This is a genomic window from Aurantiacibacter sp. MUD61 (genome assembly GCF_027912455.1).
Lineage (GTDB): Bacteria > Pseudomonadota > Alphaproteobacteria > Sphingomonadales > Sphingomonadaceae > Alteraurantiacibacter.
Window position 1 is genome coordinate 856,589 of record NZ_CP115446.1, and the last position, 224,572, is coordinate 1,081,160.

The following is a 224,572-nucleotide window of genomic DNA, read 5'->3' on the forward strand; positions in this document are numbered from 1 at the left end:
CCTCATCCGGAGAAATCGTGTCGTCGAATTCGATGACATCGAATTGATAGCGGCCGCCCTCGTAGATCGTATCCTGACCGAACCCGCGGCTGAAACGATAGGTGTCGTTGTCCCACCCACCGTTCAGGTAATCGTTGCCCGGGCCGCCTTCAAGGACGTCGTTGCCGTTGTTCCCGCGCAGATCGTCAGCGCCCCAGCCGCCGGTCAGCGTGTTTGAGGCCGAACTGTCGGAAATTACGACTGCGGGTGTCGGATCGAAAGGTGCTCCGCTGAAATTGAAGCCAGTCAGCTCACTCGCCTGAACGCCCGCAAGACGCAGCAGCAGGCGGCCTTCCTCATAGCTCCTGGCTCCATTGTCGATGAACCAGATCAGCGCGTCCGCACCGTCCTGCGTCAGGCGCACAGTGCCCGATGCCGATGCGCCGTACTGGATCGAAAGGCTGTCTCCGCCGTCACCGACGCGGAAATTGGTGATGGTGTCCACACCCACGCCGCGGTGCGCGTCGGCTACGAACAGGTGGTAGACGTTGCTATCGGCGAGACCGACGATTTGGCGCGCGTGGAGGCCGGATCCGATGTCCTCGACTTTACCGACGCTGGCAGGATCATCGACAAGGCCGATCGTGCCGGTCGCGACTTCCTCTTCGCCGCCAATATCGCGATCGAACAGCGGATCGGCGAACGGATCGCCATTATCGACCGGGGGATTGAGCAAGCGCTGTGCATCGACGGGCGCAAGTGCTGCGGCGAGCAGCGTCGCGTCGCTCCACTCTGTTCCGTCGGCAAAAATGACGGTTTCGATCCGCGTGGCGCTCGCCTGGCCGACAAGGCGCATGCGGGCGCCTTCATGGCCGATGATGCGCAGCACGAGGTCCGATCCTTCGCGCACCACGATCAGATCAGAAATCGTCACACCGGCTGCGACGCGAACGGTGTCCTGCGAGGCGGTCCCGGTCGGCTCGACAACCGTGTCCTGGCCCGTTTCGGGGCCGAAGAAGTATCCCGTGTCGCCAGTGCCGCCCGACAGCGCATCATTGCCTTCGCGCCCATCGAGTGCGGCGTTGAGATCGCGCTTGGTCAGGTCGATCGTATCGTCGCCCGGCGTTCCGGCCAGGGCGCGGCTCATGATTTCGCCGTAATCCCAGAAGCTGCCATCGGCGAATTCGAACCGCTCGATCGACCCCGCGCCGCTGATCATGCCTTTCAGGGTGATGCGGTCTTCGGTGCCGACAATCCCGACCACGATGTCATTGGGCGATGCGGAGATGAAGCGGATATCGCCCGAAGCGATGCCCTCTGCAAAAACGATACGGTCGGTTTCGGCCGGATCGACAACTTCGGTAATGACATCCTGCCCATCGCCGCGCGCGAACACATAAGTGTCGCTACCAGCGCCGCCTTCGAGGCTATCATCGCCCGTGCCGCCAGCCAGCGTGTCTGCGCCGGCATTGCCGATCAGGCGATCATTGCCGCCTGCACCGGCAAGCGGACCGCCATTCGTGCCGAAAATGCGCAGGAGATCGTCGCGATCGCCGCCGCTGATCGATGCGGCCAGATCGGCGAAGGGCACACTTGTCCCGTCAACAAAAGTGACCGTGCCGATCGCCGGATTTCCGTTCGCATCAAGGCCAATGGCAATGCGGTCTTCGGTGCCTGCAATCGCGATCACCACATTGCCGTCGCGATCGGTCGAAATCGTCAGGCGGTCGGCGGTAATGCCGGTGCCCAGCGCCAGAACGGCGTTTGGAGCGCCGCCGGTCTGTGCGGCAATCGTGTCGTGGCCATAGCCTATGCCGAAGCGATAGGTGTCCGCTCCTCCGCGACCATCGAGCATGTCATCGCCAAAGCCGCCATCCAGCGTGTCCGCGCCGCTCGTACCCGTCAGGATATCATCGCGCTCGCTGCCGGTGAGCGAAATACGGGCGAGCAGGTCCGTCCGCGAAAGCGTGCTGCCATCGCTGAAGCGCAGGGTTTCAACTCCGCTCCATGCAGCGTCATAACGTAGGGTGATCTCGTCACCGCTGTCGGCAAAGGTGAGAATGATCTCGTTGCGATCGTCCGACAGCCGCGCCACGCGGAGCTCTGATTGCAAATAGCCGCTGATTTCGAGAACATCGGCGCCAGCGCTGTCAACGATGATGTCGCGTCCGTCGCCGCGGGTGAAGCGATAGGTATCATCGCCTGCTCCACCGCGCAGCAGATCGTCTCCCAGCCCGCCTGCAAGCTGATCGGCCTGCAAGCTGCCTTCGATCTTGTCGTCGCCAGAGGTGGCCTGGCCTTCGACCCATGCAGCGAACACATCTTCGACTGCCCAGCGCGCCCCATCCGCAAAGACGATGGACGGAATTGTGGCACCGGCCAGCGCAGAGCGTAGCACGAGCTGGTCGCCCGTCGCCGGGAAAGCGAGGATGAGATCGTTCGAATTGATCGCGGCGCGGCGGACCTCGACCGAATTCACGCTGAAATCGCTGAGCTCGACAGTCGCCTCGGCAACGCCCGATGGCATTTCCACCGAATTGATCCCGTCACCGGACGTCAGGACAATAGTCGAGTCCTGCGCCATGATGATGCGATCATTGCCTTTACCCGCAAAATACACGCGGTCCTGCGGAAGATCGCGCAGGTCGATGGTTTCCTGCGCATCGGCCGGGCGATTTTCAAAAATCATCGCGCGCACATCGGCGATGGACAGCACGGTTCCGTCTGCGAATTCGAAAGTCTCGACCGGATTGGCCTTGTAGCCACCGATGATCGCGAGGCTGTCACCGCTATTGCCAAGCGAAATGACGAGGTCGCCATCGATTTCGCGCCAGGTCAACAGATCCTGCGTGATCAGTTCGCCGAATACGATTTTGTCGATGCCGCCAGTGTCCAGAATGGAATCACGGCCATCGCCGACATTGTAGCGATATTCGTCATTGCCCTTGCCGCCGGCCAGCGCGTCGGCTCCCGCTCCACCGGAGATGACATCATTGCGATTGTCGAAGCCCGTCAGCTGCTCGCTGGCATCGGTGCCGGTCAGCATCCGGTCGATCACCTGCTCGAGAGAGAGGATCGTCCCGTCTGCAAATTCGAAGCTTTCGACCCGGGTCGAAGCAAAGCCGCCCGCAATCGTCAGTACGTCAAGGCCATTGCCAAGGCTGATGACAAGATCGTTGCCCTGGCGCAGGAAAATCACATCGTCTGCAATGACCGATGCCCCGAAAATGACCCGGTCTACTACGCCCACCCGGTCCGCGCGCTCTTCAATCCGGTCGAAGCCGTAGCCCGAGGTGAATGCGTAGGTGTCCGCGAGGTTGCCGCCGCGCAGAACGTCGTCACCCTGGCGCCCGTCGAGCGTGTTGGGGGCATCGAGCGTGCCCTCGATCACATTGTCGCCGCGGTTGCCGCCAGCAATCTGCAGCAGCTCTTCGACATCGGAGATTTTCATCACCGAACCATCGAAGAATTTGAACAGCTCTATCTCGTCTTCCGGCGAACGGAACTGGTTGCGAATGCGCAGCGTGTCGGTGCGGCCGAGGATCGAAATGAGCAGGTCATCGCCATCCTTCGTCCACACGATGTTGTCACGCGTGATGTCCCCGCCGAACTCGACCGTATCGTTGACACGGACGTTGACGCCCGGCCGATCGCTCCAGCGAGCCCGGATGCGTCTGTCGACAATGACATCCTGACCATAGCCGACATCGAATTTGTAGATGTCGCCGCCATCGCCGCCGATCAGCGTGTCGTCACCAGCGCGTCCATCGAGCGTTTCGCCGAAATTGGAGCCTTCGAGCGTCTCGGAAGCCGAGGTGCCGATAACGTCCACATTGTCCGGATTGATTTCGCTGAATTTGACGGTGCGATCGGTGAATTCGAAGAATTCGACCGCCTGGCTCTGCGTGCCTTCGCGAACATACTGGTTCTTGAACGTGATGACTTCGCCGGTAGCGCGGACTGTGAAAGTGAGATCGAGCGGAGTGCGATCAATGTCGACATCGGTGCTGGCGAGGCCTTCGAGCACAATGCGGTCGCTGCCGCCGCTGTCGATGACGGTATCACTGCCTTTGCCAATGCCGAGCAGGTAGCGATCGTTGCCGCCGAATCCCATGAGCGTATCATCGCCCAAACCGCCGTCGATAACGTCCGAGATGCGGTTGAAACCGTAAATCGTATCATCGCCAGAGGTCTTCTGGATGTCGACGTAGTGCTGCAGCAGCTTGAAGGCGGACCACTCGGTCCCATCGCCGAATTCAATGCTCTCCAGCATGTTGGTGAAGCCGATGAACGGCACGTAATTCAGGAAATCGGTCAGCGTGACCTGATCGTCCGTCCCCGAAATACGCATGGTGAGCGTTTCGGAAGCACCCTCGCGAAGGAAGTCGATATCGGTCCAGCGGACGTCGTCGATGAACTGCAGCTTGTCCTGCTCTGGCGGAGCAAACAGAGTGAAGCTGAAATCGGCATCCTCGACGACATCGTGGCCGTAACCGCGCCCGAAGATGTAAGTGTCATCACCTTCGAGACCGGTGAGGTAATCATCGCCAGCCCCGCCATCGAGTGTGTCACTGCTTACGAAACCGTAGATCGCATCGTCGTTTTCGGTTTTGGCATTCTCCAGAACACGGGTAACGATCTGGCCGAAATCAAGGCTGGTGCCATCTTCGAAGATGAACCGCTCGATCATGTTCGGCGCGACGTAATCCAGTCCCTCATCGCTACCGAGAATGTCGGCAAACAGGCCCAGGCCCAGACGCACCCCGCCAAACTGACCGACGATTTCGATCGTGTCGCCAGTCTCGACACCTTGCTTGTCGCGCACGATAATCTTCAAATTGTCGCTCGGCCCGTCCCGGACCAGTTTCAAGTCATCGGCAGTGATGTCTCCTTTGAAACGTAAGAAATCTATGCCGGCTTTGACCGGGCCGAAAGAGAACGTGCCATTATCGTCGATGACATCCTGGCCATCGCCAAGTTCGAAGATGTAGAAATCGCCACCAGCCCCGCCCGAGAGATAATCATTCCCGTGGCCGCCCCACAGAATGTCGCCCGAACCTGAGCCGATGTAGCTGTCATTGAAGTCGCCCTCGGCCCGCTCCTTGTCGACCACTTCCATCGACATGCGGAAACGATCCCACAACACTCCGTCGGCAAAGATGATCGCAGTGACACCGCTCTCCAGCTGCTTGCCGTTGGAGAGATATGGATTTAGCTCGCCAAGAAACTGGTCTTTCAGGCGTACGACATTCGTGCGCCCTTCGATCTGCAGGATCAGGTCCTGCCCGTCGCGAATAGCGGTGACCTGATCGGACATGACGTCGGTGAAACGAAGTTCGTCAGCGCCGCCATCATCCTGATCGAAGATCACATCATTGCCGGCATCCTTGCCGACGAAATAGAAGTCCGCCCCGTTGCCGCCCGAGATTTGTTGATCGCCTGCCGTCAGATAGAAGAAATCGACGCCCGATGTGCCCCCGACTTCGAGGGCATCCGCAGTATGATCGATGATGCGTTCTTCGCTGATGGAGAGCGCGTGTGCGACGCCCCGTATATCGAGATCGACGCCGATATCTTCGAACGCCGGCAGCATCATCTGCATGATAAACGGCTGATTGACTGTCAGTCCGTTACCGCCCTGATAATCCGGATAAATCTGCCAGAGGATCTCGTTCCAGTCCGTCAGGTAATCGAGGACAGCGTCATTATCGTTCGTTGCGGGCGCGTTTGCGAAAATCGCTTCGAACAGCGGCGCCAGCTGCCGTTCACCCGTCGGCACGTAGGCATCTAGCGCGACGTCATATTCGAAGCCCTGCGCGTATTCGGAAAGACCGCCCTGCAGCGCCAGGCGCACCGCAAAACGGCGGCTGGCTGTAATGTACTGGGCCATGACCGGCTCCAGCATGTCGATCATCACCTTGATGCCCGAGACATATTGCGCGGGATCGGTCGACAGATTGGCACTGCCCGTAGGCCCGACCGCATAATCGATAGTACCCGCATCGTAGTCCAGCGTGGCGCTGAGCATTTCGGGCCGGAAGTCTATCCCGCCGAGCCGTGTGGCGAAGTGGAATTGCGCCGGGGTGAGCATCTCGACGCGGAAAGTGGAATCGTCGGTCGAATTGACCTCGTCCAGATTCTCGAAATCGATGGCGTAATTACGCAGGTTGAATTCGCGATAATCGCCGGTCTTCCATTCAAGCTCGATCGCGCGGTCCAGATTGCGCGCCCAGACGTAGAATGTGCCGTCTCGGTCGGTGACCTGCACCGTGTAGTCCACGACCTGTCCGTCTGTGAAGCGTACACCGATCTGTTCCACCGGCAGTGCGGCGAGCGGATTGAAGCCCAGCTCTTCCGTGCGCCACTCGGTCCCGGCGGCATGTGCCAGTTCGAGGATGTCCGCGCGGCTCGCGTACACCGTCGACGGATCGGAAGCGAGCACCCAGCTGCCATCGGCCTGCTCGATACCGTAATCCAGAATGACGGCGCGGCCATCGATGATTTGTGTGAGGTAGGGCGCTCCCTCGCGGTGCTGAAGCGCAGCGGCGCGATCCGACGGGGACCATTGCTGCTCGAGCCGCCATCCGCCGACCTGGCTCAGGACATCCTGCAAGGTCGGACGATCGATGGATGCACCTGTGGCGTCGAGCACCGGATCACCGCTTGCCAGCGTCCAGTATCCGCCAGCCGCGTCCTCGACATAGACACCCCGGTCGACCAACACTGTCGCGCCGGTTTCGTCCGTACCAACCAGCACCGGCGTGAGCTCGCGGGTCAGCTCCTGACCTGCACCCCATTTGCCGAGCACATCGCCCGCCTGAGCGACCAGCGTGCGCAGATTGGCCTCGGTCATCTGCGCGGCGGTGGTCGTGGCGAGTTCTTCCAGCGCGACATCATTCGCCATGGCTACCGAGAGATCGGTGACCCGGCCGAAACCCTTGGCATCGAGCGCCTGGCCTGCCTGCCAGTCCGCCTTGCCGCCCTCGCCAGCGTATTTGGTATCGACTTCATTCGCGCGCAGGATCGCATCGAACATGCGCCGCGTGGTGCCGTTATCGAATGTCACGTCGCCATAGGCGGTAAGGCGCGCGCCCTGCGGCGTTGTGGCATCGAATGCCTGTCCCGTCGCGTCCAGGCTGACGATGCCCAATTCGTCGAGCGTTTTCAGCTCGCCCGCGTCGGTCACGCCATCACGGTTGTAATCCTGCCAGACCTTCAGCTCGCTCCAAGCAACATCCGCCATGGTGATCTTGCCGTCGCCGTCACTATCGAGCGTAGCCAGCTCCCCAAAGCCCGACTGCCCGACACCGCCGAACATCTCCGAAACATCGTCGATCCGGCCGTTGCCGTTGGCATCGAGAACAAGGAAGCCGTCATCCCCCTTGAGCCACCCGGTCCGCTCCGCAAACAGATCGCCGTCGACATCGAAATAGGTCTTGCCGAGCGCCATCTCGGTAAACTCGATCCCGTCCCCGTCGAGATCGATGACGAGGGGGTCGGTGCCCTTCGCCCATTTCATTCCCTTCGCGAAACGCTGGATTGCGGCGGCCGCGCTGAATGCGGCATCTACCATCGGGCCGCCACCCGATGCAGCGAAGGTAATAAGTGTGGGTGGAAGCGCTGCGAGGATATCCCAAATCGGATTAGCCGCGCGGAACACCATGTTGAAATCGGCTTGCCCTGCAAGCCCAAGCTGGTCGCGACCAAAATAGCTGCCGATGACATCGACATTCTCGATCTTCATCCAGCCCTTGAGGATACCCTGCTTTGCCAGGGCTTGCTGTTTTTCGTATTCCTCGCTCGGCTCCGCCCCGAAGACCGCCTGAAACAGCTGATCGAACTGGTTCGTGATGAACATGTCCAGATTGCCGTCCTCGTCCGGCCGGAACATGTAGGTCATCCACGGGAACAGGTGGTCGAAGTAGACCTGCCTACGCCAATCTCCTTCGGAGAATGCGAAGTTCGCACCGCCAGCGACCGCACCGATCGCACCGAACACGGCGGCTCCTGCAAGCCCGCCATTGGCATCGCCGCCGGTCAGTGTGAGGCCGTAGAATTTCAGGACGTCGCTATGCTGCGCGTCCATGACCTTGACGTTGGGCGCGTACCAGATGTTGTCTGAGTTTTCGACGGTATCTTCGACTTTGACAAGCTCTGTCTGCGGGTTACCGTTCTCGTCATACTGGATCTGACCGGTTCCGTCGCGAACGATGCGCTCATAAAATCCGCTGGCAGTGTCGCCGTAAATGACCCCGCCATCGGATGTGTTCCAAATCCAATCGCGACCGAGACCGCCGGCGGTCGTAGCCCCCTCACCGCCGAAGGTGAGCACCCAATCATTGCCGTCTTCGCCATCGAGAAGCAGTTTGTGCTGTTCAGAAACTCTTGGAGTTTCCATAAATGCAGGAGGTTGCGGCGGCTCCGGGAAAAGGTCCGGAAATTTCTCGTACTGCTCGAGCTCGAATTCGTACTGAGCCTGCTGGATCGCGTATTGCGCTAGCAGTTGCTTATAAGCATCATCGCTCTTGCCGTCTTTTTCTGCTTCTCTAGCCGATCGCTCAAGCGCCTCAAAAGGCTGGAGAACCTCGGGAATCCAGCCAATAAGAATGTCGCCGCCTTCGCCGCCGAATACCTCGCCCGCGCCTCGGTGGACCAGCCAATTGTTCTGATCATCTCCCGCAAGTAGGGCGATATCATCGCCAATCAGGATGTCGTTGTCGGGACCTGGAAGCGCACCGTTCTCGCCGCCCACCCACTCGATTGACCGAGCTGTCACGCGCTCCAGAACGAACTCGACGAAGTCGTCGAAATTCTCGATGATTTTCTGAATCGTTTCGGCGTATGCCTCGATCGCATTCATGATGCGCCCCTCAAAGGCAGTCAGCGCATCATCGATATTCTTCAGAAACTTGTATATTTCTCCATTCTCATCAAGACCATAGTCATTCACGAGGTAGCTGACTACTTCGCGAATTCCCGAATAGGTGCCAACTGCAGACGCGACGAAGAGGACGGCCGGGCCGGCAGGAGTGAGGGCGGCGAGACCAATAGCGCCAAGCAGCGGAAGACTGGAAAGAAATTCCGAAGCTTCTTTCTCCACAAAGCTACCGAAGTCGCCGCCTTCGGCTTTATGCTCTTCCCAACGGACCCACATCTCTGCGACTGAGAGTACGCCGCCCGCCAAAGTTCCTCCGACCTTGGTCTTGTCGAAGGTGCCGTCACTCTTGCGATAGCTGTCAATATGCTTTTTGAGAGAGCTGCGAACGAATTCCGGGACTTTGTCAGCACGCTCAATGATGACATCGGCGATCAGGTTAGCGCGGCTGATGGTATAGTCTCGAAACCTAGCCATTTTGTCGGCTGAAGCACGATAGGTACGGAGATAAAGGTTCTCGATTTGCCCGAGCGACTTTTTGGAAAGGTCGATGCCTCGATCAACCAGATCGCTAACCATTCGTACGAGATTGTCTAATACCTCTCGATACGGTTTCTGCCGAGAGTCCTTCAGGTCCGATCCGAAAACGGCAATCAGATCTGCATCTTTACCAAGCAAAGGCCCGACGTTGCTGTAAATTAGCTTGTGGACGTAGCTGGGATAAAGATCGGCTTTAAGGGCCTTCCCCTCGAGTACAACTTGACCAGCGTTGCTCGGAGCATCAAGAGTGATGTTGCCGATGCCCAATCTGCTGAGAGTTTCACTGTTAATATCTAGGGTTGCGCTGATGGAGCGACCATCGTCATCAAAGTTGGCTAAAACGCGCGCGCCATCTTGTTTAAAAACAGCTTCAGCAAAATCGCCATCAAATATTGCTTTTGCAAAAGCCCTTCTAGAATTGTGTCCGTAGCCATCGACGCGTGAGGTCACGTCGCTGTGTTGACGACCGTTAATCGTCGTAATGCGCTTGTTGTTCAGCGCAGCCTCTACTTCGGCTTCGGAAAATACTCGGTCAAAGTCTGATTTTGGCGTGATTGTTATAACCGGGCCACGGGTTTCGCGCACGAACGCCGCCGATACAATCTTGAACAGCGTGTTACTTTGGGCATCAGCAGGGACAAACCCTAGGCCGGGATAGTTACCGAACGCGTCTTTTCGAGTGACCGAGAGAAGGAAGTTCCCCAGCGCAGAATCGTCAATTATGCGCAGTTTTCCGCCGCTGCGGCGAGCCATATCTTGTGCGATTTGGAAAGCCGGTACATCACCGATCGTTCCGGAATACAACGCAGTTGCAGTCGTTCCCTCAACATGTAGATGCGATCCGATCGCAGATTTCTCGGTCACAAACTCCAGCAGTTGCTCGTAAGTTGCAGAATTGCCGTATCTGCTTAAGAATTCATCGAAAAGAGCCAATCCTGCATTCATCAGACCACTCCTCGTTGCTCGCGACCATCCTCAAATTCAAAACGAGGGTGTGGATTTTTGTTTTTGGGGAAGTCGTGCCAAACGCGAACGAACTCGCAGAGTCGATCAATCATTTTCGTTTTGCCCCAGAAATAGGTCGGCGCCTTCTTTTCGCCAGACGGAAACCAAACCTTGCGGACAGTATAACGTACTACTGTTGCGCCGCCCTCCCCGGTTTCATCGATCGCATTGCTTTCAATATTCGCGGCGAAAATTGGAGCATCGTCGGAATCGCGAAGAGTGAAATGCTCGTAAGGGTCCTGCGGGTGCGTCGGCTTGTAGACAAGGTACTCGCCAGTCTCGGTGTCGACCGTGACTTTTCTTTTCATATCAACCTGAATTGGCACCTCGATACTCCCGCATCATCAACAAATTCGATCGAATCGAGACCAAGAGAGGACCGCGGACCGGCACCGCACCCTTTGAGGATATGCGCACAGGCCCATACCCGCCTGTCAGCGAACACAACGCAAGCTAGTGTTGAGAAAGCGACGACCCCACAACGAACCCCTCAATTCGATTCCCTCGCTGCTCACAATGCCACAGCTTCCCCGTCTGGCAAGTCCAAAGAGCAAAAAACTGCGCAAAATGTCGCTTTGATACAATGGAATAGGAAGGATCCTTCTTACACACCCATGTGGCCCGCGCCTTTGACGAAAATGGTTTGGTCACTTTTTGGAGCTATCGGTCATGGGCATGACCTGCAATCGCAATACGGCTGTCCTCGCATCTCTGGGCTTCGGAGCAATCCTCGCCTGGATGGCGCTCGAGGCGCCTGCACCCGAAACGCCGGCTGCCGGTCGCGCAGCACGCGGAGCCGGAGGCATTATAAACGGAACGGTTGAAGCGCTCGGCCCCACCGGCGCGGCGGTGCTCTTCGTGCTTCTAGGCTGCGTCTTGGCGATAGTGTCGGCGATGCTGTGCCCTTCCTCGCGGGAATAGTTGCTAAAAGATAAACTTGCTTCGGCGGCGGAACCACTGTTCGCGTAAGCTTTTTCCAGCATCGCCTATAGCATAAACTGCCGAATCGTCTGGCAAGCGCCTCGCGTTTGAATATCGCGGGGCAGCCATCACCCGATTTGGCTGACCGGCTGGTTCACATTCGCTGAAGGCCCAATTTGCGCAAAAAAGTCGCTGTGATACAATGAGCTGTTGCATAGACCTCACATAAGAGGCGGGGCGCAGGAAATTTGCGGCAGCGGCTATAGCTTGGCTGTGGTGAGTTGCCGCAAGGGCGCTTGACGGTGAGGCGGCGGGCGTTAGACCCGGCTGCGGAGAACCATTCCGGAGGGGAAATTTACGTGGCGAAAACCAAGAAGTCCGCAAAGCCTGAGGGCTCGGCAAAATCGAGTGAAAAGACACAAGCGGCACCGCAGCTCGACGCAGAAGTGGTCGAGAAGATCGCCAGCCTGCGCAGTCATGTGCGCGAAAGCTTCGGCAAGGTCGTCATGGCGATGATGATGTTGCCGCGATATCGCCATCAGACGTTGATGGATCTGCAGCATCTTGTGCTGGAGCCGCTGATGCGTGACCGCATTGCCATCGCCCAGCGCGGCGGGGATGATCCATCCGCATCGGACATCGCCGGCGTCGCCATCTGGGCCAGCCTGTCGGACGAAGCCGAGGGGCGCTTGAGGGATCAGATCAAAGGCGGTGCCTGGCCGCTGCGCCTGAAGCCCGATGACTGGAATTCCGGCCAGAACAACTGGCTGCTCGATGTCATCGCGGTTGATCAGAAGGCGACTGCAGCCGTGATCGCCAACTTTCGCCAGGTTGTAAAAGAAGGCAGCCTGAAGCTGCACCCTGTCATCACCCGGCTTGTCGATAAAGAGACGCTGGAGAAGATGGGCGCAAGCCAGCTGGGCGGCGAAAAGGCTGATACGCCTAGCGAGGTCCCCGAAGGCGAAACCGTCAATTAAGTAGCCCTCGGCTGATCGGGGAGTGGCGCGCTAACGCTCCCTCCCCGCTTCATCCAGAGTCTGGCTGATCGGGCTGAGCAAATATTGGATAATCCTGCGCGTGCCGGTCTTGATTTCAGCCTGCACTGACATGCCCGGCTGCACGCGGTCGCAAAGGCTGTGCCGCACATCGATTTCGGGCCCGCAATCAAGGCTGATCCGCGCTGCATAAACGAGCCCGCCCTGTACCGGACGGCCGTTCTCATCGCGCTCGCTACCGACAGGTGCATCGCTCTGGTCGATCGCATCGCGGCTGATGTCCGTGACGGTTCCTTCGATGAGGCCGTAATCGGTGAAGTTGAACGCCTCCAGTTTCACCGCAACGCGCTGACCGACGCTGACAAAACCAATGTCCTTGTTCTGGACATAAGCCTCCACTGAAATACCCGCATTGCAGGCGGCAGCAACGCTCGCATCGCCCGAGCTACAGGGCACGATCACCATCAATTGCTGGGCAGGCTGCACCACTCCGCCGACGGTGGACACGGCAAGTTGTTGGACAACGCCATCCACCGGCGCGCGCAGATCCTGCAATTCGCGCCGACGCTCCGCTGCGCGCAATTGCTCGCCGGAAAGCGCGGCATTCTCGCTAGCTTCGGCGAGATCGGTGACGGCGGTTCTGCCAAAGGTTGAGCGAAGCCGTCGCATCTCCGCATCAATACGCCCCATGGCGGCCCGCGCCGCACGCGCATTGGCGTTTTGGATATCGATGTTGCGAATGTGCTCGGCGCGCAGCTGTTCATATTCCAGCAGCTCGAGCCGCGAGTAAAAGCCCTGCTCAGCCAGCTCCGAACGTGCGCTCAGCTGCTGTTCGATGAAAGGTAGCGCTTCCTGCAGTTTGGCGACTTCGGCCTCCGCCCCTTCCAGCGCCGCGCTTTGTTCCTCGCTCTGTTGCATCAGGCTGGCGCTTTCCGCTTCGAACTGCGCGATCGCGGAGTCGACCAGGGCCTGTTCGGTAGCGATTACATCGCCGGGGGTGCCAGGAGGAGCGACAAAACGCGCATCGCGGCCCTGCAAATGCGCCAACATGGCATTGTTGCGGGCCTGGAGGATTTGCGCCGAGAGGAGGCCTTGCTCGCTCTGCGCCTCTTCCGCGCTCGCCACCGTCGGGTCGAGCTCGATCAACAGATCGCCTGCGCGCACGAACTGCCCGTTGCGCACGTGGATCGCGCGGACCGATCCGAAATCGAGCGGCTGGACGATCTTGACGCTTCCATCCGGCACGGTCTTGCCAGACGCGACCGCGACCACGTCGATCCGGCCGAATATCGCCCACAGCAACGCCAGCACGAACAATACGCATGTCAGCAGGAGCAGCCAGCGCATGCCGGGGCTGGGCGGCTTCTCCATGATTTCGAGCGCGGCGGGCAGGAATTCGTGCTCTTCTTTCGGCCGAAAGGCAGCATCCGCCTCATTCTGGTTACGCCAGCTTTCGCGGAAAGTGGCCCAGTGCTTGGCCATGGTCGGGAAACGATCAGCGAGGCGGCTCATGTGGGGGCCTGCGTCATACCAGTTTGTTTCGCGTGCAGCTGCGCGTAGCGGCCGCCAGCCTGCAGCAGCTCCGCATGGCTACCCATTTCGGTCACTTCGCCAGCTTCGACGGTGATGATCCGATCGCATGGGCGCACGGCGGACAGGCGGTGAGCGATGATCATGACGGTGCGGCCCTTGGCAATCCGGCCGAGATTGTTCTGGATGATCTCTTCGCTTTCAGCATCGAGCGCACTGGTCGCTTCATCGAGGATCAGGATCCGAGGATCGGTGAGCAGGGCGCGCGCAATCGCGAGCCGTTGACGCTGGCCACCAGATAGGTTGCTCCCGCGTTCTTCGATCATGGTGTCATAGCCATGCTGCAGTCCGAGGATGAATTCATGCGCACCGGCCAGTTCTGCCGCGGCAATCACCTGCTCCATCGGCGCTGTCGGATTGCTGAGCGCGATATTCTCCCGCACCGAACGGTTGAACAGGATGTTTTCCTGCAGCACGACGCCAACCTGCCGCCTGAGCCATGCCGGATCGACCAGCGCCAGATCGGTGCCATCCACCAGCACACGGCCCTGCTCCGGCACATAAAGCCGCTGAACCAGTTTGGTCAGCGTCGATTTGCCACTTCCGGACGGGCCGACGATGCCCAGCATCTCACCCGATTTGATCGACAGGCTGACGCCGCGCAGGGCTTCGGGCGCATCAGGGCGGTAACGGAAGCGGACCTTGTCGAATTCCACATCGCCCGTGATTGGCGGCAGGCTCGCGCGATTGGGGTTGTGCTCCGGCTCGGCGGGCGAATTGAGGATATCGCCCAGCCGGTCTACCGAGATGCGGACCTGCTGGAAATCCTGCCACAATTGCGAAAGCCGCAGGATCGGCTGGGCAACACGGCCTGCCAGCATGTTGAAAGCCACGAGGCTACCGACGGTCAGGTCACCCGCGATCACGGCACGCGCGCCGAAAAACAAGATCGCCACAGTCGTCAGCTTGCTGACCAGCTGGATCAGGTGGCTGCCCCAGGTGGAGAGCACCGTCACATCCCACCCGGTCTTGATGTAGCCGGCAAACTGCTTTTCCCAGCGATCGCGCATGCGCGGCTCAACCGCCATGGACTTCAGCGTGCCGATGCCCGTGACGGTCTCGACGAGGAAAGCCTGGTTTTCCGCACCGCGCTTGAATTTCTCATCCAGCCGGGCACGCAGCGGCGGTGTGATGAAAATCGAAATCAGCACATAGACCGGTATCGTCAGCGCCACGATCAGCGTTAGCATGGGCGAATAGAGATACATCACCACGAAGAAGATGATGGTGAAAAACAAGTCGATCAGCACCGTCACCGCATTGCTGGTGAGGAAGTTGCGAATGTTTTCCAGCTCGCGCACGCGGGCCACGCTATCGCCCACGCGCCGCGCTTCGAAATAGCTGAGTGGCAGGGCGACGAGGTGGCGGAAAAGCGCCGCGCTCAGCTCGGCATCCACCCGGTTGGTGGTGTGCGCGAATAGCCAGTTGCGCAGGCCCGACAGCATGGTCTCGAAGATGAGGATGGTCGCAAGGCCAATCGCCAGCACTTCCAGCGTGGTCATGGATTGGTGCACCAGCACCTTATCGATGACGAGCTGGAAGAAAATGGGCGAGGCGAGACCCACCAATTGGAGGAAAAAGCTGCCGAGAATGACATCGCGCAGCGGCTTGCGATACTTCACCAGCGCGGGAATGAACCAGCTGATGTCAAAGGCGCGCTTCTGCCCGGCAATGTGCTCGCGGCTGGTCATCAATAGCAGGTCGAGCTTGCCGCCCCGCTCTTCAAACCGCTGCGTTGCATCTTCTTCGGACCAGATTTCCGGGCGCTCGCTGCTAGTGGAAGCCACCATGAAGCGCGGGCCGGTATCGGTATTCTCCTCAACCTTCAGGAGAATTGCCGTGCCGCCATCCTCCAGCGCTACAAGCGCAGGCAGGGGAAGCTTGGCCAGGCTGTCGAATGTCGCAGACTTGCGCCGCGCAATCAGCCCCAATTTCTTCGAAATGCGGACCAGATCGTCGAACGTGTAAGGCGTGTCGCCCTGCCCGCGATCATGGTGAATTTGCGAAGGCTCGGCAGGCACGCCGAGGAACTGCGCGAGAAGCACAAAGCTCGCGAGCGCCGGATCGGCGGAAAACGCCTCCTGATGTTCCTCTGATTGCGACACAGATTGCTTGACCCCGCACAATCATTAGCCGCCCGATTGTGCAAGTAAACCGCAAACTTGCTCCAAGAAGCTCAAGATCAGGAATTCTGTGTGAGCACATGCGCTCCGTTTCATGGCAAACCACGGCGAGGGCGGTCTTGGGCTTTACCGAATTCAGATGTTCTGCCATCCCGACTGCGCAGTCACAGCAATGGGAGAATGCCTGTGCGACCAGATGCCATCCGAAAGTTCGATCTGTTCTTCCTCGCCAGCGTGGCGATGGGACTTGCGAGCGGTCTGCTCAATTTCGATGCGCAGGTTGCCGCCCTCGCACAGGCGTGGACGCAGGTGGGGCTGCAAGATCAGGCGGAAAGTTTCATTATCGGCATAACGATCGTGGGTTTCGCGGTGAACATGCTGCTCTGGTACCTCGCATCGCGCAAAAGACAGGGCTGGGTGAAATGGGTGCTCGCCGCTTTTGTCGCGTTTTCCGCCGTGTCGATCGTCTCTGCGCTGGCGAGCGACATGGGGTCGCTCAGCCTGACCGGTGCCATAGCCTTGCTGCTGAAAGCGATAGCGACTGTTTTCCTGTTCATGCCCGACGCGAAAGCATGGTTTTCCGGTCAGGTAAGCTGATCCGCGCTTTTGCATGGCTGCTTGCAGCCGCTCTGCTGCCTGCACAGGCGGCAGCGCAGGCCTATCAATGCCGCATCCCGCAAGGCCGCGTCATCCTGCCGGAAATCGAGCCCGATGGCCCGGTTCGCCAGACGCGTGTCACCGGCTACACGCTGGCGCTGAGCTGGAGCCCCGAATTCTGCCGCCTGCGCGAAAACGCACCGCGTCATGCGCGGCAATGCTCAGGCCGAGACGGTCGATTCGGCTTTATCGTGCACGGTCTCTGGCCAGAGGGCCCGCGCGGGCAATGGCCACAGTGGTGCCCCACACGGGGCGAGCCCTCAGAAAGGGAAATCGCAGCGTCACTCTGCATGCAGCCCGACACCCGCCTGATCGCGCGGCAATGGGCCAAGCACGGCAGCTGCATGACGAGCAATGCCGATACCTATCTGCGCGTGACACGCATCCTCTGGAACAGCCTGCGCTGGCCAGATTTCGACCGCATTTCGCGCGAGCGTGACCTGAGCGCCGGTACTATTCGCACGCGACTGGCGGATGCCAATCCAGGGCTACCCGCCAGCGCAATCGGCCTCGACGTCAACGAGCGCGGCTGGCTGGAGGAGTTGCGCATTTGCTACGGCACGGACTTTATGCCGGTGGCGTGTGATCGCCGACGCTTCGGGCCGGATGACGATGACGAAGTGCGAGTTTGGCGGGGAATGTGAATTACTTGATCCGGATCAAAGACGCCGTTGGCGAGTGATAATAATATAATTCCATGATCACTATCGAACGCATCGCCCCACATGCCCATCGCATAACTGTTGTCGCCGAATTTGAGCTCGCCGATGCCAAGACGCTCGTCGACTTCGTGAAAGGGCAAAAGGAAGCCGGCGAGAGCGGGGGCAACCTCCTCATTGATTTGACGTCCATGGCAGGCTTTTCATGGACCGCTGTGGCTGAGGAGTTGGGCCACATGCCTCTCTTCATGCAATATATCTACGGGCTGAAACGAATAGCCATCATTTCCGATGAGGAATGGATTCGCACTGCCGCTCGGCTGGAAAGTGCGATGCTGCCTGGTGTAGCTTATCAGGTATACGATGATGACGAGGCGGATGCTGCGCTCGCCTGGGTGCTTGAAGAAACCGAGAACCCGCATGAAGGCGCATTTCGGCCTATCGAGACCGACTCGCCGAAGATCGCAGCTTTCGAATTGGTCGGCAGGCTAGACCGCAAAGAATCGGAACGCGGCGTCGCCATGGCGCGCACCGCGCTACAGAATCCGGAATGTTCGCGACTGATGATTGTCATCCGCCATTGGCATGGCTTTGACCCCGATGCTGCGATCAGCCGCGAGGTGATGGCTGGAAAGCTTGAAATGATGAAAGCGCTGGAACGCTATGCCATCGTCGGCGGACCGGAATGGATTCGCAACTTCGCAAGCCTGTTCGGTGCAATGCTGAAGCCCGACATCAAATGTTTTGAGCTGGACGAACAGGACGACGCAATCGCCTGGCTGAGCGAATAGTCGCTCAGACTTCAAGCAATCTCACCGCCGCACCCTGAAAAATTCGCGCAGCAATTCGCCTGCTTCACCCTCAGCCATGCCCGAATACACTTCCGGCTTGTACAGGCATTGCTCCTGCTCGAACACCCGCGCGCCATGGTCCACTGCGCCACCCTTGGGGTCAGCTGCCGCGTAATATAGCCGCGCGATTCGGGCGTGGCTGATCGCGCCGGCACACATGGCGCAGGGTTCCAGCGTCACGAAGAGATCGCAGCCGGTCAGGCGCTCATCGCCAAGATGCTTGGCTGCGCGGCGAATCGCTTCGACTTCGGCATGGGCCGTCGGATCGGGGCTGGAGCGGGTCAGGTTGTAGCCCTCTCCGATTATCGCACCGTTCTTGACGACGACCGCACCCACGGGCACTTCGCCCACACGCGCGGCTTCGCGCGCCAATTCGAGGGCACGCGTCATCGCTTCGGGAGTGGGCCAGCGGGTCATTGCCCCATGCGCTACGGCCCGGAGTTGCTTGACGCAAGCGCCCCCCACCGCTATGCGCGCGCCTTTCCCAGCTTAAAGCTGTAACCGAATCACAAATTAGCGAGAGATTTCGCCATGTCGCGCATCTGCGAACTTACCGGCAAGGGCCGCCAGGTCGGCAACAACGTTAGCCACGCCAACAACAAGACCAAGCGGGTATTCCTGCCCAACCTGCAGAACGTCACCCTGCTGAGCGAAAAGCTCGACCGTGCGTTCAAGTTCCGCGTTTCGACGCAGGGCCTGCGCAGCGTTGAGCACAACGGCGGCCTCGACAACTGGCTGCTGAAGACTCGCGACGAGAAGCTTTCCACGCGCGCGCTCAAGGTGAAGCGTGAGCTCAAAAAGGCCATGGCTGAAGCCGCCTAAGCTTCGGCGCTCAAAAACGAAATTCATGGCGCGCGAGGGTTATCCTTCGCGCGCTTTTTCGTGCCTGCAATCAGGGCGCGTAGACCAGCCGCGCCAGCAGCGTGCGCTGGAAGGCGGAGAAATTATCGTCTGAAATCAGCCACAGTTCGGCTGCATCACCGGGCAGCGGACGCACCGCAAGCCCTTCATAATTCTCGCGCGGCACAATGCCTTCGAGGCTGGCCAGCAATTGCGGCCTCCAGATTGCATCGGGAACGGGGGCCTCGCCCACCACCAGAAGGCTTTCAAAAGTGGGAAGCGGTAGCGGAGAAAAGCGGCGCATTAGCACCAGGACCCGGCCATCCGGCAGTTGAGAGGCATCGGTGGGGCGGTAATCCGCGACTGGCCATTCGACCGGGAATGCCGCCATCTCAGCCCCGTCCACCGGATCACCGGCAAAAATATAGCCGCGATTGCGCCCTTCTCCGAAAGCGACGAATTGCCCGTCCGCGAGCCGAACCATGGCTTCCAGCCCGGCATTGGCCGGCAGATTGAGCTCATCCCCGAGCAATCGCACCTGCTCTGCCGAATCATTGCCGCAAAAGCGATGAATCGCATGAGTTGCTTCGTAAGAGAGCCAGTAGGCAGAGCCATCGGGAGCAGGTGTTGCCGCCTCAATATCGAAGAGCGCAAGGCCGAAGCCATCGCCTGGAATGACCTGAGCCGTATGCATGCCCTTCGGCCCGTTCTCTCCCATGGTGAAAGTGAAGCGCCAGTTGCGATCCGAAAAGGCGCGCAGCTGACCGCTCGGCATGGCGATTAGCGCAGAGAAACCGCCGAATCCGGCGCCCGATCCTTCAATTTCCCAAACGTGGGTCGCGGTAAGCGGCGCATCTTCCGAAGATTCGGCAATGTCGACGGCAGTCACCGTGAACTTATCGGAGGGACGCAGCGATACAGGACTGCGCCACCAGCTGAGCGCCAACAACAGCACGCCGATTACAATGAGCAGGACAAGCCTTTTGCGGCGACGGATCGAGGAAAGCACCTGCCGCCTGGTTATGGCATGGGGCCGACAAACAACAGCGGATCAAGCCGCGCCAGATGCCATTTGATGCTCCAGTGCAGATGCGGACCCGTCGCGCGCCCGGTCGCACCGATCAGGCCGAGCCGATCACCCTGTTGCACCCGCTGCCCCTCGGTCACGAAGATCTGCGAGCTGTGCAGGAACGCGCTGTTCAGGCCCGCGCCGTGATCGATGATGATCAGGTGGCCTTCAAGGCTGAACGGGTCATCCGCCGCCAGCGTCACCACGCCATCGGCAGGAGCGACGAAGGGCACGCCTGCACCGGGCGCGATATCCAGGCCGGAGTGATAGCTGCCCGGCTCACCGCGATAGATGCGCTGCGAGCCGAAACGGCCGGAAATGCGCCCGGTGACCGGCCAGATGAAATCCTGCTTCCAGCCGTCCGATGGGGAATTGGCGGTGCGTGCATCCCAGATCGCATCGAGCTCGGGCTGGCGGCGGCGCATGAACGCTTCGCTCGCTCCGCCCGGTCGCCGTGCGACATTGACGTGTTCGATATTCCAGTCGCGCGGGGAGACGGTGATCGGGCTGCGCACTTCACGGCCGCTTTCAAGTGTCGCTACCAATTCGGTCGTGGACTCAGCGTCGCGGTCGAAAGCTGCGAAGAATCGCCCCTCATCGTCAAGTGACAATTCCTGTTCGCCCAGGCGCGCAGATGCGGTGCCGCCGGGAGCTTGCCCGCGGATCCAGCCGCCCTGCGTCAGCTCACCGTTAAAGAGGAACGTCGACGGCCCGGTTCGGGTAGGCGTGGGGGCAGGAGAAGGTGCAGGAATGGGCGCTGGCGTAGCGGTTGCGACAGATTGCACCGTTTCGGTGTTATCCGGTGTCGCCTCCACTGAAGGAACGGCGGCGCAACCGGCAATCAGCGCAACAATTGCGGGAGCTGCAAAACAGGCCTTGCCCATCACGCCTCGTCCATCGCCCGCTGCGTCGCCAGTTCGGGGCTCGAATAGGCTTCCTGCCGATCAACGCTCCAATAGCGCAGTTCTTCGAGGGGGACCGGGGTTCCGCTCACAGCGCAGGGCACGAAATGTCCCGGCTTGATCACACGGAAGCCGTTTGGCCCGTAAAGCAGAGTGGCGGCGTTTTCTGACGAGTTCATTAGCATTTCCCCTATTTAGGGGCAGCTTGGCGACAAAGCAATTTGCACGCCACAGGACCGAAAGGCCTAGAACAGCTCTGTCTGGCCGCTATCTGCGTCTCTCGGCTTCGCCTTGGCTGCCTTGCGCGGCTTTCGCGGAGAGTCGCCCGGTACTGCCCTGATTTCTCCATCGGAGAATCGAATGCCGAGCACTGGCTCGTTTCCAGCTACCGCCGCGGTCGTGACCGCCTTGCCATCCCCGTCAAGCACCATGGCATAGCCGCGCGCCAAGGGTTTTTCGGGATGCAATTGCTCGGCGAGGCGGGCCAGCGCACCGAGTTGCTGGCGGCGCTCCGAAATTGGCCGGGTGACAAGCGCTGGCACCAACCGTGCCGACGTGAGCCGCTGCGATGCATCGCGCAAGGCGCCGCGCAAAATGCCCGGTGAAAGGCGGGCTTCGGCCAGCCGCTCGCGCCCCTTGGCCGCGCGATCGACCAATCCCTGTCGCAATCGCGCACCGAGATCGTCGAGCCGCTGCGCGTGGGGCTGCAACAATTGCTCCGCGCCCGGCAGGCGCTGCACGCGCGCCTCCAGCCGTTCACGGCCCAGATCGAGCGGGCGCCGCACCACTTTGCGCTGGCGCAGCGCGAGGTCATCCAGCGTCGCCTCCAGCTCGCGCTTCACCGGCACGGCGATTTCCGCCGCTGCAGTCGGCGTGGGCGCGCGCTTGTCGGCGGCGAAATCGCAAAGCGTCGTATCGGTCTCGTGACCGACGGCGCTGATGACGGGGATCGGCGATTCGGCGACAGCGCGCACCACCGGCTCTTCGTTGAAGGCCCACAGATCCTCTATCGAGCCTCCACCGCGCGCGACAATCAGCAAATCGGGCCTTGGCACCGCACCGCCCGGCTCCAGCGCACCGAACCCACGCACCGCAGCCGCAACCTGCTCTGCCGCACCCTGCCCCTGCACCAGCACCGGCCACACCAGCACATGGGTGGGGAAGCGTTCTTCGAGGCGGTGGAGGATATCGCGGATGACCGCGCCGGTGGGTGACGTCACGACGCCAATCACCTTAGGTGCGAAGGGCAGGCGGCGGACATTGCCGAAGAGACCCTCCGCCTCGAATTTCTTGCGGTTCTTTTCCAGCAGGGCGAGCAGCGCGCCCTCGCCCGCGATCTCCATCCGATCGACCACGATCTGGTATTTGGAGCGCCCCGGATAAGTAGTCAGCTTGCCGCTCGCGACCACCTCAATGCCGTCTTCCGGCTGGAAAGGCAGCCGCCCGGCGTTGCCGCGCCACATCACCGCATCGAGCACCGCGCCCTCATCCTTCAGCGCCATGTAGACATGGCCCGATGCCGCCCGCTTCACGCCCGAAAGCTCTCCGCGCAGCCGCACGAAGCCGAAACGATCCTCGACTGTGCGCTTCAGTGCCTGCGAAATTGCGGTAATCGATAGCGGCGCGGCATTGTCGCCATCGCGACCCTTCGCTACCAGACCGCCATCGCCCGAAGCATCATCGCCATATGGAGTATCGTCAGCCATGAATATCCTTGTCCTGGGTTCGGGCGGGCGCGAACATGCCCTGTGCTGGAAGCTGGCGCAATCCGCAGCCGTGGCCGAGCAGGGCGGAACGCTATACGTATCCCCGGGCAATCCGGGAATGGCCGAATGCGCGGAGCTGGTGAGCCTGGATGCGGGCGATCATGACGCAGTGATCGGCTTTGCCAAAGAGCACGACATCGGGCTTGTCGTAATCGGCCCCGAGGCGCCGCTTGTCGATGGGCTGGCGGACAGTTTGTCGGCAGCCGGCATCCCGACCTTCGGACCGGGCAAGGAAGCGGCCCAACTTGAAGGCTCCAAGGCCTTCACCAAGGAAATGTGCGACCGTGCGGGCATCCCGACAGCTGGCTATGTGCGTTGCACCTCGCTGGAACAGGCGCGCCAGGCGCTCAGCACGTTCGCACCGCCCTACGTGCTCAAAGCCGATGGGCTGGCTGCGGGCAAAGGCGTGGTCATCGCTGACAGCATCGACCATGCCGAAGAGGCGCTTGAGGACATGTTCGGCGGAAAATTCGGTGCCGCGGGCGCTGAAGTCGTGATCGAGGAATTCATGGCAGGCGAGGAAGCCAGCTTCTTTGCCATCACCGATGGTGAAACTGTCGTCCCTTTCGGCACCGCGCAGGATCACAAGCGCGTGGGCGATGGCGATACCGGCCCCAACACCGGCGGCATGGGTGCCTACAGTCCGGCCCGCGTGCTGACCGATGGACTGGTCGCCGAAACGCTCGAGCGCATCATTTTCCCCACCGTGCGGCAGATGCGCAAAGACGGTCATCCCTATCAGGGCGTTCTCTATGCAGGCCTCATGCTGACCGATGAGGGCGTGAAGCTGGTCGAATACAACGCCCGCTTCGGGGATCCTGAATGCCAGGTGCTGATGATGCGGCTGCAGAGCGATCTCGCCGAATACATGCTCGCCTGCGCCAAGGGGACCCTCGGCGAGATGCCGGAGCCGGAATTCAGCGACGACACAGCCATGACCGTGGTGATGTGCGCAAAGGGCTATCCCGGCACGCCAGAGAAAGGCGGAGCGATCCATCTCGGCCATGCCGAAGCCACCGGAGCAAAGGTCTTTCACGCGGGCACGAAGCTCGATGGCGACCAGCTCGTCGCGAATGGCGGTCGGGTGCTGAATGTCACCGCGCTGGGCAATGACACGAAAGCCGCTCGTGATGCCGCCTACGCGGCGGTTTCAGCCGTTGAGTTTCCGAGTGGTTTTTACCGCAGCGATATCGGCTGGCGGGAGCTGGAGCGAGAGTAGGGAGCGCCTGAGCTATCCTGAGCCGGGACTCTCGCCAAAAGCGTCGGCAAATTCCCGGAGCAGCCAGATGCGGAAAGCGCGCACCTTCTCGGAGTTGCGCCTGACTTCGGGGTAAATCAGCCGATATTGCGCATCGGGTTTCAGCACACGGCTGCCCACCTGAATGAGTGCGCCGTTCTCGATCTCTGCATGGAAGAGTTCCGGCGACAATAGAGCGACGCCGTTCCCGCTCGCCGCCGCCGCTGCATCAAGCACTTGTGAATCGAATTGCAGGCCTCGCTTCGTACCGGTCGCGGCCTTGTCTTTCCGATCATCGCAGCGCGCTGCATCCCACAAATCCCACCAGCTGCTACCGGGCGAAATCCGGTCATCGTCTGGCAGGGCCGGATCGTCGCCAGCGAATTGAGGATTTGCCGCGATGAAATCCGGCGTCGCGAACGCCGCAATCTCGTGCTGCATCAACGGGTGCTGTTCCAGACCTTTGGGCACGCTATGGGAGAGGCGGATAGCCACATCGCACTCGCCTGCTTCAAGATCGACAAAACTGTTGCTGACTTCCAGGCGCAGAGCGATCTGCGGGTTGGCGAGTTGAAACTTGCCCAGACGGGGCGCCAGGACTTTTGCTGCAAAGGACTGGAAGCACGCGATCGACAGGACCGCGTCGTCATTGCCGCCCAGATCGTCAAAAGCGTTTTGCATAACCGTAAAGGCGTGCGCGATCTGCGGCGCGAGTGCTTCGCCAGCTGCGGTCAACTCCATGGTCCGCCCCTCTCGGACAAACAATGGCATGCCGACCCGCTGTTCCAGATTCTTGATCTGGTAGCTTACAGCCGCCTGCGTGAGGCCGAGCTCCTCCCCGGCGCGGGTAAAATTCTTGTGCCGGGCTGCGGCTTCAAACCCCCGGATAGCCGAGAGTGGAGGCAGGTTTCGCATGGTTGTACCATAAGCCAGACTTATGGCTTTCGCCAAGTTTTGATTGGTATTGTGAGCCGATCGCTTTCATATCGCTCCTGTCAGCACAAAGGAGACTGATATGACTGATCCAAAGCAATCACTCGCCGTGGCGCGCCTTGTGGTGTTGGCATTGCCGCTGGTCCTGCTGATCGGATCGGTCTCGAGCTAAGGTCTGAGCCAACACTCGAGATCCAATCCGCCAGTAGCGCGCGAGATTACTCGCCCTCGTTGACCGCATCCCCTACGGCATTGCCAGCATCTTCTGCGGCATCGCCGACCTGACCGGCTGCATCGCCAACATCGTTGGCCGCATCGGCAATGGCGTTGTCACGTGCGATTTCGGCATCGCTCATCTGCGTGAAAACCACGAATGCGCCGATGGCGATTACGGCAATGAGCAGCAGAAAGCCCCAGCGAAAACCGCCGCTGCTGTTGTTGCCGTTGTTGTCGGTCACCACCGTGTGCGTGGTGTGGGTGTTGCCGGTTTCGTCCGTCGTTTTCGTAATACGTTCTTCGGTCATGAGCTTCCTTCCCCATGCAAGTTGATCCGAGCCGAAACGCGGGCTTGAGGGAATTGGTTCCTGACCTCGAGTTACGTAAAGACGTGAGCAGTCTAGCCCAGCTTCTCCGCCATCAGCGCTTTCATATCGACTTCCGGACGCGGGCCGTAGTGGCTGATCACTTCGGCGGCAGCCACAGCGCCGCGCTTCAGGCAGGCATCGATCGGTTCGCCCTTGGCGTGGCCTGAGAGGAAGCCTGCGGCGAACTGGTCGCCCGCGCCGGTTGTATCGACGACCTTGTTGATCGGCTCTGCCGCTGTTTCAAAGCGCTCTCCATTCGCAACGCAGATCGCGCCCTTGGCGCTGCGGGTGGCGACGAGGACGGGCACCATATCCTGCACGGCGGCGATACCGGCGTCGAAGTCTTCCTCGCCTGTCAGCGTGGCGAGTTCATGCTCGTTGACGAAAAGGATATCGATCACGCCATCATCGATCATCTGGCGGAAATCATCGCCGTGGCGGTCGATCACGAAGCTTTCGCTGGCGGTGAAGGCGACCTTGCGGCCCGCAGCCTTGGCCACATCGATGGCGCGGCGCATGGCCTTGCGCGGCTCTTCCGGATCCCAGAGATAGCCTTCGAGATAGAGGATCGCGCCGCTGGCGATCAGCTCTTCGTCGAGCGCCTCTGCTGGCAGCGACTGGCCCGCACCAAGGAAGGTGTTCATCGTGCGCTCGCCATCGGGAGTCACGAAAATCAGGCAGCGGCCGGTCGGAGGGGAGCCTTTCGGGAGCGGCGGCGTGTCGAAATCGATGCCGGTCGCGCGCATGTCATGGGTGAAGACTTCGCCCAGCTGATCGTCACACACCTGGCCAACGAAGGCGCACTGCAGGCCGAGCATGCTGGCACCTGCCAAGGTGTTCGCTGCCGAACCGCCCGATACTTCGCGCGCCTGGCCCATCGCGGCATAGAGCGAAGTTGCCCCATCGGCGTCGATCAGCGTCATGCCGCCGCGATTGAGGCCCAGCTCCTCAATCAATTCATCGCTGCACGATGCGATCACGTCCACCACGGCATTGCCGATGGCGATAACGTCGTAACGGGGTTCGGTCATGAAAACTCCTGATGCGGTAATAATCGATTATTTGGCGGGTTTCGCCGCGTCGGCGTTGACTTGGCGGAAGGGCCGCGCAATCGCAACCCAAGATGACACGGCTCGGAAAATCTTTGGCGCTTGGCTTCGGGCAGCTGTTCGATGGCGCGGTGCTGCGCATCCTCTTGAAAAGCCTTGCCGTGACGCTGGTGATCTTCGTGATTGTTGCTTTTGCCGGCTGGAATCTTCTCGACTGGGCGCTGCTGAGCGGCGGGCTGGAGGATGACAGTTTTGCAGGAGCAGGCACGCTGAGAGGAGCGCTGTCACTCGTTCTCGCCATAATCGGCCTGTGGCTTGTGTGGCGACTGGTGGCGATGACTGTCGTGCAATTCTTCGCCGATGAAGTCGTACTGGCGGTCGAACGCAAACATTACCCCGAAGAAGCCAGCATGGCGCGCGAGCTCAGCTTTGCCGAGCAGGGGCGCAATGCCGCCCGCTCTGCCCTGCGCGCGCTGGTGTTCAATCTGATCGCGCTTCCGATCGCGCTATTGCTGCTGGTCACCGGCGTGGGGACATTCGTTGTCTTCTGGTTCGTCAACGCGCTGCTGCTGGGCCGCGAATTGCAAGACATGGTCTGGCTGAGGCATCAGCAGGCACAAGCCGAGAGCCCGCCGGTCGGCAGAGGCGAGCGCTTCCTCCTGGGTGGAGCAATCGCGGGACTGCTGGCCGTGCCATTCGCCAATCTGCTTGCGCCTGTTTTGGGCGCAGCAAGCGCCACCCACCTTATTCACCGCAACCGCCGTTTGCAGAAAGCCCCCTGACACCATGCGCTTTTTCGCATCCCTTGCACTGCTTGCCCTGCTTTCCGCCTGCGCCACGACGACGCAGGATATGCCACCGCCGCCACCGCGCCCGGTGGACGAGACGACGCAGGTCCCGCCATCGACCCTGCCACCACCGCGCCCTATCGGTGACCTGCCCGCGCCGCGCATCATGGAGGGCCCCGGCCTTGGCGGGATCATCCGCGAGCCCGCAGCGGTCCTGACGCGCCGCTTCGGCGAGCCGCGCCTCGATGTGCGTGAAGGCGACATGCGCAAGCTGCAGTTCTCAAGCCAGGCCTGTGTGCTCGACGTATTTCTCTATCCGCTGGCGCCCGGCGCAGAACCCGTCGCCACATGGGTAGAAGCGCGCCGCGCGTCCGATGGCGCAGCGGTGGACCGCTTGGCCTGTATTCAGGCGCTTTCAGCACGCTGAAAGGCTTCGCAGAAGGTTTGGTAACCCGAATTTAAGCCTGTTCTGCCAATCAATCGTCTAAACAAGGGGATTGTTGCAGACCATGAGCATGCATTTCGCAAATATCGCTGAGCAGGCCGCCGCAGATGGTGGCATTTCGAATGAGGAAATCCTCGAAATGCGTCGCGCGGGTTGGGCCGATGGCAAGATGAGCCGCGCAGAGGCCCAGGCAATCTTTGCCGCGCAGCACGCGACTACCAATCCGTCACCCCAATGGAGCGATTTTTTCGTCGAAGCCATCCAGCAATATGTGCTCGAGGGGAGCGAACCGCGCGGGTATGCCAGCGAGGACGAGGCGCAGTGGCTGATCGCGCAGGTCAAGGCAGATGGCCGCGTCTGCTCGATGACCGAACTCGAATTGCTCACCCGCATCATCGAAAAGGCGCAAAACGTGCCCGATGCACTCAAGGCCTTCGTCCTCGAAGTGCTTGAGGATGAGGTGATGAACGGCACCGGGCCCACGCGCGATGGCGGGGAGCTATCGGAGACGCATGTCAGCGAAGCCGAATGCTCACTCATTCGCCGGGTCATTTTCGGTTCTGCCGGAGATCGTCCCGCCGCTGTAAGCCGCAGCGAAGCCGAAATGCTTTTCCGCATCAAGGACGCCACCGAACACTCCGCCAATGCGCCCGAATTCAAGCGCCTGTTCGTGCAAGGCGTGGGCAACTACCTCATGGGCTTCTCCGCCCCATCAGGCCAAATCAGCCGAGAACGCCAGATGGAACTGGACGCTTTCGTCGCCGACAACAAAGCGAGCGTCGGTGGATTCATGGGCAAGATGGCGATGGCATCGCCGAATGTATTCGGGGTCATATTCGGCAAGCGCGATGCTGGCGCGAGCCGCGAGGAACAGGTGTCCGAGCATGCCGAAATAACGGGTACGGAAAAGGACTGGCTAGACGCGCAGATCGAGCTGAATGGCAAGATCGACGCATACGACCAGGCGTTGCTCGATTTTCTCGCAGAAGAAAGCGACCGGCGCTGAGGTTTCAGCCTCAGACCATAAAGCTTTCACCGCAGCCGCATGCGCCCTTGGCGTTGGGATTTTCGAACACGAAGCCGGCGGTGAAATCGTCTTCCACCCAGTCCATCGTGCTGCCCACCAGATAGAGCACGCTGGCGCCATCGATATAGAAGACGCCGCCCGGCGTTTCGATTTTCTCGTCGAATTTGGCCTCTTCGGTGACGTAATCGACCGAGTAAGCGAGACCGGAACATCCGCGGCGCGGGGTTGAGAGCTTTACGCCGATCGCATCGTCTGGAGCCTTTGCCATAAGATCTGCCACGCGCTGTTCAGCAGCTGGCGTCAGTTTGACGGCGGCGGGAATTTCACGGATCTTGGTATCAGCCATCACAGCATTCCCAGTTCGAGTCGGGCTTCGTCCGACATCTTGGAGGGATCCCATGGCGGATCCCATGTCACCACGACTTCGGCATCGCGCACGCCGGGAAGGCCCATCACGCGCATTTCGATCTCGTTCGGCATGGTTTCGGCCACCGGGCAATGCGGTGTGGTGAGCGTCATGGTGACGACCACATCGGAATCGTCGGAGACTTCCACATTGTAGATCAGGCCGAGGTCGTAGATATTCACCGGGATTTCCGGATCATAAATGTCCTTCAGCGCATCGATCACATTCTGGTGCAATTCGCCGCCCGGCTCGCCCGGAGCTACGCCCTCAGGCTTCTTGGCGAGGAAGCCTTCCAGGTAATCCCGCTTGCGCTCCAGCTTGGCGCCCGCCGTTTCCTTCACTTCCGCCTCCGAGATGTGATCCGGCAACGGCGCATCCTCCACGCGGGCGCGGGGCGGCTTCTCGACGACCTGTTCGGTCGGCGAGGGTGCTGCGATATAGTCTTTCTTGTCGCTTGTCGCTGAATCGTGGTTGTCCATCAGCCGAAAATCCTTTTGGTGCGTTCGATGCCGCGAATAAGCGCCGCGACGTCCTCTTCATCCGAATAAATGCCGAAGCTGGCGCGCGCAGTGGCGGGAATGCCGAGCTTTTCCATCAGTGGCTGGGCGCAGTGGTGGCCCGCGCGGATCGCCACATTCTCTTCATCCAATATGGTGCCCAAATCGTGCGGGTGAATACCATCGATCAGGAAACTGACGATTCCCGCCGAATTGTCAGGGCCATAAAGCGTCACATCGTTCATTGCGCCGAGTGCGTCACGCGTTTGCGCGACCAGCCGCGCCTCATGTGCGTGGATGGTTTCGAGACCGATCGCCGAGACGTAATCGCAAGCTGCGCCGAAAGCGATCGCTTCGGTAATCGCCGGCGTACCAGCTTCGAAGCGTTGCGGCGCGGGAGCGTAAGTTGTCCGGTCGAAACCGACTTGGTCGATCATCGCGCCGCCGCCTTGCCAGGGCGGCATGGCATCGAGCAGCTCCGCCCTGCCCCACAGCGCGCCGATCCCGGTCGGGCCGTAGAGTTTGTGCGCGCTGAAGGCGTAGAAATCGCAATCGAGCGCCGCCACATCGACCGGCAGGCGCGGCACGGCCTGGCACCCATCGAGCAGCAGCTTCGCGCCGACGCTATGTGCCAAGTCAGCCGCGCGCTTTGCATCGAGCACCGAGCCCAGCACGTTGGAGACATGCGCGAAACTCACCATCCTGTGCTCGTGTGTCAGCATGGCTTCGGCAGCATCGAGATCGATTTGTCCATCATCGGTGAGAGGACACACATCGACCTGCCAGCCCGCCAATTGCCATGGAACGATATTCGAATGATGTTCCAATTCGGAGAGCAGGACCCTGCCCTTGTCCGGATATGAATAGGCAACAAGGTTGATCGCCTCGGTCGCACCGCGAGTGAACACGACTTCGCTCTCATTCGCGCCGACAAGCGCAGCGACCTTGCGCCGCGCCTCTTCATAGCCCAGCGTCATTTCTGCGGAGCGCGAATACACCCCGCGATGGACGGTGGCGTAATCCTCACCCAGCGCACGCGCCATCGCGTCGATCACCGCTTGCGGCTTCTGCGCGGTCGCGGCGCTGTCGAGATAGTGCCAGGGCGCGCCGTCTGCCGTGACGAGACCCGGAAAATCTACCTTACGAGAGAGTGTGTCGGTACTCAAAGCGTAGCCTCGTCCAGCTTGGCGAGGGCCTGTTCCATCATCTGCTCGCGCAGTTCGTCATCAGCCAGTTCCAAAAAGGCATCGCCGATAAAGGCCTGCACCAGCAGCTTGCGCGCGACCTTCGGCGGAATTCCGCGGCTGGCCATGTAATAGCCCGCCATTTCATCCATCTGGCCGATGGCGGCACCGTGTTCGCACTGCACATCGTCGGCAAAGATCTCGAGTTCCGGCTTGGTGTTCGCCGTCGCACCCTTTTCCAGCAGGATGGCACGGAAATTCTGCGCCGCATCGGTCTTCTGCGCATCGCGCACGACTTCGATCCGGCCGAGGAAATTGCCCGTTGCCGTGCCCCAATGGACCGCGCGGACCGTCTGGTTCGACGTGCCATTGGGCTCTGCATGGATTGTGCGGGTAACGAATTCCTGTGTCGCCTCGCCGCCGCCAATCGTGACGCCGCCAAATTCGAAATGCGCGCCATCGTGCAGCGTCACTTCGACTTCGGTGCGGCGATAGCTGTCCTTGTCGAGAATGGCGAAAGCCTCGAAACGAGCGCCCTTGCCCACGGTCACGCGGAGCCGTTCGACGGCGTCCTCACCGGTAGCGAGTACCTCGCACCGCGTTTCGCCCGCGGGAATTTCGATCTCCCGCCATGCATGCACGACATCGGCCTGCGCGGCGGCGAGCCATGCGCCATCGGAGTAGCGCCAGTCTTCATCGCGATTGGTGGGCAAAGGAAGGGTTGCTGTGTCACTCATGATTGCGCACGCTCCCACGCCATGCGCGTCAGCACGGCATCTTCGTAATCTTCAGAACAGGGGCCGACGCTCTGCGCCAGCTCGTTGATGCGCGCATCACGCTCACGGCGCGGCAGGTCGAGTTCGCCGAGCGCCTGAACCTGCGGATCGACCTGCATCATACAATAGCGCAGGGCATCGCAGCGCACCGCATCGAGCGCGTCATCGCCGGTGCTCACTTCCACGTCGCAGCGGAAGACACCGTCGCGGCGGCGGACGTTGATGGTGGAATTGCCAAGCCGCTCGGCCATGACGCGGATTTCTTCCTGAATTTCGGGCGGTGGAGGCGCGTCCTGCGGCACCGCCGCGGCTTGCGCCAGCAGAAGGCTGAGAAACAACATCAGGCGCTCTCCGCCATCACGGCATCATAGCCTTCTTCTTCAAGGCGGTGCGCGAGTTCCGGCCCGCCGGTCTCGACGATACGACCCCTGGCAAGGATACTCACCTTGTCCGGCTGCACCACATCGAGCAGGCGCTGGTAGTGCGTGATAAGCAACACGCCCTTGGCGGGATCGCGCATGATGGTGTTGATGCCCTCACCCACAACGCGCAAAGCATCGATATCGAGGCCGCTATCGGTCTCATCCAGCACGGCGAACTGCGGATCGAGAATGCCCATCTGGACCATCTCGTTGCGCTTCTTCTCGCCGCCGGAGAAGCCGACATTCACATTGCGCTTGAGCATATCCATGTCGAGCTTCAGCAAACCGGCCTTTTCCTTGGCAAGCTTCAGGAATTCCCCGCCGGACAGCGGCTCTTCCCCGCGCGCCTTGCGCTGGGAATTGAGCGCTTCGCGCAGGAACTGGACATTGGAAACGCCGGGGATTTCGACCGGGTACTGGAAGCCGAGGAACATGCCCGCAGCGGCCCGCTCATGCGGGTCCATGTCGAGCAGGTCCTCGCCATTGAACGTCACCGAACCGCCGGTCACTTCGTAACCCGGGCGACCACCCAACACATAGGCAAGCGTTGACTTGCCCGCGCCATTGGGGCCCATGATCGCATGGATTTCGCCTGCCTCGACCGTGAGGGTCAGGCCGTTCAGGATTTGCTTGCCGTCGATCTCGGCGGAGAGGTTTTCAATTTTCAGCATCACTTGTTCCAAATGAATGAGATGGCGGTTTTCGCTTCGCCATCGATAAAGCCCACATCGCCCGCGAAATGCGGACCGGGCATCTGTTCGTAATAGTCGACCGCCGGCTCTGCCGTACCGGCGAGGCGGACGTCCTCGGGCATGGGCTCGGCAAAGGTCCAGACATCGGCCTTGGACCATTTGTTGAGCTCGCCCTTCAGGCCGTGCCCTTCGCTCATCGCGACAAGTTTGGCGATTGCGGCGCTCATCGGCGATCACCCTTGCGCTGGGCGAAATGCTCACGCCGTGCTTCGGCCTTGTCGGCAATGCGCAGGCGCATCCCGGCGGTGATCCGCTTCAGCACATCATCCATGTTCTCGAGAATATCGTCGGCCTTGAGGTGCATCACCTTGATGCCGACGCTTTCGAGGCTCTTGTCGCGGCGGCGATTGAGCTTCTCGTCATCGCCTTCCTCATCGATTACGATGGCCATCCCGAGGATGTGGCAATTGAAGTCGACAATCGCGCTGCCGACCACGGCAAAGCGCTTGAAAGTGTATTTGCCAAGGTCAGCCTTGGCAAAACGCTCCGCCAGAGCCTTGTGCGCAGGGCTCGCATGCCGTTTCATCTCGCGCGCACGATCATGCAGCGCATCGAGCCGCTTCTCGCTGATTTCCCAGCCGCGGCCCTTCTTCTTGAGCTCGGGCGCTTCGGCGGTGTCGCGGACCTTGAGGGTTTTGCGTTCAGACACTGAGACGCTCCTCCAAATCCGTTAGCCGTTCTGCAGAACATGCTCGCATGGTTTCGCGCGTTTGGGCGGTAGCGGCGCGCCTTTCGTCGCGTGGGAGCGACCGGTCCCGCCCGCGTGCGATGGTGGAAAGATTTTCGTCGACGCACTGGATGATGGCAGCGCAGGCAAGCTGGTCCAGCTCATCGTCTCCCGTAGAACGGCGGATTTCACAGGTCGCGCTTCCCGCTTCCGGCAAATGCCAGCGGCCGCGGAAATCGCGGAGTCGCTCGGCTGAAACGGTTATTGTGGACTCAGGTAATTGCTCCGAAGGAACGACATCCTGCGAACCAACCGCAGCCAGAAGAAAGAGGATAGAAGCGCCGGTCATCCCACACTCCCCTCAAGCGAAATCGCCAGCAGTTTCTGCGCTTCGACGGCGAACTCCATTGGCAGCTCTTTCAGCACGTCCTTGGCAAAGCCGTTGACGATCAGCGCCACGGCCTCTTCCTCGTCCAGCCCTCGTTGCATGGCGTAGAACAGCTGGTCGTCGGAGATTTTGCTGGTGGTCGCTTCATGCTCGATCTGCGCGGTGGGGTTGCGCACTTCGATATAGGGCACCGTGTGTGCGCCGCATTCGCTGCCGAGCAGCAGGCTGTCGCACTCGGTGAAATTGCGGCAATTTTCGGCATTAGCGGCAATCGCCACTTTGCCGCGATAGGTGTTGTTGCTTTTGCCCGCAGAGATACCTTTGGAGATGATCGTGGAGCGGGTGCCGCTCGCATTGTGGATCATCTTCGTGCCGGTATCGGCCTGCTGGTGATTGTTCGTCACGGCGACCGAATAAAATTCGCCCACCGAATCCTTCCCGTTGAGCACACATGACGGATACTTCCACGTCACCGCAGAGCCTGTTTCCACCTGCGTCCAGCTGATCTTCGAGCGAGCGCCTTGACACAGGCCGCGCTTGGTCACGAAATTGTAGATCCCGCCCACGCCTTCGCTGTTGCCAGGATACCAGTTCTGGACGGTCGAATATTTGATCTCGGCATCTTCCATCGCGACCAGCTCGACCACGGCAGCGTGAAGCTGGTTCTCGTCACGCATGGGCGCGGTGCAGCCTTCGAGATAGGAGACGTAAGACCCCTTCTCGGCGACGATCAGCGTGCGTTCGAACTGCCCTGTATTCTCGGCATTGATGCGGAAATAGGTGCTGAGTTCCATCGGGCAGCGGACGCCCTCGGGAATGTAGACAAAGGTGCCGTCCGAGAAGACCGCGCAGTTGAGCGTCGCGAAGAAGTTATCTTTCTGCGGCACGACCTTGCCGAGCCACTTCTTCACCAGCTCCGGATATTCCCTGATCGCTTCCGAGATCGACAGGAAGATAACGCCTGCCTTCTTCAATTCCTCGCGGAAAGTGGTGGCGACCGAAACACTGTCGAACACCGCATCGACGGCAACCTTACGCGCACCTTCGACGCCGGCGAGCACTTCCTGCTCGGCAATCGGAATGCCTAGCTTGTCGTAAACCGCCTTGATCTCGGGATCGAGTTCATCGAGCGATTCCAGCTTGGGCTTCTTCTTCGGCTCGGCGAAATAATAGGCATCCTGGTAATCGATCTCGGGATAGCCGAGCTTGCCCCAGTCGGGCTCTGCCATGGTCTGCCACAGGCGGAAGGCCTTCAGCCGCCATTCGAGCATCCATTCAGGCTCATTCTTCTTGGCCGAAATAAAGCGCACCGTATCTTCGGTGAGGCCTTTTTCGGCAAATTCGGTTTCGATGTCCGAAGACCAGCCATGCTCATATTCAGCCGCTTTCGCAGCGGCCTCTTTGGCTTCGGCATCCATTTCGGATCGGTCTTGGACTTTCACATCATCAGTCATGCGACTTCGGTTTCCTGTGGTTCGGTTCGTGCGAGTTGGACCAGCGAAATATCGGCAAGCGCGCCGCGCAGAGCGGCGTTGACGATTGGCCAATGCGGCTTGACCGCGCAATTCTCTTCGACCGCGCAATCGCTGCCGGTGACGCAAGGTGTGAGCGCAATCGGCCCTTCCACCGCCTCGACAATATCGGCAACGCTGATTGCCGCGGCCGGACGGGCCAGCTGCAATCCGCCGCCAGCGCCGCGTGTCGAGCGCAGCAGGCCAGCAGCACTCAGCTTGCTGACGACTTTCTGTACCGTCGGCACAGGAAGTCCGGTCTCGCTCGCCAATTCGCCCGCTCTGGTGCGCCCGCCACCGCAATGGCGCGCAGCCGCACTCATGGTGACGACAGCATAATCGGCAAGGTTGGACAGGCGCATAAGACTCGGGTTTGCTTTAATTGGACCAATTCGTTCCGATTAGCCATTTATGCGCGAAACTGGCGGAATCAAGCCATTTCCCCTTGTTGCGAGTCGTTAGCATCTTTGTTTCATGCGGCCACATCCGTGGCCGCGTCCTCGCTAGACGCGCTTCACTACGTTACGCGCCCGCTGCGGGCGGCCGTTCGGCCTTGCCCTCGGCTGGTCGCCGAGCGAGCTCCGCAACAAAGGTCAGACGAAGTGCTGGTATCGCTGCCCGCAGGTCAGCGACAGCGAGCAACCGCCAAGCCCGCAGGTGCCGCGCAGGCGGAACGCAGTCCCGGCGGAGCGAATAGCACCGAGGACAAAGCCGCGGATGCGGCTTTGCAAACTAAGAAGCCCGGAATTCCTGCAGGCGGTGGAAATTCTTCATCTGCAGCAAGGTCTTCAGGATCGGCTGCCCATCGCCGCCGAGCCGCTTCGGCGTGTAGCCACAGTAGCGGCTGATCTCGCGGACCATATGCGGCTGATCGTAGAATGCTTCCGCGATCGCCGCCGCCTCGGCATCCGACAAATCCTCTTTCGCAAGCATCGCCGAGGCGCGGATGGCGCGGAATTTCCGGGCGACCGCCGCCGGCGGGAGGCCGAAGAACCGCTCGACCAGCCGCTCGGCCTGCCTGCGCGAATAATTAAGAGTCGGGAAGAGGTCTTCGATATCGGGATTGAGCGCGCTGCCGAGCCACGTGATCGTCTGCTCAATCAATCTCTCATGCTGCGGCGAAACCGTACCCAGATGCGCGGCGATCCAGTCTCCGAGCGCAGAACAGGCGTCTTCGGGCGTCAATTCACCCGACACATATCTGGCGCTCAATGCTTCGCTGAAGTCGGTGACCTCGCTCCCGAGCAATTCCTCCGCCGGGAAGTAGCGATTGATGTGACGCTGTGCCGGCTCTTTGGTGAGCGCCGCCCAGCCAAGCGGGGTCAGCGTAGCGCCGATCGCATGCCACGGCCCCTTCATCCGGAACTTTGCAGCGACCGTCGTGCCGGCGGATAGATTCGCTTTCGCCGTGACGGGATGGGCTGGCCCATCGAAGGCGATCTCTCCCGTCCCGCAGGGAAAGATATTAAACTGCGCCAGCGCGCCCGACACCGCATCCTCGGTAAGCTCTGCATCCGTGGCGAAGTGAAACAGCACGGTGAGGTGCCGCTTCAGATGTTCGGGCGGATCATAGTACGTAAGGGAAAAGGGAAACGACATGGCGCACTACTTGCGACCCGTACGCCATGCCGCCTCTCGAGTTGGGGAAACGGACGTAATGCCGATGTTCCCCATGCAACCTCTGGAGGCAGTCATAGCGCCGACCCGCACAATATGATTGTATCGTAGCGACATCTCTTGACCTTGCCGCATCACTGCATTTCTGCGGCAATCCAATCATCGACCTGTTCTTCGAGGATGTCGAGCGGGACAGGCCCGTTCGTCAGCACCACTTCGTGGAATTGCCGGATGTCGAAGTCATCGCCCAGCTGGGTCCGTGCGCGTTCGCGCAGCTCCATGATCTTCAGCTTGCCGATCATGTAAGCGGTCGCCTGCCCCGGATAGACGAGATAGCGCTCAATCGCCTTGCGGATATCGCCATCGGGATTGGGCGTGTTTTCGGTGAGATAGGCGATGCCTTCTTCCCGGCTCCAGCGGTGATGATGCATTCCGGTGTCCACCACCAGGCGGCAGGCACGCCACAATTCCATGCCGAGCCGTCCGAAATCGGAATAGGGATCGGTGTAGAAGCCCATCTCCTTCGGCAGCTCTTCGGAATAGAGGCCCCAGCCTTCGGTGTAGGCGGTAAAGCCACCGAAGCGGCGGAAAGGCGGCAGATCGCCGAGCCCGGTCTGGATCGCGCGCTGCATGTGATGGCCGGGAACAGCCTCATGATAGGCGAGCGCCTCGAGCTCGTTCCGGCTCATATCGCGCAGATTGTAAAGATTGACGTAATAGGTGCCGGGGCGCGAGCCGTCGGGCGCTGGACTCTGGTAAAACGCCTTGCCCGCACTCTGCTCGCGGAAGGCTTCGACGGGTTTCACCTGCAGATCGTATTCCGGCAGGGTGATGAAATAATCGGGAAGCCGTTCTTCCATCGCAGCGACCACCTGATCGACCTCGGCCAGGTAGTCCTCGCGGCTGGTGTGGAAGAACTGGTCTCCATTGCGGGTGTATTCGAAGAACTCCTGCAAGGTCCCTTCAAATCCGACCTGCTCCATAATCGCGCGCATTTCGCCGTGAATCCGGTCGACTTCGCGCAGCCCAATCTGGTGGATCTCATCGGCGCTGAGATCGGTGGTCGTGTAATAACTCAGCAACGCATCGTAATATTCCGCCCCGCGATCGAAGCGCCAGATACCGTCGTCGGTCGGCGCAAAGCCCTGCTGGCGCAGCATTTCGGAACGCAATCGGCCGTAGGCTGGTGCAGCAGAGGACGACCACGCGGCTTCGGCATCGGCGATCAGGCTGCCGCGTTCATCTTCGCTGATGTCGAGCTCGGCCACTTCGCTCCGAAAATCTTCGAGCACGGCATTGTCGAGCCCCGCATCGAGCAGATTTGTGATGTCCGACAGAACATAAGGATAAACCCAGTCGGGCGGCATGACGCCATCGGCGGCACGCTCGGCAGAGCGGGCGATCAGCGTATCGAGATAGGGGCCGATGCCTTCAATACGCTCGACATAGGCGCGGGCATGGTCGGCATTCTGCACCGCATGCGTGTTGATGAGGAATGCCGGAATGCCGCTCTGCGCGCCGTTCATCTGGTCGAAGATGTAGCCATATTCACGGAAGGGATAGAGCAGTTCCGATCGCGCATTGGTCGCTTCAAACAGGCGGTAAGACAGCGCATCCTGCCCTTCGAGCGCACTCAGATCATAGCCCATTTGCATGCGAGCCAGGAAGGACATCCGCATCGCCCGCTGCGCCTCTTCCGCTTCGGCGGATGGGTCATTCCAGAGGCCGTAATCCTCGTCCCTTATGCCGCGATAGGCCTTGGTCTGCGGCGACAATTCAAGCGACGCGCTGTCGTACATGTCGAAGAAGGTGTTGATGTCGGAGGGTACTGTCGCCTCAGCTGCAATGGGCGAATTGGTCGAAGCTGTGCTCTGCGGCATCGGGCTGGCGGCACATGCGGTCAGGGCGAACGCGCTGGTAGCAAGGGCTGCATTGCGCAAAAGCTTGGCTGTCATCGATGGCGATCCTCTCTCTTATCGTTGCAAGGCACCTAAGAGAAAGTCCGCGGCCTGCCAATAGGCGTGCGCGGGAGACGCGGCTCAAAAAAAGGGCGGCGATCCTGAGATCACCGCCCCTTTGAGTGGAGAACTCGTCACGCTGAACGTTCCGAGCCCTTCGGGTCGCAAAGTCGTTCTGAGCGTTTTATGTTACAATTGATTGTAAGAAGGCGACACAAAATCACATCACATCAAAAATTGCCGAATATTCTTGCATGGATCGACTCGCGGGATTGCATATTCAGCCCGTTCGCTGCCATTGGCAGCGCATGATTTACGACATTCTCCGGCCGGCAATATTCAAACTCGATGCCGAGCGCGCGCACGGTTTGACAATCGCTGCACTGAAAGCCGCTCCGACAAAAGCGCCGCCAAAGTCCGGCAGCCCGTTGACAGTTGAGCTGGCAGGACTGCGCTTCCCCAACCCGCTGGGAATGGCGGCAGGGTTCGACAAGAATGCCGAGGTTCCCGACGCGCTTCTGGGCTTTGGTTTCGGCCATGCCGAAGTCGGCACGATTACGCCCAAACCGCAGGCTGGAAACCCGAAGCCGCGCCTGTTCCGGCTGGTCGAAGACCGCGCGATTATCAATCGCATGGGATTCAACAATGGCGGCGCCGAAGCCGCGCTGGAACGGATCAAGGCACGTGCGGCGCGAGAAGGCATCGTCGGCATCAATATCGGCGCGAACAAGGATAGTGCAGACAGAGAGGCCGATTATTCGCTGATGACGCGGCTGATGGCGCCCCACGCCTCCTACCTCACCGTCAACATTTCCAGCCCGAACACGCCCGGACTGCGAGCACTACAGGATGAAGGCGCGCTGATCGGCCTGCTCGACGGGGTGCTCGAAGCGCGCGCAGAGGTCTGTGGCGAAGCGCCTCCGCCGGTCTTCCTCAAGGTCGCGCCCGATCTCGAACCAAGCGACGTGGATGCCATTGCGCGCATCGCAAAAGACAAGTCGCTGGGCGCTCTCATCGTCTCCAACACCACCATCGATCGGCCTCCGCTCCAATCGTCCCATGCAAGTGAAACAGGCGGACTGTCGGGCGCGCCGCTGAAAGCAAAGGCGCTGCAACGGGTGCGCGATTTTCGCGCGGCCACTGGCGGCGAAATGCCGCTGATCGGCGTCGGCGGTATCGCCACGGCTGAAGACGCGTGGGAGCGCATTCGGTCAGGCGCCAGCCTCGTCCAGCTCTACAGCGCCATGGTCTATCGCGGACCGGGCATTGCTCGCGATATCTGCGAAGGGCTGGAAAGTCTGATGAAGCGCGATGGCTTTGCCACCATTGCCGAGGCGGTCGGAACCGAATAGCAGGTGCGCATGAAATCATTGCGCCTGGTTCTCGCTCTTTCCGCACCGCTCGCTCTGGCCGCATGCCAGACCAGCGAAGAGATTCGTCCCGCTGTTTCAGCTCCCGCGGCTGATATCCCCGGCCCTACCATTCCCGGGGTGGTGAGTGCCGCAGACCCGCGCGCGACCGAAGCCGGCGTTGAAATCCTGCGCCAGGGCGGCAGCGCCACCGACGCGGCGATTGCAGTCATGCTCGCACTGACCGTAGTCGAACCGCAAAGCTCCGGAATCGGTGGCGGCGGGTTCTTCCTGCACCACGATGACAACGGAGAGCTGATCACCATCGATGGCCGCGAAACCGCGCCGTCACAGGCAGGGGCGGACTGGTTTCTCGGTGCCGACGGCGAGCCGCTGGGATATCGCGAGGCCGTGATCGGTGGCCGATCTGTTGGCGTTCCCGGCAACATTGCCCTCGCCGCCGAGGCCCATGCAGCACATGGCAAGCTGCCTTGGGAAGACCTGTTCCAGCCCGCCATTCGCCTCGCCAGCGAAGGCTGGGAGCTGACACCGCGCTTCGTCAATTACGCGGAGCGCGTGCGCGAGCGCGCTGCCCATCAGGCCGAAGGCGAGGCGCTTTTTTTCGACCATGAGGGCAATATCCTGCCCGTAGGCACGCGGGTGACCAATCCCGAACTGGCGCAGACGCTGGAAGCTCTAGCGCGTTCGGGGCCCGACCATTTCTACGACACAATGGCAGAAGGTCTGGCCGAGCATGTCGCGGAGAACACGCCGGGCGATGCCGGGATGGCCGAAACCGACATCACCAGCTATTCTGCCACCGCGCGCGATGCGCTGTGCGGGACCTATCGCGAGCATCTGATCTGTTCGATGGGACCGCCTTCGTCCGGAGCAACCACGGTACTTGCGATTCTCGGCCAACTCGAGCGGTTTGACATCGGTGCAATGGGCGCAGAAAGCGTGACCGCTTGGCATCTTTTCGCTGAAAGCCAGCGGCTCGCCTATGCCGACCGCGAGCTCTATCTCGCCGATCCGGATTTTGTCCCGGTCCCGGCGCAACAGCTTGTCGATCCCACCTATCTGGCAGAACGCAGTCAGCTCATCTCGCCCGATATGCGCATGGCAGAGCCAGATGCAGGCGTACCTGCCGGCGTTATCCAGGCCTTCGCCGATGGGGACGAGCCTGAGGAGCATGGCACCAGTCATTTTGCGGTCGTCGATTCGTCGGGCAATGTGGTCAGCTGGACCTCGACTATCGAAGGACCATTCGGATCGGGCCTGATGTATGGCGGTTTCTACCTCAATAACGAGCTGACCGATTTCAGCTTCCGGCCAGAGCGCAATGGCGCGCCTGTCGCCAATCGGGTCGAAGGCGGCAAGCGACCGCGCAGCTCCATGGCGCCGACCATTGTCTTCGATATTGACGGCAATCCCGTGCTCGCGATCGGTGCGGCGGGCGGTGGCACCATTCCGGTGCAGGTGGCCAAGGCGCTGATGGGATATATCGACTGGGGCCTCTCCGCGCAGGACGCGATCGCGCTGCCCATGCTCTATTCGCCCGGCGATACGGTTTCGCTGGAAGAGGACAATGCTGTGCCCGGTCTGCAAGAAGGACTCGAGGCGCTGGGCCACTCAGTCACCACGCGCAGCCTGCCGCTCAAGGCCAACGCCGTCGAATGGGTGGGCGACGGCTGGATTGGCGCTGCCGATCCGCGCAGCGAGGGAACATCTGCCGCCCAGTAGGCATAGATTGCTTGATAGGGGCAGGCTTGCCCAGCATGGGCGGTGCGCGTAATCCGTCCAGCAACAGATAATTTGCCGGGACAAACCCGGTGCAGGAGAGATGCCGCGTGGTTCTGAACGATATCGATAATGCGCAAAACCTCGTCAGCCTGTTTCTGAAACGGGCAGATGAGAAAGGCGATGCGCCATTCCTCGGCTTCAAAGGTGAAGGCGGGTGGGAAACCATTTCCTGGGCCGAAGTCGCTCAACGCGTTTGTCTGATGTCAGAGAAACTGCGTGAGATCGGCCTGCACGAAGGGGACCGGGTCGTCATCGTATCGGAAAACCGGCCCGAATGGTGTATTGCCGATCTGGCGATTATGGCTGCCGGTTGCATCAGCACACCGGCTTATACCACCAATACCGAACGTGATCATTCGCATATCCTGGACGATTCGGGCGCGCGCGCGGTCATCGTTTCGAACGCGAGGCTGGCAAAGCCCTTGTTCCCTGCGATCATGAAAACCGGCAAGGCCAACCATGTGATTGTAATGGAAGGCATCTCCACAGCGCAGTCGGGCACGTTCGACCTGCACAAGTGGGATGACATGATCAGCGGCGATGCCGATGCCGCGCGCAAGGCAGTTGAAGAGCGGATTGGCAAAATCCAGCGCGCCGACACGGCCTGCATCATCTATACGAGCGGCACCAGCGGCGCCCCGCGCGGCGTGCTCCAGCCGCATGGTGCGCTGCTCTGCAATGTCAGCGGTGCAGCAGAAATCCTGATCGAGGATTTCGGCATCAAGGACGAACGCTTCCTGTCGTTCCTGCCGCTAAGCCATTCTTACGAACACACCGGCGGGCAATTCCTGCCGATCAGCGTGGGCGCCGAGATTTTCTATTCCGAGGGTCTCGAAAAGCTCGCAAGCAATATCGAGGAAGTGCGCCCGACCATCATGGTCGTCGTCCCGCGCCTGTTCGAAGTGCTTCGCACGCGCATCATGAAGCAGGTCGAAAAGCAGGGAAAAGTCGCCAATTACCTGATGGACCGCGCGCTCCAGATCACTGCGAAGGAAAGCGAAACGGGCCGCAAATCGCTGCTCGACAGGCCGATGGACATGATCCTCGAGCGCACGCTGCGCCCCAAAATCCGCGCCAAGTTCGGTGGGCGGATGAAGGCGATGGTTTCGGGCGGCGCGCCACTCAACCCGGAAGTCGGCAATTTCTTCGAGGCTATGGGCCTCACCATGCTGCAGGGTTACGGGCAGACCGAGAGCGGGCCCGTCGTCGCTTGCAATCGGCCCAAAGTGGGCCTGAAAATGGACACTGTCGGCCCGCCGATGCGCGGGGTCGAAGTCAAGATCGCCGATGACGGCGAAATCCTCGTGCGCGGCGAGCTGGTGATGACCGGCTACTGGCAGCGCCCCGAAGATACCGAGCGGACGCTGGAAGGCGGCTGGCTGCATACAGGCGATGTCGGCCATCTCGACGAGAAAGGCCGGATCAAGATCACCGATCGCAAGAAGGACATCATCGTCAACGACAAGGGCGATAATGTCGCCCCGCAAAAGCTGGAAGGCATGCTGACTTTGCAGCCTGAAATCAGCCAGGCGATGATCGCGGGCGACAAGAAACCATATATGGTCGCGCTGATCGTGCCCGATGCCGAATGGGCGCTCGCCTGGGCACGGGCGAACGATATTCCTTTCGACATGACAGAATTGCAGGAGCTCCCCGCTTTCCGCAGCGCCATGAAAGCGGCGATCGATCGCACCAACCAAGATCTTTCCGTCATCGAGAAGGTGCGCAAATTCACCTTCGCGGATGAGCCCTTCTCGGTCGACAACGATCAGATGACCCCGACCATGAAAATCCGCCGGCCTTTCATCATGGAGGCTTATGGCGAGCGGCTTGAAGAGCTTTATTAATGTGTTGCGCATAAGGCCCTGTCTTCACACAGTCGGGAATTAATTGAAGCGCGCATCGACCGCGTCGCCCTGACTGGTTAGTCCGTTTCGAATCAATCGGTTGCCCCAAGGGATCGGGGCCGCCGAATTCAACGCCAGGGGGGCCTCAGAAAATGGAAAAGCGTGATCGCGGCATCGCTGCGAACCGAATCATGCGCAATGCGCGCAACATCGCAACCTTGATGGTGGGAATCTCTGCCATCGCAATCTCCGCGCCGGCCATGGCGCAGGACCCGGAGGTTCTCGACCGGCTGGAAGCACTGGAAGATCGGCTCAATGCTCTCGAGGCTGAAAACGCACGGCTCCGCGCCGAACTGGATGGCGCACGCACTTCGGGTGAGACAGGCACTGAGGGACGGATGGCCGATAGCTCGGGCGCCGTTCCGGATGCCGCCACGCAGGATCAGGTGCCCGGCACTCCTTCCGCGCCGGTCCAGGTCGCAGCTGCTGGTGGCGACATCGTCACCGAGGCCGACGATCCGCGCGAATTGGATGTGACTGGTTCACAAAACTTCGTCGGCACGAACAGCACCTACGCCTATACGATGCTGGACCATGCGGAGAATGTGAACACCAAGCCGCTGATGCAGCTTGCGGCTCTGCAGGATGGCGAGCTGACCGATCGCGTCACGCTGTCTGGCGGAATTACGGCTATCGCCAACTGGCAGTTCTCTGCCGTGGACGACAAGTTCGGCTATCTGATGCGCCACCCGACAAGCGCGAACCAGCTCGGCGGCCAGGTATCGGAAGTCGTCCTGCACTCTGCCAATTTCGCCTTCACTGCGCAGCTGACGGATAACCTCACCGGCTATGCCGAATTCCTTTACGATCCGCAGCAAAGCTTCGGTCCCGGCACCATCACGGCGCTGACCCGCAACCAGCTGCAGCTTCGCCGCGGCTGGGTGATGTACGGCGATCTGGACGATCTGCCGGTCTATGTAGCGGTCGGCAAAATGGATACGCCGTTCGGCCTGAACGACACGGTCAGCCCTTTCACCAATTCGACCAATTGGCATGCGTTTTCCGGCCTCGCCTTTGGCGGGCAACTTGGCTTCGTTTCGGGCGGCCTGCATCTGCGCGGCATGATCATCCAGGGCGGCGCCCAGTTCCGCGCTGCAAACGTGCCGGTGCTGGGTTCGAGCGTGCCGTCGCGCGCCAACAACTTTGCCTTCGACGGACGGTACACTTTCGATTTCGGCAATGGCACGGATTCGCTGATGGTCGGTGCGAGCTACCAACACGGGACAGCCTATTGCCAGGGCTATCCGGTCTTCCACTTCAACCCGTGCGAAGACAATAACCCGGGCGTCGCGGTCTATGGACGTCTGAACTATGGCCCGCTCACCATTCTGGGTGAATACGCACGCACAACCGATGAATGGGCCGGCACTGCCGTGCCGATCCCGAACAATCCGCTGAGCGTATACGAAGCCGTTGCACCGGAAGCCTTCACCATCGGTGCGCGCTTCGGCTTCGGTGAAGAGCGCATGACGATGCAGCGCCGCGAACTGGCGCTGTCAGCCGAATTCTCCAAGTTCATTTCGGGCGAGGACGGTTCCCCGTGGGAGCGGCAGAACCAGATGGTGCTGGGCGCATCGTGGTTCCCCGTGGCCAATGTGAACCTGTTCGGTGAGCTGATCCATGTGGACGGTTTCGTCCCACTCAACTTCCTTTCGGGCGGCAATTTCCCCGATGGCAGCACCTGGTCGGAACAGGGCGCTGACACCGATGTGATCATGGTGGGTGCGCAGGTCGCCTTCTAAGCGGCTAAACTGCGATTCAATGAAAAAGCGCCCGCTCGGTCCAACCGGGCGGGCGCTTTTGATTCTGGCATCTATGCGATGCGGAGTTATGCCGCGAGCTGATCGACCTTTTCCGGGAAGAACGCTGGTTCGCGCGGCGACCATGCGGGCGCGGTCGCGGCCGATTCGCTCAGGCTTTGCAGCAGCATTTTGCGCCGCTCCGGCCCGATCTGAGGCAGGGCCGCCGCGCCGCAGAAGGCTGCGGGCAGAAACGGGCGGACCGCTGCGCCGAGCAGCCGCTCATACAGGAAACGATAGGCGGAGAAGCTGTCGAGCTGGCCAAGCGCAATGTCCTGCGCAGAGATACGCACCAGCGCACCAAGAAACTGCTCGACCCCGTCAAAACCGACGGTGCCCGGAACGCTGCCGCGCAACTGGCGCAGCTCACGATAGGCGAGATACTGGCCGCGGATCGATCGCTGATCGTCCGGCGTGCGGCTCCAAATCTTGAAGGCATCGCCCCGGCCCATGCCGATATCCAAAGCCCGCTCGATAAAGCTGCGCTCGTTTTCGGTAAAACCGGCGAACTCGCGCATTTCAGCAATCGTCAGCGAGGCAGTTTTCGCTTTAGCCATGACAGGCTCCCCATGTTGGAGCCTTACATTCGCGCAGTATGGTTAATTTTTGGTGTGGTGGGATCGTGCGTTGCTTGTTTTGCGAAAGCGCATCCGCGCTTTCGTCCTCGCTAGATGCGCTTCGCTCCGCTACGCGCCCGCTCCGGGCGGCCGTTCGGCCTTGCCCTCGGCTGGTCGCCGAGCGTGCTCCGCGACACCGATCGAAAGTTGCGCACGGGCCGCTAGCCTTAGGCTAGCGACAGCGAGCGAACGCGAAGCCCGCAGGTGCCGCGCAGGCGGACGAAGCCCGCCGGAGCGAATAGCACCGAGGACGCGGTCACGGATGTGGCCGCATGAGACAAATAATTACCGAGGACGTGAGCGCGGATGCGCTCACGCAATCTAGATGAGCCCCGCCAACGGGCTGCTCGGATCGGCATATTTGCGCCGACCCATGCGACCCGACAGATAGGCCTCTCGCCCGGCCTCCACTGCCAGCTTCATCGCGCGGGCCATGCGGATGGGGTCTTTGGCCTCGGCGATGGCGGTGTTCATCAGCACGCCGTCACAGCCGAGCTCCATTGCGACCGCAGCATCGCTCGCTGTGCCGACACCTGCATCCACCAGCACCGGCACATTCGCGCCTTCGACGATCAGGCGAATGGTCACCTGGTTCTGGATGCCGAGGCCCGAGCCGATAGGCGCGCCCAGCGGCATGATCGCCACCGCGCCCGCGTCCTCCAGTTGCTTGGCAGCGATCGGATCATCGACGCAGTAAACCATCGGCTTGAAGCCTTCATTCGCCAGCACTTCGCAGGCGCGGATGGTCTCGACCATATTGGGGTAGAGCGTTTTCGCTTCTCCCAGCACTTCGAGCTTCACCAGATCCCATCCGCCTGCCTCGCGCGCAAGGCGGAGAGTGCGGATGGCATCCTCTGCGGTAAAACAGCCGGCAGTGTTGGGGAGGTAGGTAACCTTCTTCGGATCGATGTAGTCCATCAACACGGGCTGGTTCGGGTCCGAGACATTCACACGGCGCACCGCGACGGTCACGATCTCTGCGCCGGCGGCTTCAACCGCAGCGGCGTTCTGCGCGAAATCCTTGTATTTGCCAGTGCCGACAATCAGGCGGCTGTTGAAGCGGTGTCCGGCCACTTCCCAACTGTCATCACTCTCACCCGAACCGCCACCCACGAAATGGACGATTTCGAGCTGGTCACCTTCGCTCAAGCTCGCCGCCTCCAAATTCGAGCGCGGCGCGATTTCGCCATTGTGCTCGACCGCCACTTTGGCAGGATCCAGCCCCAACTCGCGCACAAGCGCAGCGATGGTGGCGGAAGAGGTGCGACGCGCGTCGCCATTCACGGTAAGGGAGATTTGCTGAGTCATCGCCAGCGCAGATAGCGCGTATCAGGCGTGACGCAAGTTGAGCAGGTGCCCTGCAGCCACAAGACCGACGCCGATGATCGTCAGCACGGCTTCTTCGAAACCATGACCGACGGCCAGCGCGCCGCCCATAAAGGAAAGCCCGGTCATGGCGACGACGAAGGGCGTACGGCGGCGATGGCGAATGGCGCCGATACCGATTGCCACTCCAGCCACCAGGGTTGCGAGGACCAGGCCTGCACGGTGAATCGCCGGATCGAGCAGGAAAGTCGCGCCGAGGCCAAGTCCGGCAACAAGGATCAGGCCCGCCACACAATGCAGCACGCACAGCGCCGACAACAGAATGCCGACGCGGTCCATCTTGCCGCGAATCCATGGGACGAGCTGTGCCATGGGAAGTCATTTATGTAATGCTGTAACATTGCGCAAGGGTTTTGCGCGCGTTTCGCCGCAACACCCGCCCTTTGTGCCGCTTGCGATTTGCGAAAGAATGCGCAAATCCGCCCGCATGGCGACTCAGGCACAGACTATTTCCCGATCAGACGCTGGTGGCGGCTCTATCCGTCCGCTCGCGCTGACGAACTGGCTTTTCAGCGTTGCGGCGCTGGTGCTGATCATGATCGCCGTCGGCGGTATTACGCGGCTGACCGAAAGCGGACTATCGATAACCGAGTGGAAACCCGTCACCGGCGCGCTGCCGCCCTTGAGCGAAGCAGACTGGCAGGCAGAGTTCGAGCTTTATCAGACGACTGGCGAATACCAGAATGTCAGCGGGCCGGCCGGGATGGATCTCGCTGCCTTCAAATTCATCTATTTCTGGGAATGGTTCCACCGGCTGCTGGGGCGGATCATCGGGCTGGCCTTTGCCGTTCCGCTCGCGTGGTTCTGGGTGAAGCAGGCGATCCCGGCAGGATACAAGCCGCGCCTTGTCGCGCTGCTCGCGCTCGGCGGTCTGCAGGGTGCTTTCGGGTGGTTTATGGTCCGCTCCGGCCTGTCGACCGAGATGACCGATGTTTCGCATTTCTGGCTGTCGATCCACCTCCTGACCGCTTTCCTCACTTTCGGCGGTCTGATCTGGACCGCGCTGGACCTGCGCCTGCTTGCGGCGGGCAATGCCCGTCCGGCCCGGCTGACGGCGCTTACCATTGGTGTGGGGTTGGTTTTCTTTCTGCAATTGCTTTTCGGCGCGTGGGTGGCGGGGCTGAATGCCGGCCTTGCATCCAATAGCTGGCCGTTGATGCAGGGGCAATTCCTGCCGAATATCAATTGGTCGAGCGGAATCTGGTGGACGATTACCCATGATCCCTTCTGGCTGCATTTCATCCATCGCTGGTGGGCCTGGGTGGCGGCTGCCGCACTGATCGTGATGGCAATCCGCACCAAGGCGCTTGATCGGCGCGCATCGATTGCGCTGCATGCCATGCTCGGCGTCCAGATCGCGCTCGGCATCGCCACCGTCATAACCGGCGTCGAATTGTGGATCGCCGTGGCGCATCAAGGCGTGGGGGCGTTGCTGGTGGGGGCCTATGCGTGGTCCGCCCATGTTTTGGGCCGCGCATCGTGAGTGAAGCGGTCGCGGCGATGATCTGGTGTCCGTTTCCGGACATGGAAAGCGCCCGAACCGCTGCTGCACAGCTTGTCGAGGAGCGGCTGATCGCGTGCGGCAATATCATTCCCCGGGTCGAATCGGTGTTCCGCTGGAAAGGCGCGATCGAAACGGCATCGGAATGCGGCTTGCTGTGCAAAACGGATACGGTCACCCTGCAAAAAGCGATCACGCGACTGGAAAGTTTGCATCCCTATGAGACCCCCGCCATTATGGCTTTGCCCGTAAGTGCAGCGCCGCCGGCAACGCTTGGCTGGCTGGCCGAGCAGCTGCAGGGCGGCGATTAAAAGGGAGGGAAAGGGCAATGGCCCAGTGGCATCGGCGAGACAGCTTGCGATTCGCGCTGGCAGCGGCCCTGTCTGCGGGACTCGTCCAGACACCCGCCCTTGCGCGCACCCGCTCGGCTACCTTGATCGCACCCCCGCGCGGACGGATGCTTTATCGCCGCAGTGTCGAGCGCGACCTTGTCGATGGCCGCGTGATCCATGTTTCGCGCGCGTTCACCGTTGAATTTCGCGAGAATGGCGAGGGGTTTCTTGTCCATGGTCTCCAGCAGAGCGTGTCGGTCGAAGCACCTGAAACTCTTTCGCGCTTTGTCGAACTGGAGCAGTCGCGTGATGAGAGCGGGCTTTTCCCGCTCGAACTCACAGCTTCCGGCCGCATCGCCAATCCCGACAATACATTGCCAAGGCAGGCGGAGGTGCAGTCGGCGGTCGATCACGCACTTGAAGTTATGGGTCAGCATAACCCGCCGCAATCGGAGCGCGAGCAGGTCGAGCAATTCATCGGGGCGATCCATGCTGCGGGCCAGGGTATCACGGCGACCATGCCGGAAGATCTCTTTGCGCCGTCGGATGAGCCACGCCGTACGAGCGAGATCGTAATCCTGCCCGACGGCACTGAAGGCAGCGTGCAGACATTGTTCGAAGCCGAGATGGATCGCGCAACAGGGCTGATGAGAAGCGCTGCGCGCGATATCGTTACGGCGATCGGATCGAGCCGCCGAACGACACGCGAGCGGTGGACCCTGACTGCGCTTTCCTGATCGAGATTCAGGGCGGGGTATTATTTTACCTCTCCGCTATACCGCAGAATCGCTTGACTTCGCGGGGCTGAAGCGACAAATGCGCGCCTTCGCAACGCTCCGGCCGCAGCGATTCTGTTTTGCAGGAAAGCAGCCGGACTAAAGCAGCGATCATTCGCACACGAATTACAGGAATCAAAAGCCATGAAGGCTCTGAGCAAGACCACCCGGTCGATCAAGCCGACCGAGGTCGAGAAAAAGTGGCACATCGTTGATGCCGAAGGTCTCGTCGTCGGCCGTCTCGCAACGATCATCGCCAACATCCTGCGCGGCAAGCACAAGCCGAGCTTCACTCCGCACGTCGATTGCGGTGACCATGTCGTCGTCATCAACGCCGACAAGGTGAAGTTCACCAGCAACAAGGCCGCCAAGAAGATCTATTACAAGCACACCGGCTATCCGGGCGGCTTGAAGGAAACCACTGCAGAGAAGGTTCTCGAAGGTCGTTTCCCTGAGCGCGTTCTCGAAAAGGCTGTTGAGCGCATGATCCCGACGGGTCCGCTGGGCCGCGCGCAGATGAAGAACCTGCACCTCTACAACGGCACCGAGCATCCGCATGACGGCCAGAAGCCCGAAGTGCTCGACGTTGCCTCGATGAACCGCAAGAACAAGGTGTCCGCATAATGGCTACCGAAGACAAGAACACCGCATCGGACCTGTCCGAGCTGAAGGACGTCGTGGGTGACGCTCCTGCTGCTGACGCTGCCGAAACAAATGTCGAAGTACCCAGCACGCCGCTGCGCGAGCAGGAAATCGACGATCAGGGCCGCGCCTATGCAACCGGCCGCCGCAAGGACGCGACAGCTCGCGTTTGGCTGAAGCCCGGCACCGGCAAGATCACCGTCAATGGCAAGGATCAGGAAGTGTATTTCGCACGCCCGACCCTGCGTCTCGTGATCAACCAGCCGTTCGCCATTGCCGAGCGTGAAGAGCAGTATGACGTGGTCGCCACAGTTTCGGGCGGCGGTCTGTCCGGCCAGGCCGGCGCTGTGAAGCACGGCATCAGCCAGGCGCTGACCCGTTACGAGCCGACGCTGCGTGCAGTGATCAAGGCCGCTGGCTTCCTCACCCGCGACAGCCGCGTGGTTGAGCGTAAGAAGTACGGCCGCGCCAAGGCACGTCGTAGCTTCCAGTTCTCGAAACGTTAAAACTTACGAGGCTCCGGCCTCTCACCAGTTTCCTCGACGGAGGAAAATGCGAAGGGCGGCCCCCACGAAGGGTCGCCCTTTTTGCATGCGTTTGGGAAAATATCAGTGGTGGGTAGGCTCGGCCTGTGATTGGGCCGGCTGACGATCGCCCAGAAGAGAATCAACCTCGCCCAGCAGTTCCTCGATGCCCAGCGGCTTGGCCAGATATCCCCGCGCACCCGCGCGGCGGATTTCCGCTTCGTCCTGCTTACCTGCAAAGGCGGTGATGGCGAGGATCGGAATGTGGCGTGTGTCGGGATTCTTCTGGATCTTGCGGATCAGCTTGCGGCCCGAAACATGCGGCAGATGGATATCCATCGTGATCAGATCCGGCGCGAAGCTATCGACGGCGTCCAGCACACGCGCGCCATCGTCGACCACCATCAGCTGGTAGCCGCGCTGCTTGAAGACCGCTTCGTAGAACATGCGGTTCAGCAGATCGTCTTCGACAATCAGGACCTTGGTCATAATGTAGGGGAAATACCCGATGCTGCGGCTGCGTTCCGCGCGCTTGCGCCCAAATGCCGTATTCAAGAGGCCAATTGAGCTTTTCTAATGCTCCGGGGGATCCGTCCGCGGGACTTTGTTGACGGGCGCGACAGGTTCGCCGGGCTGGCGCGGCGGCATCGCATCTTCCGGCACATCGTCGATCATCATGTCCGGCGTTCTGACATTTTCGAGATTGCGTACACGCACGCGCAGGTCTTTGCCGTCCCATTCAAGCTCGTTGAAGCTGGGCGGTGTCGATCGCACGCGCTGCGACAATGTGCCCGCGCCGATCATGCGGACTTTGCCATGGATCGTCTCTTCCATGATATCGAAAGCATCGTGCACATGGCCGGAAAGCACGGCCAGCACAGGCCGCGTCGCGAGCTCGTTCAGCGCCTTTTGCCCATGCTTGGTGAGGGCCGTGCCCTGGGTGCCGACTTCGCGTAAGGGGTGGTGGACCGCCACAAGCGCCTGCGTGCCCGCGGGAAGCTTGTCGAGCGCATTGAGACACCGCTCGAGCGCGGCGTCGGTGATCCAGCCCTTCGACCAGTTGAGGCGAGGTTGCCAGCGGCGCACCGTCTTGAGTGGCACGATGGCGAGGCCATCCCACTGCAGCTCTTTCTCGACCAGTTCCTCCATTCCGCTGAACCGCTTGTAGGGTGTCAAGAAACGCTCGATAGGATTGAAATACGGCATGTCGTGATTGCCGATTTCGACCGTGACGGGGACGTCCAGCGACTTGATCCAGCGGGTTGCCGCGTCAAATTCGCTATGCCGGGCCCGCATGGTGAGATCGCCGGTGATGGCCACCGCATCGGGCCGCTTTTCGCGGATTTCCTCCATTACCCAATCCAGCGCCTGATTGTCCTCAAGCCCGAAGTGAATGTCGGAAAGGTGGAAGAGCAGTCTGCGTTCAGCCATCATAGTCGGTCGCTAGCAGGTCAACCTTCGCATAGGCCAGCGTGAATTCGGTCGGTCCATCGACGTCGCAAGGTTCGCCATCGAGCAGTACACCGAAGCCGTTTCCATCCACCGTTTCGAGGGTCAGGCGATCTGCCTCGCCAATCCGGTCATGCGGCCCGGCGCGAAAGTCCCGCCGAATCAGGGCGAAGAGCTGATCGATGAATTCAGCTGCGTTATCGGCATGATACGCATCGGCCTTGATCGCTTCGCCTGCCGGAGAAAGCAGGATCAATGGGTAGCCTTCGCGGGTGCCAAATTCGGGGGATGTGCAGCGGATGCGTTCGCCCTGCAAAGTTTCCGCGAAGGCTTCCTGTACGCCTTGGGCCATTTCGATCGGAGACGCATTGCGCATGGCTTCACGAACGACGTTCCATGTTGTGCCAGGCCCGGCTAGCAGTCCGGCATAGGCCGTCCCGCAGGCGCTTTTTACCACCGAGGGGCGCACGCGGCGGGCTGTGCCCGTACTGGCGGCCCGTAAAGCATCCTCTACTGAAAGCTCGGCAAAAAGCCGGTGATAGAGCAGATTCATCGTCCCGCCGGGCAGGACCAGAACCGCGCCTTGCCAGCCTGCGAGGTGTTCAAGCGCCGCGTTGATCGTTCCATCGCCTGCATAGACGACCGCGAGGCCAATATCGGCTGCATCCAGCATGTCGGGGCTTGGCAGTTCCTGAGCAGGAAAGGTGCTGCGCTGGGCGATGTCCAGGCTGCACTCCCGACAGCTGTTCTCGCATGCTTCCAGCGCCGCGGCATCATTCGATCCGCTGGCTTCGTTGTTTATCAGCCAGATACGTTGTCTATCCACCATGCCTGATCAATCCGCAGGCTGGTTGGCAGTTCCCCTCCGGCTTACAGCCGCCTGTTCACAATCGCCCAGGCGGCCCCGGCATTTATGAGCGAATAGGCGAGATACACCCACATCCAATGGCTGTGACCTGAGCGCACCGCATAAAGCGCGCCGCAAAGCAACAGAAATTCGAAAGAGAGGCTGACCGGGCGGAGAACGCGCAAGGCCTCCGGCGTCATCTCCTGCACCATGCGGTGTCCGCTCTCGATCACCGCGCGATGCGAGGCGAAATTGCCGATCCCGAGCAGCATGGTCACGATCAAGGTGAGGAGCGATGCCATGCACCATATCTGCCGAATGCCGGGAGAAAGGGCAATGTGCGCTTCGTAGACCGCCGAATGTCGTTGGTCGGACGGAGGAATCGCTCGTCGACATTTTACACCTCCCAATCGAGCTTGAGGCGCGAATCAATCTGGTCTGGCCTACATCCGTAATCGCACCGCAGCCGTTCCAGTCCCACCGGCTGCGGTGTGACCCTCCTACCGGGACAGGGAGGCAAAGGAAGGAGACCCATGATGAACCGTGTATACGCCATGGCTCTGGCCCTTGCCGCCACCGGCATTGTCCTTAGCCCCGCCATCGCTTCCGCTCAGGATGAGCGAAGTGCGAGCATTTCCTACAGCGACCTCGATCTGACCACCGAAGACGGCATCGCTGCTCTCAACCAGCGCATCGAGCGCGCCGCGCGCTATGTTTGCGGCCTCGATGATGTCAATCTCGGCACAAGGCTGCGCAGCCGTGAGGCCCGCCAGTGCGTCAGCGAAGCGCGCGAAAACATTGAGGAAAGCCTGGCAGAGGTCGTCGACCTCTAGCTTCAGCAATTCAGACCCCCGTATGGGCGCCTTTCGGTAAGGGAAGGCGCCCTTTTTTTTGGCCCCGGTGCCCGAGGACGCGGGAAATACTCGCGATGCGCCGCGCCTAGCGACCAGCCATCGCTTTCACTTTCTTGAGATAGGTGCGGCCGATGCGCAGCTCTTCGCCGTCTTCCAGTTCCGCGCACCACACGCCCAGCCCCTCATGCTTCAATCCGCGAATAAAGTCGCGGCGCAGGATGGTGGAGCGATGGATGCGGATGAATTTGTCCGGATCGAGCTTTTCCTCGAGCCCGGCGATGGTCTGCAGCAGCAGGTAGCTGGTGTCGCCGACATGCAGGCGCACATAGTCCCGCTCGGCATCGATGCGGAAGACTTCGGACGCTTCGATGCGGAGAAGTTCGGAGCGATGCGGCACCCAGAATTCGGTCAGCCACGGGCTTTCCTCCTCGGTCAGCTCGGCTTCACCGCGGCGGTTGAGCGCGCGTTCGATCGCCCGCTCCAGCCTATCGGACGCCACCGGCTTCAATACGTAATCGATCGCTTCAAGATCGAATGCCTCGACCGCAAAATTCTCATGCGCGGTGACGAAAATCACTGCCGGGCTCTTGTCCTGCTCCTTGGCTGCCTTGGCGACTTGCAGGCCATCCATGCCCGGCATGGTCATATCCAAAAGCAGTAGATCGGGAGAAAGCTTGTCGGCCAGCCGCAACGCGGATTCGCCATCGCTTGCCGTGCCGATGACGGTCAGCTGCGGGATTTCCGCGCAGAGAACCTGCATCCGCTCAATCGCAAGCGGCTCATCATCGACGATCAGTGTGCGCAACGTTTCGGGATTATCATTCATGCCGACCGTCCTGTGCTTATCGGAAGTTTAGGCCGCCACCTGTTCGCGCATGCGCAGCAGCGGCAGGCGAAGATGCGTCACGAACCCGTCGGGCGAATGGCCGGATGCAACAGTCGCTTCATTGCCGAAGCGTGCCTCGAGCCGTTCGTGCACATTGTTGAGACCGATGCCGAAGCCGGGGCGGACCTCCTCGCTGTCGCGCGCGCTCGTGCCATTGTCCGAAACGGTTACAACAAGGCGGCCGTATTCTTCGCGCGCGGAAATGCGGATGGTGACTTGCCCGGCGGAAGGCGCGACGGCGTGCTTCACCGAATTTTCCACCAGCGGCTGAAGGATCATGCCGGGGATAAGCGCATCCTCCAGCTCTTCCGGAACATCGTAATCGGCGACCAATCGCATCGGAAAGCGCACCGCCTCGATATCGAGGTAAAGCTTTTGCTGGGCGATTTCTTCGCGCAGCGGGACATCGGCGGTGGTGTCGTCAGCCAGACTGCGGCGATAGAAAGTGCTGATCATCTGGATCATCTTTTCCGCCGCCTGCTTCTTGTCGGTCAGCACCAGTGCAGACAGCGAATTGAGCGTATTGAACAGGAAATGCGGATTGACCTGATAGCGCAGGCTCTTGAGCTCAGCCGCCTTTGCCGCGCTCCGGAATTGCTGCTCTCTCCGCTCGGCAACACGCGCGCGCTCGCCTGAGAGTAATGCCAGATACAGCGCGCACCAGGCCAGCATCATGAAATAGCGGCTGAACGTGATCTCGACGATATATTGCAGATTGCCGCGCTGCATGAACTGGCTGATGCCCTGCAACTGCGCATCATCTACGTCTTCCTGTGCAACGCCGCTGGTTTCTACCAGCTCACGCAGGACCTGATCGTTCAATTGCGATTGCAGATCGGCAAATACCAGCCGGTTTGCTTGCATGCTCAGCAGAGCGGCGGGGAGAGCGAAAACCAGCGCAGCGCATGTCTTTGCCCAGAGCGGTTTTGCATCGAACGGGCGCAGCACGACCCACAGGCCAAGCGTAATGACGATACCGATCGAACTGGCGATCAGTCGGCGCTCGAACATCTCGCCCGCATTGTCCATGCCGAGCAGTTCCGCGCGCAGCGTCATAAGGACGAGATAGGTCGCCCACAGCCCCACCACGGAAGCGAGAACGGTGCGGAAAGGCACGCGCGCCGCAGATTTGCTGGTTTCAGCTTTATCCATCCCGCCCGTGTAGCCCTTCAGCGCGCCTGTTTGCCAGCCTTGCGGCCCGTTTCCATCGACACGGGTATGACGCTGGTCGATGAATCGGGGCGCATCAGCTCTTGAGAAGGCCTTCTTCGCGAATCTTCTCGCGCCAGTGCAGCGGGGCGAGCGTGTGGACATTGTTGCCCTCACTATCGACCGCGACGGTTACAGGCATGTCTTTCACGGTGAATTCGTAGATCGCTTCCATGCCCAGCTCTTCAAAGGCGACGACTTTCGCTTCCTTGATCGCGCGCGCCACGAGATACGCCGCGCCGCCCGTCGCCATCAGATAAGCCACTTTGAAGCGGCTGATCACTTCGACGGCATCGTGGCCGCGTTCAGCCTTGCCGATCATGGCGAGCAGGCCGAGATCGAGCATCATTTCGGTGAATTTGTCCATGCGTGTGGCAGTGGTGGGGCCAGCCGGGCCGACCACTTCACCCATGACCGGATCGACCGGGCCGACGTAATAAATCGCGCGGCCCTTGAATTCGACAGGTAGCTCCTCGCCCTTGTCGAGCATGTCTTGGATGCGCTTGTGCGCCGCGTCGCGCCCAGTCAACATCGCGCCGTTGAGAAGCAGGCGGTCGCCGTGCTTCCAGCTCGCGACTTCTTCGGCCGCAAGATTGTCGAGATCGACGCGTTTCGCCTCGGCATCGGGCTCCCAATGCACATCGGGCCACGCATCGAGATCGGGCTGCGGGATGTAGGCCGGGCCCGAGCCGTCGAGCGTCACATGCGCATGGCGCGTTGCTGCACAATTGGGGATCATCGCCACAGGCTTGCCCGCTGCATGGCAGGGCCAATCGTAGATTTTCACATCGAGCACGGTCGACAGGCCGCCGAGCCCCTGTGCGCCGACACCCGTGGCATTCACCGCGTCGAAAATGTCGATCCGTAGCTGCTCGATATCGCTCTCGGCCCCGCGCGCTTTCAGCTGCGCCATGTCGATCGGATCCATCAGCGATTTCTTGGCGAGCTTCATGCAATGCTCTGCCGTGCCGCCTATGCCGATGCCAAGCATGCCCGGCGGGCACCAGCCTGCGCCCATGCTGGGGATCTGTTCGAGCACCCAGTCGATGATATTGTCCGACGGGTTCATCATCTTGAATTTGGACTTGTTCTCGCTGCCACCGCCCTTCGCCGCAACATCGACTTCGACCGTATCGCCCGGCACCATTTCGACATCGAGAACACAAGGCGTGTTGTCGCGCGTGTTGCGGCGCGTGAAAGCCGGATCGGCGAGGATCGAGGCGCGGAGTTTGTTATCGGCGTGGTTATACGCGCGGCGAACACCTTCATCGACGACCTCCTGCAGGCTCTTTTCCGATTCCAGCCGGCAATTCTGGCCCCATTTCAGGAAGACATTCACGATGCCGGTATCCTGACAGATCGGGCGGTGTCCCTCGGCGCACATGCGGCTGTTGGTCAGGATCTGCGCAATGGCGTCCTTTGCAGCGGGGCCTTGCTCCGCCTTATACGCTTCACCCAGCGCCTGAATGTAATCCATCGGATGGTAATAGGAGATGTATTGCAGCGCATCCGCGATCGTTTCGATCAGGTCTTCTTCGCGGATGGTAATCATGTCGCTCATCGTGCCGTTACTCCTGTTGGTCGAGACCCCTTAGGCTTTACCGGCAAGGCAGGTAAAGCACTTGGCGACGGGGCACACAGCCCCTAAGGCACCAAGAGACTTTGGGAAAAGAGATTACCACTGGAATTTGCCGACGTGACTACTGCTGAAATGACCGAAACAGATGCCTCGTATCGCGCCCGCCGCGCGATGATCGAAAGCCAGCTGCGCACCAGCGGCGTGAACGCCGAATTCGTGCTGAAGCGGATGAGCGCCGTGCCGCGCGAAGATTTCGTGCCCGCCAGTGCCAAAGGCCATGCCTATATGGACCGCGCCGTTCGCCTGCCCGATGGCGGCGCGCTGGCTGCTCCGCTGGTGCACGGCATGATGCTGCAGGAAGCTGAACCGCAGGCGGATGAGCATGTGCTGCTTGTCGATGGCGGTACTGGCTACCTCGCCGAATTGCTGCGCCCGCTGGTCGCCAATCTGACGGTGATCTCACCGGAAGACGCGCTGGGATCGAGCCGCAAGGGCAAAGGCGCAAGCCTGCTGATGATCGACGGCGCAGTCGAAGAAGTGCCCGCCAAGCTTGCAAATCGCCTCGCCGATGGCGCGCGCATTGTGACCGGCATCGTCGATAATGGCGTCACCCGCATTGCCGTTGGCCGAAAAGGCGATCGCGGCGTCTCGCTGCTGCCCGTCTACGACATTGGCATTCCACAATTGCACGCCTTCGCCAAGCCGAAGGAATGGAGCTTCTAAACATGGCAAAGCGGCGGATCATCGCCGGCCTGCTGGCCGGGGCGTTCGTTTTTTCAACGCCCGCGTCTGCCGAAACGCTGAAGGAAGCGCTCGCGCGCGCTTATTACGACAACCCGACACTTGCTGCGGCGCGCGCCCAGCTGCGCGCGACGGACGAGAATGTGCCGATCCAGCGCTCGCGGGGCCTGCCCGATCTCAGCGCCTCGGCAAGCTACTCCGAACTGGTGCAGCAGAGCACCCCCGCGGTCGTGTCGCCGGAACGCCTGGTACGCGGCAATGTCTCGCTCGCAGTGCCGGTTTACAGCGGTGGTGCCGTACGCAACGGTATTCTTGCGGCGGAAAACCGGGTCGAGGCCGGACGCGCCGATCTGCGCGGCACCGAAAGCGCGATTTTCTCGCAGGTGGTCGCCGCCTATATGGATGTGATCCTCAACGAAGCGCTGGTTTCGCTTACGGCGAACAATGTCGAAGTGCTGACCGTCAATCTCGAAGCAACATCGGATCGCTTTGAGATCGGTGACCTCACCCGCACCGATGTCGCCCAGTCGCAGAGCCGTCTCGCCATTGCGGAAGGCGATCTGCAAAGCGCCCGCGCCAATCTGATCGAAGCGCGCGAACGCTATCTCCAGCTCACCGGCGCGCCGCCGATGGACTTGCAGGCGCCACCGCCGCTGCCGGGCTTGCCATCCTCGCCGGATGAAGCCGTCGATATCGCGCTGGAATACAATCCGGACATTATCGCTGCACGCGAACAGGCGGAGGCGGCGGGCTATGACATAGAGGTCGCGGGCGCAGGTCGCCTTCCCTCGCTCAGCCTTTTCGCGCAGACCGATTACCAGAACTTTCTCGGCTCCAATCCCAGCGGTAGCAACGCCGGCACCGACATCACCGTGGGCGCGTCTGTTTCGATCCCGATTTTCCAGGGTGGCCGCCCCGCAGCGCAGCAGCGACAGGCGGGTGCTCTGGCAGTGGCAGCACTGGAACAGGCCATCGCGACAGAGCGCGCCGTGATCGCGCAGGTCCGCGCGGCCTTTTCCAGCTACCGCGCTGCGAATGCCGTTGCGCGGTCAAGCGAACAGGCCGTCGCCGCGGCAGAATTGAGCCTTGAAGGCGTTCGAGCAGAAAATACCGTCGGCAATCGCACCATCCTCGATATTCTCAACGCCCAGCAGGAATTGCTGAACGCGCAGACCCAGCTCGTCACCGCGCGGCGCAATGCTTACGTCGCCGGCTTCACCCTTCTCGCCGCTATGGGCCGTGCCGAGGCGCGCGATTTGGGGCTGGAAGACGAAGGCCCGCTTTACGATCCTATCGACAATTATGACCGCGTGCGCGGCATTATCTGGGATTGGCAGCGCGACCCCGAACCCGCAGCAGAAAGCACCCGCACCGTTGACATCCCAGCGCAAGACGGTGAGATATCGACGAGCTTACCAGCGGGGGACTAAATGCGTCAGGAAGGCGAGCCGTCAGTCGAGGAAATACTCGAATCGATCAAACGTGTGATCGATCGCGATTCGGTGCGTCAGGAAAAGGATCCGGCACCCGGTAAAGCCGAATCCCCGCTCAAGCGCAGCGTGTTCAACCTCGATCCTGTCGATCAGGATGAGGCCGAGGAAATTCTCGACCTGAGTGAAGCCGGTGCTGAGCTGGAAGACGATGAAGAGCACCCGCAAGACGATACGCTGACCAATGCGCAGGCCGCCGATGCCATGCGGCAATCGCTTGCTGCGCTGGCGATGCTGTCGGAGCCTCCTGCCAAGCCGCAGATCGTTCGTTCTGGCGAAACCTCGCTGGAAGGCATGGTGCGCGACATGCTCCGCCCTATGCTGGCCCAATGGCTCGATGCCAATCTACCCGACATGGTGGAGCGGCTGGTGAAAGCCGAGATTGCCCGGATCGCCGGCAAGAAGCGCTGACCCTGTCGAAGAAAAAAGACATCGAGAAGGCTGAAAAGGCGCTCGCCAAGATCGGTGGGTCGGCCATCGATCGGCATGTCTTCATCTGCGCAGTTTCTGAAAAGCAGAAATGCTGCAAGCGCGATGTCGGCGAAAAAGCCTGGAAGTATCTGAAAAAGCGCCTGAAAGAGGTCGGCCTTGCGGGGAAGGGCGGTGTCCAGCGGACCAAGGCCGATTGCCTGCAACTGTGCGCCGCGGGGCCCATTGTGGTCGTCTGGCCTGACCGGGTCTGGTATCATTCCTGCACAGAAGAAGTGCTGGAGCGGATCATTCAGGAGCATCTGATCGGCGGCACGCCTGTCGCCGAATACCGCCTGCAGCCCGCGCCTTAATCGTCATTCCTGAAATCGAGATCGTCGAGCGAATTATCGACCGATTCGTCATGCCCCGTGCCGCTGGACATGAAGACGAGGCCCATCAGCGCGCTCATCAGCAACATGGAAAACCCGATACCCAGCGCCGTCGCGATGAAGAAATGCGGTGAGACGTCCTCAACCTGATTGTAGACGATCGCCAGTGCAATCACGACAACCACCACGGTAATGCCGAGCATCAGCCGCATAATCCGCCGAAAATGCGCCCAAGCATGCGCGGCGTTTTCGGGATCGTCGAGAGGCGATGGCTTGATCATGGGCCTGCACATGCCTGCCTTGTCCCTGTGATGCAACGGGGCGTTTGGTCCGCATTTGCCGCCCATGGCCAATCCGTGGCATAACTACGACCTGCGGGAAAAGAGGAGTGCGCCCATGACAATAGCCAATCTGATCGCCAACCGGGATGACACTGTGGTCGCATGCGCGCCGACCGACAGCGTCCAACATGCTGCCAGCCTGCTGGCCGACAAACGCATCGGCGCTCTGCCGGTGATGGATGGTGAGAAAGTGGCCGGGATTTTTTCCGAGCGTGACCTTCTCTATTGCATCGCGCGGGATGGCGCTGACGTGCTGCACCGCGCGGTGGGCGAAGTCATGACGGCGCCCGCGATTACAATCGCTCCTACCGAAAGCGTACTGAAGGCGCTTTCCATGATGACGAAGCGGCGTATCCGGCACCTTCCCGTCTCCGATGGTGAGCGGATGGTCGCGTTCGTCTCGATCGGCGACCTGGTGAAATACCGGATGGATATGATCGAGGCAGAGGCGCAGCAAATGCGCGAATATATCACCTCTGCTTGAGCGGACGCTCGCTCGACCCTACATACACAGCATGGCAACTCATCTGACCCTGAGCGAATCCGCTGCAAAGCGTGTGGCGACTATCGCCGAGAAGCAAGCGAAGCCTGCGGTATTGCGCCTGTCCGTCGAAGGCGGGGGCTGCTCGGGCTTCCAGTACAAATTCGAATTGGGCGAGCCGGAGAGCGAAGACACGGTGAGTGAGACCGACGGCGTAAAGCTGGTGGTCGATCCGGTCAGCCTCGACCTTGTTGCGGGCAGTGTCGTCGATTTCGTCGAATCGCTTGGCGGTGCGGCTTTCCGGGTGGAAAATCCCAACGCTGCTGCGGGATGTGGTTGCGGTTCCAGCTTTGGCATCTAAAGTCCGCTGCATGCGGATTGCCTCATTCAACATCAACGGTATCAAGGCGCGCCTGCCGCGACTGAAAGAATGGCTGGAAGAAACCCGGCCGACAGTCGCCTGCCTGCAGGAAATCAAGACGCAGGATGAAGGCTTCCCGGCCGATGAGTTCGAAGAGATCGGCTACAAGGCGATCTGGCACGGGCAGAAGAGCTTCAACGGGGTTGCGATCCTTGCCGATAGTACTGCGCCAGAAGAGGTCAAACGCGGCCTCGGTGTCGACGGCCCCAAAGAGGGCGAAGGCGAGCAGTCGCGTTATATCGAAGCCGATGTAAACGGCGTGCGGATCGTCAATCTCTACCTCCCCAATGGCAATCCCCATCCCGGACCGAAGTTCGATTACAAATTGGAATGGATGGCGGCGCTTCGTGAGCGGTTGCAGGAGCTTCTCGCCAGCGAGCAGCCAGCTGTCGTGGTCGGCGATTTCAATGTGATCCCGCGTGACAATGACGTGTGGTCGGTCAAGGCCATGGCGAGCGATGCGCTGATGCAGCCGGAATCCCGCGAAGCCTACACGCGCATTCTCAACGATGGCTGGACCGACGCACTCGGCCTGCTCAACCCGCGCGGCGGGGTGTGGACCTATTGGGATTATCAGGCCGGCGCTTGGCAGCGCGACCACGGCTTCCGCATCGATCACCTGCTGTTGTCGCCCCAAACGGCTGATCGCCTCGTTTCCGCCGGTGTAGATCGCGAATACCGCGGACGCGAAAAGTCGAGCGATCACACTCCCGTTTGGGTTGAAATCAAAGATTAAAAGAAAAAGGCCCCGGCAATCGCCGAGGCCTTTTCATTATCGGTCGGGACAAAACCCTTACCTATAAAAAATATGGTTGTTGATCCGTGCTCGGGTCGTCATGCGGCCGGCCCAGCGTGGGCGGACATGCGTAGCATGGAAGTACAGTGCGTCATCCACTTCGCTATCCCACAGATCGCGGTGAGCGATGCGGGCGATCGCCTTGGCACGGTTCCATGCGGTCGTACCACGGTTCGGGGCAGGAATACGGCCGCCGCGCACAAAGGAAAACTGCGAGCGCTGGGTGACAACCGAGCAATAGTCGTCGGGGAACGTGTTGCTTTCGGCACGGTTGATGATCACGCGGGCGACGGCCAGCTGGCCATCAAGCGGTTCACCACGCGATTCGAAATAAACGGCCTGCGCCAGGCACATCATTTCGCGCGAAAGTTCACCTGAGGTGTCGACCGTATTGACCAGTTCGCGCAGCGAGCTGGCATCGGTCTCTTCTACTTCCGGCGTTTCCGGAACGTCCTGCACCACTTCGCTGGCAACGAACCGGACCTGCTCATCAGCGGCGGGTTCTGCAGCGTCCTGCGGCGTTTCAAATTCTGTTTGTGCCAGTTCGGCCACTACCGGGTCCGTCTGGTCCTGTGCGATGGCGCCGCTCACTGCGGTACCGAAACTGCTCGCAAACACAGTTGAGGCGAGGGCGATGGCCCCAGCCCGCTTCAGAGAAATTTTCATCAATCCTAAATCACACGGCGGTGAGCGACTGATGCAGGTCTTGCGGCTGCGACACTGTGTGACGTGTCATCTCTTACCGCTTGCCATCCCTTGGGACCTGCAAGTCCACTCCCCGTCTGCGCGCTGCATCGCACCACCGCATTGCGGTGCAAGGCAACATACGCTGTCTGGAAGGTTGCGGGCCAAATAGCGATTGCCGCCGCAGTGTCAAATTTGGGGGAGTTGGTTTCCGATGAAACGTTCTGGATTCGCGACGTCCAGCTCGAGGATCCAAAGGTCGCTGTCCTGACGCTTTCTCCGGTCGATATATTCGCTGAATTCTAAAGGTTTTTCAGTGTCTTGAGACTTCGAAAGCACCCATGCGCGGGTGCCATCCAGCTGTGGCATTCGTTCGTAAGCGCGCAATTTTGTGCCATTTTCGCAACATACTATCATCAATGTGCCGGCGGTCTTCTCACCCTTGGCAAGCACTGTGGCAAAGCCGCCTTCAGCCGAAACAGCCTTGATCAGGCCGCTGACTTCGAGATGCGCGGGGATGCGATCGTCCATAGTCCTATTCCGACTGGCGGTAGCCGGAAAGGCCGGAAAGTGCGATGTGCGAGCGCATGAACGTGCCCGTCCCACGCCCGATTTCATCGCCTTCCTCATCTATAAGATTGGCTTCAGCGATGAAGACACGGCGTTTTCCGCTGATCCAGCGCCCTTCGGCAATCACGGTGCCGCCGCGAATGGGCTTGGTGAAATGCAGGTTGAAGCCGGTCGTCAGGAGGAAGCGATCGGAAACGAGCGAATTGGCAGCATAGAACGCCGCATCGTCGAGCATCTTGAAATAGATCGTCCCATGCGCAGCGCCCGCCGCGTGGAAGTGTGCTTCCTGCGCCGAAAACGTGATCCGCGAACGGCCCGGCTCGAGAATTTCGAGCTTTGACCGGAACAGATTGTTGATCGGAGCCGAGGCGTAAAGCTGCTCGAGCGCGCGAAAATGGGCGAACTGCCCATTCTCATCGGCCTGATCAGGCAGCGTCACGATCCGTCACGTTGGTTACAAGGCTGTAGAGAGCCTCGACATTGGGTGCATCGCTCAGCGCGTCATGCATCCGGTCATCACGCATCATGCGCGAGACAGCAGCCAGCGCGTGGAGATGCGTCGCGCCGCAATTTTCCGGCGAAAGCAGGCCAAACACCAGATCAACAGGCAGTCCGTCAGCAGCATCGAAATCGACCGGCTTTGCCAGCTTGATAACGGCCGCGACAGGACGGCTCAGGCCTGGAAAACGGGCATGCGGGATCGCGACACCGCGACCGAAGCCTGTGCTGCCAAGCTTCTCACGCTCTTCCAGCTGCTCGAGCACAATCGCAGGATCCAGATCCCAGGCGCGCGCGAAGGTATTCGCCACAAGGTCGAGAATTTCCGATTTCGACCCGGCACTGGTGAAAGCGACCGCTTCCGGCTTCAATACAAAATTGGAGTTCATTGCTCTTTTCGTACTGCGTTACTGCCAAATGCCGAGGTCACCCCAAAGGAGTGTTCCGCATGACAGGGAACGATTGAATTTGGTTCACCGATTCCCGCTACAGCTCAATAGCGGCGAAAATCAGGACGGCTCGACCCACCCGATCGAGCCATCGTCGCGGCGATACACCATATTATGCCGACCAGTTCCAGAATTTTTGAAAAACAGCGCATTCGTATGACGCAAATCGAGCAGCATAACCGCATCGGAAACGCTGACTTCGGGCACGTCGATGCGTGTTTCCGCAATGACAGGGGGCGATTCTTCACCGCCTGCTTCTTCGCTTTCCGGCTCTTCAGCCGCGAAGATCGTATAGGCTGCTTCTTCTTCCTTTACCGCATGCGCCGCCTGTTCATGGCGATCGTTCAGGCGGCGTTTGTACCGGCGAAGCTGCTTTTCGATCTTGTCGGCTGCCTGATCGAAAGCGACATGCGCATCATGCGCCTGCCCGTGACTTTTCAGGATAAGCCCATGATTCACATGGAGGACGATGTCCGCAGCAAAGGCGCTGGCAGGGGCCTTGCCGAAGGTGACCGTGGATGAAATCGCGCGACTGAAATGCTTGTCGACAATTCCTGTAAGCCTGTCTGCTGCATGTTCCTGAAGCGCGGCTCCGGTATCGACCTGGTGTCCCGACACGCGAATATCCATGGGCGGTATCTCCTTCCCTTATGTTTTGCTCCACCCCAATGTGGTGAGTGCGACTCACGAGGTCCAGAGCGGAGTGTCCAAAGTTTCCAGAAATTGGGCGTGACGCGCAAGTTCTTCCTCGCTTGCCTTGTGAGGGCGGGGTGCGCGATATTCGCCAAGTCTGGGTGCGAATGTCGAAGTCTGCACCGATTTCTGCGGATCGTTATCGACCGCCAGCTCCAGCCCGATCTGGCGTCCGCCCATCAGCTCGACATAGACCTGCGCCAGCAATTCCGCATCGAGCAGGGCGCCGTGCAGAACGCGGTGCGAGCGATCGACGCCGTAGCGCGCACATAGCGCATCGAGCGAATGCTTGGCGCCCGGATGGCGGCGGCGCGCAATGGCGAGCGTATCGACCATGCGATCCGTGCCGATGATCTCAAGCCCGCACAGGGTCAGCTCACTATTGAGAAAGCCGAAGTCGAATTGCGCATTGTGGGCCACGAGCGGGGCATCGCCCACGAATTCGAGCAGCTCGGCCACACCATCCTTGAACAGAGGCTTGTCCGCCAGAAAGCTCGCCGAGAGGCCGTGAACCTTCTCGGCCTCTGCCGGCATGTCGCGTTCGGGATTGTAATAGGCGTGAAACGTGGCGCCGGTGGCGACGCGATTGACCATCTCGACACAACCGATTTCGACCATCCGGTCCCCGGTCGCAGGATCGAGCCCGGTGGTTTCCGTATCAAAGATGATTTCACGCATAATCAGCCTATCGCAAATGCGCCCTTATGCGCGCAAGTCAGCATGTGGACCGGAGCGCAGCTTGTCCACCAGCGCCTCGACCTGCGCGCGGGTCTCGTCCAGCGGGACGCCCGTATCGATGATGAAATCGGCGCGCGCGCGCTTTTCCGCATCGGGCATTTGTGCGGCGAGGATGGCAGCGAATTTCTCTTCGGTCATATTCTCGCGAGCAAGGACGCGCTTGCGCTGCATTTCTGCCGGTGCGGAGACGACCGCGACGGCATCGAGCCTGTCAGCGCCGCCTTTCTCAAACAGCAAGGGAATGTCGAACACGATCAAATCGGCATCGCGATGATCTTCAACGAAGGCCTCGCGCCGTTTCGCGACGGCAGGATGCACGATGGCCTCGAGCGCAGCCAGTCGCTCCGGATTGCCGAACACCTGTGCGCCGAGGAGTGGGCGATCTACACCATCGGGCCCGGTCGTTCCGGGAAACTCCGCCTCGATTGCAGGCAGCAATTCGCCATCGGGCCCCTGCATGGCGCGCACTTCGTAGTCGGCATCGAAGACCGGCACACCGCAATCGCGCAGCATCTGTGCGACAGTGCTTTTGCCCATCGCGATCGAGCCGGTAAGGCCGAGGATGAAAGGCCGCTTTGCCTCGCTCATGACAGGAGTATTTCTCGTAATTCAGCGTCACCATCATTCCGTGGTGGCGGCTGGCCGAAGAAGCGTTCAAACGCGATGGCTGCCTGGCCGATCAGCATGGATAGGCCGTCTATCGTTGCAAAACCCGCCTCGCGCGCGGTGCGCAAAAGTGGCGTGTCGAGCGGATGAGTCACGATATCGTAAAACACACTGCCGGGCGGGGCATGGCTTAAATCGAACGCCAGTGGATCGTGTCCGGCCATGCCGAGTGGGCTGGCGTTCACGATTAAATCAAGACAGCCCTCCCGGTCGTCGAAAGCAAAATCGGTCGGCTCGGCAAAATGTAGTAGCGGCGCTACATGGTGCTCGCCCTCAGGGTCGATCGCATCGAGCAATTCACGCGCTTTGCCCTGGCTGCGCCCGGCAATCACCAGGGTGAAGCCCTGCTCAGCAAGAGCGGCAGCAATCGCCCGCGCCGCGCCTCCTGTCCCGATGATGCGCGCCATGCGAAAATAGTGCTGCTTCGCCAGCTCGTCGCGCAGCGGCTCCAGAAAGCCTTCGACATCAGTATTCGTGCCGATCAGCGCGCCATTATGGCGGCGGGTGACGGTGTTGACCGCGCCGACCATCTCCGCCCCGATTTCCAGCCGATCGAGCAGCGGGATGATCGCCTGCTTATGCGGCATAGTAACATTGCAACCCAGCCAATCAGCGTCATCGCGGCGCGCGGCTATATAGTCGGCCAGTCCCTCGCTCGCGACGTGATGGGCGCGATATTCTGCGTCCAATCCGAGTTTGCCGAGCCAATGATTGTGGATCGCGGGCGATTTGGATTGCGCGATGGGATCGCCGATAACTTCAGCATAGGCTGTCACGCTGGCAGCTCCCCCAGATCGCGAAGCGCGCCGAGCACTGGCAAGAGCGGCATGCCGAGCACGGTGAAGTGATCGCCCTCGATCGCCTCGAACAATTGCACACCCAGCGCCTCGATCCGGAAAACGCCGACGCAATAGCCGACTTCAGGCCATTCGCGTGTCAGGTAATCCTCGATGAACTCGTCCGACAGCTCGCGAACATGCAGCCGGGCGAGGGCAGCATGGCTCCAGACGATTTCGCCGCCGCGCGTAATGGCGGCGGCTGAATGCAATTCCATCACATTGCCGGAGAAGAAGCGCAGATGCTCGGCGGCATTTTCGCGACTGGTGGGTTTGTCGAAGCGGTGACCGTCCACCACGACGAGAGAGTCAGAACCCAGCACTGGCCGGTCCGCCTCTTCGACCGCCAAAGCCTTCGCCCGGGCCAGCGCGAGTGCGACTTCCGATGGCGCAGCACCTTGCAGTTGCTCCTCGATCGCGCGCTCGTCGAGATCGGCAGGTCGCGCTTCGAAGGGCACTCCGGCATCGGTCAGCATCGCCTGACGCGAGGCGGATTTGGACGCGAGGATAATGCTCATATCGGCTTCGGCCCGACGCGCGGCGGAATATCGCGCGCCTCGCGTTCCTGATGCAGGCGGATCACCGCAGCGGCGGTCTCCTCGATAGAGCGGCGCGTGACATCGATGACCGGCCAGCCATTATCGGCGAACATACGGCGAGCAAACATCACCTCGTCCTTCACACGCCCCTCGTCGACATAGGATGTCTCGGTCTTCTCATTGAGCGACAGCAGGCGATTGCGGCGAATCTGCACCAGCCGATCCGGCGCAGTAGTCAGGCCGACAACCATCGGGTGTTTCAGTTTGTAGAGGCTTTCAGGCGGCGGGCTTTCCACGACCAACGGGATATTGGCGACTTTGAATCCGCGATTGGCGAGATAGATGCTGGTCGGCGTTTTCGACGTGCGCGACACGCCGGCGAGGACGATGTCCGCCTCCTCCCAATTCTCCCAGCCGATGCCGTCATCATGGGCAATGGTGAACTGGATCGCATCGACACGGGCGAAATAGGCTTCGTCCATCGCGTGCTGGCGTCCGGGACGGCCCTTGGCTTCCTGGCCCAGCCGCTCTTCCAGCGCTTCGGTCACCGCATCGAGCGCCGCGACATGCTGCAGGCCGAGCGCGCGGCAGCGTTCCTCCAGATGATCGCGGATTTCCTCATTCACCAGCGTATAGAGAACAAGGCCGGGATTGGCCTTGAACTCCGAGACGATCCGCTCAAGATGCTGGCGCGACCGCACCATGGGCCAGAAATGGCGCACAACGTCCTTGTCCTCGAACCGCGCGAGAGCGGCCTTGGCGATCATTTCCAACGTTTCACCGGTGGAATCGGACAGGAGGTGGAGGTGCAGTCTGGCCATGTGGATATGTGCATGCATAAACCACGGGAGAGAATGGCGGACAAGGTGCGGATGTAATTCCATGCCCACTGCGGGCCGATTCGCCAGCAGGGAAGTGCGCGCAAGCGGTAATCTTTACCGCGCCTGTGAGTAGTGTGGAGAAGCTTTGCTTGACGCGGAAAGCCAACGAGTCGATGCCTTGGTTTCGACAGTTTCATCATAAAGGATTCCGGTGATTGCGGACTTTCCCCGCAATCCACAGGCCCAACAGACAACAGAATCCTTTTATAAATAATATTATTTATTGGATTGGACTCAATCAGGATGCCCGGACCCCTTCTCGAAAACCTGCGCGGAACCCGTACCGAGCGGCGGCCAGTCTGGCTCATGCGGCAAGCGGGACGCTACCTCCCGGAATACCGTGAGCTGAGGGCCAGCAAGGGCGGGTTTCTGGAACTGGTGTATGACAGCGAAGCGGCATCCGAGGTCACCCTCCAGCCGCTTCGCCGTTTCGATTTCGACGGGGCCATCCTGTTTTCCGATATCCTGATCGTCCCGCACGCACTGGGGCAGGATCTGTGGTTTGAAGCTGGCGAGGGGCCAAGGCTGGCTCCGCCGCTGGTGGATGGGGTCTGGCAGAATCTGGAAAAGGCCTTCCATCATTTCGATCCGGTCTATCGCACCGTGGAGCTGACCAAGGCAGAGCTGTCCGACGAGGTCACCATGCTCGGCTTCATCGGCTCGCCATGGACGGTCGCGACATACATGGTGGCTGGCCAGGGATCGAAGGATCACGGCGCGACGCGGGCTCTTGCCTATCGCGATCCGCAGGCATTCCAGTCGCTGGTCGATGCGATCGAGGCGGCGAGCCTTGAGTATCTCATCGGCCAGATCGATGCGGGCGCAGAGGCTGTGCAATTGTTCGACAGCTGGGCGGGATCGCTCAGCCCCGCGCAATTCGAGAAATGGGTTATCGCTCCTAATGCGCGGCTGGCGGCCGCCATTCACGAAGCACGGCCCGGCGTGCCGGTGATCGGTTTTCCCAAAGGCGCGGGCGCCAAGCTTCCGGCCTATGCCCGCGAGACCGGTGTCGACGCAATCGGGATCGATGAGACGACCGATCCGGTGTGGATCAATGGCGAACTACCCTCTGAGATGCCCGTACAGGGCAATTGTGACCCGATGCAGCTGCTGGCGGGGGGTGAGGCCCTTGAGGCCCATGCGCGCGGCATCCTTGACGCTTTTTCGGAGCGTCCCCATATCTTCAATCTGGGCCACGGCATCGACAAGACCACTCCGATCGACCACGTCCACCAATTGCTGCGCGTCGTGCGCGGCTGAAGAGTGATGACGCAGGCCCAGTGATCGCGTAGACGCATCGCATGCAAGAGATTCTCCTTCCCCTTTATCCCTGGCTCAAGGCAGGTCACATCATCTTCATGGTGTTCTGGATGGCGGGCCTTTTCATCCTGCCGCGGCAGATGATTTATTTGCATCCCTACGGCGCAGATTCGCCGGAAAGCGATGTCTGGGCAGACCGGATGGGCAAGCTGCGCAAGATTATCCTGACCCCCAGCCTGATCGTCGTCTGGGTCCTAGGCCTTGCACTCATGTCCGCAATCGGCGCGCATACGCAGGGCTGGTTTCATGCCAAGCTGCTGTTGGTACTTATCCTGACCGGTTACCACGGGTGGATGGTCGCCAAGGCCAAGGCCATGCTGCGCGGCGAGCGCCCTCTGACGGAGAAGCAATTGCGTTTGTGGGGCGAAGTGCCCGGCATCATGCTCGCGCTGATCGTCATTCTGGTGGTCGTCAAACCGTTCTGATTTTCGGGTCGCCAGCCGCGGCTGAGCGATTAACGAATTGACCGGCCACGGCCGCTCACATATTGAACAGATATCCAACGGCAAAGGATCGCATATCATTTGCGACCGGGTCTGCTTTCTCCAAGCCCTGATGGCCCGCCGGCTCCCACATTGAATACGGAAATTACCACATGCATTTGAAAGAATTGAAACAGCGGACGCCGGCAGAGCTCGTCTCGATGGCTGAAGAAATGGGTGTCGAAGGCGCATCGACTATGCGCCGTCAGGACCTGATGTTCGCGATTCTCAAGGAAGTCGCCGAAGAGGGTGAGGAAATCCTCGGCATCGGCACGATCGAAGTGCTGTCCGATGGTTTCGGCTTCCTGCGTTCGCCCGAAGCGAACTATCTCGCCGGTCCTGACGATATCTACGTCTCGCCCAACCAGGTCCGCAAGATGGGCCTGCGTACGGGCGACACCGTCGAAGGCGAGATCCGCGCTCCCAAGGATGGCGAGCGGTACTTCGCGCTGACGAAGCTGAAGCAGGTCAATTACGAAGACCCCGAAGCCGTCCGCCACCGCACCAATTTCGATAACCTCACGCCGCTCTATCCTGATGAGCGCCTGCATCTCGATACCAAGGATCCGACGGTCAAGGACAAGTCGGCGCGCGTGATCGACCTCATTTCGCCGCAGGGTAAGGGCCAGCGTTCGCTGATCGTCGCTCCGCCGCGCACCGGTAAGACGGTGCTGCTGCAAAACATTGCCAAGGCGATTACAGACAACCATCCGGAAGTCTTCCTGCTGGTGCTGCTCGTCGATGAGCGCCCGGAAGAAGTCACCGATATGCAGCGCAGCGTAAACGGTGAAGTGATCAGCTCGACATTCGACGAGCCCGCCTCACGCCACGTGCAAGTTGCTGAAATGGTGATCGAAAAGGCGAAGCGTCTGGTCGAGCACAAGAAGGATGTCGTGATCCTGCTCGACTCGATCACCCGTCTTGGCCGTGCTTACAACACCGTCGTTCCGAGCTCGGGAAAGGTCCTGACCGGTGGTGTCGATGCCAATGCTCTGCAGCGCCCGAAGCGCTTCTTCGGTGCGGCGCGTAACATCGAAGAAGGTGGCTCGCTCTCCATCATCGCCACCGCGCTGATCGATACCGGCAGCCGCATGGACGAAGTCATCTTCGAAGAATTCAAGGGTACGGGTAACAGCGAAATCGTCCTCGACCGCAAGGTTTCGGACAAGCGCATCTTCCCGGCGCTCGATGTCGGCAAATCCGGCACCCGAAAGGAAGAGCTGCTCGTCGACCAGGCCACGCTCAGCAAGATGTATGTCCTGCGCCGTATCCTGATGCAGATGGGCACCGTCGACGCGATGGAATTCCTGCTCGACAAGATGAAGGATTCGAAGACCAACGAAGATTTCTTCGAGACGATGAACCAATAGGCTTCAGCGGGTGGGGCGTGAGCCTTCCAATCTGGCGCATGTGGCGACGATTACCTCGCGCCCACATGCGCTGGTTATCGCCAGTGCCTTGGAGCACGAGGGCATACCGGTCTGGATCGACGGCGTGTGGCACGCCTCTGCCTATCCAATATCCATCGCTCTGGGCGGTCATCGGCTGACCATTCCGGTGGCCGATCATGCTGCGGCGAGTTCGTTGATAAGAGATATGGGGCTCCCAGACGCAGAGATCGCGTCGGAGGGTCAGACCCGAGCAACCCAGCTTCTTGTCGCCCTCTTCTTGGGACCGACCCTCTTCTTTGGCATTCCCGCAGTGATCGCAGGGCTGTTGGCGCCTTTTTCACTGTTCCTGGCGTTGATTGGAATACCAACCGGGCTCCCGGTCGACCCGCGCGGTCGGAATGAATTCCACCTGGTGGAAGAAGGCGCCTAGAGCTGTCGGTCAGGTCAAGTGCTGGTCGAAGAAAGCAGCAGTCCTGCTGTCGGCCAGTTCCGCAGCATCTTCGCTCCGCCGCTCGCCGAATTCGGTCGCGAAACCGTGGTCGAGCCCTTCGTAATCGTACAGCGTGGCCTTGGGATGTTCGTCCAACCCTTCGTGCATGGCCTTTTGCGTATGTTTGTCGACGAATCCGTCTTCGGTCGGAATGTGCAGCATCACCGGGTTGGCGATGGCCTCTTTTTCGCCGAGCAGATTGTCTATTCCAACGCCGTAATATCCGACAGTCGCATCCACATCGGTGCGCGCTGCAGTCATAAAGGCCAGGCGGCCGCCGAGGCAGTAGCCGACCGCGCCGACTTTGCCGCTTTGGGTCAGATCGCGCACGTAATTTATGGTCGCCTGAATATCGCGAACGCCCATATCCTGATCGAAATTCCCCATCATTTCCAATGCTTTATTGAATTCGGGTTCGATATCGGGATCGAGCTCGACACCCGGTGTCAGTCGCCAGAACAGGTCGGGCGCGATCGCAAGATACCCCTCTTCGGCGAGCTTGTCGCATTTGCGGCGAATGCCCGCATTCACGCCGAAGATTTCCTGGATCACGACGATCGCTGCTTTGGCTTCGCCCTTGGGCCGCGCAATATAGGCATCGAAGCTGTCGCCATTTTCATCAAGGGTGGCAATCGTGACCGTCTCACTCATATTGGGCTCTCTCGCTGTTTGATTGTGCTCTATGCTACAATACGCAGGAGCTGGTGAAAGGTGTCCGCAGATGAAGGTGAATATTGAGATCGAGTGCACGCCGGCAGAGGCGCGTGAGTTCATGGGGCTGCCCGATGTCGAGCAGGCTAACAGGATCTACATCGAGAGCGTGACCAAGGCGATGCAGGGCGCCACGAATGTCGAACAGATGGAAGAATATGCCAAACAGCTTGCGCCGATGGGACAGATGGGAATGCAGATGTTCCAGAGCTTTGTCGAAGGTGTTAGCAAGAGTGCAGGCGCGGGTAGCGCCAAACCCAAGGGTTCGAGCAGCTAAAGTACTGAGAAATGGCGACGATTTTCGCGTTATCGAGCGGTGCGCCGCCCGCCGGTATCGGTGTTGTCCGTATTACCGGCCCGCAGACGCGCGCGGCCTTGGAGGCGGTGACGGGCACCGTCCCTGAAGCCCGATTTATGCGACGCGCCATTTTTCGCAACGCGGACGGCGAAGCGCTTGACGATGGTCTGATCGTGTTCTTTCCCGGTCCGCGTTCGGTGACGGGGGAGGATCTGGGCGAATTGCATTGCCACGGTGGCCGCGCAGTCATTGCGGCGGTCGAAAAGGCACTGTCTGCGGTGGAAGGGTGCCGAAGGGCGCAGCCCGGTGAGTTTACCCGCCGCGCCTTTGCCAATGGACGTATCGACCTTTCGGAAGCCGAGGGGCTTGCAGACCTGCTCTCTGCGGAAACGGAAATTCAGCGACAAAGTGCAATGGCGATGGCAGGCGGAGCACTGTCCGCTCAGGTCGAGGGCTGGCGGGAACGGCTGCTCGCATTGTCTGCGCAAGTAGAAGCTGCGCTCGATTTCGATGATGAGGACGATGTTTCGGAATTGCCCGAGAGTTTCGGCGCGGGTGTCTCTGCTCTGCAGAACGATATCGATGCAGCACTCGATGCCCCGCACGCTGAAGTGCTGAAAGAAGGCTATCGCGTCGCTTTGGCGGGCCCGCCGAATGCGGGGAAATCCACCCTCTTCAACGCTCTGACAGAGAGCGAGGCGGCGATAACCGCAGAAATCCCCGGCACGACGCGCGATGTGCTGACCCAGTCGGTCGCTCTTGGCGGCATTCCCTTCACCTTCGTCGATATGGCTGGCTTGCGCGTACCGGGTGAGGATCGGATCGAAGCCATCGGTATCGAGCGCGCCGCTGCTGAAATAGCAAAGGCGGACCTGACGCTCTGGCTTGGGGCGGAGGGCGAGGGGCCGCCCTATGCTTGGGAAATAGAGGCGCAAGCCGACCGTGAGGGCCATACACGAAAGAGCAATCCCCAGTGCCGGCTGTCTGCTCGCACGGGGGAGGGTATGGCGGAGTTGCGGCACTTGCTCATTGCGCGCGCTTCGGAGGCTATGCCGAAACCGGGATCTGTTGCGCTTAATGCGAGGCAGAGAGAGCGATTGTCCGATATTTCCGCTGCTCTCACGTCCTGTGCCGATTTGTATGACCCTCTGCTGATCGCCGAGAATTTGCGGCAAGCGAGATCGGCTCTGGATGCCCTCGTAGGGCGTACATCGACCGAAGACGTCCTCGACGCACTCTTTGGGCGCTTTTGCATCGGCAAATGAACATGTTCCACGTGGAACATGTTCACTTCGACAGCGTACGAAGAGACCTTTTGACCTCCTAGGCGAAGAGCATTATTTGGGGTCCATGTCCCAATTTGATGTCATCGTTGTGGGCGGCGGACACGCCGGCTGCGAAGCTGCGGCTGTTGCCGCGCGCATGGGTGTTCGCGCAGCTCTGGTGACTTTCGATGCCGACAAACTTGGCGCGATGAGCTGCAATCCTGCAATCGGTGGGTTGGGTAAAGGGCACCTTGTGCGTGAGGTGGATGCGTTTGACGGCCTGATAGGCCGCGCTGCCGACGCGGCTGCGATCCATTATCGTATGCTCAACCGCTCGAAAGGCAGCGCTGTACATGGTCCGCGTATTCAGGCGGATCGGAAGCTTTTTCGAGCAGCCGTCCAGCAAATGCTCAAGGCCCAGGACGGCTTGCATGTTATCGAAGGTGAAGCTTCGGCGCTTCTCCTGAAGGCGGGCCGCGTAGAGGGCGTGTCGCTGGCTGACGGAAGTGAGGTGCGCGGACAGCGCGTGATTCTCTGCACCGGGACTTTCCTAGGAGGAACGCTGTTCCGTGGCGAGGAGCGCTTCGAGGGTGGCCGCATCGGGGAGGATTCAGCACAGAAGTTGGCCCGGCAGTTGCGCGAAGCTGATCTGCCGATGGCGCGATTAAAGACCGGGACGCCGCCGCGGCTCGACGGACGCACGATCGACTGGGCGAGACTGGAAGAGCAGGCATCCGACAGTGACAAGTGGACGATGTCTCCGCTCACGCCTGAGCGGATCAATCCGCAGGTCTTCTGCGCCATCACCCGCACGAACCCGCGTGCGCATGAGATCATCGCCGCCAACCTTGATCGTTCACCCTTGTTCTCAGGTGCTATCGATGCGGCAGGTCCGCGCTATTGCCCCTCGATCGAAGACAAGATCCACCGTTTTGCCGATCGGGACGGACATCAGGTTTTCCTCGAACCGGAGGGCCTCGACACGCATCTGGTCTACCCCAATGGAATCAGCACGTCCCTCCCGGTCGATGTTCAGCAGGATATGCTTCGCGCCATGGAGGGTCTGGAGCAGGTCGAAATGGCGGTTCCCGGCTATGCGGTGGAGTATGACCATATCGATCCGCGGGCTCTCGGGACTGACCTTCAGCTGCAAGCCATTCCTGGGCTGTATTGTGCGGGACAGATCAACGGGACTACGGGCTATGAAGAAGCAGCGGCGCAGGGCCTGCTGGCCGGAATGCACGCCGCTGCTGCTGCGCAGGAGATTGCCCCGCCAGCGCTCGACCGCGCGAATTCCTACATGGCGGTGATGATGGATGATCTGACGCTGCACGGCGTGAGCGAGCCATACCGCATGTTGACCGCGCGCGCCGAGTATCGCCTCAGACTCCGCGCAAATAACGCTTCCACCAGACTGACCCCTATCGCGCTTGGTATGGGTTGCGTTGGTGAGGAGCGGGCGAAATGGTTCGGCGATAGACTAGATACATGTTCCACGTGGAACACTGCGCTTGATCGCGAAATTAGCGCCGTAGACCTGCATAACTCCGGTCTGTCCGTGAAGCGCGATGCGGGGCGAAGAATGATCCGGGAATGGCTAACATTTCCAAGCCTCAACCTAACAGAATTACGTGCTTGGCTGCCGGAAGCTTGCGATCCGTCCTCCGAACTGGCCACTGAGTTGGAGGAAGACGCCGCATACGCCCCTTATCTTGCGCGGCAGGATGCGGAGCTTCGCGATTTGCGCAGCAGCGAAGGGCTGACGCTCGACCACGATTTTCCATTCGCGGAGGTGCCTGGCCTCTCAAATGAAATGGTGGAGCGCCTCTCTTCCGCCCGCCCAGCAAATCTGGCGGCAGCGGGACGTGTGCGCGGTATTACGCCAGCTGCACTTGCGGCATTGCTGGTGCATGCAAAGCGTCGTAATCGGGCAGCATGATACAAACCGAAGAAGAGGCGCGGGACTTCTGTGCCAAGCGCTGCGATAGCGCGGCGATGGATCGCCTTACGCGCTTCGTCGCTTTGTTGACTGAGGAAAACACACGACAAAACCTCGTCTCAAAGGCGAGCCTCGATCACGTATGGCAGCGCCATATCGCGGACAGCGTCCAGCTCCTCGATCTCGCAGAGGGGGCGAGAGGGCCGTGGCTTGATCTCGGCTCCGGACCCGGACTTCCCGGGCTTGTGATCGCACTAGCGCGTCCGGATATGCCAATCGGCCTGGTCGAATCACGCCGCAAGCGATTCGAGTGGCTTGAGCAGGTGAAAGGCGAGTTTGCGCTCACAAATTGCCGCGTCCACGGAATGAAATTGGAAAATGTGGAAAGTCACCAAACTGCGGTAATCACGGCGAGAGCCTTCGCTCCGCTTGGTAAACTGCTCAAGTTATCCGCCCGTTTTTCCACACACTCGACCCTTTGGTTGTTGCCGAAGGGGCGTTCAGCAGCGCAAGAATTATCAGAGCAGCCGTCAAAGGTGCAAGAGATGTTCCACGTGGAACAATCGGCAACTGACGCAGATGCCGCCATTTTGGTCGGCAAAGGGAGGCCAGCACAGCAATGATCGTCATCGCGATAGCCAATCAGAAGGGCGGGGTGGGCAAAACCACGACTGCTATCAATATCGCGACAGCGATGGCGGCGAGCGGGTGGCGCACGTTGCTCATCGATCTCGATCCCCAAGGCAATGCCTCGACGGGCGTGGGGTTGAGCGCAGCGCAGCGTGATATGTCTTCCTACGATCTGCTGGTCGATCAGGTTCCCATCGGGGAATGTGTCGTCACTTCTTCGATCCCGGGCCTCGACCTGATCCCGGCGACTGTCGACCTGAGTGGTGCCGAAGTGGAGTTGGTGGGCGCGAATGAGCGGACCCATCGACTGCGTGAGGCATTAGAGGGCCATAAAGGCCATGACATCTGCTTTATCGACTGTCCGCCTTCGCTCGGCCTACTGACACTCAACGCTCTTTGCGCTGCAGATACCCTTATGGTGCCGCTGCAGTGCGAATTTTTCGCTCTGGAGGGCCTTAGCCAGCTCCTGCAGACGGTCGAGCAGGTTCAGCAGCGTTTCAATCCCGATCTGGGCATTATCGGCATCGCCCTGACCATGTTCGATCGCCGTAACCGGCTAACAGACCAAGTGGCGGACGATGTTCGCGAATGTCTCGGCGATCTGGTGTTTGAAGCGGTTATTCCGCGCAATGTTCGCCTATCAGAAGCGCCCAGCCATGGTCTACCTGCGCTGGTTTACGACCATGCCTGCATGGGCAGCCGCGCTTATATGGATCTGGCGAGAGAATTGATTGGCCGACTGCCGCAAGAGAGGGTTGCCGCATGAGCGAGAAGGAAACCGCAACGCGCAAACGCAAACTGGGCAAAGGGCTGGGCGCATTGCTCGGCGAAGCACGCCGCGAAGAGCCGTTGGTCGCTCCGCGTCCCGCTCCCGGCAATGATGATGCGTCTGCCTCGGCCCAGAGTTCCGAAAGCACAAGAGCTGAAGGCCTCGCGACACTGACGATTGCGGATATCGAACCGCACCCCGATCAGCCGCGCCGCCATTTCGACGAAGACGCGCTGGCAGAGCTCGCGGCTTCCATCGCGGCACGCGGTGTAATCCAGCCTGTGATTGTCCGGCCGATTGGCAAGGGCAAGTATCAGCTGGTCGCCGGTGAACGCCGTTGGCGCGCCTCGCAAAAGGCGCAACTGCATGAAATTCCAGCGCTAATTCGCGATCTTGATGACCGTGACGTGATGGCGTTGGCGCTTATCGAGAATATCCAGCGCGAAGACCTCAACCCGGTTGAAGAGGCGCGCGCGTATCAGCGGCTGTCCGAATATGAGGACATGACGCAGGCTGAAATCGCGCGTCTGGTTGAGAAATCGCGCAGCCATGTCGCGAATCTGCAGCGTCTTCTTTCGCTCCCTGCGAGCGTTCTCGATCATCTTGAGGCCGGCAAGCTCGATATGGGCCACGGCCGTGCGCTGATCGGCCTCGATAATGCAGAAGAAATCGCCGAGGAGGCGGTGTCCAAGGGCCTCTCCGTCCGCGAAGTCGAAAAGCTGGCGCGCAAGAGTCGTTCGGGCAGTGAAGCGCCGATACGTCGACAGGCGCGGCCCCCGCGTGATCCGGCGCAGGATGCCGATATCGCTGCAGTCGAGAACCACCTTGAGGAATATCTCGGCCTGCCGGTGAAGATCGCGACTGACGCTGACCCGCGTTCCGGCGCGGTTACCGTTCGTTTCCGCACGCTCGACCAATTAGACCTTATTTGCCAAAGGCTTACTGGCGGTGGGATCTAGTCGGAATAGGAGTTGTGCCGCTCGAAAAAAGTCGCGCGGCGCAATTTCTCACCTTCAGCTGATGCTCAATTGATCGGGGTGCGCTTACCGCCACTGCGCGCGGGGCGGCGCGGTACAACGCGACGCGCAGGGCGCTCGATCTCGACCACTTCTTCCTCGATGATGACTTCTTCCTCGCAACGGGAGCAAGTCGGGCGGCGCATCGAAACCGCGCGTACAGGCGCCATCATCATCGGCTGAGCGTATCCATAACCGGCGCCCATTTCGTGACGTGCCAGGTAAGCTTCGCAATAGCGCGCGGCCCACAGCTCTTCGCGGTCGAGATCGTCATAATCGCCGTCGCCATCCACGGCAGAGCCGATTGCTGCGCCCGCAATACCACCAAGCCCCGCGCCGACGACCGTACCGAGCAACCGGTCACCGTCTGCAATCCGATTTCCAGCTACACCGCCGACGACAGCGCCCAACACACCACCGATCAGGCCGCCATTACCGCCACGATCATAGCGATCGTCGTAATAACCGCCGCCACCGGCCATCAGATAGCGGCATTCAGCCAGCCACTGGTTTCGCTGCTCCGTGGTATAGCCGAGGCCTGGAGCGTGGGCGTTGCTCCGATGGTGCTCGCGCCACCCGCCGTGGCCGTCATGCGTCAAAACGCGGCCGTCTTCGCTCATGAAGTGCGCATCGCCCATCCACACGCCGCTATATTCAGCCTCGACCTGACGGCCCTGCGCATCAGTGTAGGTGCCTGTCCAGTCGCCAATCCAGCGATCTTCGGCTTCCCAGCGGCCTTCCCAGTTCCCGTCATACGATCCATCGTGAGAGGTGTACTGCCCACCGTGATGGGCTGCATGATGCTCGCCGTGGAGGGGGCAATCCGTCCGCGCGTGCGCCTCGCAATAGATCTCTTCGGTGACGACCTCGGTCTCGATATCGACATAGCGATCATCCACCTGGGCGAAAGCTGGCCCGGCAAAGCCAAAAGCAGCGGCGGTAGCGAGAAGTGCGGCAGGGCGAATCGGCATCTGAGTATTTCCCCTCATACGGAAACGGGCTCTGGCCCGATTTACTCCATATTTACCTTGGGGGATCGCAGAAATCCAAGCCTCCACCCTTATCTGTCCCGTTACGGGGCATGGTTAAGGGCTGAGCGCCGATCAAATCCGATCGGAAAGTATGGCTGCCAGTTCTTCGATCCCGGCGCGATCCTCTTCATCGAAGCGCGCCAGACTGGGGCTGTCGAGGTCGATAACAGCAATCACCTCGCCATCGCGCTTGATCGGCACGACCAGTTCGGACCGACTGCGCGCATCGCAGGCGATATGACCGGGGAATGCATGAACGTCCTCCACCAACTGCGTCTCGCCCTTTGCAGCCGCTCCGCATACGCCGACTCCCACGGGAATACGGATGCAGGCAGGCCGCCCGACAAAGGGGCCGAGGACCAGTTCGCCATCGACCATGCGGTAGAAGCCCACCCAATTGGTATCGGAGAGAAACTCTCCCATCAGCGCGGCGACATTGGCCATATTGGCGACGCTATCGCTCTCATCGCGGGTCAGTGCGTCGGCAGCCTCGTTCAAGGCGGCGTAAAGCGCACTCTTCGGCGCATCGGGATCGGGAGTGAAATCGAACATCGGCGCGATATAGGGAGGCGAAGCGGAGAGGCAAAGCCCCATTGCCGTGCGCGCGCGGCTCGCTTATCTCCGCTGCATGAGCATTCTCAAGAAGATCCTTATCGCCCTGCTGGTCTTGATTGTATTGGCAGCGGCCATCCTCTGGTGGCTGACACGCCCGGTTGAGGCGCAATATACGCTGGACGAGACAAGCGGCACCGATCCGATCCTCGCAGAGCCCGATCCGCAGCTGATCCCGACGGTGGGCATCAATACGCCGATCGGCTGGCCGGAGGGGCAGGTACCCGGCGCGGCAGAGGGCCTGGTGGTCAATCGCTTTGCCGAAGGGCTTGAGCATCCCCGCGTGTTGTACACACTGCCCAATGGCGATGTGCTGGTCACGCTGACCAATACGCCTGAGCGCGAGATTGCCGGCGGCTGGCTGACGAACTTCGTTGCCGGGCTGCTGTTCAGCCAGGCAGGCGCTGACGTGCCGTCGCCGAACCAGCTCCTACTGCTGCGCGATGGTGATGGAGATGGCACTGCCGAGGAGCAGCATATCCTGCGCGAGGAAGACCTTGATTCGCCTTCCGGAATCGCGTGGTACGATGGCAATCTCTACATCGCCAATCACGATAGCGTGCTGCGCTTCGATTACGCGCTTGGCGAGAATGCGGTGACGGGCGAGGCCGAGAAACTCGCCGATCTTCCCCCGGCGGGCAATCACTGGATGCGCAATATCATCCTGAATGAGGATGGCACGCGGCTGTATGTCGCGGTTGGCTCAGCGTCCAATATCGCCGAGAGCGGGATCGAGATCGAGGAAGGCCGCGCTGCCATTCACGAGATCAATCTGGAGACAGGAAGCACACGCCTGTTTGGCGCGGGTCTGCGCAACCCCAATGGCATGGACTGGAATCCCTGGACTGGCGAACTTTGGACCGCCGTGAATGAGCGCGACATGCTCGGCTCCGATCTTGTGCCCGATTACATGTCGAACGTGCCGATAGGGGTCCATTACGGGTGGCCGTGGGTCTATTTCAACGATGTGGTGGATGAACGCGTCGAGCCACCTATGCCGCGCTTCCTCACCGAATATACCCGCACACCGCAATATGCGTTGGGTGCCCATGCCGCGCCGCTGGGAATGGTGTTCACCGCACCGGGCAGCAAATTGCAGGCACGTTTCGGCAATGGCGCCTTTATCGCGCGCCACGGATCGTGGAATCGCTATCCGGCGGCGGGGTATGACGTGGTGTTTGTCGCTTTCGATGAGCGCGGCAATCCTGAAGGGCTGCCGCAGACGGTGCTGGAAAGCTTCCTCGCTGGGGAAGGCGAAACCTATGGCAGGCCGACGTGGGTCGCGTGGGATGGGACGGGCGCACTGCTCGTCTCGGACGATACGGCAAATATCATCTGGCGCGTGACCGATCCCAATGCGGCAGGTGCCGAGGCGATTGAGCGCAACACCGGTGACAGGCTGCCGCCACGCCGCGAGCTGCGTGGCGATCCGTCGCGTGCATTCGAGGAAGGCGCGGTCGATCCTGCCGAAATTATGCCCGCAATGGGCAATTAGCAGCGATCAGAGCCGCTTTCCGGCGCGTCCGGCAAGTTCGGTAATGAAATGCCACGCCACCCGTCCTGACCGGGCACCTCGGCGCTTGGCCCAGCCCAGCGCCTCCTCCCGATCGTAATCGAGACCGAATTCTGAGGCATAGCCACGCACGATCTCCAGATAATCGTCCTGGCTGGCATTGTGGAATCCGAGCGATAGGCCGAAGCGGTCCGCCAGCGCGAGATTATCGTCCACCGCATCGCGGGGATTGATCGGATCGTCCTGCTCACTCGCATGGCGCGGCAGGATCGCGCGACGATTGCTCGTGATGGCGAGGCGCACGTTGGCCGGGCGTGCCTCGACACCACCGTCGAGCCAGCTCCGCAAATGGCGCGGGGTCGTGTCATCGCTCTCGGAAAATCCCAGATCATCTATGAAAATCAGGAAGTTGCCTTCGACCGATCCCAATTGCGCGAAAAGCTGCGGAAGTGACGTCACGGCGTCGGTTCCTACCTGCACAAGCGCTATTGACCCGCCATCACCCTGCGCAGCACGGACGGCTGAGCGGATCAGGGCCGACTTGCCCATCCCGCGCGCGCCCCACAACAGCATATCATGCGCAGCTTGCCCCTTTGCCAGTCGATCCACATTCGTTGTGACCGCATCCTTTTGTGCGTCGATCCCTCGCAGCAGATCGAGTGCGGGTGCGTCAATCTCAAACACCGGCCGCGCGCCTGCCGTCGTCCAGACATAGGCAGGCAAGCCAAGCCAATCGACATCGCCCGCCGTGGTCGAGGACAGCCGCTCGAGCGCGTCTGCAATCCGGGCGAGCAGTTGGGCTTGGTCTTCCATCGCCGATGTCCCTATAGGGCCATGCGATGAGCGGCAAGAATCCTGCAATTCTGGAGCCTGATGCGAGCGGCATTGCCCAAGCGGCGCAATTGCTGCGCGAAGGCAAGCTCGTCGCGCTGCCGACGGAGACGGTCTACGGCCTTGCCGCGCGCGCTGACGACGCAGGAGCGGTGGCGGAGATCTATCGCGCCAAGAGCCGTCCCGATTTCAATCCGCTGATCGTGCATGTGTCTTCGCTCGCGATGGCGAAACGCCTTGCCCAGTTCGATGACCGTGCCGAGAATCTGGCGCGGCGCTATTGGCCAGGTCCGCTCACGCTCGTCCTGCCACTTCGTGAGGATGCCGGGATTGCTCCTGCGGTGAGCGCCGGCCTCTCAACCATCGCGCTGCGTCAGCCTGCGCATCCAGTGGCGGCTGCGGTCCTTTCGGAGCTCGACCTTCCGTTGGCGGCGCCGTCTGCCAATCGTAGCAATGCGCTGAGTCCGACAAGCGCCGCGCATGTGCTTGCGTCCTTCGGTGAGGACAGCCCACCGATCCTCGATGGAGGCGAGGCGAAAGCTGGTCTGGAATCGACCATTGTTGCGCTGCGAGAGAATGGCGAGTGGAGCGTCCTGCGCCCCGGGCCGATCCCTGTTGAAGAGTTAGAGGACCTACTTGGCCCGCAAGAAAAGTCGCGCGGCGCGACAATTGAAGCGCCTGGACAACTGAAAAAGCATTATTCGCCGGGCAAGCCCGTGATGCTCGATTGCGCGAAGCCGACAGAAGGCGCTTTCATGATCGGATTTGGCTCAGTGCAAGGCGATACAACGCTGTCCGCGACGGGCGATCTCGCCGAGGCAGCTGCACGGCTCTACGCTTGTCTCCACAAGGCGGCAGCGTCCGAAAAACAGACAATTTGCGTCGCGCCGATCCCTGAGGAGGGAATGGGACGCGCGATCAATGACCGGTTAAGGCGGGCTGCGGCCTAATCGTCCGTCTAGTCATCTTCGGGCGGGTCTGCGGGGATATAGCGGATCAGCTCATCCATTTCGGCGCGTAGTTCGACAGCTTCGCGGCAGGCGCGATCATCTCCGTCGCGGCAGTCTTCCGAAAGCTCTTCGTAATCGCCCTGCAATTCGCCCAGGCGCTCTTCGCGTTCACGAATTTCGCGCCCGCGATTGCGATCGGCTTCGTCCTGGCTCGTCGTGGCCCAATCGGCGACCTGCGCTACGCCGCGCACAGGAGCGGTCGCGACATCGACCAGTGTCTTCGCAACGCAGCCGCTCAGGAGCAGCGCGGCGAGCGGCAAGGTCATCAGTCTTAAACGCAGCATGGCGGGCTCCCAAGGATGCCGAATGCAGCCTTAGTGAACCCGCCTTGCTGTCATCGCAATGAATTTGCGATCAAATGCTTACTCGGCGGTCTCGACCACCTCTTCGCAGATCAGCTCGCCAGAGCCGATGGTGTTGGCTTCGCAGGTAGCCGAACCAAAGACACGGACGGTGCCCGATCCAGCGATGTTCGCTTCGACGCGGCCGTCGGAGGAAAAGCTGACATCCCCCGATCCGCCGATATTCACTTCACCGCGTTCAGTCTGCAAATCTGGCATCAGGGCAGAGCCGCTGCCACCCACAGTCACTTCGAGCCGGTCCGCAGTGCCGGAGGTCGTCGCGCTGCCGCTGCCGCCGATGACAACTTCAAGCGAATCGGCATCCACGCTCGCCACTTCGACGCTGCCCGATCCGCCGACCACGATCTCCGCATTGCTCGCCATCGTGTCTGCCGTAATGCTGCCCGATCCGCCCATGGCGAGCGTTTCCGGCGCTGGCATGGTGATCAATACAGTGGCGATGCCCCCGCCATTGGAAGAATCATTCGCGCGGCCGATTGCCAGCGTGCCTTCGGAAAGGACAAAGCGCATCCGCTCAATCGCTTCATCGCTGCCATCGACATTGATCGTGAAATCATCGCCGCTGGTAATCACCACGGCATCGGATCCACCCATGGCAACGCCGGTTGGCGTATCGCCGGAAAAATCGAGTTCGGAAAGCGGGACGCCTTCCTCACCATTGATGCTGATGTTCATATCACCGCAGCCAGAGAGCGCGGTTGCCGCTGCCAAAGCTGCGAAAGGCGCAATCCGGCGCGCGAGTTTCCCGAAATTCATATGCTAGTCCTCCGTCTGTGTGTTGTTACTGTAATACACAGACGGAATGTGCAAGGCAAAGCCGCTCGTCGACGGCTCGCGGGGCTTTGACGATGCACTTTGCCGCCCGTCCGCGCACGAAAAAGGGCCGCTCACATGCTGTGAACGGCCCTTTGAACGCTTTGAGAAGCTTTGTGCGACGCGCTTAGTCGTCGTCGTTGTTCTCGTAATATTGCGGCGCGTGTTCTTTCAGAACATCGAGGATTTTCTCGAGTGCGGTCGGCTCATCGGTCTTCTCCATCGCAGCCAGCTCGCGCGCCAGGCGGCTGGATGCCGCTTCGAAGATCTGCCGTTCGGAATAGCTCTGCTCGGGCTGGTCTTCGGGGCGGAACAGGTCGCGCGTCACTTCGGCGATCAGGACGATCTCACCCGAGTTGATCTTCGCTTCATATTCCTGGGCACGGCGCGACCACATGGTGCGCTTCACCTTGGGCTTGCCCTTCAGCGTCTCCATCGCTTCCTTCAGCGTCTTGTCGCTGGAAAGCTTGCGCATGCCGATCGATTCAACCTTGTTGGTCGGCACGCGGAGGGTCATCCGCTCTTTCTCGAAACGCAGCACATACAGCTCCAGCTGCATGCCGGCGATTTCTTCATTCTGGAGCTCGATTACACGGCCAACACCGTGCTTGGGGTAGACAACGTAGTCGCCGACTTCGAAGACGGGCGCATTCGCAGCCATAAATATTCCTTTCTGTCGCAAACCCCCGCAAGACAAAGTAAAACTCCCCCTCCGCTGACCATCAGCGGCGACGAATTGTTACCTGTTGCTAGAAGCGGGGACCTGCCTTCCTATCCGCCTGAGGCTCAAGAAGAGCCGCCAGTTGCGTAAGTATATAACAGATTCGTGACATAATTGCCACCCTGTTGCGCTTTGCAACTTATGCTCGCGATTTAAGCAGGTTCGGTGGCGGCCACCTCTCCGCCAAACAATACCACATAGGCGCTCAAGTATAGCCAGGTCAGCAAGACGACGACCGCGCCAAGCGAACCGTAGGTCGCATTGTAGCTGCCGAAATTCGCAACGTAGAAACCGAAGGCTGCGGTCAGCACAAGGACGCCAAATCCGGCCAACAGTGCGCCCGGAAGAACGCGCTTCCAGCCTGGCGAGAAGCTCGGCGGAGCGATGCGGTAAAGAAGTCCTGCGCCCGCCGCCGTACCCAAGCCTACGATCGTATATGTGAGCAGCTGTCCCAATGCTTTGGCTGCGCCCGAGAGATCGGGCAACTGGCCGATCACAGCAGAACTCACCGCCAAGGCTCCTGCGATAAGGCCACCGCCCAATATCGCCCCAATCGTCATCGCAATCGCCAGCAAATTGGCGCGAATAAAGCTCCGATTTCCTTGATCATCGAAAGCGGTCGCGATCGCAGTGATCAAAGTATTTGCCGCGCTGCGCACACCCACTAGCGTGATGGCGAGCGACACCAGCAGGCCGAGACCCTTGGCGCTGCCCGAAGTCTCGACGATCGATTCCAGCTGCGTACCGATCAACTCGGCGGCCGATTGCGGCAGCTCACGCGCGATACTGTTGAGATGATCCGCCACAGTCGCGGGATCGGCGAGCAATCCGTAGGACAGCACGACCGATGCCAGCAGTGGCACCAGCGCAAGGAAGGCATAAAACGCGACCCCTGCAGCCAGAATGGATGTGTTGTGATCGGAAGCCTGTGACCAGGCGCGCTTCAGTCTGTCGATAAACCCCATGCCCACCAACGCCGCAAAGCGCAGATGGTTCATAGTCGGGAGAAAGAGGCGTTTGAAAACAATTGGACTTGTGGCCCATGCACCGATGTGAAAGTCTTCACCGCTGAGGAGAATTGTGAATGCTTGCATGGGTTGCACTGGCGTTGGTGCAAACCGCCGCGCCCGATTTCGAAGCTGTCGAGCCTGAATATTCGGAAGCTGCGCTAGAGCATTTCGAAATGCGTGAGACCATGTCTGAAGAAGCGTGGATCGCAGCGTTTGAAGAGTTGGGCGCATCTGGAGACGCGAGCGCCATCTCCATACTCGGCGAGATTTTCACCTTCGGCTTGGAAGGCGTGCAGCAAGATGCGGCGCGCGGCTGCGATTATTTTGAGCAAGTTGGTGATGTGAGAGGCGATTCCCTCCATTCGCTTGCAGCTTGCTATTATCAGGGCAATGGCCGCGAGCAGGACTATGTCCGTACGCGCGTCATTTATGAACGGGCAATCAACGCTGGCTACGTTACGTCACTTTGTGGACTGGGAACGATGCTTGTGCGCGGGCAGGGCGGTGACGTCGATGCCGAGCGCGGGATCGCTTTGTGCCGAACCGCTGCCATGCAAGGTGATGCTGACGCGCAGACAGACATCGGCACCTTCTTGTTGATAGGCGAAGGGATCGAGCGAGACCCTGTTGCCGCTCGCTTGTGGCTGGAAGAGGCTGGGGCTCAGGGTCAGTCCAATGCGACTTATCTGCTTGGTCAGATCTATACGCGCGGCGATGGTGTCAGCGCGGATGACGAGCGCGCTTCGCACTGGTTCCGCCGATCGCACGAGGCTGGCCGACCCGATGCATCATGGCAGTTGTCGCTGTCACTTTCCCGTCGGGGCATGGTGACGGAAGGCGAGCAGACGCGCATCAACCTTCCATTGATTAGCGAAGCGCAGGGCTACGCTCGCGACGCAGCGCAGCATCATCCGGACCCGGAAATCCGGGCCAATGCTGCAGAATTTGCTGAAAATCTCGGTCGGATTATCGCCGAAGCCGGAGAATGAGACCTAGTCGCCTTCGCCGGGCTCTTCGGAGAAGAATTTCTCGAACTTGCCGTCTTCACCCTTGTGCTCATCCGCGTCTTCCGGCGGATCTTTCTTCTCGGTGATGTTCGGCCATTCGGCGGAGAACTTGGCGTTCACTTCCAGCCATTTCTCGAGGTTGTCCTCGGTATCGGGCAGGATGGCTTCGGCGGGGCATTCCGGCTCGCACACGCCGCAATCGATGCATTCCGACGGGTTGATGACGAGCATGTTCTCGCCTTCGTAGAAACAATCGACCGGACACACTTCGACACAGTCGGTATATTTGCATTTGATGCAGGCGTCGGTGACGACATAGGTCATGTGGCGGGAATCCCTTCAAATGGTCCGGCGAAAACTGTTCTCGCGCTCCTATGGCGAAGACACGCGGAGCGTCAAGCGCCGCGCGTATGTTCGTGATAATGCGAGCGGGCTTCTGCTGGCGGACCGCGGCGTTCGGGCAGACTTTCGATAGCGATTACCCGCAAGGTGCGGCCGATGGGCAGAGTGAGTACATCACCCGACGAGATCGGCTCGTCACTGGCCAAGACCCGCACCCCATTGCGCCTGATATGACCCTCTGCAATCCATCGCTGTGCGAGCGAGCGGCTTTTGGCAAAGCGCAATCGGCACAGCAGCAGGTCGAGCCGCATCAAAGCCTATTTCTTCAGCAAATCCGCCAGGCCTGCCAGCGCTTTGCCGGTGGCCGGCTGGTTGGCGGGCTTGCGCGGTCCGCGAGAATGCCTCTGGTTGTCTGGCTTGCCTTGGGGTTTCCCGCCCGGCTTGCCTTTGCGCCCATTTGAAGGACGATGACGCGCTGGCGGCGCATTGTCCTTGCGCGGAGCACGCCAGGTCCACGGAACCGGGCGCTCCGGCCCGTACATGCCCTCTGCCAGCTCTTCCTTCTGCCCCTGACGGAAGCCTGCATCCTTCATCAGGCTGCGGAAATTCTCTTCAGCCAGCCCCATGCTGGTGGCGAGCGCGATATCGACAGGGAAACCTTTTGCCCCTTTGTCTCCCGCTGCCTGCGCCTTGGCGCGCTGTTCATGCGCGGAGCGGAAAAGCTTTTCAGCCATATCGACGCGGATCGCCTGCTTGCCTGCGCGGCGATATCCGGCGGGCATGGGCTTCGCGCTTTCGATCACCGCTTCCATCTGCTCGCGAACCGGTCGAGGATCTACGCCGAGCGCTTTCAGCAGGCGGCGCGGCGCTGGCTTGAGCAGCGCGGGCATATAGACATCGAGCGAGCCGATCGTGACGCCAAGACGCCGCATGAAAGGGCGCTTTTCCTTGGGAATATGCCGCAGGCCGGCATCTTCGCGCCAGACGGTACCATTGCGGTCGGCGAGTGTGAGCAGCAGTGCACGCACTTCGCTGCCCGCTTCGGGATCTTCGGCGGCTTCTTCGATAGCTTGCAAGGGTGCGAGCGGCGCCAGTTGCTCTGTCAGCCAGACGCGTAGCGCATCTTCAAGCCGCGACTTTTGCGCCGGATCGAGTTGGCCAAGCTCCTTCGTCATGACGATGCGGGGCTGAGTGATGAGCTTGCTGCGCTCCAGTTCGGCCACAACCTTGTCATCACGCATGATCTCGCCATTGGCCAGCGTCAGCTCGCCCAGCTCGTCCGCAATCAGCTTGTTAGCCTTCTGCGCGAGCAACGCCGCCATATGCTTCTCAGCCGCCGCCAGCATAAGCTTGCGGTCTTCATGGCTCGCTTCTGGATCGACCACAAAGCGGAAGCCATCGAGATGCCCGATCGGCTGGCCTTCGACCGTAACCCGGCCATCGTCTTCAAGATTTACGCGCAAAAGTCCTGCATCCTTTCCCATGCCCCGCATCAATACAGCGGTTCGGCGATTGACGAAACGTTCGGTGAGGCGCTGGTGCAGCGCATCCGATAATTTTGCTTCGGCTGAGCGGGCTCTGGCGGCCATTTCGTCGCGCGCCAAGACCCAATCGGGACGCTGACAAATATAGGCCCAGCTGCGGATCGCCGCGAGCCGGCCCTGCAGCGCGTCGATATCGCCTGCGGTATTGCCCAGCTCATCCACGCGTCGCGCCACGAAGTCTGGCCCGATATGGCCATGCTGCAGATCGCTCCAGAGCCGCGCAACGAAGCGCGCATGGGCCTCCGGGCCAAGCTGGCGAAAATCGGGCAATTGGCACGCTTCCCAGAAGCGGCGCACATGCCCTGACGTCTTGACGTTGCGGGCGATTTCCGGATCTTCGGCAAGGCGCTTCAGCACAGCGAGATCGATCGCTTCAGGCGCGGCTGTAAGGCTTTCGACGCGCGGGCTCGCCTCAAGATCGCCGATCAGCACATCCAGCGTGTCGAAACGCGGTTGCGGCTCACGCCAATAGAGCTTGGTGATCGGCGCGAAGCGGTGTTCTTCGATGGCGAACACTTCTTCTTCGGTGAATTCGAGCGGAGAACCGCGTCCGCGCGTGCCTTGCCCACCCGACAGCGTGCCGAATGTGCCGTCGGTCTGGTGCCGCCCGGCTCGCCCGGCGATTTGCGCCATTTCCGATGGGAAGAGGCGACGCTGGCGCACACCATCGAACTTGCTGAGCGAAGCAAAGGCGACGTGGTGGACATCAAGGTTGAGCCCCATGCCAATCGCATCCGTCGCGACGATATAATCGACTTCGCCCGATTGGAACAATTCAACTTGGCGATTGCGCGTTTGCGGGCTGAGCGCGCCCATCACCACAGCTGCACCGCCACGGAACCGCCTGAGCAATTCGGCAACCTGATAAACCTGCTCGACCGAGAACGCGACAATTGCGCTGCGCGGAGGAAGGCGCGAAAGCTTGCATGCGCCTGCATGGCTGAGCGTCGAAAAGCGCGGTCGCTCTTCGATCAGCGCTCCCGGCACCAGCGCGCGCACCATGGGCTCGAGCGTGGCGGCTCCCAGCAGCATGGTCTCTTCGCGGCCACGTGCATTCAGCAGGCGATCCGTAAAGATATGGCCGCGCTCCCGGTCCGCCCCCAATTGCGCCTCGTCCAGTGCCACGAAGGCTCTGTTGCCGCCATCGCGGGGCATGGCTTCTGCCGTGCACAGGAAATAGCGTGCGTTAGGAGGCTCGATCCGCTCTTCGCCAGTGATGAGCGCGCAGGCATCCTCGCCCTTGATCGCGCAGACCCGGTCATAGACCTCGCGCGCCAGCAACCGCAGCGGGAAACCGATCGTGCCCGATGAATGCGCGCACATGCGCTCGATCGCCAGATGCGTCTTGCCGGTATTGGTGGGGCCAAGCACGGCGCGGATACGGCTGTCGGTGCGGGAAGCAGTCACGATGGGTTCGCCATGCCGCTTCGCGCGGGCCAGCGCAACCTTGCCAGCCCACCTTGGGAGAATGCGAATGCGGCTGGACTCACCTCGTCGCGCAGAGGACTCACTTTATCGACGTTAAAGCGAAATTTACTTTATGCAGCCACTCTTCCGCGCAATTACCGTGGGCCGGAATCGGGTCGCGCCGTTTCTGGCTTTCCAGCCATTTGCGCGGCCGCCAAGGAGGGCGCGTTGTTCAAGGATCGCGAAAGCGAACATGATGGAGCACCGGGTGGGGACTATCCACCCGCGCAGCTGTCGCAGGGTCAGGTCCTTGCGGTGGCCGGTGCCTCTACGCGTCGGCGCATTCCGCGCGGCTCCGGCCTCGGCAGCCGCTGGCAGGGGTGGCGTGATCGCGTTTCGCAGAAGCTCGCATCGGCAGACCTCGCTCCTGATCTCGCAGATGATATCGGTTCGCGTCGCTGGCTGCGCGGAGTTTTTACTCTTGTGGGGCTCTCAGCCGTGGCGCTCGCCGCGTGGCCGGGTTTCTCGAGTGTCGAGGCCGCACCCTCGATGCAGATCGACGACGCCGTACGCGATGAATTCCGCAGCCAGATGATCATGCCGCTGGCGCTGGGCGCCGATAGCGGCCGCCGTATGGGCGCGACTTTTGCGGTTGCAGAACTTGAAGGCGCGCCCGAACGCCCACGCCTCGATCTGGTTGCCACGCTGACCCAAGGTGACGGATTCGACCGCATGCTGCGCCGCGCAGGCGTGAGTGCGGATGAGGCGGGCTACATTGCCACGATGATCCAAGGCGCCATCCCGGTCGATGATATCGAGCCTGGGACGCAAGTCGACATTACGCTGGGCCGCCGCGCATCTCCCGACATGCCCCGCCCCGTCGATGCCCTTTCTTTCCGCGCGCGCTTCGATCTGCAGCTGAATGTGACGCGCCGCGACGGCCGGCTTGTGCTCGATCCGCGACCGATCATGGTCGATGCAACGCCGCTGCGCGTGCGCGGCACTGTCGGGGACAGTCTCTATCGTTCGGCCCGTTCGCTGGGCGCTCCGCCGAGCGCAGTGCAGGAATTCCTGCGCACGATCGGCCGCGAATACGATCTCGATCGCGAGATCAGCTCGGGTGACGAGTTCGACATGATCGTCGATTATCGCCGCGCGGCTACCGGTGAGATCGAAGTGGGCGATTTGCTTTACGCCGCGATCATTCGCGAGGATCGTCCGCGCGTCCAGCTCATGCGGTTTGGCCGCGAAGGCCGTTTCTACAGCGCCGCTGGCGAGGGCGCGCAGCAGGATGGTCTCGTCCGGCCGGTGGCAGGTGCTGTTTCCTCCCGCTACGGCATGCGTCGCCATCCGATCCTCGGCTATCGCCGCATGCATTCGGGCGTCGATTTCCGCGCCGGGCACGGCACGCCGATTTATGCCGCTACCGATGGCACCGTGAATTACGCGGGCCGTAACGGTGGCTACGGTAATTTCGTGCGCATCCGCCACGCGGGCGGCCTCTCGACCGGATACGCGCATATGAGCCGCATCGCGGTGCGCAATGGTGAGAGTGTCACGCGCGGACAGGTGATCGGCTATGTCGGTTCGACGGGCCTCTCCACTGGGCCACACCTCCATTACGAAATGTATCGCAACGGGCAGAAGATCGATCCGCTCACCGTCCGCTTCGTCACCCGCGAGCGATTGACCGGATCGCAGCTTGCGAACTTCCGCGAGCAGTTGGTACGCCTGCAAATGGTTGAGGCAGGAGCAGCTCTGTCTGAGCTGCCGCCCGATCCCTCCATGGCGGATGAGCCGGTGCGCGAAATCGACCGGATCGAGAATCGTCAGCGCGTGAATTGATCCGTCGCTTTATCCCGGCGGGTAATTCACCCGCGGCGCATTGCCCGCGCGGTGCTTTTGCGGCAGGACTTGCGTCATGAGCAGAAGCTATCCCAACATCAGGCTCCGCCGCACTCGCGCAACGACATGGAGCCGCGCCATGGTGCGCGAAACCGTGCTGACGCCCTCAGACCTGATCTGGCCGCTGTTCGTCACCGAGGGCAATGGTGTCGAGGATCCCGTCGGCAGCCTGCCCGGCGTATCGCGTTGGTCGATCGATGGCATCGCCAAACGCGCGAAAGAGGCGGTCGATCTCGGCATTCCCTGCATCGCCCTTTTTCCCAACACGCAAGCGGACAAGCGCAGCGATGACGGGGCAGAGGCGTTCAATCCTGACAATCTGATGTGCCGCGCGATCAAGGCGGTTAAGGATGCGTGCGGCGATGATATCGGGGTGCTGACCGATGTCGCGCTCGATCCCTATACCAGCCACGGGCAGGATGGGCTGGTGAACGATGCCGGCTACGTAGTGAACGATGATACGGTCGCGGTGCTGGTCGATCAGGCGATCAACCAGGCGGAGGCTGGCGCGGATATCATCGCCCCGTCGGACATGATGGATGGCCGCGTCCACGCCATCCGCATGGCGCTGGAAATGGGCAATCATCACAATGTCCAGATCATGGCCTATGCCGCCAAATACGCCTCCGCCTTCTATGGCCCATTCCGCGATGCGGTGGGCAGCGGCGGGCGGCTGGTGGGCGACAAGAAAACCTATCAAATGGACCCGGCCAATGGCGATGAGGCGCTGGCCGAAGTCGCGCTCGATATCGCCGAGGGTGCCGACAGTGTGATGGTGAAGCCAGGCCTCGCCTATCTCGACATCATCTGGCGCGTGAAACAGCGCTTCGAAGTGCCCGTCTATGCCTATCAGGTCAGCGGCGAATATTCGCTGATCGAAGCGGGCGCTGCCGCCGGTGTGGGTGACCGCGATGCGCTGCTGATGGAAAAGCTGGTCGGCTTCAAGCGCGCCGGATGTTCGGGCGTATTGACCTATCATGCGCCGCGCGCTGCACAGATCCTCGGAGGCTGAGCCTGTGACGGATTTCAGGCACGAAACCGAGCGGCTGGTGCTGCGTGACTGGCGCGAGGAAGACTGGCCGCGCTTCTGGCAACTCACCAACACGCCCGCGGTCATGCGCTGGCTGGGCGATGAGGCGGATGAAGCCACGAAGGCGGCCGCGCGAGAGCGGTTGGAGACCTATCGCCGCAAATTCGGCCACACTTTCTGGATTGTCGAGCGCAAGGACGATGGGGGACATCTGTCGGGTAAAATGCTCGGTTTTTGCGGCCTCAAACGCGCGAATGTCGAAGGCACACCGGTGTTCGACATGCCTGAAGTGGGCTGGCGGCTGCGCGAAGATGCCTGGGGTAAGGGCTATGCCAAGGAAGCGGCGATCGCCTCGCTCGATCTGGGCTTTGGTCGCTATGGCTACGATGAAATCATCGCCCTTACCGTCGAAGGCAATGCGCCCAGCTGGGGCCTGATGAAAAAGCTCGGCATGCAGCGCCGGGAAGAATGGGATTATCGCGACGATAACTGGCCGGAGCATCTGAATCCGACCATCGTCTATTCGATCACTGCGGAGCAATGGGGGCACCGCGCCAATGACTGACACTTCCGCCGCGCGCACATCGTCGCAGCGCTGGCTTTTCACGATCACGATCTTGGCGGGCAGTTTCCTGCTTTTTCTCGTCCAGCCAATGGTCGCGCGCATGGCGCTGCCGCGCCTGGGCGGAGCGCCCAACGTCTGGAACAGCGCGATGCTGGTCTATCAGGCGTTGCTGCTGGGGGGCTATGCCTATGCCCATATCATCGGGCGGTTCGCGCTGAAGACGCAGGGAATCATTCACGTCGTCGTGCTCATTCTGGGCGGGTTGACCCTGCCACTGGCGCTGGCGGACCTTGATACACCTGCGCCGGGCCTTGAGGCTCTGTGGGTGCCTTGGCTCTTCCTGCTGACCGTGGGCCCGGCCTTTTTCGCGGTGTCGGCGCAGGCTCCGCTGATCCAGCGCTGGTTTGCCGCGCATCCCGATGCCGGAAACCCCTATCCGCTCTACGCCGCGTCCAACCTCGGCAGTTTCGGGGGTTTGCTCGCATATCCACTGCTGGCAGAGCCGCTTTTCTCGATCGGCCAGCAAAGCCTGTTCTGGGCGATTGGTTACGGCCTGCTGATCCTGCTGGTCGTTTTTGCCGTGTTCGCGCGGCGCGATGTGTCCGCGCCCGTCGCTGAGTTACCGGTCGAAACAGATGAGGAGCAGCAGCAGACCAGCTGGAAGACGATTGGCCTCTGGCTCGCGCTTTCTGCCGTTCCATCGGGTCTGATGCTGTCGACCACGACATTCCTCACAACCGACATCATGGCCATGCCGCTGCTGTGGGTGATTCCACTGGGACTGTACCTGCTCAGCTTCTCCATCGCCTTTGCGGAAAAGCGCACGATTGCCGCTGTCTTTGTGTTCCTCGCGCCGGTGGTTCTGCTCGTCGATGGCAGTGTCGCCATGTTTGCGGCGGGGCGCGCGGATCTGCTGGCTGCCGCGGCAAGCGTCATGCTGCTGTTTGTCGTCGCCGTGGCTCTCCATTCGCGCCTTTACGAAAGCCGGCCCCCGGCATCACAGCTCACGAAATTCTACCTGATCATGTCTGCTGGTGGCGCTTTGGGCGGGTTGTTCACTGCCCTGATCGCACCCATCGTGTTCGACTGGACATGGGAGCACCCGCTGCTCATCCTCGGCGCGGCGGCATTGCTGCCACTTGGCCCGTGGAAGCGGCTGATCGGCGACCGCTTCAGCAATCCACGCATGGCGCTGATCCTGCTGTCGGTGGCGTTGCTCATCGTGTTCAACACATCGCTCGTGATTTTCCAGTCGAGCCTCGACGATCCGCAGCTAAGCGCAGGCCAGTGGGCCGCTCTGCTGGGCATTTTGCTGCTCGCCATGATCTTCGCGGCGCGCCGCTGGTCTTATGTAATCGGCTGTTTCGCATTGCTCCTGTCGCTTGGTGGCCTCGCCAATCTGCAATTCAGTGCAGAGGGCATGCGCGAACGCAGCTATTTCGGCATCTACTCGCTGAGAGAGGAGCCCGATGGGGACCTTCTGCTGATGCACGGCACCACGATCCACGGTGTCCAGCGCGAGGGCGAACAGGCGAGTCGCTCGCCCACCGCCTATTATGGCCCGAATTCGGGCGTTGGTCGCTCTCTGCTGATGGCCGACACGCTGTTTGGTAGCGATGCCCGCGTGGGCGTGGTCGGCCTAGGTGTCGGTACGCTCGCTTGCTATAAACAGCCGGAACAGGACTGGACCTTCTTCGAGATCGATCCCGTGGTTCTCGATTATTCGGAGAATGGCGAGTTCACCTATCTCTCCGATTGCGCGCCGGACAGTCCTACCGTCATCGGCGATGCGCGGCTGGAACTCGAGGAGATGCCGGGCAACAGTTTCGACATTCTGGTGATCGACGCCTTCAGTTCGGATGCGATCCCGCTGCACCTGCTGACGCTGGAAGCGCTGGATATCTATCTGCGCGCCCTTCCGGAAGATGGCCTGCTGGTGATGCATATCTCCAACAATTATATCCGGCTCGAACCTGTGTTGGCTCAGCTCGCGGCCTCGCGCGGCCTCACCGCACGCCTGCTGGAAGATGAAGGCGATTCGGAAAACGAGCTTTTCGGATCAAACTGGGTCGCCCTCTCACGCGATCCGGCAAGGATCGAGGCCGTAACGGCCGAAGGCGATTGGGAAGAGCTCGAATCGCCTGAGGGGCCAGTCTGGACTGACGATTACGCGTCGATCCTGCCCTATCTCGTCTGGAAGAATTTCCTGTGACCGATGACAGATTTCCCGGCGCCACGATCATGGAATTCGATGGCAAGTATCCGCAGATCGCGGACAGCGCCTTTATCGCGCCTGGCGCGCGCATCATTGGCGATGTGACCATCGGGCCGGAAGCGAGCGTCTGGTACAATTGCGTGCTGCGCGGCGATATTCACCGCATCGAAGTGGGCGCGCGGAGCAATGTGCAGGATGGCAGCGTCTTCCACGTAGAAGGTCCGCGCCCCGATACCGATGGCGAGCCCACGATCATCGGCGAGGATTGCGTGATCGGACACATGGCGGTTGTTCACGGCTGCCAGCTGGAAAACCGCGCCTTTGTGGGCATGGGCGCTGTCGCGATGGATGGTGCGCGCATTGCGGAAGGCGGAATGCTGGGCGCAGGAACTTTGCTCAGCCCGAACAAGAAAATCGGCCCGGGTGAAATCTGGATCGGCCGCCCGGCGAAATATTACAAGACGCAAGACGAAGCGCAGATCGCAAAGATCAAATTTCAAACCGAGCGGTACTGCAAGCTCGCCCAACGGCATCTGGCTGAGTTGCGCCGCGCGACTTCATAGTTTTGCGAAGCCGCATCCGCGACTTCGTCCTCGCTTGATGCGCAGGCAAGCTGCGCCCGCTGCGGGCGGGCGTTCGCCCTCTGTCGGTCGCTTGTCGCGACCGATGCTAGGTCTTCAATCGCGGATCATCTTTTGCAGCGCCTCAATCCGATCCGCTTCATGCACGGGCTTGTCCCAGCGGATGCGGTGAATGCGGGGGAAGCGCATCGCGAGGCCTGACTTGTGCCGCTTGCTGGTGTGAACGCTGTCAAAAGCGACTTCGAAAACCAGCGTCCGCTCTACCTCGCGCACAGGGCCAAAGCGGTTGAGGGTTGTCTGGCGCACAAGCTTGTCGAGTTTCTTCAGCTCGGCATCGGTGAAACCTGAATAGGCTTTGCCAACGGGGAGCAGTTCGGCGCCCGCATCGGGATCGCCATCCCAGCAACCGAAGGTGTAATCCGAATAAAAGCTCGAGCGCTTACCGCTCCCGCGCTGTGCATACATCAGGACCGCGTCGATCAACAGCGGGTCGCGTTTCCATTTGTACCACAGGCCCGTCTTGCGGCCGGGCACGTAAAGCGAATCGCGCCGCTTGAGCATAAGCCCTTCGATCGCCGCATCGCGCGTCCCTTCGCGGATTTCGGCGAGATGATCGAAGTCGCGCGCTTCGACGAGTTGTGAGAGATCGAAATGGCTGTCCGGCAGCTTGGGCATGAGGCCTTCCAGCACACCGCGCCGCTTCTCCCATTCGAGCCCGCGCCGATCCTCGCCACCCCATGACAGCACATCATAGAGCCGCACGAAGGCCGGGCTTTCGGTCAGCATCTTCTTGCTCACGGTCTTGCGACCAAGCCGCTGCTGTAGAGCATTGAAACTCGCCGCGCCGCCTTCTTCACCGCCTTGCATGTCGCCGCGGACCAGCAATTCGCCATCGAGAACGGCGGGCCTGTCGAGTGCGGAGACCATCTCGGGAAATGTCGCACTGATATCATCGCCGGAGCGCGAATAGACCCGCGTCTCTCCCGCAACATGGACCAGTTGGACGCGGATCCCGTCCCATTTCCATTCCGCCGCATAGTCGCTGAGATCGACCCGCGTCTCTTCCAGCGGATGCGCGAGCATGAAGGGCCGGAAAAGCGGGATGTTCTCTGTATCGGGGGGATCGGCGCCATCGGCAGCCCAGGCGAAGAGCTCTTCATAGGGCGGCTGCAGCGCGTGCCAATATTCCTCGACATCGTCCACGCTGACATCAAATGCCTGCGCAAAGGCGACCTTGGCAAGGCGGCTGGACACACCGATGCGCATCCCGCCCGTCGCCAGCTTGATCAGCGCATAGCGACCCGAGGGATCGAGCCGGTCGAGCAGCTTCGGCAGCTCGGTCGGTGCGGTGTTCCGCGTCATTGCTGACAGAGCAGCGACGGCTTCGCTCACCGTGGGTGGCGGCGCGACGTCACCGAGGGGTTCCGGCCACAGCAGGCTGGCGGTTTCCGCCGTATCGCCGACAAAGTCACGGCTTAGTTTCCACAGCACCGGATCGACGCGGTCCTGCATGAGGTTACGCACGGTCGAGCTCTTCACCGCCTTGAAATCGAGCCCATCGGTCAGCGCACCCAGCGCCCAGCCGCGATCCGGATCGGGCGTATTGCGCAAATACTCCGCAATCAGCCGCAGCTTTTCATTGCGGGAGCGCGTGTAGACCAGAGCCTCGAGGAGATCGGCGAATTCTTGCACCTATTCGTCCTCGTCCTCGCGTCCGACCACGGCCAGCGCACGGGCGCGGCGCTGGTGAAGCTGGTGCCAGCGCAGCAGCGCTTCTTCGCGGCCGTGGGTAATCCATGTTTCGTGCGGGTCGACTTCCTGGATTGTCCGCGTCAGCTCGCCCCAGTCGGCATGGTCGGAGATAACCAGTGGCAGCTCGACATTGCGCTGCCGCGCGCGCTGGCGGACGCGCATCCACCCGCTCGCCATGGCGGTGATGGGATCGGGCAGGCGGCGACTCCACCGATCATTCAGCGCGGATGGCGGGCAGACGACGATGTGGCCGCGCATATCGTCCTTGTCGTGGTCCGTCACCATGCGAAGCTCGCCCAGGTCGACACCATGCTCTTCGTACAGGCGGCACATCTTCTCCATCGCGCCGTGGAGATAGATCGGCTGCGTGTGCCCTGCTGCCCGCAGTTCGGCGATCACGCGTTGCGCCTTGCCCAGCGCGTACGCCCCTACAAGCACGCAGCGGTCGGGATGCGCCTCAAGCCGGGAAAGAAGTTTCGCCATCTCGTCCTCGATCGGAGGATGGGTAAACAGCGGCAGGCCGAAGGTCGCCTCGGTGATGAAGATATCGCAGGGTGTCACTTCGAATGGCGGGCAAGTCGGATCGGGGCGGCGTTTGTAATCGCCGGTAACCACCACGCGCTCGCCTGCATGTTCGAGCAGGATCTGCGCGCTGCCCAGCACATGCCCTGCGGGGATGTAAGTCGCATCAACCCCGCCATCGAGCCGCACCGTCTCGCCATATTCGACCGGGCGCGTGTTCTCGCGCGTGTTGTAGCGGAGCTCCATAATGGCGAGCGTTTGGGGTGTAGCGACGGTCTTGCCATGCCCGCCACGTGCGTGGTCGGCGTGGCCGTGCGTGACCAGCGCCTTGTCCACCGCGCGCGAAGGATCGATCCAGCAATCGGCGGGCGGAATATAGATTCCGTGCGGGTCAGGTTTGATCCAGGAAAAAGGCGCGGCCATCCCTAGGAGAATTCACCGCCGCGCGCTCTGTTCCGTTCAGCGCGATTCCCGCCAGCGGGCAATCGCCTCATCATGCATGAGGATCTGATTGCGCGGATCGACCAGCACATGCGCATCGGCGCGCGGCAGAGTGATCTGCGCAGTGCCCTCGGGCATCTCCACGCGCTGCTCGAACCCGTCGACCACGACTTCAACAGGCATTTCGAAATCGAGCGCAGAGGGCGTGGTCCAACGCAGTGTCAGCACGTCGCCATCGCGGGTCGAGGCGAGCCGGGGAAGTTCTGCCTGGTAGAAATAGGCATCGAAGAACCACTCAAGGTTCTCGCCGCTCATTTCCTCAAGGATCAGGCGGAAATCATCGGTCGTGCGCAACACGGGTTCGATTTCACCGGGCACCGGATTGTCGGTGCCGTAAGTCAGCCGGGTGAGCGATCTGAATGTGGCGACGTCCCCGACCAGATAGCGCAGCGTATGCATAATCCATGAGCCCTTGGCGTAGATGTCGCTGCCCCAGCCCGCCTCGCGGTCGTTGTAATCAGGCAGTTCGCCTTCAGGCGGCACGAGCGGCACCCGGCTGTTGATCATCTGTCGCTGGCGCCACATTTCGGATGTGTAATACATCTCCCCATGCATCCAGCCGAGGTAAAGCGGCTGCATCCATGTGCCGATGCCTTCATGCAGCCACATGTGGTTGATGCTTGCATGGGTCAGCTGGTTGGCGAACCATTCATGCGCGAATTCGTGATGCAGCAGCCAGTCATAGCCCAAAGGATCGGGCCGGTAGCGATTGCCGTATGCGTTGATCGTCTGGTGCTCCATGCCGAGATGCGGGGTCTCGACGATACCGGCCTTTTCGTCGCCAAAAGGATAGGGGCCGATCAGCGTTTCGAAGAAATCGAGATAGGTCTCGGTCTCGCGCACCAGGCGCCGCGCATCCTTGCCATTGCCGCGCAGATGCCAGAACTGGATCGGGATGGTGTTGCCATAGCGGCTCTCGTACATTCGCTCGGCGAGCTCATATGGGCCGATCTGCAGCACCACACCGTAATTGCTCGGATCGCGCGCGCGCCAATGGAAGGTCGTGGTGCCATCGCCATTGTCATTCTCGCTCACCAGCACACCATTGCCTGTCGCGACGAGGCCGCTCGGCACAGTCCAGCGCGTCTCGATCGTATCGACACGGTGAGTGAAATTATCGATGCACGGCCAGAGCATATCGCAGCCCTCACCTTGGAAGGCGGTTGCGATCCATGGCTGACCCTCATGCTGCGACCATACGATCCCGCCATCCCACGGCGCATTGCGCGCGACATGCGGAGAGCCTGCATAAGTGATGGAAACCGGTACGGTCTCCCCGGCCTCAATCGCATCGGAAAGCACAAGTGTCAGAAGTCCGTCCGGATTGCTGATCGCGCTCGCAGGCAATTCAGCTCCGCCAACGGTGATGCGCGATACGGCGTAACGCGGATCGAGATCGAATTGCATCTGCTCAAGCCGGTCAGACACGCTGATCGTGTAGTCGGCAGAGCCAAGGATGCGCCGCTCCTCCGGCAGTACCTGAATCGCCAGATCGACATGTTCGATCTGCATCGAAGCGCGTGGTCCCTCAAGCGGGAGGCCGCTGATTGCGGTGCGCTCATTCAGCGTCTGGGCGGCAACAGGAGCGGAAACGCAAACGGCGAGAGCCGCAGCCCCCGCCGTCCACAATGCTTTGGAAAATCTTGGCGTCATGGAGGAAGATGTAACCCGCCTGCCGCGCCTCGACTAGTCCTCGCTTTTCTTTTCCGATCCACCATCAGCCGCAGGACTGTCCGGCTTCTTCTTGGTGGCAGCCTTCTTCTTTGCAGCGGGCTTTTTCTTCGCCTTGGCCTTGGGCGGGGCAGGTGTCAGCTCGAAGGCGAGTTTTTCGTCCTTCACGCTCACATGTACTTCGCCGCCCTGCGCCAGCTTGCCAAACAACAGCTCTTCGGCGAGCGGTTGCTTGACCTTCTCCTGGATCAGGCGAGCCATCGGGCGGGCACCCATCAGCTTGTCATAGCCGCGCTTGCCCAGCCATTCACGCGCATCGCCATCGAACTGGATATGCACGTTCTGGTCGGCCAGCTGCAGTTCGAGCTGGAGGATGAACTTGTCCACCACCCGGCTGATCGTCTCATTGCCGAGGTAACCGAAGGGCACAATGGCATCGAGGCGGTTGCGGAATTCGGGGGTGAACATCTTCTTCACCGCCTCTTCCGAAGCTTCCGTCTTCTGTCCGGCGCCGAAGCCGATACCCTGCTTGGCCGCGTCGGACGCGCCGGCATTGGTCGTCATGATCAGCACGACATTGCGGAAGTCGACCGTCTTTCCGTGGTGATCGGTCAGGCGGCCGTTATCCATCACCTGCAACAGGATGTTGAAGAGATCCGGATGCGCCTTCTCGATTTCGTCGAGCAGCAGCACGCAATGCGGATGCTGGTCGATGGCATCGGTCAGCAGACCGCCCTGGTCATAGCCGACATAGCCCGGAGGCGCACCGATCAGGCGCGAAACGCTGTGGCGCTCCATATATTCGGACATGTCGAAGCGCTTGAGCTCAATGCCCATGATGGACGCGAGCTGGCGGGCGACTTCGGTCTTGCCGACGCCGGTCGGGCCGCTGAACAGGAACGAGCCGATGGGCTTGTCCGGATCGCGCAGCCCTGCACGGCTGAGCTTCATCGCCGTCGACAGTTTGTCGATCGCCTGGTCCTGCCCGAAGACGACGCGCTTCAGCTCCTTCTCGAGATTGGCGAGCGCGGCCTTGTCGTCCTTGCTCACCGATTTCGGCGGGATGCGCGCCATCGTCGCCACGACTTTTTCGATTTCCTTGGCGGTAATCGTCTTGCGGCGGCGGCTCGGCGGGACGAGCATCTGCATCGCGCCCACTTCGTCAATCACGTCGATCGCCTTGTCGGGCAATTTGCGGTCATTGATGTAGCGCGCGCTCATTTCGACCGCGGTCTTGATGGCATCGGGCGTGTATTTGACCTTGTGGTGCTCTTCAAAGGCGCTGCGCAGCCCCTTGAGGATCTTCACCGTGTCTTCAATGCTCGGCTCGTTCACGTCGATCTTCTGGAACCGGCGGAGCAGGGCGCGATCCTTTTCGAAGTGATTGCGGAATTCCTTGTAAGTCGTCGAACCGACGCAGCGGATCGCACCGCTGGAAAGCGCAGGCTTCAACAGGTTTGACGCATCCATCGCCCCGCCGCTGGTCGCGCCGGCGCCGATGACGGTGTGAATTTCGTCAATGAAAAGAATGGCATCGGGCATTTTCTCGAGTTCATTGACGACCTGCTTCAATCGCTCCTCGAAATCGCCGCGATAGCGCGTGCCGGCGAGCAGCGCGCCCATGTCGAGCGCATAGATCACTGCCGGTTCAAGCACTTCGGGCACGTCGCCTTCGACGATCTTGCGAGCCAGGCCTTCCGCAATCGCGGTTTTACCAACGCCGGGATCGCCTACGTAAAGCGGATTGTTCTTCGAACGGCGGCAGAGGATCTGCACCGTGCGATCGACTTCCGGACCGCGGCCGATCAGCGGATCGACTTTGCCGTCGAGCGCCTTCTGGTTGAGATTGACGCAGAACTGGTCGAGCGCCGAGTCCTTCTTCTTCTCCGCCTTTTCCTCCGGCTTCGCTGCGGCATCGTCTTCCACGCCCTCGGCAGGACGATCGGCAATCTGCCGGCCGTTCTTGCCGATGCCGTGGCTGATGAAGCTGACTGCATCGAGGCGGCTCATATCCTGCTGCTGCAGGAAATAGACCGCATAGCTGTCGCGCTCGGAGAACAGGGCAACGAGCACATTCGCGCCTGTCACCATGTCCTTGCCCGAAGACTGCACATGCAGGATGGCGCGCTGGATCACCCGCTGGAAGCCGGCAGTCGGCTGCGGATCAGCATCATCTTCTGACTTAAGTGATTGATATTCCTGATCAAGATACTGGCGAACGACACCCGCCAGCTCTTCACCGTCAACTCCGCACGCGCTCATGACCTCGGCGGCGTCGCTATCTTCTACCAGCGCCAGCAGAAGGTGCTCGAGCGTCGCATATTCATGCGTACGGTCGATCGCGTGCTGGATCGCCGTGTGGAGCGTTTTTTCGAGATTTTGCGCAAACTTTGGCATTATCGTCCTTGGGTCATGATCTGGCCGAGATGGCGTCGGAAAGAGAAGCTGCGGGCGCTGTGCTGAACACAGGCAAAATGCAGCGAATAAGGTGAGCTTTCAACGAAGCTGTTTTATCTGACATGAAAGATATGGTGCGCTTTCGCGCAATTGCGAGGGGTCCAAAGGGCCTTACCGGCCTCACCCGTCGCTCCCCTTCGATTTGAACAGGCTATCCGCCAGTTTGCGATGATCCGCGGCCTTGGCGTGCTGCGCCTTCACCCGCGCAATTTCCGCCTCCAGCAGCGCCACGCGCTCCATCAATTCGTCCTGCGAATAGCTATCGAGGCTCTCGCCAGCCAGTTCGGCTGCGGCGTCGCTGCGCCGACGGGGCAGGTCATCGTCCATTGCCGTTGAACATCCCTCTCGCCGCGCTTGCTGTCAATGGCGCGCGGCCTTAGGGGTGGTGGAGAAAGTGGGCGATATAATGGGGACGCGATGAGCCGCAATGGGGGCGATGCCTTGCCGGGCACGATGCAGGTTGTCGAAATTAGCGAGCCGGGCGGACCGGATGTCCTGCAATTGGCGGAGCGCGCCGTGCCGCAACCTGCTGCGGGCGAAGTGCTGGTGAAAGTGAGCCATGCAGGCGTCAATCGCCCGGACTGCCTCCAGCGAATGGGTGTCTACCCGCCGCCCGAAAACGCCTCAGACCTGCCGGGATTGGAGATTTCCGGCACGGTGGTGGCGCTGGGTGAAGGCGTCGATCCGGGAGAGATGGGTAAGCGCGTCTGCGCCCTCGTTGCCGGCGGCGGTTACGCCCAATATTGCATCGCGCGGCCGGAACATTGCCTGCCTGTGCCAGACAATCTGTCGATGGAAGAAGCGGCAGCCTTTCCAGAAACGCTTTTCACTGTGTGGCACAACGTCTTCCAGCGCGGCTTTGCCCGCGATGGCGAAGTGCTGCTGGTCCATGGTGGCACCAGCGGGATCGGGTCGACCGCGATCAAGCTGGCCAAGCTGTTCGAGCTGACGGTAATCGTCACCTGCGGTTCGGACGAAAAATGCGCAGCGGCGCGGGAAATCGGCGCGGATCATGCGATCAATTACAAGTCGGAGGATTTCTCCGCCCGCGTGCTGGAAATAACCGATGGACGCGGCTGTGACCTGATCCTGGACATGGTGGCGGGCAGCTACACGCAGCGCAATCTCGATTGCCTGGCGGAAGACGGTCGCCTCGTCGTCATCGCGACGCTCGGCGGGCCAAAGTCAGAGATCAACATGATCAAGCTGATGATGAAGCGCCAGATGGTGACCGGATCGACGCTTCGCCCGCGCAGCCATGTCTTCAAAGGCATGATCGCTGATGAACTCTTCCGCGAAGTCTGGCCTGCAGTCGAGCATGAGGAACTGCGCCCGGTGATGGATGAGATCTTCCCTCTTAGCGAGGCGGCTGCAGCTCATGCGCGCATGGAAGCGGGTGAACACATCGGCAAAATCGTGTTGCGCGTCGCAGAGGACTGACCTGTAACCGTCATACTGTCGCCGAATTGCCGCCAAACTGCGATTCGCATGTCATAATTCGCTGTCATCTGACCTTAGCCAGAGAGTGGCGACAAGGGATGTGGCAGCATGTTTGGCCAAAATTTCGAAGGCGATTTCGGCAATAACGGTTCGGTAGAAAGGCTGGCGGACTATGTGTCCGGCACTGCTGAACCTCCGAAGCCTTCCGTGCCTGAACGCTCCAACGGGGAACGGCGCAAATATCGCACCGTGTGGATCAGCGATGTCCATCTCGGCACAAAGGGCTGCAATGCGGAGCTGCTGATCGACTTTCTCGACAGCGTCGATAGCGAGACCATGTATCTGGTTGGCGACATCATCGATGGCTGGCGGCTCAAGAAGAAGTTCTACTGGCCTGCAGAGCACAACGACATCGTCTGGCGCATATTGAAGCGCGCCAAGCGGGGCACGCGGATCGTCTACATTCCCGGCAATCATGACGAGATGCTGCGACCATTCTCAGGCATGAATTTCGGCGGGATCGAAATCCAGCGTGCCGCCTTCCACGATACTGCCGATGGGCGGCGCCTGATGGTCCTGCATGGTGATGAATTCGATGCCGTCATGCTCTCCCACCGCTGGCTCGCCTTCGTGGGCGACGCGCTTTATCACCTTTCGATGAAAGCCAATCACGTCGTGAACGTGGTGCGGCGGCGGCTCGGCCTGCCATATTGGTCGCTCAGCAAGATGGCCAAGCACAAGGTCAAGAACGCTGTCGAGTTCATCGGCAAATATGAAGAGGTGGTCGCCCGCGCAGCTGCTGAGCGCGGTGTCGACGGCGTGGTCTGCGGCCATATCCACACAGCCGAGCACCGCATGTTTGGGGACACCGAATATTGGAACGACGGCGATTGGGTCGAAGGCTGCAACGCGCTGGTCGAGCATTTCGATGGGCGGATGGAAATCCTCCATTGGCCCGACGAAGTGGCCAAGCGCGAGGCTGAGGGCCTAGAAGTGGCGCAAGCGGCATGAAGATCGCGATCGTCAGCGATGCCTGGCATCCGCAGGTCAATGGTGTGGTGCGCACGCTCACCACCGTGATGGGTGAACTGCTGCGGCAGGGGCACAGCATCCAGATCATCTCGCCGCGCGAGTTCCGCTCGATCGCTGCGCCATCCTATCCGGAGATTCGGCTTGCTCTGACGGGCAAGCGCGGCGTCGGCAGGCGGCTGGAAGGGTTTGTCCCGGATTCGATCCATATCGCCACCGAAGGGCCGCTCGGCTGGGCGGCGCGGCGCTGGTGCCTGAAGCGCGGCATTCCTTTCACGACGGCCTATCACACGCAGTTTCCCGAATATCTCGCACGTCGCACCGGCCTTCCCGCGCGGCTGTTCTGGCCAATCATCCGGCGGTTCCACCGTCCCGCCCGGCGTATCATGGTAGCAACCGAAAGCGTGCGTGAGGAGCTGCGCGATCAGGGGCTCACGCAATTGCATCACTGGTCTCGCGGCGTGGATACCTCTGTGTTTCATCCCGATCATCTGCCGCCGGAATTTTTCTTCAGCCTACCGCGACCGATACAGCTTTATGTCGGCCGGGTGGCGGTGGAGAAGAATATCGAGGCTTTCCTGCGCAGGGATCATCCCGGATCGAAAGTGGTTGTGGGAGACGGCCCCGCGCTCGCCAAGCTAAAGTCGCAATTCCCCGACGCGCATTTTCTCGGCAGCCGCAGCGGTGCGGACCTCGCGGCATGTTATGCAGGTGCCGATGTCTTTGTGTTCCCCAGCCGCACCGACACGTTTGGCCTCGTGATGATCGAAGCACTCGCCTGCGGAACGCCGGTTGCTGCTTTCCCGGTGCAGGGACCGCTCGATGTGCTGCGACCAGAGAGCGGGGCGATGTCGGAAGACCTCGACCAAGCGATCGCAGCCGCTCTCACGCTCGACCGAGCAGATTGTCTTGCTTATGGCCAATCCTTCAGCTGGCGGGAAAGTACCCGGCAATTCCTTGCCGGACTGGCGCTTATCGAACCGGCCCCGGCTCGCGACGGCAGAGTATTGCGCGCCGCCTGAGCACTCCGCCGCACCCGGGCACGGCGCAAAAGCTTGCGAGCAAGCGCGAAACCGCCTACATCACCCTCGCAATGGCCGTCCCGTGAGGGGCGGCCCTTTTATTTCGGAGAAACATCGTGGCTGATCAGCCCAAACCCCTCATGCCGCACGCGACCGCCAGCTGGCTGGTGGACAATACCGCATTGAGCTTCACGCAGATCGCGGAATTCTGCGGCCTTCACATTCTTGAAGTGCAGGCCATGGCGGATGATCTCGCGAGCTCGAAATACACCGGGCGCGATCCGGTGCATTCGGGCGAGCTGACGCATGAGGAAATCGAGCGCGGCCAGGCCGATCCTGAGTATTCGCTCAAGATGCAGAAGGCTCCGGTCGACGTTAGCCGCACCAAGGGCCCGCGTTATACGCCGGTGTCCAAGCGGCAGGACAAGCCCGATGGCATCGCCTGGATCCTGCGCAACCACCCGGAAATTTCCGATGCGCAGATCGGCCGCCTGATCGGTACGACGCGCAATACGATCAATGCGATTCGTGAGCGCAGCCACTGGAACATCGCCAACATCCAGCCGAAGGACCCGGTGACACTGGGCCTGTGCTCGCAGCGTGAGCTTGACGCAGCGGTGGCCAAGGCCGCCAAGCGCGTTGCTCCGGCAGAGCCTGTGGAAGGCGAAGAGGCACCGGTGGTCGTTGGCGATCCGCGCGACGACAAGGAAAAGCTGATCGAGGAACTGCGCAAGGAGCGTGAAGAGGCGGCCAAGGCGGCAGCCCAGGCGGCGCAGGAAGCCGAGGCAGAGGCATGGCTGGAAGCCAAGCGCGAAGCCGAAGCCAATCCTGAGCCCGAGCCGGACAAAGATTCGATCTAAGCCCTAAACGAGTTGGGGCGGCCCAGCGGACCGCCCCTCCCTCCCAAACTGGAAATTCGGTTTTGCCGTGGCGGCTTAGTTTGCCAGCGGCAGACCGCCACTTGGCGCATCACTCTTCGCTGGCTTGGCGGCCACAGTATCGCCCGCCGGAGCCGCCTTGCCATTCTTCGCGCCGAGCGGTGCGAAACGGCCATCAACCTGCGCACCCTGCTCGATCGTCAGTGTTTCGTAGCTGACATCGCCGTCGATCTTGGCGGACTTCAGCACGACGAGGTTCTTCGCCTCGATCCGGCCATGCACGCTGCCTGAAAGGCGCGCGGTCTCTGCCTTGATTTCGCCTTCGATATGGCTGTCTTCACCCTGTACCAGAGAGGCGCAGGCGATATCGCCATGGACGCGGCCATCAACATGCAGGTCTACCGTCGCTTCGATATTGCCGCGGATCGTGACATCGGTGCCTATCACCGAGAACGTGCTTCCCGAATTGCCCTTCATCTCACTGGCCTGCCGCTGCGGCGTGGGGCGCGAATTCTGCGCGGGCTTCTTCGAGAACATGAGGAGCAGTCTCCAGGAAATGCCGCGGGTTTACCGCGCGGCCATTGACGCGCACTTCAAAGTGAAGGTGCGGTCCGGTTGAACGGCCGGTGCTGCCGATGGCGCCGATGCGATCGCCAGCTTCGACCTGCATACCGACACGTGCATTGAAGCCCGACATATGGGCATAGCGTGTGACAAGGCCGGTATTGTGGGTAATTTCCACCACATTGCCATAGCCCGACTTGCGGCCGGCAAAGGTCACTTCACCAGCGGCAGCCGCGAAGATCGGCGCGCCATGCGGAGCGCGGAAATCGAGGCCCGAGTGCATCGTTGCGCGGCCATTGAACGGATCGCGGCGATAGCCAAAGCCGGAGGAGATCGAATTGATATCTGCCGGCATGAATTGCGGGATAGTTTCCATGCCCCGCTCCAGAGCGCTCATGCGGGCAAGGCTGAGGCCGAGACGCTCGAAGCGCGGATCGATCGTGCTTTCGCCATCCCCGAACATGCCTTCGAACGGACCACCCATAGCGGTCGCATTGTCGGCGACTTGCCGGGGGTCGAGGCCAAGCTCACGAATGGCAGCTTCTGCGCGCGCGGCGCGGCGATCTGCATAAAGGGTCAGGGCTTCGACTGTGGCGAGCTGGCGTGCTTCAATCTGGGCGAGGCCAACGGCTTCTGGGAAGACTTCGCGCATCATGCTGATGAGCTCTGCCGATTCTTCCGAACTGTCGGATACGGTATCTTCCGCTTCGGCGACGAGATCTTCCGGAAGCATCTCGACGATATCGTCCAGCATTTCCTGGCGCGCCTGCAAATCGGCCACCGTCGCGTCGAGATCGTCCGAATAGGCGGCGAAGCGTTCCTCGCTCTGCGCCACGTGCGCTTCACGCTCCATGAGCGAAGCGCGCTCTGAACTGGCGCGATACTGATTGAAGGCCATCACGCTCATCGAAATCGCCCAGCCGAGCACGGCTGCGAGCACAATGGCTGCAACCGTCATCTGCATGCGTGTGGTGATGGTTATGAAGCGGACCTGCCCCTGGGAGCGCATGAAAAACTCACGCTCCGGGAACCAGCTCCGCAGGCGATCCCATTTTCCGCCAGCGGTTTCTTTTTGCAAAACGACCCCGTGTGTTTTGAAAGCTTTTTGTTGTGTGGCGTTCATACCCAACATAGCCGCAAGGTCGAGTCAACCGCGGCCCGCACAGGGCGAAACGGACGGTCGATGCGATGAATCGTTCTAACGTTCACAATTTTCTTGCCGAAAGCGGGAACCAAATTGTCTTGGAACGATTCGCCTGCGCTTGCGATTGATCAGCTATAGCCCGTGTGAATCGCAGATTAGAGCTGACTGAGAAGATAAATGAACGATATGTCCAACACGCCCGATCCATCCACCCTCACACCTGAAGAGCTGATTACCGAACTGGCCACTCGTGGCCGGACCGCGCAGCGAAAACTCGCCCGGATTGGTGATGAACGCAAAGCCGATGCCCTGCGCGCCGCTGCTGCCGCTATCCGTCAGGATGAGGCGGCTATTCTGGAAGCCAATGCGCAGGATTTGAGCGAAGCGGAAGCGCGCGGTCTTTCGGGCGCGATGCTCGATCGCCTGAAACTGGATGCAGAGCGGCTGGACGGTATCGCAAGTGCGATTGAGAACGTTGCTTCCCTGCCCGATCCGGTAGGTGAAGAAATCAGCCGGTCCGAAGCACCTGCCGGCATGACGCTGGTCCGTCGCCGCATTCCGATTGGCCTTATCGGCATCATCTACGAAAGCCGCCCCAATGTGACCGCAGATGCCGCCTCCCTGTGCCTGCGCTCGGGCAATGCAGCCCTGCTGCGTGGCGGTAGTGAAGCTGTGCATTCCAACCGCGCGCTGCATGCGGCGTTCGTGAAGGGTGTCAGCCACGAAGGTGTGCCCGAAGATGCGATCCAGCTGATGCCGACGCAGGACCGCGAAGCTGTAGGCGCGATGCTGAAGGCTGCAGGTCTGGTCGACATGATCGTGCCGCGTGGTGGCAAGGGCCTGGTTGCCCGCGTGCAGGAAGATGCCCGCGTGCCCGTGCTCGCTCACCTCGATGGCATCTGCCACACCTATATCCATGCCGATGCCGATCCGGAAATGGCGCGCGAAATCGCTCTCAACGCGAAAATGCGCCGCACCGGCATTTGCGGGGCAATGGAAACGCTGTTGCTCGACAGCTCCTTTGACGCTTCGAAAGACGTGCTCGCCGCATTGCTTGAGGCTGGCTGCGAACTGCGTGGTGATGAGCGCGCTCAGGAAATTGATGACCGTATCAAGCCAGCGGAAGACGAAGACTGGGACACAGAATATCTCGATGCGATCCTTTCTGTTGCCGTGGTCAACGGCATTGGCGAGGCGCTGGAACATATCGCCGAGCATTCATCCGGCCACACCGACACTATCGTGACGGCGGACGATGCCGCAGCGCAGCGCTTCCTCGATGAAGTCGATAGCGCCATCGTGATGCACAATGCCTCGAGCCAGTTTGCCGATGGCGGCGAATTCGGGCTTGGCGCGGAGATCGGTATCGCTACCGGTCGCCTGCATGCCCGTGGGCCCGTCGCTCTGGAAGGCCTGACGACGTACAAATGGCAGGTGCTCGGCCAGGGTCAGGCGCGTTCGTGACCGGCTCACGCGCTTGAACCAAACCGGGCCCATCACCGGCCTATTGGGCGGGAGTTTCAATCCCGCCCATGCCGGTCACCGCCGCATTTCGCTGTTCGCAGCGGATGCGCTGGGACTGGATGAGGTCTGGTGGATGGTCTCACCCGGCAATCCGTTGAAGCCCAAAAAGGGGATGGCGCCGCTCGCTGCGCGCGTGAAATCCGCAAAGGCGATGAGCCGCCGCGCACCCATTCGTGTAACAGCAATCGAACAGCAGCTCGGCACTCGGTACACAGTCGATACTCTGCACGCGCTCAGTGGCCGCTATCCAAAGCGGCGCTTTGTCTGGCTGATGGGGTCCGACAATCTGGCGCAATTCCACCGCTGGAAGGACTGGCGCGATATTGCGAGGCAGATGCCCATTGCCGTCATCGCTCGTCCGGGTTATGACGATGATGCTATCGCGAGCCCCGCAATGGCCTGGCTGCGGAAATACCGGTTGTCCGCAGCTGGACTTTTGAACCGGAGCGAATGGAGCGCACCTGCGCTGATAGAACTGCGTTTTGATCCCGATCCGCGCTCGGCGACAGCGATCCGCCGCGCAGATCCCCATTGGGCAGACGGCTATGCCGGGCCTGCCCCGCGGGATGACGTAACGCATTCCCTCATCCATGAAACCAGTCCGGGAGGTGGCGCATAATGCAGTCAGCTCTTGGAAAGGTTTGTTTCCATTCCCATTTCAGGAGCATGATCAAACGCGATGACCCAGCCCAGCAATGCCGCAGAAACGCGCGCAGCCGCAAATGGCAGTCCCGCCGCAACAGCTACACTCCTATCCATGACTGAATACGCAACTCCACAAGACGCAAAACCCGGCTCGCTTCATGAGCTCGTTCTCCAGCAGCTTGATGATGATCAGGCGCAGGAAATGGTTTCCATTCCGCTCGAGGGGAAAAGCTCGATCGCGGATCACATGATCATTGCCTCGGGCCGCTCCACCCGGCAAGTCGCCGCCATGGCGAACAAGCTGGCGGAAAAGATCAAGCAATCGGGCAAAGCCATGCCGCGTGTCGAAGGCCTGCCGGCTGCGGACTGGGTTCTGATCGACGCCGGAGACGTGGTGGTGCACCTCTTCCGCCCCGAAGTCCGCAGCTTCTACAATCTGGAGCGTATGTGGGGCTTCGGCGAAGACGGTAAGACCCGCCAGATGGGAAGTGCCTGATTGATCTGAGTCCGCGCATCCGCGCGGACTTCCTCGGTGCTAATCGCTCCGCTGCGCGGCACCTGCGGGCGGCCAATTCGGCCTCTGTCGCCGCCTCAGGGCGACGATTTTGGGAAGGTTCTTGTGAGCGCACAGTCGCGATATCGAATGGCCAATCGCGCCATGTGGGCCTCTTGGGGCCTGTTCGCGGCATTGGCGATTTACAGCGCTATCAATGGGCCGTTCCGCCTTTCGCGTGAACCTCTTTTTACTTTGGGTTTCATTCTCTTGCTTCTGGCCATGGTCGCGCAGTTCTGGCTGGCGAAGCGCGCTTACAAGACGGTGCATTGCGGCAAATGTCGCCATCGTTTTTTCGATCGCATGTTCGTGATTTTCCCCGCCAAGAGCGGCTGCTCCAAATGCGATGCCTCGATCGAGGACGCATGGGTCTGGCAGGGGGAGGACTGAATGCTCCTGCATGTCATCGCGCGCGGGAAAATCGCCCGCTCTCCCGAAGGCGAGCTCGTCGATCGCTATGCCAAGCGCATCCAGTGGCCGCTCAAGCTGACGGAACTGCCTGAAACAGGCGGAAGGATTCCCGAACCTCAAGCCCCCGTCCGTACCGTGCTGCTTGACGAGAAGGGCAAGAATTTGGGCTCGGAGGAATTTGCCACCATGCTCGAACGCTGGCGCGATGACGGCATGCGCGAATGCCGCTTCGTGCTTGGTGCAGCAGATGGCCATTCTGCTGCCGAGCGCAACGAAGCAGACCTGCTGCTTTCATATGGCAAGGCAACCTGGCCGCATCTTCTTGCCCGGGCGATGCTGATGGAACAGCTCTTCCGCGCGACAAGCATCCTTGCAGGCCATCCCTATCATCGGGCAGGATAGCGCCGATGGCGTGGCTCAATCACAGGCTGTTGTTGCTGGGCGGATCGGCGTTTCTCTGCGCAGTCGCCGCCGTGGGTCAGCGTGCGCCCGCCCTCGACGATCCCGATGATACCCGCGCCGCGCTTGCCGAAGCGCTGCAGGAACGCCGCGCTGCCGAGGTCCGCAGCGAGCGGCTGGAGGCGGAAGCAGCTGCCGCAGAAGACGCGGCCGAACGCGCCGCGCGCGAAGCTGCCGCGATTGCCGCACGTATCCAGCAGGCCGAAGCCGGAATAGCCGCCGCCCGTGCTCGCATGACAATGATCGCGCGCGAACGCGACGATCTGCGCGAGGAACTGGGCCGTGAGCAGCGCCCCATCGTGCGCCTCACCGCCGCGCTCCAGCAATTCTCGCGCCGCCCCGTGGCATTCTCCGTGCTTCGCCCCGGCGATGTGTCCGATGTCGTCTATCTGCGCGCCATGCTGCACAATGCCGTGCCGCAGGTGCAGGAGAGTACCGAAGGCCTGCGGACGCAAATCGCCCGCTCCGCCGAGTTGAGCCGCGAGGCTGCCGCCGCTGCGGAAGCGCTGTCGGCGGATGAAGTGGCGCTGGCCGAGCGGCGTGACGAACTCGCAGAGATCGAAAGCCGCGAACGCCTCGCGGCGCGCGCTGCCGACAGTGCGGCAGATCGCGAAGCCGAACGCGCGCTCGCTTTGGCAGAGGAGGCGCGTGATCTTGACGGATTGGTCGACCAGCTCGACCGCGCTGCTGCCTTGCGGGAAAGGCTTTCCGCACTGCCCGGACCGCAGTTGCGCCCTGCATCGCCAGCGTCCGCGCAAGTCGGTGACGCCTCCCCGCCAGGCAATGCTACGCCCAGACCGGCAAATTCGCCGCCCACTCCCTACATACTTCCGGTTGCGGGGCGCACGATCACAGGCTTCGGCGCGCCACAAGACGCAGGACTGAGCCAAGGCTTGACCCTTGGTCCTATCGCCGGCGCGCAGGTCGTTGCGCCGGCCAGCGGGCGGATCGCTTTTGCAGGCCCTTACCGCGGATATGGCCGGATCGTGATAATCGAACACCGCGGCGGCTGGACCAGCCTGATCACCGGCCTTGCTCGAAGCGATGTGCGAGTCGGGCAGGATGTGGTCGGCGGAGCGCCTTTAGGTGTCGCAGGGCCGGACAGGCCAAGCGTGACATTGGAACTCAGGCGCAATGGCGAGCCGGTGAATCCAATAACGTTCGTATCCTGAGCATTTTTTCCTCATCTGGCGTTAAGCGCCGCTGTGCGATAAACCGGCGCAATGGGACTCAACCCGTCTAGGAATATCGCAATATGAAGTTTGCCCCCGCCATTCGTGCTGCTGCCCTGTGCACCGCTGTCGCGCTGATGCCTGTCACCACTGCCGCCATCGCGCAGGTTGAAGGCCGCGCTTCCCCGGAATTTGCGCGTCTTTTCGCGACGTACCAGCGCATCAAGGCAAGCTACGTTGAGCCGGTCGAGGATGAAGTCCTGATCCGCGGTGCGATCGACGGAATGCTGGCATCCCTCGATCCGCACAGCGCCTATATCGATGGCGCCGCGATGGAGCGGCTGACCACGATGATCGACGGCAATTACCAGGGTCTCGGCATCACCATCCAGATGGAAGATGGCGCGGTGAAAGTCATCTCGCCGTTCCGTGGCAGCCCTGCCGAGCGCGCCGGTATCGCAGCGGGCGATTACATCACGCATATCGATGGCGAGCTGATTTACGGCCTCGAAGTCGATGAAGCGGTGGCGCAGATGCGCGGCCCCGCAGGCTCGAATGTCGAAGTGACGATTTTCCGTCCCGGCCGAACCGAAAGTTTTGAAGTCACCGTGACCCGCGGCGTGATCGAGCTGGAGCCGGTGACCTGGGAGCTGATCGGCGATGACATCGGCCATATCAGCGTGAATGAATTCTCCGCCGATGTGGGCGCCGATGTGCGCGCAGCCTTGATGGATCTGCAGCAGCAGGCACCGGGCGGCCTTGCTGGTCTGGTGCTCGATATGCGCCGCAATCCGGGCGGTTCGCTCGATGAAGCGGTGGCGCTTTCCGACCTGTTCCTGACCGACGGTCAGATCGTGTCGCAACGCGGCCGTACGCGTCGTGATACCGTGTTTTACGAGGCAGAGAGCGTCTATCGCGGCGATGTGGCAGACGGCCTGCCGATCATTGTTCTGATCGACGAAGGTTCCGCTTCGGCATCCGAAATCGTTGCGGGCGCGCTGCAGGATCACCGCCGTGCGCTGGTGATGGGTGAACGCAGCTTCGGCAAGGGAAGCGTCCAGACGCTGCTTCCGCTGACCCGCGACACCGCGCTCAAGCTGACCACCGCACGTTACTTCACCCCTTCGGGTCGCAGCGTGCAGGAAGGCGGGATCGAGCCCGATATCCGCGTGCCGCAGCTTTCCGATCCTGATGCCGAACGCCGCCAGCGCCTCGCCCTGCGCGAAAGCGATTTGCGTGGCCACCTGATCAATGAGATCGGCGTTGAAGACGAAGGCCTCGAGCGCGACCGGATCGACGATCCGCGCTTCCAGCTGACCGCTGCCGAATTGGAAGAACAAGGCATCGGCGATTTCCAGCTCGATTACGCCGTGCGCACACTGCGCCGGACGACGGGTGTATCCTTGGCTTCACGCGAGCGCTAAGCCGCCGAGACCATGACCACTCTCAACGACGCGTCTGATCGCCTGGCCCAGCGGCTTGCGCTGGCTGTTCCTGCTGCTCTGCTCGCGGGGGCCTATATTTCGCAATATGGCTTCGACCTTTTTCCCTGCGAAATGTGCTGGTGGCAGCGCTACCCGCATTTCGCTGCCGTTGGTCTCGCCCTCCTGTCGTTCGCTGCTCCGCCGAAGAAGCTCTGGATCGCCCTCGCGGCGCTGGCCATTCTCGTTTCTGGTCTGATCGGGGCCTTTCATGCCGGGGTCGAGTACGGCTGGTGGCGCGGAATCACAGGTTGCGCGACGACGGGTGATGCGATGTCGCTCGATGTCATTCGCTGCGATGTCGCGCCATGGTCTTTCCTCGGTATTTCCCTCGCAGGGTGGAATGCGCTTCTTTCTATCGGCAGCGCCATCACCATATGGGTGTTGCTGATAGCGAAGGAGAAACGCGTATGACCGCCAAGAAAGACCGTTCGGAAATGATCCGCGTCGATCAGGCGGGCGAGTTCGGCGCCACACGTATTTATGCCGGCCAGCTCGCCGTGATGGGTGAGCGCGGCCCGCATTCGGCCGAAATTCGCGCCATGGCAGAGCAGGAAGCCGGTCACCGCGCAGAATTCGATGCGCTGATCGCCAAGCGCGGCGTTCGCCCGACGCTCCTCCAGCCGTTCTGGAATGTCGCAGGCTATGCGCTGGGAGCAGGCACAGCATTGCTCGGCCCCAAGGCGGCGATGGCTTGCACTGCTGCGGTCGAGGAAGAGATCGACCTCCATTATTCGCGCCAGCTCGATGAGCTCGAAGCGGATGGCGACGATCCGGAGCTTGCCGATATGATCCACCGCTTTCGCGAGGATGAGCGCGAGCACCGCGATGCGGCGATTGCACACGGGGCGGAAGAAACGCCGGGGTTTCCGCTGCTCTATTCAGCCATTCGTCTCGGCTGCAAGGCGGCTATCCGCATTTCCGAGAAAATCTGATAAAATCGCGACACAAATGGCTTCATCGCCCGTTCAAGGGATGAAGCGCTCTATGCGCGAAACTTTTGTGACCCGAGGGATTATCATGACTCGCCTTCTCGCTCTTTCCGCCGCTTCGGCCATCGCCATGGCTTTTTCCGCCGCGCCTGCTGCCGCGCAGGATCAGGGCGGTGACCGGGTGAACCAGATCATCGTCTATGGCGATGATGAATGCCCAGTATCGGATGAGAACACGATTACGGTGTGCGCGCGGATGGATGAAAGCGAGCGCTATCGCATCCCGCCGCAGCTGCGGAACAGCGATTCGCCGCAGAATGAAAGCTGGAACAACCGCTTCGAAAGCCTCGAAGTCGTCGGCGCATTCGGACCGCTGTCCTGCACCCCGGTAGGCTCAGGAGCGGCGCATGGCTGCACCATGCAGATGATCGAGCAGGCCTATGCCGAACGTGCCGCAGGCCGCGAAGTGCGCATGGGCGAGCTGATCGCCGCCGCGCGCGAAGAGCGTCTCTCCACCATCGATGAAGATGCGGCGATCTATCAGGAACGCGTGGAAGAGCTGGAAGAAGCCGAGCTGGAGCGCCGCCGCCAGGCGCAGGCCCAGCCGATTGGCGATGAAGTGATCGATCCAGACGCACCGCCTTCCGAAATCGTCGATCCCGATCGCATCCCGCCGCGCGATCTGCCCGCACCCGAATTCGACGATGATGAAGAGCAGGTGCCGCTCGATGCCGCACCGCCGCCCGCCGAACCCGGCGCCGCCTGAGCTTTAGCTCAGCGCGATATCGGGCGCGTCTTCCTGCTTCATGCCGACGACGTGATAGCCCGCATCGACATGATGCGTCTCCCCCGTCACGCCCGATGACAGGTCGGAGCAGAAGTACAGGCCCGCACCGCCGACATCGTCGATCGTGACATTCCGGCGCAGCGGCGCGTTCAGCTCATTCCATTTCAGGATGTAGCGGAAATCGCCAATGCCGCTCGCCGCCAGCGTCTTGATCGGCCCGGCGCTGATCGCGTTGACGCGAATATTGTCCGGCCCCAGATCATTGGCGAGATATTGCACGCTGGTTTCCAGGGCGGCCTTGGCCACACCCATCACATTGTAATGCGGGACGACCTTTTCCGCGCCGTAATAGGTGAGCGTCACGATCGATCCGCCTTCGCTCATCAGCGGCGCAGCGCGCTTGGCTGCGGCGACCAATGAATAAGCGGAGATGTTCATCGTCATCAGGAAATTGTCGAGGCTGGTGTCGACATATTTGCCGCGTAGCTCGCTCTTGTCCGAAAAGCCGATGGCGTGGACAAGGAAATCGAGCTTGCCCCAGCGCTTCTCGATCTCGGCGAAGGCGGCATCCATGTTCGCCATATCGGCCACATCGCATTCGATCAGGAAATCACTGCCGACCTGCTCGGCCAGCGGACCGACGCGCTTTTTCAGCGCCTCTCCCTGATAGGAAAACGCCATCTCTGCACCTTGTTCATGCAGCTTCTTCGCAATGCCCCACGCCAGCGACTTGTCATTGGCGAGCCCCATGATGAGGCCCTTCTTGCCAGCCATCAGTCCACTCATTGCGTCTCGTCCTCCTGCAATTCATTTTCCGCCCGCTCGCGCCGTTGCTTCGCCGAATGGCCGATGCGGTTGCGTTCTTCCTCGGGCGTTTCGGCGAGTGCCGCGTTTAACTCCGCCCCTGCGACCATCCCTAAGCCCACCAGCCAGAAAAAGAAAAGCGCGATCATGAAACCTGCGAGCGATCCATAGGTGAGATTGTAGGCGAACAGGCTGCGCAGGATGGGGGGGAGCGCCACTGTCACCGAAATCCACCACCCCGTCACCAGCAGCGCGCCGGGCCATTTGGGGTAGCGCCGCGTGCGATATTGTTCCGGCGTCAGCGAGACGAACAGCAGGAACAGCGAAAGATAGAGGCCGACGGCGGGAATGATTCGAGAGATTTCCAGCGTGCCCAGCGCATTGCTCAATTGCGGCAAATAGGCCTCGATAAATTCCTGTGCCGCGCCGAGCATGATTTGCGCGAACAGCGACAATACGAGCAGGAACACCGCACCTAGAATGATGCCCGAGGAGAACAGGCGATAGGTCCAGAACGCCCTCGTCGCGCGCGTGCCATAGGCCCGGCGTAAGATGTCGCGGATCGTCTCGACCAGGCTGCCCACGGTCCACAGCGCCACCAGCGCGCCGCCCCATAGTAGCCAGCCGCTGCGCATCTGCACCACGTTGCGGGCCACAGGCTCGATCACATTGGCGACCATGGGCGGCAGCGCGAGCGCCAGCGTGTCGATCGCGGCGGTGCGTTCGTAATCCTCGCCCACGACCGAAAGCACGGCCGCGCCGAGGATGAAGAAAGGAAAGATGGCCAGCACCGACATGTAAGCCAAATTGCCGGCGTGGATCAGCCCGTCATTGAAACAGCCGACGGCGACCCGTTTGGTGATGACCCATGCCCGGCCCCACGGGCTTTCGGCGGTTTCCGCATCGGGGTCCTGCCGGGCTTCGAGAGCCGCCTTGCGCCGCGCCTCGGGCGAAGCGCTTTCCAGCTCCCTGTCCTCGGGCAGCCCCTCTTCTTCGATTTCGGGAAGGCCGGTCACACCAGTCTTGTAACAGCGTCACGCGGCGTGTCGAGCAATGTGTCGACGACCAGCAGGGGTCAGCCGCCCATCTCGCTGCGTGGATTGCTATCGTCGGACCAATCGCAAAGCTGTTGTTGCAAAGCTGAAAGATCCTCCGGGAGCACGATTTCGAGTGTGACGAGCTGATCGCCGCGCCCGCCGCCCTTCGTGCTCCAGCCCTTACCTTTGAGGCGCAGGACCTTGCCCGAACTCGATCCCGGCGAAATCTTCATCATCACCGCGCCATCGACGGTGGGTACTTTGATCTTCGCACCATTCACCGCTTCAGAAAGCGTAATGGGTAGGTCGAGCCGCACGTCATCGCCTTCGCGCCAAAAATGGGCGTGCGACTGGACTTTGATCGTCACGATGCCATCGCCATTACCGCCCGGGCCGGACTGACCCTTTCCTTTAAGGCGCATCTGCGTGCCGTCTTCCACGCCTGCTGGAAGAGAGAGGTCGATAGTCTTGCCATCCGAAAGCGTGATGCGCTGCTTTGTGCGCGATGCCGCGTCGATGAAGGGCACCGTCAGCGTATAGCGAATGTCCGCGCCTTTGCGCGGCGGCGGGGGTGGAGGCGAGCGGAAGCCGCCTGCGCCAGCCCCGGGGCCGCCGCGTGGGCCACCGCCGCGCCCAAACAGCCCTTCGAACAAATCACCGATGTCGAGATCTTCGGTGCCGAAGCCCTGAAAATCGCGCGCGGAATATTGTGCGCCGCCGGGCCCGCCTCCACCGAAACCGCCACCGGGCCGCGATCCGCCAAAGCCGCCATTCATGCCAAAGGGCATGGCGGGGTTGCCGTCAGCATCGATCTCGCCGCGATCGAACTGGCCGCGCTTTTCCTTGTCGGACAGCAGATCATACGCCTGTGTGACCTTGGAAAAACGCTCGGAAGCGTCGGGCTTGTCCTTGTTCCGGTCCGGATGCAGCTCTTTCGCAAGCTTGCGATAGGCAGACTTGATCTCCGCCTCGCTCGCGGAACGGCTGACGCCGAGAAGAGTGTAGGGATCGCTCATGGTGTATTAGCTAGGTAGAGCGGAGGGATTCGGCAAGACATGGCTTTCCTACGGCTTCAAGCCGGTTTAGGTCCCCGTGTATGATACAGCCTGCCGCCATCTCGCATCCACGCATTTCGGACCGGTTTTCGCTCCACAGCGTTTTTGCTTCTGAACACTGTCACACCTGTCACACCCCTGCGAGAAACCATGGCTGAAAACGACACTATCCCGCACGAAAACCCGCTTGCCATCTTCGATGAGTGGTTTGCCGAGGCGCAGGAGAGCGAGCCCAATGATCCCAACGCGATGTGCCTTGCCACGGCGACGCCGCATGGTTGTCCGTCTGCTCGAATGGTGCTGCTGAAAGGCCATGATGAACGCGGTTTCGTGTTCTACACCAATGCGCAGAGTCGCAAGGGTGGGGAAATCCGCGCCAATATGCAGGCCGCATTGCTGTTTCACTGGAAGAGCCTGCGCCGCCAGATCCGCATCGAAGGCCCGCTGGAGGAAGTGACGAGCGAAGAGGCGGATGCCTATTTCCATTCGCGCCCCTTCAAAAGCCAGGTCGGCAGCGCGGCAAGTGACCAGTCCTCCCCGCTGCCCGATCGGCAGGTCTATCTCGATCAGGTCGAGCTATTGCGCGAGCGCTACGAAGACGCAGGCGAAGTGCCTCGCCCGCCGCACTGGACCGGCTTTCGCTGCCAGCCCCGCGCCATCGAGTTCTGGACCGATCGCCCAAATCGGTTGCACGAGCGGCGCCGTTTCACATCTGACGGAGGCGGCTGGACGAGCAGCCTGCTGTATCCGTGAAGACTTGCCTCTCAACATCCGTTCGTCCTGAGCCTGTCGAAGGGCGCGAGCGGCTACGCCCTTCGACAGGCTCAGGACGAACGGGGAGTCGCGCATGAACGACACCCGTGCCGCCCTTACCAAAAGCGCCGCGATGGCCTCTATCGCGGTGGCGCTGCTGCTTGGCACGCTCAAGATCTGGGCGGTCTGGCAGACGAGCTCTACCGCAATGCTGGGATCGCTCGCCGATACGGCGCTCGATTTTGTGGCGAGCCTTGCGGTGCTGGTCGCAGTTATCGTCGCTGCGCAGCCACCCGATGACAATCACCGCTTCGGCCACGGCAAGGCCGAATCGCTTGCGGCCATGTTCCAAGTGATCCTGATCGTATTGTCCGCCAGCGCTCTCAGCTTCCGAGCGGTGCTGCATCTGATCGAAGGCGGGGAGACGCAGGCGGCAGAGGCGGGGATCGGCGTGTCGGTCATCGCCATCATCGCAACGCTCGCGCTGGTGGCGTGGCAGCGGCATGTGGTGAAACGCACCAATTCGATCGCCATCACCACCGACAGCGTGCACTACCAGTCGGACCTGCTGCTCAACCTCGCAGTAATCGCGGCGCTGGTGCTCGACCAGTATCTGGGCTGGCAGAAGGCCGATCCACTATTCGGTCTCGGGATTGCGGCCTGGCTCTTATGGAATGCGTGGCAGGCGTCGAGCGAGGCGATCGATCACCTGATGGACCATGAATGGCCCGAAGATCAGCGCCGCGCCTTTGTCGAGCGCGCTGCGCGCCATCCCGAGCTCGCCAAAATGCACGATCTGCGCACCCGTACCAGCGGCACGCATGACTTCGCGCAGTTCCACGTCGATCTGCCCGCAGACATGACCGTGGCCGAGGCGCATGACGTGATCGAGCGTGTGGAGGCGGATTTGTGCGAGGCTTTTCCCAACACCGAAATCCTGATCCATATCGACCCGGAAGGCCATGTCGACGAGCCGGGCAATACGCTCGTCGAGGCAGACGAGTTCAAGAAGTTGAAGGACGCAGAATGACCAGCACCAGAGCGATCCCCTATTGGCACGTGGATGCCTTCGCGGAACAGGCCTATGGCGGCAATCAGGCGGCGGTGGTGGTGGTCGATGCGTGGCCCAGCGATGAGGTGATGCGCACGGTCGCGGCGGAGAACATGTTCGCCGAGACCGCGTTCCTGATCCCCACGCCCGATGGTGAGGCGGATTACAAGCTGCGCTGGTTCACGCCCGCTCTCGAAGTGGCGCTGTGCGGCCATGCCACGCTGGCCTCAGGCCATGCTGTGCTGTCAGGTGATGAGGCGCGGGAGCGGGTGACATTCTCGACCCGCAAGGCGGGCATTCTGGAAGTGCGCCGCGCAGGCGACCGCTACGAACTGGCGCTTCCCGCGATTCCGACGGAGCAGGAAGCTTTCGATGAAGCAGTGGCGTTGCTTGGCATTCAGCCGCGCGAGGTGTGGCGCAATCCGGGCCGATACAACATCTTCCTGTTCGACAATGCCGCGCAGATTCGCGCGCTCGAACCGGACCTTCGCGCATTGGCAAAGCTGGGCGATCACCAGTTCATCTGCACAGCCCCCGGCGAACAGACCGATGTGATCAGCCGCAACTTCGTGCCCGGCGGCGGCGTGGATGAAGATCCCTTTACCGGCTCCGCCCACGCCGTCCTCACGCCCTTCTGGTGCGATCGGCTGGGAGTGGAAAGCTTCACGGCCTTTCAGGCGAGCGAACGCGGCGGGCACGCAATCTGCCGTCTCGAAGGAGACCGCGCGATCCTGACGGGCGGCTGCGTTACAGTGGTCGAAGGGACCTTCTACCTGACCGGATAAAGCGCGAAGATGTCGGCCAGCTCGTCTACCAGCGCCGGGCGCTCTTCATCCTGCGTCATCCCCATGCGCACCACGGTCAGGCGCTGATCCGGCGATACGATGACATATTGGCCAAGCCTGCCCACCATGGCGAAGGCGGTGTCCGGACCCTGCTCTGCAAACAGGACATTGCGGTCTGCCTCGGTCGTGCGGTTGAGCCAGACCTGCGCGCCATAGTCATTCGACGCCGGGCTGGACGTGCGCATGAAATCGATCCAGCGGCGCGGCACGACTTGCACGCCGCCTGCCACGCCGCCCGTGCGCATGAACTCGCCAAGCCGCGCCCAATCGCGCGGGGTCGCCCAGAAATTGCTGCCGCCCAGCAGTGTGCCGCTCGCGTCATACTCGCCGACCAGCGATGGCACTCCGATCGGTACGGCAATGCGCGCCGCGACATAGTCCGCCATGGCCTGCTGCCGGTCATCGGCATCGCCATCGGGCGCGAGAATATCGGTGGCGATATCGGCGAGGATCATGCTGGTCGCGGTGGAATAGCGGAACGTCGATCCCGGCTCGTCTTCCAGTATCGGTGCCTCGGCCCAGGCCGCCATATCGCCGCGCCCTTCGAGATACATCATGCGCACTTCGGGCGAAGTGTAGAGCGGCGCGGCGGCTTCCTCATGGCGGAGGCCGGAGCGCATCTGGAGGAGCTGGCGGAGCGTGATCTCGCTACGCGGATCACCCGTGCGCTGCCACGAGGATACCGGCGCCGGATCGTCGAGCCGCAAGCGGCCGTCTGCCACCAGCGAGCCGATGATGAGCGCCGTCACGCTCTTCGACATCGACCAGCCTACTTGCGGCGTTTCCGGATCCACGCCTTCCGCATAGCGCTCGGCGACGATCTCGCCTTCGTACATCACGATCAGCGCGCGTGTTTCGCCCACGCCCTCCGCCGTGAAAAGGTCATCGACGGCCCGCGCCAGCTGCTCCTGCGACACGCCCGGCTCGACCACCACGGCATTGAGCGCCTCTTCGGGAAGCGGGGGTATTGGCGGAGGTCCATCCTGCGCGCAGGCGCCCAGCAGCGCGGCAATCATGCCAAGCGCAATCACAGCTCTTGGCGAGCGGCGCAATTGGCGGCTAGGGGAGTGGCGACGCGTCATCGGGACGCATCCTTTCCTGCAGGAACTTGCAAATGGCAACCGGAAATCAGGCCAGAAAGAGCCTCTTCTCCATTCTTCTGCGCGTCGCCCTCCTGTTGCTCGTTGCCGGGGCGCTGATTGCGTTCTTCTTCGGAGAAGCGATTGCAGGATATAGCGATGTCGGAACAGGCTATGCGGCCAGGCAGGCGTGCGGCTGCGTCTATATCGCGGGTCAGGATATCGATAGCTGCTACGCCGATCTGACACCGGACATGTGGCCGATCTGGCTGAGCCAGGATGCCGATGCGCAAAGCGTCTCGGCCTCCATCCCCCTCATCGCGAGCGAGGAGGCGACCTATCGCGAAGGCTATGGCTGCGTGCTGGAACCGTACTCCCGCTGAGGATCAGGCGGGTTGCGTGCCTTCGATCCAGCCGCCACCGACCACGCGTTCCCCTGCATAGATGACAGCGGCCTGTCCCGGCGCAACGCCGAATTCGGGCTGATCGAACCGGATCGTGACCGTAGCGCCCTCGCCAATCGCGCCTTCCAGCGTGACGGGCACCGGCTTGGCGAGCGAGCGGACCTTGGCAGTCAGCGGCATGTCCGGCACCGGCCCGATTCGATTGGTCTCGATGACTTCTGCGGCGACAACGGCGAGCAGGCGCTTCGGACCAACGCGGACCTCCGCCTTCTCCGGATCGAGGCCGACTACGTAAAGCGGCTCCGGCTGGCCGCCGATGTCGAGGCCGCGCCGCTGCCCAACGGTGTAATGGATGATGCCGGGATGGCGCCCCAGCTCCTCACCTGTCTCTGCATGTACGATTGCGCCAGCGCGTGCACCTTCGGGGCGCATCTTCTTGACGATCTTGGCATAGTCGCCATCGGGCACGAAGCAGATGTCCTGACTGTCCGGCTTGCCCGCTACGACGAGTCCAAAGCTTTCGGCAATCTCGCGCACTTGCGACTTCGGCAATCCGCCCAAGGGGAAACGCAGGTAATCGAGCTGATCTTCGGTGGTTGCGTAAAGGAAGTAGGACTGATCGCGCGCCGGATCGAGCGCGCGGTGAAGCTCTACGCCGTGCTCTGCTTCTACGCGGCGCACATAATGGCCGGTGGCGAGGCAATCCGCGCCTAGCTCTCTCGCCATGCGGAAGAGGTCCGTAAACTTCGGCCCCATATTGCAGCGGATGCAGGGGATCGGCGTGCGACCGGCGAGATATTCGTCGGCAAAGGTCTCGACCACCTCTTCGCGAAACGCGCTTTCATGATCGAAGACGTAATGCGCAATGCCCAGCCGATCGGCCACTTGCCTTGCATCGCGAATGTCATCGCCTGCGCAGCACGCGCCCTTGCGCCCCGTTGCGGCGCCGTAATCATAGAGTTGCAGCGTAATGCCAATGACTTCGGCGCCGGTCTGCGCCGCAAGCGCTGCCACGACAGAAGAATCGACTCCGCCAGACATCGCCACGACGATGCGGCATTCGGCTGCCGGGCGCGGCAGATCGAACAGCGCTTCGGCGTTAACTGCCTTTGGCAAGCCTGCAATATCGGTGAGAGTCGCGGTCATGGGCGCAGCCCATACACTCAAGCGCCGCCCGGCAAAACCCCGCGCAGAATGTAACATTTAGTTAAACGGGGTTTTACCTGATCTTGACGCTTGCGGCTTATCGGAAGCTGCATGTTTGAAGGAAAATCACCTTTGCTACCCGCATCAAGCGGTTCGAATTGCGGCGATTCTGCCGGCGAGGATCTGAACGTGCTGAGCTGGTCCGATCTGGTCGCCAAACTGGCGGCCGCTCGCGACCTGCGCGAAGCCCTGACGCAGGATGAGGAAGCGGCACTCGCCAGCTTCGATCCGGACTGCGCTGCGCATATCGCATCGCATCAGGACAAATTCCCTGACGATGGCAAACGAGACGTTAACCCTGATGGTTTAGGCAATAGCAAAGGGACTGGCGGCAGTGTCGTTTCGCCTACTGAACACGATGACCCGGCGATCCGAGGAAATTCATGATTGAGAACCAGAAAATCCGACCGGCACAAGTGATTGGCCCCCTTGGGGAGCCACTGACACTTGATGACCTGCCATCGCCCAAGACGAAGCGCTGGGTCGTGCGTCGCAAGGCGGAAGTCGTTGCGGCCGTCAATGGCGGCCTTCTGACGATCGACGAAGTTCTCGAGCGCTACGGCCTTACGCTGGAAGAATTTGCCAGCTGGCAGCGCGCAGTGGACCGGTCCGGCATGCAGGGACTGCGTGTCACTCGCATCCAGCATTATCGCGATCTGTACGAGCGCCAACTCAAGTACTGATCCAACCCTTTGAAAATACAGCCTTTCGACAGTTAGGCATGTAAAAGCTTCTACCCGCGCAGGGGCGGTCCGGAACACCCGGGCTTCCCCTGCGTTTTCGCATCGACAGTCCCATGGGTGGATTTGCAAAAGGAGCATAGGGTTATGGGTTGGATTATTGCATTGATCGTGGGCGGCGTTGCCGGCTGGTTGGCCAGCATGGTTATGAACCGCAACGCCTCGATGGGCATTTTCTGGAATATCGTGGTGGGCTGTATCGGCTCGGTCGTCGGTAACATGATTGTCGGTCCGCTGCTCGGTATCGGTGGTAGTGTGCAGGAATTCTCGCTAACCGGACTTCTCATCGCGATTGTCGGTGCAGTAGTTTTGCTGGCGATTGTTAACCTGATCCAGCGTGGCCGGGTGCGGTAACTCCGCAACAACAATAGATTACGCAAAGAGGGCGGGGCACTTCGGTGTTCCGCCCTTTTTCGCGTCAATTGCACTTCGTCGGGCTGGAAGCGTTTTTGGCAGATGCCGCCATTGCCGCGCCGGAGGGACATGTCTAGGGGCGCAATGGCGTATAGTCGGTGTTCTCTTGGAGCAGAGGGCCGTGCTATGTGACGCATTGGACTAAAAAGGCTCATGCCGATGAATTTTGAAACGACACTGGACGCATCCGACACGACACCTGCCGATACCGGCACAGCAGGCGGCGATGAAGGCGGCGTGGATCAGACGCGTCAGGCAGGGCGTAAACGCTCGCTCTACATCGCTCTGGCCGTGCTTGTCGTGGCGCTAATCGTCGCAGCCTTCATGCTGTCGGGGGGCGAGGAAGAGCCGGCCTTTGCGCCGGACGATGCAGGGAATCTGCCCGCGGTGACTGTCCTCGCGCCCGGATCGGGCACGATCCAAGGCGTCATCAACGCCACCGGCACATTGGCTGCGCGCCGCGAAATGCCGGTGGGTGTCACCGGCGAAGGCGGCCGTGTCATTGCCGTTCGCGTCGAAGCTGGCGAATGGGTGAGCGCTGGCGAAGTGCTCGCAGTGATCGATCGCTCCGTCCAGAATCAGCAGGCAGCCAGCCAGCAGGCGCAGGTGCGCGTGGCGCAGGCGGATGCCGATCTGGCGCAGGCCAATCTCGATCGCGCTCTCCAGCTCGTGGAGCGCGGCTTCATCTCGCAGGCAGATATCGACCGGTTGACGGCCACTCGCGACGCCGCCGTGGCCCGTGTCGCCGTGGCGCGCGCGCAATTGGGCGAGCGGCAGGCGCGCAATGCGCAGCTCAACATCGTCGCTCCTGCGGCAGGTTATGTCCTGACCCGCAACGTCGAAGTCGGCCAGACAGTCGGCCCCGGCAGCGGGACGCTTTTCAGCATCGCTCGTCGCGGCGAATTGGAATTGCTCGCCCGCATCGGTGAAGCTGAACTTTCTGCGCTTTCGGTCGGCGCGACGGGAATTGTGACACCCGTGGGAACCGACCAGCAGTTTACGTGCCAGATCTGGCAGAAATCGCCGGTGATCGATGAGAACACCAGGCAGGGCACGGCGCGCTGTGCGCTTGCCTATGATCCGGCGCTTCGCCCGGGCGGCTTCGCCTCGATTGCACTTAACGGTGAAACGCTGGTGGCACCGCGCCTTCCCGAGAGCGCTGTCCTTTCCGATGAGCAGGGCAGCTACGTCTACATCGTCAATGATGAAAACGTGGTGGAACGTGTCAATGTCGAACTCGGCGAAATCAGCGATGAAGGCGTTGCGATTGCTTCGGGGCTCAGCGGCAATGAACGTGTCGTGCTGCGCGCCGGCGGCTTCCTGACTCCGGGCGAGGAAGTGCGCCCCGTGGCAGAGGGCGCGAGCTAAGGTCTGATTATGGATTTCAGCCAAATCTCCGCATGGTCGATCCGCAATCCGATCGTCCCGATCCTGGCCTTCATCGGCCTGATGCTGATGGGCATTTTCGCCTTTCAGGAGATGGATATTCAAGACAATCCGGATATCGAATTTCCGGTCGTGCAGGTGAGCATTTCGCAGCCCGGCGCCGCGCCGTCCGAAGTCGAAAACCAGATCACCCAGCGCGTCGAAGCGGCGGTGGAAACGCTCGACGGCATTGAGAACATGTATTCCTCCGCCAGCGAGGGCAATTCCTTCACCAGCATCGAATTCGCGCTCGGCACCGACATCGCCGAAGCGGTGAATGAAGTAAAAAGCGAAATCGACAATATCCGTGGCGAATTGCCCGACGGCATTCTCGAGCCGCGCGTGTTCAAGCAGGCGACAAGCTCTCGCCCCATCGTGAGCTTTGGCGTTGCTGCCGATGACATGACGCTGGAGCAGCTGTCCTGGTTTATCGACGACACCGTCACCAAGGAATTGCTAACCGTCGACGGACTGGCCGAAGTCAGCCGCAGCGGCGGGGTGGACCGGGAAATCCTCGTTATCCTCGATCCGGCGCGCATGCAGTCGCTTGGCGTTACGGCCAGCCAGGTCAACGGCGCGCTGCGACAGGTCAATTTCAATGCCGCAGGCGGGCAGGCGGAAATCGCCGGATCGCGCCAGTCGGTCCGCGTGCTGGGCAATGCCGAGACTGCGTATGAGCTTTCGCAGATGCAGCTCAATCTCGGCGGTGGGCGCACGGTCAAGCTGGCCGATATCGCCTCGGTCAGGGACAGCTACGGCGAAGTGCGCACGGTGGCCAAGGTCAACGGGCAGCAGGTTGTCACTTTCTCCATCACGCGTGCACGCGGCGAAAGCGATGTGCGCGTTTATGACGAAGCGATGGAAGTGCTGGAGCGGGTCGAGGAAGCCAATCCCGGCGTGACTTTTACGCGGCTGTTCACCGAAGTCGACTATACCAAGGCCCAGTATGAAAGCAGCATGGCTCTGCTCGTCGAGGGCGCTTTGCTGGCCGTCGTCGTCGTTTTCCTGTTCCTGCGTGACTGGCGCGCGACCCTGATCGCCGCGCTCGCTATCCCGCTATCGGCCGTTCCGACATTCTATTTCATGGAATGGCTCGGCTTCTCGCTCAACACGCTGTCGCTGCTGGCGCTGGGCCTTGTGGCCGGCGTGCTGGTGGATGATGCGATCGTGGAGATCGAGAACATCGTGCGCCATATGCGCATGGGCAAAAGCGCCTATCAAGCGAGTATAGACGCGGCGGACGAAATTGGCCTGCCCGTGGTCGCCACCACCTTCTGTATCGTCGCGGTCTTCCTGCCGGTTGGCCTGATGCCGGGCATTTCCGGGCAATTCTTCAAGAACTTCGGCCTCACCGTAGTGGTCGCCGTGCTGATGAGCCTTGCGGTGGCGCGAATGATCACGCCGATGGCGGCGGCTTACTTCCTGAAGGCCAAGGGTCAGGCTGAACACGGCGGCGGCAAGTGGATGGACCGCTACATGGGCATGCTGCGCTGGTCGCTCGACACCACCGCTTTTGTCGCTGCACGCCGCCGCATCGGTTCGATCCGCAGCAGCAAGTTTCTGCCGGTGGCTGGTTACGTGGTCGCAGGCCTCGTCTTTCTTGTGCTCTTCTTGGATTATCTCGGCTTAATCGCTACTCCGGCTGCCGAGCCGACGGCCGATGGGGTAAGCGAGGATTCGGGCTCATTTTCTTGGTGGATGTATATCGCCTTGCCAATCTTCGCAGGGCTTGGCGCTTACATTATCGGCAGTCTCATCTTTACGATTGTCGGCCTTTTGCTTGGCTTTACGAACGAGCACGACTCAAACTTCGCTCGCCGCGCACGTTATCGTGCAGCCCGCCTCCTCGATCATCGAATCTGGATGATGCTTTTGGGCGTGGTTTCTCTCATCGCCTCGGTGTTCATTGCCGGATCGCTGCCGACTCAATTCTTCCCCGATGCCGATAGCGACTTCAGCCGCGTCAATGTCTCCATGGTGCCGGGCACCACGCTGGAGCAGACCGAAGCCGTTATCGACCGGATTTCCGCACGCTTGAGTGAGGAGCAGGAAGTGGCCGTTGCGCTCGGTATCGCCAATGAAGGTTCCGGACGGATCAGCCTAGTGCTGCGCGATGACCGTGTTCGCTCCAGCCTGCAATTCGAGCGTGAGATGACGCCGGTCCTGCAGGATATTCCCGATGCCCGCGTCAGCTTCCAGAATAACCAGGGCGGCGGCGGAGGCACGGGCCGTGCGATCTCCATCATGCTGTCCGGCTCTGATCCGGAACTGCTCGAAGAGACCGCGAACACTCTGGTCGAACAGATGGAGACCGTAGAGGGCGCCGTTGCACCACGGATCGAGCGCGATTTGCAGCGTCCGGAGCTGCTGGTCACGTCGCGCGAGGATCTCGCCGCCAGCCTTGGCGTGACCACTGCTGCGCTCAGCCAGGCAATCCGCATCGCAACGCTCGGCGATATCGACCAGAACGCCGCGCGCTTTTCGCTTTCGGATCGCCAGATCCCCATCCGCGTGCGACTTTCCGGCACGGCCCGCCGCGATCTCTCGACGATCGAGAACCTGCCGGTGCCCACTGCCAATGGTGGATCGGTGCCGCTTTCGCGTGTTGCGGATATATCGCTCGGCATGGGGCCAACTTCTATCGAGCGCTTCAACCAGAGCCGCCGCGTATTCGTTGGTCTCGACATGGCACCCAATGTGGCGCGCGGCGATGTGCTGACGGGTATTAATTCGCTGCCGATCATGGAGAATCTGCCCGCCGGTGTGTCAAACCAGCCGGTTGGCGCCGACGAGTGGCAGGCGGACCTTGCCCGAGACTTTCAGACTGCGCTGATAACCGGTCTTTTCCTCGTCTTCGCGGTTCTGGTGCTGCTGTATCGCCGCGTCGTTTCGCCGCTTGTGAACATGGCCTCGCTGCTTCTGGCGCCGCTTGGTGGTTTCGTAGCGCTAGTTATCGCCGGCTATATCCAGGGCTTTTCGACCGGCAATTTCGCGCCGCTGCCGATTTCCATGCCGGTGTTCATCGGGATGCTGCTGTTGCTCGGAATCGTGTCGAAGAACTCCATTCTACTGATCGATTTCGCGATCGAAGAGATGGAGCGGGGAACTGAAAAGCTCGCCGCCATCATGGAAGCAGGTCACAAGCGCGCGCAGCCGATCGTCATGACCACCGTCGCCATGACGGCAGGTATGGTTCCGACCGCGCTTTCGCTCGGCGGTGACAGCGCGTGGCGCGCACCCATGGGCACCACGGTGATCGGCGGATTGATCCTCTCGACCGTGCTGACACTGGTGATTGTGCCTGCAGGTTTCAGCCTTGCCGATGGGATGGAAAAGAAGCTTGGCCCTTGGCTTCGCGATCGACTTCTGACCTATAAGCCGGGTGATGAAGCGAGCAACGGATCACCAGCTGCGCAGCCCGCAGAGTAACAGATGGCGCTGATAGCCGCCGGAGCACCCCTGCCGCCTGACAAGGCGCGGCGCATGCGCATCACCGCAACGCTGATGCTGGTCGCAATGGCGGCGATCTTTTTCGGATCGCACCAGATGCTGGGCGCGCATCCCGCCTGGGGTTATGTGAACGCCTTTGCAGAAGCCGCAATGGTGGGTGGGCTGGCGGACTGGTTCGCAGTGACCGCCTTGTTCCGCCACCCGATGGGCGTGCCCATCCCGCACACGGCAATCATTCCAAAAAACAAGGATCGCATCGCCGATACGATGGCGGCTTTCCTGCGCTCCAACTTCCTCACTCCCGTCGTGGTGGCGCGGCGCATGCGCGAAATGAACGTTGCCAAGGCGGCGGGCGAATTTCTAACCAAAGGCGGCGGCGGAGAAGCGGGTCGCATTCGTGCGGGTGCAGGGCAGCTGTTCGTCGAATTGCTGGAATCGCTCGATCCGGACCGGCTTGGATTGCAGGTCAAGGCAGGGCTCGCCCGGCAGGCGGAGAAGCTCGATGTCTCGCCGCTGCTTGGCCGCGTGCTTCAAACCGCGATTGCCGACAATCGCCATCGCCCGCTGATCGACGGCTTCATCCGCTGGGCGGGTCTTACGCTGGAAGACAATGAAGACATGGTCCGCGACATGGTTCAGCAACGCGCCAATGCCGTGATCCGCTGGACCGGGCTTGATGGGCGGCTGGCGGAGTCCGTTCTCAACGGCCTCTACAAGCTGCTCGCAGAAATGCATGTCGATCCGAACCATCCCGTGCGCGGCAAGGTGGAGGAAGGGCTCGCCAAGCTGGCGCAGGATCTGCAGCACGATCCCGAAATGCGTGCCCGGGTGGAGCGGATGAAGAACGATTTGCTCGCCAACCCGGCGGTCGCAGACTGGTGGATGGGCGTGTGGGAGCGGATGCGCCTCTCGCTCATCGAAATGGTGCGCAACCCCGATGCGGCAATGTCCGGCCAGATGGGCTCGAGCCTTGCTGAACTGGGCAAGGCCTTGCAGAGCGATCCGGCGCTGCAAATTCAGGTCAACCGCTTCGCCCGGCGCACGCTGGTGGGCGTCGTCACGCGCTATGGCGAACAGATTGTCAGCCTGGTGTCCAACACGGTGAAAAGCTGGGATGCAGAAACGATTACTCTGCGCATCGAGCGCGCCGTTGGGCGCGACCTGCAGTTCATCCGTATCAACGGCACACTGGTGGGCGGGCTCGTCGGCCTCACCATCCATTTCCTGATCGAAGTGTTGTGACCGTTCTCGACGCGTCCAAACCCATGCTGGTGACCGAGCGGCTCGAGCTATGGCTGCCGAAGCCGCAGGATATGGACGCGATGTTCGATATTGTGTCCGATTCGCAAACGCAGCGTTTCCTGGGGCCGACACCGACCTATCCTGATCATGTCACCCGCTTTTCGCGCAATGCCGGCAGCTGGGCGCTTTACGGATACGGCATGTTCCTGCTGCGCCGTCGCGGTGATGCGGAGCTGATCGGCAATTGCGGGATTTTCTTCTCGCATCGCGGTTTGGGCGAGGATTTCGACAGCCGCCCGGAAGCAGGCTGGATCATCGCCGCGCCGCATACCGGGAAAGGCTACGCGAGCGAGGCCATGCAGGCCGTGATGCAATGGTTTGATAGGGAGCACGCCAGCGAGACGGTGTGCCTGATCACTTTGGGCAATGATCCGTCATTCCGCCTGGCGGAAAAGCTCGGTTTTCGCGATTTGCGGAAAGCCGAAATGCCGGGCGGCGATGCGGTGCAATTGCTCCGCAGGCCACCGCCCGGCGCTTAGCTTTACAGCTTCTCAGTCAGTTCCGGGACGGCATTGAACAGATCGGCGACAAGGCCGATGTCCGCAACCTGGAAGATCGGTGCATCGGGATCCTTGTTGATCGCAACGATCGTCTTGGAATCCTTCATACCCGCAAGGTGCTGGATCGCACCGGAGATACCGATGGCGATGTAGACTTCGGGCGCGACGATCTTGCCGGTCTGGCCGACCTGATAATCATTGGGCACATAGCCAGCGTCCACCGCAGCGCGCGAGGCACCGATGGCAGCGCCGAGTTTGTCGGCGAGCGGGGTAATGTACTGTTCGAAAGTCTCGCCGTCCTTCAGCGCACGACCGCCGGATACGACGATGCCTGCGCTGGTCAGTTCGGGACGGTCGCTTTCGACCGCGTCGAGCTTCACGAATTCGCTGTTGCCGTCACCCGTGGGGCCGGAAACCTCGTCCACATCGGCGCTGCCGCCGGTGGCTTCGGCCTTGTCGAAGGCAGTGGTGCGCACGGTGATCACGCGTTTCGCGTCCGAGCTTTCGACGGTCGCAATCGCATTACCTGCGTAGATCGGGCGCTTGAACGTGGTCGGGCCTTCAATCGCAATGATGTCGGACACCTGCATCACGTCGAGCAGCGCGGCGACGCGCGGCATCACGTTCTTGCCGGTGGTGGTGGCAGGCGCGAGGATCGCCTCATAGCCATCGGCAAGGCTGACGATCAGCGGTGCGACGTTTTCCGGCAGCTGGTGGGCATAGGCTGCATCCACGGCGCGCAGCACCTTGGACACACCGGCAATCTGAGCAGCGGCACCGGCGGCTGCACCGGCATCATCGCCGCCTGCAACCAATACGTGCACATCACCGCCCAGCTGGCCTGCAGCGGTTACTGCGGAAAGGGTAGCGTCGGCGATTTCGCCGCCATTGTGTTCGGCAATTACAAGAGCAGTCATTTAGGCAACTCCCAGAGCTTTGAGCTTGGCGACGAGCGCATCCACGTCTTCGACGATTTCGCCGGCCTGGCGGACGGGCGGTTCGGAGACGTTCGAGGTGGCAAGGCGCGGTGACACATCGACGCCGTAATCGTCGGGCGTCTTGGTATCGAGCGGCTTCTTCTTCGCCTTCATGATGTTGGGCAGCGACGCATAGCGCGGCTCATTCAGGCGCAAATCGGTGGTGATGATGGCCGGAAGATCGAGCTTCACAGTCTCGAGACCGCCATCGACTTCGCGCGTGACATGCACGCTTTCCCCGTCGATTTCGACCTTGCTGGCGAAGGTGCCCTGCGGGCGACCCATCAGCGCAGCGAGCATCTGGCCGGTCTGGTTGGAATCGTCGTCAATTGCCTGCTTGCCCAGCATTACGATGCCCGGGCCTTCTTCCTCGGCAATGGCCTTGAGGATCTTGGCGACGGCAAGCGGCTCCACATCGGTATCTGTCTCGACCAGGATCGCGCGGTCTGCACCCATTGCGAGGGCCGTGCGCAGCGTTTCCTGAGCCTTTGCCGGGCCGATCGAAACCGCGATGATTTCTTCAGCCTTGCCAGCCTCTTTCAGGCGAATCGCTTCTTCGACGGCGATTTCGCAAAACGGGTTCATGCTCATTTTGACGTTGGCCAGGTCTACGCCTGATCCATCCGCTTTTACGCGAGGCTTCACGTTGTAATCGATTACCCGTTTGACCGGGACCAGAATTTTCATCGGGTTTTCCCTCATTCCAGAAATTGTCTGCCGCTTATGTAAGCAAGTTGACGTATAGGTCAAGCAGAACTCTTTGCCTGCCATGGCGTTGGCCTATAGCAATGTCGTCCCCGGTTTAAGAGGGATTGCCATATGAGATATACGCTTTTCGCCCTCACCCTGTTCCTGCTGCCTTTTTGCGCCGCACAAGTGGAAGCTCAGGAAACGCGCATTGCGCCAGAAGGGCACGTTCCCCCGGCCGCGACGCTGGACGATGTCGCCTTTCTCACCGGCCAGTGGAGCGGCGATGGCATTCAGGGCCAACCCGCGCACGAATCGTGGCTCCCGCCGACCGGCAACACCATGGTGGGCATCTTCGTACAGCAAGATGGCGATGGCGGACTGATGTTCACCGAACACATGTATATCCGCGAAGTGGACGGCTCGCTGCAGGTCAGCCTCAAGCATTTCAACGGCGACCTCACCGGGTGGGAAGAGCGGGACGAAATGCTCACATGGCGGCTTGTGTCGACAGAGCCTTGCGCTGCCTATTTCAGTGGCCTCACCTATCGCTGTGCCAACGGCGAGAATACCGATGACGGCATCCTCGTCGCGGTGCGTATGCGCAGCGAGGGCGATGAGATCAGCGAGCTCGTCTTCAATTTCGCGCCAATGGCCGATGAGGCTGCGGCTCGCGGCAATCCTTGCGCAGATACGGCAACGACGATCGATACGAATGAATGCTATATGGGCGTGCTCGAAGCGGCGGAAGAAAGACGCGCCGAATATCTTGCCGCAGCGCAGGCCCGCTATCCCAATGATGCCGAATTGCAGCAGGACATTGCCGCGGCCAACGCGGCCTACAGCGAATACGTCGATGCTGAGTGCGGCGCGGTATACGATTACTGGATTTCAGGCAGCATCCGCAATGTGATGGCGCTGACCTGCCAGATCAGGCTGGCCGATCAGGCGACACACAACATCTGGCGGAATTGGCTGACCTATATGGATTCGAGCCCGCCAATCCTGCCGGAGCCCGAACCCACACTGTAAACGACTTGGCCGATCAGGCGGCCTGCTTGACCTCTGCAACGATCTTCTTGGCGGCATCGCCCAGATCGTCTGCCGGGATAATCGGCAGGCCGGAATTGGCGAGGATGTCCTTGCCTTCCTGCACATTGGTGCCTTCGAGGCGGACGACCAGCGGTACGTCCAGCTCGACTTCCTTGGCCGCGATTACAATGCCTTCTGCGATGGTATCGCAGCGCATGATGCCCCCGAAGATGTTGACGAGGATACCCTTCACTGCCGGATCGGACAGAATGATCTTGAACGCTGCCGTCACCTTTTCGGTCGTCGCGCCGCCGCCCACGTCGAGGAAGTTGGCGGGGAAGGAGCCGTTCAGTTTGATGATATCCATCGTCGCCATGGCGAGGCCTGCGCCATTGACCATGCAGCCGATGTCGCCATCGAGTTTAATGTAGGCGAGGTCGTGCTTGCCGGCTTCGACTTCCATCGGATCTTCTTCGGTCTCGTCACGCATCGCTTCCACATCGGGGTGGCGATAGAGAGCGTTCGAATCGAAGCTCATCTTGGTGTCGAGCACCAGCAGCTCGCCGCCTTCGGTTTCCACCAGCGGGTTGATTTCGAGCATGTCGCAATCAAGCGTCGTGAATGCCTTGTAGAGCTTCTTGGAAAGCTTTTGCGCTTCCTTGGCGAGCGCACCGTCCAGCTTCAGCGCGAAGGCCACCGCACGGCCATGATGCGGCATGAAGCCGGTGGCCGGGTCGATAGTGATGGTGGCGATCTTGTCGGGCGTGTTGTGCGCGACGTCTTCGATGTCCATGCCGCCTTCTGTGGAGACGATCATGGCCACACGGCTCGTCTCACGATCGACGACCATGGAGAGGTAGTATTCCTTGGCGATATCGACGCCATCTGTCACGTAGAGGCGGTTGACCTGCTTGCCTTCATCGCCCGTCTGCACCGTCACCAGCGTATTGCCGAGCATTTCCTTGGCGTCGGATTCTACGTCGTCCACGCTCTTCGCCAAGCGAACCCCGCCTTTCGCGTCAGCGCCCAGCTCGGCAAACTTGCCCTTGCCACGGCCACCGGCGTGAATCTGCGCCTTTACGACGTATAGCGGGCCGGGGAGCTTCTTCGCGCCTTCAACGGCTTCCTCAACGCTGGTGGCGGGATAGCCCGTGGGTACGCCAATATCGAATTTCGCCAGCAGTTCCTTGGCCTGATATTCGTGAATATTCATGAGGGGATTGCTTTCCTGTCACGAGAAGAGAGTTGTTGCGCCGCGCTAAAGCATCATCGCAGCGTCCTTGCAAACCCTACATTCGTCGATCATCTGATAGGGACACATGATCGACAGTATGAAACTCGAACAAATCTGCCGCGAGGCGGGCCATATGGCCCTTCGCCGATGGCCTGGACACGGGCATGATCTGAAAACATGGGAAAAATCTCCCGGCAACCCCGTTTGCGAGGCGGATCTTGAAGTCGATGCCTTTCTGCGCCGCGAATTGAACGCTCTGCTGCCCGCAGCCGGCTGGCTTTCCGAAGAAACTGCCGATGATGAAAAGCGACTCGAAAAAGGGCTTACCTGGCTGGTCGACCCGATCGACGGGACGCGCGATTTCATCCGCGGCCGTACGGGCTGGGCGGTCAGCGTGGCGCTGATCAGCGGTGGGCGACCCCTGATCGGCACACTGATCGCTCCGGCGCGCGATGAAGTCTGGTCGGCAACGGCTGGCAAAGGCGCATGGCGCAATGGCGAAAGGCTGCGGGCCAGCACGCGCACCCGTTTTTCGGGCGCCCGCGTCCCCGTGCATGATTTGCCCAAGGAAGACCGCGACCTCACCAAGGTCGAGCAGCCCAATTCCATCGCGCTGCGCGTGGCCATGGTCGCCAATGATGAAGCCGATCTCGTTGCCACGCTGCGCTGGGGCTACGAGTGGGATATTGGCGCCGCTGCCCTCATCGCGCGCGAAGCAGGAGCAGCGGTGACAGACGCCTTCGGTGCGCCTCTGGCCTACAACAAGCGCGATCCGCGCGCCTTCGGATTGCTGGCGACTGCGCCTGCGATTCATGCCGATGCTGTCGATCGCCTCGCCGAGCGCGCGGCGCGGCTTTCCTGAGGCTGGCGCAAAGAAAAAGGGGCGCCCGAAAGACGCCCCTCTATCAATTCAGATTGCAGAGTCGCTTTAGTAAGCGGCTTCGACATCTTCTTCGGTAATCGGCGTGATGCGAATTTCCACGCGGCGGTTCTGCGAACGGCCGGATTCGGTTGAATTGTCCGCAACCGGATACTGCTCACCATAGCCGATGGTCTCGATACGCGCGCGGGCAACGCCGCGGCTGACGAGATAGTTGGCGACGGACTCGGCACGGCGGCGCGAGAGATCGAGATTGTACTGATCGCTACCAGTCGAATCGGTGTGACCCATCACGTCGATCAGCGAGTTGGGATAATCGACCATGCTCTGCGCCACGCCATCGAGTGTGTCGCGCATTTGCGGCGAGATGTTGGTCGAGTTGACTGCGAAAGTCACATCCGGGAAATTGACGAGAATGCCGTCACCACCCGGTGTTTCGGAGACGTCCACGCCCGTTCCGGCGGTGACTTCTTCCAGTTCGCGAATCTGTTCGTCCATCCGGTATCCGACATAGCCGCCGGCCGCTGCGCCGATGCCTGCACCAACGATACGGGCGGTTTTGCCGCCGACCAGTCCGCCGAGCAGATAGCCGAGGCCAGCGCCGCCGATGCCGCCGATGGCGGTGCGTGAGATGACCTGATTGCCGGTGTTGGGATCGGTAACACAGGCAGTCGTCGTACCGGCCAGCGCAATGGCTGCCACGGTCGAGGTGAGAATTTTCTTCGTCTTCATGTCCACTTCCTTCCAGATCACACTCGTGAAATGATAGTTTACGCGGTGTGCAGACGGGATAACTCCCGTAGAGACGCAGTGTTCCGTAAATTCGGGTAAAGGCGATCCACGGCTTTGCGCGGGAAACCCTTCGCCTTGCCGGTTTTATCTGCTAGCGCGCGAAGTCTGATGTCACCATTTCCCTGGCATTATCTCGCCGCCCTCATCCTTTTGATCGTGCTCAACGGCGTTTTCGCCATGTCAGAGCTGGCGATCGTTTCTGCGCGCACCGCGCGGCTCAAGATGGCGGCCGACAAGGGCAGCAAGAGCGCCGCTATAGCGATCAGGCTGGCGGCTGAGCCGGGCAAGTTCCTGTCCACCGTTCAGATCGGCATTACCCTGATCGGTATCATTGCGGGTGCAGTGTCCGGCGCGACACTGGGCGCTCCGGTGGGCGAGCGGTTGGAAGGCTTCGGCCTCGATCCTGACACAGCCTACAATCTCGGCTTCGCGCTGATGATCGGGCTGACGACCTTCGGCAGCCTTGTGATCGGCGAACTGGTGCCCAAACAGCTCGCTTTGCGCGCTGCCGTGCCGATTGCGATCATCATGGCGCGGCCCATGGATCTGCTGGCTCGGGTGGCAGCGCCATTTGTCTGGCTGCTCGATACCACCTCGAACCTGCTACTCTCGCTCCTGCGTGTCCGGCATAAAGGCGATCACCGCCTGACAGCAGAAGAGCTGCAGATGATTTTCGCCGATGCGACGCGCACCGGCGTGATCGAAGAGCAGGAACGCGCGATCCTCTCGGGCATCATGCGCTTGCAGGACAGGGCGGTGCGCGAATTGATGACTCCGCGCACGGAAATCGACTGGCTGGAGGCAGACGCAGACGAGTCCCGCATTCGCGAAGTCATCGCCGAAACCCCGCATTCGCTCCTGCCGGTTGCCGACAGCACGCCGGACAAGATTCTGGGCGTTGTTAAAGTGCGCGAATTGCTGGCTTTGTTGCTGGCCGGTGAGAAGGTCGAGCTCACGCAATTATTGCGCAAGAATGAGGTCGTGCCCGACCAGCTCGACGCGATGGATGCGCTGCGCGTGTTGCAGATGTCCGGCACCGGCATGGCCATGGTGCATGACGAATACGGCCATCTCGATGGTCTGGTGACCACCGCAGACCTCCTCGAAGCGATCGCCGGTGATTTCGCCAGCCACCAGGACGAAGGCGACACGCCCATGATGACCGAGCGCGAGGATGGCTCGCTGCTCGTCTCAGGCGCGCTGGCGGCAGATTCCATGGCGGAGCGGCTGGGCCTCGACCTGCCCGAAGGACGCGAATTCGCCACCGCAGCAGGATATGCACTTTACGTGCTCAAGCACCTGCCCACCGAAGGCGAGTATTTCACCGATCAAGGCTGGCGTTTCGAAGTCGTCGATATGGATGGCCGCAAGATCGACAAGCTGCTGGTCAGCCAAGAAGACTGACCAGCACCCGTTCGCATTGCTTAGTGGACGAAACGTGCCACCACATCGCGATAACTGCGCGACACTTTCACCTCTTCGCCTGACTCAAGCACGAGGAAGCATTCGCCATTGGTGTGCGGCTTCACTTGCCGCACCTTGTCGAGATTCACGATGGCGCTGCGATGCACACGCTGGAAGACGCGCGGATCGACGCGTCGTTCGAGGTCTTTCATCGTCTCGCGCAGAATCAGCGAATTCTCGCCGGTGAAGATCACCATGTAGTCGCCTGCCGCTTCGATGCGTTCGATCGTGTCGACATCGACGCGGAAAATCCGCCCCTTGTCCTTCACATTGATCATCTTCTCGTAGCGAGCGCTGCTTTCGTCTTCCTCGCCGATTTCATCCAGGCTTTCCGGGCTTACTTCGGCGAGCACATCCTTCAGCTTTTCCGCTTCATCGGCGGAGCGCTTTTCAGCAAGGCGCTGGCGCACCCGCTCGATCGTGTCGGCGAGCTTGTCCTCATCCACCGGCTTCATCAGGTAATTTACGGCATTGGCTTCGAACGCACGGATGGCGTGTTCCTGAAACGCGGTGACGAACACGATGAGCGGCGGATCGACGTCCATAATGCCTTTGACGACAGAGAAACCGTCAAAGCTCGGCATCTGGATATCGAGAAACACGAGGTCAGGCTTCAGCGTCTTGATCGCGCGGATCGCCTCTCGCCCGTTGGAGCAGGTTTCGATCACTTCGATATCGGTGAAAGGCTCAAGGCGGAGTTGCAGGCCTTGGATGGCCAGCTTTTCGTCATCGACGAGAATAGTGCGAATAGTCATGCGGGGGCTCCGGTCTGGGGGGTTCCGAAAGAGGTTGCCCTGCTCTTTTCAACGGATGAGGCGCGGGGAAGTTTCTTCTCCTCCTTGCTGTCATCCACTTCGTCGGCAGGTTCAAAGGGGATTTCGATGATGACGGTAAAGCCACCATCGGGCGGCGTTTCGATGTCGAAGCGGTGTTCCTCGCCATAGGCCTGAGACAGGCGCTCCATAATGTTGGCGAGACCCACCCCGGTTGAGGAGTGCCCCCTGGCAACCGCTTCGGCAGCGTTCTGATTGCCTTGCAGACCCGGTCCAGTGTCAGTCACCGTCAGGCGAAGGCGAGAGCCGATGACGCGCGCAGCTAGGCTCACACGCGCACCCTCTTCCTGGGCAGACACGCCGTATTTGATCGCGTTCTCGATCAGCGGTTGCAGCAGAAAGGATGGGATTGATCGACACGAAATTCGGTGCGCAGCCGCTCTTCAAACCGCATGCGCTCGATTTCGAGATAAAGTTTCAGCGTTTCGACTTCCTGCGCGACCGTCACCTTGCCGCCCGGCTGGGCCACAAGCGTGTGCCGGAGAAAGCTGGAAAGCTTGGTCAGCATCGCATTGGCAGGAGCGGTCTGCTTCAGCAGCACCAGCGTACTGATCGAATTCAGCGTATTGAACAGGAAATGCGGGTTGAGCTGGTATCGCAACATGGCAAGCTGCGCGCTGGTGGCTTGCGCTTCCAGACGCTCCAGCCGGTCGCTCTGCTCCTCGACCTGCAAGAAGAAATTGATCGCATAATAGAGCGCTGACCACGCGCCGAGCAGGGTCAGCGGAAAGATCAGATAGCCGATCAGCAATTGCGTGAAGCCTACCGGCTCCACTCTCGTCAGCTGGATCACCCACGTCTGCACAAAGGCAAATCCGAAAACCGCGGTTGCAAGAACAAGCGAAGTGGCGGTCCATGTAATCAGCGGGTTGCGCTTGATCAGCGCATTATAGATCACCGAGAGCACGGTGCTGATGGAAAATCCGGTGATTGCCTCAATGAGGATGACGACGAAGAAGGATTGATCCTGTCCGTTCACAAAGCCCGAGACTGCGCGCAGCAGAAATGCGCCCGACCAGCCCAGCAGTTGCAGCCGCCAGAAGGCGCGGTTCTTGTCCTTGAAAAAAGGAGTCGGCTGGAAGGGCAGCATCGCCATGTGGCCCGTTTTAGCCGCAGGAGCGCGCTGCGTCAGAGGATTTTCCATCTGTTGCCCTCCTGCGGTTGGTGTTCGCCCTACGAATCGCGCGCTTCGGCGATGGCCTCGCTCAACAGCTCTACGCCAACCGCCCCGTCGTGCACCTGCTCGCCGACGATGAAAGCAGGGGTGCCAGCGATGCGCAGCGATTGGCCAAGAAAGACATTGTTCTGCAATTGCGCCTCATAGGCGCCCGAACCGATGGCAGCATTGGCTGCTGCCAAATCAAGCCCGGCCTGCTGCGCAGCTGCCTCGATGGTTTCAGCTGACAATCCATCCTGTGCAAACATGGCATTGTGAAATGCTTCGAATTTGCCTTGATCCGCGGCGGCGAGCGCCATGCGCGCGGCATCGGCGCTGCCTGCTGAAAGGATCGGATACTCGCGTATCACTACCCGGAGATCGGGGTTTTCTGCGATCAACTGATTAACGTGTTCCAGGCTCTGGCGGCAGAAACCGCAGGCATAGTCGCTGAATTCCACCAGAGTGAGTGCCCCGTCGGGATTGCCGAGTACCGCGCCGGGGTAGGGCATTTCCAGCTCATCCCGCAGCGGCTCCACCCGTGCCATCATGTCGCGGCGCTGCAATTCGCCCATGGCTTCGGGCAGCACTTCAGGGTTCGCCATCAGGTAATCGCGCGTGCGTTCAGGACCGAGCCCGGAATAATCCCAAGCAGCAGCTCCGGCGAAACCGGCGAAAAGCGCGATGGCGACAGTGGCGAGAATATTTCGCATGACGAGACGCTAGTTGCGTTCCGCGAGGCGTTCAAGCTGGGCGCGTGCCTGAAGTTGCACGTCCTGCGCCCGAATCCAATCGGGCGTGCCTGTGGGAAGCGATTGTTCGGCCGCACTCGCATTCACCAAAGCGCCCTGCGGATTGCCGGAAAGTATCTGCTGTTCAGCGCTGGCGAGTCGTGCACGCGGTGTGTCACCGCGCTGGCCGTAAACGACGCCCAACTGATACCAAGCGAAGGGATTTTCGCGGTCCCGCCCGATAGCGGCGCGCAAGACCGCTTCGGCTTCATCGAGATTGGCAGGATCTTCGGTGGCGATCAGGGCGTGGCCGAGAAGCGTCGCAATCAGCGGCGTCGATCCGGTCAACCGCGTGGCTTCACGCAGCGGCGGGAGAGCCTGTGCCACCCGTCCCGATTCCAGCAGGATCTGGCCTTGCAGCTCAAGAAAATACGGATTGGAGGGCTCTATCGCCAGCAGCGCTTCTGTCTCAAGCATCGCTTCATCCATGCGCGCATCCTTATGGAAAGCGTAAGCGCGGGCGTAACGCGCAGGGACGCCTTCCATATATTCCGGGAAGAATTGCAGCGTGCGCTCAGGCGTCGAGAGGAATCCGAACAGCTTGGCTTTCACCCGCTCAAATCGCTCCTGCAATTCCGGATCGACCGGGTCATCCCATGCCGGATCGGCCTCGTACACCGCTTCGAGCCGCGAAATGCGATTGCCGGAGAGCGGGTGCGTGCGGCTGTATTCACGCTCTTGCGCCTGACTGATGCCGCGGCGGAACTCGTAATTCTGCAACTTGGCAAAAAAGGCGAGGCTGCCGCGCCCGCTGATGCCCGCATCGCTGAGATATTGTGCGCCAGCGGCATCGGCAGAGGCTTCCTGCGTGCGGCTGAAAGCAAGGAAACTGCCGACGGCCGCCTGCTGGCCTGCCGCCATAATGCCCATGGCCGCTTCACCGCCGCCGCCTGCCAGCGCCGCTGCCGCAGCGAGAAGGGCCGAAAGCAGAGTAATGCGCGTCGCATTGCCTGCGCCTTCCGAATAACGATTGATGTGGCCGCCGGTAATGTGGCCCAGCTCGTGGGCGAGCACACCCTGCACTTCCAGCGCGCTGTCGGCAGCGTTGATCAGTCCCGAATGGACAAAAATCCGCTGGCCTCCAGCAACGAAAGCATTGATCGAATTGTCATTCACCAGAACGACTTCGACCGCGCCTTCGCCAAGCCCGGCAGCGTCCGCAAGCGGGTCGACCATGTCCTGCAGCAGCGCTTCGGTCTCCGCATCGCGAAGGATGCTAATGCCCTGCGCAGAGGCAGGCTGCACAAGCATGGCAGAAACAGCCAGTATCGCAATGAAGCGGGCGAACAGGGATTTGATCATGCGCATGAGCTAGCCTGTCATAGCGGTGCCGGCGCTGAACGGGAAATGAAGATTACGCAGCGCTCGGCGCGTCCGGCTTTTTCACGCCGCTGGCGGTTTCGACAACTTCTTCCGCATCCTCTTCATGCGCAAGGCCGATGGAGCGGAGGAATTCATGCCCCTGCCCATAATCGTCGCCCAGCCACAGAGGCACACCTGCATCCTCGATCGTTGTCTTTGCCGATTGCTCATCTGCGCTGAAATCTTCCTCCGCGGCGCGGCGCAGGAAAATGGCAGCGATCTGTCCGGGATTGTCGGCAACGGCTTTGGCAAAGGCCGGCAAGTCACCCTGCGTATCGTCCCCGACGAGGGCAAAGCGCATGTCCGGATACATGCCGAGAATGGAGGCGATCGCCAGATCCTTATGCGCCCCATGGCTGCTGGAGCCGAAGGTCTGCGCATTCAGCCCCCAATCGCGCAACATCATCGGCCCGACGGGTAGATTATTCATTTTCTTGAAGGCGAGCAGGTAGGAGAACAGGTTCCACGGGCTGGAAGACACGTAGAAAAACGGCCGCTTGCTCGCCGGAAGCGCGACTTCTGGCAATTCGCGTCTCGGCCCTGCGAGATTACCGTAAAACTCGGGCGCGCCCGCTACCGTGTGCCGCTCGCTGGGCATTTGCGCGATTACGCGCTGCCAGTTTCGTGCGACATTGCGCAGGCCGCCCGTGATACCGGATTCGATGATCGTGTCATCGATGTCGGAAATGATCGCGATGTCGGATTTTGCAGCGGGCGCGAGTATGTGCGCCTCTGCCTGCTGCGGACCTTCGGCATTGAGCCATTCGATCCGCGCGGTTTCCCAGACGGTGTGCTGCGGTAGTTCGGCCTTTGCTTCGAGTTCGAGATCGAAATGCACGAAGCCTTCTTTATCGCTGGTGCCACGCGTATCCACGTGGACTGTGTCGCCGTGTTCTAGGACCAATCGCACATCGACACCCTCGACTTCGCGGCTGGCAAACTGGCTGAGCATTTTGCGCAGTGACCCGACGCGCGACCTGCGGTGAAAACGCGGCGCAGGAGAGCGTAAGGCTCGCATCGACAGGCGCAGGCGCTCCTGATTGCGAAAGCCCAGATATGGTTGGATGCGAGTGTCGGTTAAGCGGGAAAAGACCATGCCAAGGCAATGGCCAAACCGCGCGCCTGTTCCGACGCGCGGCTTTGGTAAACCGCTTAGTCGATGATCTTGCGGGCAGCTTTTTCGATCAGCGACGCGTCATCGCTGACTTCCCCCAGCACCACCACTTCGCCACTCTCGGTGCGACGGATCATGACCAAGCCGAATTCTTCGCCCACTACAGGCACATCGCTCAGGGGCTTCGGCGAAAGAGCACGCAGCTTCTTCGCAATAGCCCTGCGCGGCGCGGTGCGCGAAGCTTTCACCGGTGCTCCGCTCAGGGCGCGGCGGAAAGCGCGTTCTTCAGCCACGATGGCTTTGAGACCGCCTTCAGCGGCTTTGAGATGCTCCCCAAGCGCGCCTTGGGGGATCCCGTGGCGCTGTGCGTAGGACAGGACAGCGGCATATTCGGTCAGGCGTGTCTTGTCGTAGTCCACGCCGAAAACGAGCTTCACAATCGGCGTCATCGGCGCGCGTTCCTGCGCCGCAATGCCTGCATCCTCGAGCAGTTCGGCGAAGGCTTCGGGCGCGTCGCTCGCGGCGATCGCAAAATCCCATGCGCGGCCGACAGCCTCGTAAAGGGCCGCGCGGGTCCGCTCCTCGCTGCTGCGCGCTTCCTGTGCGGTTTCGCGCGCGGCGGCGAGCCAGTCGGCAAGTGACAGCGGCTCATCGGAGGCCACTGTAACAGCGTCGTGCGCTACATCGGACTGGCCCGAGAGATCGAAGGATGGGCGCACATCCTGTCCATCGCCGTCACCTTTCAGCGCGCTGACGATAGAGGGAATGTCGAAGGAGGCAGCCGGACCGTCGGCCCAGTCCGTCAGGTTCGCTTCGTCGACAGCATTCGCCTGTTCGCCCTGGTCGATATCCAGCGCCTGATCGATTTCGAGCAGCAATTCATTGGCAGAGCGGGCATCGGCCAGCTCTTTCCAATTGATCACGCCATAGATGAAATCGATCGTCTCATCATCGCTGGAGAAAGGCAGGAGGATGCCGCGATAGAGGATTGTCGATCCGTTCGCGTTCACAAACTCCGCCTCGAAACCGATCGGCGACTGATTGGCCAGAATTTGCATGTAGTGATCGGTAATGCGGCTCAGCAGGGAACGCGGAGGCACTTCCGAAAGCCGCTTGGGCATTTCGCTGCTGACCGTCGAGCATTCTTTGGCAAGCTCGTTGCCGATAAAATTGATGCTCGGATCTTCAATACCGCTCGAAAAATCGAGCAACACGCTGTTGGGGCCAAAATCGGGCAGCAGCGTGGGATCGAGATCTTCGATGGAGGGGAAATTGCGGTCTTCCAGCAGGCTTGCCCAGAAATTATAGGCGCGCACCTGCATGCGGCGCTCATCGGTGCCGATGGCGGGAGGCGGCGTGTGATCCACGGCCTCATCCGTCTCGTTCGTCTCATCCACAGGATCGATGTGTTCGGCAAAACCGTCCAGATCGAGTGCGTCGAGCGGTCCGAAATTGTCCCGCAAAGTGTCCATGCCGAAAAGCCTTTCCCTGGTTGGCAGAGGCCTTTGTGGCGCGACGTGGTAAATTTTCCGTGAAGTTGCGCGGGTTTTTCCCGCAGCTATGCAGCGTAAGTCTGCGGGAAATGATGGTTTACTACAGCATGTAGCGCATACGGATCGTCTGCTGGACAGCGCTTGAGCCGACTTCGATTGCGGCATCTTCGAAATCGGGCGGACCCATCCTTACCGGGGCATCTCGCGAAAAGCCGAAGCCTTCGGTCGGCATCATGCCCAGTGCGCGATCGGCACGGCCATTGTCATTCTCGTCATGCAGCAGGGCAATGGCATAGGTGCCGGGTGCGACATTGCGGAAGCGTAGGGTCGCGGCTTCACCCGCCGGCACTACGACGCGGTAACCCAGATCGGAATTCTGGCAGCGCGGGAAGCGGTCTTCATCACGTGTCATGCAAGCGCGCACGACGCCATCGCTGTTGCGCAGATTGGTGATCGTCACAGTCACGTTCACGCCCTCTTCCTGCGCTGTGACCGTTGGCGCGGCAGTAAGGCTACCGAGCAAAACAGCGCTCAGGATTGCGATGCGGGCTGATCCCATGACGGGTCGGCGAGGCCTTTGTCTGTTTTGCACAAGTGATCCCAAAATCTGAAATAGAGCCCATAATTGCAGCGATAGGCATCATGATGGCGCTGGTGATGGCTCGCTGTTATCAGCCACTTCCCTGCTGGTGAATGAACGAGCCAGCGCGGAAACACTTCCCAGCCCATATGATTGGTCACCCCCATCACTGTCATGATGGTCAGCACAGTCGCCAAAGCACCCACGTGGATCGGGATGAGAAAGACCAGCGCGGGAATAACGATTGCGCCCGTCAGCGCCTCGACGGGGTGGAAGCTCATGGCTGCCCAGGCGGTCGGCGGGCGGCTGGCGTGGTGGACTGCATGGGCGATTTTGAACCACTTGGGCCGGTGCATCAGCCGGTGGGTCCAGTAAAACCAGGTATCGTGTGCAAACAGGTACAGAAATACGGAAAGCGGCCAGTACCACATCGGAAATGCGCCGATCTCTGAATAGATCTCCGTCCATCCGTGATTGTGCCAGCCCCAGGCGATAATACCCGCCGGTACGCCGTAGATGATCGCCGACGCCATCGACCAGCCGATTTCGCGAACGATCTGCGGCTGGAGACCTTGATACAGACCTGGGCGGGCGCGCCGCGTAGCCCAGGCGAAAAGACCGCCTGCCAGAAAATAGCGAACTGCGATGATGGCGCTCATCAAAACAGCGGAGAGGACAATGGCGATCAGCATGATAGTGCCGCCTCTATGCCCTGCCGGTGAATAATCCTCTACCCTGAATTGCGATTTATGCGGCCTATCCCGCCATTTCGCTGCCCCAGCTGGCGCATTGCGGGTCCGCTGCGATGATCTGGCGACGCAGGGCAGCGCGCGCGAGCCGCTCCACTTCTGCCTTTCGCCGCGCAGCCGCCAGCGGATGGCTGGGAGCAGGGCGAACGATTTCCGCATCATATTCGTCCGCAACGATGATGCCGCAGCAATCGGGACGGTAATCTTCGCCTTCGAGGACTGCGCGATCGAGCTCGGGCGGCAGGCCCCAATAGAAGCGATCGCAGAAATCGAGGTAATCGGGCCATTTCTCATCGCCCAGCAGATCCGCGCGAGCGGTCTTGATCTCCACGATGACGATCTTGCCCTTGGCGTCGATGCCCATCAGGTCGGCACGCCTGCCATTGCGCAGCGCCATCTCGCCGAGAACCCAGATATCGTTGCGGGCGAACAAACGACAAATGCCGCGCACGACCGCCTGCGATCGCAGCGAAAAGGGATTGTCGGATGGCGCTGTGGGCGCGGCGGAAACGAGCGAATCAGTCATGCCCGCAAACTGGAACGAAATGGGAACACGGTCAAGCGTTCCGCGACCGCTGATGATTTGCTGGTAGGGCGCTCAGGCGCTGCGGCGCGGGCCCATATCGCCAGACGGCGGCAGCAGGCCGAGGATCGATGCCCTCGCGGTGGTATATTCTTCCCACAGGGCGCTGGCCGCCGCGGTGCAATCCGCACCGCGGGCATTGATCGCCAGCAGCGCAGCGATACCCGGCTCCATCACTGCGGCCAGATCAGCACAGCCGGTGCTGGCAAGATCGCGCCGCCAGGGTTCGGCATCGCGGATGAGCGCTGGAAAATTGCGGGCGCGTTTGTCGCTGCGCTCTTCCTCGAATCCGGCAAGCATGCACACGACTTTGCCAGCCTCGCTCAGCGCCGCCCAGCGCATGCTGAGCGCAGAGGCATTGGCCATCGCTTCCGATGCAGAGATATCGCCTGTGTGCCGGACATTCTGCCCAAAAATATGTGACATTGCGCTCATGACAGGCCGTGCTTAGCGCAGCACCTCTTGCCAAGAAGTTAGCGAACGCCGAGCGAACGGCCAACAATTCCGCTTGGCGCGCGCGCCAGCCATTGCTAGGCGGCTTGCCCTGACTGGCACCCGTAGCTCAGCTGGATAGAGCGCTGCCCTCCGAAGGCAGAGGTCACAGGTTCGAATCCTGTCGGGTGCGCCAACGGCGAGGCCTGCATAAGCGGGCCTCGCCCTTGGCGTATCAGGCGCTATTCCCAGCCCTTTTCGAGAAATTGCAGTGCGCAGCCGGCCAGGAAGGCTGTGCCCTTGGGCAGCACGGTTTCATCGAGGATCATGTGGCTGGAATGGAGGCCGCAGCAGCCCTGCCAGTCGACGCCTTCTGCAGCCACGCCAAGGAAGAACATGGCGCCGGGCACTTTTTCGATGACGTAGGAGAAATCCTCTGCACCCATCGTGGGCGCTGGGCGGGTGGCCCATGGCTCATCGCCGCCGAGTGTTCGTGCCACGCTCTCGCCCAAAGTCACTGCGCGCGCATCATTGATGGTCGGGGGAAAGCCCGGCGTGATCGTGATCTCTGCCGAGCAGCGATGAGCGCGGGCGATGTTCTCGGCCACTTCCGCGATCGCTTCCTTCACTGCGGCGCGGCGTTCCGGCGAGAGATTGCGCGCCGTGCCGAGCAGATAAGCGCTGTCGGGAATGACATTGTTTGTCGTGCCTGCCTCGATCTTGCCGAAAGTCAGGACGCTCGCCTCCGTCGCGTTGAAGCGGCGGGTGATCATGGCCTGCAGAGCCAGCACGATCTCAGCGGCGACGGGAATGGGATCGACTGCGTCGAACGGCATGGAGGCATGGCCACCTTTGCCGGTGATGGTGATCTCGATCATGTCGGCAGAGGCGAGCATCGCACCTGTGCGCCCTTCAATCCGGCCGTGCGGAGCGTTGGGCCAGACGTGAAGGGCAAAGGCCGCATCGGGCAGCGGATAGTCGTCCGTGCCGCCAAGAAGTCCGTCTTCAAGCATGAAGCGCGCCCCGTGAAAGCCTTCTTCTCCCGGCTGGAACATGAAGCGCACTTCGCCTTCGATCTCGTCCTGCATGCGTGACAGCAGCCGCGCTGCACCTGCCAGCATGGCGGTATGCGCATCGTGACCGCAGGCGTGCATGCGGCCCGGAATAGTCGAAGCGAAATCGAGGCCCGTGTGCTCGCTCATGGGCAGAGCATCCATGTCGCCGCGAAGCAGCACACTGCGTCCCGGCTTTGCGCCTTTCAGCACGGCTACTGCGCCGGTGCAGCTTGGCCCCTCATGCCATTCGAGTGGAAGGTCGGCGAGCGCGTCTTTGACTTTTGCCAGCGTCTTGGGCGTGTCCAGCCCCAGTTCGGGCTCCAGATGAATGGCGCGCCGCAGCGAGACGATGGCATCTTCGTGTTCGCGCGCATTATCGAGCAAAGCCTCGGTGAGCATCAAATATCTCCGCAATTTGAATGCCTCACGCCCCGCGAACGCCCCGTTCGGTTGCGCAGACAGAAAGGAACCCTATCTCACGGGCGGATGGGAAATGTAACCCGCTTGCTGCTCGCAGGCGAAGCAAATCATGGCGCGCGAGCTATGTTGCACTGCGATGACAGTGCGAATGCTTTCGTGTAAAGAGCATAGCCAGCGTTGGCTGGCGATGTGTAAGGCGAAGGCGAGATGCACAAGACGATCCATCTTTTTGACCGCTTGCCGCAGGTCGATGCCCGCCAGGCAGCGGAGACGGAACTCGTGCGTCCACCTATGCGCAAGGAGCCGCTGATCGGCGTCATCCGCAATGCGCGCAGCCATCGCAACAACAAGGGCGTTGCTAGCAGCGATCTGCCTCCGGGAGTGATTGTCGCCACGCCCGAAAAGCGCAGCGAGCTTCCTGCAATTCTCACCGATTTCGCCGAAAAGCACCTAGATTGCATCGCCATCGACGGCGGTGACGGGACTGTGCGTGATATCCTGACCTGCGGTGCCGGCATTTTTGGCGATAGCTGGCCCGATCTCATCATTCTGCCCAATGGCAAGACCAACGCGCTCGGCCTCGATCTCGGCCTGCCGCCGGGGTGGAGCCTTGATGAAGCGATTGCCGCGGTGAAGCAGGGTAAGACCGTGCGGCGCCGGCCAATGGTCATTGCGCAGCGCGAGAATCCCGCGGCGCAAGTGCGCGGCTTCATCATGGGTGCAGGCGTGTTCAATCGCGCGATTGCGCTCGGCCAGCGCTCGCATGATCTTGGCGCTTTCAATGCTGCGGCTGTGGGTGTGACAGCTGCCTGGAGTGTTTTGCAGGCGCTGTTCGGTCGCGCAGGCAACCCTTGGCGGCGTGGCACCTATATGAAGCTGCGCCGGGCCGATGGGACCGAAATCGCGCATCATGGCGGTCTGCCTGCGGATGAGCGTTTCCTGCTCTTCGCATCGACGCTGCAGAACTTCCCGGCGGGTCTCGATCCCTTCCGCGGAATGGAAGCGCCGCTGCGCATGGCCGTTCTCGACAATCCGCGCCGCGGCCTGTTGCTGCGGATCGGCGCGCTGATGCGCGGGAATGCGACCGAAGCGACGATGCGCCGCGGAGCGCATCTGGTGGGCGACGAAACGCTCGAAGTGGATATCGCCGAAAGCTTCATCCTCGATGGCGAGGCGTTCCCATCGGGCCATTACTGCCTCAGCGCCGGTACACCGCTGCGCTTCGTCGTTCCGTGAGCCTGGCAGCCCGCGTCGAAGCGGCGCTGGCTCGTGACGTCGATCCCGCCATTACCGCCTTTGCAGCGCGGCTCGGTGAAGAAGCGGGCGCCAAGGCCGTTCTCTTTTACGGATCCAATCTCCGCACCGGCTCCTTGGAGGGCGTGCTGGACTTTTACGTACTGACACGCGGACCGGCGGAAAAGGGCATCTGGCCGACCGTGTCCTATCGCGAATGGGAACATGATGGCGAAGTGCTCCGCGCCAAGATCGCGACCATGACCGCCGCGAAATTCGCTTATGCGGCGAAGGGCCTTTCACGCGATACGACGATATGGGCGCGTTTCGTGCAACCGTCAGCCCTCGTTTGGAGCGATGAAACCGGAACAGAAATCGCCACATTGATCGAGCACGCTATTTGCACAGCGGCTCGCCATGCTGTTGCGCTTGGTCCCGCAACCGGCACCGAAAGGGAGTTCTGGCTGGCGCTCTTTCGCGAGACTTACAAGGCCGAATTGCGTGTCGAAAAGCCGGGGCGCGAAAATTCGATCCTCGATCTGAACGAAGCGCATTTTGACGGCCTGCTGGCCGAGGCCCTGCGTTTCATGGACATCCCCTTCACGCGCGACGGCGATTTGCTGACGCCGCATATGGGCGAGACAGAGCGACGCGAGGTGCTTGCGTCATGGAAGCGCTCGAGGAGGTGGGGGAAGGCGCTCAATATCGCACGCTTGCTGCGTGCCACGCGTACTTTCGATGGCGCGGGACGCTATGCGGCGTGGAAAGTGGAGCGGCATACGGGCGTGAAAGTCGAAGTCACGCCGTGGCGCGAAAAACACCCGGTCCTTTCGGCACCGGGTGTCCTGTTCAAAGTCTGGCGCGCAAAACGTCGCGCCGACTGATCGCTTACATGTAGCGCATGCGGATCGTCATCGGCTTCACTTCGCGGCCGATGGAGAAGCGTGTACGATCAACACTCGGGCGACCGAGGTTGAAGATATTGATGCTGGGATTGTTCGACATGCCGCCGCCATCGCTGGTGATGTCGGTGCGGCCATTGCCGTTCAGGTCGTGGCGGATGGCGATCGCATAATTGCCTGTGGAGGGCACGGGCATGCAGACCTGCTGCGATCCGGCGCGGGCAGGCACTTCGATGCGGTGCAGCCAGCGGCCGCGCTCAAGCCAGTCGCCCTCGGTGCCGCGATAAAGCTGCACCCTCAGCGTGCCACGCGAAGCTGCGACATCGGTCACATTGATCCATACCGCCGGGCCATCGCCTTGGCACGGAGTTGTCGAATGGCGCAATTCCTGGCGATATTGCTGCGCTGAGGCCGGGACCGAGAGGCCCAAGGCAATCAGCGCCGCGCCGGCGAATTGAAGAAAACGAGTACGCATAATCTCTTCCATAAAACGGGCGGTAAAGCTACGCTTCGACATACCCGCCAGCATTGCGCAACTTTCCTATAATTGAGGGCAGTTTTATATCTTGGCCACTTAACCGTGGCTGAAGCACTCGTTTCGCGGTGTAAAATACGGAGTTTTCCCCGGAGAAGCGGGCAAAACTGCTTTACGCTGCTTGAGGCGCGATTCGCGCATCTTTAACTGTATTCGCCAACCATGGCACAACCACTCATCTCCCCCTCGATCCTTTCAGCCGATTTCGCCAAGCTCGGCGAGGAAGTTCGCGCCATCGATGAGGCGGGGTGCGACTGGGTGCATGTCGACGTGATGGACGGCCACTACGTGCCCAATCTCACGATCGGCCCTGCTGTGGTGAAGGCCTTGCGCCCCCACACGCAGAAGACTTTCGATGTGCATCTGATGGTCTCTCCGGTGGATCAGTGGGTGGAGGAATTCGCCGAAGCAGGCGCGGATATCATCACCGTGCATCCCGAGGCCGGTCCGCATGTGCATCGCACGGTGCAGCAGATCCGCGGCCTCGGTAAAAAGGCGGGAATCTCGCTTAACCCTGCGACGCCTGCGAAAATGCTCGATTACCTGCTCGAAGAAATCGACCTTGTCCTGATCATGAGCGTCAATCCCGGCTTCGGCGGGCAGAGTTTCATTTCATCGCAGCTGCGCAAGATCGAAGCGGTTCGCAATATGATCGACAAGGCGGGGCATGATGTCCTGATCGAAGTCGATGGCGGCGTAAATCCGGAAACCGCGCGGCAATGCATCGATGCAGGTGCCGATGTGCTGGTGGCGGGCTCTGCCACTTTCAAGGGCGGCCCCGATCACTATGCCGCCAATATCGCAGCCCTTCGCGGAGGCGGCGAATGAACGCGCATTCTCTCGGCCTGAAGCGCGAAACGCGCGAAAATGGCGGAGAGGCCCAGCGTGCGCTCCCGCTCGATAATGTGGCTGAAGAGTCGCTCGTCAGCGATGAAGGGCGCACCGAAGACCTGACGCCCGACCGCGCGCTTGTCGTCACCGATTTCGATCCGCCTGCGCTTTCCGCCAGCGAACGCTTCATGCGCATGGCCTATCGCATGGGTGTTTCCGGCAGCACGCTGGTCTCGCCCTTTCGCAAGCCCGCCCGGCCAAAACTTTTGGCGACGGTGGAAAGCCCCTTACGCGGTGAGCCTGCTGCGGGCACGGCCCTTCGGGCGGGGCACTTTTATATTTACGGTGTCAAAGCGCCGATCGCTCAAGTGGATTTCGGTCCGACTGCCAAGATCACCCCGCCGTTCGAGCGCGTGCTACATGGTTTCACCTGGCTCCGCGATCTGGAGGCTTGCGCGCCGCGCCCGCAATGCACCGCTGTGGCTGAGCGAGTGCTGACGAGCTGGCTGGCAGCCAATCCCAAACCCGGCAAGGGCCCCGCTTGGAAAGTCGAATATGCGGCGCTGCGCCAATTGGGTTGGCTGGTCCATGCTCCGCTGATCTTGTCCGGCAAGGACAAGGCATTGCGGCAAAAGGTATTGAGCGCGATCGAAAGCACAGCGCGCTGGCTCGATCGCAACGCGTCGCGCGCGCCGGATGGGCATGGCGAAGTCGCCGCATGGTGCGCCACTATCGCCGCCGGCCTGCTGCTGCCCGAAGGCAAGCCGCGCCGCCTGTTCGGTGAGGCGGGCCTCGCCCGCGCGCTCGGCGAATTGGTGGGCGACGATGGCGGCGCGCTGTCGCGCAATCCGCTCGCCCAGCTGCAGACAATCGAGAACCTGATCGAGCTCTCCGCATGTTATCGCGCCACCCGCCGCGATGTGCCCGAAGCTGTCGAGACGGTGCTCGCCATGCTAGTGCCACCGCTCCTTGCCGTCACACACGGCGATGGCGGGCTCGGCAGCTGGCAGGGGGCGACTGCGGTTACGGCAGACCGGCTCGCCGCGCTAATTGAAGCGAGCGGCGTGCGTGCGCGTCCGCTCAAAGAAGCGCGCGGCTGGGGCTATCAGAGGCTTTCGGCCAAGCCCGCCGTGCTGCAGGTGGATGCAGCGCCGCCCGCTCTGGCGCGGCATGCGCGCAATGGCTGCGCATCCACGCTGGCGTTCGAATTCAGCCATGGCGACTATCGACTCATCGTCAATTGTGGCGGCGCGGCTGCTGCTGGCGGACAGGTGCCTAGTCGCATCGAACAGGGGCTGAGAGCCACCGCAGCGCATTCGACGCTGGTTTTGGGCGATGCCAATTCCACCGCTGTGCTGCTCGATGGGAAGCTGGGCAATGGCGTGTCCGAAGTCGAAGTGGATGTTCGCGCCGTGCAGCTCGACAATGGCGGCGCGCGGCGCCTCGAGGCCAGCCACGATGGCTATGCTTCGCGCTTCGGCCTCATGCACAAGCGGATTCTGCTCCTGCGCGATGATGGCAGCGAACTGCGGGGAGAGGACGTGCTCCTGCCATCAGGGCGCAAGGGCAAGCGTGGCAAGGTGCCTTACGCCATCCGCTTCCATCTCGGCCGCCATGTCGAGGCGACCCTGTCCGACAACAAGCGCGGCGCCAGCCTGCTTTTGCCCGACGGAGCGCTATGGCAATTCGTGACCGGCGCGGAAGAGCTCGAAATCGAAGAAAGCATGTGGGTCGATGGAAACGGACGCCCGCATCCGGTACAGCAGCTGGTGATTCAGGGACTCGCCTCGCGCGGGGGCGGCAATTTCGCCTGGCTGCTCAAGAAAATGGGATAGAATTCACACAATGACGGACGTTGCGATCAAGCGGGCACTCCTTTCAGTGTCCGACAAGACCGGTATTGTCGAACTCGCCGGACGGCTGGCCAAGGCGGGTGTCGAACTGGTTTCAACCGGCGGCACGGCGCGCGCTCTTCGCGATGCCGGGCTGGACGTACGCGATGTGTCCGATCTGACAGGCTTTCCCGAAATGATGGATGGCCGCGTCAAGACGCTGCATCCCATGGTGCATGGCGGCCTGCTCGCCGTGCGGGACGATCCCGATCATGCCGCAGCGATGGAAGCACACGATATCGGCGCGATCGATCTTGTGATCGTCAATCTCTATCCCTTCGTGAATACGGTGATGAGCGGCGCCGATCGCGATACGATCATCGAGAATATAGATATCGGCGGGCCGAGCATGGTGCGCTCTTCCGCGAAGAATCACGCCTATGTCACCATCGTCACCGATCCTTCGGACTATTCCGAACTCTATGACGAGCTGGCCGAGCACAATGGCGCGACGACGCTCGCTTTCCGCAAGCGCATGGCAGCAAAGGCCTTCGCTGCCACCGCAGCTTACGATTCGGCAATCAGCAGCTGGTTCGCTTTCGCCGATCAGGGCGCGCAATTCCCCGAGGCGCTGACGGTGGCGACCAATCTTGGCAACACGCTGCGCTATGGCGAGAACCCGCACCAGCAGGCTGCGCTTTATCTTCCGGCTGGCCCGGCAAGTCCCGGCGTGCCGCAGGCTCAGCAGGTGCAGGGCAAGGAACTCAGCTACAACAATCTGAATGATGCCGATGCGGCACTGGGCCTCGTCGCCGAGTTTCCGGCAGACAAGCCCGCGATTGTCATCGTGAAGCACGCCAACCCGTGCGGCGTCGCCGTGGCGGATACTCTGCTCGAAGCGTGGCAGCGCGCCCTGGCGTGCGACAGCGTTTCGGCCTTTGGCGGTATCGTCGCCAGCAACGTCCCGCTTGACGGGCCGACAGCTGAAGCGATCACCCAGATCTTCACCGAAGTCGTCATTGCGCCCGGCGCAGACGATGCAGCGCGCGAGGCTTTTGCGAAGAAAAAGAACCTGCGACTACTGATGTTGGACGAGCTTCCCGATCCGGCGCGCCCGGGTCTCGAAATGAAAAGTATTGCGGGCGGCATGCTGTTCCAGTCGCGCGACAATGGCGTGGTGGGCGAAAGCGACCTCAAGGTCGTCACCAAACGCGCACCTACTGATCAGGAAATTGCCGACGCTCTGTTTGCCTGGAAAGTCGCCAAGCATGTCAAATCCAACGCGATCGTCTACGCCAAGGATGGCGTGACGGCGGGCATCGGTGCCGGCCAGATGAACCGCCGCGATTCCTCGCGCATTGCCGCTGTCAGGGCGCGCGAAGCAGCAGAGGCAGCTGGTTGGGACGAGCCGCACACCAAGGGCAGCGCGGTCGCATCCGATGCTTTCTTCCCCTTCGCCGACGGCTTGCTGAGCGCGGTCGAAGCCGGGGCGACAATGGTCATCCAGCCGGGCGGCTCCATGCGCGATGAAGAAGTGATCGCGGCTGCGGACGAAGCGGGCATCGCGATGGTCTTCACCGGGATGCGGCACTTCAAACACTAAACATCCGCCACATTAGCGGCAATTTAACCATGTGCGGCGACAAGCGGCAGATGAACAATTGGCAACGTGCGAATTCAGTCGGTCGTCAGTAACCACCGGCTAAACCGTAGCGAACACTGCCAATAACACTTGCCGCCGGACTACATTACAATGTCTCTCTTTTCTTCTGATCTGTATCGCTCATTTTTCCTGGGTTTTGGAGTAACCGCTGTCCTGCTGGCAGCGAATATCCTTCCGAACTCAGGAGGAGCTTGATGCAAGCCAAACCATTTTTCGCCGCTCTCGCGCTGGGCCTCAGCGCCTGCGCACTGCCCGCCACCAGCGCTTCTGCCGAAGAGGTGTTCGACGCGCCTGTGGCAGCACGCCAGGCCAATGAAAGCGGGTTGCAGACCGCCGTTTTTGCAGGCGGATGCTTCTGGGGCATCGAAGCGATCTTCAGCCATACGCGCGGTGTGACCAGCGCAGTGGCCGGCTATCACGGCGGCACGGCTGAAAACGCCAATTACGGGAGCGTCACCAGCGGCTATACCCGCCATGCGGAAAGCGTGCGGGTGACATATGATCCGTCGGTCGTGCGCTATGACCAACTTCTCCAGATCCTGTTCTCGGTGGGTGCGGACCCGACCCTGCTCAACCGGCAGGGCCCCGATCGCGGCACGCATTACCGCACTGCCATCGTCCCGATGAGCGGGGAACAGCGCGCTGTTGCGCAGGCCTATTTGCGCCAGATGGAGCGTTCAGGCGTGTGGGATGATCCCATCGTCGCGCGGATCGAGAATTATCGTCGGTTCTACGAGGCTGAGGAATATCATCAGGACTATTTGCTGCGGAATCCTAACAGCGGCTACATCCGCCGGTGGGACATGCCCAAGGTGCGGGCGCTGCAGGCCAATTTCCCGCAGCTATTCCGTTCACGCTTCCGCACCGGCTGATTGCTGTTTGACGCGCCAGCACCTATGTAGGGCGCATGGCAACACAGCATAAGCACCACGACCATTCAGAGCACTCTGGCGACCAGCTCGTCGAAGAGGCAGCCGAAGTCCTGCGCGAAGCGGGCGAGCAATGGACGGCCATGCGCGAGGACGTGTTCCGCGTGCTGGCAGAAAAGGCCCGTCCCGCGAGCGCCTACGATATCGCCGAAGATGTGGGCAAAGTGCGCGGCAAGCGCGTCGCGGCCAATAGCGTATATCGCATCCTCGACCTGTTCGTGCGCACCAATCTCGCCAACCGGATCGAGAGCGCGAATGCCTATCTTGTCAACACGCACCCGGGCTGCCGCCATGACTGCATCTTCCTGATTTGCGACGATTGCGGGCAGGCCGAGCATTTCGATGACGACAAGCTAACCAATGCCCTGCGCGATGCGGGCAAGGCGCATGGCTATACGAATGTCCGCCCGGTGGTGGAATTGCGCGGTCTGTGCAGCGACTGCGCGAGCTAGGCTGCGCCAGAACGTGCAGAATTGTCGATAAACCGTTCATCGACAGGCCAGAAAATGCGGTGTAGAGCATAGCCTATGACTGCATCACGCCCTGATACGCCGTTGCTCGATACGGTTGATACGCCCGAAGATCTCCGCAAGCTGAAACCGGAGCAATTGCGCCAGCTTTCCGATGAATTGCGCAATGAAATGATCGACGCCGTCGGCTCCACCGGCGGCCACCTCGGCTCCGGCCTCGGCGTTGTCGAACTGACCGTGGCGATCCATTACATCTTCAATACGCCCGATGACCGGCTGATCTGGGATGTCGGCCACCAGGCCTATCCGCACAAGATCCTGACCGGTCGCCGTGACCGCATCCGTACGCTGCGTCAGGGCGGTGGCCTTAGCGGCTTCACCAAGCGCAGCGAGAGCGAATACGATCCCTTCGGCGCAGCGCACTCCTCGACGTCGATTTCCGCAGGCCTCGGTTTTGCTGTCGCCAACAAGCTGAATGACAAGCCGGGCAAGGCGATTGCGGTAATCGGCGATGGCGCGATGAGCGCCGGCATGGCCTATGAAGCAATGAACAATGCCGAACAGGCGGGCAATCGCCTGATCGTGATCCTCAATGACAATGACATGTCGATCGCGCCGCCCGTGGGCGGTCTCTCCGCCTATCTGGCGCGCATGGTGTCATCGAGCGAATATCTCGGCCTGCGCAACCTCGCCTCGAAAGTCGCCAACAAGATCAGCCGCCGCGTGCATTCGGCAGTCGGCAAGGCAGAAGAATACACCCGCGGCATGGTGACCGGCGGGACGCTGTTCGAAGAATTGGGCTTCTATTACGTCGGCCCGATCGACGGGCACAATCTCGATCACCTGATCCCGGTGCTGGAGAATGTCCGCGATAGCGAGCAGGGCCCGATCCTCGTCCATGTCGTGACGACCAAGGGCAAAGGCTACGATCCGGCTGAAAACAGCGCCGACAAATATCACGGCGTGCCCAAATTCGACGTGGTAACCGGCGAAAAGAAGAAGAGCGCGGCGGGCGCACCTGCCTACCAGAATGTCTTCGGTGAAACGCTGGCGAAGCTGGCGGAAACCGACAAGCGCATCTGCGCCATCACCGCCGCCATGCCGAGCGGTACGGGCGTCGACAAGTTTGCCGAAGCCCACCCCGATCGCAGTTTCGATGTCGGTATTGCCGAGCAGCACGGCGTGACTTTCGCCGCTGGCCTCGCGGCGCAGGGTATGCGGCCTTTCGCGGCGATTTACTCGACCTTCCTCCAGCGCGCCTATGACCAGGTGGTGCACGATGTGGCGATCCAGAACCTGCCGGTTCGCTTTGCCATCGACCGCGCCGGCCTTGTCGGTGCCGATGGCGCGACGCATGCTGGCTCATTCGACGTTACCTATCTCGCCAGCCTGCCCAATTTCGTCGTCATGGCGGCGGCGGATGAGGCGGAGCTTGCGCATATGACCTACACCGCTGTCGAGCATGACAGCGGCCCGATCGCTTTCCGTTACCCGCGCGGCAACGGCGTGGGCGTTGAAATGCCGACCGACCTCAAGAAGCTTGAAATCGGTAAGGGCCGGATCGTCAAAGGCGATGCGGATAAGGGCGGCAAAGTCGCCATTCTCTCGCTCGGTGCGCGTCTCGAAGAAGCGAAGAAAGCAGCGGCAGAGCTGGAAGCCAAGGGCCTAACCACGACCATCGCCGACATGCGCTTTGCAAAGCCGCTCGACGAAGAATTGATCCGCAAGCTCGCTGCCACGCACGATGTGCTGGTGACGGTAGAGGAAGCGGCAATCGGCGGCCTTGGCGCGCATGTGCTGACAATGGCGAGCGATGAGGGGCTGACCGATGGCGGCCTGAAAATCCGCACGATGCGCCTCCCTGACGTGTTCCTCGATCACGATGATCCGGCGAAGCAATATGACGAAGCGCGCCTCAACGCGCCGCATATCGTCGAGACGGTGCTGAACGCCCTGCGGCACAATTCAGCAGGTGTGGAAGAGGCGCGGGCCTGAGCCAGCGATTGCGAAGGGGGCTGAGGATGGTTGCTTACGTCGTCCTGCTCCTTGTCATGATCTATGGCGCGCTCATCGCGCTCGTCTACCTGAACCAGCATCGGCTGATTTACGCTCCACCCGTAACGCGCAACGATGTGCCTGCAGGGTTCGAGCGGGTGAGCTACACAACGCCTGACCGGCTGGAGCTGACCTCCGGCTACCGGCCGGCGCGCGAAGGCATGCCGACTATGTTGTTCTTCCACGGCAATGCCTCCAGTTGGCAGGCTTCCGCCATGGTGACCGATCAGCTTGCTGCGCAGGGATACGGCGTGCTCGCAGCGGAATATCGCGGTTATTCGGGCAATCCCGGCACGCCGTCGGAAGATGGCCTTTATCAAGACGCGCGGGGCGCTTGGCAGTATCTGCGCGAGGATCAGGGCCTTGCCGAGAGCGATATCGTGCTTGTGGGCAATTCCATCGGTTCGGGGGTCGCGGTGCAGCTTGCGACCGAAGTCCGCGCGCGGGCGCTCGTGCTGATCTCACCGTTCGACAGCCTTGAAGAAACCGCTTCGCGCAAGCTGCGCTGGTTGCCGGTGCGCATGCTTCTGACCGATCGCTACGCCAATGACGAGAAACTGCCCGAAATCGGCGAACCGATCCTGATCCTACACGGCGAAGCGGATTCGCTGATCGCGCTGGAGCAGGCGCAATCGCTAGCTTCGGTGCGCGATGATACGGTGATCGAGACCTATCCCGGTTGGGGGCACGACCTTGTAGTGCATGAGCCGGTGCAGGAGCGGATTGCGCAGTTCCTCAGCACCGCCGACGATCAGACGTAGCGCCAGATCCCCGCTGGCACATTGCCGATATGGATATGCGCATAAGTCGCGGCGAGCCATGCGGTGGTGCCGAGCAGCCAGAGTTTCCAGCCTGCTTTCGGCAACGCGCTCCATTTGGGCCAGTAGCTGGTCTTGCTTTCCCATTCGGCCCATGCCTCGCCCATCAGCGCTTCCTTCTTGCGATCCTGCAGCCGCGCACCGACGAGGGCGAGTATCAGGATCGCGAGCGCGACGACATTGGTGCGCCAGCTCCACCACATCACGATGTGTGAGACCGCCCAGAGCGCGATGCCCCACATCATCGGATGGCGCGTCACGAGTAAAGCGCCCGCAGGCTCCTTGCGGGCCGCCTTCTCCGCGCCGGGAGCGGGCAAGGCCGGATTGGCTATGAAGCTTCCGAGCAGCAGCACCATGGCGGGCAGGGTCAGCACAGTCGCGATGACCCATCCCACATCGCCGCTGCCACCGAGAGATCCGCTCTGCACTTCGCCAAAGACATGCGCCATCCAGGCAATCGCGGCAAAGGCCACGATCGAGTAGATGATGGTGAAGCCGAGCTCTCCCACTATCCGCACAATTGGCGCGCGCAAGGGATGCGAGAGCGCGAAATGCGTGCCGACGAAAGTGACGCTCGCGGCAATCAGCGATGTGAGTGCCGGATCCATCCTCTAGCGCCGATAGGCTGGCGGAAGCTGGCTTTCGTCCAGCGTACGATAGCGTTCGCGCAGCCGTGTCTGGTGGTTTTCCAGCGGCTGTTCAACGCCATCGATCCACACGCGGATCGGGGCAGAGCTCACTTCCAGCGGATCGCCATCCCACAGCACCAGATCGCCATGCGCACCATTTCGCAGCACGCCTTCATTGGCATGGCCGGCAATGCGCGCAGGCACCGATGTGATCGCGGCAAACGCCTCACCCCAGGTCAGCCCCGTATGTCCCGGCACATTGTTGATGCTGACCAGATTGCCCGCCATTTGCGGCAGATTGCGCGGGTGCTCTCCGCTGCTGTCATATTGCGCGATGGCGACGGTGACACCGGCATCGACCAAGCGGCCGACATTGCTCTGCGTGGCTGCAAGCTGTTCGAAGCTGGCGGGCAAGTCGCGCAGGGCAGCTGCGATCACCGGAATGCCCGACGCGGCGATCTGGTCTGCGACCATCCAGCCTTCTGTCGCGCCCACGATCACCATGTCGAGCGAGGGGAATTCCTCGCGCAGGGCAATCGCTGCGAGAATATCGCTCGCGCGTTCGACGCGGATATAGAGCTGCTGTTCACCGCGCAGGGCAGGCACCAGTGCGGCGGCATCGAAGCGGGAAAGCAGGACATCGCCCTCGCGCTCTGCCCGTCCTGCCAGACGCGGATCTATCGAGAGATCGTCGCCGCTGCGAACACGGCCATTGTCCGTCACCGTGCGCAGCCGACCCACCTCGTCAAGATCGGCTGCTTCGCGAAGGGCGTTGCGCAGCAGGGCATGCGAAGAGGTTCGGCTGCCACCGGCCAGTCGCGCCCCGCGTTCCCCCATTTCCACCATCTGGAAAGCGCGCGCTTCACGCACAGCGTCGAAATCGGCACCGAGATCGATGACCGCGCCTTGACCTGCAAAGATCGAAGAGCCTGCGCCCGGCGTAACGCTCGCGCGGGTGACGCCGCCCGCGCGGCTGTAGCTGAAATCCTGAGCCTGCGGATTGATGGCGGGCGCGACGTCAAGCGCCGCGCTGAAAGGAGAATCGTCCGCATCGATATCATTGCTCGACGAAACGGCCGCAACGTCCTCCAGTCCGATATTGGTAATCGAGGCGAAGATGCCGGGTGTCACCCATGCGCCCGTGCCATCGAGCACAGGCACGCCAGCGGGCACTTGCACGCCAGCGCCAGCAGCAATCACGCGGCCGCCGCGTACGACGACAGTGGCATTCTCGATCGGATCGCTGCCATCGCCTGTCGCAACGGTCGCGCCGGTGATGGCAATATCCTGTGCGGCGAGCGGGCTGGCGGCGAGCGCTATGGCCGAGGCGGCGAAAGTCAGGAGGCGCTTCATTTCACATCTCCTTCACCGGGCTGGCCAAGCTCGAAATCGCTCACCGGGCGCATCAGCGGATTGTTCATATCGTACATGAGAGCGCCGTCGATCCAGACCATTTCGGGGCGGGAATAAACGGAAAGCGGATCGCCGTTCCACAAGACGATGTCGGCCATTTTGCCGGCCTCTAGGCTGCCCGTCATCTCATCGATACCCATGGCGCGCGCGGCGTTGAGAGTGATCCAACCGATCACATCGGCATCGGAAATATCGAAGCCCATGCGGATGCCGTCTGCCTGCGCCTTGGCGGCTTCCTGATTGAGGCGCTGGATGCCATTCTCATCATCCGAGTGGATGACGACGCAGGCGCCCGCATTGTGCAATAGTGCAGCGTTTTCGGGGATCGCATCATAGGCTTCCATCTTGAAGCCATACCAGTCCGCCCAGACGGCCGCGCAGACATCGTGCTCTGCCAGAATATCGGCGATCTTGTACGCTTCGACGGCATGATGGAATGCGGATACCTGGTATCCAAACTCATCCGCCATATCGAGGACGAGCGCCATTTCATCGGCGCGGTAGCAGTGGTTCTGGATGCCGATCTCGCCATCGAGCACACCGGCGAGCGTTTCCATGGCGAGATCGCGGCCGGGATTGTCCCGCTCCATCCACGCCTGCGCTTCCATCCATGTCTCGCGATTGACCGCGAAATTGCCCATGCGCGTAGACGGCATGCGGCCGCGGCCACCGTAGACGCGCTTCGGATTTTCACCGCAGGCCATTTTCATCGAATAGGGCGCGCCGGGAAATTTCATGCCCTGGACCGTGCGGCTGGGCACGTTCTTGAGCGTTACAGAGCGGCCACCCATGAGGTTCGCCGAACCGGGGAGGATCTGCAGCGAGGTAATCCCACCATTGGCCAGCGCGCGGCTGAAGCCCGGGTCCTGCGGCCAGACCGAGTGTTCGGCCCAGACTTCAGGCGTAGTCGGGCTGGTCGCCTCATTGCCATCGCTATGCGCTGGAACGCTGGGCGAAGGGTAATCGCCGAGGTGCGAGTGGATGTCGATAATGCCGGGAGTTACAAAACGACCGGTGCCGTCGATTTCCAGATAGCCTTCGGGAATAGCGAGATTGGAATCGCCCACACCCACCACTTCGCCGTTCGCGAACAGCACCACGCCGTTCTCGATGCGTCCGCCAGCGCCATCGTAAATGGTCGCGCCGACCAATGCCGTCGGCACGCCCGGATAGCGTTCATAGGTAGACGCATATGGCTCGCTCGATGCGTCGCTTGCGGCAGGCGCAGCGGTGGTTTCGGGGCCGGTGGCGCCCGATGCCGCTGCGCAGCCGGTCAGCGCCAGCGCGATTATGCTCGTGAATGCGGCGGCTGGACCGCCTTTCCAATTGTGACGGTCCATTCGCTTCTTATCCCTTCACTTCGGGGTGGATGCCTGCGCCCTGCGCTTCGCCCGGCCCTTCGGACTGACCGGCAAGATCGTCGCCGACATTGTCGTCTGTCAGCTTGTCGAGATGCATCAGCTTCTTCACCAGCGGGCTGACGATGGTGACGAACACGCCGATGCCGACAGCCACAAGGCCCATGGCCCAATAGACTTCCAACGCGGCTTCGCGAGTCATGTCGCCGCCTTCGCCTTCACCCATGAGCGAGCCCATGAAGCCGGCGACGTAGTTGCCGCCTGCGGTGCCGAAGAAGAAGGCTGCCATCATCAGGCTGGCCATGTGACGCGCCGAGAGGCGGTTGATCGCCGAAAGGCCAACCGGGCTGAGGCAGAGCTCACCCGTGGTCGACAGCAGGTAGAAGAGGAACAGGAACAGCACCGGGGTCAGCAGCGCGCCGCTTTCACCCGTAACGCTGAACTGCTCTGCACCCCATACGAAGACCACGAAGGCGAGGCCCATCTGCACGATGCCGAGACCCATCTTGGCAATGGCGGAGGGTTCCCACCCGCCGCGCGCCATCCACTGCCATGCGGCGGCGAACAGCGGTGCGAGCACGATGATGTAGATCGGGTTGATCGACTGGAAGAATGTGGTCGGGATACCGCCGCGATCGACATGGCGATCGGTGTAGAGGTTCATCGAGCCACCGGCCTGTTCGAACAGCCCCCAGAAAAGCGGCATGAGCAGGATCACGAAGATCATCGCGAACACGCGGTCACGCGCATAGTTCTCGCTTTTCTTCGCTTCCATCGCGCTTGCTGCGATGACTAGGATGAGGCCCAGTCCGCCCACTGCGTTGGAAATCAGGCTCGTGCCGTTCTGGTAGAACATCAGTGCTGCCGCAACCAGCAGCGCAGCCACACCGCCGTAGAAGATGCCGGTGGTCGAGCCCTTGCTGACCGTGCCGTCTTCACCCGGCAGCTTGTACAGCGCCTGTTGGAGCACATAGCCGAGCAGCAGAATGCCCGAGAGCAGGAGAATCCAGCCGACAGTTTCCTGATACTGGATCAGCACCCAGATCACCGCAACACCGACAAGGCCGACGACATACAGCAGCCACTCGAGATTGAGGCCTGCTACCTTTTCCTTGAGCTTGGCAGGAACGGGCGATTCGCCATTGCCGCGCAGCAGCGATTTGCCGAGCACGAACACGACGAGGCCCAGCAGCATACCGAAGCCGGCAAGGCCGAAGCCCCATGCCCAGCTTACCGTTTCACCGATGTAGGCTGCGATCAGCACGCCCGTGGCCGCGCCGAGGTTAATGCCCATGTAGAAGATGGTATAGGCGCTATCGCGGCGAATATCGGTACGCGGATAAAGCTGGCCGACCATCACCGAGATATTGGCTTTCAGGAAGCCCGAGCCGACGATGATCAGCGCCAGAGCGAGCCAGAAGATGTTGACCGTGGAATCGTTGGCATAGCCCGAACCGTCCCCTTCAAATGCCATGAAGAAGTGACCTGCCGTCAGCAGCACGGCACCGAACAGTACTGCCTTGCGCTGGCCGAGGTATTTGTCAGCCAGCCAGCCGCCCAGCACCGGAGTGATGTAAACGAGGCTGGTGTATGCACCATAGATGAGGTTCGCATTGCTATCGTCGAAAAGCCAATGCTTGACGAGGTAGAGCGTCAAAAGCGCGCGCATGCCGTAATAGGAGAAACGCTCCCACATTTCGGCGAAGAACAGCATGTAGAGGCCCTTGGGGTGGCCCAAAACTTCGTCCTGCGGGCGCGTGATGGCAAAGGCGCCGCCAATAAGGAAGCCACCCAGCACTAGGACGGAGATCGCCGCCGCCCAGTCTGCATAATTCCACAGCGCAAGCTCTTTAAGTTCGGTCATATTGTGCGAATTCCCCGTGAAACATTTATCGGCTCTTCCCAAGCCTTCTTGATCGGGCCTCTCTGGCGAGGCCGCATTGCGCGGGCACACTAACGATTGTTTTACCAATGTGAAGCCGTTTCGGTTGCCCGCGAAACTATCCCGCCATCCCGGCTACGGGCCTTAGGCCTACTTGACCTGACACGCTGTATTATGGCAGTGATGCACCATCATGGCTGACACAAAACCCGTTTACCTTCGACTGCGCGAGCAGATTGCCGCCGCCATCATCGATGGGCGGTATGGTGAGGGGGAAATGCTCCCATCTGTGCGCGCATTCGCCGCAGAGCAGGGTGCCAATCCGCTGACTGTCGCAAAGGCCTACCAGCAATTCCAGGCAGACGGTCTCATCCGTGTGCAGCGCGGGGTGGGTATGTTCGTGCGCGAAGGTGCCTCGGCCAAGCTCCTGGAAAGCGAGCGGGACACGTTTCTGCAGGACGAATGGCCGGGCATTCGCCGAAAGATGACGCGTCTTGGCTTGTCGGTATCCGATCTGGTCGAAAACGCCTGATCGCAGCTATAACTCGGCTCCTGCCGACGCTCAGATGAAAAATTTTGTGAAATTTCAGTCGCGGGATTGCGCCGCGTGGCGTTGTCTGGCAATTTACATATGTAAATGCGCTTCTACTAAGCGCACCGATTGCAGTTGATGCGGGTCGCACCATCACCCGATCGGGGAGGTAACATGATCAGGTCCGAGCTACTTCAGGCGCTAAGTGCAGATAATCCAGATCTCAAACCCGAGGAGGTTGAGCAGGTTGTCGACATTTTCTTCGATGAAATCACCACGCGTCTGGCTGAAGGTGGCAGAGTGGAATTGCGCGGTTTCGGCACATTCACCACGCGCCAGCGCGAAGCGCGCACTGGGCGCAATCCGCGCACCGGCGAAGCCGTCGATGTCCCGGCAAAGCGCGTGCCTTACTTCAAACCGGGTAAGGAAATGCGCGAACGGCTGAATCCCAGCTAATCAGCATTACCGACAGACCGCAATTTGCGACGAATTGCGGAACACTTCGGCAGTTTCAGGGGTTTCTCTTGTAATTAAAGGAGATACCTCATGATTGGTAAGATTATCGGTGCAGTGGTCGGCGCACGCGCGGCCCAAAATGTTCGCAGTATCGAAGGCCCGGGTGGCGCAGTGCTGGGTGCACTTGCGGTACCCATCATTTCGCGTCTGCGACTTCCCACGCTGCTCGCACTTGGTGCGGGCGGATATTTTATCAAGAAAATGGCTGACAAGGAAAAGGCCGCCACTGGCACGCCTGTCGGCACCGGGACAACCTCCACGAGCTGATCCCGAGCCATAGGAATTAAGCCCGCCCTTGCTTCATGCAGCGGCGGGCTTTTTCGTTCGCCCAGCTGGTCGAATGCAGGAATCTGCGAGCATGGGCACCAAGGCGATTGCCTTCGTCCGCGCGATCCGTTTAGGCAGCTTGCCCAAGCGGGCGTGGCGGAATGGTAGACGCCGGGGACTTAAAATCCCCTGATCTTTGATCGTGTGGGTTCGAGTCCCACCGCCCGCACCAAGCTTTTCTGCCATTCTCGGCACAAGACGGGCAGCGCAGAAGTAGACTGACCCATGAGAAGAGGTAGTTTTGGTGTAACCGCGGTCAATCGGACACTCACGCTGAAACACTTCGCTCCAGCGCGACCATCGCCTCATCGATGCTCCGATCGGCGAGGTGGGTGTACCGTAGCACCATGGCAAAAGTTTTGTGTCCAGTGACCCTCTGAACAGCTGGGAGCGGCGCTCCTGACGCTACGAGCTTCGTTGCCGCCGTATGGCGCATAGTGTGGGGTGTTACCATTTCCGGCGAAAGACCTGCTGCCCGCACGGCGCGCTTGAAAGCACCATTGAACTCATTGACGTGCCCAGTGGCCGTTCTTGTCGATGGGAATATCCAGCCGTTGCGATCAGTTCTGCGCTCGCGCTCACGTCGCAACAGTTCCACGAGGGATTTCGTGAGCGGTTGTGTGCGGTCACCTGCCTTTGCCTTAGGCAGATAAAGACGGCAATTCTTCCAGTCGATGTGGTCGAAGCGTGCGGAGACAATCTCCGCTGAGCGCATTGCCGTACCCAATCCGAACTCGACGAATAGCCAAAGCAAGGGGTGGCTATCTCGCTTTGCAGCCTCAATGAGGAGATCACATTCGTGATCTGATAGAACTACCGTTCGTCCTTCCGGCTCTGCTAGTTTCACGATTGAGCAGGGTGTTCGGCGCAGCTTGCGTCTACGGACCCCCATGTTCCAGACGTGGCTGAGCGTCGCTAGATCGCGATTGACGGTTGAGGGGGACAGGCCGCTCTGCACCATCTCCTGGCAGTATCTCCCGATGTGTTCTTCAGAAATTGTTTCTAAGACAAGATGGCCGAGCTTGGGGACCAAGCGACGTTCAAGGTGGAGACGCTTCCGTTCGAGGTTCTTTCCGCCAGAGGCTTCGATCTCGTCCAAATACCAAGCCGCGAGTTCGGCGAACCGGAGTGGTGTTTGTCGACCTCTGGGAAGAGTGTCTAGACCGTCGCGGATGTCTGCTCTGATTTGATCTCGAACTTCAAGAGCTCTGGTGGCGTTCCAATTCTCGCTCTTGAGGCCCAGCACCCTTTTCACGCGCTTCCGTAGATATATGAAGGCGAGCGACCACTTCTCATCGCCGTCTACGAGCTTCTCAACCGTGATACCGTACTCAGTGAGGCGTTGCCCAGGCGCAAGATTGCGGCGGTTGGCTGGAGTTATGACTTGCAGCGTCAAGGCGTGATCACCTCAGATCCAGCTTGCGACGGCGGGTCGGCCGCGGCTTTTTGACCGGGGGCGCTGGTTCGTTCGGCAATCCAAGTTCGGCCGCAAGCGCGGCAATCGACTTGGTTAGCTCATCCGACAATCGGTTTACGAGCTTACCTGCGGCCTCTGACCATGCAGAAAGATCATCGGTTGTATCGTGATCGGGCATTGATCTGATGATGGAGGCCTCGAAGGATCGAAGAGGCGGCGCAAAATGCCGCTGGAAGTCGTCCTCCGCGTTGAGCCCCTGAACAAGTATGGCCTCTGCAGCCTGACTGATCGACATGTTCGAGACGATTGCCTTCTTCTCCAACCTTTCCATGGTCTCGTCAGTTAGCTTCGTCGCAAATGATCTCGTCTTGCCTCCGTACGGCCCTCGACGAGGCGCTCCCCTTGCCTTTTTCTCGCTCATTCTACACTTCTCCAAATTAATATCGAAAAGTGTATATTTTTTGTTGCCAAGTGCGTCAAGCAGGTTTAGGTGGCGCCTCACCGACCACGATGAGGAGAAGCAGCCAACCATGATGCAGCGACGTGTGAGAGAACGACAAATGATCGTCACGCCTGACGGAAGGATGACGCGCTCCCACGCTGCGAAGTATCTGGGGGTGGCTGAGCAAACCCTCGCCAATTGGCGCACCAAGGGACGAGGGCCAAAGTCGTTTCGTTTGGGCGGGAAGGTATTCTACCGTCTGACAGACGTACAGGCTTTCATCGATGAGACGATGCAGGGTCAGTAGTGCAACCGGTTGCAATTTCACCATCGATGCGAAGTGCGGATGACCTCATTCGATTGATTGCGGCAGGCAGTCTTGATCCGGCAAGCGTTACCGTCGAGGAAGAGACTTCCATGATGAGGTCTTTCCGCGCGAAAGAGAGAAAGCTACACGACCGGCTGGTAGATGCGTTGGCAAATGGCCGAGGTAGGATTGCGCGCAAGGAAAGCGAAAGACTTCGGCGCAGCTTGTCTACACGGTACCTAGCTCTCTGGCGGGAGAAACCCCGCACGCTGGCGGATCGGCCGAAGGACCCGCAATTGAAACGAGCAATCACGCGGGCAGAGCGCATCCGTCAAATCCTTACTTTGCTGAACCGCGTGGGCCGTCTCAGCGAACCAGCATGTGCGGTGGTCTACGCTAAGCCCAAAAAGAGAAATCAGTCTTTTCGCGATGTACGCGCACCGAAGCCTTCGCTCACGAGCGGCGGTACGCTTGATCGACGCGTAATCTTCAAGTTCGGCTGGACGCAATCAGGCGCGCCAGCGCCTGATTGCGTCCAGCCTCAAACCATTCGCAAACTACCACCCCTCCCAGTACATGTTGACGGGGCGTGGGCGGTCGGCGGTTTGCGAGTATCTGCGCCAAGAGGTTCCGAACCTCTCAGCAGACCATGTGTTTATGCAGGTAGATGTCAAAGATTTCTTCGGCTCTATCAGCTCAGCATGGATAGAAGGCCGTTTCCGTCTGGCGGAAGCAATCATTCGGCGTCAAATGCACTCCGGTGAGATGCGTATTCTCATGGACAGAAGGGCTAGGGCCTACCTTCCAGGTGGCGAACTAAATGAACGGGTCCGGCGCGTGTTACCACAGGGGTCGGCGTTGTCTCCGCTGGTTGCCGAAATGGCGATGGCCGAAGTGCTGGAGGGACTGGCTGACCACCTCCGCTGCACCTTGGTCGTCACCTACTCGGACAATTTGGGTATCTTTCTACCCGCAGCGCAGGCGGCTGCTATTGAGGACTGCCTTCGGAACGCCTTCGGCGTTTCCGGCGTCGGACCGTTCGAACTAACATTCTCTCGCCCGATACCGATTGCAGACGGCTTTTCATTCCTCGGTCATATCTGGAAGCTCGAAGCTGGAGAACTGCACACATTCGTTGATGAGCAGGTGGCCAATATGAGAGCAATCGTGCTTCGGACGCAACTTCTCAACTGTCTGACACATAACGATCTGAGCCGCGTCCGCTCCCGTATCTTCGGGCAAGCCAACGAATGGAAGTTTTGGCCAGGCATTGCAGCTTGGAAGTCGGGGTTGCTCTTAGATTTAGAGCGAGCGCGGGAAGGATTGGCGGCTCGGTCAGCAGCTGACTGCCTCGCGGCCTAAGTTGGGGCACCACAGTACCGATTGACCGTGGATTTTGAGATGGCGAACTCATCCATCGTCTCGCGTATTGTCGCGCGGTTTTGTTCGCGCCACTCCCGGACCGCCGATGGGTCTGCAGCCAGAGGTCTGCCTAGGCTCGCCTTGCCTCGATGCGTTTTGCCGGTTTCGCTGAGTGCTTTGCGCGCGGCTGCTCTGCCTGCCTCGCATCGCTCACGGATGCGTTGCCGCTCCATGTCAGCGATCTGTGCAAGCACCGCTACGATAAGCTCGCCGACACCCTTGCCAATCGGTCCAAGCCCTAGCACGTCAAGCATGATGCCCTCTTCTAGCAAGCGGCGCACAGTCGCTTGAACGTCGAGGGCATCGCGCCCTAACCGATCGAGTGCATAAACGCACACGGTGTCGCCATCTCGAACGTAAGACAGCAACTCCCCGAAGCCTGGCCGCGCGGCGGCCAGCGTGGCACCGCTAATCCCCTCGTCATAGAACTCACGATCGAACGGCCCAGCCAAAGCACTGCGCTGAGCTTCGACACTCTGCGCACCAGTGGATACGCGATAATAGGCGATACGGCTCATTCAATTCTCCAGGCCCCAAAAGTTACCTCGTCTGTTTTGGGCACCCCAAAACAATGATTGCCTATCTTATGGGCCATTGGGGTCAAGCCGATTTACTGGATCCAAAAGTTACAATTTCTGCGACCAGACTTCGCGCTGCCCTGCACATATACGGGCGGTTATTCCGAATGTATGGGAAGATATTCGCGCGTATATCTCGCGTAAATGCACGCATATACGAACATTTCCCTTGCCATAAACCGCCACATATGCGTTCATAGTGTCTGATCGAATCGGTTGAAATTGTGAGACGGAGTGGTGCAACATGGTTGAATCGGCGGAGAAACATGAGAAGTTTCTGGAACTTGCGGAGGGGCGAACCAATAAGGCCTTGCTTGCCATTGGTAGGATCGGGAATCTCTCGAACCGTTCGCTCTATGAGTGGGAAGAAGCTGAGCTCCGCAAGATGATTAAGGCGCTCAAGGATGCCATCTCAGAAGTGGAAAACCGCTTTGCATCTCCGAAGGGAAAAGCGAATGCCAAGTTCAAGTTCTGAAACAGACACCGCGATTGACGCGGATTTCCTTCTCCCGGAGAATATTCCAATCGATCCGGAGGCGACCCTGAACCAGCTTACGGGGCGCTTCCGCTCCTTGCGTGATGGCCTCGCAGAATTGATCAAGAATTCTAAGGATCAGTATTCTCGCCTCGGAATTTTCGAACCTGAATGGCGGCAAATCATTGTCGCTCTCAGCACAACAAAAAAGACGCTAGCAGTAATCGATTTCGCTGGCGCACCATCTCGCAATTTTGAGGGGTGGACTAAGTGGTCAGATCCTTCGGCTGGCCAAGTTGATCTCGCGTCCGACATTGAAGCCGGTCATGGGAACGGCGGGAAGGCGTTTATGGTCCGAGGGGCTACGAGGCGCGCGTTCCTCGACTCCACTTACGAAGGAAGGCGAACCAAGAAGGGCTTTGTGAACGACCAGCCGGGTCAGCGCTATCGCCCTGGCTTCGGGGTCGAGGATGGCCAAATTCTAGATGATGTGTCGAACGCAACTCCCACCGAAACGCTGGAACAAATTCTCCGATTGGTAGGAGCCGACCTCGATGATCTTCCGGAGCCCGCAAAAGCGGCCTACGCCAATAGGAATGCATACACCGCGGCGTATGTGGAGGAAGTTGAAGATTGGCAGCGCAGGAATAAGCGCAAGCTTAGAAGTGCAGCTGCCGCAGAGATCGCTGAGATAATCAGCACTCATGGCCAAACCTCTATGACAATTGAAACCTGCCACGTTTGGGTGCTCGTGGATGGGAATATATATGGCGGCGGCCCCATTCGGCCGGCGCTCATCGAGCCATTTGCTGGATTTGAAGAGCCACGGATATTCGACATTCCGGATGTCCTGCCTGACCCCGAAACTGGCGAGGCTGTCAATATCCTCGAAGGTCAAGCTGGTGATGCGTACCTCAGCCTCCATGCGAGCGCAAAGCAACTTCAGATCTCGCAAGAGACACGCGCCAAGAATGTCATACGGGTCTGGAATAACCGCAACAATGTAGCGACGTGGCCCCTTCAAACATTACACCGGGTGAGCGCAGCTAGCTTCATCTTCGGCGAACTCCGATGCCCTTCGCTTTTAGGTGAGCATCTAGCCGGAGCCGATCGATTGCATCTGAATGACACCGCTCTGGTTCGAGCCCTTGAGCACTGGGCGGGAGAGAAGGTGCAAGAACTTGCGAACGATCTCCATCAAGCAATGGCCGAGAAAACAAACCCCAAAGACCGCGAGAAAGCCCGCAGCGCGCTCAACAACATAAGGAATCTGATGCGTAGATACTTGGAGTCTGACGCTTCCGGTAGCTCTGAAGATAATGGTCAGGACGGCGCGCATGATGGGAATGGAGATGAAGGAGATCAGGAGTATCGCGAGCCAATAAAGTACGGACAACGGGTTGATGAAATTTTGCTTGAGCGCAACCGCAATGATATTTCGCTTATCCGTGGAACGGCCGTGCCATTGCTTTTTAGTTGCATCGAACATGATCCTGAGACGATGGAGAGCCGTTCCGTGCGTAACGCTCCCCTCAAATTTGCTTGCGAACCAGCGGATCAATTCGAATTCGACGAGAACGGAATGCTGGAGGCAAAATACGCTGGTCTGGGCAAGATTTGGTTAGAAAGCTTTGATGGTTCTGTCACATCGAATGCTGTCCAAGTGTGGGTCGCAAATGCAACGGACGTAACGATGGAACCATTGCCTACGGTTCTGAAACAAGGTGAAAAACGCCAACTTCACTTCACATTCGAAACAGATTCAGGGCCCTTGGATGGAGTGCTGGTGGAGGCCGAGGTCCACCATTCTGCGATGGGGCGAATTGGTAGGCATGGGAAGTTTACGGCAGGCCAAGAGGAAGGTGAGGCGAAGGTCCGTGTCCGCTTCGGCGATGATGACGAAGCTTTCCGAGACTTCGTCGTTGAGGTCGGATCTGAGCGAATGCCGCCACCCGAAGGCAAGGCCGACGCCGGAAGCGATGTCCCAGAGATCCTATTTTGCGGCGATGAGGCGCCTGGCATGAATGAGTTTCCTCCCGAGCAGCGCACAGTCACTGGGGGGCCAGAATTGCCCACGATCATCGAAGATCCGCTATTTTCGAATGTCGTTTGGATCAATCCAGCCAGCAAAGAGGCTCTCCGCGTAAGAAGGACTGGGGGCGGCTCAAGCGGAGTAGGCCGGGTCACGTCGCGGACGTTTATCCATTTCGTTGCGCTTAAATGCTTCGATATCCTCAAGCGTCTCTATGTCCGCCAGCAAATCGCAGGCAGCATGGTGACGGAGTTTCAGTATATGCAAGCGGCTACCGAAGCCGAGATGGAGTGTGCAGACTTCATCGATGCGGCTTGGGAGCTTGGCGACCAGCTGCTGTCGAAGGAAGGTCTCGCCGATGCCTAAGATCCAAGCCGCCAGTCTTACAGCTGCACAAGAGATCCTACTCGGTGCATACACCATTGATAGCGCGGGGGAGCGTGAATTCTCAGAATGGGACCTCACGGTTGCGACTTGGCAACGCAATCCCAATCGCTTTGGATGCCGGGGTTACGAGTCGAATTATCCGGACCACAAGCGCGTGATGATGGAGATAATGGGCACGACGAAAAAGGATAATCCCTTGAGGCGTGGGTGGCTGGAGAAGGTGAGGCCAAACACCTATCGACTGACGGACCTCGGCATTTCTGAATCCGAACGTCTAATGCAAGTCCGGGATGGAGCCGATCCTTCATCGACGCGATCACCTCAGGCCATTTATGATGCAGTGGCTCCTCTCTATAAGAGCACGGTCTTTCGAAAGCACAGCCGCGATCCAGAAGAACCAAGAATGTGGCTCGGGGCGGCTTCATTTCTGCAGATGACAAAGAGTGATCCTCAGCACCTCGAAGATCGCCTTCGCGCAACAAAGGCTGCGATTGATAATGCAATTGCTTGGCTCGACGAGAACGATACCGATCATATCAATCGAGGTGTTTCTGGCGGCAGTGAAGCTATCTCGAAGAAGAGTTTGCTGCAGCTGGAAGAATTTTACGAGACGATAAAAAGCAGATTTTCCGGACAGATCAACGTGTTGCTACAATCGAGACGTTAGAGACGCATGACGCGTAGGATAGCCTACCCTCTAGCTTGCTATCCCGTCTTCATATGCATCAAGATCAAGTCTGTTCGCTGACCTTTTGTTGCCGATGCTTCGATGCGTGAGGCACTTTCGTTGGCCCACAATTCTCAAACTCCGAGATATAAACCCCGTCACAGCTTGCGACGATTTCAGAGGGAGAAAATCTTCCGATCGAATGTGTCGTGTAAGCCCAGTCTGCCTCAATCGAAAGCCACTTTCTTTCGAGGGACTGAGCGACAGATCCCGTTGTGTTGCTCCCCGCGAAAGGATCGAGGACCAAATCGCCCTCATCGGTGAGGAACCGAACGAAAAACTCGACAAGTGATGAAGGCATTCTAGCAGGGTGAATTTGCGCTCCTCTCGCCAGGCAAAACTTCCTATAGTCATCGCTAGAAAGTGTGTTTGCGGCCTTTAAGAGGTTTGTGTTTTGCTCAAGATATTCAGCGAAGCCGTTCGGGGTGATTAGTCGATCCAGAGAGGGTACAGCATCCATCCCGCCGACGTTTGGTGGTATTGCCCCCTGGTTGTCAGTCTTGAAGCTATCCGCGCCAATGTTGTGCTCGGAGGGTCTCCCTCCCGCGTTATATTTTCCTGTCTCAATGAGACGCTTCATGCTCGGGCTATACTCCCGTAGCACTTTCCGATTGTCTGCTTTGGGACGAGTGACTGGTGACATCCACCAAATACGAGTGAAGGCATCTTTCACCCGGGATCGCTCCTTATTCACCCACTCGATCGGAGAAGGAAGGCGTGCAGGGTTATACCAGATGAACTCCTGACAAAGGTGGAGGTCACCCTTCTTTAAGAAGCTAAGGAAGGCTTCCAGCACGTGAGTTGACATGACCGGCTCGCCGGGCATCCACGCATTTCCGATCTCGATGACGATAGAACCATCGTCGGTGACCATCTCGCGCAAGAGTGGCGCAAATTGCGCGAACCAATCGATGTATTCCTGCCCTTGCAGGTTGCCATAACTCTTCTTGGTGTTCAGCGGGAATGGAGGCGACGTAAAGGCAAGCTGAACCTTGCCCTTAAATGCCTCAAACGTCTTGGATTGCAGCAACTGAAGGGAGTCTGCGCAGTAAGCCGCCCCCAGTTCGGTTTTGTAGACCGGCGCAGTGGTGTGTCGACCTTGCTTGGGCTCGGGATCGATCTCAATTTGGTGCGTTTCGTCCCAATTCGACATTCTAATTCCTGAGCGACCATTCTGTCTAACTGAACATTGACACCCGCCGGACCTTACCGGTGGCAACTCGCCGAACGCAATGCTTTCAGACGGAAGCCTCACAGCTCATTACTCACCTACTGTCAAGTGGTGCTGTGAAGAGGGGAGGTGACGATAGCCACATTCGCACCAAAGAGGCTGAGGCGTGGTCCGCGATCCTTTGCGGGGTCACTCCTCCGTTTCAGAGCCGGAGATGGGTGGGAAATAGAACGCCCACGACAGGCCGTAGTCGATAATGGTGCGCAGGAGAATAATGCATAGTAGGCAAAGGGCAGTCCAAAACGACCATCCATGGATGCCTTTGACGATGATGACATCTATGACAATTATCAGAATAATCGTAATGACGTTTATGGCCGCCCATTTCATTTCGGCTTTTTGAGCATTTGAACCGGCGATACCAGCCGTCGCAAAGACGCCCCAGACACAATCAATCCCTAGCAGTGTGACAACGCCGAACAGAAACGTCCTTGCATCATCAGCGTGCGCTGCGAGAAAAACGAAGGCGCAACCCTCCCCAAAGAGAACGAGAAAGTCGAAGAAAACCGCCCAAGACTTAACTCGCGTGCTGGCGCTCTGTTCGACATACGTCGCATATAGATGTCGCACTGCCCCATGATAGAAGGGGATGATAAGCGCAATGAAGGCCAAGAAATTTGCTAGGTGGATAGGGGAAATGAGGACCCCGGTATTGGCCGCAGCACCATTTTCGTTGGGCGCAAATGCGTTATACACACCAATCGTTAGCGCGACGCCAACCACAACATTGTAAAGCTCGCACAGTTGTTTAACCGAATTGGCCCTTGCCTCTCTCGCGTTGACGACAGGAGTTTTCATGCCCCCCTCCATTCTCGAAACTTTCCCTCCAAATGGCCGCGACATTATCTATCTCGGCGGTCCCTATACCCATTCAGACCAAGCGGTGAAGGTCGATCGATACGAAAAGGTGACCAAGGCTGCCGCCCATCTGATCGAGAAGAAACTCATTGTCTACAGTCCACTAACTATGACCCATCCGATTGATGTGATTATGGCTGGTGAGGGAGAAACTTTGGGCTCAGATTATTGGGTCGCTTTCGATGAAGCCTTTATGGAACATTGCTGCGGGATGATCGTGCTTCAACTTCCCGGCTGGGACCAAAGCAGTGGGGTGAAGAGAGAGGTGGAGTTTTTTCAAGATAAAGGGCTGCCCGTTATTTTCCTCCAGCCCCAAGAGATAGGGGTTTAGCAGTTATTGGCCCACTGAAGCTAATTGCCAAACACGTTGCAACCGGTTGCAAAGGGGGGCGTGAACCGCCCCCCTTATGTCAACCGCAGTAAGGGGTAATTTTGGTGTAATTGCCCAAGGGAACTTGCAACAAATGTGGGTATCAATCGGTAATCGATGAGGACCCCAAGTTTCCAGCTTGTCGCCGAAATTCGCCACGGATGGGGCTCAGACGGAACGATCGGGATTGCGCGGTAATCCCCCGCGGCGAGACTTAAAATCCCCTGATCCTATAGATCGTGTGGGTTCGAGTCCCACCGCCCGCACCAGAAGTAAAATTGCCAGTAAGGATTACCTGCGGCATTTGCTGAGCCTGACCGTCTGAATTGATCATCCAATGCTTGCTATCTGTTTTCCCACAGGAAACGCGGACTGAAAGGCCCGCTCGACATGATTGGGGAAAGCGATGGCCGAGCAATTACGTCACGAAACAGAAGCCTATGATTTGGTCGAGCGGCCTGCCAAATCGGCTGAGCAGCGGCGGGCCAAGCGCTATACGCTGCTGATCCGTGCTGCGAAGCTGGTCACGCCCAATGGCGAATTCCTCGGCGTTATCCGGGATGCTTCCGAAACGGGTATCTCGATGCGTATATTCCATCGCATGCCCGATTGCGGCTCGATCTGGCTCGAGTTGCAAAATGGCGATCGCTATGGCGTGGAGCTGAGATGGCAGGATGGCGACCGCGCCGGTTTCCGCTTTGCATCGCCTGCCGATATCAAGCGCATTATCGAGAGCCCTTCGCGATTTGAGAAACGCCCCGTCCGCCTCAACCTCACCGCGGCGGCAGAAATCGAATGTCAGGGCCACCGCGAATATGCGACCATCCAAGATATTTCGCAGCAGGGCGCCAAAGTCGCATGCTCCAGCAGTTTCGCAACCGATCAGCGGGTGAAGCTAAGCGCAGCGGGCCTTCCCGGCACCTGCGCGAAAGTGCGCTGGCGGCGCGAAGGTACTTGCGGGCTGGTGTTTGAGGAAACGCTGCAATTCGGCGAATTGGCGCGGATCGCTCGCGATTTGCAACGACGCAGTTGAAGGCTCGCTGCGGTAGCGAATTAACCATCCCCTAACCATTTTCGTTCACTCCCGGTCAGGACCAACAACCGGGGGCTTTCATGTCGCAATCCATCACGCCTGACACCGTAAAACAGACAGGCGAAATCAAGGTCGATGTGGCCATTATCGGCGCAGGGCCGGCAGGTCTGACGGCTGGATATCTGCTGACGAAAGCGGGCAAGAGCGTCGCGATCATTGAAAAAGATGCGACCTATGTGGGCGGCATCAGCCGCACGGTTGAGCACGAAGGCTACCGCTTCGATATCGGCGGTCACCGCTTTTTCTCCAAGAGCCAACAGGTCGTGGATCTGTGGAATGAAATCCTGCCCGACGATTTCATCCAACGCCCGCGGATGAGCCGCATCTATTACGAAGGTAAGTTCTACTCCTACCCGCTGCGCGCGTTCGAAGCGCTGCGCAATCTTGGCTTGTGGCGCAGCGCGATGTGCATGCTGAGCTATGGCAAGGCGAAGGCCTTTCCCAATCGCGATATCAAAAGCTTCGAGGACTGGACGAGCAACCAGTTCGGCAAGAAGCTCTATTCGATCTTCTTCAAGACCTACACCGAGAAGGTGTGGGGCATGCCGTGCAATGAAATGAGCGCGGATTGGGCGGCACAACGCATCAAGGGCCTCTCGCTCTGGAGCGCAGTTGTTGATGGTCTGAAGCGTTCGCTCGGCCTCAATAAATTGAACGATGGCAGCGGTAAGCAGGCCAAGACTCTGCTCGAAACCTTCCGTTATCCGCGTCTTGGCCCCGGCATGATGTGGGAAGCTGCGCGCGACAAGATTATCGCCAGCGGCCATGGCCAGGTCATCATGGGGCATGAGCTGAAACAGCTCGCCGATGATGGCAATGGCGGCTGGCGCATGACGGCCAGCGGACCCGAAGGCGAGGTGGTGATCAATGCCGCACACGCGATCAGCTCTGCGCCGATGCGGCAGCTGGGCGCGCGTCTGCATCCGCTACCTGAGACAACGATCAACGCCAGCAATCTCAAATATCGTGACTTCCTGACGGTCGCGCTGATGATCAAGTCTGAAGACCTCTTCCCCGACAACTGGATCTACATCCATGACGACAAGGTGAAAGTCGGCCGGGTGCAGAACTTCCGCAGCTGGTCGCCCGAAATGGTCCCGGACGAGGATGTCGCCTGTGTCGGGCTCGAATACTTCTGCTTCGAAGGCGATGGCTTGTGGTCGATGAAGGACGACGACCTTGTCGAGCTCGCCAAAAAGGAAATGGACATCCTCGGCCTCGTCTCGCCCGACAAGGTAATCGGGGGCGCAGTGGTGCGGCAGGAGAAAGCCTATCCCGTCTATGACGAGGATTATGCGGCCAATGTGGATGCCATGCGCGAGGAGCTGGAAGCCAAGCACCCGACGCTGCATCTGGTCGGCCGTAACGGCATGCACCGCTACAACAATCAAGATCACGCCATGATGACCGCCATGCTGACGGTGGAGAACATCGTGGCTGGCGAGCGGATCTACGACACGTGGTGCGTCAATGAAGACGCCGAATATCACGAGGCAGGCGACGAAGGCGCTGAAGCCAGCCTGCCATCACGCGGTGTCACAGCCGATCAGGCTGCTGCGCTGAACTCGCTCCGCGATGTGCCGCAGCGTGTCGGTGACAAGGAAGCCGCCTGACCATGATCGCCGCTTTCCAGCGACTGACCGACTGGCGCTTCGCCCGCTATTTGCTCGCGAGTGTAGGTGCGCTGGCGGTGGATGTAGGCACATTTCTGGCGCTGCTTTCCATGGGCATGTGGGCGGCGGGCGCTTCGGCGGTCGGGTATTCGCTGGGCATCGTCGCGCATTGGCTGATGAGCAGCCGCGCGGTCTTCATCGGCAATGTCGCTGAGCGCGGTGCCGAGCGGACGCGGCAGAAGGTGCTGTTCGTTATTTCGGCTCTGGTCGGGCTTGCCCTGACCACCGCGATCGTATGGGCCGGCGATGCGAGCGGCATGGATCCGCGCCTTGCCAAGCTTGCCGCGATCGGAGTGAGCTTTTTCGCAACTTGGCTACTGCGCAGCCGCGTCGTTTTCCGCTAAGCACCTTCCGCTATGGTACAGAGAGGGGCAGATCGTGGTGCGCTGATGCGCTCGGCATGGGCGGTGCTGGCCGTCTGGGCGATCTATTGCGCCGTGCGCATCGCCATCCAGCCGCTGCTCGGCTGGGAGCCTGTCGGACCCGATGACTGGACTCGCCTTCTCGAAGTGCGTGCGCTTCTTGACGGACAGAGCTGGTGGGATGTCACGCAATACCGGATGAACCCCCCTGACGGGTTTTCCATGCATTGGTCGCGGCTGGTGGATTTGCCGCTGGCTCTTTTCATCACCCTGTTTGGCGAGCGCTGGGGCATGGCGCTGGTGCCGCTGTTCTGGCTGCTGCCCGTGCTTTTCGCGCTGCGATCCATCATGCTGCGGCTGGGCTTCTCCAATGCGGCGATGGGCTTCGGCCTCGTTATCCTGCCGCTATTCCCGCTGCTGCCGGGCAATTTCGCGCCGATGCGGATCGACCATCATGCACCGCAGGCGGTCTTTGCGCTGGCGACGGCCGCGCTGATGCTTTCGCCGCGCCGGTGGGGAGCGGTGGGGGCAGGCGCGATGGCGGCAATCTGGCTGACGATTTCGATCGAAGGCCTGCCGCTCGTCGCAATGGTGGCCGCGCTCTATGGCCTGCAATATATCGCGGAGGAGCGGCGGATCCTGCCATGGTTCCTGCTCTCGCTGACCGTTTGCGCCGCCCTGCTGGCGTTCAGCACGCGCTCCAATCTGGAGCTTTTCGGCATCTATTGCGACATCCTGCGCCCCGGCCATATCGCGAGCTTTGGCGTGGCGGCGCTGGTGGCGGGTATGGTGCCTTTCCTGCCGTTCCAGCAGCATGCAGCCGGGCGCACAGGCGCGCTTGTGCTTATTCCGCTGGCGACTCTGCCCTTTGCTTTCAGCTTCCTTGGCGAATGCGCGAGCAATCCGATGGCTGGGCTCGACCCGGTGCTGGCGAGCTGGTGGCATGGGTACATAACCGAAGGCCTGCCGTTCTGGAAACAGCCGGTATCGGCCGCCGCAATGCTGATCTGGACCCTGATCCCGCTAGTCGGCGGTTTCTGGCTCGCTGCACGCGGAGGAGCCTTTGCGGATGGCGCGGGGATGGGCTGGGTGATGCTGTTCGTGCTGGCACTGTCGGCATGGGGATACAGCCTCTTCATCATGCGCGCGGCGGTGATCGCACAATTGCTCATCATCCCGTTTGCGGCCGTCACTTTGGCGCTGCTGCTTCCACAGGCGCGCGCGATACCCTCGCTCCTTCCCCGCCTCGGCGCGACGCTCGGCTGCATCTTCCTCGCGACACCTGTGTTCGTGAGCGCGCTCACCAAGCCGCTCGATCCGCTTTTTCCCACCCCGACCATGGCGCGCGGAGCAGCGGCGCCCATTGCTGCGGGTGAATGCGATTTTGCAGAGCTCGATGCGCTGGAGCCGGGGCTCCTTCTCGTCACTATGGACAGCGCGCCCGAAATTCTCGGCCAGACCCGGCACAGCGTTGTTGCGGCAAGCTATCACCGCAATCAGCAACCGATGGTGGCGACGATCAACGCCTTTACCGGCGAGATCGAAGAGGCACAGGCCATTATCGCAAACTACGACGTCGATTACGTGGTCGCCTGCCTCTCAGCCGGTGACCTCGGCCTTTATCGCACCGCTTCGGATGATAATTTCGCCAATGCTCTCGCGACCGGCGAGGTGCCGAATTGGCTCACGCCCGCTGCCGGTTTCGAAAGCGGAGTCTTGCGCGTTTACCGGGTCGATTAAGCTGGCCGGAACTCCATCGCCACACCGTTGATGCAGTGGCGGTGGCCGGTCGGGCGAGGGCCATCGTTGAAGCGATGCCCCAGATGCCCGCCGCAATCGGCGCAGTGCTCTTCGGTGCGTGGATAGCCGAGGTTGTAATCGGTCGAATAGCCGACTGCGCCGCTATCGATCGGCTGCCAGAAACTCGGCCAGCCGGTGTCGCTGTCGAACTTATGCGCGCTGGAGAACAGGCGATTGCCGCAGCCCTGGCAGTGATAGGTGCCGCGCCGCGTCTCGTCATTCAGCGGCGAGCTGTAAGGGCGTTCGGTTGCCTCTTCGCGCAGGACGCGGAATTGCATGCGCGTCAAACGCCGACGCCATTCGGCCTCGCTGTAAGACACGGGGAAGTTCTGCCGCGCTTGCGCTTCGCTGCCTCCGCAGGCGGAAATGACGGGAAGTGATGCGCCAGCCCCCAGCCAGGCGAGGGCGGAGCGGCGGGTAATCTTTGTATCGGCCATAACATGGACTCTATGCTGTCGGTGTCGAACGGTTCCTGAACACACCCAGCAGAGCTGAAAGAGGACCACGCCGCAACGCGCCGCGCGGGCCCGATTTCATCACGCGGCGGCGGAACATGCCCGCACCCGTGCGCACGAATATCGCCACCCACATCGCCTGCCAGCCAAGCGCCAGCAGATGCGGCCACAGCGTTTCCTCCACCGCCGCCCGCGCCACCATGGCGAAAGGCGAACTCAGCGGGAATGCCATGGCACTATATTCGATGATCCCCCCGCGATCGGTTACAACCAGGCTGGCGAAAAAGAACACGAGGATCTGGAACATGGTGGCGGGCATGGAGAGCGTCTGCACTTCGCGCACCGTCGTGGCGAGCGAGCCGACCGCCAGGAAGATCGAGCCAAGAAGCAAATATCCCATTGCGAAATAAGCGGCGAAGAGCGCGAAGAACATCGGCCAGCCGACACCCGGATTGGCAAAATCGGAAAGCGACATGCCGCCTGCGTAAAGAATGCTCGCGCCCGCTCCGCCCCACACAGCGATACCGACGACGGAGATGCCGAGCATGGCAAACAGCTTGCCCAGAAACACTGCATCCATTGGAATGGCAGCGGCGAGGATTTCGATGATCTTGTTGCCCTTCTCCTCGACGAGGTTGGAGAGCACCATGCTGGCGAGCAACATGATGAGCAGGAACAACAGCACCTGTCCGCCCTGCGCCGTGCGCAAACGGCCGGTGTTCTCCTGCGCGCCGCTGGTCACAACCACGCTTGTGCCCACAGGCGGTGCGGTGGGCATCGCGCCGTCGCGGGCATATCCTGCAACCATGCCGACCGTCCCCTGCCAGCGCGCGATGCGCCCTTCGGTAGCGGTGAGCACAGGCGCATCGAGAGTGCCGGTAACAACAGCGGCCAGACTGCCTTCTGCGGTCTCAAGCACGCTGCGTGCGTCAAAATCCTCACCCGCCTCCAATCGCTCCAGCTCCACCATCGGCGGCACTGCGCCCGGAAGCTGGTTCGCCATAGCACTGCGGGCCGCAAGCATGGCGTCGACATCCTCGCCTTCCATGGCGATGCCGACATCGGCGACCATCGCCTCGCTCTGCACCTGCGCACCAACGCCGCCCGCAAGGCCCATGACCACGACAGGAAAAAGCGGGCCGAGCAGGAAGAAGATAAAGGCGCGGCTGAACAGGATGGCGGTAAAATCGCGTCGCGCGATGACAAAGGCTGCGCGCCACATGGAGAGGCGTCCGCCGGTTTCGATGGCCGACTGGCTCATGCTTGCTCTCCTGCGTTTTGCGAGACCATGTTGCGCGCGGCGGCTTCACCGGCGATGGCGACAAATGCATCGTGCAGGCCAGCGCGCTCGATACTGAGCGAGAGAATGCCTGCGTCTCCTTCGATCAATGCCTTGAGCAGTGGTTCAACGCCGGACGCAGGCAGCGGGAATTGCCAGAAGTCGCCCACGCGCCGCGCATCATCGGGCAGGGCAGCAAGCCAGCGGCCGTCGCGTGCGCGGGTCTCCAGTCGCACTTGTGCAGGGATCCTGTCGCGCGCGACTTCGACGCTTCCCGCGTAGGGGACTTTGCCTCCCGCAATGATGGCCACGCCTTCACACAGGCGCTCTGCATGGTGGATTACATGAGTCGAGAAAATTACGGTCGTGCCTTTGTCCGCCAGATTGCGGATCAGCACTTCCAGCTTGCCCTGATTGATCGCATCGAGACCGCTAAAAGGCTCGTCAAACACGACCAGCTTGGGATCGTGCACCAAAGTGCCGAGTAATTGCACGGTCTGTGCCATACCTTTGGAAAGCTGGCGAATCTGCTTGTCGATCGCGTGACCTAGGCCATGCTCTTCAAGCAGCTGCTTGGCCCGCTCGCGACCTTGTGGCAGCGGCACACCGCGCAGCGCTCCCATGAAAGCAATCGCTTCATAGCTTTTCATTGAAGGGTAAAGGCCACGCTCCTCGGGCAGGTAGCCGATCCGGCGGGCGACATCCTGCGGATCGTCTGCACCCAGGATGCGGCGATAACCCGCATCGGGATCGATGATGCCCAGCAGCATGCGCAGCGTCGTCGTCTTGCCCGCACCATTGGGGCCGAGCACGCCGTAGATCGCACCTTCCGGAATGGCGATATCGACGCCGTCCACCGCCAGCGTCTGGTCGAAACGTTTGACGAGGCCGCGCGCCTCGATCGCCAGCGGGCGCGGATCGCCTGCACCAGCGTTTTCGCTCGAATTGAATTCACCTGTCGCCATATCCATGCCGAAGCCGCTACACGCATAGGATGAACGAGCCGCACCCGCTTTATGGTTAACACGCCGTCAACTCTCTTCCTTGAGGATCGCCTGAAGGCCAAAGCGCGTGAGCTGGGTTTTGCCGCCGTGGGCATTGCGCCAGCCGACGATGACGCGGTGCGCGCAGAGCGCCTGCACGAATGGCTGGGTGAAGGTTTTCACGGCACCATGGGCTGGATGGAGGACCGCGCCTACGTGCGGCAAGGGCCGAACAGCATGTGGCCGGAAGCGCAAAGCGTTATCGCGCTGGGCATGTCCTACGCGCCGGACGTCGATCCACTGGCGCTGGAAGGCGACGAAGAAAAGGCGCGCATTTCGGTCTATTCGCAGGGCCGCGATTATCACGACGTGCTGAAAAAGGCTGCCAAGGCGCTCGCGCGCTGGATGGTGGAGCAGGAGCCGGACAGCCAGCTCAAGGTTTTTGTCGATACAGCACCGGTGATGGAGAAACCGCTCGGCGAGGCCGCAGGTCTCGGCTGGCAGGGCAAGCACACCAATCTTGTCAGCCGCGAGCATGGCAGCTGGCTGTTCCTCGGTGCGATTTACTGGACAGTGCCGCTCACGCCTGATGCGGCCGGAACGGACCGCTGCGGATCATGCCGCGCGTGCCAGGATGCCTGCCCGACCGATGCATTCCCCGAAGCCTACAGGCTCGATGCGCGGCGCTGCATTTCCTATCTCACCATCGAGCACAAAGGACCGATCCCGGAGGAATTTCGCAAAGCCATCGGCAATCGCATCTATGGCTGCGATGATTGCCTTGCGGTGTGCCCGTGGAATAAATTTGCGGATACAGCTGCGCGGCACAAAGCCTTCGCTCCGCGCGACGGGCTGGTCGAGCCCCAACTCGCCGAGCTGCTTCAACTTGATGATGCCGCTTTCCGAGCGAAATTCTCCGGCTCCCCGATCAAAAGGATCGGCCGCAACCGCTTCGTTCGCAATTGCCTGATTGCTGCCGGGAACAGCGGTAATGCGGAGTTATTGCCGCTGGTGAAGAACCTTTGCGAAGATCAGGACGATGTAGTCGCCGAGGCCGCGCAATGGGCCAAGGCCCAACTTAAAGCATCTCCTTGAGCGGCTTTTCGGTATCGGCCAGCTCTCCCGGGTCTACTTCGGCGCGCGCTTCCACGAGCTTGCGGCCCTGGACGTAATCCTTCGTGCGATTGACCGCATCCACGGCGATTACGCGGCCATCTTTCAGATAGATCACCGAAAAGCTTCGTTCATCTAGATCGCCGCGCAGCACTGTCTGGTCGTGGCCGATACTCAGACCTGCGGTTTGCAGGCGCAGATCATACTGGTTCGACCAGAACCAGGGAAGCGCATTGTAGGGTTCTGGATTGCCGCAAATGGCCTTTGCCGCCGTGGTCGCCATGTCATTGGCGTTCTGCACGCTTTCGAGGCGGATCACCGCTCCGTCGGCATAGGGGTTGGCGTGCGCCGCGCAGTCTCCGATGGCGTAAATCTGATCGAGGCTCGTGTGGCAGATATCGGTCACATCGACGCCATTGGCTGCCGCAGCACCTGCAGCAATCAGTGGTCCGACAGCCGGAACGATGCCGATACCGACCACCACCGCATCGCAGGCGATCTCTTCGCCATCGCTCAGCTTCACACCGGTCACGCGCTCCTCGCCCAGCAACCTCTCGACACCGACACCGAGGCGCAATTCGACACCGTGGCGGTGGTGCTCAGCCTCGTAGAAGCGCGAAAGCTCTTCGCCCGCGACGCGGCTGAGTACGCGGTCGAGCGCTTCGACCAGCACGACTTCGCGATCGAGTTTGCGCAGCACTGCGGCTGCTTCCAGGCCGATATAGCCGCCGCCGACCACCACGAAGCGTTTGGCACCGCCTTCAATGTCTTTCAGCAGGGCATCGACATCGCGTTTGTCCCGCACGGCATGCACACCGTCCAGATGCGCGCCGGGGCAGGACAGGCGCCGTGCGTCGCCGCCCGCTGCCCAGATCAGACGGCCGTAGCCAATCGTCTCGCCGCCGCTCAGCTGCACTTCATGCGCTTCGGGCATGATTTTCGTCACCGATTTGCCGAGCAGCAGCTCCACATCTTTATCGGCCCAGAATTTCTCGGGACGGATCAACACCCGCTCGAACGGCTTCTCCCCGGCGAGATATTCCTTGGAAAGCGGCGGCCGCTCATACGGCGGCACATTGTCGCGCCCGATCATCAGGATCGAGCCTTCGAAGCCCTGCTGGCGGAGGGCTATGGCAGCTTGGGCGCCGCCATGGCCGGTGCCGACTATTACAACATCGTGACGCGTCATGGCAGGTGGCCTGCGCAAAACCACCGCCGCCGTCAAGCGGCAGCGGCTTTGTGCTAAGCTCAGCTTTGCAGCAGGTTGCGCGCCTGGCTGGCAATCTGTGCGAGCATTGCGGGCGCGACCGGCGATGCCGTTTGCGCCCGTTCGATCATCCGGCGGAACTGGCCGATGGCGACTTCGCGCTTGTCGGCCCATGCCTGTATCATTGCCTGAGGCTCATCGGCATTCTTGCCGCGCTTGCGGGCAAGGCCGCGCAAGAATTCGATGCGCATTTGCTGGAAATCGCGAGCAAGGCCGGAAACCAGCAAGCGCTCCCAAGGATCGGCGGGGCTCATCACTGCAGCGCGGCCTTGCGCCCAATCGATGCCCAGCAGTTCGCCCAGATCGATGAAGGCGCCCACCAGTGAAGAGGGTGTAATTCCGCTGTCGGCAGAGAGCTTCGCAAGCCCGATCGCGCCATCGACAGCAAACAGATGGGCGACCATGGCGGCCTGCTTCTGGCTGGCCCCGGCTTTGATCAGGCGCGCCGAGATCGTCTCGACATTGGAGCGCGCTTCATCACCCATCAGCGTTTCCACCTCGTCAACGAGTTCGCGCACGGTGTCGCCGATTTCACTGGTCAGCTTGGACGGAGTGATTTTCGTTCCGCCCGCCCGCAGCAGGTCCGCAATGTGACCGCGCAATGCCAAGGCCGCCTGATCGAACAGCATCAATCGCGCCTTTTCCGGCATGTCCTGCGTGTCGAGCGCGTGCCAAATCTGCTCCATGCCGAGAAGCCGTGATGCGGTGACGAAAGCCGCGCCAATGGCGTCGAGCCCCGCCCCTTCCTCTTCGAACAACTCGAAGGGATGCAGCATGCCCATGCGATTGACGATGCGGTTTGCCACGACCGTACCCACGATTTCATTGCGCAGGCGGTGATCGAGCAATTGCTTGCTAAACTGGTCCTGCAACTGCGGCGGGAAATCGCCCAGCACGAGAGTGTCAGACGCGTCGTCATCGGCGAGCGCGCTCGCCTCAATCGCGTCCTGCAGCACCAGCTTGGAATGCGAGAGCAACACGGCGAGTTCGGGCCGTGTGAGGCCCTTGCCGTCCGCTGCGCGCCTGCCCAGCGCTTCATTATCGCCGAGGCCTTCATTGTCGCGGTCGAGCCCGCCCATCTCTTCGAGCATTTCGATAAGGCGCGCATGCGCACCTACCGAGCGGCTGCCGCCCTGCTCGGCAATCGAGAGCGCGAGTGCCTGTAGCCGATTATCCTCGAGCACCAGCTCTGCAACCTCGTCGGTCATGTCCTTCAGAAGCGCATTGCGGCGCTCTTCGGACAGGCGACCGGCTTCGCGTGCAGCGGCCAGCGCAATCTTGATATTCACTTCATTATCCGAGCAATCGACGCCTGCCGAATTGTCGATGAAGTCGGTGTTCACGCGCCCGCCGTGGAGCGCGAATTCGACGCGGCCCGCCTGGGTCGCACCCAGATTGGCGCCTTCGCCGATCACCTTCGCGCGCATCTGCTTGGCATCGACGCGAAGGGCATCATTGGCGGGATCGCCCACGTCCGAATTGCTCTGGTGGCTTGCCTTGATGTAGGTGCCGATACCGCCGAACCAGATGAGATCGACAGGGCTCTTCAGAATCAGGTGAATCAGGCTATCGGGATCGAGCGCACCGTCTTTAAGGTCGCTTTCCTCGATGCCCAGCGCCTTCATTGCGGCTTTCGTCAATTCGATGCGTTTGGTGGTGCGCGGGATCACCATCCCGCCCTTGCTCATCACCTTCTTGTCGTAATCTTCCCAGCTCGACCGCTCGAGATCGAACATCCGCTTGCGCTCTTTCCAGCTTGCTGCCGGATCGGGGTCGGGATCGATGAAAATGTGGCGGTGGTCGAAAGCGGCCACCAGCTTGATCGATTTCGAAAGCAGCATGCCATTGCCGAACACATCGCCCGACATATCGCCACAGCCCGCCACGCGGACCGGGTCCTTCTGCACGTCCACGCCCATTTCGAGGAAATGGCGCTGCACGCAGACCCATGCGCCCTTGGCGGTGATGCCCATCGCCTTATGGTCATAGCCATTGGAGCCGCCGCTCGCGAAGGCATCGCCCAGCCAATAATCGCGCTCCATCGCAATGGCATTGGCCGTGTCGGAGAACGTCGCCGTGCCCTTGTCCGCTGCGACGACGAAATAGGGGTCTTCGCCATCGTGGATCACCACGTCCTGCGGGTGGACGACCTTGTCGCCCGCATAATTGTCCGTGATCGAGAGCAGCGTGCGGATGAACAGCTTGTAGCTTTCCTTGCCTTCCGCAAACCACGCATCGCGATCCACTGCCGGGCTGGGCAATTGCTTGGGGTAGAAGCCGCCTTTCGCGCCGGTCGGCACGATCACGGCGTTCTTCACCTTTTGCGCTTTCATCAGACCGAGGATTTCGGTGCGGAAGTCATCGCGCCGGTCGGACCAGCGCAGGCCGCCGCGCGCGACAGGCCCAGCGCGCAGGTGCACGCCTTCAACACGCCGCGAATAGACGAAGATTTCGCGCCACGGCACGGGCTTCGGCAGGCCGGGTACCAGTGAACTGTCCAGCTTGAACGCCAGCGCCTCGTCGGCTGCCGGGGCGAAAGCGTTGGTGCGAAGGATTGCCTTGATCGTAGACCAGTAGCGGCGCAGCAGGCGGTCATCATTGATGGCCTGCACGGCGGCGAGGTTGGAACGGATATCGGCATCGATGTCGATCGCTTCTTTGGCGCGATCGCCATCGAAGGCGGGATCATGCAGAGTGCGGAAGAGGTCGATCAGCCCGCGCGTTACCTTGCTGGCGCCCGCCAGCGCGTCGACCACCGTGTAGATGGTGAAAGCGATATTGGACTGGCGCAGATAGCGATAGAAGGCGCGCAGCCAGTCCGCTTCCTGGGCATCGAGACCGCTGGAGATCACCAGACGGTTGAATACATCATCTTCCGCCTTGCCGTTAAGGACGCTGGTAATCGCCGCCTCGATCGTATCGGCACGTTCTAGCAGCGCATCTGTCGACATGCCGGCAGGCAGGCCGAGGATGAAATCGTGGATGGTGCCGCTGTCCTCCCCTCCGAGGTCGGTGGGAATTTCGGAAAGCACGCGGAATCCGAAATTTTCTAGCGCCGGAACGGCATCGGAAAGCGGAAGCGAACCTGCATGCTGGTAGACTTTAAGTCTCAGCCGGTCGTCCTCATCCTGCTGGGCGCGATAGAGGCGCGCATCACGCTCAAGGCCGGTCTCCTCCACATGTGCTGCCAGCTGGCGAAGGCGCGAGATGTCGCGCGCAGCCTCTGCTGCGCCATATTCGGTGCGGTAAAAGGCCGGGAAACTGCCAGCATAGCGAGCCGCGAGCGCCGGTGCGCGGCTGGATTCATCGCCCTCTGCCAGCGCATCCTCCACCGCGTCAGACCAGCCGCGCAGCATGTCCTGCAGCGAACGGTCGATCGCGGCGGTATCGAGATCATCACGCTTGCCGCGGTAATCCATGACATAGCGCAACAGAGCTAGCGCGCCGCCTTCGACCATCAAACTCCAGTCGAGCGTCTTCGCGCCGGTGCCCTTTTCCAGCAAATCCTGCACCTGCAGACGCACGGTGGTGGAGAGCATGTCGCGTGGCAGCCAGACGAAGCCGAAAATATGCCGACCAAGCGGCGCGGTCACCAAAGTCGCACGCGGGCGCGGTCGCTCTGCAAGGCCCATCATCGCGGTCGATACGCGGGTGATGTCGTCATCGGAGAAGCTGATAATCAGATCATGCGGCAGTGCGGTAAGCGCGTGAACCAGCGCTTTGTAATCATGGCTGTCGGGCTCGAAATCGAGCCGCTCCATAATGGCTTTGAGCTGCTGGCGCAGCACCGGAACCGTTGCGGGCGGCGCGACGAGCGCAGCACTCGTCCAGATGCCGGCGTGCACGGATATTGCGGCTACGCGGCCATCCTCGATCAAGGGCACGATGAAGAGATCGAGCGGAACGCGGCGATGCACATTGCTGATGCGATTGGCCTTGATGATCAGCGGGGCCTTGCCCGGCTTGCCATCCTTGCCATCGAACCATGCGAACGCCTTTTCATAGGCTGCATCGGCCAACAAATCCGGCGTGGAGCGGCGGCAGATGCCGAGCATGTCGGACTGCTGGCCGTCGCGCGTGCGGGTTACATGGCCCAGCTGCGTCAGCATTCCGCCAGCCAGCCAGCGCAGCAGTGCCGCGCCTTCGGCATCGGACATCCGATCGGCATCACCCGTCATCATCTCGCGCATCTTGGGCCAATCGGCCACAGTCGCACGCACATCGAGGATGGCGATTTCGAGATCCTTTTCCAGCGCGCGGCGATCTTTCGCATCCACGCGCGTGGTTTCGATGTAGACCCAGCTTTCCTTCTTCTCGCCCGTTCCATCGCCTTCGGGCACGTCGGTCAATGCACCGTCGGTGCGGCGGACGGGAAGGATGGGATGGACCAGCCGGTCGATCGACAGTCCGCGCGCAGCCATCGTTGCCGCGATGGAGTCGACCAAGAAGGGCATGTCCTTGTTGATTACCGCAATGCGCATAATGCGGTGGCCATTGGTGGCAGAGCGCGTGAGGATCGAAGGCTTCCCGTCTTCGCGGTGACGTGCGGCCTCGATAATGAAGGCCGCCGCAAGATCGAGCTTGTCCCCTTGGAGCGAAGTTTCGCCCGGCAGGATGGAGCCACTGATGCGCTCCTTCAGCGTCTTGGCAAAGCCGCGCTCCTGCTTGGAAAGGTCGGAAAAAGCGTCACTCTTGCGCTTGGTGGTGGCCATGGCGTCCGGTTCTCCTCCGCCGATCCGAGTTGGCCGGCGCTTCGACTCGTCTTATCGTTGCTCTTCCTAGCGCAACATTGCGCAAGCCTCTAACGCAGCGCGAAACGGCTTGCATCAAAAATGTTTCAACCGAAACTAAATTGAGCGAGTGGCATCGACTGTGCGCAGGAGCAGGGCAACATCGCTGTCCCGCGAAAGCCGATGATCGCCGCCTTTGACCAGCGTGACCTGCACATCCTCACTGGCGAGAGCCGCAGCGAGTCGGAGCGAAATCTCGGGCGGCACGTCCTTGTCTTCCTGCCCGTGCAGCAGGCGCACCGGGCAAGTGACTGGGATGGGCGCGTCCAGCAACTTGCGCCGCTCCGCATCGTGCCAGAACTTGGCATGGGTCGGCATGGGATCGTAGCCGTAATCGCTATCCTCAAAAATGGTCTCGCCCGCGCGCAACTGCGCCTTTTGCTCCTCGTCGAAGCCCCATTCGGAGAAATCGGGAGCCGAGGCGATGCCAACTAGGCTGGCGAGCTGGTCTCCCAACTCCAGCGCGACGAGCAGCATGAGCCAGCCGCCCATTGAGGAGCCGGTGATGACGACGCGTTCGCTCTCAACCTGGTTGGCGATCAGCAGCAGCACTTCATCGCGCCAGATGCCGAGCGTGCCATCGGCAAAGTCGCCGTCACTTTCGCCGCAGCCCGAATAATCGAGCAGCAGGCACTCACGCCCCTGTGTCCGGCAATGTTCAAAAATGGCCGTCGCCTTGCTGCCCGCCATGTCCGACATATAGCCAGGCAGGAAAACGACGGCTGGGCCGCTGCCGGGCGTGTGGCGAAACGCGAGCGGGATGCCCTGTTCGGACGGGACTGTGCGAAGTTCGGTCATATCGCCATCCATGCCTTCTCCGAAAGCTCAGGCCAAGCCGCCTAGTGACTTTCTTGGCTAGCCACCCTATGTGCAGGGCATGGCCAAGCGTGTGACCACCACCACAACTACCACCACCTCGGGCAACCGGGGGCGGATGGTCGTGGCCTGATCACGCATTCCGCCACCCGGTTTCGGGTGGCATCGCGCCAGCTTCCCGCAACCGCAGACAATCCTTTCCGGCGCGCGGACCACTGCAATGCGCTATTTCATAGATACCGAATTCAACGGCACCGGCGGCCAGCTTCTCAGCATTGCGCTGGTGCGCGAGGATGGGGCGCATTTTTATGAAGTGCTGCACGCGCATGAGCTGATCGTGCCGTGGGTGAAAGAGCATGTGGCGCCGCACTTCGGGCAGGAGCCGATCGCGCGCCTGCAAGTGGTCAAGAAGATGCAGAAATTCCTCCGCAAGGATGCAGGACCGCATGTATTTATCGCCGATTGGCCGGAGGATCTGGTCCATTTCAACGCCATGCTTCTGCGCGACCACGGCAAGCGCAACGACCCGTTCCGCTATGCCTGCCTGCTGCTTAACCTTGCGGGCTTCGACACCGCTCTCGCCAGCCGTACACCGCACAATGCGCTGGAAGATGCGCGCGCTCTTGCCGCCTATGTCGAAGGCGCGCTCGCGGGTGAGCATGAAGACATGGACGAAGCCGACCTGGCGCTGGTGCGTCGCGCCTGCCCCGAAGAGTGACTTGCCTAGCTGCGGCGGAAAAAGCATAGGCCGCGTGAAACGGAAAAAGAGACGATGACCGAATTACTGAAGATCAGCCTTCCCGATGGATCCGTGCGCGAGATGGAGCCGGGCTCTACCCCTGCCGATGTCGCGGCCGCTATCGGACCCGGCCTCGCCAAGGCGGCGCTGGCCGCGCGCGTCAATGGTGAAGTGCGCGATATCAATCGTCCTTTCGATTGCGATAGTGAACTGGCGCTGATCACGTCCAAGGATGAGGAAGAGGCGCTCGAACTCGCGCGGCACGATTACGCGCATATCCTCGCCGAAGCAGTGCAGGAGCTTTTCCCCGGCACGCAGATCACTTTCGGCCCCGCGACCGATGATGGCTTTTACTACGATGTGAAGGCGCCAGACACGCGCGATCCCTTCTCGTCGGAGGATCTGCCCGCGATCGAGGAAAAGATGCGCGAGATCATCAAGGCCGACAAACCGCTCAAGCGCGAAGTATGGAGCCGCCAGCAGCTGATCGACAAGTGGGAAGCCGAGGGCGAAACCTTCAAGGCCGAGTGGGCGAAGGAATTGCCCGAGAATGAAGAACTGACGGTCTACTGGTCGGGCGATGACTGGCTCGACATGTGCCGCGGTCCACACCTCGCCAGCACCGGCAAGCTCGATCCGCAAGCGTTCAAGCTGATGCGTGTGGCAGGCGCCTATTGGCGCGGCGACCAGAACAATGCCCAGCTCACCCGCATCTACGGTACCGGCTGGCTCAACAAGAAGCAATTGAACGCGCACCTCACACGGCTGGAAGAAGCCGCCAAGCGCGACCACCGCAAGCTGGGCCGCGAAATGGACCTGTTCCATCTTCAGGAAGAGGCGCACGGGTCGGTCTTCTGGCACCCCAAGGGCTATCGCATCTGGCGCGAGCTGGAAGCCTATATGCGCCGCAAGATGGACGGTGCGGGCTATCGCGAGATCAAAACGCCGCAGCTGATGGATGTGCGTCAGTGGACGCAGTCGGGCCATTGGGGGAAATACGCCGAGAACATGTTCGCCGTCCCCGACATCGTGCCCGAAGTGGACGAGGAGAGCGGTGAGAGCGCGCCAAGCGTCGCGCCCGATGCGAACTGGCTGGCCATGAAACCGATGAACTGCCCCGCGCACGTCCTCGTTTTCAAGCAAGGCATCACCTCCTATCGCGACCTGCCGATCCGGCTTGGCGAAATGGGTTGCTGCCACCGCAACGAGCCGCATGGCGCGCTCCACGGCCTGATGCGTGTGCGCCAGTTTACTCAAGATGATGCGCATATCTTCTGCACCGAGAAGCAGGTGGTCGAGGAAGTCCGCGCCTTCTGCAAGCTGGCGGACGAAGTGTATTCCGATTTTGGCTTCACCTATGACGTGAAACTCGCACTGCGGCCCGAGAAGCGTTTCGGCAGCGATGCCGATTGGGACAAGGCCGAGCAGGAATTGCGCGATGCTGTGGCCGAAGCGGGCATGGACAATGAGGAATACGGCTGGGAAGAGCTACCCGGCGAAGGTGCTTTCTATGCGCCGAAGCTCGAATGGCACCTCACTGATGCCATCGGCCGCACCTGGCAGGTCGGCACCATCCAGGGCGACCGCGTTCTGCCAGATCGCCTCGACGCAACCTATGTGGGCGAGGACGGCGAGAAGCACCGCCCGGTCATGCTCCATCGCGCCATCTTCGGCTCCTACGAGCGGTTCATCGGTATCTTGATCGAGCACTTCGCCGGTCGTTTGCCCGTGTGGCTCGCGCCGGTGCAGGCGGTCGTCGCGACGATCGTCTCCGATGCAGATGATTATGCGAAGGATGCGGTCGCCAAGCTGGAAGCAGCGGGCATCCGCGTGGAAAGCGACCTGCGCAATGAGAAGATCAACTTCAAGGTTCGCGAGCACTCGCTTGCCAAGGTCCCTCACCTGCTTGTCGTCGGCAAGCGCGAGGCAGAGGAAGGCACCGTTGCCGTCCGCACGCTGGGCGAGAAAGAGCAGCGGGTGATGAGCCTCGATGAAGCGATTGCCATGCTGAAAGATGCTGCAACCCCGCCCGACCTGAAGGCCTGACCGCTTGGAAATCCTCGCCGGATTTTCGACCACGCAGATTGCGGCTGCGGCCGGCGCTACGTTGCTGGCGGCGTTTGTTCGTGGACTGACCGGCTTCGGCTTCGGCATATTGCTGGTGCCGATCTTGGCGCTGGCGCTCAGCCCGGTCGAGGCGGTGCTGCTGATCAATATCATGGCGTTTCTGCTCGCTCTCAGCGAAGTGCGCTTCGTGCTGCGTGAGGCGGCACGGTCAGCCTATGTCATTGCCGGACTGCTGGCGTTGACGACACTGCCTGGCCTTCTGCTCCTCGATGCGACACCGCAGCCGTTGGCGCGTCTGTTGATTGCTATCTGCGCGCTGGGCGCCTTTGCCGCGGTCATCATCCCGAAGCGGAAACAGCCGAGGCCGCCTGCGCCGCTCGTCACCGGTCTGACCGGGCTTTCGGCTGGGGTCCTCACCGGATTCGCCGCCATGCCGGGTGCGCCGGTCATCCCCTATTATGTGCGGCAGGATTTGCCGAGGCTTACCGCCAAGGCGAGCATGATCGGCATCTTCGGCGTGGCCGCGCTGGCTGGCGTGGCGTCGGGTACAGTGACCGGCCTTCTCGAATGGCGCACGCTGCTGTTTGGCCTGATGCTGTTCCCGCTGGTCTTGTTGGGCAATTGGGTGGGTTCGCTCGCGTTCGGGCGGATCAGCGACCCGGTATGGCGCGCCTTTGTCGGTATTGTGCTGGGCGCGGCAGCCGTCGCAGCGCTTCTGAAACTATAGGCAGGGCACGCATTTGTTCGGATTTTCACCAGAGGCGATAGCGGTGGCGATCATCGCGGCGATCGCTGCTGGTTTCGTGCGCGGGCTGGCGGGCTTCGGACTGTCGGTGGTGCTGGTGCCGGTGCTGCAACTCGCAATCGCGCCAGGCGCGGCGGTGCTCGTCGGCATCATTTCGTTGTTCCTGATTGGCCTCACCGATATCGGGCGCGTCCGGCGGGAGGCGGACCGGTCCGCCATTCCCATTACCTTGATCGCACTGGCGTGCATGCCACTCGGGCTGTGGGCGCTCGTCTCGCTCGATCCGGCTTGGGCGCGGGTGCTGATTGCCTTGGTCTCACTCGGCGCATTCGTGCTGGTGGCGGTACCCCTCGGGAAAGTCACTCTGCCGCGCTATCCCGCAATGGGCCTGTCAGGGGTTTTCACCGGCTTCTTCGGCGGATTCGCGGGCATGCCCGGACCCGGCATGGCGCCCTTTTACTTGCGCGGACGGCTGGAGCCGCGCGTGGCGCGCGCGAGCATGATGGCGATCTTTCTGGTCGTGACGCCGCTCTCCGCCCTCTTCTTCGTATGGCAGGGCATCGGCGGTTGGGAAGAGCTGGAACTCGCCGCGCTGCTATTCCCCGCCGTGCTTTTCGGGGACTGGTTCGGGCACCGCGCGTTCGGCAGGGTCAGCAAAACGCAATGGCAAGTCGCCACAGCATTGGTGCTGGGCGGGGCTGCATTGGGAGCTGTGTGGAAGCTGCTGGCTTAGAGCGGCAGGAACTGGCCGGCGGCAATCAGCGCGACACCGCAGAAGCTCACGACCGCAAGGCGCGCATATTCCTGCGCGGAAGCGACGTGTGTGCGGGTGAAGGCGATTGCTCTGGCCATGCGGACATTGTCCGCCCAAATCCCTAACGAAAGGTTAAGATGCTCTTTTAGCGGACCGCCGGCACATGCTGGCTGGCACAGTGGAAGCTCCCACCACCCGTCAACACAGCATCGGCGCGCAGGCCCACGACATCGCGATCCGGGAAGAGCGCGCCAATCGCGGCGACCGCATCGGCATCGAGCGGCGAGCCATAGGTCGGTACCACCACCACGCCATTGGTCACGGCGAAATTCATAAAGCTGGCTGGCTCCACATCCTCGCCTTCTCCCATCCGACCGGGGGAAGGGATGTCGCGCACATCCAGGCCGAATTCGCGCGCCCGCAGCCGAGCATCGGTGTAGACCTCGGCATTGGGATCGTCCCGCTCGGTCGCGCTGGGGATGGCGATCACGCCTTCGCCGACCATGCGTGCAAGATTATCGACATGGCCGTCCGTATGATCGCCCAGCAGCCCATCGCCGAGCCAGAGGATCCGATCGAAACCGAGATCGCGCTGCAGATTCGCCCAGATCTGCTCGCGCGTGAGATCCGGATTGCGGTTGTGATTGAGCAGGCATTGCTCGGTCGTCACCACCAGTCCGGTACCATCGGTTTCCACCGCGCCGCCTTCGAGGATCCAGTCTGCCCGCGAATAGGGAAAGCCCCCCGCCTCGGCGAGCGAGGGTCCGGTCTCCTGGTCACCCGGCAGCAGATATTTGCCACCCCATCCGTTGAACCCGAAGCCCTGCGCGCGGCGACCGCCACTTCCATCGGGCAGGATCAGCGGTCCGGTGTCACGTATCCAGATGTCGCCATAGGGATGCTGCTCGATCGCGACCTTGGCGGAAACGAGTTTGCGCGCCGCCTCTGCCGCTGCATCGTCGCGCACCACCAGTCGCACATCCTGTCCGGCTTCGGACACGGCATTGGCAAAAGCCGCCATCTGCTGCTGAGCTGGTACTAGGTCGTATTCCCACAGATCGGCATGGGCGGGAAAGCCGATCCAGATCCAGTCCTGCTTTGCCCATTCGGAGGGCATTCGCGCTGTCATCGGATCAGCATCCGTCATCGCGCAACGCGCAGCTTTCATCCCGGGTGGCGCGGAATTCGTCGCCTTCGTTCCAGTTCGGCCATTCGCCGGTGTCACCCAGCGCACGGGCGAGCATGAAGTAAAGCTCCAGATCCTGCATCACGCCGGCCCAGTCCCAATCTTCGGAATATTCATCGCTCGCGGCGTGATAGTGATTGGTGTTGTAATCCTGATAGGCCGCTTCGCCAGCCTCTGCGCCGCCTTCGGACAGTGTCTGGCCGCTCTTCACATAGAACATCGGCACGCCGCGCTTGGCGAGGCTGAAGTGGTCCGAACGGTAGTAGCGCCCTGCCTGCGGTGCGGCGTCAGCGGTTTGCGTTCGACCCTGTGTTTCGAGAGCATCGGCAAGGTAACTGTCCAGCTCGCTCTTGCCGCCGCCAATCACGGTCACATCGCTCGCTTCGCCCAGCACATAGAGCGCATCGATATTGACCCCGCCCACCGTGCGATCGAGCGGATAGACCGGGTTTGCGCCGTAATATTCGGAGCCGAGCAGGCCCGATTCCTCTGCCGTCACCGCCAGGAAAACCTGCGTACGCTGGGTCGGCCCGGCAGCGACATGCGCCTCGGCCAAAGCGACGAGGGCAGCGGTGCCGGTCGCATTGTCGACCGCGCCGTTGCAGATCATGTCTTCATCGCCTTCCTCGCCGCAAATGCCGAGGTGATCCCAGTGCGCGGTGTGGAGAATGTATTCGGTCGGACGCTGGTTGCCCGGCAGCACGCCGATGACGTTCTGCGACGTGAACCGGCGGATGGAATTGTCGAAACTGGTGGAAGCTGTCTGGCCGAGCGGAATGGCTTCGAACCCCCGCTGGCTGGCCGCTTCGACCAGCTCGTCCAGATCGAGACCCTCAGCGGCCAGAACTCTGCGCGCAGCGTCCTGAGTCATCCAGCCATTCATGTCGGTATTGCCCGCCTCGCCATTGCCGGTGTCGGCATAGGCCTGCGCGCCCGTCCACCCGCCTTCGACGACGTTCCAACCGTAGCTTGCGGCAAAGTCCTCATGGATGACGATGGCAGCGGCAGCACCCTGCCGCGCGGCCTCTTCATATTTGTAGCGCCAGCGCCCGTAATAGGTCATCGCGCGGCCGCCGAAGGTCCCGTCCAGCCCCTCATCCATATAGTCAGGATCGTTGACGAGGATGAGCGCGGTCTTGCCCTCCATGTCGAGGCCTTCGTAATCGTTCCAGCCACGCTCGGGCGCGTTGATGCCGTAACCGACGAAGACGACTTCGCTGTCGGTGAGCTCGGTGCGCTCGACCAGCGGGTAGGACACGCCGACCCACTCGCTGCCGTGCTCCAGTTCGATATCGCCGATTGTAAGCGGGGCGAAATTGCTGCCTGTCACTTCGACGAGCGGGACATCCTGCACCCAGCTGTCGCCATTGCCCGGCTGAAGGCCTGCCGCCTCGAATTGCTCAATGAGGTATTCGACCGTGCGCTCACCGCCCGGTGTGCCCGGCTCGCGCCCCTCGAAAGCATCGGAAGAAAGCGTGCGCGTCACCTCCTGCATGGTATCCAGCGAAATCTGCGGTTCGACCGGCACCTCTTCAGTGGTGCAGGCGGCGAGTGACAGGAGCGCGGCGGGGGCGAGAATGCGGAACATGCGAAACCTCGGATGAGAGAATGTGTCGTTGGCGCATCTCTGGCACCGCGCACGCGCCAGCACAAGCGCACTTGCGAGCACCGCTGCGGCAGGGCAGGAGCTTTGGCTATGGCACCAGATTGGCAATCGGCGATCGATCGCGCGCGGGACTGCTCGCCTTTCCTTCGCCGTGCGCTTGAGCGCCGGGCTGAGCTTGGCGAGCTGCTGTTGCAGGGCAAGGGCGATGGGGCTCTCGCTGCAGCGAAGGTGAGCGGCGCCGAGCTGTCCGATCCGGGCGAAGCGCTGCGTCGTGAGCGGTTGTCATTGGCGCTGGTGCTGGGCATTGGCGACTTGGCTGGCGCGTTCCCGCTGTCTCACGTGATGCAGGAATTGAGCGATTTTGCCGACCGCGCGCTCGACACCGCCATGCGCGCCGTGGTCGCCAAGCGTGTTCCCGATGCCGATAACAGCGGCTTCATCGGCCTGGCGCTGGGCAAACAGGGCGCAGGCGAACTCAATTACAGCTCCGATATCGATCCCATCCTGCTGTTCGATCCGGCGCGCCTCGCAAAGCGGGAGCGCGATGAGGCGGGCGAAGCGGCGCAGCGCTACGCAAGGCAATTGGTCGAAATGCTCTCCCAGCCGACGGGCGAGGGCTACGTGCTGCGCGTCGATTTGCGGCTGCGTCCAGCAAGCGAGGTCAGCCCGCTCGCCGTGCCAGTGAACGGCGCGATTTCACACTACGAAAGCTCTGCTCTCGCATGGGAGCGCGCGGCCTTCATCCGTGCGCGGCCAGCGGCAGGTGACATCGCGGCGGGCGAGGAGTTTCTCGAAGCGATCCGGCCTTTCGTCTGGCGCAAGAGCCTCGATTTCACTGCGATAGAGTCGATCCGTCGCCTCACCGCGCGTATCCGTTCCGCTTACAAGGGCCCGACCGAGCCGGGGCCGGGCTTCGATGTGAAGAAGGGACGCGGCGGCATTCGCGAAATCGAATTCTACGCGCAAACCCATCAGCTGATTTACGGTGGCCGCAACCCGGCGCTGCGCTGCCATGGCACGCGCGATGCCCTCGATGCGCTGGCCGAAGCGGAGATCATCGCGAGCGAGGATGCGCGGGTCTTGGGTGAAAGCTATGATCGGCTGCGCGTGATCGAACACCGCCTGCAGATGGTCAATGATCGCCAAACCCACGCGCTTCCGACAAGCGAGGAGGCGATCGACAATGTCGCCAAACTGGACGGGCTTTCCGATGGTGCGTCGCTGATCGCAGAGCTGCGCGAGATGACCGATGCAGTCGGCGCGCGCTATGACGATCTGCTGGGCGACGATGATCCGCGCCCCGTCGCAGTCAGCGTGCCTGACGATTTTCGCGACCATTTCGACACCCGCGTGAAGCATTGGAAAGGCACCATCCGCGCGCTGCGATCCAACGAAGCGCGCAAGGCTTTCGATGCGATGAGCGATGAATTGGTGCAGGCACTCGCCGACGCGCCCGACCCGGACCGGGCGCTGGCGCGGTGGGAAACTTTTCTTTCCCGCCTGCCGACTGCGATCAATCTTTTCCGCCTGTTCGAAGAGCGTCCGGGCCTGCTCGAACGCGTTCTGCGTATCCTCATCCTCGCCAAGCCGCTGGCCGACGAACTCGCCCGCAGGCCCGAGCTCCTCGACGTATTGTTCGATGCGAGCGGAGGCGCATTGCCGGGGGATGTCACATCGCTGGCACAGCGGATGGCGCGCGCCGAGGAGGATGACTACGAAGTGCGGCTCGACCGGCTGCGCCAGATCGTCGGCGAAGAACGTTTCGCGCTGGGCGCACAGATGATCGAATGCCGCCACGATCCGCTCGATATCGCCGAGGGGCTGTGCCGTGTGGCCGAAGCCGCGATCCAGACCGGTGCCGATGCGGCGATAGAGGAGTTTCGCGAAACCCATGGTGAGATCGAAGGGGCGGAGTTGGTCATCCTTGGTCTCGGTCGACTGGGCGGCGGGGCGCTGACCCATGCGTCCGATCTCGACATAGTGTTCCTCTTCAATGGCGACATCGGACAGGAATCGGATGGCCGCCGTCCGCTATCCTCCACGCTCTATTTCAATCGCCTCGCCACACGCGTTTCCGCTGCGCTGAGCGTGCCGACGGCGGAAGGCGCGCTTTATGAAATCGACACAAGGCTAAGACCGCAGGGCAAGCAGGGGCCGCTCGCCGTCAGTTTCGAAGCCTTCGCCAAATACCAGCGGGAAAGCGCATGGACGTGGGAGCATATGGCGCTCGCCCGCGCGCGGCCGCTGTTCGGTTCAGAGCGCGCGCGGGATGATCTGCGCACCATCATAACGGACACCCTTTCCCAGGATCGCGACAAGACCAAGCTGCGCGCAGATGTGCTCGCCATGCGCGCCGATGTTCTCGCCAACAAGCCGCCGCAGGGCCCGCTGGACGTCAAGCTGCTGCGCGGCGGGCTCGTCGATTCAGAATTCCTGATCCATTACTTGCAGCTGCGCGAGGGCATCGCGCTGAAGCCTGCGCTGGAAAAGGCGATCGGCGGCCTGGTTAAGGCAGACCTGCTCCCGCACGAGCATGTCGACAATCACCTCATGCTCACCCGTTTTCTGGTCGCCGAGCGGCTGTTTGCGCCGGACGGGTCAGAGCCGCCTGCTGCAGCGCGCCCGGTCCTTGCCAAAGCCTGCGGGCATGACAGCTATTCGGACCTATTGCAGGCGCTACGCGATGCGCGGCAGGGAATTGCCGAGCAATGGCAGCGCCATTTCGATGAAAAACTGGAGATAGACTGATGAGTGACAACCGCCCTGATGCCGGAGACACGATGCCCGATGTGGGGATGGAAACCCCAGATGGCGGCAGCGTGAATCCCAGCGATTTTCGCGGGCAAAAGCTGGTGATTTTCTTCTACCCCAAGGACAACACGCCCGGCTGCACGACCGAGAACAAGGACTTTTCGACGCTGAAAGCCGAGTTCGACAAGGCCAACACGGCTCTGCTCGGCGTCAGCAAGGATTCGGCGAAAAAGCACCAGAACTTCATCGCCAAGCATGACCTCAAGGCCCCTCTCGCAACCGATGCGGAGACCGACGGACTGGCAGAGGCGCTGGGCGTCTGGGTCGAGAAGAAAATGTACGGCAAGACCTATATGGGCCTCGAACGCTCGACCTTCCTTGTCGATGCGGATGGCAAGATCGCTCAGGTCTGGCGCAAGGTGAAAGTGAAAGGTCACGCCGAGGAAGTGCTGGCCGCCGCCAAAGAATTGTGAGCTCCGACCTCTCCACGGCAATTCGCGACGCCCTGCTGACCAGCGGCAAACGCGCCAAGGTGATGAAAACCCGCGCGCTGGTGCGCGATTATCGGCGTGGGACGCTGCCTGTTCGCTTTACCGCAGCAATGCCCGATGAGCCCGCATGGCCGGACCAGCTGACGGTCCTGTCACCCGGCCAGATGCCCAAGCGCGGCAAAGGCGGATCGCAGCGCAATCGCATCGCATTGTGGCACAGCATCGCCCATATCGAATTCGTCGCGATCGATCTTGCGCTCGATATCGTCGGGCGCTTCGGGGCGGAGATGGATGAGGCATTCATCGCAGATTTCCTGTCCGTCGCAGCGGATGAGGCGATGCATTTCGCCCTGATCGAGCGGCACCTTGCCAGCATGGGTGCGGCCTATGGCGATCTGCCGGTTCATGACGGATTGTGGCAGTCGGCGAGCGACACGGCGCACGACGTGGCTGCGCGGTTGGCGGTGGTGCCCATGGTGCTGGAGGCAAGAGGCCTCGATGTCACGCCCGCCATGCTGGAGCGAGTTCGATCGCAGGACGATTCGCGCGGCGCAAAAATACTCCAACGAATCCTTGACGACGAAATTAATCATGTCGCCGCCGGATCAAGGCATTTCACCGCGTGGTGCGCCCGTAAGCGCCTGAATCCATCGATTCATTGGATAAATTGCGTCAAAACGCATTTCAGAGGGGGGCTGAAGCCTCCGTTCAACGACTCAGCGCGTCTCGCAGCCGGTTTATCGCGAGAAAGCTACACTTCGCTTGTTTGATTAACTTTTCCGCGCATACCTCAGCATCACACCAAACGGAGGGGTCCGTTATCGGTTCCGGAATTTGCGACGAATTGAGTTTAACTCGAATTGGCGCATGGGACCGCAAGAGAAGAACAAAGGATCGTATGCTGTTCAAATTTACCAAAGCTATCGCCGCTGGCGCGCTCCTTATCGCAGCGCCCGCAATGGCCGAGGACGAGCCGCGCACGGGCGTTATCGACGCTGACAGTGTCACCGAAGGTGGCATGGACGAAGAATTCAGCGAACTTTTTGCCAGCTGGGAAGGCATCGACACCGACGGCCGCGTAAATGCTGCTGGCGGCGTTTCGGTAGTGCCGCAAATGGCGGTGTCCGTGCCGTCACTCATGCCGCTCGCCGATGCCCGCCTCACCAGCGGCTATGGCAATCGCAATCACCCCATCCTGCGTCGCCGCGCCCGTCATAACGGTGTCGATCTGGCTGCACCGACGGGTACGCCGGTCTACGCTACGGCTGATGGCATTGTCGAAATGGCGCAGTGGTATTCGAGCTACGGCAATTACGTGCAGATTGGCCATGGCGGCGAGATGGAAACGCGTTACGCGCACCTTTCGCGCTACACCGTCAGCTCTGGCGAGCAGGTCCGCGCTGGCGATCTGATCGGCTATGTCGGCTCGACCGGCCGTTCCACCGGTCCGCACCTTCACTATGAAATCCGCGTTTCCGGCGATCCGGTCAATCCGATCCCCTACATGACGGCGAACCTCGAAATCGACGAGAGCGCAGCGGCCGCACGCGGCGGCGACTAAGCTGCGGGCATAGCCTCGACGCAAAGGAAAAAAGGCGGGCCGCAACAGCCGGCCTTTTTCGTATCTGGCGATGATTTCGTAGACTGCGTTACCCAGCCAGCAGCCGCTCTGCGATGGATCGGATCTCCGCGCCCATATCCTCGCGTTCCAGCGCCAATGCGAGCGTTGCTTCGACAAATCCCGTCTTGCTGCCGCAGTCGAAGCGTCGGCCTTCGAAGGTGACGGCATGGAAGGCCTGGTTGCCGATCATCCGCGCCATCGCATCGGTCAGCTGGATTTCGCCGCCAGCGCCTTTCCCCTGTGTTTCCAGCGTGCGCATCACTTCGGGCTGCAGGATGTAGCGACCGGAGATAATCTTGTTGGACGGTGCCTCTGCCACCGGCGGCTTTTCGACGAGGCCGTTCACTTCGGTCAGCGCGCCGGAACTCTCGCCCGGATCGATCACGCCGTAGCTTGAAACGTCCTCCTGCGGCACTTCGAGCACCGAGATGAGGTTCCCGCCGACGTCATTATAGGCCTCGACCATCTGCGCCATGCATCCCGTGCCGCCCTTGTGTGCGACCATCATTTCATCGGGCAGCAGGATCGCAAAAGGCTCATCACCCACGATAGCGCGCGCGCACCAGATGGCATGGCCAAGACCCATGGGTACCTGCTGGCGAACGGTGATGATATCGCCAGGGGTGAAGCGACTGGAATCCAGTACGCCCAGATCCTTGCCGCGCTCTTCCATCGTCGTCTCAAGCTCGTAGGCGACATCGAAATGCTCGACGATCGCGGTCTTGCCGCGTCCGGTGACGAAAATCATCTGCTCGATCCCCGCCTCACGCGCTTCGTCGACGGCATACTGGATCAGCGGGCGATCGACGATCGGCAGCAATTCCTTAGGAATGGCTTTGGTGGCGGGGAGGAAGCGGGTGCCGAGGCCAGCGACGGGGAAGACAGCCTTGCGGATCGGTTTGTGTGTGCTCATGCTCCGCGTCATGAAAGCTCATGCCCAAAGGGTCAAGCGCGCCATCCCCGCGGTCGCAATAGCGGGCCTTCTGGCCGCCTGTGCCCAGCCGCTCACCACGCCCGAACAAGTGATGTTCGCCCCCGGCTTCAGCATTGTGTCCGGGCAGGAGACCGGTCAGCCCGGCATTTACGACCTGCGCGTCGATCCGCGCTTTGCGGATTTCGCACAGGATGTCCTCCAGCAACGATATTCTATGCTCGGCAGGCAAGATCTCGCGGCGCGCACCAGCCATGAATACAGTGCCGTCGCATGCGAGCCGCATTCCTCCGGAGCCAGCGGCGAAGATGCGGTCCTGGCAGAAATCGTCAGGCAGGCGCGCGATGCGCGTGTGGTGATAGTCAACGAAAGTCACACGATAAGCCGCCATCGGGGTTTCTCGCGGAGACTCGTAGAGACGCTGCGCCCGCTCGGCTTTACGCATTTTGCCGCCGAAACCTTCACCCACCCGGCGGACGCTACCGCCCCTGTCGAGGCTGGCATCGCGCTTCCCTACCCACGGGATCTTGAGGGTCATTATCTGATCGAGCCTGCTTTCGGCCGGCTATGGCGGACGGCGCGCGATCTGGGATATGCGCCCATCGCATACGAGCAGAACACCGAACGAGACGAGGGGGCTTCTCGCGATGAGCGGGTTGCGGCGCGCGAAGCCTTCCAGGCCCAGGCGCTTGCCGAGGCGATCGAAGAGGCGGGGCCGGATGCGCGCTTTATCATTCATGTCGGCTATTCGCATGCCAGCGAGCACGAAGGCGAATTCGGACCTGTCTGGATGGCGGGCCGGCTGAAGGCCCTGACAGGCATCGACCCGCTCACAATCTCTCAAGTGCAGTGTCGGCAGGAAACCGGCAGCACCCGTCTGGCGGCCGATGGCAGTGACCGGCTCGGGCAGGAATTCGATATTTTCGTCGATCACCCGGTCACGCGCTTCGAAGGCCATCGCCCTCTGTGGCGTGCAGCGGCAGGCGATATCCGCGTTCGGGTGCCCGATGCACTCCTGCCGAGCGAGGGAGCGCATGTCATCGAAGCTCGTCTCGCTGGAGAGCCGGATGAAGCGATTCCGATGGATCGCGTGCTCGTCTTTCCCGGTGAAGAAGTGGACCTGTTGCTGCCACCCGGTCACTATCGTCTGCGCGCGGTCGTGGCGACCACCGAGAACAGCGAGTAGACCGGGGCCGCGCCTACTCTTCGCCCGGCGGTTTCAGCAAGTCCGCGACAAGCCACAGGCGCACGGCGGTCGCGAGCCCGGGGGGCGTATCCGCTTCCAGCCGCTCGGCATCGATCTGCGCGATCACGGCGTTTAGCGGCAGCGCTTCACGTTGCGCGACATCGTTGAGCAGCTCCCAGAACAGGGGCTCCAGACTGATCGAGGTCTTGTGCCCGGCGATTTCGACCGAACGTTTGACCGGTGGATGATAAATCTCGTCCACCGGTCATACTCCTGATGGGTGGTGCGAAGCCTGGCAGGCCTCAATACATGTGCTGGCCACCATTGATCGACAGGGTCGAGCCAGTGATAAAGGCGCCATTTTCCGAAGCGAGGAAGCTGACGCCGCGGGCGATCTCGTCAGCCTGGCCCAGCCGACCGACGGGGATTTTTGCAACGATCTTTTCGAGCACATTCTCGGGCACGGCAGCGACCATATCGGTGTCGATATAGCCCGGCGCAATGGCGTTGACCGTAATGCCGTAGCGGGCGCCTTCCTGTGCCAGCGCCTTGGTGAAGCCGTGAATGCCGGATTTGGCAGCAGCGTAGTTCACCTGGCCATACTGGCCGGCCTGGCCGTTGATCGAGCCGATGTTGATGATGCGGCCCCACTTGCGCTCTTTCATGCCTTCGAACGCGGCCTTGGCCATGTTGAAGCAGCCGCCGAGATTGGTGCGCATCACGTCTTCCCAATCCTGCAGGCTCATGCGCATCAGCGTGCCGTCGCGTGTGATACCGGCATTGTTGACGACGACATCGATCGGGCCAACTTCTTCGGCGATTTTGTTGCAGGCGGCGATGGTAGCTTCGTGGTCACCCACGTCGAACTTGTAGGTCGCAATCCCCGTTTCATCGGTGAATTTGCGCGCGGCATCGTCATTGCCCGCATAGCTGGCGACGACAGTAAAGCCATCCTCTTTCAGCGATTCGCAAATAGCGCGGCCAATGCCGCGGGTTCCGCCGGTGACTACTGCAACCTTACCCATGCATCATTCTCCATCTTTTTGTTTTGAGTCTTTTTATTGTGGAGCGCCTTCTAAGACACGAGGCGGGGAATGCGCAAAGAAAAACCCCGCCGAAGCGGGGTTCTGCATACTTATGTCCGGCTGTTTGGCAGGCCGTGCGCGAAATCAGAAGCGCAATTGCGTGCCGATATAAACGGCCTGGCTGTCCTGCTGTTCGACATCGGGAAGCGGCATGATGTCGCGATCCTGCTCAAGCCGGACACCGGCAGTAATGTCGAGATTGTTGGTCAGGCGATAGCTGCCGCCAACATCGAGCAGCTGATCACCGATCGAACCGCGTGCATCCTGACGGCGGTTCGCATTTTCTTCCATCGCGACCCGGGCCGCGAAACGACTCGGCTCGTCACGCGAGCTGGTGCGCGGGGAGAAATCGGTGATGTCCGGAATATTGGCGCTCGACAATGCGCTGGACAGTTCCGGCGAGCGGCTGCTGGGAGCGGGTGCAAAATTGCTAAAGCCGCGGGCAATGCCGAGGTTGTAACGGGTTGGTGCGACTTGCAGGCTGGAACGCACACTATCGCTATCGCGCCCTGCTGCGACATTCGTACTGGAAGCCAGCGCCTGCGCCGTTTCCTGATCGACGCGCACTGCGACAGTGACCGCGCGTTCTGCGCTGTTCCCGGTGGCGCCAGCAGGTGTGAAGCGCATCATACGCGCCTGGCCCTGGCTGTTGCGCGCCATCATCTCTGCCACCGCCGGATCGGCAGCAGCAGGCGTAAAGGCGATATGTGCAGCAGCGTCAGGAGCGGCGCTTTCGCCATTCAAGAGGCCGATGGCGAGCACCGAACTTGGCAGAGCAACAGCTAGCGCAGCTGCAGACGCGAAAAGCGTCAGCCTGCCTGCCAGTGATGTGCCCTGCTTTTTCATGGCGCCCATTATTCCCCGTGATCGATGGACTCGCGCTGAATGAACGAGTCGTCTCTCAACTTGGTTCCGAGTCGCAGTGGTAGGCCTTTCCGTGCGGGTTTTCCACTATTTGCGCAGCATGCAGAACCGCTTTTGACAAAGTGTTGCAGCGACCACACAAACGCGCCCTTGCGCAATTTCCGCGCATTAAGCCCCCATTCACTGCCTGACCGCGCATTTGCACGCAATTGTGACGCTTCGCCTTGCCGCGCCCCATGGGGCTTGTATAGAGGCGTCACTTGCCGAGTGTTGCTCATTGGGTTTTCGCTCGCAAACGCGTTTTACAGGACAGATAATGCCACAGACCTCTTTCCGCCCCTTCGCCCAGACCCGCCGCGTGGCCGGTGCCGCGCTGCTCGGCCTTGCTACGTTTGGCCTTGCTGCATGCGGTGGTGGCAATGACGAACGGCTGCGGACGGACCTTGCGGCAGCGCAGACGACCTCAATCGGCGTGAACTCCTATCTCTGGCGCGCCAGCCTGGAAACGCTTTCCTTCGCTCGGCTGACCACGGCAGATAGTTCTGGCGGCGTGCTGATCACCGATTGGTACACCAACCCGAACAGCCCGAACGAGCGTGTTAGCGTTTCGGTCGCCATTCTCGATTCGACCCTGCGCGCCGATGCGCTTCGTGTGAATGCCACGCGGCAGGTGATGCAGAACGGCCAGTGGGTCGATGCCCCGGTGCAGGCCGCCACGGTTCAGCGCCTGGAAGATATCATCCTTACCACTGCTCGCGATTTGCGCCGTTCCACTGTGATGTAACTCCCGCTAGGGACACCTCATGAGTAACGAGAGATTCGATCCGTCAGTCGCTGACGGGCGCTGGCAGGCTGCGTGGGATGAAGCCCGCTGCTTTGAAGCGGATAGCAATTCGGACAAGCCCAAAAGCTACGTGCTGGAGATGTTCCCCTATCCCAGCGGGCGCATCCATATCGGCCATGTGCGCAACTACACGATGGGCGATGTGCTGGCGCGCTATCGCAAGATGCGCGGCGACGAAGTGCTGCACCCCATGGGGTGGGACGCTTTCGGCATGCCGGCGGAAAACGCCGCGATGGAAAAGGGCGTGCATCCGGCCGGCTGGACCTATCAGAACATCGAGACGATGAAGGGGCAGTTGAAGCAGCTCGGCTTCGCGCTCGACTGGTCCCGCGAATTCGCCACCTGCGATCCCGAATATTACGGCCACGAGCAGGCGCTGTTCATTGACCTGTTCAACGCCGGCCTCGTCTACCGCAAAGAAAGCGAGGTCAATTGGGATCCGGTCGACATGACCGTGCTCGCCAATGAGCAGGTGATCGACGGCAAGGGCTGGCGCAGCGGCGCAGAGGTCGAGAAGCGCAAGCTCAACCAGTGGTTCCTGAAGATCACGCAGTTTGCCGAAGACCTGCTCGAGGGCGTCCAGGGGCTGGACGACTGGCCGCAAAAGGTCCGCACGATGCAGGAAAACTGGATCGGCAAGTCGCAGGGTCTCGAATTCGCTTTCGACCTGTCGAATGGCGAGAAGCTGCCTGTTTACACGACCCGCCCCGACACGATCTTCGGCGCGAGCTTCGTGGCCGTGGCGGCGGATCATCCGGTCGCGCAATCGCTCGACAGCCAGGAAGCGCGCGACTTCATTGCGCTCTGCAAGAAAGGCGGCACGACCGCTGCGGAGCTGGAGACGGCGGAGAAGCTGGGCTTCGACACTGGCATCACCGCGCGCCATCCCTTCACCGGCGCAGAGCTGCCGCTCTACATCGCCAATTTCGTGCTGATGGATTACGGCACCGGCGCGATCATGGCGGTGCCGGGGCATGACCAGCGCGACTTCGAATTCGCCACCAAATATGGCCTGCCGATCCCGCGCGTCGTTGCGCCCTCGGTGGATGAAGCTGCCAAGCCATTCAATGGCGAAGCCGAGGCGGGCGAAGGTGTGCTCGTCAATTCCGATTTCCTCGACGGGATGAGCGTCGAGGATGCGAAAGCCGAAGTGATTTCCCGCGCCGAGAAGGGCGGCTGGGGCGAAGGCACGACGGTTTGGCGCCTGCGCGACTGGGGCGTTTCGCGCCAGCGCTATTGGGGCACGCCGATCCCCTTCATTCATTGTGCGGAATGCGGCGTGGTGCCGGTCCCCAAGGACCAGCTTCCGGTGAAGCTGCCCGACGATGTGTCTTTCGAACAGCCGGGGAATCCGCTGCTGCGCCATCCGACGTGGAAGGACACGACCTGTCCGAAATGCGGCGGAGCGGCGGAACGTGAAACCGATACGCTCGACACTTTCGTCAATTCCAGCTGGTATTTCCTGCGCTTCGCCAGCCAGCCGGGTGACAAGCCATTCGATGCGGCGGAAGTCGCCAAATGGCTGCCGGTCGATCAATATATCGGCGGGATCGAGCATGCGATCCTGCACCTGCTCTACGCCCGCTTCTGGACGCGCGCGCTGGCGCATGTCGGCCTGCTGGATGTGAAGGAGCCGTTCGGTTCGCTCTTCACGCAGGGCATGGTCACGCATGAGACCTACAGCCGCAAGGACGGCGCGCGCGAGGTGTACTACACTCCGGCAGAAGTCGATCGCACGGGCGATGGCGCGACGTTGAAGGGCGATGGCGAGCCGGTCACAATCGGCAAAGTCATCAAGATGTCCAAGTCGAAGAAGAATGTCGTCGACCCCGAAGACATCATCCGCGACTACGGCGCCGATGCGGTGCGCTGGTTCATGCTGTCCGATAGCCCGCCAGAGCGCGACCTGCCGTGGTCCGAAGCCGGCATCGAGGGATGCGGTCGTTTCGTCCAGCGCCTGTGGCGTCTGTTTGGCCAGTATGATGAAAATGCGAGCGGGGAAGACAAGGACCTCGCCCGCAAGACCCACCAGACCATTGCCGCCGTTGCCGAAGATATCGAAGCGCTGGCTTTCAACAAGGCTGTGGCGCGGCTTTACGAGCTGACAAGTGCGGCGGAAAAGGCTGCACCGTCCGAGAGCCGCAACCATGCGATCCGCTCGCTGTTGCTGATGGCCTCTCCCATGATGCCGCATCTATCCGAAGAGGCCTGGGTGCAGATGGGCGGCAAGGGTCTCGTCGCCGAAGCGGCATGGCCGGAAGTCGATCCCGCGCTGTTGGTCGAGGATGAAGTCACCATCGCCGTGCAGCATAAGGGCAAGCTGCGCGATACGCTGACCGCGCCCAAGGGATCGTCGAAAGAGGATCTGGAGGCGCTTGCGCTTGCAAGCGAGAAGGTCCAGCGTTCGATCGATGGTGCGGACATTCGGAAAGTGATCGTGGTGCCTGACAGGCTGGTGAATATCGTCACATGACGCGGCTGCTCGCCTCGCTTGCCGCTCTGGCGCTGCTGTCGGGCTGCGGCCTGCAGCCGATCTATGCCGGTGGCAGTCAGGGTGTGGTCGCGCAGGGCCTCGCCAATATCGAAGTCGCGCCGATTGAGGGACAGGAAGGCTGGCTGGTGCGCAATGCGCTGGAAGACCGGCTCTATCGAAGCGGCTCGGCCAATGGCAGCGCGCAATATCGGCTCGACGTGTTGCTTGATGACCAGCTCGAAGGGCTCGGCCTGCTGACGGACGACACGATCGGCCGCGAACGCCGCACGCTGCGCGCACGCTATCAGCTCGTGGATATTGCGACGGGTGCAATCCTTGTCGATGCGACTGCCGGGTCGGATGCCGGTATCGACGTGGTGAGTAGCGAATATGCGACCATCGCAGCCGAGCAGACGGCGCTCGAAAACCTGTCACGGGAAGTTGCCGACCAGATCGTTGTCCGCCTGACGCGCGTCTTGCGCGAACAGGACCAGTGAAGGCCACCCAGCGCGATTACGCCCAGGCGGCCAAGCGTGCAGGCGAACAATGCCGCCTGTTCTTCTTCTGCGGGCAGGACGAAGCGGGCGCCTCTGCAGCGATTGCCAAACTGATCGCCGAACTGCCCGATCCCGGCGAGCGGGTCGACCTGTCCGGCGCTGACCTAAAATCCGATCCATCCCGCCTCGTCGATGAAGCCCGTTCGACATCGCTGTTTGGCGATTCTCGTCATATCGTCGCGCGCGTTTCGGGGGAGGAAGCGCATGATGCGATGGCGAGCTGGTGCGAGTTGGTCGATCGCGGCGAGGTGAACGATGGCTGGCCGATCTTCATCGTCGCCACTTCCGCCACCGATAAGTCGCGCAGCGCGAAACTGTTGTTGAAACGCGATGATAGTCTCGTTGCCATCTTCTATCCGCCCGATCTGAGATCGGTGACTGCCGATGTGCGGGCGATGGCGGACGCTGTGGGCCTGCGGCTCGACGGTTCGCTCGCTGAAACGATTGCCCGTGCCGCCAATCTCGATGTCCGTCTCGCCCAGTCCGAAGTCGACAAGCTGGCGCTCTATCTCGACGCATCCCCGCAGACGCCCAAGCGCGCGGACCTTTCGGCATTCAACGACATCGGCGCGAGCGCGGAAGAGGATGGTTTCATGCCGCTGGTAAATGCGGCGCTGAGCGGAGAGCTTTCTAAGCTGCCGGGAGAGCTGGCACGGATGCGCGAGGTTTCGCTCAATCCGGTCGGTGTGGCGCTGGCGCTCGAACGCCGTGCAGCCCAATTGGCAGTGCTCTCGCCCAAGCTACGGCGCGGGGATGACATGAAACAATTCCTCAAGATGAACGGGGTCTTCTTCAAGGAGCACCGCGAGGTGGGCGACCAGCTGATGCGGTGGAATGGCGGCAAGCTGGAGCGCCTCGTGCCGCGCCTCGCCGACCTTCACCGTTCGCTGCTCGCCAACAGCCAGACCGCCGAATTGCTGCTCGCCCGCGAACTCACCCAAATTGCCCGATACGCCGCGGCCCGCCGCTGAAAAGCGGGCGTAACGGTGTAAATTCGCGTCAACTCGCTTGTGCGCGCCCCCTCAATATCAATATCTGCAAGCAATTACGTGGTATTGCGTAAGTCACGGGAAGCATAAGGGCGCGAGACCAATGGTCGAGCAATTGTCACTGCTGGCAGGCGAGCGGGAGGTGGATGATACAGCCGCCGACATCGCTGATCCGTGCGAGGAGTCCGGCACTTCCGTTTCGCCAATGCTGCCACCCGCGCCGCTAAACGGGCTGTCACCATCGCTCGAGCGCAAGCGCCTGCAGGCCTATCTTGCGCTGCTCGTCGGTGATGTCGCGATCTTGCTCGCCGCGTTCTACACGGTCTCGATCCTGTATTTCGGCACGTTGAGCAATTGGGCGATGCTCGAAGGCGGGATGATTTCCGCCTATGTGATCCTGCCGCTCTACCTGACCGTAGCACTGTACAATGGCACCTATTCGCGCCGTTCGCTGACCGAATGGCAGACTTCGGCGTTTCGCGCTGCGACCGCCCTCGTCATTGCGGCCGCCCTGGTCAATCTCCTCGCCTTCTTCGCCAAGAGCAATGCCGAGTTCTCTCGCATGGTCTTCGCGCTAGGCCTCGCATCCACCGCTGTGCTGATGACGGCTATGCGCATTGCCGTTTCGCGCGCACTCATCCGCAAATGGGGCCCGACATCGCTCAACAAAATGGTGCTTCTGGCCGGCGGACCGAAGCTGAATTTGCCTCACGCCCTGCACGTCAATGCCAGCGAGCATGGACTTGAGCCTGCGCTTGACGACCCGCGAGCGCTGGATCGCTTGAGCAAGTATTTGCGCAATATGGATGAAGTGATCGTCAGCTGTCGGTCGGAAGACCGCGCGGCGTGGGCGCAGGTCCTGAAAGGGTCGGGCATCCACGGCGAGGTCACACATCAACTGCCGCACGAAATCGGCGCAATCGGCGTTGTCCACTATGACGCGGCGGGCGTTTCGGCGCTCAAGGTCTCTTCAGGGCAGCTTGGGATACGCGCTCGCGTCGCCAAACGGCTTTTCGACGCGACTGTATCGGGTTTGGTCCTGCTGATCGCTGCGCCGCTGATGCTTGCCGTGGCCTTGCTCATCAAGCTGGAGGATGGCGGACCTGTCTTCTTCGTCCAGAAACGTGTTGGCCGCGGCAATCGCTTTTTTGCGATCTTGAAATTCCGTTCAATGCGCGAGAGCGATGATAACGGCGCGCAATCGACTTCGCTTGAAGACGATCGTGTCACACGCATAGGACGCTTCATCCGCCGGACCAGTATCGATGAGCTGCCGCAGCTGATCAACGTGCTGAAGGGCGATATGAGCCTCGTCGGCCCGCGCCCGCATGCGCTAGGGTCAAAAGCGGGCAGCAAGCTGTTCTGGGAAGTCGATCGCAATTACTGGCAACGCCACGGCCTGCGTCCGGGGATCACCGGCCTGGCGCAGGTGCGCGGCCATCGCGGTGCGACCGATACCGAAACGCAGCTGAGCAACCGGCTGCTGGCAGACCTGGAATATATGCAGCGCTGGAGTCTCTGGCAGGACATTGCGATCCTCGCCGCAACGCTCCGTGTGATTACCCACGAACGCGCCTTTTAGCGCGCAGCTTTACTGCTTGCCTTCGCCTGCCAGAAAGGCGCGATAGGCATCGGCGATCCCTTCGAGCAGTTCGATCTTCGGCTTCCAGCCCATGGCGGCGATTTTGTCACCGCTCATCAGCTTGCGCGGCGTGCCATCGGGCTTGCTGGTATCCTTGGTGATGCTGCCATCAAATCCGACGACATCGCACACCATTTGCGCGAGCTCGATAATGGGCAAATCCGTGCCGGAGCCAAGATTGACGTGTTCTTCGCCCGAATATTCCTTCAGCAGAAACACAGCGCCATCGGCGAGATCATCGACATGCAGAAATTCGCGGCGCGGTGAGCCTGTGCCCCAGATTTCGATACAATCGGCACCGGCTTGTTTCGCCTCGTGCGCCTTGCGAATGAGGGCCGGCAGTACATGGCTGTTTGCGAGATCGAAATTGTCACCGGGGCCATAAAGATTGGTCGGCATGGCGCTGATGAAGTCGACGCCATATTGCTTGCGATAGGCCTGGCACAGCTTGATCCCGGCGATCTTGGCCACGGCATACCATTCGTTGGTCGGCTCCAGTGGCCCGGTCAGCAATGCATCTTCGGGGATCGGCTGCGGCGCCATTTTCGGGTAGATGCAGGAGGAGCCAAGGAACAGCAGCTTCTCCGCGCCATTGCGATAAGCCGCCTCGATCAGATTCGCCTCGATCATGAGGTTGTCGTAGAGGAATTCGGCCGGATAGGTGTCGTTCGCGAAAATGCCGCCGACTTTCGCTGCAGCGACCACGACAGCATCTGGCTGATTATCGGCAAACCATTCGCGCACTGCGGTTTGTTCGCGCAGATCGGTGCTGCGTTCGCTTGTCAGGATTGTGCAGCCTTCGCTTTCCAGCCGCCGCACAATGGCCGATCCGACCATGCCCTTGTGCCCAGCGACATAAACGCGCTTGCCAGCAAGATCGTAAGACATCAGTCGCCGCCTGCGATGGGTTCGGCTTTCATGATTTCCATATCGGCGAGCAGCATTTCACGCGCCAGTTCCCGAGGTGACGTTTCGTGCTTCCAGCCGAGCTTTTCCTGTGCCTTGGTCGGATCGCCGAGCAGCAATTCAACCTCGGTCGGGCGGAAGTAACGCGGATCGACTTCGATCAAGCAGCGGCCGTCATCCTTGGCGTAGCCCTTTTCCTCGACACCTTCGCCACGGAATTCGATCGGGATCCCTGCATCTTCGAAGGCCCAGCGGACGAATTCGCGCACCGGAGTGGTAACGCCTGTGGCGAGCACGTAATCGTCGGCTTCATCCTGCTGCATCATCATCCACATGCCGCGCACATATTCGCGCGCGTGGCCCCAATCGCGCTGGGCATCCAGATTGCCGAGATAGAGCTTGTCCTGGCGGCCGAGAGCAATCGCCGCAGCCGCGCGGGTGATCTTGCGGGTCACGAATGTTTCGCCGCGCAGCGGACTTTCGTGGTTGAACAGGATGCCGTTGCTGGCGTGAATGCCATAGGCTTCGCGGTAGTTCACCGTGATCCAGTAGGCATAGAGCTTGGCCGCAGCATAGGGGCTGCGCGGATAGAAAGGCGTGGTCTCGCTTTGCGGGACTTCCTGCACCAGACCGTAAAGCTCTGATGTGGATGCCTGATAGAATCTGGTCTTCTCTTCCAGCTTCAGGATGCGGATCGCTTCAAGCAAGCGCAGCGTGCCGATGGCATCGGCATTGGCGGTATACTCCGGCGTTTCGAAGCTGACTGCGACGTGGCTTTGCGCTGCGAGATTGTAAATCTCGTCCGGCTGCACTTCCTGCACGATGCGGATCAGATTGGTGCTGTCCGTCAGATCGCCATAATGCAGGTGGAAGCGTTGGTTATCGACGTGCGGATCCTGGTAGATATCCTCGATCCGGCCTGTGTTAAAGCTGGACGAGCGGCGTTTTACACCGTGCACATCGTAACCTTTTTCGAGCAGCAGATGCGACAGATAGGCGCCGTCCTGTCCGGTCACACCTGTGATCAGTGCAGTCTTCGCTTTGGTCATTTTTGGGTCTTCCAGCCGCTTGATTGAATTCAGGGGGTCAAAAGCCTATCGCCTGCGATTATGCAAGCGGCGACTTTGTGCGATGCAATACGAAAGCCAGGGAGCTGAAATGAACATCGTCATTTTTGGCCTTGGTTATGTTGGCAGCACCGCCGCAGGTTGCATTGCATCGCAGGGCCACAATGTGGTCGGCGTGGACATCAATGAAAGCAAAGTTGAGGCCATCAATGCCGGTCGCAGTCCGGTGAAGGAGCCGGGCCTGGATGCGCTGATTGCGAAGGCGCGCGCGGATGACCTGCTAAGAGCTCAGGCCGAAATCGGCACCGCGCTTGCAGGATGTGAATTGGCCATTGTGTGCGTCGGTACGCCGAGCGCGGCAGATGGCGCACACGACATGAGCCATATCTTGCATGTTACCCGGAACATCGCCGCGGCGATTGATCCCAAGCAGGCTGCTCCACTGACTGTGGCCTATAGATCAACCATGCGGCCCGGTTCGATGGATCAGTTGATTCAACCGATTTTCGAGCGGGCGCTGGGAGACGACTGCGCCCGATCGGTATCGCTGGTCTACAATCCGGAATTCCTGCGAGAGGCGAGCGCGATCGCAGACTATTTTGAACCGCCGAAGATCGTGATCGGCACGCGAGATGGTGAACCAAATGCTTCGATGGAAACACTCCACGAGGGCATCGACGCGCTAGTGTTTCGCGTCGGCTTGCGTGAGGCAGAGCTGACCAAATTTGTCGACAACAGTTGGCACGCGGTGAAAGTCGCCTTTGCCAATGAAATCGGCAGGGTATGTGAACAGCTCGATATCTCCGCTGCGCAGGTGCATGCAATTTTTGCCGCCGACACAAAGCTCAATATCTCCGATCATTACACGCGCCCCGGCGCGGCCTTTGGCGGATCGTGTTTGCCCAAGGATGTGCGCGCTTTGCAGCACATGGCGAGCGATATCGGCGCCAATACGCACCTGATGGATTCGCTGCTGCGATCCAACGAAGCGCACAAGCACCATCAGTTTCTGCAGGCGACGCGCGGCCTCGAAAAAGGGGCGAAGTTGCTGCTCGTCGGCCTCGCGTTCAAGCGCGAAACCGATGACCTGCGCGAAAGCCCGGCAGTCGATATGGCGCGCAAGCTGCTCGATGCGGGTTTCGAGTTGGACATTTATGACCCGGGCGTGGAGCCCGATCAGCTGGTTGGCCAGAACCTTGGCTATGCGGCGGCTCTGCTGCCCACGATGGAGAGCATGTTGGTGGATCGGGAGACCGCAGAAGTGGACGATTACGCGCGTGTCATCGCGACGAATTCCCTGATCGAGACGCTTGACCTGAAGACGGCAGATATCGTCGACATCAGCCGCATTACCTGACCATGGCCCAGCCGCCAGATTTCTCATTCCCGACTGCGATCGAAGGCCAGCCTTTGGCGGGCAAGTCGGTGCTGATCGTCGTCGAAAACCTGCCGCTGCCTTTCGATCGGCGCGTTTGGCAGGAAGCGCGAACGCTGGTGGCGGCGGGAGCGACCGTTTCGGTCATTTGCCCAACCGGCAAGGGATATGAAGCGCGCTACGAGCAAATCGAAGGCGTGCATATCCACCGCCATCCACTGCCGCTCGAGGCTAATGGCGCGCTCGGTTTCCTGATTGAATATGGCGCCGCCCTTTTCTGGGAAACGCTGCTGGCCTGGCACATTTACTTCAAACGCGGGATCGATGTGATCCATGGCTGCAACCCGCCCGATCTCATTTTTCTGGTGGCGCTGCCGTTCAAATTGCTCGGCGTGAAATACATTTTCGACCACCACGATATCAATCCCGAGCTTTACGAGGCCAAATTCAACAAGCGCGGCTTTTTCTGGCGGCTGATGCTGCTTTTCGAGAAGCTGACTTTCAAATCGGCGGATGTCTCGATTGCGACGAACGAGAGCTACAAGGCGATCGCTATCGAGCGCGGCGGCATGGGTGCGGAAAGGGTCTTTGTGGTGCGCTCAGGGCCCGATCTGTCCCGCCTCAAAGCCGTTGAGCCCGTGCCCGGATGGAAAGACGGGAAGGACTATCTCGTCGGCTATGTCGGCGTCATGGGAGAGCAGGAGGGGATCGACCTGCTGATCGACGCGGTCGACCATCTGGTCAATGGTATGGGCCGCCAAGACATTCGTTTCGTTCTGGTCGGTGGCGGGCCGAGCCTGGATGGTTTGAAGCGACTGGTTTCTGGAAAGGGCCTCGAGAACTGGATTCACTTCACCGGCCGCGCGCCGGATCAGGTGCTTTTCGAAGTGCTTTCGACCATGGATATCGGCGTCAATCCGGACCGGGTGAACGCGATGAATGACAAGTCGACCATGAACAAGATCATGGAGTATATGTCTCTCGGCAAACCGATGGTGCAGTTCGATGTGACCGAGGGCCGCTATTCCGCGCAGCAGGCATCGCTCTATGCGAAACCGAACGATCCGATTGATCTGGCAGAAAAAATCGCGGAGCTCCTCGATGACCCTGCCAAATGTGCGGCGATGGGGGAATTTGGCCGCGAGCGGGTAGAGAAGGAGCTCAATTGGAACACGCAGGTTCCCGCATTGCTGAGCGCCTATGCCGCTGCTCTGAGAAATGATTAAGCGCGCTTTGCGGCGAGACGGCTGTAGATCAGCGCCATGGCCGTGATCGCCAGCGTCAAGCCAATGTCACCGATCCAGTTTGGCCGCAGCGGACCGGCGTAAAGCACCGCATCGA

222 protein-coding genes, 2 tRNA genes and 1 pseudogene (2 of these 225 cut by a window edge) are annotated in these 224,572 nt (G+C 60.8%); 114 read left to right on the forward strand and 111 right to left on the reverse strand.

Going from position 1 to position 224,572, the window contains the following annotated elements; genetic code table 11:
* Both O2N64_RS04035 and O2N64_RS04040 read right to left on the reverse strand, forming a co-directional pair.
* Positions 1-9,331, reverse strand: the start of a protein-coding gene (locus O2N64_RS04035) for a tandem-95 repeat protein (RefSeq protein WP_271078999.1). 22,781 nt of this gene lie to the left of the window's left edge; 9,331 of the gene's 32,112 nt are visible here — the first part of the coding sequence; it begins with the start codon at positions 9,329-9,331; the stop codon falls past the left edge of the window.
* 1,007 nt (positions 9,332-10,338) lie between these two features.
* Positions 10,339-10,725, reverse strand: a complete 387-nt coding sequence (locus O2N64_RS04040) for a hypothetical protein (RefSeq protein WP_271079000.1) — start codon at positions 10,723-10,725, stop codon at positions 10,339-10,341.
* Positions 10,726-11,074: 349 nt separating this feature from the next.
* On the opposite strand from O2N64_RS04040, the gene O2N64_RS04045 reads away from it, so the two are divergent.
* Both O2N64_RS04045 and O2N64_RS04050 read left to right on the forward strand, forming a co-directional pair.
* Positions 11,075-11,320 (forward strand): hypothetical protein, encoded by a 246-nt coding sequence (locus O2N64_RS04045; RefSeq protein ID WP_271079001.1) that lies wholly within the window; start codon positions 11,075-11,077, stop codon positions 11,318-11,320.
* A 359-nt stretch (positions 11,321-11,679) separates the two neighbouring features.
* On the forward strand, positions 11,680-12,297 hold the full coding sequence (locus O2N64_RS04050; protein ID WP_271079002.1) for a toxin-activating lysine-acyltransferase: 618 nt from the start codon (positions 11,680-11,682) through the stop codon (positions 12,295-12,297).
* A gap of 30 nt (positions 12,298-12,327) precedes the next feature.
* Here the strand turns inward: O2N64_RS04050 and O2N64_RS04055 are convergent, their stop codons facing one another.
* Both O2N64_RS04055 and O2N64_RS04060 read right to left on the reverse strand, forming a co-directional pair.
* A complete protein-coding gene (locus O2N64_RS04055; RefSeq protein WP_271079003.1) occupies positions 12,328-13,827 on the reverse strand; it encodes an HlyD family type I secretion periplasmic adaptor subunit in 1,500 nt (499 codons plus the stop codon).
* On the reverse strand, positions 13,824-16,010 hold the full coding sequence (locus O2N64_RS04060; protein WP_271079004.1) for a type I secretion system permease/ATPase: 2,187 nt from the start codon (positions 16,008-16,010) through the stop codon (positions 13,824-13,826). Before O2N64_RS04060 ends, O2N64_RS04055 begins: the two co-directional genes overlap by 4 nt.
* 204 nt (positions 16,011-16,214) lie before the next feature.
* Here O2N64_RS04060 and O2N64_RS04065 point away from each other — a divergent pair, with 204 nt between their 5' ends.
* From O2N64_RS04065 to O2N64_RS04075, 3 genes are read left to right on the forward strand one after another with little or no spacing between them, the layout of a single operon-like run.
* The gene (locus O2N64_RS04065; RefSeq protein WP_271079005.1) at positions 16,215-16,625 is read left to right on the forward strand and encodes a hypothetical protein; all 411 of its coding nucleotides are present in this window, start codon (positions 16,215-16,217) and stop codon (positions 16,623-16,625) included.
* On the forward strand, positions 16,601-17,329 hold the full coding sequence (locus O2N64_RS04070) for a ribonuclease T2 family protein (protein WP_271079006.1): 729 nt from the start codon (positions 16,601-16,603) through the stop codon (positions 17,327-17,329). Before O2N64_RS04065 ends, O2N64_RS04070 begins: the two co-directional genes overlap by 25 nt.
* Positions 17,330-17,382: 53 nt before the next feature.
* Positions 17,383-18,135: an STAS/SEC14 domain-containing protein gene (locus tag O2N64_RS04075; protein WP_271079007.1), complete on the forward strand. Its 753-nt coding sequence runs from the start codon at positions 17,383-17,385 to the stop codon at positions 18,133-18,135.
* Positions 18,136-18,156: 21 nt separating this feature from the next.
* On the opposite strand, the gene O2N64_RS04080 is transcribed toward O2N64_RS04075, so the two are convergent.
* Positions 18,157-18,612 carry a nucleoside deaminase gene (locus O2N64_RS04080; protein ID WP_271079008.1) on the reverse strand — a complete coding sequence of 152 codons (456 nt, stop codon included), beginning with the start codon at positions 18,610-18,612 and terminating at the stop codon, positions 18,157-18,159.
* Between the two features lie 114 nt (positions 18,613-18,726).
* Here O2N64_RS04080 and rpmB point away from each other — a divergent pair, with 114 nt between their 5' ends.
* Complete coding sequence (gene rpmB / locus O2N64_RS04085; protein ID WP_271079009.1) at positions 18,727-19,017, forward strand: 50S ribosomal protein L28; 291 nt, start codon at positions 18,727-18,729, stop codon at positions 19,015-19,017.
* Positions 19,018-19,087: 70 nt separating this feature from the next.
* On the opposite strand, the gene O2N64_RS04090 is transcribed toward rpmB, so the two are convergent.
* The 4 genes from O2N64_RS04090 to xseA form a co-directional block, all read right to left on the reverse strand.
* On the reverse strand, positions 19,088-20,044 hold the full coding sequence (locus O2N64_RS04090) for an esterase-like activity of phytase family protein (RefSeq protein WP_271079010.1): 957 nt from the start codon (positions 20,042-20,044) through the stop codon (positions 19,088-19,090).
* Positions 20,045-20,055: 11 nt separating this feature from the next.
* Positions 20,056-20,919, reverse strand: coding sequence for a M23 family metallopeptidase (locus tag O2N64_RS04095; RefSeq protein WP_271079011.1), 864 nt, complete (start codon positions 20,917-20,919; stop codon positions 20,056-20,058).
* Between the two features lie 68 nt (positions 20,920-20,987).
* Complete coding sequence (locus O2N64_RS04100) at positions 20,988-21,191, reverse strand: DUF2093 domain-containing protein (RefSeq protein WP_271079012.1); 204 nt, start codon at positions 21,189-21,191, stop codon at positions 20,988-20,990.
* 60 nt (positions 21,192-21,251) lie between these two features.
* Positions 21,252-22,712 (reverse strand): exodeoxyribonuclease VII large subunit, encoded by a 1,461-nt coding sequence (gene xseA, locus O2N64_RS04105; RefSeq protein ID WP_271079013.1) that lies wholly within the window; start codon positions 22,710-22,712, stop codon positions 21,252-21,254.
* Here xseA and purD point away from each other — a divergent pair.
* Complete coding sequence (purD, locus tag O2N64_RS04110) at positions 22,711-23,991, forward strand: phosphoribosylamine--glycine ligase (RefSeq protein ID WP_271079014.1); 1,281 nt, start codon at positions 22,711-22,713, stop codon at positions 23,989-23,991. The two genes, xseA and purD, sit on opposite strands and share 2 nt — an antisense overlap.
* A 12-nt stretch (positions 23,992-24,003) precedes the next feature.
* Here purD and O2N64_RS04115 read toward each other — a convergent pair whose 3' ends face one another.
* The 3 genes from O2N64_RS04115 to O2N64_RS04125 form a co-directional block, all read right to left on the reverse strand.
* Entirely contained in the window at positions 24,004-24,924 is a 921-nt protein-coding gene (locus O2N64_RS04115; RefSeq protein WP_271079015.1) for a LysR substrate-binding domain-containing protein, read from the reverse strand.
* Positions 24,925-25,160: 236 nt separating this feature from the next.
* Positions 25,161-25,466, reverse strand: coding sequence for a hypothetical protein (locus O2N64_RS04120; protein ID WP_271079016.1), 306 nt, complete (start codon positions 25,464-25,466; stop codon positions 25,161-25,163).
* 92 nt (positions 25,467-25,558) lie between these two features.
* On the reverse strand, positions 25,559-26,557 hold the full coding sequence (locus O2N64_RS04125) for an adenosine kinase (RefSeq protein ID WP_271079017.1): 999 nt from the start codon (positions 26,555-26,557) through the stop codon (positions 25,559-25,561).
* A 92-nt stretch (positions 26,558-26,649) separates the two neighbouring features.
* Between O2N64_RS04125 and O2N64_RS04130 the strand changes: the two genes are divergently transcribed.
* From O2N64_RS04130 to O2N64_RS04140, 3 genes are all read left to right on the forward strand, one after another.
* Complete coding sequence (locus O2N64_RS04130) at positions 26,650-27,357, forward strand: EI24 domain-containing protein (RefSeq protein ID WP_271079018.1); 708 nt, start codon at positions 26,650-26,652, stop codon at positions 27,355-27,357.
* 4 nt (positions 27,358-27,361) lie between these two features.
* Positions 27,362-27,790 carry a hypothetical protein gene (locus O2N64_RS04135; protein WP_271079019.1) on the forward strand — a complete coding sequence of 143 codons (429 nt, stop codon included), beginning with the start codon at positions 27,362-27,364 and terminating at the stop codon, positions 27,788-27,790.
* 82 nt (positions 27,791-27,872) lie between these two features.
* Entirely contained in the window at positions 27,873-28,814 is a 942-nt protein-coding gene (locus O2N64_RS04140; RefSeq protein WP_271079020.1) for a hypothetical protein, read from the forward strand.
* A 10-nt stretch (positions 28,815-28,824) separates the two neighbouring features.
* On the opposite strand, the gene O2N64_RS04145 is transcribed toward O2N64_RS04140, so the two are convergent.
* The 14 genes from O2N64_RS04145 to O2N64_RS04210 form a co-directional block, all read right to left on the reverse strand.
* Positions 28,825-29,181 carry a HesB/IscA family protein gene (locus O2N64_RS04145; RefSeq protein WP_271079021.1) on the reverse strand — a complete coding sequence of 119 codons (357 nt, stop codon included), beginning with the start codon at positions 29,179-29,181 and terminating at the stop codon, positions 28,825-28,827.
* The gene (locus O2N64_RS04150; RefSeq protein ID WP_271079022.1) at positions 29,181-29,720 is read right to left on the reverse strand and encodes an SUF system Fe-S cluster assembly protein; all 540 of its coding nucleotides are present in this window, start codon (positions 29,718-29,720) and stop codon (positions 29,181-29,183) included. Before O2N64_RS04150 ends, O2N64_RS04145 begins: the two co-directional genes overlap by 1 nt.
* Positions 29,720-30,904, reverse strand: coding sequence for an aminotransferase class V-fold PLP-dependent enzyme (locus tag O2N64_RS04155; protein WP_271079023.1), 1,185 nt, complete (start codon positions 30,902-30,904; stop codon positions 29,720-29,722). The genes O2N64_RS04150 and O2N64_RS04155 overlap by 1 nt, the downstream gene beginning before the upstream one ends.
* Positions 30,901-31,659 carry a SufD family Fe-S cluster assembly protein gene (locus O2N64_RS04160; RefSeq protein ID WP_271079024.1) on the reverse strand — a complete coding sequence of 253 codons (759 nt, stop codon included), beginning with the start codon at positions 31,657-31,659 and terminating at the stop codon, positions 30,901-30,903. Before O2N64_RS04160 ends, O2N64_RS04155 begins: the two co-directional genes overlap by 4 nt.
* Complete coding sequence (locus O2N64_RS04165) at positions 31,656-32,039, reverse strand: hypothetical protein (protein ID WP_271079025.1); 384 nt, start codon at positions 32,037-32,039, stop codon at positions 31,656-31,658. The genes O2N64_RS04160 and O2N64_RS04165 overlap by 4 nt, the downstream gene beginning before the upstream one ends.
* Positions 32,039-32,791, reverse strand: a complete 753-nt coding sequence (gene sufC / locus O2N64_RS04170) for a Fe-S cluster assembly ATPase SufC (protein WP_271079026.1) — start codon at positions 32,789-32,791, stop codon at positions 32,039-32,041. Before sufC ends, O2N64_RS04165 begins: the two co-directional genes overlap by 1 nt.
* Positions 32,791-33,039 carry a hypothetical protein gene (locus O2N64_RS04175; RefSeq protein WP_271079027.1) on the reverse strand — a complete coding sequence of 83 codons (249 nt, stop codon included), beginning with the start codon at positions 33,037-33,039 and terminating at the stop codon, positions 32,791-32,793. Before O2N64_RS04175 ends, sufC begins: the two co-directional genes overlap by 1 nt.
* Entirely contained in the window at positions 33,036-33,521 is a 486-nt protein-coding gene (locus O2N64_RS04180; RefSeq protein WP_271079028.1) for a DUF559 domain-containing protein, read from the reverse strand. Before O2N64_RS04180 ends, O2N64_RS04175 begins: the two co-directional genes overlap by 4 nt.
* The gene (locus O2N64_RS04185) at positions 33,514-33,888 is read right to left on the reverse strand and encodes a hypothetical protein (protein WP_271079029.1); all 375 of its coding nucleotides are present in this window, start codon (positions 33,886-33,888) and stop codon (positions 33,514-33,516) included. The genes O2N64_RS04180 and O2N64_RS04185 overlap by 8 nt, the downstream gene beginning before the upstream one ends.
* A complete protein-coding gene (gene sufB / locus O2N64_RS04190; protein ID WP_271079030.1) occupies positions 33,885-35,381 on the reverse strand; it encodes a Fe-S cluster assembly protein SufB in 1,497 nt (498 codons plus the stop codon). Before sufB ends, O2N64_RS04185 begins: the two co-directional genes overlap by 4 nt.
* Positions 35,378-35,800, reverse strand: coding sequence for an SUF system Fe-S cluster assembly regulator (locus O2N64_RS04195; protein ID WP_271079031.1), 423 nt, complete (start codon positions 35,798-35,800; stop codon positions 35,378-35,380). Before O2N64_RS04195 ends, sufB begins: the two co-directional genes overlap by 4 nt.
* 231 nt (positions 35,801-36,031) lie before the next feature.
* Entirely contained in the window at positions 36,032-36,169 is a 138-nt protein-coding gene (locus O2N64_RS04200; protein ID WP_271079032.1) for a hypothetical protein, read from the reverse strand.
* A 1-nt stretch (position 36,170) separates the two neighbouring features.
* Positions 36,171-37,037, reverse strand: a complete 867-nt coding sequence (locus O2N64_RS04205; RefSeq protein WP_271079033.1) for a helix-turn-helix domain-containing protein — start codon at positions 37,035-37,037, stop codon at positions 36,171-36,173.
* 152 nt (positions 37,038-37,189) lie between these two features.
* Positions 37,190-39,010 carry a DUF885 domain-containing protein gene (locus O2N64_RS04210; RefSeq protein WP_271079034.1) on the reverse strand — a complete coding sequence of 607 codons (1,821 nt, stop codon included), beginning with the start codon at positions 39,008-39,010 and terminating at the stop codon, positions 37,190-37,192.
* A 311-nt stretch (positions 39,011-39,321) separates the two neighbouring features.
* Here O2N64_RS04210 and O2N64_RS04215 point away from each other — a divergent pair, with 311 nt between their 5' ends.
* The 4 genes from O2N64_RS04215 to O2N64_RS04230 all read left to right on the forward strand — a co-directional run bounded on the left by O2N64_RS04215 (position 39,322) and on the right by O2N64_RS04230 (position 45,814).
* Complete coding sequence (locus tag O2N64_RS04215) at positions 39,322-40,365, forward strand: quinone-dependent dihydroorotate dehydrogenase (RefSeq protein WP_271079035.1); 1,044 nt, start codon at positions 39,322-39,324, stop codon at positions 40,363-40,365.
* A gap of 9 nt (positions 40,366-40,374) precedes the next feature.
* Positions 40,375-42,105, forward strand: a complete 1,731-nt coding sequence (ggt, locus tag O2N64_RS04220; RefSeq protein ID WP_271079036.1) for a gamma-glutamyltransferase — start codon at positions 40,375-40,377, stop codon at positions 42,103-42,105.
* A 107-nt stretch (positions 42,106-42,212) separates the two neighbouring features.
* Complete coding sequence (locus O2N64_RS04225; protein WP_271079037.1) at positions 42,213-44,012, forward strand: AMP-dependent synthetase/ligase; 1,800 nt, start codon at positions 42,213-42,215, stop codon at positions 44,010-44,012.
* A 152-nt stretch (positions 44,013-44,164) separates the two neighbouring features.
* The gene (locus O2N64_RS04230; protein WP_271079038.1) at positions 44,165-45,814 is read left to right on the forward strand and encodes a hypothetical protein; all 1,650 of its coding nucleotides are present in this window, start codon (positions 44,165-44,167) and stop codon (positions 45,812-45,814) included.
* A gap of 86 nt (positions 45,815-45,900) precedes the next feature.
* On the opposite strand, the gene O2N64_RS04235 is transcribed toward O2N64_RS04230, so the two are convergent.
* The 3 genes from O2N64_RS04235 to O2N64_RS04245 form a co-directional block, all read right to left on the reverse strand.
* Complete coding sequence (locus O2N64_RS04235) at positions 45,901-46,428, reverse strand: hypothetical protein (RefSeq protein WP_271079039.1); 528 nt, start codon at positions 46,426-46,428, stop codon at positions 45,901-45,903.
* Between the two features lie 381 nt (positions 46,429-46,809).
* Positions 46,810-47,796, reverse strand: coding sequence for a sulfur carrier protein ThiS (gene thiS / locus O2N64_RS04240; protein WP_271079040.1), 987 nt, complete (start codon positions 47,794-47,796; stop codon positions 46,810-46,812).
* 21 nt (positions 47,797-47,817) lie between these two features.
* Positions 47,818-48,186 (reverse strand): MerC domain-containing protein, encoded by a 369-nt coding sequence (locus tag O2N64_RS04245; RefSeq protein WP_271079041.1) that lies wholly within the window; start codon positions 48,184-48,186, stop codon positions 47,818-47,820.
* Positions 48,187-48,301: 115 nt separating this feature from the next.
* Between O2N64_RS04245 and O2N64_RS04250 the strand changes: the two genes are divergently transcribed.
* The 5 genes from O2N64_RS04250 to rpsI all read left to right on the forward strand — a co-directional run bounded on the left by O2N64_RS04250 (position 48,302) and on the right by rpsI (position 51,631).
* Entirely contained in the window at positions 48,302-49,357 is a 1,056-nt protein-coding gene (locus O2N64_RS04250; protein WP_271079042.1) for a COX15/CtaA family protein, read from the forward strand.
* The gene (gene cutA / locus O2N64_RS04255; protein WP_271079043.1) at positions 49,354-49,686 is read left to right on the forward strand and encodes a divalent-cation tolerance protein CutA; all 333 of its coding nucleotides are present in this window, start codon (positions 49,354-49,356) and stop codon (positions 49,684-49,686) included. The genes O2N64_RS04250 and cutA overlap by 4 nt, the downstream gene beginning before the upstream one ends.
* 122 nt (positions 49,687-49,808) lie before the next feature.
* Positions 49,809-50,444, forward strand: a complete 636-nt coding sequence (locus O2N64_RS04260) for a hypothetical protein (protein WP_271079044.1) — start codon at positions 49,809-49,811, stop codon at positions 50,442-50,444.
* Between the two features lie 183 nt (positions 50,445-50,627).
* Complete coding sequence (gene rplM / locus O2N64_RS04265; protein WP_197920099.1) at positions 50,628-51,107, forward strand: 50S ribosomal protein L13; 480 nt, start codon at positions 50,628-50,630, stop codon at positions 51,105-51,107.
* Positions 51,107-51,631 (forward strand): 30S ribosomal protein S9, encoded by a 525-nt coding sequence (gene rpsI, locus O2N64_RS04270; RefSeq protein ID WP_271079045.1) that lies wholly within the window; start codon positions 51,107-51,109, stop codon positions 51,629-51,631. Before rplM ends, rpsI begins: the two co-directional genes overlap by 1 nt.
* A 102-nt stretch (positions 51,632-51,733) precedes the next feature.
* Here rpsI and O2N64_RS04275 read toward each other — a convergent pair whose 3' ends face one another.
* The 4 genes from O2N64_RS04275 to O2N64_RS04290 form a co-directional block, all read right to left on the reverse strand.
* Positions 51,734-52,138 carry a response regulator gene (locus tag O2N64_RS04275; protein ID WP_271079046.1) on the reverse strand — a complete coding sequence of 135 codons (405 nt, stop codon included), beginning with the start codon at positions 52,136-52,138 and terminating at the stop codon, positions 51,734-51,736.
* A gap of 84 nt (positions 52,139-52,222) precedes the next feature.
* Positions 52,223-53,083 carry a metallophosphoesterase family protein gene (locus tag O2N64_RS04280; protein ID WP_271079047.1) on the reverse strand — a complete coding sequence of 287 codons (861 nt, stop codon included), beginning with the start codon at positions 53,081-53,083 and terminating at the stop codon, positions 52,223-52,225.
* The gene (locus O2N64_RS04285) at positions 53,073-53,927 is read right to left on the reverse strand and encodes a diacylglycerol/lipid kinase family protein (RefSeq protein ID WP_271079048.1); all 855 of its coding nucleotides are present in this window, start codon (positions 53,925-53,927) and stop codon (positions 53,073-53,075) included. Before O2N64_RS04285 ends, O2N64_RS04280 begins: the two co-directional genes overlap by 11 nt.
* A 41-nt stretch (positions 53,928-53,968) precedes the next feature.
* Complete coding sequence (locus O2N64_RS04290; RefSeq protein WP_271079049.1) at positions 53,969-54,247, reverse strand: hypothetical protein; 279 nt, start codon at positions 54,245-54,247, stop codon at positions 53,969-53,971.
* Positions 54,248-54,478: 231 nt separating this feature from the next.
* Between O2N64_RS04290 and O2N64_RS04295 the strand changes: the two genes are divergently transcribed.
* Entirely contained in the window at positions 54,479-54,778 is a 300-nt protein-coding gene (locus tag O2N64_RS04295) for a UrcA family protein (protein ID WP_271079050.1), read from the forward strand.
* Between the two features lie 106 nt (positions 54,779-54,884).
* Here O2N64_RS04295 and O2N64_RS04300 read toward each other — a convergent pair whose 3' ends face one another.
* The 3 genes from O2N64_RS04300 to O2N64_RS04310 all read right to left on the reverse strand — a co-directional run bounded on the left by O2N64_RS04300 (position 54,885) and on the right by O2N64_RS04310 (position 58,455).
* The gene (locus tag O2N64_RS04300; protein ID WP_271079051.1) at positions 54,885-55,625 is read right to left on the reverse strand and encodes a LytR/AlgR family response regulator transcription factor; all 741 of its coding nucleotides are present in this window, start codon (positions 55,623-55,625) and stop codon (positions 54,885-54,887) included.
* 27 nt (positions 55,626-55,652) lie between these two features.
* Entirely contained in the window at positions 55,653-56,837 is a 1,185-nt protein-coding gene (locus O2N64_RS04305; protein ID WP_271079052.1) for a sensor histidine kinase, read from the reverse strand.
* 94 nt (positions 56,838-56,931) lie between these two features.
* Positions 56,932-58,455: a fumarate hydratase gene (locus O2N64_RS04310; RefSeq protein WP_271079053.1), complete on the reverse strand. Its 1,524-nt coding sequence runs from the start codon at positions 58,453-58,455 to the stop codon at positions 56,932-56,934.
* 150 nt (positions 58,456-58,605) lie between these two features.
* Here O2N64_RS04310 and O2N64_RS04315 point away from each other — a divergent pair, with 150 nt between their 5' ends.
* From O2N64_RS04315 to O2N64_RS04330, 4 genes are read left to right on the forward strand one after another with little or no spacing between them, the layout of a single operon-like run.
* Positions 58,606-59,196 (forward strand): protein-L-isoaspartate O-methyltransferase family protein, encoded by a 591-nt coding sequence (locus O2N64_RS04315; RefSeq protein ID WP_271079054.1) that lies wholly within the window; start codon positions 58,606-58,608, stop codon positions 59,194-59,196.
* Positions 59,197-59,198: 2 nt separating this feature from the next.
* Positions 59,199-60,644 carry a TolC family outer membrane protein gene (locus O2N64_RS04320; protein ID WP_271079055.1) on the forward strand — a complete coding sequence of 482 codons (1,446 nt, stop codon included), beginning with the start codon at positions 59,199-59,201 and terminating at the stop codon, positions 60,642-60,644.
* Entirely contained in the window at positions 60,645-61,115 is a 471-nt protein-coding gene (locus O2N64_RS04325) for a DUF2497 domain-containing protein (RefSeq protein WP_271079056.1), read from the forward strand. It abuts the gene before it with no gap.
* Between the two features lie 2 nt (positions 61,116-61,117).
* On the forward strand, positions 61,118-61,486 hold the full coding sequence (locus O2N64_RS04330) for a (2Fe-2S) ferredoxin domain-containing protein (protein ID WP_271079600.1): 369 nt from the start codon (positions 61,118-61,120) through the stop codon (positions 61,484-61,486).
* Here O2N64_RS04330 and O2N64_RS04335 read toward each other — a convergent pair.
* Positions 61,483-61,785, reverse strand: coding sequence for a hypothetical protein (locus O2N64_RS04335; protein WP_271079057.1), 303 nt, complete (start codon positions 61,783-61,785; stop codon positions 61,483-61,485). The genes O2N64_RS04330 and O2N64_RS04335 overlap by 4 nt on opposite strands.
* A 115-nt stretch (positions 61,786-61,900) precedes the next feature.
* Here O2N64_RS04335 and O2N64_RS04340 point away from each other — a divergent pair, with 115 nt between their 5' ends.
* The 3 genes from O2N64_RS04340 to xth are packed head-to-tail and all read left to right on the forward strand — an operon-like array spanning position 61,901 to position 63,483.
* Complete coding sequence (locus O2N64_RS04340; protein WP_271079058.1) at positions 61,901-62,329, forward strand: CBS domain-containing protein; 429 nt, start codon at positions 61,901-61,903, stop codon at positions 62,327-62,329.
* 31 nt (positions 62,330-62,360) lie between these two features.
* Entirely contained in the window at positions 62,361-62,687 is a 327-nt protein-coding gene (locus tag O2N64_RS04345; protein WP_271079059.1) for a HesB/IscA family protein, read from the forward strand.
* 10 nt (positions 62,688-62,697) lie between these two features.
* Positions 62,698-63,483, forward strand: coding sequence for an exodeoxyribonuclease III (gene xth, locus O2N64_RS04350; RefSeq protein ID WP_271079060.1), 786 nt, complete (start codon positions 62,698-62,700; stop codon positions 63,481-63,483).
* A 57-nt stretch (positions 63,484-63,540) separates the two neighbouring features.
* Here xth and O2N64_RS04355 read toward each other — a convergent pair whose 3' ends face one another.
* The 10 genes from O2N64_RS04355 to O2N64_RS04400 form a co-directional block, all read right to left on the reverse strand.
* Positions 63,541-64,134 carry a cell wall hydrolase gene (locus O2N64_RS04355; protein WP_271079061.1) on the reverse strand — a complete coding sequence of 198 codons (594 nt, stop codon included), beginning with the start codon at positions 64,132-64,134 and terminating at the stop codon, positions 63,541-63,543.
* Positions 64,135-64,416: 282 nt separating this feature from the next.
* Positions 64,417-64,758, reverse strand: coding sequence for a DUF1491 family protein (locus O2N64_RS04360; protein ID WP_271079062.1), 342 nt, complete (start codon positions 64,756-64,758; stop codon positions 64,417-64,419).
* A 4-nt stretch (positions 64,759-64,762) separates the two neighbouring features.
* Positions 64,763-65,236 carry a PaaI family thioesterase gene (locus O2N64_RS04365; RefSeq protein WP_271079063.1) on the reverse strand — a complete coding sequence of 158 codons (474 nt, stop codon included), beginning with the start codon at positions 65,234-65,236 and terminating at the stop codon, positions 64,763-64,765.
* On the reverse strand, positions 65,223-65,684 hold the full coding sequence (locus tag O2N64_RS04370; protein ID WP_271079064.1) for a PTS sugar transporter subunit IIA: 462 nt from the start codon (positions 65,682-65,684) through the stop codon (positions 65,223-65,225). The genes O2N64_RS04365 and O2N64_RS04370 overlap by 14 nt, the downstream gene beginning before the upstream one ends.
* Positions 65,685-65,804: 120 nt before the next feature.
* Complete coding sequence (hpf, locus tag O2N64_RS04375; protein ID WP_271079065.1) at positions 65,805-66,374, reverse strand: ribosome hibernation-promoting factor, HPF/YfiA family; 570 nt, start codon at positions 66,372-66,374, stop codon at positions 65,805-65,807.
* Between the two features lie 54 nt (positions 66,375-66,428).
* Positions 66,429-67,115 carry a DNA polymerase III subunit epsilon gene (gene dnaQ / locus O2N64_RS04380; RefSeq protein WP_271079066.1) on the reverse strand — a complete coding sequence of 229 codons (687 nt, stop codon included), beginning with the start codon at positions 67,113-67,115 and terminating at the stop codon, positions 66,429-66,431.
* 24 nt (positions 67,116-67,139) lie between these two features.
* Complete coding sequence (coaE, locus tag O2N64_RS04385) at positions 67,140-67,763, reverse strand: dephospho-CoA kinase (protein ID WP_271079067.1); 624 nt, start codon at positions 67,761-67,763, stop codon at positions 67,140-67,142.
* Positions 67,760-68,617 (reverse strand): shikimate dehydrogenase, encoded by an 858-nt coding sequence (gene aroE, locus O2N64_RS04390; RefSeq protein WP_271079068.1) that lies wholly within the window; start codon positions 68,615-68,617, stop codon positions 67,760-67,762. The genes coaE and aroE overlap by 4 nt, the downstream gene beginning before the upstream one ends.
* Positions 68,614-69,195, reverse strand: coding sequence for a Maf family protein (locus O2N64_RS04395; RefSeq protein WP_271079069.1), 582 nt, complete (start codon positions 69,193-69,195; stop codon positions 68,614-68,616). The genes aroE and O2N64_RS04395 overlap by 4 nt, the downstream gene beginning before the upstream one ends.
* The gene (locus O2N64_RS04400) at positions 69,192-70,037 is read right to left on the reverse strand and encodes a pyruvate, water dikinase regulatory protein (protein WP_271079070.1); all 846 of its coding nucleotides are present in this window, start codon (positions 70,035-70,037) and stop codon (positions 69,192-69,194) included. Before O2N64_RS04400 ends, O2N64_RS04395 begins: the two co-directional genes overlap by 4 nt.
* A 303-nt stretch (positions 70,038-70,340) precedes the next feature.
* Here O2N64_RS04400 and hemE point away from each other — a divergent pair, with 303 nt between their 5' ends.
* From hemE to O2N64_RS04420, 4 genes are all read left to right on the forward strand, one after another.
* Positions 70,341-71,357, forward strand: coding sequence for a uroporphyrinogen decarboxylase (hemE, locus tag O2N64_RS04405; RefSeq protein WP_271079071.1), 1,017 nt, complete (start codon positions 70,341-70,343; stop codon positions 71,355-71,357).
* A gap of 41 nt (positions 71,358-71,398) precedes the next feature.
* On the forward strand, positions 71,399-71,842 hold the full coding sequence (locus tag O2N64_RS04410) for a CopD family protein (RefSeq protein WP_271079072.1): 444 nt from the start codon (positions 71,399-71,401) through the stop codon (positions 71,840-71,842).
* 170 nt (positions 71,843-72,012) lie between these two features.
* Positions 72,013-73,269: a transcription termination factor Rho gene (gene rho, locus O2N64_RS04415; RefSeq protein WP_271079073.1), complete on the forward strand. Its 1,257-nt coding sequence runs from the start codon at positions 72,013-72,015 to the stop codon at positions 73,267-73,269.
* Between the two features lie 10 nt (positions 73,270-73,279).
* The gene (locus O2N64_RS04420; RefSeq protein WP_271079074.1) at positions 73,280-73,720 is read left to right on the forward strand and encodes a hypothetical protein; all 441 of its coding nucleotides are present in this window, start codon (positions 73,280-73,282) and stop codon (positions 73,718-73,720) included.
* A 9-nt stretch (positions 73,721-73,729) separates the two neighbouring features.
* Here the strand turns inward: O2N64_RS04420 and O2N64_RS04425 are convergent, their stop codons facing one another.
* Positions 73,730-74,431: a dienelactone hydrolase family protein gene (locus O2N64_RS04425; RefSeq protein WP_271079075.1), complete on the reverse strand. Its 702-nt coding sequence runs from the start codon at positions 74,429-74,431 to the stop codon at positions 73,730-73,732.
* Positions 74,432-74,501: 70 nt separating this feature from the next.
* Between O2N64_RS04425 and O2N64_RS04430 the strand changes: the two genes are divergently transcribed.
* The 6 genes from O2N64_RS04430 to O2N64_RS04455 all read left to right on the forward strand — a co-directional run bounded on the left by O2N64_RS04430 (position 74,502) and on the right by O2N64_RS04455 (position 80,351).
* Positions 74,502-74,768, forward strand: coding sequence for a DUF6489 family protein (locus tag O2N64_RS04430; protein ID WP_271079076.1), 267 nt, complete (start codon positions 74,502-74,504; stop codon positions 74,766-74,768).
* Positions 74,769-74,779: 11 nt separating this feature from the next.
* Entirely contained in the window at positions 74,780-76,054 is a 1,275-nt protein-coding gene (gene mnmE / locus O2N64_RS04435; protein ID WP_271079077.1) for a tRNA uridine-5-carboxymethylaminomethyl(34) synthesis GTPase MnmE, read from the forward strand.
* Between the two features lie 85 nt (positions 76,055-76,139).
* The gene (mnmG, locus tag O2N64_RS04440; protein WP_271079078.1) at positions 76,140-77,993 is read left to right on the forward strand and encodes a tRNA uridine-5-carboxymethylaminomethyl(34) synthesis enzyme MnmG; all 1,854 of its coding nucleotides are present in this window, start codon (positions 76,140-76,142) and stop codon (positions 77,991-77,993) included.
* Positions 77,990-78,616, forward strand: a complete 627-nt coding sequence (gene rsmG, locus O2N64_RS04445) for a 16S rRNA (guanine(527)-N(7))-methyltransferase RsmG (protein WP_271079079.1) — start codon at positions 77,990-77,992, stop codon at positions 78,614-78,616. The genes mnmG and rsmG overlap by 4 nt, the downstream gene beginning before the upstream one ends.
* Positions 78,613-79,389, forward strand: coding sequence for a ParA family protein (locus O2N64_RS04450; RefSeq protein WP_271079080.1), 777 nt, complete (start codon positions 78,613-78,615; stop codon positions 79,387-79,389). Before rsmG ends, O2N64_RS04450 begins: the two co-directional genes overlap by 4 nt.
* Positions 79,386-80,351 (forward strand): ParB/RepB/Spo0J family partition protein, encoded by a 966-nt coding sequence (locus tag O2N64_RS04455; RefSeq protein WP_271079081.1) that lies wholly within the window; start codon positions 79,386-79,388, stop codon positions 80,349-80,351. Before O2N64_RS04450 ends, O2N64_RS04455 begins: the two co-directional genes overlap by 4 nt.
* Before the next feature lie 65 nt (positions 80,352-80,416).
* On the opposite strand, the gene O2N64_RS04460 is transcribed toward O2N64_RS04455, so the two are convergent.
* Positions 80,417-81,379, reverse strand: coding sequence for a glycine zipper 2TM domain-containing protein (locus tag O2N64_RS04460; protein WP_271079082.1), 963 nt, complete (start codon positions 81,377-81,379; stop codon positions 80,417-80,419).
* 132 nt (positions 81,380-81,511) lie between these two features.
* Positions 81,512-81,991 carry a GAF domain-containing protein gene (locus tag O2N64_RS04465; protein WP_271079083.1) on the reverse strand — a complete coding sequence of 160 codons (480 nt, stop codon included), beginning with the start codon at positions 81,989-81,991 and terminating at the stop codon, positions 81,512-81,514.
* A gap of 76 nt (positions 81,992-82,067) precedes the next feature.
* Between O2N64_RS04465 and O2N64_RS04470 the strand changes: the two genes are divergently transcribed.
* Positions 82,068-83,546 (forward strand): PQQ-dependent sugar dehydrogenase, encoded by a 1,479-nt coding sequence (locus tag O2N64_RS04470; RefSeq protein ID WP_271079084.1) that lies wholly within the window; start codon positions 82,068-82,070, stop codon positions 83,544-83,546.
* 6 nt (positions 83,547-83,552) lie between these two features.
* Here the strand turns inward: O2N64_RS04470 and O2N64_RS04475 are convergent, their stop codons facing one another.
* A complete protein-coding gene (locus tag O2N64_RS04475; protein ID WP_271079085.1) occupies positions 83,553-84,377 on the reverse strand; it encodes an ATP-binding protein in 825 nt (274 codons plus the stop codon).
* 26 nt (positions 84,378-84,403) lie between these two features.
* Between O2N64_RS04475 and O2N64_RS04480 the strand changes: the two genes are divergently transcribed.
* Positions 84,404-85,345 carry an L-threonylcarbamoyladenylate synthase gene (locus tag O2N64_RS04480; protein ID WP_271079086.1) on the forward strand — a complete coding sequence of 314 codons (942 nt, stop codon included), beginning with the start codon at positions 84,404-84,406 and terminating at the stop codon, positions 85,343-85,345.
* An 8-nt stretch (positions 85,346-85,353) separates the two neighbouring features.
* On the opposite strand, the gene O2N64_RS04485 is transcribed toward O2N64_RS04480, so the two are convergent.
* The 4 genes from O2N64_RS04485 to O2N64_RS04500 form a co-directional block, all read right to left on the reverse strand.
* On the reverse strand, positions 85,354-85,689 hold the full coding sequence (locus O2N64_RS04485; RefSeq protein WP_271079087.1) for a hypothetical protein: 336 nt from the start codon (positions 85,687-85,689) through the stop codon (positions 85,354-85,356).
* A 78-nt stretch (positions 85,690-85,767) separates the two neighbouring features.
* A complete protein-coding gene (locus O2N64_RS04490; protein WP_271079088.1) occupies positions 85,768-86,523 on the reverse strand; it encodes a head GIN domain-containing protein in 756 nt (251 codons plus the stop codon).
* Between the two features lie 184 nt (positions 86,524-86,707).
* Complete coding sequence (locus O2N64_RS04495) at positions 86,708-87,241, reverse strand: CarD family transcriptional regulator (RefSeq protein WP_197920059.1); 534 nt, start codon at positions 87,239-87,241, stop codon at positions 86,708-86,710.
* A 212-nt stretch (positions 87,242-87,453) separates the two neighbouring features.
* Entirely contained in the window at positions 87,454-88,299 is an 846-nt protein-coding gene (locus O2N64_RS04500) for a YihY/virulence factor BrkB family protein (protein WP_271079089.1), read from the reverse strand.
* Between the two features lie 86 nt (positions 88,300-88,385).
* Here O2N64_RS04500 and O2N64_RS04505 point away from each other — a divergent pair, with 86 nt between their 5' ends.
* Positions 88,386-89,300: a tetratricopeptide repeat protein gene (locus O2N64_RS04505; RefSeq protein ID WP_271079090.1), complete on the forward strand. Its 915-nt coding sequence runs from the start codon at positions 88,386-88,388 to the stop codon at positions 89,298-89,300.
* Between the two features lie 3 nt (positions 89,301-89,303).
* On the opposite strand, the gene fdxA is transcribed toward O2N64_RS04505, so the two are convergent.
* The 3 genes from fdxA to O2N64_RS04520 all read right to left on the reverse strand — a co-directional run bounded on the left by fdxA (position 89,304) and on the right by O2N64_RS04520 (position 92,611).
* Complete coding sequence (gene fdxA, locus O2N64_RS04510) at positions 89,304-89,642, reverse strand: ferredoxin FdxA (protein WP_271079091.1); 339 nt, start codon at positions 89,640-89,642, stop codon at positions 89,304-89,306.
* A 71-nt stretch (positions 89,643-89,713) separates the two neighbouring features.
* Positions 89,714-89,971 carry a S4 domain-containing protein gene (locus O2N64_RS04515; protein ID WP_271079092.1) on the reverse strand — a complete coding sequence of 86 codons (258 nt, stop codon included), beginning with the start codon at positions 89,969-89,971 and terminating at the stop codon, positions 89,714-89,716.
* 6 nt (positions 89,972-89,977) lie between these two features.
* Positions 89,978-92,611, reverse strand: a complete 2,634-nt coding sequence (locus tag O2N64_RS04520) for a helicase-related protein (RefSeq protein WP_442866742.1) — start codon at positions 92,609-92,611, stop codon at positions 89,978-89,980.
* 228 nt (positions 92,612-92,839) lie between these two features.
* Here O2N64_RS04520 and O2N64_RS04525 point away from each other — a divergent pair, with 228 nt between their 5' ends.
* From O2N64_RS04525 to O2N64_RS04545, 5 genes are all read left to right on the forward strand, one after another.
* Entirely contained in the window at positions 92,840-94,456 is a 1,617-nt protein-coding gene (locus O2N64_RS04525) for a M23 family metallopeptidase (RefSeq protein WP_271079093.1), read from the forward strand.
* A 76-nt stretch (positions 94,457-94,532) separates the two neighbouring features.
* Positions 94,533-95,528, forward strand: a complete 996-nt coding sequence (hemB, locus tag O2N64_RS04530) for a porphobilinogen synthase (protein WP_271079094.1) — start codon at positions 94,533-94,535, stop codon at positions 95,526-95,528.
* Positions 95,529-95,532: 4 nt separating this feature from the next.
* The gene (locus tag O2N64_RS04535) at positions 95,533-96,111 is read left to right on the forward strand and encodes a GNAT family N-acetyltransferase (RefSeq protein WP_271079095.1); all 579 of its coding nucleotides are present in this window, start codon (positions 95,533-95,535) and stop codon (positions 96,109-96,111) included.
* Positions 96,104-98,323 carry a fused MFS/spermidine synthase gene (locus tag O2N64_RS04540; RefSeq protein ID WP_271079096.1) on the forward strand — a complete coding sequence of 740 codons (2,220 nt, stop codon included), beginning with the start codon at positions 96,104-96,106 and terminating at the stop codon, positions 98,321-98,323. Before O2N64_RS04535 ends, O2N64_RS04540 begins: the two co-directional genes overlap by 8 nt.
* Entirely contained in the window at positions 98,320-98,889 is a 570-nt protein-coding gene (locus O2N64_RS04545) for a gamma carbonic anhydrase family protein (protein WP_271079097.1), read from the forward strand. Before O2N64_RS04540 ends, O2N64_RS04545 begins: the two co-directional genes overlap by 4 nt.
* Positions 98,890-99,003: 114 nt before the next feature.
* Here O2N64_RS04545 and O2N64_RS04550 read toward each other — a convergent pair whose 3' ends face one another.
* From O2N64_RS04550 to O2N64_RS04570, 5 genes are all read right to left on the reverse strand, one after another.
* The gene (locus O2N64_RS04550; protein ID WP_271079098.1) at positions 99,004-100,599 is read right to left on the reverse strand and encodes a cisplatin damage response ATP-dependent DNA ligase; all 1,596 of its coding nucleotides are present in this window, start codon (positions 100,597-100,599) and stop codon (positions 99,004-99,006) included.
* Positions 100,600-101,604 (reverse strand): ligase-associated DNA damage response exonuclease, encoded by a 1,005-nt coding sequence (locus O2N64_RS04555; RefSeq protein WP_271079099.1) that lies wholly within the window; start codon positions 101,602-101,604, stop codon positions 100,600-100,602. It abuts the gene before it with no gap.
* 36 nt (positions 101,605-101,640) lie between these two features.
* Entirely contained in the window at positions 101,641-103,194 is a 1,554-nt protein-coding gene (locus tag O2N64_RS04560; protein ID WP_271079100.1) for a M1 family metallopeptidase, read from the reverse strand.
* A gap of 174 nt (positions 103,195-103,368) precedes the next feature.
* A complete protein-coding gene (clpA, locus tag O2N64_RS04565) occupies positions 103,369-105,750 on the reverse strand; it encodes an ATP-dependent Clp protease ATP-binding subunit ClpA (RefSeq protein ID WP_271079101.1) in 2,382 nt (793 codons plus the stop codon).
* Between the two features lie 180 nt (positions 105,751-105,930).
* Positions 105,931-106,137, reverse strand: coding sequence for a DUF1192 domain-containing protein (locus tag O2N64_RS04570; RefSeq protein ID WP_271079102.1), 207 nt, complete (start codon positions 106,135-106,137; stop codon positions 105,931-105,933).
* Positions 106,138-106,227: 90 nt separating this feature from the next.
* Here O2N64_RS04570 and O2N64_RS04575 point away from each other — a divergent pair, with 90 nt between their 5' ends.
* The 4 genes from O2N64_RS04575 to O2N64_RS04590 all read left to right on the forward strand — a co-directional run bounded on the left by O2N64_RS04575 (position 106,228) and on the right by O2N64_RS04590 (position 110,161).
* Positions 106,228-107,250: an NAD(P)H-quinone oxidoreductase gene (locus tag O2N64_RS04575; protein ID WP_271079103.1), complete on the forward strand. Its 1,023-nt coding sequence runs from the start codon at positions 106,228-106,230 to the stop codon at positions 107,248-107,250.
* Between the two features lie 108 nt (positions 107,251-107,358).
* Positions 107,359-108,261, forward strand: a complete 903-nt coding sequence (locus tag O2N64_RS04580; protein ID WP_271079104.1) for a UDP-2,3-diacylglucosamine diphosphatase — start codon at positions 107,359-107,361, stop codon at positions 108,259-108,261.
* Positions 108,258-109,301: a glycosyltransferase family 4 protein gene (locus O2N64_RS04585; protein ID WP_271079105.1), complete on the forward strand. Its 1,044-nt coding sequence runs from the start codon at positions 108,258-108,260 to the stop codon at positions 109,299-109,301. The genes O2N64_RS04580 and O2N64_RS04585 overlap by 4 nt, the downstream gene beginning before the upstream one ends.
* 140 nt (positions 109,302-109,441) lie before the next feature.
* Positions 109,442-110,161, forward strand: a complete 720-nt coding sequence (locus O2N64_RS04590) for a DUF1013 domain-containing protein (protein ID WP_197920685.1) — start codon at positions 109,442-109,444, stop codon at positions 110,159-110,161.
* A gap of 75 nt (positions 110,162-110,236) precedes the next feature.
* On the opposite strand, the gene O2N64_RS04595 is transcribed toward O2N64_RS04590, so the two are convergent.
* Complete coding sequence (locus O2N64_RS04595; RefSeq protein WP_333781575.1) at positions 110,237-110,716, reverse strand: bactofilin family protein; 480 nt, start codon at positions 110,714-110,716, stop codon at positions 110,237-110,239.
* Positions 110,658-111,821, reverse strand: a complete 1,164-nt coding sequence (locus O2N64_RS04600; protein ID WP_333781576.1) for a peptidoglycan DD-metalloendopeptidase family protein — start codon at positions 111,819-111,821, stop codon at positions 110,658-110,660. The genes O2N64_RS04595 and O2N64_RS04600 overlap by 59 nt, the downstream gene beginning before the upstream one ends.
* A gap of 252 nt (positions 111,822-112,073) precedes the next feature.
* Between O2N64_RS04600 and O2N64_RS04605 the strand changes: the two genes are divergently transcribed.
* The 10 genes from O2N64_RS04605 (at position 112,074) to O2N64_RS04650 (ending at position 119,830) form a co-directional block, all read left to right on the forward strand.
* Positions 112,074-113,351: a glutamate-5-semialdehyde dehydrogenase gene (locus O2N64_RS04605; protein ID WP_442866748.1), complete on the forward strand. Its 1,278-nt coding sequence runs from the start codon at positions 112,074-112,076 to the stop codon at positions 113,349-113,351.
* Positions 113,352-113,364: 13 nt separating this feature from the next.
* Positions 113,365-114,030: a nicotinate-nucleotide adenylyltransferase gene (locus O2N64_RS04610; protein ID WP_271079107.1), complete on the forward strand. Its 666-nt coding sequence runs from the start codon at positions 113,365-113,367 to the stop codon at positions 114,028-114,030.
* 138 nt (positions 114,031-114,168) lie between these two features.
* On the forward strand, positions 114,169-114,552 hold the full coding sequence (gene rsfS, locus O2N64_RS04615; protein ID WP_197920043.1) for a ribosome silencing factor: 384 nt from the start codon (positions 114,169-114,171) through the stop codon (positions 114,550-114,552).
* Positions 114,553-114,804: 252 nt separating this feature from the next.
* The gene (locus O2N64_RS04620; protein ID WP_271079108.1) at positions 114,805-114,999 is read left to right on the forward strand and encodes a hypothetical protein; all 195 of its coding nucleotides are present in this window, start codon (positions 114,805-114,807) and stop codon (positions 114,997-114,999) included.
* Positions 115,000-115,422 (forward strand): 23S rRNA (pseudouridine(1915)-N(3))-methyltransferase RlmH, encoded by a 423-nt coding sequence (locus tag O2N64_RS04625; protein ID WP_271079109.1) that lies wholly within the window; start codon positions 115,000-115,002, stop codon positions 115,420-115,422.
* A 5-nt stretch (positions 115,423-115,427) separates the two neighbouring features.
* Positions 115,428-116,651 carry a murein hydrolase activator EnvC family protein gene (locus O2N64_RS04630; RefSeq protein WP_271079110.1) on the forward strand — a complete coding sequence of 408 codons (1,224 nt, stop codon included), beginning with the start codon at positions 115,428-115,430 and terminating at the stop codon, positions 116,649-116,651.
* 83 nt (positions 116,652-116,734) lie between these two features.
* Positions 116,735-118,075 carry a S41 family peptidase gene (locus O2N64_RS04635; protein ID WP_271079111.1) on the forward strand — a complete coding sequence of 447 codons (1,341 nt, stop codon included), beginning with the start codon at positions 116,735-116,737 and terminating at the stop codon, positions 118,073-118,075.
* Positions 118,076-118,087: 12 nt separating this feature from the next.
* The gene (locus tag O2N64_RS04640; RefSeq protein WP_271079112.1) at positions 118,088-118,546 is read left to right on the forward strand and encodes a disulfide bond formation protein B; all 459 of its coding nucleotides are present in this window, start codon (positions 118,088-118,090) and stop codon (positions 118,544-118,546) included.
* Positions 118,543-119,067 (forward strand): demethoxyubiquinone hydroxylase family protein, encoded by a 525-nt coding sequence (locus O2N64_RS04645; RefSeq protein WP_271079113.1) that lies wholly within the window; start codon positions 118,543-118,545, stop codon positions 119,065-119,067. The genes O2N64_RS04640 and O2N64_RS04645 overlap by 4 nt, the downstream gene beginning before the upstream one ends.
* A gap of 85 nt (positions 119,068-119,152) precedes the next feature.
* Positions 119,153-119,830: a hypothetical protein gene (locus O2N64_RS04650; protein WP_271079114.1), complete on the forward strand. Its 678-nt coding sequence runs from the start codon at positions 119,153-119,155 to the stop codon at positions 119,828-119,830.
* Between the two features lie 3 nt (positions 119,831-119,833).
* Here O2N64_RS04650 and fabI read toward each other — a convergent pair whose 3' ends face one another.
* From fabI to O2N64_RS04665, 3 genes are read right to left on the reverse strand one after another with little or no spacing between them, the layout of a single operon-like run.
* A complete protein-coding gene (fabI, locus tag O2N64_RS04655; RefSeq protein WP_271079115.1) occupies positions 119,834-120,637 on the reverse strand; it encodes an enoyl-ACP reductase FabI in 804 nt (267 codons plus the stop codon).
* The gene (locus O2N64_RS04660) at positions 120,634-121,671 is read right to left on the reverse strand and encodes a YihY/virulence factor BrkB family protein (protein WP_271079116.1); all 1,038 of its coding nucleotides are present in this window, start codon (positions 121,669-121,671) and stop codon (positions 120,634-120,636) included. Before O2N64_RS04660 ends, fabI begins: the two co-directional genes overlap by 4 nt.
* Before the next feature lie 59 nt (positions 121,672-121,730).
* A complete protein-coding gene (locus tag O2N64_RS04665) occupies positions 121,731-122,708 on the reverse strand; it encodes a J domain-containing protein (protein WP_271079117.1) in 978 nt (325 codons plus the stop codon).
* Between the two features lie 189 nt (positions 122,709-122,897).
* On the opposite strand from O2N64_RS04665, the gene pdxH reads away from it, so the two are divergent.
* The 3 genes from pdxH to O2N64_RS04680 all read left to right on the forward strand — a co-directional run bounded on the left by pdxH (position 122,898) and on the right by O2N64_RS04680 (position 125,336).
* Complete coding sequence (gene pdxH, locus O2N64_RS04670) at positions 122,898-123,500, forward strand: pyridoxamine 5'-phosphate oxidase (RefSeq protein WP_271079118.1); 603 nt, start codon at positions 122,898-122,900, stop codon at positions 123,498-123,500.
* 94 nt (positions 123,501-123,594) lie between these two features.
* A complete protein-coding gene (locus O2N64_RS04675; protein ID WP_271079119.1) occupies positions 123,595-124,530 on the forward strand; it encodes a cation diffusion facilitator family transporter in 936 nt (311 codons plus the stop codon).
* On the forward strand, positions 124,527-125,336 hold the full coding sequence (locus O2N64_RS04680; protein ID WP_271079120.1) for a PhzF family phenazine biosynthesis protein: 810 nt from the start codon (positions 124,527-124,529) through the stop codon (positions 125,334-125,336). Before O2N64_RS04675 ends, O2N64_RS04680 begins: the two co-directional genes overlap by 4 nt.
* On the opposite strand, the gene O2N64_RS04685 is transcribed toward O2N64_RS04680, so the two are convergent.
* A complete protein-coding gene (locus O2N64_RS04685; RefSeq protein ID WP_271079121.1) occupies positions 125,321-126,412 on the reverse strand; it encodes a serine hydrolase domain-containing protein in 1,092 nt (363 codons plus the stop codon). The genes O2N64_RS04680 and O2N64_RS04685 overlap by 16 nt on opposite strands.
* Before the next feature lie 98 nt (positions 126,413-126,510).
* Here O2N64_RS04685 and O2N64_RS04690 point away from each other — a divergent pair, with 98 nt between their 5' ends.
* A complete protein-coding gene (locus O2N64_RS04690) occupies positions 126,511-126,858 on the forward strand; it encodes a hypothetical protein (RefSeq protein ID WP_271079122.1) in 348 nt (115 codons plus the stop codon).
* A 3-nt stretch (positions 126,859-126,861) separates the two neighbouring features.
* Here O2N64_RS04690 and mnmA read toward each other — a convergent pair whose 3' ends face one another.
* Positions 126,862-128,025, reverse strand: coding sequence for a tRNA 2-thiouridine(34) synthase MnmA (gene mnmA / locus O2N64_RS04695; protein ID WP_271079123.1), 1,164 nt, complete (start codon positions 128,023-128,025; stop codon positions 126,862-126,864).
* 111 nt (positions 128,026-128,136) lie between these two features.
* Between mnmA and O2N64_RS04700 the strand changes: the two genes are divergently transcribed.
* The 7 genes from O2N64_RS04700 to O2N64_RS04730 all read left to right on the forward strand — a co-directional run bounded on the left by O2N64_RS04700 (position 128,137) and on the right by O2N64_RS04730 (position 135,895).
* Positions 128,137-128,472, forward strand: coding sequence for a hypothetical protein (locus tag O2N64_RS04700; protein ID WP_271079124.1), 336 nt, complete (start codon positions 128,137-128,139; stop codon positions 128,470-128,472).
* A complete protein-coding gene (sciP, locus tag O2N64_RS04705; RefSeq protein WP_128891530.1) occupies positions 128,469-128,768 on the forward strand; it encodes a CtrA inhibitor SciP in 300 nt (99 codons plus the stop codon). Before O2N64_RS04700 ends, sciP begins: the two co-directional genes overlap by 4 nt.
* 144 nt (positions 128,769-128,912) lie before the next feature.
* Positions 128,913-129,179 carry a GlsB/YeaQ/YmgE family stress response membrane protein gene (locus O2N64_RS04710; protein ID WP_271079125.1) on the forward strand — a complete coding sequence of 89 codons (267 nt, stop codon included), beginning with the start codon at positions 128,913-128,915 and terminating at the stop codon, positions 129,177-129,179.
* Positions 129,180-129,392: 213 nt separating this feature from the next.
* Positions 129,393-130,607 carry an efflux RND transporter periplasmic adaptor subunit gene (locus tag O2N64_RS04715; protein ID WP_271079126.1) on the forward strand — a complete coding sequence of 405 codons (1,215 nt, stop codon included), beginning with the start codon at positions 129,393-129,395 and terminating at the stop codon, positions 130,605-130,607.
* Positions 130,608-130,616: 9 nt separating this feature from the next.
* Positions 130,617-134,093 (forward strand): efflux RND transporter permease subunit, encoded by a 3,477-nt coding sequence (locus O2N64_RS04720; protein WP_271079127.1) that lies wholly within the window; start codon positions 130,617-130,619, stop codon positions 134,091-134,093.
* Between the two features lie 3 nt (positions 134,094-134,096).
* Positions 134,097-135,356 carry a DUF445 domain-containing protein gene (locus O2N64_RS04725; protein WP_271079128.1) on the forward strand — a complete coding sequence of 420 codons (1,260 nt, stop codon included), beginning with the start codon at positions 134,097-134,099 and terminating at the stop codon, positions 135,354-135,356.
* Positions 135,353-135,895, forward strand: a complete 543-nt coding sequence (locus O2N64_RS04730) for a GNAT family N-acetyltransferase (protein WP_271079129.1) — start codon at positions 135,353-135,355, stop codon at positions 135,893-135,895. Before O2N64_RS04725 ends, O2N64_RS04730 begins: the two co-directional genes overlap by 4 nt.
* A gap of 2 nt (positions 135,896-135,897) precedes the next feature.
* Here O2N64_RS04730 and O2N64_RS04735 read toward each other — a convergent pair whose 3' ends face one another.
* Positions 135,898-136,833, reverse strand: coding sequence for an electron transfer flavoprotein subunit alpha/FixB family protein (locus tag O2N64_RS04735; RefSeq protein WP_271079130.1), 936 nt, complete (start codon positions 136,831-136,833; stop codon positions 135,898-135,900).
* A complete protein-coding gene (locus O2N64_RS04740) occupies positions 136,834-137,580 on the reverse strand; it encodes an electron transfer flavoprotein subunit beta/FixA family protein (protein ID WP_271079131.1) in 747 nt (248 codons plus the stop codon).
* 132 nt (positions 137,581-137,712) lie between these two features.
* Between O2N64_RS04740 and O2N64_RS04745 the strand changes: the two genes are divergently transcribed.
* A complete protein-coding gene (locus O2N64_RS04745; RefSeq protein WP_271079132.1) occupies positions 137,713-138,612 on the forward strand; it encodes a DUF6265 family protein in 900 nt (299 codons plus the stop codon).
* Positions 138,613-138,625: 13 nt separating this feature from the next.
* On the opposite strand, the gene sucC is transcribed toward O2N64_RS04745, so the two are convergent.
* A complete protein-coding gene (gene sucC / locus O2N64_RS04750) occupies positions 138,626-139,825 on the reverse strand; it encodes an ADP-forming succinate--CoA ligase subunit beta (protein WP_271079133.1) in 1,200 nt (399 codons plus the stop codon).
* A gap of 106 nt (positions 139,826-139,931) precedes the next feature.
* On the opposite strand from sucC, the gene O2N64_RS04755 reads away from it, so the two are divergent.
* Positions 139,932-140,708 (forward strand): 3'(2'),5'-bisphosphate nucleotidase CysQ, encoded by a 777-nt coding sequence (locus O2N64_RS04755; RefSeq protein ID WP_271079134.1) that lies wholly within the window; start codon positions 139,932-139,934, stop codon positions 140,706-140,708.
* A gap of 66 nt (positions 140,709-140,774) precedes the next feature.
* On the opposite strand, the gene O2N64_RS04760 is transcribed toward O2N64_RS04755, so the two are convergent.
* Positions 140,775-141,458, reverse strand: a complete 684-nt coding sequence (locus tag O2N64_RS04760) for an OmpA family protein (RefSeq protein ID WP_271079135.1) — start codon at positions 141,456-141,458, stop codon at positions 140,775-140,777.
* Between the two features lie 168 nt (positions 141,459-141,626).
* On the opposite strand from O2N64_RS04760, the gene O2N64_RS04765 reads away from it, so the two are divergent.
* A complete protein-coding gene (locus O2N64_RS04765) occupies positions 141,627-142,922 on the forward strand; it encodes a hemolysin family protein (RefSeq protein WP_271079136.1) in 1,296 nt (431 codons plus the stop codon).
* Between the two features lie 20 nt (positions 142,923-142,942).
* Here O2N64_RS04765 and O2N64_RS04770 read toward each other — a convergent pair whose 3' ends face one another.
* From O2N64_RS04770 to O2N64_RS04815, 10 genes and pseudogenes are all read right to left on the reverse strand, one after another.
* Entirely contained in the window at positions 142,943-143,737 is a 795-nt protein-coding gene (locus O2N64_RS04770) for a LytR/AlgR family response regulator transcription factor (RefSeq protein ID WP_271079137.1), read from the reverse strand.
* Positions 143,734-144,911, reverse strand: a pseudogene (locus O2N64_RS04775) (sensor histidine kinase). The gene O2N64_RS04770 and the pseudogene O2N64_RS04775 overlap by 4 nt, the downstream one beginning before the upstream one ends.
* A 77-nt stretch (positions 144,912-144,988) precedes the next feature.
* On the reverse strand, positions 144,989-145,684 hold the full coding sequence (locus tag O2N64_RS04780; protein WP_271079138.1) for a DsbA family protein: 696 nt from the start codon (positions 145,682-145,684) through the stop codon (positions 144,989-144,991).
* A 9-nt stretch (positions 145,685-145,693) separates the two neighbouring features.
* Positions 145,694-147,064 (reverse strand): M48 family metalloprotease, encoded by a 1,371-nt coding sequence (locus tag O2N64_RS04785; protein ID WP_271079139.1) that lies wholly within the window; start codon positions 147,062-147,064, stop codon positions 145,694-145,696.
* Positions 147,065-147,116: 52 nt separating this feature from the next.
* Positions 147,117-148,076, reverse strand: a complete 960-nt coding sequence (locus O2N64_RS04790) for a phosphatase domain-containing protein (RefSeq protein ID WP_271079140.1) — start codon at positions 148,074-148,076, stop codon at positions 147,117-147,119.
* 200 nt (positions 148,077-148,276) lie between these two features.
* Entirely contained in the window at positions 148,277-149,710 is a 1,434-nt protein-coding gene (locus O2N64_RS04795) for a PAS domain-containing protein (protein WP_271079141.1), read from the reverse strand.
* A gap of 121 nt (positions 149,711-149,831) precedes the next feature.
* A complete protein-coding gene (locus tag O2N64_RS04800; RefSeq protein ID WP_271079142.1) occupies positions 149,832-150,290 on the reverse strand; it encodes a DUF2141 domain-containing protein in 459 nt (152 codons plus the stop codon).
* Positions 150,263-151,003 carry a sterol desaturase family protein gene (locus O2N64_RS04805; RefSeq protein ID WP_271079143.1) on the reverse strand — a complete coding sequence of 247 codons (741 nt, stop codon included), beginning with the start codon at positions 151,001-151,003 and terminating at the stop codon, positions 150,263-150,265. The genes O2N64_RS04800 and O2N64_RS04805 overlap by 28 nt, the downstream gene beginning before the upstream one ends.
* 64 nt (positions 151,004-151,067) lie before the next feature.
* On the reverse strand, positions 151,068-151,586 hold the full coding sequence (locus O2N64_RS04810; RefSeq protein WP_271079144.1) for an MmcB family DNA repair protein: 519 nt from the start codon (positions 151,584-151,586) through the stop codon (positions 151,068-151,070).
* A gap of 72 nt (positions 151,587-151,658) precedes the next feature.
* Positions 151,659-152,069: a hypothetical protein gene (locus O2N64_RS04815; protein WP_271079145.1), complete on the reverse strand. Its 411-nt coding sequence runs from the start codon at positions 152,067-152,069 to the stop codon at positions 151,659-151,661.
* 125 nt (positions 152,070-152,194) lie between these two features.
* Here O2N64_RS04815 and O2N64_RS04820 point away from each other — a divergent pair.
* A tRNA-Arg gene (locus O2N64_RS04820) sits at positions 152,195-152,271 on the forward strand.
* A 46-nt stretch (positions 152,272-152,317) separates the two neighbouring features.
* Here the strand turns inward: O2N64_RS04820 and O2N64_RS04825 are convergent.
* Positions 152,318-153,529 carry a M20 metallopeptidase family protein gene (locus tag O2N64_RS04825; protein ID WP_271079146.1) on the reverse strand — a complete coding sequence of 404 codons (1,212 nt, stop codon included), beginning with the start codon at positions 153,527-153,529 and terminating at the stop codon, positions 152,318-152,320.
* A 228-nt stretch (positions 153,530-153,757) separates the two neighbouring features.
* Here O2N64_RS04825 and O2N64_RS04830 point away from each other — a divergent pair, with 228 nt between their 5' ends.
* Together O2N64_RS04830 and O2N64_RS04835 are read left to right on the forward strand one after the other, a co-directional pair.
* Positions 153,758-154,786: a diacylglycerol kinase family protein gene (locus O2N64_RS04830; protein WP_271079147.1), complete on the forward strand. Its 1,029-nt coding sequence runs from the start codon at positions 153,758-153,760 to the stop codon at positions 154,784-154,786.
* On the forward strand, positions 154,783-155,667 hold the full coding sequence (locus O2N64_RS04835) for a hypothetical protein (protein WP_333781577.1): 885 nt from the start codon (positions 154,783-154,785) through the stop codon (positions 155,665-155,667). Before O2N64_RS04830 ends, O2N64_RS04835 begins: the two co-directional genes overlap by 4 nt.
* Positions 155,668-155,671: 4 nt before the next feature.
* On the opposite strand, the gene O2N64_RS04840 is transcribed toward O2N64_RS04835, so the two are convergent.
* Positions 155,672-156,160, reverse strand: a complete 489-nt coding sequence (locus O2N64_RS04840; protein WP_271079148.1) for a DUF2141 domain-containing protein — start codon at positions 156,158-156,160, stop codon at positions 155,672-155,674.
* A gap of 222 nt (positions 156,161-156,382) precedes the next feature.
* Here O2N64_RS04840 and rpe point away from each other — a divergent pair, with 222 nt between their 5' ends.
* From rpe to O2N64_RS04875, 7 genes are all read left to right on the forward strand, one after another.
* Positions 156,383-157,048: a ribulose-phosphate 3-epimerase gene (rpe, locus tag O2N64_RS04845; protein ID WP_271079149.1), complete on the forward strand. Its 666-nt coding sequence runs from the start codon at positions 156,383-156,385 to the stop codon at positions 157,046-157,048.
* Complete coding sequence (locus O2N64_RS04850) at positions 157,045-158,886, forward strand: heparinase II/III family protein (protein ID WP_271079150.1); 1,842 nt, start codon at positions 157,045-157,047, stop codon at positions 158,884-158,886. Before rpe ends, O2N64_RS04850 begins: the two co-directional genes overlap by 4 nt.
* 10 nt (positions 158,887-158,896) lie before the next feature.
* Positions 158,897-160,486 carry a bifunctional phosphoribosylaminoimidazolecarboxamide formyltransferase/IMP cyclohydrolase gene (gene purH, locus O2N64_RS04855; protein ID WP_271079151.1) on the forward strand — a complete coding sequence of 530 codons (1,590 nt, stop codon included), beginning with the start codon at positions 158,897-158,899 and terminating at the stop codon, positions 160,484-160,486.
* A 254-nt stretch (positions 160,487-160,740) separates the two neighbouring features.
* Positions 160,741-161,418, forward strand: coding sequence for a peptide-methionine (S)-S-oxide reductase MsrA (msrA, locus tag O2N64_RS04860; RefSeq protein ID WP_271079152.1), 678 nt, complete (start codon positions 160,741-160,743; stop codon positions 161,416-161,418).
* 35 nt (positions 161,419-161,453) lie between these two features.
* Positions 161,454-161,927 (forward strand): Fur family transcriptional regulator, encoded by a 474-nt coding sequence (locus O2N64_RS04865; protein ID WP_271079153.1) that lies wholly within the window; start codon positions 161,454-161,456, stop codon positions 161,925-161,927.
* A 75-nt stretch (positions 161,928-162,002) separates the two neighbouring features.
* A complete protein-coding gene (gene dxs, locus O2N64_RS04870; protein ID WP_271079154.1) occupies positions 162,003-163,940 on the forward strand; it encodes a 1-deoxy-D-xylulose-5-phosphate synthase in 1,938 nt (645 codons plus the stop codon).
* 26 nt (positions 163,941-163,966) lie between these two features.
* The gene (locus tag O2N64_RS04875) at positions 163,967-164,761 is read left to right on the forward strand and encodes an alpha/beta hydrolase (protein ID WP_271079155.1); all 795 of its coding nucleotides are present in this window, start codon (positions 163,967-163,969) and stop codon (positions 164,759-164,761) included.
* Here the strand turns inward: O2N64_RS04875 and O2N64_RS04880 are convergent.
* The 4 genes from O2N64_RS04880 to O2N64_RS04895 are packed head-to-tail and all read right to left on the reverse strand — an operon-like array spanning position 164,752 to position 170,082.
* The gene (locus tag O2N64_RS04880; protein WP_271079156.1) at positions 164,752-165,426 is read right to left on the reverse strand and encodes an NnrU family protein; all 675 of its coding nucleotides are present in this window, start codon (positions 165,424-165,426) and stop codon (positions 164,752-164,754) included. The genes O2N64_RS04875 and O2N64_RS04880 overlap by 10 nt on opposite strands.
* 3 nt (positions 165,427-165,429) lie before the next feature.
* Complete coding sequence (locus O2N64_RS04885) at positions 165,430-166,800, reverse strand: amidohydrolase family protein (protein WP_271079157.1); 1,371 nt, start codon at positions 166,798-166,800, stop codon at positions 165,430-165,432.
* Positions 166,797-168,200, reverse strand: a complete 1,404-nt coding sequence (locus O2N64_RS04890) for an amidohydrolase (RefSeq protein ID WP_271079158.1) — start codon at positions 168,198-168,200, stop codon at positions 166,797-166,799. The genes O2N64_RS04885 and O2N64_RS04890 overlap by 4 nt, the downstream gene beginning before the upstream one ends.
* A 7-nt stretch (positions 168,201-168,207) precedes the next feature.
* Positions 168,208-170,082 (reverse strand): peptide MFS transporter, encoded by a 1,875-nt coding sequence (locus O2N64_RS04895; protein WP_271079159.1) that lies wholly within the window; start codon positions 170,080-170,082, stop codon positions 168,208-168,210.
* Between the two features lie 211 nt (positions 170,083-170,293).
* Between O2N64_RS04895 and O2N64_RS04900 the strand changes: the two genes are divergently transcribed.
* The 4 genes from O2N64_RS04900 to O2N64_RS04915 all read left to right on the forward strand — a co-directional run bounded on the left by O2N64_RS04900 (position 170,294) and on the right by O2N64_RS04915 (position 171,647).
* Complete coding sequence (locus tag O2N64_RS04900; RefSeq protein WP_271079160.1) at positions 170,294-170,632, forward strand: GntR family transcriptional regulator; 339 nt, start codon at positions 170,294-170,296, stop codon at positions 170,630-170,632.
* A gap of 174 nt (positions 170,633-170,806) precedes the next feature.
* Positions 170,807-171,088: an integration host factor subunit beta gene (locus tag O2N64_RS04905; protein ID WP_271079161.1), complete on the forward strand. Its 282-nt coding sequence runs from the start codon at positions 170,807-170,809 to the stop codon at positions 171,086-171,088.
* A 90-nt stretch (positions 171,089-171,178) separates the two neighbouring features.
* Positions 171,179-171,415 carry a hypothetical protein gene (locus tag O2N64_RS04910; RefSeq protein ID WP_271079162.1) on the forward strand — a complete coding sequence of 79 codons (237 nt, stop codon included), beginning with the start codon at positions 171,179-171,181 and terminating at the stop codon, positions 171,413-171,415.
* Between the two features lie 147 nt (positions 171,416-171,562).
* A tRNA-Leu gene (locus O2N64_RS04915) sits at positions 171,563-171,647 on the forward strand.
* 96 nt (positions 171,648-171,743) lie between these two features.
* On the opposite strand, the gene O2N64_RS04920 is transcribed toward O2N64_RS04915, so the two are convergent.
* Both O2N64_RS04920 and O2N64_RS04925 read right to left on the reverse strand, forming a co-directional pair.
* Entirely contained in the window at positions 171,744-172,871 is a 1,128-nt protein-coding gene (locus tag O2N64_RS04920) for a tyrosine-type recombinase/integrase (RefSeq protein ID WP_271079163.1), read from the reverse strand.
* A gap of 7 nt (positions 172,872-172,878) precedes the next feature.
* Complete coding sequence (locus O2N64_RS04925; RefSeq protein WP_271079164.1) at positions 172,879-173,313, reverse strand: hypothetical protein; 435 nt, start codon at positions 173,311-173,313, stop codon at positions 172,879-172,881.
* Between the two features lie 109 nt (positions 173,314-173,422).
* Between O2N64_RS04925 and O2N64_RS04930 the strand changes: the two genes are divergently transcribed.
* Positions 173,423-173,641, forward strand: a complete 219-nt coding sequence (locus tag O2N64_RS04930; protein ID WP_271079165.1) for a helix-turn-helix transcriptional regulator — start codon at positions 173,423-173,425, stop codon at positions 173,639-173,641.
* 576 nt (positions 173,642-174,217) lie between these two features.
* Positions 174,218-175,003: a reverse transcriptase domain-containing protein gene (locus tag O2N64_RS04935; protein WP_271079166.1), complete on the forward strand. Its 786-nt coding sequence runs from the start codon at positions 174,218-174,220 to the stop codon at positions 175,001-175,003.
* Here O2N64_RS04935 and O2N64_RS04940 read toward each other — a convergent pair.
* Positions 175,000-175,581 (reverse strand): recombinase family protein, encoded by a 582-nt coding sequence (locus O2N64_RS04940; RefSeq protein WP_271079167.1) that lies wholly within the window; start codon positions 175,579-175,581, stop codon positions 175,000-175,002. The two genes, O2N64_RS04935 and O2N64_RS04940, sit on opposite strands and share 4 nt — an antisense overlap.
* A gap of 304 nt (positions 175,582-175,885) precedes the next feature.
* Here O2N64_RS04940 and O2N64_RS04945 point away from each other — a divergent pair, with 304 nt between their 5' ends.
* The 3 genes from O2N64_RS04945 to O2N64_RS04955 are packed head-to-tail and all read left to right on the forward strand — an operon-like array spanning position 175,886 to position 179,202.
* Complete coding sequence (locus tag O2N64_RS04945) at positions 175,886-176,116, forward strand: hypothetical protein (RefSeq protein WP_271079168.1); 231 nt, start codon at positions 175,886-175,888, stop codon at positions 176,114-176,116.
* Positions 176,097-178,514, forward strand: coding sequence for a hypothetical protein (locus O2N64_RS04950; protein ID WP_271079169.1), 2,418 nt, complete (start codon positions 176,097-176,099; stop codon positions 178,512-178,514). Before O2N64_RS04945 ends, O2N64_RS04950 begins: the two co-directional genes overlap by 20 nt.
* On the forward strand, positions 178,507-179,202 hold the full coding sequence (locus tag O2N64_RS04955; RefSeq protein WP_271079170.1) for a hypothetical protein: 696 nt from the start codon (positions 178,507-178,509) through the stop codon (positions 179,200-179,202). The genes O2N64_RS04950 and O2N64_RS04955 overlap by 8 nt, the downstream gene beginning before the upstream one ends.
* Positions 179,203-179,266: 64 nt before the next feature.
* Here O2N64_RS04955 and O2N64_RS04960 read toward each other — a convergent pair whose 3' ends face one another.
* Both O2N64_RS04960 and O2N64_RS04965 read right to left on the reverse strand, forming a co-directional pair.
* Complete coding sequence (locus O2N64_RS04960; protein ID WP_271079171.1) at positions 179,267-180,415, reverse strand: DNA-methyltransferase; 1,149 nt, start codon at positions 180,413-180,415, stop codon at positions 179,267-179,269.
* Between the two features lie 207 nt (positions 180,416-180,622).
* Entirely contained in the window at positions 180,623-181,291 is a 669-nt protein-coding gene (locus tag O2N64_RS04965) for a hypothetical protein (protein WP_271079172.1), read from the reverse strand.
* Here O2N64_RS04965 and O2N64_RS04970 point away from each other — a divergent pair.
* From O2N64_RS04970 to O2N64_RS04990, 5 genes are all read left to right on the forward strand, one after another.
* Positions 181,290-181,682: a DUF1937 family protein gene (locus tag O2N64_RS04970; RefSeq protein WP_271079173.1), complete on the forward strand. Its 393-nt coding sequence runs from the start codon at positions 181,290-181,292 to the stop codon at positions 181,680-181,682. The genes O2N64_RS04965 and O2N64_RS04970 overlap by 2 nt on opposite strands.
* A 445-nt stretch (positions 181,683-182,127) precedes the next feature.
* Positions 182,128-182,754 carry a PilZ domain-containing protein gene (locus O2N64_RS04975; protein WP_271079174.1) on the forward strand — a complete coding sequence of 209 codons (627 nt, stop codon included), beginning with the start codon at positions 182,128-182,130 and terminating at the stop codon, positions 182,752-182,754.
* An 80-nt stretch (positions 182,755-182,834) separates the two neighbouring features.
* Positions 182,835-184,427: an NAD(P)/FAD-dependent oxidoreductase gene (locus O2N64_RS04980; RefSeq protein WP_271079175.1), complete on the forward strand. Its 1,593-nt coding sequence runs from the start codon at positions 182,835-182,837 to the stop codon at positions 184,425-184,427.
* Positions 184,428-184,429: 2 nt separating this feature from the next.
* The gene (locus O2N64_RS04985; protein ID WP_271079176.1) at positions 184,430-184,831 is read left to right on the forward strand and encodes a GtrA family protein; all 402 of its coding nucleotides are present in this window, start codon (positions 184,430-184,432) and stop codon (positions 184,829-184,831) included.
* Between the two features lie 12 nt (positions 184,832-184,843).
* Complete coding sequence (locus O2N64_RS04990) at positions 184,844-186,589, forward strand: hypothetical protein (protein WP_271079177.1); 1,746 nt, start codon at positions 184,844-184,846, stop codon at positions 186,587-186,589.
* On the opposite strand, the gene msrB is transcribed toward O2N64_RS04990, so the two are convergent.
* From msrB to O2N64_RS05005, 3 genes are read right to left on the reverse strand one after another with little or no spacing between them, the layout of a single operon-like run.
* On the reverse strand, positions 186,586-187,086 hold the full coding sequence (msrB, locus tag O2N64_RS04995; RefSeq protein WP_271079178.1) for a peptide-methionine (R)-S-oxide reductase MsrB: 501 nt from the start codon (positions 187,084-187,086) through the stop codon (positions 186,586-186,588). The two genes, O2N64_RS04990 and msrB, sit on opposite strands and share 4 nt — an antisense overlap.
* Positions 187,087-187,096: 10 nt before the next feature.
* Entirely contained in the window at positions 187,097-188,365 is a 1,269-nt protein-coding gene (locus O2N64_RS05000; RefSeq protein WP_271079179.1) for an ABC transporter permease, read from the reverse strand.
* Complete coding sequence (locus O2N64_RS05005) at positions 188,362-189,354, reverse strand: ABC transporter ATP-binding protein (protein ID WP_271079180.1); 993 nt, start codon at positions 189,352-189,354, stop codon at positions 188,362-188,364. Before O2N64_RS05005 ends, O2N64_RS05000 begins: the two co-directional genes overlap by 4 nt.
* 45 nt (positions 189,355-189,399) lie before the next feature.
* Here O2N64_RS05005 and queG point away from each other — a divergent pair, with 45 nt between their 5' ends.
* Complete coding sequence (queG, locus tag O2N64_RS05010) at positions 189,400-190,461, forward strand: tRNA epoxyqueuosine(34) reductase QueG (RefSeq protein ID WP_271079181.1); 1,062 nt, start codon at positions 189,400-189,402, stop codon at positions 190,459-190,461.
* On the opposite strand, the gene O2N64_RS05015 is transcribed toward queG, so the two are convergent.
* The 3 genes from O2N64_RS05015 to O2N64_RS05025 all read right to left on the reverse strand — a co-directional run bounded on the left by O2N64_RS05015 (position 190,445) and on the right by O2N64_RS05025 (position 197,334).
* Positions 190,445-191,668, reverse strand: coding sequence for an NAD(P)/FAD-dependent oxidoreductase (locus tag O2N64_RS05015; RefSeq protein ID WP_271079182.1), 1,224 nt, complete (start codon positions 191,666-191,668; stop codon positions 190,445-190,447). The genes queG and O2N64_RS05015 overlap by 17 nt on opposite strands.
* A 59-nt stretch (positions 191,669-191,727) precedes the next feature.
* A complete protein-coding gene (locus O2N64_RS05020; protein WP_271079183.1) occupies positions 191,728-196,458 on the reverse strand; it encodes an NAD-glutamate dehydrogenase in 4,731 nt (1,576 codons plus the stop codon).
* A 135-nt stretch (positions 196,459-196,593) separates the two neighbouring features.
* Positions 196,594-197,334 carry an alpha/beta hydrolase gene (locus O2N64_RS05025; RefSeq protein WP_271079184.1) on the reverse strand — a complete coding sequence of 247 codons (741 nt, stop codon included), beginning with the start codon at positions 197,332-197,334 and terminating at the stop codon, positions 196,594-196,596.
* 238 nt (positions 197,335-197,572) lie between these two features.
* Between O2N64_RS05025 and O2N64_RS05030 the strand changes: the two genes are divergently transcribed.
* Genes O2N64_RS05030 through O2N64_RS05045 form a run of 4 tightly spaced genes read left to right on the forward strand, consistent with a single transcriptional unit; the run spans position 197,573 to position 201,636 of the window.
* A complete protein-coding gene (locus O2N64_RS05030) occupies positions 197,573-198,070 on the forward strand; it encodes a 3'-5' exoribonuclease (RefSeq protein ID WP_271079185.1) in 498 nt (165 codons plus the stop codon).
* A 54-nt stretch (positions 198,071-198,124) separates the two neighbouring features.
* The gene (gene thrS / locus O2N64_RS05035; protein ID WP_271079186.1) at positions 198,125-200,137 is read left to right on the forward strand and encodes a threonine--tRNA ligase; all 2,013 of its coding nucleotides are present in this window, start codon (positions 198,125-198,127) and stop codon (positions 200,135-200,137) included.
* 4 nt (positions 200,138-200,141) lie between these two features.
* Complete coding sequence (locus O2N64_RS05040; protein WP_271079187.1) at positions 200,142-200,885, forward strand: sulfite exporter TauE/SafE family protein; 744 nt, start codon at positions 200,142-200,144, stop codon at positions 200,883-200,885.
* Positions 200,886-200,928: 43 nt separating this feature from the next.
* Positions 200,929-201,636, forward strand: a complete 708-nt coding sequence (locus tag O2N64_RS05045; RefSeq protein ID WP_271079188.1) for a sulfite exporter TauE/SafE family protein — start codon at positions 200,929-200,931, stop codon at positions 201,634-201,636.
* Here O2N64_RS05045 and O2N64_RS05050 read toward each other — a convergent pair.
* Genes O2N64_RS05050 through O2N64_RS05060 form a run of 3 tightly spaced genes read right to left on the reverse strand, consistent with a single transcriptional unit; the run spans position 201,633 to position 204,431 of the window.
* Positions 201,633-201,755 (reverse strand): hypothetical protein, encoded by a 123-nt coding sequence (locus O2N64_RS05050; RefSeq protein WP_271079189.1) that lies wholly within the window; start codon positions 201,753-201,755, stop codon positions 201,633-201,635. The two genes, O2N64_RS05045 and O2N64_RS05050, sit on opposite strands and share 4 nt — an antisense overlap.
* A 47-nt stretch (positions 201,756-201,802) precedes the next feature.
* On the reverse strand, positions 201,803-202,804 hold the full coding sequence (locus tag O2N64_RS05055; RefSeq protein ID WP_271079190.1) for an agmatine deiminase family protein: 1,002 nt from the start codon (positions 202,802-202,804) through the stop codon (positions 201,803-201,805).
* On the reverse strand, positions 202,791-204,431 hold the full coding sequence (locus tag O2N64_RS05060) for a M28 family peptidase (RefSeq protein ID WP_271079191.1): 1,641 nt from the start codon (positions 204,429-204,431) through the stop codon (positions 202,791-202,793). The genes O2N64_RS05055 and O2N64_RS05060 overlap by 14 nt, the downstream gene beginning before the upstream one ends.
* A gap of 108 nt (positions 204,432-204,539) precedes the next feature.
* On the opposite strand from O2N64_RS05060, the gene glnE reads away from it, so the two are divergent.
* The 4 genes from glnE to O2N64_RS05080 all read left to right on the forward strand — a co-directional run bounded on the left by glnE (position 204,540) and on the right by O2N64_RS05080 (position 209,252).
* Positions 204,540-207,197: a bifunctional [glutamate--ammonia ligase]-adenylyl-L-tyrosine phosphorylase/[glutamate--ammonia-ligase] adenylyltransferase gene (glnE, locus tag O2N64_RS05065; protein ID WP_271079192.1), complete on the forward strand. Its 2,658-nt coding sequence runs from the start codon at positions 204,540-204,542 to the stop codon at positions 207,195-207,197.
* Positions 207,197-207,673 carry a peroxiredoxin gene (locus O2N64_RS05070; protein WP_271079193.1) on the forward strand — a complete coding sequence of 159 codons (477 nt, stop codon included), beginning with the start codon at positions 207,197-207,199 and terminating at the stop codon, positions 207,671-207,673. The genes glnE and O2N64_RS05070 overlap by 1 nt, the downstream gene beginning before the upstream one ends.
* Positions 207,670-208,461 carry a ferritin-like domain-containing protein gene (locus O2N64_RS05075; protein ID WP_271079194.1) on the forward strand — a complete coding sequence of 264 codons (792 nt, stop codon included), beginning with the start codon at positions 207,670-207,672 and terminating at the stop codon, positions 208,459-208,461. The genes O2N64_RS05070 and O2N64_RS05075 overlap by 4 nt, the downstream gene beginning before the upstream one ends.
* Positions 208,462-208,589: 128 nt before the next feature.
* Positions 208,590-209,252 (forward strand): M23 family metallopeptidase, encoded by a 663-nt coding sequence (locus tag O2N64_RS05080; protein ID WP_271079195.1) that lies wholly within the window; start codon positions 208,590-208,592, stop codon positions 209,250-209,252.
* A gap of 88 nt (positions 209,253-209,340) precedes the next feature.
* Here the strand turns inward: O2N64_RS05080 and galU are convergent, their stop codons facing one another.
* Positions 209,341-210,225 carry a UTP--glucose-1-phosphate uridylyltransferase GalU gene (gene galU / locus O2N64_RS05085; protein WP_271079196.1) on the reverse strand — a complete coding sequence of 295 codons (885 nt, stop codon included), beginning with the start codon at positions 210,223-210,225 and terminating at the stop codon, positions 209,341-209,343.
* A gap of 10 nt (positions 210,226-210,235) precedes the next feature.
* On the opposite strand from galU, the gene O2N64_RS05090 reads away from it, so the two are divergent.
* A complete protein-coding gene (locus tag O2N64_RS05090; protein ID WP_271079197.1) occupies positions 210,236-211,429 on the forward strand; it encodes a hypothetical protein in 1,194 nt (397 codons plus the stop codon).
* A 13-nt stretch (positions 211,430-211,442) separates the two neighbouring features.
* Here O2N64_RS05090 and O2N64_RS05095 read toward each other — a convergent pair whose 3' ends face one another.
* The 3 genes from O2N64_RS05095 to O2N64_RS05105 all read right to left on the reverse strand — a co-directional run bounded on the left by O2N64_RS05095 (position 211,443) and on the right by O2N64_RS05105 (position 213,360).
* Positions 211,443-211,691 carry a ribbon-helix-helix domain-containing protein gene (locus O2N64_RS05095; RefSeq protein WP_271079198.1) on the reverse strand — a complete coding sequence of 83 codons (249 nt, stop codon included), beginning with the start codon at positions 211,689-211,691 and terminating at the stop codon, positions 211,443-211,445.
* Positions 211,692-211,731: 40 nt separating this feature from the next.
* Positions 211,732-212,454: an acetoacetyl-CoA reductase gene (gene phbB, locus O2N64_RS05100; RefSeq protein WP_271079199.1), complete on the reverse strand. Its 723-nt coding sequence runs from the start codon at positions 212,452-212,454 to the stop codon at positions 211,732-211,734.
* A gap of 144 nt (positions 212,455-212,598) precedes the next feature.
* Entirely contained in the window at positions 212,599-213,360 is a 762-nt protein-coding gene (locus O2N64_RS05105) for a hypothetical protein (RefSeq protein WP_271079200.1), read from the reverse strand.
* Positions 213,361-213,694: 334 nt separating this feature from the next.
* Between O2N64_RS05105 and O2N64_RS05110 the strand changes: the two genes are divergently transcribed.
* From O2N64_RS05110 to O2N64_RS05130, 5 genes are all read left to right on the forward strand, one after another.
* Positions 213,695-214,162, forward strand: coding sequence for a DUF3576 domain-containing protein (locus O2N64_RS05110; protein WP_271079201.1), 468 nt, complete (start codon positions 213,695-213,697; stop codon positions 214,160-214,162).
* A gap of 19 nt (positions 214,163-214,181) precedes the next feature.
* Complete coding sequence (leuS, locus tag O2N64_RS05115) at positions 214,182-216,695, forward strand: leucine--tRNA ligase (RefSeq protein WP_271079202.1); 2,514 nt, start codon at positions 214,182-214,184, stop codon at positions 216,693-216,695.
* Complete coding sequence (gene lptE / locus O2N64_RS05120) at positions 216,692-217,192, forward strand: LPS assembly lipoprotein LptE (RefSeq protein ID WP_271079203.1); 501 nt, start codon at positions 216,692-216,694, stop codon at positions 217,190-217,192. The genes leuS and lptE overlap by 4 nt, the downstream gene beginning before the upstream one ends.
* On the forward strand, positions 217,189-218,223 hold the full coding sequence (holA, locus tag O2N64_RS05125; protein WP_271079204.1) for a DNA polymerase III subunit delta: 1,035 nt from the start codon (positions 217,189-217,191) through the stop codon (positions 218,221-218,223). Before lptE ends, holA begins: the two co-directional genes overlap by 4 nt.
* Positions 218,224-218,344: 121 nt before the next feature.
* Entirely contained in the window at positions 218,345-219,823 is a 1,479-nt protein-coding gene (locus tag O2N64_RS05130) for an exopolysaccharide biosynthesis polyprenyl glycosylphosphotransferase (RefSeq protein ID WP_271079205.1), read from the forward strand.
* Positions 219,824-219,832: 9 nt separating this feature from the next.
* Here the strand turns inward: O2N64_RS05130 and fcl are convergent, their stop codons facing one another.
* Both fcl and gmd read right to left on the reverse strand, forming a co-directional pair.
* The gene (gene fcl, locus O2N64_RS05135) at positions 219,833-220,771 is read right to left on the reverse strand and encodes a GDP-L-fucose synthase (RefSeq protein ID WP_271079206.1); all 939 of its coding nucleotides are present in this window, start codon (positions 220,769-220,771) and stop codon (positions 219,833-219,835) included.
* The gene (gmd, locus tag O2N64_RS05140; protein WP_271079207.1) at positions 220,771-221,838 is read right to left on the reverse strand and encodes a GDP-mannose 4,6-dehydratase; all 1,068 of its coding nucleotides are present in this window, start codon (positions 221,836-221,838) and stop codon (positions 220,771-220,773) included. Before gmd ends, fcl begins: the two co-directional genes overlap by 1 nt.
* 109 nt (positions 221,839-221,947) lie before the next feature.
* Here gmd and O2N64_RS05145 point away from each other — a divergent pair, with 109 nt between their 5' ends.
* Entirely contained in the window at positions 221,948-223,213 is a 1,266-nt protein-coding gene (locus tag O2N64_RS05145; RefSeq protein WP_271079208.1) for a nucleotide sugar dehydrogenase, read from the forward strand.
* Between the two features lie 2 nt (positions 223,214-223,215).
* The gene (locus tag O2N64_RS05150) at positions 223,216-224,457 is read left to right on the forward strand and encodes a glycosyltransferase family 4 protein (RefSeq protein ID WP_271079209.1); all 1,242 of its coding nucleotides are present in this window, start codon (positions 223,216-223,218) and stop codon (positions 224,455-224,457) included.
* Here O2N64_RS05150 and O2N64_RS05155 read toward each other — a convergent pair.
* On the reverse strand, positions 224,454-224,572 hold the end of the coding sequence (locus O2N64_RS05155; protein ID WP_271079210.1) for a hypothetical protein. The gene runs 538 nt beyond the window's last position; the window shows 119 of its 657 coding nt (coding positions 539-657); its start codon lies off the right edge, out of view; the stop codon is at positions 224,454-224,456. The genes O2N64_RS05150 and O2N64_RS05155 overlap by 4 nt on opposite strands.

What these genes read in the sequence shown, in the direction of transcription:
- O2N64_RS04045 (WP_271079001.1), top strand. Translation starts at nt 11,075, where the DNA reads ATGACCTGCAATCGCAATACGGCTGTCCTCGCATCTCTGGGCTTCGGA.
- O2N64_RS04055 (WP_271079003.1), bottom strand. Translation starts at nt 13,827, where the DNA reads ATGAGCCGCCTCGCTGATCGTTTCCCGACCATGGCCAAGCACTGGGCC.
- O2N64_RS04070 (WP_271079006.1), top strand. Translation starts at nt 16,601, where the DNA reads ATGGTTTTCCGGTCAGGTAAGCTGATCCGCGCTTTTGCATGGCTGCTT.
- O2N64_RS04075 (WP_271079007.1), top strand. Translation starts at nt 17,383, where the DNA reads ATGATCACTATCGAACGCATCGCCCCACATGCCCATCGCATAACTGTT.
- O2N64_RS04080 (WP_271079008.1), bottom strand. Translation starts at nt 18,612, where the DNA reads ATGACCCGCTGGCCCACTCCCGAAGCGATGACGCGTGCCCTCGAATTG.
- rpmB (WP_271079009.1), top strand. Translation starts at nt 18,727, where the DNA reads ATGTCGCGCATCTGCGAACTTACCGGCAAGGGCCGCCAGGTCGGCAAC.
- O2N64_RS04100 (WP_271079012.1), bottom strand. Translation starts at nt 21,191, where the DNA reads ATGCTAATGAACTCGTCAGAAAACGCCGCCACTCTGCTTTACGGGCCA.
- purD (WP_271079014.1), top strand. Translation starts at nt 22,711, where the DNA reads ATGAATATCCTTGTCCTGGGTTCGGGCGGGCGCGAACATGCCCTGTGC.
- xseA (WP_271079013.1), bottom strand. Translation starts at nt 22,712, where the DNA reads ATGGCTGACGATACTCCATATGGCGATGATGCTTCGGGCGATGGCGGT.
- O2N64_RS04115 (WP_271079015.1), bottom strand. Translation starts at nt 24,924, where the DNA reads ATGCGAAACCTGCCTCCACTCTCGGCTATCCGGGGGTTTGAAGCCGCA.
- O2N64_RS04120 (WP_271079016.1), bottom strand. Translation starts at nt 25,466, where the DNA reads ATGACCGAAGAACGTATTACGAAAACGACGGACGAAACCGGCAACACC.
- O2N64_RS04125 (WP_271079017.1), bottom strand. Translation starts at nt 26,557, where the DNA reads ATGACCGAACCCCGTTACGACGTTATCGCCATCGGCAATGCCGTGGTG.
- O2N64_RS04130 (WP_271079018.1), top strand. Translation starts at nt 26,650, where the DNA reads ATGACACGGCTCGGAAAATCTTTGGCGCTTGGCTTCGGGCAGCTGTTC.
- O2N64_RS04135 (WP_271079019.1), top strand. Translation starts at nt 27,362, where the DNA reads ATGCGCTTTTTCGCATCCCTTGCACTGCTTGCCCTGCTTTCCGCCTGC.
- O2N64_RS04140 (WP_271079020.1), top strand. Translation starts at nt 27,873, where the DNA reads ATGAGCATGCATTTCGCAAATATCGCTGAGCAGGCCGCCGCAGATGGT.
- O2N64_RS04145 (WP_271079021.1), bottom strand. Translation starts at nt 29,181, where the DNA reads ATGGCTGATACCAAGATCCGTGAAATTCCCGCCGCCGTCAAACTGACG.
- O2N64_RS04150 (WP_271079022.1), bottom strand. Translation starts at nt 29,720, where the DNA reads ATGGACAACCACGATTCAGCGACAAGCGACAAGAAAGACTATATCGCA.
- O2N64_RS04160 (WP_271079024.1), bottom strand. Translation starts at nt 31,659, where the DNA reads ATGAGTGACACAGCAACCCTTCCTTTGCCCACCAATCGCGATGAAGAC.
- O2N64_RS04165 (WP_271079025.1), bottom strand. Translation starts at nt 32,039, where the DNA reads ATGTTGTTTCTCAGCCTTCTGCTGGCGCAAGCCGCGGCGGTGCCGCAG.
- sufC (WP_271079026.1), bottom strand. Translation starts at nt 32,791, where the DNA reads ATGCTGAAAATTGAAAACCTCTCCGCCGAGATCGACGGCAAGCAAATC.
- O2N64_RS04175 (WP_271079027.1), bottom strand. Translation starts at nt 33,039, where the DNA reads ATGAGCGCCGCAATCGCCAAACTTGTCGCGATGAGCGAAGGGCACGGC.
- O2N64_RS04185 (WP_271079029.1), bottom strand. Translation starts at nt 33,888, where the DNA reads ATGACCGGCGCTTCTATCCTCTTTCTTCTGGCTGCGGTTGGTTCGCAG.
- sufB (WP_271079030.1), bottom strand. Translation starts at nt 35,381, where the DNA reads ATGACTGATGATGTGAAAGTCCAAGACCGATCCGAAATGGATGCCGAA.
- O2N64_RS04195 (WP_271079031.1), bottom strand. Translation starts at nt 35,800, where the DNA reads ATGCGCCTGTCCAACCTTGCCGATTATGCTGTCGTCACCATGAGTGCG.
- O2N64_RS04205 (WP_271079033.1), bottom strand. Translation starts at nt 37,037, where the DNA reads ATGTCGTTTCCCTTTTCCCTTACGTACTATGATCCGCCCGAACATCTG.
- O2N64_RS04210 (WP_271079034.1), bottom strand. Translation starts at nt 39,010, where the DNA reads ATGACAGCCAAGCTTTTGCGCAATGCAGCCCTTGCTACCAGCGCGTTC.
- O2N64_RS04215 (WP_271079035.1), top strand. Translation starts at nt 39,322, where the DNA reads ATGATTTACGACATTCTCCGGCCGGCAATATTCAAACTCGATGCCGAG.
- ggt (WP_271079036.1), top strand. Translation starts at nt 40,375, where the DNA reads ATGAAATCATTGCGCCTGGTTCTCGCTCTTTCCGCACCGCTCGCTCTG.
- O2N64_RS04230 (WP_271079038.1), top strand. Translation starts at nt 44,165, where the DNA reads ATGGAAAAGCGTGATCGCGGCATCGCTGCGAACCGAATCATGCGCAAT.
- O2N64_RS04235 (WP_271079039.1), bottom strand. Translation starts at nt 46,428, where the DNA reads ATGGCTAAAGCGAAAACTGCCTCGCTGACGATTGCTGAAATGCGCGAG.
- thiS (WP_271079040.1), bottom strand. Translation starts at nt 47,796, where the DNA reads ATGACTCAGCAAATCTCCCTTACCGTGAATGGCGACGCGCGTCGCACC.
- O2N64_RS04245 (WP_271079041.1), bottom strand. Translation starts at nt 48,186, where the DNA reads ATGGCACAGCTCGTCCCATGGATTCGCGGCAAGATGGACCGCGTCGGC.
- O2N64_RS04250 (WP_271079042.1), top strand. Translation starts at nt 48,302, where the DNA reads ATGGCGACTCAGGCACAGACTATTTCCCGATCAGACGCTGGTGGCGGC.
- rplM (WP_197920099.1), top strand. Translation starts at nt 50,628, where the DNA reads ATGAAGGCTCTGAGCAAGACCACCCGGTCGATCAAGCCGACCGAGGTC.
- rpsI (WP_271079045.1), top strand. Translation starts at nt 51,107, where the DNA reads ATGGCTACCGAAGACAAGAACACCGCATCGGACCTGTCCGAGCTGAAG.
- O2N64_RS04275 (WP_271079046.1), bottom strand. Translation starts at nt 52,138, where the DNA reads ATGACCAAGGTCCTGATTGTCGAAGACGATCTGCTGAACCGCATGTTC.
- O2N64_RS04280 (WP_271079047.1), bottom strand. Translation starts at nt 53,083, where the DNA reads ATGATGGCTGAACGCAGACTGCTCTTCCACCTTTCCGACATTCACTTC.
- O2N64_RS04285 (WP_271079048.1), bottom strand. Translation starts at nt 53,927, where the DNA reads ATGGTGGATAGACAACGTATCTGGCTGATAAACAACGAAGCCAGCGGA.
- O2N64_RS04290 (WP_271079049.1), bottom strand. Translation starts at nt 54,247, where the DNA reads ATGGCATCGCTCCTCACCTTGATCGTGACCATGCTGCTCGGGATCGGC.
- O2N64_RS04295 (WP_271079050.1), top strand. Translation starts at nt 54,479, where the DNA reads ATGATGAACCGTGTATACGCCATGGCTCTGGCCCTTGCCGCCACCGGC.
- O2N64_RS04300 (WP_271079051.1), bottom strand. Translation starts at nt 55,625, where the DNA reads ATGAATGATAATCCCGAAACGTTGCGCACACTGATCGTCGATGATGAG.
- O2N64_RS04305 (WP_271079052.1), bottom strand. Translation starts at nt 56,837, where the DNA reads ATGGATAAAGCTGAAACCAGCAAATCTGCGGCGCGCGTGCCTTTCCGC.
- O2N64_RS04310 (WP_271079053.1), bottom strand. Translation starts at nt 58,455, where the DNA reads ATGAGCGACATGATTACCATCCGCGAAGAAGACCTGATCGAAACGATC.
- O2N64_RS04315 (WP_271079054.1), top strand. Translation starts at nt 58,606, where the DNA reads ATGACCGAAACAGATGCCTCGTATCGCGCCCGCCGCGCGATGATCGAA.
- O2N64_RS04320 (WP_271079055.1), top strand. Translation starts at nt 59,199, where the DNA reads ATGGCAAAGCGGCGGATCATCGCCGGCCTGCTGGCCGGGGCGTTCGTT.
- O2N64_RS04325 (WP_271079056.1), top strand. Translation starts at nt 60,645, where the DNA reads ATGCGTCAGGAAGGCGAGCCGTCAGTCGAGGAAATACTCGAATCGATC.
- O2N64_RS04335 (WP_271079057.1), bottom strand. Translation starts at nt 61,785, where the DNA reads ATGATCAAGCCATCGCCTCTCGACGATCCCGAAAACGCCGCGCATGCT.
- O2N64_RS04340 (WP_271079058.1), top strand. Translation starts at nt 61,901, where the DNA reads ATGACAATAGCCAATCTGATCGCCAACCGGGATGACACTGTGGTCGCA.
- O2N64_RS04345 (WP_271079059.1), top strand. Translation starts at nt 62,361, where the DNA reads ATGGCAACTCATCTGACCCTGAGCGAATCCGCTGCAAAGCGTGTGGCG.
- xth (WP_271079060.1), top strand. Translation starts at nt 62,698, where the DNA reads ATGCGGATTGCCTCATTCAACATCAACGGTATCAAGGCGCGCCTGCCG.
- O2N64_RS04360 (WP_271079062.1), bottom strand. Translation starts at nt 64,758, where the DNA reads ATGGACGATCGCATCCCCGCGCATCTCGAAGTCAGCGGCCTGATCAAG.
- O2N64_RS04370 (WP_271079064.1), bottom strand. Translation starts at nt 65,684, where the DNA reads ATGAACTCCAATTTTGTATTGAAGCCGGAAGCGGTCGCTTTCACCAGT.
- hpf (WP_271079065.1), bottom strand. Translation starts at nt 66,374, where the DNA reads ATGGATATTCGCGTGTCGGGACACCAGGTCGATACCGGAGCCGCGCTT.
- dnaQ (WP_271079066.1), bottom strand. Translation starts at nt 67,115, where the DNA reads ATGCGTGAAATCATCTTTGATACGGAAACCACCGGGCTCGATCCTGCG.
- coaE (WP_271079067.1), bottom strand. Translation starts at nt 67,763, where the DNA reads ATGAGCGAGGCAAAGCGGCCTTTCATCCTCGGCCTTACCGGCTCGATC.
- O2N64_RS04395 (WP_271079069.1), bottom strand. Translation starts at nt 69,195, where the DNA reads ATGAGCATTATCCTCGCGTCCAAATCCGCCTCGCGTCAGGCGATGCTG.
- O2N64_RS04400 (WP_271079070.1), bottom strand. Translation starts at nt 70,037, where the DNA reads ATGGCCAGACTGCACCTCCACCTCCTGTCCGATTCCACCGGTGAAACG.
- hemE (WP_271079071.1), top strand. Translation starts at nt 70,341, where the DNA reads ATGCCCGGACCCCTTCTCGAAAACCTGCGCGGAACCCGTACCGAGCGG.
- O2N64_RS04410 (WP_271079072.1), top strand. Translation starts at nt 71,399, where the DNA reads ATGCAAGAGATTCTCCTTCCCCTTTATCCCTGGCTCAAGGCAGGTCAC.
- rho (WP_271079073.1), top strand. Translation starts at nt 72,013, where the DNA reads ATGCATTTGAAAGAATTGAAACAGCGGACGCCGGCAGAGCTCGTCTCG.
- O2N64_RS04425 (WP_271079075.1), bottom strand. Translation starts at nt 74,431, where the DNA reads ATGAGTGAGACGGTCACGATTGCCACCCTTGATGAAAATGGCGACAGC.
- O2N64_RS04430 (WP_271079076.1), top strand. Translation starts at nt 74,502, where the DNA reads ATGAAGGTGAATATTGAGATCGAGTGCACGCCGGCAGAGGCGCGTGAG.
- mnmE (WP_271079077.1), top strand. Translation starts at nt 74,780, where the DNA reads ATGGCGACGATTTTCGCGTTATCGAGCGGTGCGCCGCCCGCCGGTATC.
- mnmG (WP_271079078.1), top strand. Translation starts at nt 76,140, where the DNA reads ATGTCCCAATTTGATGTCATCGTTGTGGGCGGCGGACACGCCGGCTGC.
- rsmG (WP_271079079.1), top strand. Translation starts at nt 77,990, where the DNA reads ATGATACAAACCGAAGAAGAGGCGCGGGACTTCTGTGCCAAGCGCTGC.
- O2N64_RS04450 (WP_271079080.1), top strand. Translation starts at nt 78,613, where the DNA reads ATGATCGTCATCGCGATAGCCAATCAGAAGGGCGGGGTGGGCAAAACC.
- O2N64_RS04455 (WP_271079081.1), top strand. Translation starts at nt 79,386, where the DNA reads ATGAGCGAGAAGGAAACCGCAACGCGCAAACGCAAACTGGGCAAAGGG.
- O2N64_RS04460 (WP_271079082.1), bottom strand. Translation starts at nt 81,379, where the DNA reads ATGCCGATTCGCCCTGCCGCACTTCTCGCTACCGCCGCTGCTTTTGGC.
- O2N64_RS04465 (WP_271079083.1), bottom strand. Translation starts at nt 81,991, where the DNA reads ATGTTCGATTTCACTCCCGATCCCGATGCGCCGAAGAGTGCGCTTTAC.
- O2N64_RS04470 (WP_271079084.1), top strand. Translation starts at nt 82,068, where the DNA reads ATGAGCATTCTCAAGAAGATCCTTATCGCCCTGCTGGTCTTGATTGTA.
- O2N64_RS04475 (WP_271079085.1), bottom strand. Translation starts at nt 84,377, where the DNA reads ATGGAAGACCAAGCCCAACTGCTCGCCCGGATTGCAGACGCGCTCGAG.
- O2N64_RS04480 (WP_271079086.1), top strand. Translation starts at nt 84,404, where the DNA reads ATGAGCGGCAAGAATCCTGCAATTCTGGAGCCTGATGCGAGCGGCATT.
- O2N64_RS04485 (WP_271079087.1), bottom strand. Translation starts at nt 85,689, where the DNA reads ATGCTGCGTTTAAGACTGATGACCTTGCCGCTCGCCGCGCTGCTCCTG.
- O2N64_RS04490 (WP_271079088.1), bottom strand. Translation starts at nt 86,523, where the DNA reads ATGAATTTCGGGAAACTCGCGCGCCGGATTGCGCCTTTCGCAGCTTTG.
- O2N64_RS04495 (WP_197920059.1), bottom strand. Translation starts at nt 87,241, where the DNA reads ATGGCTGCGAATGCGCCCGTCTTCGAAGTCGGCGACTACGTTGTCTAC.
- O2N64_RS04500 (WP_271079089.1), bottom strand. Translation starts at nt 88,299, where the DNA reads ATGAACCATCTGCGCTTTGCGGCGTTGGTGGGCATGGGGTTTATCGAC.
- O2N64_RS04505 (WP_271079090.1), top strand. Translation starts at nt 88,386, where the DNA reads ATGCTTGCATGGGTTGCACTGGCGTTGGTGCAAACCGCCGCGCCCGAT.
- fdxA (WP_271079091.1), bottom strand. Translation starts at nt 89,642, where the DNA reads ATGACCTATGTCGTCACCGACGCCTGCATCAAATGCAAATATACCGAC.
- O2N64_RS04515 (WP_271079092.1), bottom strand. Translation starts at nt 89,971, where the DNA reads ATGCGGCTCGACCTGCTGCTGTGCCGATTGCGCTTTGCCAAAAGCCGC.
- hemB (WP_271079094.1), top strand. Translation starts at nt 94,533, where the DNA reads ATGAGCAGAAGCTATCCCAACATCAGGCTCCGCCGCACTCGCGCAACG.
- O2N64_RS04540 (WP_271079096.1), top strand. Translation starts at nt 96,104, where the DNA reads ATGACTGACACTTCCGCCGCGCGCACATCGTCGCAGCGCTGGCTTTTC.
- O2N64_RS04555 (WP_271079099.1), bottom strand. Translation starts at nt 101,604, where the DNA reads ATGGCCGCGCCTTTTTCCTGGATCAAACCTGACCCGCACGGAATCTAT.
- O2N64_RS04560 (WP_271079100.1), bottom strand. Translation starts at nt 103,194, where the DNA reads ATGCAGATCGAACATGTCGATCTGGCGATTCAGGTACTGCCGGAGGAG.
- clpA (WP_271079101.1), bottom strand. Translation starts at nt 105,750, where the DNA reads ATGCCAAAGTTTGCGCAAAATCTCGAAAAAACGCTCCACACGGCGATC.
- O2N64_RS04570 (WP_271079102.1), bottom strand. Translation starts at nt 106,137, where the DNA reads ATGGACGATGACCTGCCCCGTCGGCGCAGCGACGCCGCAGCCGAACTG.
- O2N64_RS04575 (WP_271079103.1), top strand. Translation starts at nt 106,228, where the DNA reads ATGAGCCGCAATGGGGGCGATGCCTTGCCGGGCACGATGCAGGTTGTC.
- O2N64_RS04580 (WP_271079104.1), top strand. Translation starts at nt 107,359, where the DNA reads ATGTTTGGCCAAAATTTCGAAGGCGATTTCGGCAATAACGGTTCGGTA.
- O2N64_RS04585 (WP_271079105.1), top strand. Translation starts at nt 108,258, where the DNA reads ATGAAGATCGCGATCGTCAGCGATGCCTGGCATCCGCAGGTCAATGGT.
- O2N64_RS04590 (WP_197920685.1), top strand. Translation starts at nt 109,442, where the DNA reads ATGCCGCACGCGACCGCCAGCTGGCTGGTGGACAATACCGCATTGAGC.
- O2N64_RS04595 (WP_333781575.1), bottom strand. Translation starts at nt 110,716, where the DNA reads ATGTTCTCGAAGAAGCCCGCGCAGAATTCGCGCCCCACGCCGCAGCGG.
- O2N64_RS04605 (WP_442866748.1), top strand. Translation starts at nt 112,074, where the DNA reads ATGTCCAACACGCCCGATCCATCCACCCTCACACCTGAAGAGCTGATT.
- rsfS (WP_197920043.1), top strand. Translation starts at nt 114,169, where the DNA reads ATGACTGAATACGCAACTCCACAAGACGCAAAACCCGGCTCGCTTCAT.
- O2N64_RS04625 (WP_271079109.1), top strand. Translation starts at nt 115,000, where the DNA reads ATGCTCCTGCATGTCATCGCGCGCGGGAAAATCGCCCGCTCTCCCGAA.
- O2N64_RS04630 (WP_271079110.1), top strand. Translation starts at nt 115,428, where the DNA reads ATGGCGTGGCTCAATCACAGGCTGTTGTTGCTGGGCGGATCGGCGTTT.
- O2N64_RS04635 (WP_271079111.1), top strand. Translation starts at nt 116,735, where the DNA reads ATGAAGTTTGCCCCCGCCATTCGTGCTGCTGCCCTGTGCACCGCTGTC.
- O2N64_RS04640 (WP_271079112.1), top strand. Translation starts at nt 118,088, where the DNA reads ATGACCACTCTCAACGACGCGTCTGATCGCCTGGCCCAGCGGCTTGCG.
- O2N64_RS04645 (WP_271079113.1), top strand. Translation starts at nt 118,543, where the DNA reads ATGACCGCCAAGAAAGACCGTTCGGAAATGATCCGCGTCGATCAGGCG.
- O2N64_RS04650 (WP_271079114.1), top strand. Translation starts at nt 119,153, where the DNA reads ATGACTCGCCTTCTCGCTCTTTCCGCCGCTTCGGCCATCGCCATGGCT.
- fabI (WP_271079115.1), bottom strand. Translation starts at nt 120,637, where the DNA reads ATGAGTGGACTGATGGCTGGCAAGAAGGGCCTCATCATGGGGCTCGCC.
- O2N64_RS04665 (WP_271079117.1), bottom strand. Translation starts at nt 122,708, where the DNA reads ATGAGCGATCCCTACACTCTTCTCGGCGTCAGCCGTTCCGCGAGCGAG.
- pdxH (WP_271079118.1), top strand. Translation starts at nt 122,898, where the DNA reads ATGGCTGAAAACGACACTATCCCGCACGAAAACCCGCTTGCCATCTTC.
- O2N64_RS04675 (WP_271079119.1), top strand. Translation starts at nt 123,595, where the DNA reads ATGAACGACACCCGTGCCGCCCTTACCAAAAGCGCCGCGATGGCCTCT.
- O2N64_RS04680 (WP_271079120.1), top strand. Translation starts at nt 124,527, where the DNA reads ATGACCAGCACCAGAGCGATCCCCTATTGGCACGTGGATGCCTTCGCG.
- O2N64_RS04685 (WP_271079121.1), bottom strand. Translation starts at nt 126,412, where the DNA reads ATGATTGCCGCGCTGCTGGGCGCCTGCGCGCAGGATGGACCTCCGCCA.
- O2N64_RS04690 (WP_271079122.1), top strand. Translation starts at nt 126,511, where the DNA reads ATGGCAACCGGAAATCAGGCCAGAAAGAGCCTCTTCTCCATTCTTCTG.
- mnmA (WP_271079123.1), bottom strand. Translation starts at nt 128,025, where the DNA reads ATGACCGCGACTCTCACCGATATTGCAGGCTTGCCAAAGGCAGTTAAC.
- O2N64_RS04700 (WP_271079124.1), top strand. Translation starts at nt 128,137, where the DNA reads ATGTTTGAAGGAAAATCACCTTTGCTACCCGCATCAAGCGGTTCGAAT.
- sciP (WP_128891530.1), top strand. Translation starts at nt 128,469, where the DNA reads ATGATTGAGAACCAGAAAATCCGACCGGCACAAGTGATTGGCCCCCTT.
- O2N64_RS04710 (WP_271079125.1), top strand. Translation starts at nt 128,913, where the DNA reads ATGGGTTGGATTATTGCATTGATCGTGGGCGGCGTTGCCGGCTGGTTG.
- O2N64_RS04715 (WP_271079126.1), top strand. Translation starts at nt 129,393, where the DNA reads ATGCCGATGAATTTTGAAACGACACTGGACGCATCCGACACGACACCT.
- O2N64_RS04720 (WP_271079127.1), top strand. Translation starts at nt 130,617, where the DNA reads ATGGATTTCAGCCAAATCTCCGCATGGTCGATCCGCAATCCGATCGTC.
- O2N64_RS04725 (WP_271079128.1), top strand. Translation starts at nt 134,097, where the DNA reads ATGGCGCTGATAGCCGCCGGAGCACCCCTGCCGCCTGACAAGGCGCGG.
- O2N64_RS04735 (WP_271079130.1), bottom strand. Translation starts at nt 136,833, where the DNA reads ATGACTGCTCTTGTAATTGCCGAACACAATGGCGGCGAAATCGCCGAC.
- O2N64_RS04740 (WP_271079131.1), bottom strand. Translation starts at nt 137,580, where the DNA reads ATGAAAATTCTGGTCCCGGTCAAACGGGTAATCGATTACAACGTGAAG.
- O2N64_RS04745 (WP_271079132.1), top strand. Translation starts at nt 137,713, where the DNA reads ATGAGATATACGCTTTTCGCCCTCACCCTGTTCCTGCTGCCTTTTTGC.
- sucC (WP_271079133.1), bottom strand. Translation starts at nt 139,825, where the DNA reads ATGAATATTCACGAATATCAGGCCAAGGAACTGCTGGCGAAATTCGAT.
- O2N64_RS04755 (WP_271079134.1), top strand. Translation starts at nt 139,932, where the DNA reads ATGATCGACAGTATGAAACTCGAACAAATCTGCCGCGAGGCGGGCCAT.
- O2N64_RS04760 (WP_271079135.1), bottom strand. Translation starts at nt 141,458, where the DNA reads ATGAAGACGAAGAAAATTCTCACCTCGACCGTGGCAGCCATTGCGCTG.
- O2N64_RS04765 (WP_271079136.1), top strand. Translation starts at nt 141,627, where the DNA reads ATGTCACCATTTCCCTGGCATTATCTCGCCGCCCTCATCCTTTTGATC.
- O2N64_RS04770 (WP_271079137.1), bottom strand. Translation starts at nt 143,737, where the DNA reads ATGACTATTCGCACTATTCTCGTCGATGACGAAAAGCTGGCCATCCAA.
- O2N64_RS04780 (WP_271079138.1), bottom strand. Translation starts at nt 145,684, where the DNA reads ATGCGAAATATTCTCGCCACTGTCGCCATCGCGCTTTTCGCCGGTTTC.
- O2N64_RS04785 (WP_271079139.1), bottom strand. Translation starts at nt 147,064, where the DNA reads ATGATCAAATCCCTGTTCGCCCGCTTCATTGCGATACTGGCTGTTTCT.
- O2N64_RS04790 (WP_271079140.1), bottom strand. Translation starts at nt 148,076, where the DNA reads ATGCTCAGCCAGTTTGCCAGCCGCGAAGTCGAGGGTGTCGATGTGCGA.
- O2N64_RS04795 (WP_271079141.1), bottom strand. Translation starts at nt 149,710, where the DNA reads ATGGACACTTTGCGGGACAATTTCGGACCGCTCGACGCACTCGATCTG.
- O2N64_RS04800 (WP_271079142.1), bottom strand. Translation starts at nt 150,290, where the DNA reads ATGGGATCAGCCCGCATCGCAATCCTGAGCGCTGTTTTGCTCGGTAGC.
- O2N64_RS04805 (WP_271079143.1), bottom strand. Translation starts at nt 151,003, where the DNA reads ATGCTGATCGCCATTGTCCTCTCCGCTGTTTTGATGAGCGCCATCATC.
- O2N64_RS04810 (WP_271079144.1), bottom strand. Translation starts at nt 151,586, where the DNA reads ATGACTGATTCGCTCGTTTCCGCCGCGCCCACAGCGCCATCCGACAAT.
- O2N64_RS04815 (WP_271079145.1), bottom strand. Translation starts at nt 152,069, where the DNA reads ATGTCACATATTTTTGGGCAGAATGTCCGGCACACAGGCGATATCTCT.
- O2N64_RS04825 (WP_271079146.1), bottom strand. Translation starts at nt 153,529, where the DNA reads ATGCTCACCGAGGCTTTGCTCGATAATGCGCGCGAACACGAAGATGCC.
- O2N64_RS04830 (WP_271079147.1), top strand. Translation starts at nt 153,758, where the DNA reads ATGCACAAGACGATCCATCTTTTTGACCGCTTGCCGCAGGTCGATGCC.
- O2N64_RS04840 (WP_271079148.1), bottom strand. Translation starts at nt 156,160, where the DNA reads ATGCGTACTCGTTTTCTTCAATTCGCCGGCGCGGCGCTGATTGCCTTG.
- rpe (WP_271079149.1), top strand. Translation starts at nt 156,383, where the DNA reads ATGGCACAACCACTCATCTCCCCCTCGATCCTTTCAGCCGATTTCGCC.
- O2N64_RS04850 (WP_271079150.1), top strand. Translation starts at nt 157,045, where the DNA reads ATGAACGCGCATTCTCTCGGCCTGAAGCGCGAAACGCGCGAAAATGGC.
- purH (WP_271079151.1), top strand. Translation starts at nt 158,897, where the DNA reads ATGACGGACGTTGCGATCAAGCGGGCACTCCTTTCAGTGTCCGACAAG.
- msrA (WP_271079152.1), top strand. Translation starts at nt 160,741, where the DNA reads ATGCAAGCCAAACCATTTTTCGCCGCTCTCGCGCTGGGCCTCAGCGCC.
- O2N64_RS04865 (WP_271079153.1), top strand. Translation starts at nt 161,454, where the DNA reads ATGGCAACACAGCATAAGCACCACGACCATTCAGAGCACTCTGGCGAC.
- dxs (WP_271079154.1), top strand. Translation starts at nt 162,003, where the DNA reads ATGACTGCATCACGCCCTGATACGCCGTTGCTCGATACGGTTGATACG.
- O2N64_RS04875 (WP_271079155.1), top strand. Translation starts at nt 163,967, where the DNA reads ATGGTTGCTTACGTCGTCCTGCTCCTTGTCATGATCTATGGCGCGCTC.
- O2N64_RS04880 (WP_271079156.1), bottom strand. Translation starts at nt 165,426, where the DNA reads ATGGATCCGGCACTCACATCGCTGATTGCCGCGAGCGTCACTTTCGTC.
- O2N64_RS04885 (WP_271079157.1), bottom strand. Translation starts at nt 166,800, where the DNA reads ATGAAGCGCCTCCTGACTTTCGCCGCCTCGGCCATAGCGCTCGCCGCC.
- O2N64_RS04890 (WP_271079158.1), bottom strand. Translation starts at nt 168,200, where the DNA reads ATGGACCGTCACAATTGGAAAGGCGGTCCAGCCGCCGCATTCACGAGC.
- O2N64_RS04895 (WP_271079159.1), bottom strand. Translation starts at nt 170,082, where the DNA reads ATGACCGAACTTAAAGAGCTTGCGCTGTGGAATTATGCAGACTGGGCG.
- O2N64_RS04900 (WP_271079160.1), top strand. Translation starts at nt 170,294, where the DNA reads ATGGCTGACACAAAACCCGTTTACCTTCGACTGCGCGAGCAGATTGCC.
- O2N64_RS04905 (WP_271079161.1), top strand. Translation starts at nt 170,807, where the DNA reads ATGATCAGGTCCGAGCTACTTCAGGCGCTAAGTGCAGATAATCCAGAT.
- O2N64_RS04910 (WP_271079162.1), top strand. Translation starts at nt 171,179, where the DNA reads ATGATTGGTAAGATTATCGGTGCAGTGGTCGGCGCACGCGCGGCCCAA.
- O2N64_RS04925 (WP_271079164.1), bottom strand. Translation starts at nt 173,313, where the DNA reads ATGAGCGAGAAAAAGGCAAGGGGAGCGCCTCGTCGAGGGCCGTACGGA.
- O2N64_RS04930 (WP_271079165.1), top strand. Translation starts at nt 173,423, where the DNA reads ATGATGCAGCGACGTGTGAGAGAACGACAAATGATCGTCACGCCTGAC.
- O2N64_RS04935 (WP_271079166.1), top strand. Translation starts at nt 174,218, where the DNA reads ATGTTGACGGGGCGTGGGCGGTCGGCGGTTTGCGAGTATCTGCGCCAA.
- O2N64_RS04940 (WP_271079167.1), bottom strand. Translation starts at nt 175,581, where the DNA reads ATGAGCCGTATCGCCTATTATCGCGTATCCACTGGTGCGCAGAGTGTC.
- O2N64_RS04945 (WP_271079168.1), top strand. Translation starts at nt 175,886, where the DNA reads ATGGTTGAATCGGCGGAGAAACATGAGAAGTTTCTGGAACTTGCGGAG.
- O2N64_RS04950 (WP_271079169.1), top strand. Translation starts at nt 176,097, where the DNA reads ATGCCAAGTTCAAGTTCTGAAACAGACACCGCGATTGACGCGGATTTC.
- O2N64_RS04955 (WP_271079170.1), top strand. Translation starts at nt 178,507, where the DNA reads ATGCCTAAGATCCAAGCCGCCAGTCTTACAGCTGCACAAGAGATCCTA.
- O2N64_RS04960 (WP_271079171.1), bottom strand. Translation starts at nt 180,415, where the DNA reads ATGTCGAATTGGGACGAAACGCACCAAATTGAGATCGATCCCGAGCCC.
- O2N64_RS04970 (WP_271079173.1), top strand. Translation starts at nt 181,290, where the DNA reads ATGCCCCCCTCCATTCTCGAAACTTTCCCTCCAAATGGCCGCGACATT.
- O2N64_RS04965 (WP_271079172.1), bottom strand. Translation starts at nt 181,291, where the DNA reads ATGAAAACTCCTGTCGTCAACGCGAGAGAGGCAAGGGCCAATTCGGTT.
- O2N64_RS04975 (WP_271079174.1), top strand. Translation starts at nt 182,128, where the DNA reads ATGGCCGAGCAATTACGTCACGAAACAGAAGCCTATGATTTGGTCGAG.
- O2N64_RS04980 (WP_271079175.1), top strand. Translation starts at nt 182,835, where the DNA reads ATGTCGCAATCCATCACGCCTGACACCGTAAAACAGACAGGCGAAATC.
- O2N64_RS04985 (WP_271079176.1), top strand. Translation starts at nt 184,430, where the DNA reads ATGATCGCCGCTTTCCAGCGACTGACCGACTGGCGCTTCGCCCGCTAT.
- O2N64_RS04990 (WP_271079177.1), top strand. Translation starts at nt 184,844, where the DNA reads ATGGTACAGAGAGGGGCAGATCGTGGTGCGCTGATGCGCTCGGCATGG.
- msrB (WP_271079178.1), bottom strand. Translation starts at nt 187,086, where the DNA reads ATGGCCGATACAAAGATTACCCGCCGCTCCGCCCTCGCCTGGCTGGGG.
- O2N64_RS05000 (WP_271079179.1), bottom strand. Translation starts at nt 188,365, where the DNA reads ATGAGCCAGTCGGCCATCGAAACCGGCGGACGCCTCTCCATGTGGCGC.
- O2N64_RS05005 (WP_271079180.1), bottom strand. Translation starts at nt 189,354, where the DNA reads ATGGATATGGCGACAGGTGAATTCAATTCGAGCGAAAACGCTGGTGCA.
- queG (WP_271079181.1), top strand. Translation starts at nt 189,400, where the DNA reads ATGGTTAACACGCCGTCAACTCTCTTCCTTGAGGATCGCCTGAAGGCC.
- O2N64_RS05015 (WP_271079182.1), bottom strand. Translation starts at nt 191,668, where the DNA reads ATGACGCGTCACGATGTTGTAATAGTCGGCACCGGCCATGGCGGCGCC.
- O2N64_RS05020 (WP_271079183.1), bottom strand. Translation starts at nt 196,458, where the DNA reads ATGGCCACCACCAAGCGCAAGAGTGACGCTTTTTCCGACCTTTCCAAG.
- O2N64_RS05025 (WP_271079184.1), bottom strand. Translation starts at nt 197,334, where the DNA reads ATGACCGAACTTCGCACAGTCCCGTCCGAACAGGGCATCCCGCTCGCG.
- O2N64_RS05030 (WP_271079185.1), top strand. Translation starts at nt 197,573, where the DNA reads ATGCGCTATTTCATAGATACCGAATTCAACGGCACCGGCGGCCAGCTT.
- thrS (WP_271079186.1), top strand. Translation starts at nt 198,125, where the DNA reads ATGACCGAATTACTGAAGATCAGCCTTCCCGATGGATCCGTGCGCGAG.
- O2N64_RS05050 (WP_271079189.1), bottom strand. Translation starts at nt 201,755, where the DNA reads ATGGCCAGAGCAATCGCCTTCACCCGCACACACGTCGCTTCCGCGCAG.
- O2N64_RS05055 (WP_271079190.1), bottom strand. Translation starts at nt 202,804, where the DNA reads ATGACGGATGCTGATCCGATGACAGCGCGAATGCCCTCCGAATGGGCA.
- O2N64_RS05060 (WP_271079191.1), bottom strand. Translation starts at nt 204,431, where the DNA reads ATGTTCCGCATTCTCGCCCCCGCCGCGCTCCTGTCACTCGCCGCCTGC.
- glnE (WP_271079192.1), top strand. Translation starts at nt 204,540, where the DNA reads ATGGCACCAGATTGGCAATCGGCGATCGATCGCGCGCGGGACTGCTCG.
- O2N64_RS05070 (WP_271079193.1), top strand. Translation starts at nt 207,197, where the DNA reads ATGAGTGACAACCGCCCTGATGCCGGAGACACGATGCCCGATGTGGGG.
- O2N64_RS05080 (WP_271079195.1), top strand. Translation starts at nt 208,590, where the DNA reads ATGCTGTTCAAATTTACCAAAGCTATCGCCGCTGGCGCGCTCCTTATC.
- galU (WP_271079196.1), bottom strand. Translation starts at nt 210,225, where the DNA reads ATGAGCACACACAAACCGATCCGCAAGGCTGTCTTCCCCGTCGCTGGC.
- O2N64_RS05090 (WP_271079197.1), top strand. Translation starts at nt 210,236, where the DNA reads ATGAAAGCTCATGCCCAAAGGGTCAAGCGCGCCATCCCCGCGGTCGCA.
- phbB (WP_271079199.1), bottom strand. Translation starts at nt 212,454, where the DNA reads ATGGGTAAGGTTGCAGTAGTCACCGGCGGAACCCGCGGCATTGGCCGC.
- O2N64_RS05105 (WP_271079200.1), bottom strand. Translation starts at nt 213,360, where the DNA reads ATGAAAAAGCAGGGCACATCACTGGCAGGCAGGCTGACGCTTTTCGCG.
- O2N64_RS05110 (WP_271079201.1), top strand. Translation starts at nt 213,695, where the DNA reads ATGCCACAGACCTCTTTCCGCCCCTTCGCCCAGACCCGCCGCGTGGCC.
- leuS (WP_271079202.1), top strand. Translation starts at nt 214,182, where the DNA reads ATGAGTAACGAGAGATTCGATCCGTCAGTCGCTGACGGGCGCTGGCAG.
- lptE (WP_271079203.1), top strand. Translation starts at nt 216,692, where the DNA reads ATGACGCGGCTGCTCGCCTCGCTTGCCGCTCTGGCGCTGCTGTCGGGC.
- O2N64_RS05130 (WP_271079205.1), top strand. Translation starts at nt 218,345, where the DNA reads ATGGTCGAGCAATTGTCACTGCTGGCAGGCGAGCGGGAGGTGGATGAT.
- fcl (WP_271079206.1), bottom strand. Translation starts at nt 220,771, where the DNA reads ATGTCTTACGATCTTGCTGGCAAGCGCGTTTATGTCGCTGGGCACAAG.
- gmd (WP_271079207.1), bottom strand. Translation starts at nt 221,838, where the DNA reads ATGACCAAAGCGAAGACTGCACTGATCACAGGTGTGACCGGACAGGAC.
- O2N64_RS05145 (WP_271079208.1), top strand. Translation starts at nt 221,948, where the DNA reads ATGAACATCGTCATTTTTGGCCTTGGTTATGTTGGCAGCACCGCCGCA.
- O2N64_RS05150 (WP_271079209.1), top strand. Translation starts at nt 223,216, where the DNA reads ATGGCCCAGCCGCCAGATTTCTCATTCCCGACTGCGATCGAAGGCCAG.